Origin of the sequence: Pseudomonas rhizophila (assembly GCF_003033885.1) — a bacterium.
GTDB lineage: Bacteria > Pseudomonadota > Gammaproteobacteria > Pseudomonadales > Pseudomonadaceae > Aquipseudomonas > Aquipseudomonas rhizophila.
In genome coordinates, this window is record NZ_CP024081.1 from 965,459 (window position 1) to 1,196,144 (window position 230,686).

The following is a 230,686-nucleotide window of genomic DNA, read 5'->3' on the forward strand; positions in this document are numbered from 1 at the left end:
TCGCTCTTGGTTTCGGTGATGGCCTGGGCAATCACTTGAACGGCCGAGTAGGACGGGAACACGAACGGACCGCTCGGGTCTTCCTTCTTGGCTTTGAACGCGTCAGCCAGGGCGATGTTGGCCGGATCCTGGTCGAAGGATTTCGGCAGGGTCACCAGCAAACCTTCGGAAGCTTCCTTGGCGATCTGCGAGATCGAGTCGTTACCCACGCCTTCCGGACCCATGAACTTGGCGTTCAGGCCTTTTTCCTGGGATTGACGCAGGATCAGGCCCAGCTCCGGGTGGTAGCCGCCGTAGTAGACGAAGTCGACGTTGGCTTGCTTGAGCTTGGCGATCATCGAGGAGAAGTCTTTGTCGCCGGCGTTCACGCCTTCGAACACGGCGACTTTCACGCCTTTCTTCTCAAGGGTCGTTTTCACGGCACTGGCGATACCTTCGCCGTATTGCTGCTTGTCGTGCAGGACGGCAACGACTTTCGGCTTGACGTGGTCGGCAATGTAGTTGCCCGCGGCAGGGCCCTGGGCGCTGTCCAGGCCGATGGTGCGGAAGATCATCTTGTAGCCGCGAGCGGTGATGTCCGGGCTGGTGGCGGCTGGCGTGATCATGATCACGCCTTCGTCTTCATAGATGTCCGAAGCCGGTTGGGTGGAGCTGGAGCACAGGTGGCCGACCACGAACTTGACGCCGTCGTTGACGACTTTGTTCGCCACCGCGACCGCTTGTTTTGGATCACAGGCGTCATCGTATTCAACGGCAACCAGTTGCTTGCCGTTGACGCCGCCCTTGGCGTTGATCTGCTCGATGGCCATTTTGGAGCCACTGAATTGCATGTCGCCGTACTGGGCTACGGGGCCGGTCTTTGGGCCGGCGATGCCGATCTTGATGGTGTCGGCGGCGAACGAATGGCTGGCAACCCCGGCCAGAACCATAGCGGCAAACAGTTTGGAAATCTGCTTAGTAGCCTTAGTCATAGTGCTCCACTCATGCTGTTGTAGTTTTTATAGTCCTGGCGCCGAAGCAGCAGAACCGGGTCAGATATCTTGGATATCCTCGCGGAAAATGCCCCCGGCAACTGTACCGGTACAGTGTAGAGCGCCGATTGTTGGCAAGGGAAGCTGGCGCTTGGGGGCAAAACCTGAGGGTGTCGCTTAATTGAAAGAAAAAGACAGAATGGCGGCGGGGTTCGTCCGGACAAATCGGCAATCCCTGGCTTTCCTGCGCTTTCCAATCGGTACTCCAATTGCTACCGGGTTTTTCTGCCAGACCACCGACGTTATCATTCGCGCCGATTTCTTTTCCGGACAGCTCCCATGAATCAAGAACCTAGCACCCTCTATGCCAAACTGCTTGGTGAAACCGCATCCATCACCTGGAAGGAGCTGGAGCCGTTCTTTGCCAAGGGTGCCCTATTGTGGGTCGACCCGGCCCTGGATCTGATCGCCGCGGCCGAGGCCGTTGCCCAGGACGAAGGTACCAAAGTCGCCGCCTGGCTGGCTGCCGACCAGTTGGCCAAGCTGTCTGAAACGCGGGCGCTGGACTTTTTCGAACGCGATCCGCAGCTATGGGCGGTGGTGGTTTCACCGTGGATTATGGTCCAGGAAAGGGCATCGGTTTGATGCCTGCACCAAGTTGGTTCGTATTTTCTGCGGAGTAAAAGTGTGTAGGTGAGTAGCGTGATGGCATCCTGCCGTGGTGAAACGCCACAGCAGAGGGTGACGTATACGTAACGGGAACAGTTTATTGGGCAGCCGTTGGGCTGCTTAATTGTTTCTGAATGTTGATTTTGTGTTTTGGTCCAAGGCCGCCAATCGCGAGCAGGCTCGCTCCCACAGTGAACCGCGTTTCTCAGAAAGAACGCGATTAATGTGGGAGCGAGCCTGCTCGCGATTGGCGCGACGCGGTCCTGCGCCTGCCTCAATAAGTCTTGCCCGTATGGTTATTCAGGGAAATAACCTTGGTCTTGCCGATGCGGTGACGGTAGATCTCACGCAAATACTTGATCGCCTTTTTCACGCAGTCGCGGGACAGGCGGATGTCGTTGATCGAGACAAACTTGTCTTTGTCGCTGATCAGCTCGCGGTATTTCTTCTCGTACATCGGCTTGATCGCGTACCAGTTGGTGTCGAGGATCTTCGCCGGGTTTTCGAACTCGTTGAGCAGATCGTCGATGCGCTCTTCGTCGAAGTCTTCGTTGATGATGAAGTCCAGGATCGAGTTGTCCAGGGTGTCATCGAAGCGATACGGGGTGCGGGCAAAACAGCGCTTGATGAACGCCACGATCAGGGTCAGGAAGTCATCCGACAGGCAGGGGCTCTTGGCGATCAGGGTGGTCAGCGACAGGTTGGCCGAGGCACCGATCACCAGCGCGTAACGCTTGAGGGTGGTGTTGGGGAACAGGCTGTTGAGGTGGGTCTTGAGCCGGTTCAGGTCCATGTAGGACAGCTTGTAGTCCTTGGGCAACGAGACGATCGACACCACCGACGAGCAGTTCTTGAAGAAGTGCAGGTCATGCAGGGCCGCGGCGTCGTAGCCGGAATTCTTGTACTGCTCCAGCGAGGCGCGGTAGCGCTTGGATTCGATCGGCAACAGGCTGATGCCTTCGATGGCCTGGGTGACTTTGTTGAAGTGCGGCAGGTCGATGGAGCGGAAGAACAGGTCGTCGATGTTCAGGCGCGGCGGCTCCTTCTCGAACACCTTGAACTTGTCGCCGCTGGGCGCTGGGGTTTCCGGAACGACGGACTCGGCGTAGGCAATCGCCACCGGGCCGGCCAGGCTCATGAACAGGTCGTTGGCGTCCAGGCGAATGGTTTCGCCAATGTCGATGCCGGCACGACGGAAGTAGTTCTGGTCGTAGTCGGTGGTCACCGCCTGGGCGGTCAGGATGTTGAAGATCTGCTGGGAGATGTACTGGTTGGCGTGCTTCTCCATGGCATTGACATCGATGTTCTGGATGTTGCCGTCATCGCTCTCTTCGGCGTAGCGCATGATGTCGTTGGAGATCAGCATCATCGCGTTCCAGGGGCGGATGCGGCCCATCACGCTGGCTTCGCTGCTGTCTTCGTTGGCGAAGTTGTACGAGAAATCCCATTCTTCCGACAGGTACTTGCACAGCAGGCGTCCGGCGTTGATGTGCAGCGCCTCGGACATTTCGCTGCGGTGATCGGAAATATTCGGCAGTACGCAAATGCCGCTGGTGAAGATCGGCTCGAAGACGAAGGAATGACCGCTCTTGCTGTCGTGTTCGTCCATCGGCTTGGTGTCGAACGTCTTGTTCATGTACGAGTACTGCTGAGCCAGGCCGAACTCCGAGGCCATGCCCGAACCGGTACCGCCACCGGCACTGAAGATCGAGAAGTACAGGCGCGACTGGTTGGCCTTGATGCCGCAGCTGTCGATCAGGTACGAGTGGATCATTTTCCAGTCGGGGCTGGAGAAACGCTGGGTGTCCTTGTTCAGGATGATCTTGGCCAGGTACTGCCCCAGGATCGGTGCGTTACCAGCGCCGCCGGCATGGACTTCTGACAGGTCCATGATTTTCATTTTGCTGTAGTCGCGCAAAAAGCCGCTTTTTTCGCCTTTGCGCGAAAAACGGATGCGTCCGGCGATGTCCTTGTCCAGGTCGCCGAGCATCACCAACGGCTCGACCAAAAACACCGGCTTGCTCACCTTGCTGGTGCCCAGGCGCAAATTGTTGCGGATCCACTGCGCCGGGCTGTAACCCTTGTCGCTGTAGCCCTTGTCTTCGGCATTGAACTCGTTGAGGTAGAACTTGCGGGCGTTGTACACCAGCTCGGCTACGTCCAGGGCGATGTTGGAGCCACAGCGACCCAGGCCGATCAGGCATACGGACGGGAACTCCTGCTGATCGCGTTCGCTTTCGTCGTCCACCAGGTGCGGCGGGCGCGGGAACACGCTGTCACGCAGGCCGTCGAGGTTGTCGAGGATGCGGTCGGTGTTGGTTTCGGTGAAATACAGATACTGCTGAGTCGACAGGGAACGTGAGCGCCTCGGCGGCTTCGGGGTTTCAGGACCGTTGGCGGCCGGGCTCAACGTAAGATCGGATACTGCAGTGGCTGTTTTTTTAGAGGTCATTGTGCGCCATATGCCTGAACTGGTCGGTTCGATGACCACTGTCATCGAACCATCGCGGATGGGAGCTCGCGTCCTTGACGGCGCGAAGGTCGGCCCAAGCGTTCAGGGGGGGCAGCCTGAGCAGCGCTCGGGAAAATCTTTCCTGATAGGTTGAATCGGCCATCAGAAGGCGATCTTTAGTCGAAATAAGGCAAAATGATGTCAATTGCTTCAGGGAATTGACCATAGTCACTAAACACGCCGCCCGCCATGGCCGGGTATCAGTCATGCGAATGATTGGAGACAGCCTGCGCGCCGCTGTCTAGATTGCAGACTCCGGGTTCGGATGCCTCGCCGTGCCCCATAACAATAAAGAGACGGACCCATGCAGAACTCGACCCAAGCGGCGAATGCCTGGCGCATTCTGTTCCTGCTGTTCCTGGCCAACCTGTTCAACTTCTTTGACCGCACCATCCCGGCGATCATCATCGAGCCGATCCGTATGGAGTGGAGCCTCAGCGACTTCCAGATCGGCATCATCGGCACCGCCTTCACCATCGTTTACGCCATCGCCGGGCTGCCGCTGGGGCGCATGGCCGATACCGGTTCGCGCAGCAAGTTGATGGGCTGGGGCCTGGCGACCTGGAGCGGGCTGACGGCGGTCAATGGCTTGGTGGGCAGTTTCTGGGCGTTTCTGGTGGTACGCATGGGCGTGGGGATCGGCGAAGCCAGTTACGCGCCAGCGGCCAACTCGCTGATCGGCGACCTGTTTCCGGCCCACCGTCGGGCGCGGGCCATGGGCATCTTCATGCTCGGCCTGCCGATCGGTCTGCTGCTGGCGTTCTTCACCATCGGGGCGATGGTCAAGGCCTTCGACAGCTGGCGCGCGCCGTTCTTTATCGCGGCGGTGCCGGGGCTGGTGCTGGCGGTGTTTATGTTTTTCATCAAGGAGCCCAAGCGCGGCGCGGCGGAAGCGGTGCAGATCTCCCAGGAAAAAATCGACAAGCCGATCCGTCGGGTGCTGGCGATTCCTACTTTTCTGTGGCTGGTGTTGGCGGGGCTGTGTTTCAACTTCGCCACCTATGCCTGCAACTCGTTCCTGGTACCCATGTTACAGCGCTATTTCCTGATGCCGCTGCACGACGCGGCGGTTGCCACCGGGATCATGGTGGGCGTGACCGGGCTGTTCGGGTTGACCCTGGGCGGCTGGATTGCCGACAAGATTCATCAACGGGTGCCCAACGGACGCCTGCTGTTCGCCGCGTTCAGCCTGGTGATCTCCACGGCCACCACCGCTTGGGCGTTGTATGCCGGGCGGATTGAAATTGGTGTGTTCGTTGCGGTGTTCAGTGTCGGCTGGCTGTTTGCCTATACCTTTTATACGTGCGTATACACGGCGATCCAGGACGTAGTCGAACCGCGTCTGCGGGCCACGGCGATGGCGTTGTTCTTTGCCGGGTTGTATCTGTTGGGCGGAGGCATGGGGCCGGTGGTGGTGGGTGGCTTGTCTGACTACTTTGCCCATGCGGCCATGGCCGCGACCGGCGCCTCGCAGATGACCGAGGCGTTCAAGGCCATTGGTTTGCATGACGCGATGTTCCTGATTCCGGTGGCGCTGTTCCTGACCATGGTGTTCCTGTTCCTGGCGTCGCGCTGTTTCGTGCGCGATGCCAAGCGGATGAAGGATGGGATGAGTGGGGTGGCGCCGCTGGAGGGAGTGGTGGCGCCGGCTTGATAGCATCTGCGGGAGCAAGGCTTGTGTGGGAGCAAGGCTTGCCCGCGATGAAGGCGATGCGGTCGTTCAGAAAACCGAGGCGCCTGTTTCGCGAGCAAGCTTTGCTCCCACAGATCTCCCACCACAGGTTATTTGTGCATTCTGACTAGCGCGCCTTGTCATCCCGCCCACGCAACACGCGATTGGGCATCGCCACTGCCGCCGCCAGCCCCAACAACGACACCGCGGCGCTGATCAGCAACAAATGCCGGAACGTCGTCTGCAATTGCTGACGCAAGGCGTGTTGTGCTTCGCCGGGGGCAGCGTTCAATCCATCCAGCAAAACATTGCCGGAATGCCCTTCACCCAACGGCGACGAACCGGCGAGTTGGGCAACGTTTGAATCCTGCAGCAAGGCCAGCAGCAACGCCGACATCAGCGCCACGCCCACGGCGCCGCCGAGGGAGCGGAACAGGTTGGTGGTGCTGGTGGCGACCCCGATGTCCTGCTGTTGCACCGAGTTTTGCGACCCCACCAGCGAAGTCGGGAACTGCATGCCGGAGGCGATGCCGCTGAGCAGCATGAACAGGCTGCTGAGCCAGAACGCCTGGGGCGGGGTGAAGGCCATGCCGAGGATGGCAAACGGGAAGAGCAGGGCGCCGCTGAGGATCATCGGTTGGTAGTAGCCAGTGATCGAGGTACGGCGTCCGGCGAAATAAGCACCTATGGGCAACCCCATCGCCAGCGGCAACAAGTGCAACGCTGCGCTGTCGGCGCCAGCCCCGGTCACGCTCTGATAGCGCAACGGCACTAGCACGGTCAGGGAAATCGCCTGGAAACTGGTGAAAAACACCGTGCACCAGCACAACACCGCGTTGCGGTTGACGAACAGGTGCATCGGTAACAACGGTTCCCGGGCCCGGCGCTCCTGCCAGATGAATAATCCCAGCGCCACCACGGCGCAACCCAGCAGCCCCAGTACGTCGCGGCTGTGCCAGGCGTGGCCCTGGCCAACCTCGGTGATGCCTAGCAGCAGCGCGGTCAGGCCGATGATCAACAGCACGGTGCCCAGGTAATCGATGATCGGCTTACGGTGCGGCACCGGCAACCCGACGAGGGTGCGCCGGGCAATCAGCCAGGCCCCCAGGCCCAAGGGCAGGTTGATCAGGAACACCCAGCGCCACGACAGGTACTCGGTCATGTAGCCGCCCAATACCGGCCCCGCCACACTGGCCAGCGCATACATGCTGCTGAAATAGCCCTGATAACGGCCACGTTCGCGGGGCGGCACGATGTCGCCGATGATCGCCTGGCTCACCGAGATCATCCCGCCGGCGCCGATGCCCTGGAAAATGCGCGCCAGCACCAGTTGCTCCATGTTTTGCGCCAGCCCACAGAACAGTGAGGCCAGGGTGAACAGCCCCATGCCGAACAGCATCAACGGCCGCCGACCGTAGAGGTCACCGAGCTTGCCGTAGATCGGCACCGCCACGGTCATGGCGACCATGTAGCCGGAAATCACCCAGGCCAGCAGGCCGACATCACCCAATTGGGCGGAAATGGCCGGCATCGAGACGGCGACGATGGTTTGATCCAGTGCGCCGAGAAAAATCGCCAGCATCAGGGCCACCAGCACACTACGGATGGCAGGCTGTGGGGCTTGGGAGGTATGGAGTTGAGTCAAGGCAGAACCTGCGGGCATCACGCCTGGGGGGCGAATAGGACTGCCCGCAGTTTAAGTCGTTAGCCGGCTATTCGATAGCCTCGTAAGGAAGTCCGACGTAGTTTTCCGCGATGGTTTTTCGACCCGCCTCGGAGTCGACGAAATATTCCAGCTCCGCTTCGCTGATGCGCTGGTTGAAGGCGTCGTCGTCGAAGCGGTGCAGCATGGACGTCATCCACCAGGAGAAACGCTCGGCTTTCCACACCCGCCGCAGGCAAATGGCGGAATATTTTTCCAGCAAGTCCGTACGGCCGTCGCGATAGACCTTGAGCAGAATGTTGAACAGCGTGCTGACGTCGCTGGCCGCCAGGTTCAGCCCCTTGGCGCCGGTGGGCGGAACGATGTGGGCCGCGTCCCCCACCAGGAACATCCGTCCATACTGCATTGGCTCGACCACGAAGCTGCGCAGCGGCGCGATGCTTTTCTCGATGGAGGGACCTGTCACCAGTGCTTGGGCCAGGTCGGCTGGCAGGCGGTTTTTCAGTTCAGACCAGAAGCGCTCGTCCGGCCAATCGGCCACTTGCTCCTCGGCGGGCACTTGCAGGTAATAACGGGTGCGAGTCTTGGAACGCATGCTGCACAGGGCAAAACCACGTTCGTGACGGGCGTAGACCAACTCCTCGTGAACCGGTGGGGTGTCGGCCAGGATGCCGAGCCAGCCAAACGGGTAGACCCGCTCGAAGACCTTGAGTTTTTCCGCGGGGATCGACTGGCGCGCCACACCATGGAAACCGTCACAACCGGCAATGTAATCGCAGTCCAGGCGCCAGGTTTGCCCTTGGTGCTCGAAGGTCACGAAGGGGCTCTCGGTTTGCATGTCGTGGGGCTGGGCATTGCCGACCTGATAAAGCGTGCGGGCGCCGGCGGCTTCTCGGGCGGCCATCAGGTCGCGGGTGACTTCAGTCTGGCCGTAGATCATGACGTTTTTACCGCCAGTCAGCCCCTTCAGGTCGATGTGCACCCGACGGCCGTTGAGCGCCAGCTCAAAGCCGTCATGGGGCAGTCCCTCGGCGTCCATGCGCTGGCCGACGCCGGCCTGGCGCAGCAGTTGGGCCATGCCTTGCTCCAGCACACCGGCGCGGATGCGGCTCAGCACATAGTCCGGGGTCTGGCGTTCGAGGATCACCGTGTCAATTCCAGCGTTGTGCAACAACTGGCCGAGCAGCAGCCCAGAAGGGCCGGCACCGATAATGGCAACTTGGGTCTTGAGGGTTTTCATTGTTGTTATGACTCGCACGAAGCACCTGACCAGGGTCGGTGTTGATTGGGGTGCTTGCATTTTTCGCTTGCGGACCTGTCAATTGAAGGGGAAAACTGAGCCGATACCTGTACTTTCTACCAATCGGTGCGATTATCGCCCGCAACCCAGGCCGATCCTCGTGATGAAAAAAACAGACCTGCCTTCAATCCCGGTATTCAAGCTCTACGGCGAGAGCCAGGATTGGCCGACTCCGGACCTGCTGCACTGTGAAACCATTTCCAAGCGCAGCCGAGAGCACCAATGGGAGATCAAACCCCATCGGCACGCCGATCTCTGTCAGTTGTTGTTTGTCTTCAAGGGCCAGGCGGAGCTGGAAATCGAAGGCCAGCGCACACAGCTTGACGAGCCGGCGGTGCAGATCCTGCCGCCGTTGTCGGTGCATGGCTTCCGTTTTTCCGAGGATGTGCAGGGTTACGTGGTGACCCTGGCCGCACCGCTGGTGACGCACCTGCAATCGCAGCTGGGTCATTCGGTCAACGTGCTGGCCCAGGCCGAAAGCTACCCGGCCCTGGAAGATGCCGAGTACCTCAATAGCCTGTTCAGCGCCCTGCAGGCTGAATACGGTGGGCATCAGCCGGCCCGGGAAATGCTGATGCATGCCTTGGTCAGCGTGATCATGGTCTGGGTCAGTCGTCAGGTGATGCAGCGGCGCACGCAGGCCCAGCGCCCACAACGCGCGCGGGAGTACCTCAACGGGTTCATTCAGTTGGTGGAAGAAACCTATCGCCAGCATGTCAAGGTCGAAGACCTGGCCCATCGTCTGGGCATCTCCGTGTCGCACCTCAACGGCACCTGTCGGGAACTGGCGGGGCAGCCGGCCCTGCAGATCATGCATGAGCGCCAACTGCTGGAGGCCAAACGGCTGCTGACGTACACCGGCATGACGATCTACGAGATATCTGAAATGCTCGGCTTTTCCGACCCGACCAATTTCACCCGGTTGTTTCGCCGGCGGGTTGGCATCTCTCCCAAGGCATTCCGGGACCGGCTCAAGACCGATCAACCGGACGACTGAACACGCCTCAGCGCAAGGCGTTCAGGGTCGCGGTGTGAGGAATGCAGCGTTCGAAGTTGCAACTGGCGTATTCACGCGGCAACTGCCTGGTCTGTTCGACCCGATAGGCCGCCGTGCCATACAGCGCAAGCGTGGCGGTGCAGGTGATAAAAATGGCGAGGCGTCTTCTTGTTTTAATGTTCATGGCGATGACCTCTGAACGAATACCCGGGGGTACTACTTTCAGCATAGGTCAGCCGTAGCGGGTTGCCAGCCAGTCAGTGGTTTGATGTAACCGATATTCAGGACGCTGATAACCCTTTGTGGGAGCGGGCTTGCTCGCGAATGCGGTGGGTCAGCCCCCATTGATGTTGACTGTTGCACCGCTATCGCGAGCAGGCTCGCTCCCACAGGGAATTGGGGGTGCTTTGAACCAGGTTACTCCAGGTGTTCAGGCTTCATCGGGTCGCCCGGCTTGACGTCCAGTTGCTTGCGTACGTCTTCGAACATCTCGTCGTAGTACTTGTGCATCGAGCCGATGCTGGCGGTCTTGGGCAGGCCGTATTTCTGGGCGATGCGCGTGGCATGGCGGGCGAAGTCGAAGGCTTGGTCCTTGGCCAGGAAAAATTCTTCGTCCACGGGCTTGTCTTCAACGGTGCCATGCACCCGGAACGACATGCCCGTGCCCTCTTTTTTGTCCTGGTCGACCTTATAGTCGATGCACAGGTTATAGCTGAAATCATCCTTGTTCAGTGCATGGCGTTCCATGTGCAGGTGACCGGGTTCGAACATGGCCATAAACGACTCTCCTTGGAAGGCGTGGGTGTAGGGCAGACCGTGAATCTGCCCCGCAAGTTTCCTGTTATCGATAAGCGATGCCAAGTTGGGCCGTGCTGATGCGGGTGCCGGCGGTGCCTTGGACGATCGCTTCGATGTCCGAGAGTGAGCCGATCACCGCGACCTTGCCAGTGTTGCGGGCAAATTCGCAGGCGGCCTGGACTTTCGGCCCCATGGAACCGGCGGCGAACCCCAGCTTGTCCATTTCATCGGGGTGGGCCTGGGCAATGGCTTTCTGGGTCGGCTTGCCGAAATCGACGAACGCGGCGTTGACATCGGTGGCAATCACCAACAGATCGCTTTCCAGTTGTTCAGCCAGCAGCGCCGAGCACAAGTCTTTGTCGATCACCGCTTCCACGCCCCGTAGCTTGCCGTCGGCGTCGTACATCGTCGGGATACCACCCCCGCCAGCGCAGATCACGATGCTGCCTTTTTCCAGCAGCCACTTGATCGGGCGGATTTCGAAGATGCGCTTGGGGCGAGGGCTGGCGACCACGCGGCGGAACTTGTCACCATCCGGGGCGATGGACCAGCCTTTTTCAGCCGCGAGTTTTTCCGCCTCAGCCTTTGTGTAGACCGGGCCAATGGGCTTGGTGGGGTTCTGGAAGCCTGGGTCGTTGGCGTCCACTTCGACCTGGGTCAACAACGTGGCGAACGGCACTTCGAAGTCCAGCAGGTTGCCCAGTTCCTGTTCGATGATGTAACCGATCATGCCCTCGGTCTCGGCGCCGAGCACGTCCAGCGGATACGGCGAGACCGAGGTGTAGGCCGCGGCCTGCAGCGACAACAGGCCGACCTGGGGGCCATTGCCGTGGGCGATGACCAGCTCGTTGCCGGGGTGGATTTTGGCGATCTGTTCGGTCGCCGTGCGGATGTTGCTGCGTTGGTTGTCGGCGGTCATGGGTTCACCCCGACGCAGAAGGGCGTTGCCGCCCAGGGCTACGACGATGCGCATAATGCTGTCCTCTGACAGAGAAATAATGGACGACTCGGCCCCCTTGTGGGAGCTGGCCTGTGGGAGCATGGCTTGCCCGCGATGGCATCGCCTGGTCCATCAGCTACACCCAGGTGTCTGCATCGCGGGCAAGCCTTGCTCCCACAGTTCTGCTCCAGAACGCGCGAGTTGCCTGAGGTTCTAGATATCCGCCAGCGCCGACACCAGGATCGCCTTGATGGTATGCATGCGGTTTTCCGCTTGCTCGAAGGCGATGTTGGCCGGGGATTCGAACACCTCCTCGGTCACTTCCACGCCGTTGGCCAGGTTCGGATAGCGCGCGGCGATGTCCTTGCCGACCTTGGTTTCGCTGTTATGGAACGCCGGCAGGCAGTGCATGAATTTCACCCGCGGGTTGCCCGAGGCCTTCATCATTTGCGCGTTGACCTGGTAGGGCAGCAGTTGCTCGATGCGCTCGTCCCAGGCTTCCACCGGCTCGCCCATGGAGACCCAGATGTCAGTGTGGATGAAGTCCACACCCTTGACGGCTTCCTTCGGGTCCTCGGTGATGGTGATGCGTGCGCCGCTTTCGGCGGCGAAGGCCTGGCACTGGTCGATGAAATCCTGGTGCGGCCACAGGGCCTTTGGCGCACCGATGCGTACGTCCATGCCCAGTTTGGCGCCGATCATCAGCAGCGAATTGCCCATGTTATAGCGGGCATCGCCCAAGTAGGCGTAACTGATGTCGTGCAGCGGCTTGTCGCTGTGCTCGCGCATGGTCAGGGTGTCGGCGATCATTTGAGTGGGGTGGAATTCAGCGGTCAGGCCGTTGAACACCGGCACGCCGGCGAATTTGGCCAGCTCCTCGACGATCTCCTGCTCGAAGCCGCGATACTCGATGGCGTCGAACATCCGTCCCAGCACCCGGGCGGTGTCTTTCATGCTTTCCTTGTGGCCGATCTGCGACGACACCGGGTCGATGTAGGTGACGTGGGCACCCTGGTCATGGGCCGCGACTTCGAAGGCGCAGCGGGTGCGGGTCGAGGTTTTCTCGAAGATCAGCGCGATGTTCTTGCCCTTGAGGTGCGGTTGTTCGGTGCCGGTGTACTTGGCACGCTTGAGGTCGCGGGACAGGTCCAGCAGATAGTGCAGTTCGCGGTTGGTGTGGTGCATCAAGCTCAGCAGGCTGCGGTTGCGCATGTTGAAAGCCATGATTTGGATCTCCTTGGGTTTCGGTTATCCCCTGGGCCGGTATTGGGTAAATACCGGCCCAGGCTCAAAGGTCAGTAGTCGATCGGGTCGCGAATGATCGGGCAGGTCATGCAGTGACCACCGCCCCGGCCGCGGCCCAGTTCGCTGGCGCTGATGGTAATGACTTCCACCCCGGCCTTGCGCAGCAGGGTGTTGGTGTAGGTGTTGCGGTCGTAGCCGATCACCACGCCCGGTTCCAGGGCCACCACGTTATTGCCGTCGTCCCATTGTTCGCGTTCGGCGGCAAAGCTGTTGCCGCCGGTTTCCACCACCCGCAGCGCCGGCAGCTTGAGGGCCGTGGCGACGGTGTCGAGGAAGCTGCCTTCTTCGCGACGTATATCGATGCCGCCGGGCTTGCTCTCGTCTGGGCGCAGGGAGAAGGCGACGATCTGGCTCACCACTTCCGGGAAAACCGTCACCAGGTCGCGATCGCAGAAGCTGAACACGGTGTCCAGGTGCATGGCGGCGCGGGATTTCGGCAAGCCGGCGACGATCACCCGTTCCACGGCCTTGTGCTTGAACAGGTTCAGCGCCAGTTGACCGATGGCCTGGCGCGACGAGCGTTCGCCCATGCCAATCAGCACGACGCCGTTGCCAATGGGCATCACGTCGCCGCCTTCGAGGGTCGCGTTGCCGTGATCCTGGTCCGGGTCGCCGTACCAGATCTGGAAGTCAGCCTGGGTGAACTCCGGGTGGAACTTGTAGATGGCGCTCGCCAGCAGGGTTTCCTGGCGGCGTGCCGGCCAGTACATCGGGTTCAGGGTCACGCCGCCGTAGATCCAGCAAGTGGTGTCGCGGGTGAACTGGGTGTTGGGCAGCGGCGGCAGGATGAAACTTGAGTGCCCGAGAAAGTCGCGGAACATCTGGATGGTTTTGCCGCCGAAGCTGTCCGGCAGGTCATCGGCCGAGACGCCGCCGATCAGGAATTCGGCGATATGGCGTGGCTCCAGGCTGCGCAGCCAGGAACCGACTTCATTCACCAGGCCCAGGCCCACCGAGTTGGCGGTGATCTTGCGCTGCAGGATCCAGTCCAGGGCTTCGGGGATGGCGACGATGTCGGTCAGCAGGTTGTGCATTTCCAGCACGTCGATGTCACGCTCGCGCATCTTGGTGACGAAATCGAAATGATCGCGCTTGGCCTGGTTGACCCAGATCACGTCGTCGAAAAGCAGCTCGTCGCAGTTGTTCGGGGTCAGCCGCTGATGGGCCAGGCCTGGGGAACACACCATGACTTTACGTAATTTACCGGCTTCGGAATGAACGCCGTATTTCACTTTTTCCGTGGTCATTACAAATCCTCCAGTTAAGACAATCAGCCAGCTACAAGGTCAGGAAGCCGTCGTAGAGCCCATAGGCGGCCACCAGGGCGCCTGCGATCACTGCGGCGAAAATCAGCTTCTCGACAGAGGTGAAAATCGGTTTGCCCAGCTCGCGCTTGGCCTTGGCGAACAGGATCGCGCCGGGGGCGTAGAGCAGGGCGGAGAGCAGCAGGTATTTGATCCCGCCGGCATACAGCAGCCACACCGCGTAGATCAGGGCGATAGCCGCCACGGTCAGATCCTTGCGGCGGTCGGCCAGGGCGTTTTCGTAGGTCTCGCCGCGTACCGCCAACAGCACGGCGTAAGCCGCCGACCACAGGTAGGGCACCAGGATCATCGAGGTGGCGAGGTAGATCAGTGACAGGTAAGTGCTGGCCGAGAACAAAGTGATGATCAGGAACAGCTGGACCATCGCATTGGTCAGCCACAGGGCGTTGGCCGGTACGTGGTTGGCGTTCTCCCGGCGCAGGAACTCGGGCATGGTGTGGTCCTTGGCCGCAGCGAACATGATCTCGGCGCACAGCAGCACCCAGGACAGCAGGGCACCGAGCAGCGAGATGATCAGGCCGACGCTGATCAGTACCGCGCCCCAATGGCCGACGACGTGCTCCAGCACGGCGGCCATGGACGGGTTCTGCAACTTTGCAAGTTCAGGCTGGGTCATGATGCCCAGGGACAGCACGTTCACCAGTACCAGGAACAGCAGCACGGTGATGAAACCGATCACGGTCGCCTTGCCTACGTCTGTGCGTTTCTCGGCACGGGCGGAAAATATGCTTGCCCCTTCAATGCCGATGAACACCCACACGGTGACCAGCATCATGTTGCGCACCTGATTCATCACGCTGCCCAGGTCCGGGTTCTTCAAGCCCCAGATATCGGCGGTGAAGATATCGAGCCTGAAGGCGAACACCGCGATCAGCACGAACAGCAACAGCGGCACCACCTTGGCGATGGTGGTCACCAAGTTGATGAACGCCGCTTCTCTGATGCCCCGCAGGACCAGCCAATGCACCGCCCAGAGCAGCACTGATGCACCGATCACCGCCGCGACGGTATTACCCTCGCCAAACACCGGGAAGAAGTAGCCCAGGGTGCTGAACAACAGCACGAAGTAACCGACGTTGCCCAGCCAGGCGCTGATCCAGTAACCCCAGGCCGAGGAGAAGCCCATGTAGTCACCGAACCCGGCCTTGGCATAGGCATATACACCGCCGTCCAGATCGGGTTTACGGTTGGCCAGGGTCTGGAATACGAAAGCCAGGGTCAGCATGCCGACGGCGGTAATGGCCCAGCCGATGAGCACGGCGCCGACATCGGCACTGGCCGCCATATTTTGCGGCAAGGAAAAGATTCCGCCGCCGATCATCGAACCGACGACCAGGGCGACCAGTGCACCCAATCGAAGTTTTGCGGGGGTATCAGACATTTGCGAGACTCCAGCGCAGGAGAAGAGAATCAACAGACTAAGTCGATTTGAAAGTTGAATAGCTGATCTGGATCAGTGCATGACAACATTCCATTGTTAATGAAGGCGTTAACGGCGTCCGTAGGCGTCTGTAGTTGTGCGAAAGGCCCACTCTATGGGGCGTTCGGCAGGGGAATATAAAGTTTCCTTCCCTCGGGATTATTCACGCTAGTTGATTTTCAATGAGTCGCAACTATTTTGTAGGCTGCTGACATGACAAAAATAATCTTGCCACATGGACTTTTTAATTGATGCCATTGGACAATGGTCGGTCCATAAGTATTTGGACTTTTCGTGGATGGCGTTATTCAAAAACGTTATGTCGCTTTATTTACTTATTTAAATAGTGAGAGAACATGCCGCAGCCCATCGAAAAGTTACCCCTCGGCGCCCTGATCGCATTGGTGGTGGGGTCGATGATCGGTGGAGGGATCTTTTCCCTGCCGCAAAACATGGCGGCTCGGGCGGATGTCGGAGCGGTGCTCATTGGCTGGGCCATTACCGCCGTCGGCATGCTGACCCTGGCCTTTGTGTTCCAGACCCTGGTCAATCGCAAGCCGGAACTGGACTCGGGCGTGTATGCCTATGCCAAGGCCGGGTTCGGTGACTACATGGGTTTTTCGTCCGCCTGGGGGTACTGGATCAGCGCCTGGATGGGCAACGTCGGTTACTTCGTGCTGCTGTTCAGTACCTTGGGCTATTTCTTCCCGGTGTTCGGCCAAGGCAATACGCCGGTGGCCATCGGCTGTGCATCGTTGCTGCTGTGGGCGGTGCATTTCCTGGTGCTGCGGGGCATCAGAGAAGCGGCGTTCATCAACCTGGTGACCACCGTGGCCAAGATCGTGCCGCTGTTGATGTTCGTTGTAATGGCCGGGGTGGCCTTCGAGGCCGAGATTTTCACCCGCGATATCTGGGGCACACTGAGCCCGGACCTGGGCAGTGTGATGGACCAGGTCCGGCACATGATGCTGGTCACGGTGTTCGTGTTCATCGGTATCGAAGGCGCCAGTGTGTATTCGGCGCGGGCAGAAAAACGCGCGGACGTAGGGCGTGCGACAGTGATCGGATTCCTCGGGGTGTTGGCGTTGCTGGTGCTGGTGAATGTGCTGTCCCTGGGGGTCATGAGCCAGCCTGAACTGGCGCAGTTGCAGAACCCATCCTTGGCCGGCGTCCTGGAGCATATCGTCGGGCCGTGGGGCGCGTTGCTGATCAGTGTGGGACTGGCGGTGTCACTGCTCGGCGCGCTGCTGTCCTGGGCGTTGTTGTGCGCGGAAATTCTTTACGCCACCGCCCGGGACAAGACCATGCCGGCGTTCCTGACCAGGGAAAACGCCAACCATGCGCCGGTCAATGCGCTGTGGCTGACCAATGGCATGATCCAGCTGTTTTTGTTGATCACGCTGTTTTCCGCCGGTACCTACACCAGCCTGATCTATCTCGCCTCGTCGATGATTCTGGTGCCGTATCTGTGGTCGGCAGCCTATGCGGTGCTGCTGTGCGCCCGTGGGGAAACCTATGAACAGGCCTCGGCTCGGCGCATGAAAGACCTGTGCATCGGTGGCGTTGCCCTGTGCTACGCGGTGTGGTTGTTGTATGCCGGTGGCGTGAAATACCTGCTGTTGTCGGCGCTGTTGTATGCGCCCGGGGTGATCCTGTTCGCCCAGGCCAAGCGAGAGCAGGGGCAGCCCTTGTTCACTCACGTTGAGAAGGGGGTCTTTGCCTGTGTGATGGCCGGGGCGGGCATGGCGGCTTATGGGTTGTACAGTGGGTTTTTGGCGCTTTGAGGCGAAGGTCAGCTTTTTGGGGGCGTTGAGGGATTTATGTGGGAGCAAGTCTTGCTCCCACATAAATCCCCTCGCCACAACGGACGGTCGTCACCACCGGGCCCGATGCGCGCCCAACTCCGCCGCCGGCAAGGTCCATTGCAGTGGTGTTCCGGTGATTTTCAAGGGCACCTGCAGGCGATGGGCCGGTCCCCACGGCGTCTGTTCGACCACCAGTCCCTGATCATCCTCGGCCTCGGCCCGCAATGAGGTCGGATCCCCCGCGCCACGTTCGATTAACAGCTTCGCCGTGCGCGCCAGTGACAAGCGTGCCGAGCCGCCCTGGCCGCTCATCAATCGTCGGGACAGCAACACAATCGCGCTGGCGGCCATCAGGTATCCGGTGCCGTGGTCCAGGGCCTGCACCGGCAGCGGGGTTGGCTTGTCTGTGTGTTTCCAGCCCATGCCGGCTTCGGCGATGCCGCTGCTCATTTGCACCAGGCTGTCGAAGCCGCGCCGGTTCTGCCAGGGGCCGCTCCAGCCGTAGGCGTTGAGGCTGACATCGATCAGACCAGGGGCGATTCGCTGGCGTTGTTCGGCACCGTAGCCCAAACGTTCCAGGGCGTCGGCGCGGTAGCCATGCAGGAGGATGTCGGTGTCCTTGAGCAGAGCCTCGAAAGCCACGCGATCTTCAGCTCGGTGCAAATCCAGGCGGGCGCAGCGTTTGCCGAGGGTGACTTCCGGCACCACGCCGGGCTCGTTCCAGCTCGGTGGGTCGATGCGCAGCACGTCGGCTCCCAGGCCTGCGAGGAAACGGCTAGCGATAGGGCCTGCCAGGACGCGGGTCAGATCCAGTACCTTGAGGCCCGCCAGTGGCTGGGTCACGGAGCCGAGCCAAGGCTTGCGCTGCTCTCCAGTCGTGTCACTCAGGTGCACCAGCGGCTCGGCATTGACTGCCAGGCCTTGAGGGTGGGTTTGCCACGCTTGCCATGAACGCATCTCGGCGGCGCAACCGCCCGCCTCGACCACCGCCTGCTCCAGCTCGGCCTTGTTCCAGCGGGCCACCCTGGCCGCCATGTCGGCGCGGTCGGTGCAGGTGCCGAGGACTTTTTCCGCGGCAAGGCGATGATGCGGCGCATTGGTGTGCAGGCGAATCCAGCCGTCGGTGGTTGGGTAGTCGCCGGCTACCGGATCCCACATCGGCGGTACGCTCCAGCCGATGGGGCGCAGGGAGGTGGAGAACCAGAACGACGCCAGCCGTCGGTCGACCTCCAGGGCCGGCAGACGGCCGGTTTGCTGGTGGATGAGCTCGGCGGCGGCTTGGCCGGCTGCGGCAATACTGGCGCAGGCCAGCTCCGTGACGGCGAACGCCGACGGCAGGGCACCGACGCCGGTGAAGGTGATCGGGGTCGTGGGCAAACCAAGCGCGGCTTGCATGGACGTGAGCAGATCTGACATCGAAAGCCCTCCGGAACGAGAGGGCGATCATAGTTCAAAATCGCGTTGGGGGCCGCTTTGCGGCCCAGCGGGAGCAAGCTCCCGCACTTGTTCCGGGCGGAACCAGATCCACAGGTTACCCAGGACCATGCCGGCCAAGGCCAGATACACCGGCCAGCCGTGGTCGAGCATCACCAGCATCAGCCCGGCGCAGAACAGCATGCTGGCGGTGGCACCGACCTTGGTCCGGCGCGGGATGACCTTGCCGTTGCGCCAGTTGTGCAGCATCGGCCCGAACAGCCGGTGATTTTCCAGCCAGGCGCTCAGTCGCGGTGAACTGCGGGTGGCGGCCCAGGCTGCCAACAGGATGAACTCGGTGGTCGGCAGGCCGGGCACGACGATGGCGACCAGGCCGATGGCCAGGCTGGTGTAGGCGAGCAGGGCGAAGAGTAGTTGGGCGGTTTTCGAGGCTGGACAGTTCATGAACTTCTTTCAGGCCTACGCATTTCCTTGTGGGAGCGAGCCTGCTCGCGATAGCTGTGTGCCAGGCGCCATCATTGGAGGCTGACACACAGCTATCGCGAGCAGGCTCGCTCCCACAGGCAGTGGTGGTGAATTTCAGGCCAGTTCAGCTTCATAGGCGTGCTCGAGCAACACCGTAAACCGATTGAAGGCATCCAGCGCGCCTTTGTCCGCTTCGGCTTCCTGCTGTTCAGTGAAGGCCAGGCCGTCGAGGGTGCGGATGAAGGTTTTCCAGCCTTCAGCACGACCGCCGGCAGGTTCTGCCAGGTGCCGAGCGCCGAAGGTTTCGCTCAGGCCCAGGCCGACGGCGCGCTTGATCAAAAATGCAGCACCGAGCTTGGAGCCTTCGGAGACAAACAGCCAACCCAGGGCCTCGGCCTGGGTCGGATTTTTTACCGCGCCGGCTACTGGCGCGGGGACGTCGGTGTCCAGGTCCGCAAGATCCGCCTTGGCCGCTTCTGCCCGGCAACGGGCCGGCAGGTCGGGGATCAGGGTGGACAGTTCGGCGTCGTTGTACAGCGCCACCAGTTCCGATTGGAACAGGTACTGGGCCACGACGAAGCGGGCGAAGTTGGCCTTGGTTTCGAACGGGGCGTGGGCCTTGACCAGTGCATCGAGCCTGCTGTGGGGCTCGTGGGTGATCTGGTTCAAGCGTTGGGAGCGTAAAACGGGGTGTTGGGTAGTCATGAAAAACTCCTTCGAATGAGCACATTGTGGCGAGGGGCTGTGGGAGCAAAGCTTGCTCGCGAACAGGCGCCTCGATTCCTGGAAGACCGCATCACCTTCATCGCGGGCAAGCCTTGCTCCCACATGACGCTCCTCGCCACAGGTATTTGTTTTGCCTGGCAAGCGAGTCAGATATCCCAGATCAGATTGACCGCGAAATTACGCCCGGGCTGGGTCAGACGGTCGAGGTTGGCGGGGCTCAGCACCGCTGCTTCGCCAACGCTGTCGTAGCCACGCACGTCATCCCACAGCCAGTACTTCTTGTCGGTGAGGTTGTAGAGACCACCGCTGACGGTGACGTCGTGGGTCACCTTGTAGAAACCGGTCAGGTCGAGGATGCCGAAGCCCGGGGTCTTGAACTGGCTGCTGACGCCATCGGGCGAGTTGAAGTTGCTGTCGTCGACGCGGTCTTTTTTCTTGACCAGGGTCCAGCTGAGCAACGTGCCGAACCGGTCCTGCTCGTAACCCAGGCCGAACACGCCGGTGAGCGGGTTGACGCTGTTGATCGGCTCGCCTGTGTCGTTATTGCGACCGTAGGCATAGGCCACCGAGCCTTGGGTGTACAGGCCTTGCGGTGCGCCGAACAGATCCAGGTTCAGGCGTCCCTTGACCTCGGCGCCCTTGATGATGGCGTGCTTGATGTTGTTGCTCTGGAAGGTCAGCGCATCGGCCCCGGGCGTGATCGCATCTTCGTTGATGAAGTCGCGATACTTGTTGTAGAACACCGCCACATCGAACGAACCGGAGTCGAAACGGCCCCGCAGGCCAGTCTCATAGCTTTTGCTTTTTTCCGGTTCCAGATCGGGGTTGGGTTCCACGCTGTAGCCGGCGCCGGGATTGTCAAAGCGACCATACAGCGCCTTGGCGGTTGGCGTGCGGAAGCCTTCGGCGTACTGGCCGTACCAGGTGTACTGGTCGCTCAGGGCGTAGGTCAGGCCGAATTTGGGCGAGACGCGATGCCAGGTCTTGTTCTTGTCGCTGACTTGACCACCGCTGGTGGGGTCCACGGTGTTGAGGAATGCCTCGGTCAGGTGAGGCTTGAGCCGCGTGTAGTCGTAACGCAGGGCCGGCGTGAAAGTCCATCGGTTCCAACGGATCTGATCCTGGGCGAACAGGCTGTAGGTGTTGATGGTCGGGTCCGGGAAGTCGCTGGCTTTTTCCAGCACGTCCCGGGTGCTGATGGCACCGACGGCTGAGCAACCCACGCCGACGGCCAGACAGACGCCATTGCCACTGCGCGAACCGGTGACTTTCTGCTGCTTGATCGTGGTGCCGTAGGTCAGCGCGTGATCGGTGTCGGCGAGGCTGAAGGCCTTGTCCAACTGGGCGTCGAGAACCCACTGTTTTTCTTCGTAGAGGGTCTCTCGTGTGCGTAGCACCTGGCGGGTGATGGGGAAGTAAAACTCGGCGGTGCTCTGGTCGGTCTTGGCGATCTGGTGGTTCAGGCTCCACTTCACGTGGTCGGCCAGCAGGCTGTCGAGGGCGAAGCTGTGCTCCAGGCCGAAGCGTTCGCGGCTGATGGTGTCGTTACCGGTGCGCCACTGATACATGCCGCCGGGCAATACAAAGTCAGGAATTGCCGGCTGGCCGTCGGAGTAGGGGCCGCCATAGGCACTTTTCAGATCGGTGTCCCGGTCATCCTTGTACTTCTCGTAGACCAGGCCCAGGCGCGAATCATCGTTGTAGTTCCAGCCGAGCTTGGCCAGCACATTGTGGGTGCGCACGTCTTCAGGGTTGGCCGCGGTGCGGTCCAGGCCGGTGCCGTTGTTATTGCCATAGGATTGGGTTTCATGACCGTCGCGCTGGCTGTAATGCAACAGGCCGTCGAACGGCCCACTGCGACCTGCGAGGGTGGCGGATTTGAGCCAGCTTTCGTCGGCGGAGCTGTAGCCGGTCTTCAGGCGGGCGCCGACGTCGTTACCCGGTTTGATGATGTCGTCCGGATCAAGGGTGAAATAACTGACGGCGCCGCCGATGGCATTGCTGCCGTACAGCACCGAGGCCGGGCCGCGGAGGATCTCCACGCGCTTGACGATTTCCGGGTCCACGTAATTGCGCTGGGTCTTGGCGTACGGGCCGTTGAAGAAACCCCCGGGAATTTCCACACCGTCGACCTGCGTCAGCACCCGGTTGCCGTCGATTCCGCGAATATTGTAGCCGCTGATGCCGCCGCGCTGGCCTGCCCCACCCACTGAAACGCCGGGTTCATAGCGCACCAGATCCTTGAGGGTGTTGACGTTGTTGCGGTCCAGTTCCTGCCGGTCGTAGACGCTGACGCTGCTGGGTACGCTGACGATGTCCTGTTCCTGGCGTGTGGCGCTGATCGTCACCTGTTGCAGGTTCAGTACGCTGCTGGTGCTGTGCTTTTGCAGAACAATGCTGGTGTTGCCCAGTTTGCGGTAGCTCAGGTTGGTCCCCACCAACAGGCGCTCCAGGGCTTTTTCCGCTGGCAGCGAGCCGTTGACGCCAGGCGACGCGACGCCTTCGGCCAGTTCTGCGGGCAAGCCGACCTGCCAGCCCGTGACGGCGGTGAACGCATTCAGTGCCGAGACCAGCGGTTGCTGGGCAATGGCAAAAGTGTAATCACCAAGATTGCGCGCAGGCGGCTGCACGGTGGTGGCGGCGAGGGCGGTCGGCGCGGTGCCGGCGATCAGGATGGCGGCGGTCAGCAATGACAGCGTGCACGCAGGGGCAAGGGACCGGCGGGTAAGGCGAGAGGACATCGATAGCGCTCCGTGTCGCATCTGTTATAGGTGCAGATGATGTCGCTGGATGCGAATCAATTGCATTGGCTATAACGAGACGAACCAGCGAAGCCTATCGAGTAAAAATAATTCTCATTTAGTTCAGGATCACCAGCGCCGGGAATTCCTGGAGGCGCGCAGAGGTGATGTGGGCCAGAGAACGGACCACGTCCAGCGGCTGGTCGAGGCGATAATTGCCGGTCACTGCGACCTGGGCCAACTGTTCGTTGTTGTTGATGATCCAGCCAGGGTAGTAGCGTCGCAGCTCGGCCAGTACCTGGTTCAGCGGTCGATTCTCGAACACCAGTCGTCCCTGGACCCACGCCAGATCGGTGCTGGCATCCATCCGGGCAGGGCGGTCGAAGCCGTTGGGGCCGATGCGGATGCTTTCCCCGGCCGACAGCCTGACATGGGCGTCATAACGCGTGGCCCGCAAATCCACATCACCGCGCTGCACCTGCACTTGCGTCACGCCATCGAGGTAGCGCACCGCGAAGGTGGTGTTGCTGACGCTGGCGATGACCGGCCCGGCGTCGATTTGCAGAGGCTGGGTGCGTGTGTCCGGGACTTCGAAAAACGCCTCGCCTTTGTACAACCGAGCTATGTGCCGTTGGTCGTTGAACGTGCTGGAAAAGGCCGAGTCGGTGTTGAGCAGGACCTTGGAGCCATCCTCCAGTTGCAGGCGCTGGCGTTCACCGACCACGGTCAGGTGATCGGCCTGCAGGCGCAGGGGCAGGTCGCTGAAGTTGAACAGGCCCAGAAACAGCACGGCAGCGGTGGCCAAGGGTTTCCAATGGGCGCGCAAGCGTGACAGTGCACTGGCTTGGGGGCGGCCTTTGAGTTGCCGGGCGCTTTGCATCACTTGCGGGCCGTTCCAGATCGCCTGGGCCCGCTTGAATGCCTGACCATGGCGCGGATCGGCCGCCAGCCAGGCCTGGAACTGCCGGGTCTGCTCCTCGCTGGGGTTGTCCAGCAGAATGAGCCAGTCCAGCGCCTGTTCCATGGCATGGGCGGTGTCCTGCGCCGCAGCGTGCTCAGGGGCACGTTGTTTGTCTGTCACGGTGGTTCCTCGCAGTGTCTTTTGCACGGCTATTTAGCGTCAGCGACCAAGCCTAGCAGGGTCGCAGGCCAGCGCAATCGGCGACGGCCTCTTAGAGAAAATCCTTACAGGTTCAGTCGCCACCAAGGCGTTCGGCCACGCCCACACAGATCGCCATGATCAGCTTCAGTTCCTTCTGCACGGTGCTCAGCGACACGTCCAGCCGTTTAGCGATGTCCTGGTAACTGTGACCGTGCAGCCGGCTGAGGATAAAAATCTGCTGCTGTCGCGGGCTCAGCGCTTGCAGGCGGAGATTGAGGCGTTCGAGCATCTGCTCGGCATGGGCCGCGTCTTCGGCGCTGCTTTGGGGGGCGACCACGTTGTGGACAACTTCCTGCGGCACGTCGTCCAGCAGGGTCCGGGACTGAATACGCCGCGCACGCAAGTGGTCCAGCGCCAGGTTGCGGGCGGTCTGGAAAACGAAGGGTTCGAGGTGCTCGACCGTGCGCTCGCCCAAGGCGCGAGTGACACGCAGGTAGGTTTCCTGAAGCAGGTCTTCGGCGGTGCTGGGGTTGTTGACCATGCGCTGGAGGGTGCGCAGCAGTGGCGTGCGCTGGGCAAGGAAGACGTGATGAAAGCGCGATTGACTCACGGTAGGGCCCGATTCGATTTGACTAGATGATAATGCTTATCATCTAGTCAATGGGTCAAGCCCTCATTTCACCACCCCGAGTCCATGTGGGGAGCAAGCCTGGGAAGCAGGCCTGTGGAAGCAAACCTGTGGGAGCAAAGCTTGCTCCCACATTACCGGCTGCGCGGTGAGTTACTCGGCGTTACACAACGCCAGGCAGTTATCCAGCATGCGGTTGGAGAAGCCCCATTCGTTGTCATACCAGGCCAGTACCTTGAGCAGCTTGCCGCTGGCCTTGGTGTGGTTGGCGTCGAAGATCGACGACAGCGGGTTGTGGTTGAAATCGCTGGAGACCAGCGGCAGGGTGTTGTAGCCGAGAATCTTCGAATGCTGGCTGGCCTGGCGCAGCAGTTCGTTGACTTCTTCGGCCGACGCTTCACGCTTGAGCTGCACGGTCAAATCCACCAGCGACACGTTGATCACCGGCACGCGCACGGCCATGCCGGTCAGCTTGCCCGCCAGTTCCGGCAGCACCAGGCCCACGGCCTCGGCGGCACCGGTCTTGCTCGGGATCATGTTCTGCGTGGCCGAACGGGCGCGGTATGGGTCGCTGTGGTAGACGTCGGTCAGGTTCTGGTCATTGGTGTAGGCATGGATCGTGGTCATCAGGCCGCTTTCGATGCCCAGCTCGCGGTGCAGCACCTGAGCCACCGGGGCCAGGCAGTTGGTGGTGCACGAAGCGTTGGAGATGATCTGGTGGGACTGGCGCAAAATATCGTGGTTCACGCCGTACACCACGGTGGCGTCGGCACCCTTGGCCGGGGCCGAAATGATCACCTTGCGGGCGCCGGCGCTGATATGGGCGGCGGCCTTGGCGCGGTCGGTGAACAAACCGGTGCATTCGAACACGACGTCGATTTTTTCGGCGGCCCAGGGCAGTTCGGCCGGGTTGCGGATGGCGCTGACCGAGATACGGTCACCATTGACCGTCAGGCTTTCGTGATCGTGCTGCACGTCGGCATCGAAGGTGCCGTGAACCGTGTCGAACTTGAGCAGATGAGCATTGATTGCGCTGTCGCCCAGGTCGTTGATGGCGACGATCTGCAAGTCGCGACGATAACCTTGGGTATACAGTGCACGGAGGACGTTGCGGCCGATGCGGCCAAAACCATTGATTGCGATTCGAAGAGTCATTAACTGCGCCGCCGTCGATTTGTTGTTGGAATTACAAGATTATTCGCATAAAAATAGAAAACAAGCCTTTTTAGTGGCAATATTTTGTTTTATCTACAACGAGTGACCTGAATCAACTGGTCCGAATGGTCAAGAAATCCGCTGTCGCCCAATGCGTGGCGGGGTTTTGACCAGCATAGACAATCAGGTCGCCACACCCGTTAGCCTGGAGTTCTACACATGCATCCCCGCGTACTTGAGGTCACCGAACGGCTTATCGCCCGCAGCCGCGCCACGCGTCAGGCTTACCTTGCATTGATCCGCGGTGCAGCCAGCGACGGTCCGATGCGCGGTAAGTTGCAATGCGCCAACTTCGCCCACGGCGTGGCCGGTTGCGGCACCGAAGACAAGCATCACCTGCGGATGATGAATGCCGCCAACATCGCCATCGTGTCTTCCTACAACGACATGCTCTCGGCCCACCAGCCCTACGAAACCTTCCCGGAACAGATCAAGAAAGCCTTGCGCGAGATCGGCTCGGTCGGCCAGTTTGCCGGTGGCACGCCGGCCATGTGCGATGGCGTGACCCAAGGTGAGGCGGGGATGGAGCTGAGCCTGCCGAGCCGCGAAGTGATCGCACTGTCGACGGCGGTCGCGTTGTCCCACAACATGTTCGACGGCGCACTGATGCTCGGCATCTGCGACAAGATCGTGCCAGGCCTGATGATGGGCGCGTTGCGTTTCGGTCATTTGCCGACGATTTTCGTGCCAGGCGGGCCCATGGTCTCAGGCATTTCCAACAAGCAGAAAGCCGATGTGCGTCAGCGCTATGCCGAGGGCAAGGCCACCCGCGAAGAGCTGCTGGAGTCGGAGATGAAGTCCTACCACAGCCCCGGCACCTGCACCTTCTACGGCACGGCCAACACCAACCAGTTGTTGATGGAGGTAATGGGCCTGCACTTGCCGGGTGCCTCGTTCGTCAATCCGAACACGCCGTTGCGTGATGCGCTGACTCGCGAAGCGGCGTTCCAGGTCACGCGCCTGACCAAGCAGAGCGGCAACTTCATGCCCATCGGCGAAATCGTCGACGAGCGGTCGCTGGTCAATTCCGTTGTCGCGCTGCACGCCACCGGCGGTTCCACCAATCACACCTTGCACATGCCAGCCATTGCCATGGCCGCAGGCATCCAGCTGACCTGGCAGGACATGGCCGACCTCTCCGAGGTGGTGCCGACCCTGAGTCACGTCTATCCGAACGGCAAGGCCGACATCAACCACTTCCAGGCGGCGGGCGGCATGTCGTTCCTGATCCGCGAATTGCTGGAAGCCGGCTTGCTCCACGAAAACGTCAACACCGTGCTGGGTCACGGCCTGAGCCGCTACACCCAGGAACCGTTTCTCGAAGACGGCGAACTGGTATGGCGCGAAGGCCCGATCGAAAGCCTCGATGAAAACATCCTGCGCCCGGTGGCCCGCGCGTTCTCGGCCGAGGGCGGGTTGCGGGTGATGGAAGGCAACCTGGGGCGCGGCGTGATGAAAGTCTCGGCGGTGGCCCTGGAAAACCAGGTCGTCGAAGCCCCGGCCATGGTCTTCCAGGATCAACAGGACCTGGCCGATGCGTTCAAGGCCGGCCTGCTGGAAAAAGATTTTGTCGCGGTGATGCGCTTCCAGGGCCCGCGCTCCAATGGCATGCCGGAGCTGCACAAGATGACACCGTTCCTCGGCGTATTGCAGGATCGCGGTTTCAAAGTGGCGTTGGTGACGGATGGGCGCATGTCCGGCGCGTCGGGGAAAATTCCGGCGGCTATCCACGTCAGTCCCGAAGCCTACGTCGGCGGCGCATTGGCCCGCGTGCAGGAGGGCGATATCATCCGCGTCGATGGCGTCAAAGGCACCTTGGAATTGAAGGTGGACGCCGAGGAATTCGCCGCACGCACACCGGCCAAGGGTTTGTTGGGCAACAACATTGGCACCGGTCGCGAGCTGTTTGGTTTCATGCGCATGGCCTTCAGCTCGGCAGAGCAGGGCGCCAGCGCCTTCACTTCTGCCCTGGAGACGCTTAATTGAAACTGGCTTTGGTCGGTGACATCGGTGGGACCAACGCCCGGTTCGCCTTGTGGAAGAACCACAACCTGGAAAACATCCAGGTGCTGGCGACCGCGGATTACGCCTGCCCCGAAGATGCCATCAAGGTTTACCTGAGCGGCGTAGGCCTGAAGCCGGGTTCGATCGGTTCGGTTTGCCTGTCCGTGGCGGGGCCGGTCAGCGGCGATGAGTTTCGCTTCACCAACAATCACTGGCGCCTGAGCAATCTGGCCTTTTGCAGGACCCTTGAGGTCGAGAAGCTGCTGCTGGTCAATGACTTTTCGGCCATGGCCCTGGGCATGACGTGCTTGCGTCCCGATGAATACCGGGTTGTCTGCGAGGGCACGCCGGAACCGTTGCGTCCGGCGGTGGTGATCGGTCCTGGCACCGGGCTGGGTGTGGGCACGTTGCTGGATTTGGGCGGCGGTCGTTTTGCGGCATTGCCGGGGGAGGGTGGCCATGTCGACCTGCCCATGAGCAGCCCGCGGGAAACCCAGCTGTGGCAGCACATCTACAACGAGATCGGTCATGTCAGTGCCGAAACCGCCCTGAGCGGCAGCGGGTTACCTCGGGTGTACCGCGCCATCTGCGCGGTGGATGGCCATACGCCGGTGCTCGACACGCCCGAATCCATCACCGCCGCCGGCCTGGCCGGAGACCCCATTGCCCTGGAAGTGCTCGAGCAATTCTGCCGCTGGCTGGGGCGAGTGGCCGGTAACAATGTGCTGACGGTGGGTGGGCGTGGCGGTGTATACATCGTCGGCGGGGTGGTCCCGCGATTCGCCGATTTTTTCCTTGAAAGTGGTTTCGCCCGTTGCTTCGCCGACAAGGGCTGCATGAGCGATTATTTCAAGGGCATTCCAGTCTGGCTGGTGACCGCGCCGTATTCCGGGCTGATGGGCGCGGGTGTGGCGTTGGAGCAATCGACTCCAGTTTGAAATGTGATCCCCTGTGGGAGCGAGCTTGCTCGCGATGACGGAGTGTCAGTCGCCATTGATGTTGACTGATACACCGCTATCGCGAGCAAGCTCGCTCCCACAGGGGTTTTGTAGTGTGTTTGTAGTCCTCATCCATCAGGCATAATCGCCCCAACCCAAACAACAAGGACGAGGCCCCGTGAGTTCAGTGAACAAATCGATTTTGTTGGTCGACGACGACCAGGAGATTCGCGAACTGCTGGACACTTACCTCAGTCGCGCGGGTTTTCAGGTACGTACTACCCCTGATGGCGCCGGGTTTCGCCAGGCACTTAACGAAGCAGCCAGCGATCTGGTGATCCTCGACGTGATGTTGCCTGACGAGGACGGCTTCAGCCTTTGCCGCTGGGTTCGTCAGCACCCGCGCCAGGCCCACGTACCGATCATCATGCTCACGGCCAGTTCCGACGAGGCCGACCGGGTTATCGGCCTTGAGCTGGGGGCCGATGATTACCTGGGCAAACCTTTCAGTCCGCGTGAACTCCAGGCGCGCATCAAGGCGCTGTTGCGTCGTGCGCAGTTTGGCCAGGAACGCTCCGGCGGCGAAGTGTTGGCCTTCGACGAGTGGCGGCTGGACATGGTCAGCCATCGGCTGTTCCACACCGACGGCGAAGAAGTGATCCTCTCCGGCGCCGATTTCGCCTTGCTCAAGCTGTTTCTTGACCATCCCCAGGAAATCCTCGACCGCGACACCATTGGCAACGCCACTCGCGGTCGGGAGTTGATGCCCCTGGACCGAATCGTCGACATGGCGGTCAGTCGTCTGCGCCAGCGCCTGCGTGACACCGACAAGCCACCACGGTTGATCCGCACGGTGCGCGGCAGTGGTTATCAACTGGCGGCCAGTGTGATTGCCAGCAATGGTCATTGATTGGATCAAGAAAATAGCCCGACGGGTGCCGGTGCCGCGTTCGTTGCTTGGAAGAATGCTGCTGCTGACCCTGCTGGTGGTGCTGTTCGCCCAGACCTTGTCCAGCCTGATCTGGGTCTCGCAACTGCGCGCCACCCAGCTCGAAGGCCTGGTCACCAGCGCCCGTAGCCTGGCCCATTCGATGACCGCCAGTGTCAGCTATCTGCGCTCGTTACCGGTGGCTTACCGGCCATTGGTGCTGGATCAATTGCGCAGCATGGGCGGCACGCGGTTTGTCGTCACGCTCAACGACAAACCCCTGGGCATGGACGTGCTGCCGGTTACGCCGCGCAAGTTGGCGGTGCTCAAGGCGGTGGACGACGTACTGCGAAAATCCCTGGGCAACAGCGCCGACATCTCGGTGAAGTTTGTCAGTCCCGAAGACCTGCGGATTTTCAACGGCGGCCTGAAGCTTGATGAATTGCCGCGCTCCTGGGCCCACTACGCCTTGACCCTGGAACCGGTGAACCCGCCGGTGCTGGTCACGCAAATCCAGATGGCGCCGGGCGAATGGCTGTACATCGCTTCGCTGCTCCCAGAGCCCTACACCAGTCTTGAAGAGCAGAGCCTGCCGACGCAGCAGGTCGGTTTCATCGTGCTGACCAGCAGCCTGTTGTTGCTGTTCATCGGTTTGCTGGTGCATTGGCAGAGCCGGCCCCTCAAACGCCTGGCCCGCGCGGCACGCGACATGTCCCTGGGCGCCGAAGTGGAACCGGTAGCTGAAGGCGGCGGCAGCGAAGTGGTGGAAGTGGGCAGGGCATTCAATGCCATGCGTGAACGCATCAGCCGTTACCTGACCGAACGCAGCCAATTGTTCAGCGCGATTTCCCATGACTTGCGCACGCCGATCACGCGGCTGCGCTTGCGGGTCGAACTGTTGGAGGACGAAAACCTGCAGGCCAAGTTCGGCCGCGACCTGGACGAGCTGGAGTTATTGGTCAAAGGTGCGTTGCAATGCGTCAAGGACACCGACATTCACGAAAACATCGAGCCGGTGGACCTCAACCATGTGCTCGATTGCCTGGTCGAGCCGTACCTGGCGCCCAATGGCAATGGTCGGGTGACCCAGGATGGCCGCGCGTTGGCGCCGTATCCTGGCAAGCCGCTGGCCCTCAAGCGCTGCATCGGTAACCTGATCGACAATGCGCTGAAGTACGGGCAAAACGCCCATTTGCACATCGATGACGATGACACCGCGTTCATCCTGCACGTCGACGACGAGGGGCCAGGTGTGCCGGAGCAACGTCTGGAGCAAGTCTTCGAACCGCACTTTCGCCTGGCCGGGCAGCAGCAGGGCTATGGCCTGGGCCTGGGCATCGCCCGCAACATCGCCCATAGCCATGGCGGCGAAGTCAGCCTGCAGAACCTGCGCGAGGGTGGGTTGCGGGTGACGTTGCAGTTGCCTCGCAGTGTGGATTAGCCGGACCGCGTTCTCGTTGATCGCGAGCAGGCTCGCTCCCACAGGGCTCGGTGGTGACCACAAAAATTGTTTATTCCCTGGCGCCAATGTGGGAGCGAGCCTGCTCGCGATGACGCCGTCAGCTTCAGCACATCGCTCAAGTGAATGTCACAAGTCGGTGACATAACTCGCCCCTTTCGTTACCTGCCGCCCGCCATCCCTTGTTTAGACTCCCTGCGTCAAAACAACAAAAAAAGGTACTCCCATGGACACCTTCCAACCGGCCTTCAGCAGTTGGCTGAATGCGCCTGCCCACCAGCAATGGCTTGCCGCCGAAGGCTTGCGTCTGCTGGCGTTCGCCAAGGCCTCGAAGCTGCCGGACGGCTTTGGCAACCTGGACGAGCAGGGTCGCCTGCCGGACGATGCCCGGGCTGAAACCATGAACACCGCACGCATGACCCATAGCTTCGCGATGGCCCATATCCAGGGGCTGCCGGGGTTCTCCGAGCTGGTGGACCACGGTGTCCAGGCCCTCAGCGGCCCTCTGCGGGACGCCGAGCACGGCGGCTGGTTCGCCACGGCGCAACCCCATGAGAACGACACCGGCAAGGCCGCCTACCTGCACGCATTTGTCGCCTTGGCGGCCAGTTCCGCGGTGGTGGCCCAACGTCCTGGCGCCCAGGCGTTGCTGGATGAAGCCGTGCGGGTGATCGATGCGCACTTCTGGAGCGAAGAGGAGGGCGCCCTGCGCGAGTCCTTCAACCGCGACTGGAGCGACGAAGAAGCCTATCGCGGCGCCAACAGCAACATGCACGCCACCGAAGCCTTCCTGGCCCTGGCCGATGCCACGGACGAGCCTCGCTGGCTGGTCCGCGCGCTGCGTATCGTTGAGCGGGTAATCCACGGCCACGCCGCCGCCAATGACTACCTGGTGGTGGAACACTTCGATCGTCACTGGCAGCCGCTTCGCGAGTACAACCACGACAACCCCGCCGACGGTTTTCGCCCTTACGGCACCACGCCCGGCCATGGTTTCGAATGGGCGCGGCTGCTGTTGCACCTTGAGGCTGCACGGGTGCAGATTGGCATGTTGACCCCGGGCTGGCTGGCCCAGGATGCGCAGAAACTTTTTGACCAGAACTGCCGCCACGGTTGGGAGGTCGACGGCGCCCCAGGCCTTGTCTACACCCTGGACTGGGACAATCGCGCGGTAGTTCGCCATCGCCTGCATTGGGTGCATGCCGAAGCAGCGGCCGCTGCCAGTGCCTTGCTCAAACGCACCGACGAGGCGCAATACGAAGCCTGGTACCGGCGGTTCTGGGAGTTCTGTGACAAACATTTCATCGACCGTTGCAATGGCAGCTGGCACCACGAGCTCGATCCGCAAAACCGCCCCAGCGCCGACATCTGGCCGGGCAAGCCGGACCTGTATCACGCCTGGCAGGCCGTGCTGATCCCGCGTTTGCCCCTCGCCCCCAGCATGGCGACGGCGTTGGCGAAACTCTCCAGTCCCACACCTGTGTAACCATACCGTGACATTTACGCGTCCCTTCGTTACCTGCGAAGGGATTTCTCCTGTTTAGAATCCATGCAGCGCAAGCACCAGACTTGCATGCATAACAACAAGAAAGGTACTTCTAGATGAATGCGATTTCTCGCCTCGCTACTGTCATTTCTCTTGCTTCCCTGCTTCCCGTCGCAGCATTCCCTGTCAGCGCCCTTGCCGCCGAATCCAAAGGCAGCGTGGAAGTCGTTCACTGGTGGACGTCCGGTGGCGAAAAAGCCGCGGTCGATGTGCTCAAGGCCCAGGTAGAGAAAGACGGCTTTACCTGGAAGGATGGCGCTGTTGCCGGTGGTGGCGGCTCAACTGCCATGACCGTGCTCAAGAGTCGTGCCGTGGCCGGTAACCCACCGGGTGTGGCCCAGATCAAAGGCCCGGACATCCAGGAGTGGGCGTCTACCGGACTGCTCGACACCGACGTCCTGAAAGACGTTGCCAAAGAAGAGAAGTGGGACAGCCTGCTCGACAAGAAAGTCTCCGATACCGTGAAGTACGAAGGTGACTACGTTGCCGTGCCGGTGAACATCCACCGCGTCAACTGGCTGTGGATCAACCCGGAAGTCTTCAAGAAAGCCGGCATCACCAAAAACCCCACCACCCTCGAAGAATTCTACGCCGCCGGCGACAAGCTCAAGGCAGCAGGCTTCATTGCGCTGGCCCACGGCGGCCAGCCTTGGCAGGACAGCACGGTGTTCGAAGCCGTGGTGCTCTCGGTCATGGGCGTCGATGGCTACAAGAAAGCCCTGGTCGATCTGGACAACAAGGCCCTGACCGGTCCGGACATGGTCAAGGCGTTGACCGAGCTCAAGAAAGTCGCGACCTACATGGACGTGGACGGCAAGGGGCAGGACTGGAACCTGGAAGCGGCCAAGGTCATCAACGGCAAGGCCGGCATGCAGATCATGGGTGACTGGGCCAAGAGCGAATGGACCGCTGCGAAGAAAGTCGCCGGCAAGGACTACGAGTGCGTAGCTTTCCCGGGGACCGACAAGGCCTTCACCTACAACATCGACTCCCTGGCGGTGTTCAAGCAGAAAGACGAAGGCACCGCGGCCGGTCAGAAGGACATCGCCAAGGTCGTGCTGGGTGAGAACTTCCAGAAAGTCTTCAGCATCAACAAGGGTTCGATCCCGGTGCGCAACGACATGCTGGCCGACATGGCCAAGTACGGTTTCGATTCCTGCGCCCAGACCGCTGCCAAGGACTTCCTGGCGGACGCCAAGTCCGGCGGCCTGCAGCCGAGCATGGCGCACAACATGGCGACCACGTTGGCAGTACAGGGCGCGTTCTTTGACGTGGTGACCAACTTCATCAACGACCCGAAAGCCGACCCAGCCGACGCCGCCAAGAAACTTGGCGCAGCGGTTCAGTCTGCCAAGTAACCGTTAGCACCGCGACCCCCTGTGGGAGCGAGCCTGTGGGAGCAAAGCTTGCTCGCGATGAACGATAACGCGGTCATTCGAAAGACCGTAGCGCTTTCATCGCGAGCAAGCTCAGCTCCCACACAAGCCCGCTCCCACAAGGGATGCGAGTAGTCTTTTTCTCAAGTACTGGATCTTCCCATGAGTTCTGTTGCTGTGTTCAGCAAGGCCTCGCCGTTCGATGCATTGCAGCGCTGGCTCCCAAAACTGGTGCTGGCGCCGAGCATGTTCATCGTTCTGGTGGGCTTCTACGGTTATATCTTGTGGACGTTTGTTCTGTCGTTCACCACCTCGACCTTTCTGCCGAACTACAAGTGGGCGGGCCTGGCGCAATACGCGCGGCTGTGGGACAACGACCGCTGGTGGGTGGCGAGCAAGAACCTGGCGCTCTTTGGCGGCATGTTCATCGGCATCACCCTGGTGATCGGCGTGCTGCTGGCGGTGTTTCTTGACCAGCGCATTCGTCGTGAAGGTTTCATCCGCACCATTTACCTGTATCCGATGGCGCTCTCGATGATCGTCACCGGTACGGCCTGGAAGTGGTTGCTCAACCCAGGCATGGGCCTGGACAAATTGTTGCGTGACTGGGGCTGGGAAGGTTTTCGCCTGGACTGGCTGATCGACCCGGACCGTGTGGTGTATTGCCTGGTGATCGCCGCAGTGTGGCAGGCCTCGGGTTTCATCATGGCGATGTTCCTGGCCGGCCTGCGTGGGGTGGATCAATCGATCATCCGGGCTGCGCAGATCGATGGCGCGAGCATGCCGCGCATCTACTGGAAAGTGGTGCTGCCGAGCCTGCGTCCGGTGTTCTTCAGCGCCGTAATGATCCTGGCGCACATCGCGATCAAGAGCTTTGACCTGGTGGCGGCGATGACAGCCGGCGGCCCGGGTTACTCCTCTGACCTGCCTGCCATGTTCATGTACTCCTTCACATTCAGTCGCGGCCAGATGGGCATGGGCTCGGCCAGTGCGATTCTGATGCTCGGTGCGATTCTCGCAATCATCGTGCCTTACCTGTACTCCGAGCTGAGGACCAAGCGTCATGACTAGTCTCGCTGCCAAACCTTCCATCAGCCTGAGTCGCATCGCGATCTACGCGGTACTGATCCTTGCCGTATTGCTTTACCTGGTGCCGCTGGTAGTCATGCTGTTGACCAGCTTCAAGACCCCGGAAGACATCAGCACCGGCAACCTGCTGAGCTGGCCGACCGTGGTCACCGGCATCGGCTGGGTCAAGGCCTGGGCCACGGTTGACGGGTATTTCTGGAACTCGATCAAGATCACCGTCCCGGCGGTGCTGATCTCCACCGCGATCGGTGCATTGAACGGCTACGTGTTGTCGATGTGGCGCTTTCGCGGTTCGCAGTTGTTCTTCGGCCTGTTGTTGTTCGGGTGCTTCCTGCCGTTCCAGACCGTCCTGCTGCCGGCTTCGTTCACGCTCGGCAAGATGGGCCTGGCCAGTACCACCACGGGGCTGGTGTTCATACATGTGGTCTACGGCCTGGCGTTCACCACGCTGTTTTTCCGTAACTACTACGTGAGCATTCCCGATGCGCTGGTGAAAGCGGCGCGACTGGACGGTGCGGGTTTCTTCACCATCTTCCGGCGGATCATCCTGCCGATGTCCACCCCGATCATCATGGTCTGCCTGATCTGGCAGTTCACCCAGATCTGGAACGACTTCCTGTTCGGCGTGGTGTTCTCCAGCGGCGATTCGCAGCCCATCACGGTGGCGCTGAACAACTTGGTCAACACCAGTACCGGGGCCAAGGAATACAACGTTGATATGGCGGCGGCGATGATCGCCGGGCTGCCGACCCTGCTGGTCTATGTAGTGGCAGGCAAGTATTTCGTGCGCGGTCTGACGGCCGGCGCAGTCAAGGGGTAATCATGGCAACGCTCGAACTTCGCAATGTAAACAAGACCTATGGTGCCGGCCTGCCGGACACCCTGAAGAACATCGAGTTGTCGATCAAGGACGGTGAGTTCCTGATCCTCGTCGGCCCTTCGGGCTGCGGCAAGTCGACGCTGATGAACTGCATCGCCGGCCTTGAAACCATTACCGGCGGCGCGATCATGATCGGTGACCAGGATGTCAGCGGCATGAGTCCGAAGGATCGCGACATCGCCATGGTGTTCCAGTCCTACGCGCTGTACCCGACCATGAGCGTGCGGGAGAACATCGAGTTCGGTCTGAAGATTCGCAAGATGAGCCAGCCGGCCATCGACGAAGAAGTCACCCGCGTGGCCAAGCTGTTGCAGATCGAACACCTGCTCAACCGCAAGCCCGGCCAGCTTTCCGGCGGCCAACAACAGCGCGTGGCCATGGGCCGGGCGCTGGCGCGGCGGCCGAAGATCTACCTGTTCGACGAACCGCTGTCCAACCTCGACGCCAAGCTGCGGGTCGAGATGCGTACCGAAATGAAACTGATGCACCAGCGCCTGAAGACCACCACGGTCTACGTCACCCACGACCAGATCGAAGCCATGACCCTGGGCGACAAAGTGGCGGTGATGAAGGACGGCATCATCCAGCAGTTCGGCACGCCGAAAGACATCTACACCAACCCGGCCAACCTGTTCGTGGCGAGCTTCATCGGTTCGCCACCGATGAACTTCATCCCCCTGCGCCTGCAACGCAAGGACGGCCGTCTGCTGGCCTTGCTCGACAGCGGCCAGGCTCGTTGTGAGCTGCCGATGGGCATGCAGGATGCGGGTCTGGAAGACCGTGAAGTGATCCTCGGCCTGCGCCCGGAACAGATCATGCTGGCGGGCAACGAGCCCAATGGTTTGCCGACCATTCGCGCCGAAGTCCAGGTCACCGAACCCACCGGACCGGACACGCTGGTGTTCGTCAACCTGAACGACACCAAGGTCTGCTGCCGCCTGGCGCCGGACGTGGCGCCGCAGGTGGGGGAGACCCTGACGCTGCAATTCGATCCTTCGAAAGTGCTGCTGTTCGACGCCAAGTCCGGCGAACGCCTGGGCGTGGCCGGCCAAGTGCAGACAGATGCCCGGACCGCAAACGTAGCGCAGTTCAAAGGCCGATGAAGAACAAATGGGGGAGGGGGCTTTGCTCCCAAACAAGCTCTCTCCCACCAGGGAGTATGCGGTGAGTGGGGGACCATTCGCCGCAATCGTTGTAAACCGCGTTAGATAAAAACAGTTAATAACAATAAAGACGAGGATGTAGGGATGAAGAAGAACAACAACGCCCGGCGTGTCTGCCAATTGTCCGCTGTTGCGGCGATGATGCTGGCCGGTAGTGCGCACGCGGCCGAGGCTTTCAGCGCCGATTCGCAGTGGATGACGGGCGACTGGGGTGGCGAGCGGACCAGGCTGATCGAGCAAGGTATCGATATCAAGGCTGATTTCGTCGGTGAGATGGGGGCCAATCTCGACGGCGGTTACAACGATGACAAGACTGCGCGTTGGTCCCAGCAGTTTGGCTTGGGTGTAGCCCTCGACCTGGAGAAACTGGCAGGTTGGGGTGATACCACGGCCAAGATTCAATTCACTCGCCGTGACGGTCGCAACATCTCCAACGACCGTATCGGTGATCCACGTGCCGGCACCCTCAGCTCTTCCCAGGAAGTCTGGGGCCGTGGGCAAACCACCCGTCTGACGCAGTTGTGGATCAAGCAGCAGTATTTCGACAGTAAGCTGGATGTCAAAGCCGGTTATTACGGGGTCGGTGAAGATTTCAACAGTTTCCCGTGCGAGTTCCAGAACCTGGCGTTCTGCGGTTCGCAAGCGGGTAACTGGGCAACCGGCATCTGGTACAACTGGCCGATCATGCAGGCGGCGATTCGCGTCAAGTACAACCTCACGCCCGAACTCTATGCGCAGATCGGTGCTTACAACCAGAACCCTTCGCAGCTGGAAAACGGAAACCGCTACAAGCTCAGCGGCAGTGGCACCAAGGGCACGCTCATTCCGGTCGAGTTGGTCTGGTCGCCCAAGCTCAATGGCCTGCCAGGCGAATACCGTGTCGGTTACTACAAAAGTACGGCCAAGGCTGACGACGTGCGCGAAGACGACAATGGCCAGGATGCCGCGACAACCGGTAACGCCTACCGCAGCCACAGCAGCAAGGATGGCTACTGGTTCGTGGTGCAGCAACAGCTCACCACCCACAACGGTGATGCATCGCGCGGTCTGAACATTGCGGCCAACGCCACCTTCCATGACAAGGAAACCAACGTCGTCGACAACTACCAGTCGCTGATGTTCGTGTACAAGGGGCCGTTCAATGCGCGTCCTAAAGATGACGTCGGGATTGGTTTCTCCCGCATCCATGTCAACGAAGATGTGAAGAAAAACGCCGAGCTGGTCAACGCGGCCAATGGTGTCAGCGACTACGACGATCCGTTGTTCTCGCCGTTGCGTGGCACCGAATACAACTACGAAATCAACTACGGTTTCCACGTGACCAACTGGCTGACCGTACGCCCTAACCTGCAATACATCACTCATCCGGGTGGTGTGAATGAAGTCGACGACGCGCTGGTCGCCGGTCTGAAAATTCAGTCGGTGTTCTAACGCTGTTGCGATAAGCTCCTCTCTATGTGCGCATATTTGCGGATGGCCAAGGCTGTCCGCTTTTTTTTGTGAGGCCTACAGGCCTGCGGGGATAAATCCCCTCGCCACAAAAAGCTGTCGCATCAATCCAGTTCAATGATTTCCAGGACCGCAGCTCATGCATGAGCATCCGCTACAACGCTTTTTCAGATCCTTGCGCGAGCGCCCGGTGTTTGCGTGGGAGCGCTATCAGCAACGTGATGTGTTGGTGATCGATCATCCTCTGTGCCAGGCGGTGTTCAGTCGCCAGGGCGCGCAGCTGTTGCACTTTCAGCCGCGGGGGCAGAAACCCTGGTTGTGGTGTGCGGCCAAGTGGCCACAAGTCGGTGCGATCCGCGGCGGGGTGCCGGTGTGCTGGCCGTGGTATGGCCGTCATCCCAGCGAAAACGCCTGGCCGTCCCATGGCTGGGCACGGTTGATCGACTGGAAACTGCTCGACAGCCGCAGCGATGAAGACGGTGTGCACCTGCACTGGCAGCTCCAGTTGTGCGACTGGCAGGTCGATCTGTACGCCGATCTGGGCGAACGCATGGAATTACGCTTGAGCACCGAGCATCAAGACAGCCTGCCGTGCCAATTGAGCCAGGCTCTGCACGCCTATTGGCGTATTGGTGACGTGGGTGAGATAGCGCTGTCTGGGCTTGAAGGCGCGCTGGGCTACGACCAGTTGAACCGTGCAGCCTGCCAGCAGGAAGGCGATTTGCGGGTCGAGGGCGGTTGTCAGCGGGTGTTCCAGCACGAGGGTGAACTGCAGCTTAAAGACCACGCCTGGCAGCGTGAGCTGTGCATCGACACCGGCGCCAGTGCCGATACCGTGGTGTGGCATCCCGGTGCCCGGCCTTTGCTGGGGGTGAGCTGGGATGAGGTGTCGGAGTTCGTCTGCGTCGAAGCGGCCAGCGGTGGCACTGACAGCCTGTGCCTGGCGCCGGGGGAGCGGGCGCATTTGAGTTTGCAGGCGCGGGTGGGGGCTTGATCAAGGGGGGCAGCTGTTGGCCCCATCGCGAGCAGGCTCGCTCCCACAGTGGATCTTCATTGACCGCAGATCCATTGTGGGAGCGAGCCTGCTCGCGATGACGGCCTGTCAGGCGCTCAATTACCCAAGCCAGTTCAGTTGAACTCATCCCCCACCGGATACCGGCTGGCATTGAGGCTTTCCTTGATCTTGCGCAGATGCGGCTGGAAGTCCACACCGCGGCGCAAGGTCATGCCGGTGGCGAGCACGTCCAGCACAGTGAGCTGGATGATCCGCGAGGTCATCGGCATGTAGATGTCGGTGTCTTCGGGCAGCGGGATGTTCAGGCTCAGGGTGCTGGCCTTGGCCAGGGGCGAGCCTTCGGCGGTCAGGCCCAGTACCGATGCGCCGTTCTCCCGGGCGATGCGTGCGACTTCCACCAGCTCGCGGGTACGGCCGGTGTAGGAAATGATCACAAACAGCTCGCCCGTGTGGGCCACTGACGCGATCATCCGCTGCATCAGCACATCGGCGTGGGCGGTCACCGCCAGGTTGAAGCGGAAGAATTTGTGCTGGGCATCCAGCGCCACCGGTGCCGAGGCACCGAGGCCGAAGAAGTGAATCTGCCGGGCCTGGATCAGCAGATCCACGGCACGACTGATCAAATTGGGATCAAGGGCCTGGCAGGCGCTGTCCAATGAGGCAATGGCACTGCCAAAGATTTTCCGGGTGTAGGCTTCCGGGTTGTCATCGGCCTCCACTGCGCGACTGACGTAAGCGGCGCCGCTGGCCAGGCTTTGGGCCAGTTGCAGCTTGAGTTCCGGGTAGCCGCTGACGCCGAATGAGCGGCAGAAGCGGTTGACGGTGGGTTCGCTGACCGAAGCGGCCTGGGCGAGGGCGGCGATGCTGAAGCGGGTGGCCTGCTGGGGGTTGAGCAGGATCACTTCGGCCACTTTGCGTTCTGCCTTGTTCAGGTCTTCAAGGCGACTCTGGATCTGTTCCAGTAAATTTCGCACGCGGTCCATACAAGATTCCTAGAAAGACGGGTCTTTGATACGACCCTTTGCGGTGGCCTATCCTACTGATGGCTCCGGTGTACCACCACTCGGAATCGGTATTTTCGAAAAATGTTGTGGTTATTACTACATTTTTCCTTGAGTGATGCCTTGAAAAAAGGTATTTGTAGCTTAACTTGATAAAAGAACAAACATCATGCATTCGATTACGGTTGAACCGTGCACCTTCGCCTTGTTCGGCGCGTTGGGCGACCTGGCCTTGCGCAAGCTGTTTCCTGCCCTTTATCAGCTCGATGGCGCGGACCTGTTGCACGAGGACACGCGGATCATTGCCCTGGCCCGGGAGCCAGGTAGCGAACAGCAACACCTGGCGTTCATCGCCGCGGAGTTGCGCCGCTACGTGGACGACAAGGATCTGAACGAGACCGTGGTTGAACGCTTCCTGGGGCGCCTGACTTATCTGCACGTGGATTTCCTCAAGGCCGAGGACTATGTCGCCCTGGCCGAGCAGGCCGGTTCAGCCCAGCAGGTCATTGCCTATTTTGCCACCCCAGCGGCGGTGTATGGAGCGATCTGCGAGAACCTGGCGAAGGTCGGCTTGTGCGAAAACACCCGCGTCGTGCTGGAAAAACCCATCGGCTCGGACCTGGAATCGTCGCGCAAGGTCAACGACGCCGTGGCGCAGTTCTTCCCGGAAAACCGCACCTATCGCATCGACCACTACCTGGGTAAAGAGACGGTCCAGAACCTGATCGCGCTGCGGTTCGCCAACAGCCTGTTCGAAACCCAGTGGAACCAGAATTACATTTCCCATGTGGAAATCACCGTCGCCGAGAAGGTCGGCATCGAAGGCCGCTGGGGCTATTTCGACAAGGCCGGCCAACTGCGCGACATGATCCAGAATCACCTGTTGCAGTTGCTCTGCCTGATTGCCATGGACCCGCCGGCCGACCTGTCCGCCGACAGCATCCGTGACGAGAAGGTCAAAGTGCTCAAGGCCCTGGCGCCCATCAGCCCGGAAGGCCTGACCACCCAGGTGGTGCGCGGCCAGTACATCGCCGGCCACAGCGAGGGCAAGTCGGTGCCGGGTTACCTGGAAGAGCCCAACTCCAACACCCAGAGCGATACCGAAACCTTCGTGGCCCTGCGCGCCGACATTCGCAACTGGCGCTGGGCCGGGGTTCCGTTTTACCTGCGCACCGGCAAGCGCATGCCGCAGAAACTGTCGCAGATCGTCATTCACTTCAAGGAACCGTCCCACTACATCTTCGCCCCCGAGCAGCGCTTGCAGATCAGCAACAAACTGATCATCCGCCTGCAGCCGGACGAAGGTATTTCCTTGCGAGTGATGACCAAGGAGCAAGGCCTGGACAAGGGCATGCAATTGCGCAGCGGTCCGTTGCAACTCAACTTTTCCGACACCTATCGCAGCGCGCGGATTCCCGATGCCTACGAGCGGTTGTTGCTGGAAGTCATGAACGGCAATCAGAACCTGTTTGTCCGTAAAGATGAAATTGAAGCCGCGTGGACGTGGTGTGACCAGTTGATTGCCGGATGGAAGAAATCCGGCGATGCGCCCAAGCCGTATGCGGCCGGGTCCTGGGGGCCAATGAGCTCCATTGCACTGATCACGCGGGACGGGAGGTCATGGTATGGCGATATCTGAAGTGAAACTACCGCAGGGCGTCAGCGCCCACGAATTCAAAACCCCGGTGCTGCTGGCCGAGGGCTTGGCGTTGAAGGTGGCCGAGCAATTACGCGAGGCCATCGAGGCGCGCGGCACGGCGACCCTGGTGGTCTCCGGTGGTCGCAGCCCCGTGGCGTTTTTCCAGAGCCTGGCCAAACAGGCGCTGGACTGGTCGAGCGTGGTGCTGAGCCTGGCCGATGAGCGCTGGGTGCCGGTTGAGCACGCTGACAGCAACGCCGGTCTGCTCAAGCGTTACCTGCTCCAAGGTGCGGCGGCCAAGGCCCAGTTCCTGAGCCTCTACAGCGCCAGCGCCGACCTGGAAGCCGCAGCCGAGCAGGCCGATCGTTTGCTGGCCGAGCTGCCGCCCATCGACGTACTGATATTGGGCATGGGCGATGACGGGCACACCGCCTCGCTGTTCCCCGACAGTCCGAACCTGGCTCAAGCCTTGGATGCCAATGGCGCTCGCCGCTGCTGGCCGATGCTGGCGCCCACCGTGCCGCACCAGCGCCTGACCATGAGTCGCGCTTTGCTGGCCTCGGCGAAACACAAAGTGCTGTCGATTTCCGGTCAGTCGAAATTGACCACCCTGAACGCTGCGGTGGCCGGTGACAATGTCGCCGAAATGCCGATCCGCGCGTTTTTGCAACCTACGTTAGAGATTTACTGGTGCCCATGAACCAAGGATCAGCCGCTATGACAAACCCATCCCCGACCGTATCCATGGCGGACAAAGTTACCCTGATCGACAGCCTCTGCGCCAAGGCGCGGATCCTGCCGGTGATCACCATCGCCCGTGAGCAGGACATCCTGCCGCTGGCCGATGCCCTGGCCGCCGGCGGCCTGACGGCGCTGGAAGTGACCTTGCGTTCCCAGTACGGCCTCAAGGCCATCCAGGTGCTGCGCGAGCAACGTCCGGAACTGGTGACCGGGGCCGGTACGGTGCTGGACCGCCATATGCTGGCCGCTGCCGAGGCTGCCGGTTCGCAGTTCATCGTCACCCCAGGCATCACCCGTGATCTGCTGGAAGCCAGCGTCGACAGCCCGATCCCGTTGCTGCCGGGCATCAGCAACGCCTCCGGCATCATGGAAGGCTACGGCCTGGGTTATCGCCGCTTCAAACTGTTCCCGGCGGAAGTCAGCGGCGGTGTCGCGGCTATCAAGGCCCTGGGCGGCCCGTTCGGCGAAGTGAAATTCTGCCCGACCGGCGGCGTAAGCCCGGCCAATATCAAGAGCTACATGGCGTTGAAAAACGTGATGTGCGTGGGCGGTAGCTGGATGCTTGATCCTGAGTGGATCAAGAACGGCGACTGGGCCCGCATCCAGGAGTGCACCGCCGAGGCGCTGGCGCTGCTGGACTGATTGTCTTACCGAACCTTCGTTGGGTGTTCTACGGTTTTACGGTGCGCTTGGTCGGCGCGCCGTTTTTTTTTGCCTGGGTTTTATCGTACCGCGCTGGATAAACGCTGGATTTGTGGCGAGGAGATTTATCCCCGCTGGGGCGCGCAGCGGCCCCGAAACCTGACATCTCGGTGCGTCAGATAGGTTAAGTCCTCCTTGCTGGGCTGCTGCGCAGCCCTGCGGAGATAAATCCCCTCGCCACAACTACATTCGGCTCAGGTTAATCAGCGCCGCAATCAACCGCTCGATATCCTTCGCCAAGGTGATCAACCCTGGGGTAATGCGAATACACGGCCCGACACTGGTGTTGCGCACCACGGTGAAGATCCCGTAGTCATCGAGCAGTCGATCGGCCATCGCCTGTTGATCGGGCTGGGCGGTGAAGCGCATCGACGTGATGCCACAGTACAGGCGCGGATCGTCCGGCGTCATGATTTCGATCCCCGGTACATCACGCACGGCGTTCACCCACAGGTCGCGCAGATAACTGAGCCGCACGCCCTTGGCCGATGCGCCACCCAATGAGCGGTGCTCCTCCAGGACCAAGGGCAGGGTGAGCAAAGCCGGGATATTGGGCGTGCTGTGGGGCGTTCGCGAGCGCACGTCAGTGGCAGGGTAATGATCTTCGTCCATGTCCGGGTCGATGTCGGCCAGCCGTTGCGGTGCGATGTATAAAAAGCCCAGGGCCAGCGGCCCGCCGATCCACTTCTGCAGGTTGAACCCGGCGAATTCGATACCGAGCTTCTTCAGATCGAAATCGATCTGGCCCAGGGCGTGGGCACCGTCGAGAATGATATCGACGCCAAACTCACGGGCGGTTTCGGCAATGGCCTGGACCGGCATCACCAGCCCAGTGAGGTGGTTGACGTAGGTCAGCGCCATCAGCTTGAGACGCGGGTAACGAATGAACGCTTGGCGATAAGTGCCCACCAGGCTTTCGAAACTGGCGGGGTGCGGGTGGACGAGTTCAATCACCTCTACGCCACGCTGCCGGGCCAGCCAGCGCATTGCGCTTTTGACCGACGCGTATTCCAGATCACAGATCAGCACCTGATCGCCAGGCTTGAGACCGTTGTAGTTGCGAATCAGCGTTTGCAGGGCGTCTCCGGCACTGTTGGCCAGCGCTACGCTAGCGGGGGACGCGTGGATCAGTTGCGCCACTTGCTGGCGAATCGCTTCGCCATGGTCCCGGTCGAAATGCTGGCGCACGTACACCGAGTTACCGCGATTGACGAACTCAATATTGCGTTGGTACTCCTCGACCACGGTCCGGGACATGCGGCCGAAGTAGCCGTTTTCCAGATTGAGCGGCCCATTGGGGTCGACATCGTAGCGACCCACAAAAGTTTCCCAGAAAGCTTCATCGTGGGCGCGCAGGGTGTTCTCGGGCATGGCGTGGCTCAATCAATGTTGGGGCTTGGGTTTGCCGTGTTTGGCACGCAGGGGGTCAAGCAGATCCGACAGACCGTTGTGGTCGATCTCCTGCATCAGCGCCAGCAAACCGCCCAGTTCCCCGTGAGGAAAACCCTCGCGAGCGAACCAGTTCAGGTATTGCCCGGGCAGGTCGGCCAGGATTCGGCCTTTGTATTTGCCGAAGGGCATCTGGCGTGTCACCAGCAGTTCGAGCTTTTCCGGGTTCATGGCAGGGGTCTTGATTCAGTCAGCCTGGAAAATACAGGCATTCTGCATGCAGGCCAAATGACAGATCATGCAAAGAACACGGATACAGTTATCGAGCGATTGATTAACTTATTGATTTTTAATGTTTTTATTTGTGATTGCGGCTGGCACGACCGATGCAATATTCCTTGTAGGTTTTTTATTCACCAAGCAAAGGAATTGAAAAATGACCGACATCAACAAAGAATCCATCTCCGTCCTGAACGACCTGATCGAGACCAGCAAAGATGGTCAGGAAGGTTTCAAGACTTGCGCTGAAGACATCAAGCATCCACAACTCAAGGATTTGTTCGTCCAGCGCGCCGCAGACTGCGCTGCCGCCGCGGCTGAGCTGCAAGCTGCCGTACGGGCACTGGGTGGCGATCCGGAAACTTCCACCAGCGTTGCCGGTGATATGCATCGCCGTTGGGTGGACGTGAAATCCATGTTCACTGGCAAGGACGAAGAAGCAGTGCTCAACGAAGCCGAGCGCGGTGAAGACCATGCCCTTAAGGCTTACAAAGAAGCCATGGAGAAAATCAGCAAGCACAACCTGGTTGGTATTCGCGATCTGGTTGAGCGTCAGTACCATGGTGTGCAGCGCAACCATGACCAGGTAAAAGCCCTGCGTAACCAGGCGCGCGCCAGCTAAACACGCGCGCTTTACAAAAAACGCCAGCCTGTCTGGCGTTTTTTTTATGCCGATCATGTAACGGTGGCTCTGGACTCAAATAGATAGCCAGCTAATAATTGCACCCTCCATCACCCTTTATTGCATCTATCGTTACTGCGTCCCCATAAGAGTTTTTCGCGTGCCCATTACTTTCCAGGCCCTGTTCGCTCCCGACCGCCTCGCTGTGCAATTCGCCGTCAAGACCGTGCTTGGTGGTGGCTTGGCGCTTTGGCTGGCCTTGCGCTGGGGCCTGGAGCAGCCTTCATGGGCGTTGATGACCGCGATCATCGTGGCGCAACCGCTGTCCGGGATGGTGGTGCAGAAAGGTTTGGCGCGATTGGTCGGCACGCTGGTGGGCACCGTCATGTCGGTGGTGTTCATGGGGCTGTTTGCTCAGGCACCGTGGTTGTTCCTACTGGCGCTGGCCGTGTGGCTGGGCTTGTGCACGGCTTGCTCCACACTGCTGCGCAGCGCCTGGTCCTATTCGTTCGTGCTGGCCGGTTACACAGTGGCAATCATTGCCTTGCCGGCCATTTCCCATCCGCTGGGGGTGTTCGATCAGGCCGTGGCGCGCTGTACGGAGATCAGTCTGGGCATTGTCTGCGCCACGGCGGCCAGCGCGTTGCTCTGGCCGTTGCGGGTCGAGCGGCAATTGGCCGATCAGGCCCGTGTCGCCTGGCAGAGCGGCATGCAGGCGGCCCGTGCCACCCTGACGGGCGACGCCCAGGCCCGTAAAGGACTGTTGGAAATCCTCGGCAAGATCGTCGCCGTGGACGCCCAGCGTGAACACGCCTGGTTCGAAGGCAGCCTGGGTCGGCAACGGGCTCGGGCCATCAGCGCTCTGAGCCAGAAACTGTTGATGCTGCTGCGCATCTCCCGCTCGGTTCGGCGGCAATGGAAACAACTCGATCCTGAGGAAACCGAGGCCCTCAAGCCGTGGATGAGCGAGGTGCAACAAGCCCTCGACGCCGACAGCGCGACCCTGCAAGCCTTGCGACCACGGGTGCTGGATGCATCCCACGATCCACTGATCAGCCCGGCGCAAAGTTATTGCCTGGCCCGCTTCGCCTTGTTGCTCGATACCGCCCTGGCTGCCTGCGCAGCCTTGAAGGCGGTGCAAGAGGGCAGGGAGGCGGTGGATCCGCCTCGCACCCTGGCGCCCCATCGTGACCTGCCCCTGGCCATGGTCTTTGGTGCGCGTAGCGCCCTGGCGTTTCTGGCGGTCGCCTGTTTCTGGCTGGCGACTGCCTGGCCCGCCGCCTCAGGCGCGCTGGTGCTCACCTGCGTGGTGTGCAGTCTGTTCGCCAGTCGCGAAAACGGCGCGCAGATCGGCATGAGTTTTCTTCGGGGAATTCTATTGGCGGTGCCGACGGCGTTTGTCATCGGTGAGATTTTGCTGCCGCAGTGGAGCAGCTTTGCGATGTTGTGCATGGCCATGGGCGTGCCGCTGTTCCTGGGAGCGCTGGGTATGGCCAAGCCGCAGATTTTCGCCACGGCCACCTCGTTCTGTCTGCATTTCGTGGTGCTGATATCGCCGCTCAATGCCATGAAATATGACGTGGCGGCGTTCTTCAACAATGCTCAAGCGATGATGATCGGCGTGGGTGCGGCGGTGTTGGCATTCAACCTGCTGATTCTGCGCGATCCGGCCTGGCATAGCCGGCGCCTGCTGGCCGCCACGCTGGATGATCTGGTGCGGTTGACGCGCCGTAGCCTGCGGGGCGCCGAGAGCTGGTTCGGCGGACGCATGGCTGATCGGCTGTTGCAACTGGCGCGGCATTATCCCGAACTGCCGGTGCCGGCGCGTAGCCGTTGGGATGACGGATTGCTTGGCCTGGACATGGGTGACGAGTTGCTGCACCTGCGTTTGAGTCTGGCCGTCGCCCAAATGCCCGACAACCGGGCCCAGCGCCGTTACTTCGATGCGCTGGAGCAGGTGCTTGAGCGCGGTCCGGCAGTTGATCAGGCCGAAGCACTCGGCCCGGCGAGCGACGAGTTCCTGAAGGTGTTGTCGATGCAACCGCCCGGCGATGCGCTGAAACTGGCCCAGGGTGCGGTGGTGCAATTGCAGAACAGCTGGCGCGCCTGGTGCCGTCAGCACGAACCTGAACAACGGGAGCAGAGCCATGGGCTTGCGTGAGTGGTCGATAGGCGGGGTATTGCTCAGCCCGTTCTTGATTTATGTGGTGCTGGCCTTGCTGGTGACCGGTGGGCTTCGCCTGTTGCTCAGCCTCGTGCCGGCCGGGCGCTGGATCTGGCATGAAGCCTTGTTCGACTGCGCCCTGTATGTCTGTGTCCTGACTGTTATTACCGTGGTCCTCGGACCGCTATAAGGAGTTGAACATGCGTACTTCCGTACGTGTTGCCGTCACGCTGAGCGTGGTGGCCGTGGCGATCTTCGCCGGGTTTCATCTGTGGCAGTACTACATGCTCACGCCCTGGACCCGGGATGCGCGGATTCGCGCCGACGTGGTGGTGATCGCCCCCGACGTGTCAGGTTGGGTGCGCGAGCTCAAGGCGGTGGATAACCAGCAGGTCAAGGCCGGCGATGTATTGCTGAGCATCGACCGCGAACGTTTCGAGGCCGCGCTGGAGAAAGCTCGGGCGGTGGTCCAGACCCGGCAGCAGCAACTGAGTTTGCGTGAACACGAAGCCAGTCGACGCGCCGCTCTGGGGCCCCAGGCTATCAGCGCCGAGTTGCGGGAAAACGCCCAGATCAACGCCGGCATCGCCCGGGGCGAACTGCGCGAGGCCCAGGCCGAGGCCAAGGTCGCCGAACTCAACCTGGCCCGCAGCCAGGTCCTGGCCCCACGGGGCGGCCATATCACCAACCTGCGCCTGGCCGAGGGCAACTACGTGAATGCCGGACAACCGGTCATGGCGCTGATCGACGATTCAACGTTTTATGTGCAGGCCTATTTCGAAGAAACCAAACTGCCCAGGATCCGCGTGGGCGATCCGGTCAAGGTCTGGTTGATGAGCGCCGGTCATGCCCTGCAAGGCCACGTCGAAAGCATCAGCCGCGGCATTACCGACCGCAATACCAATCCCGATGCGCAGTTGCTGGCGGAGGTCGAGCCGACCTTCAATTGGGTGCGCCTGGCCCAGCGGATTCCGGTGCGGATCAAGCTGGACAAGGTGCCTGAAGGGGTAAACCTGAGCGCGGGGATGACGGCGAGCGTGCAGGTGCGTGAAGACTTGCAATAACTTTGTGGCGAGGGGATTTATCCCCGCTGGGGCGCGAAGCGGCCCCAATATCTCAAGACCTCTGAGGTGTGTCTGCCCGAGTGCAGGGGGCTGCTTCGCAGCCCAGCGGGGATAAATCCCCTCGCCACAGGTCATTCACTTTAGATAGTGGTAATCAACCGACAGTAATCGCCGGCAGCGTCGGCAAGGTCACGGTCTGCTGCTTGCGTGGCGCGAGGATTTCCGCTTCGCCGTCCACCACCAGCTCGTCGCGCTGATTGAACACGCGAGTGGCAATGCGTACGCGAAATTTCGGCAGTTTCTCAAGGATCTCCAAGCGCACGGTCAGGGTGTCGCCAATCTTCACCGGCTTCTGGAAGCTCATCTGCTGGCCGATATAGATGGTGCCCGGCCCAGGCAGCTCGCAGGCCACCGCCGCGCTGATCAGCGCACCGCTGAACATGCCATGGGCGATGCGCTCCTTGAACATGCTCGCCGCAGCGAATTCGGCATCCAGGTGCACCGGGTTGTGATCGCCCGACATGGCGGCGAACAGCTGGATGTCGCGCTCTTCGACGGTCTTGCTGTAGCTGGCGGTCTGGCCGACTTCGAGGGCTTCGTAGGGGATGTTGGTAACCTGGGTCATCTATCAAATCCTGTGACGAGTAAAGGAAAACGCTGCAAACCTATTCGCTGCGTGGCGGTCGCTTGTGACTCAGGGCCTGGGCAATCCAGGCCAGCACGTCGGCCGTCACTTCATCGCGGTTGGTTTCATTGAACAGTTCGTGCCGGGCTTGCGGGTAAATCGTCAATTGCAAGTGCTGGCTGCCGGCGCCGCGCAGGGCGTCGGCCAGATCCTTGAGACGTTTGCCTTCACTCACCGGATCACATTCACCGCCGATCACCAGCAGGGGCAGGCCCGGATCGATCTGGGCGAGATTGGACGCTTTGCTGATCTGCTGCAACCCGCCGAGCAGGTCGACCCACAACTGATTGGTGCAACGAAAGCCGCACAGCGGGTCGAGGCGGTACTTGTCGACCTCGGCCGGGTCGCGGCTGAGCCAGTCGAAGGGGGTACGCGTGGGTTTGAATTTCTTATTGAAACTGCCGAAGGACAGCCACTCGATCAGGGCGCTGCGGCCCTTTGGGCCCTGGCGCATGCGCTCGAAACAGGCGATCAGGCGCGCGGCACGATAGAGCGCCACGGGCTGGAAATTCGAACCGCTGAGAATCGCCCCGTGCAGACTGGCGCTGTGATGTAACAGGTAACCCTGGGCGATGTAGCTGCCCATGCTGTGACCCAGCAACACGATGGGAACATCGGGGTGCTGCTGGCCGATGTGTTGATTGAGGCTGGCCAGGTCGCCGACCACCTTGGCCCAGCCATCCTCGTCGGCAAAATGGCCGAGCGTCGCTGCTTCGCCGGTTTTGCCATGGCCGCGCAGGTCCGGCGCGTAGACACCGTAGCCTGCATCGCACAGCGCCCGGGCCAGACGCGCGTAGCGGCCGCTGTGTTCGGCCATGCCGTGGGCCAGCATGATCACCGCTTCAGGGGCGGTTTCAGGCAGCCACTGATTGACGAACAGGCGGGTGTGGTCGGTGGCGGTGAGCATGAACGTTTGGTGGATCATGGTCATTCCTTTACTCACGGGCATACACAAGGGCAAACACAGCGTCGCTGCATTGTATAGCGCATCCGTTGCGTCTCGCCTGATCAAGTCACGTTACGTTACGTCGTGGCAGGTAGATTCACACAATCTATGAAGCAGGTTGCCATATTTGCCTGATTGGCCATAGCTGCTAGTGTCCCAAGAGCACCGCCTGTGCAAGAGCCACAGAAGCGGCCCGGACACGTTCAGGTAAAGAGGATAAAAACAATGCAGCCTGATTTCTGGAATGACAAACGCCCGGCCGGCGTGCCCCTGGACATTGACGTGGGGGCCTACAAATCGGTGATCGAGGTGTTCGAGCGTTCCTGCAAGAAATTCGCCGACCGTCCGGCGTTCAGCAACATGGGGGTTACCCTGACCTATGCCGAACTCGAGCGCTACAGCGCTGCCTTCGCCGGCTACCTGCAAGCCCATACCGACCTGGCGCCTGGCGATCGTATCGCGGTGCAGATGCCCAATGTCCTGCAATACCCCATCGCCGTGTTCGGTGCCTTGCGCGCCGGGCTGATCGTGGTCAACACCAACCCGTTGTACACCCCGCGGGAAATGCGCCACCAGTTCAAGGACTCCGGCGCCCGGGCACTGGTGTACATGAACCTGTTCGGACAGAAAGTCCAGGAGGTGCTGCCTGACACCGATCTGCAGTATCTCATCGAGGCGAAGATGGGCGACCTGATGCCCACTGCCAAGGGCTGGCTGGTCAATACGCTGGTGAGCAAGGTCAAGAAGATGGTCCCTGACTATTCGCTGCCCCAGGCCGTTTCCTTCAAGAGCACGTTGCGCCTGGGGCGGGGCCATGGCATCAAACCGCTGAAAGTCAGCCTCGAGGACATCGCGGTGCTGCAATACACCGGCGGCACCACCGGCCTTGCCAAGGGAGCGATGCTGACTCATGGCAACCTGGTAGCGAACATGCAGCAGGCCCGGGCATGCCTGGGCCAGTTCGGCGACGACGGCCAACCGTTGCTGCGCGAAGGCCAGGAGGTGATGATCGCGCCGCTGCCGCTGTACCACATCTATGCCTTCACGGCGAATTGCATGTGCATGATGGTCACCGGTAACCACAACGTGCTGATCACCAACCCGCGGGACATCGGTGGCTTTATCAAGGAGCTGAAGAACTGGCGTTTTTCGGCGCTGCTGGGGCTCAACACGCTGTTCGTGGCGTTGATGGACCATCCGGATTTCAAGACCCTGGATTTCTCCAGCCTCAAGCTCACCAACTCCGGTGGCACTGCGCTGGTCAAGGCCACGGCCGAGCGTTGGGAACAGCTCACCGGCTGCCGGATCACCGAAGGCTATGGCCTGACCGAAACCTCGCCGGTGGCCTGCACCAACCCTTATGGCACCAAGTCCCGGCTGGGCACGGTGGGGCTGCCGGTGCCGGGCACGCTCATGAAAGTGGTCAGCGACGACGGCGCCGAACAGCCACTGGGCGAGCGCGGTGAGTTGTGCATCAAGGGCCCGCAAATCATGAAAGGCTACTGGAACAAACCCGAAGCCACCGCCGAGGTGCTGGACAGCGAAGGCTGGTTCAAATCCGGTGACATCGCGGTGATCGACCCGGACGGTTTCGTGCGCATCGTCGATCGCAAGAAAGACATGATCATCGTCTCGGGTTTCAACGTATACCCCAACGAAATCGAAGACGTGGTAATGGCCCATCCGAAAGTTGCCAACTGCGCAGTGATCGGTGTGCCGGACGAGCGTTCGGGGGAGGCGGTGAAACTGTTCGTGGTGCCACGCGAGACGGGCGTCAGCCTTGAAGAGCTCAAGGCTTACTGCAAGGAGAACTTCACCGGCTACAAGATACCCAAGCACATCGTGCTGCGAGAGTCGTTGCCGATGACGCCAGTGGGCAAGATATTGCGGCGGGAGTTGCGGGATATTGCCTGAGGCCGGCCATCCTTTGGAATAAACCCTGTGGGAGCGAGCCTGCTCGCGATGGCGGTGTATCAGTGACAGAGATGTTGACTGAGGCGCCGCCATCGCGAGCAGGCTCGCTCCCACGGTTTTTATGTATTCGCAGTGATTAACCAGTGCTTAGTATTTTTACTCTAAAAATGACCACTGCATATTCTTGAGTCATATTTATGACTGTGGGGGCCACTTTTGGCTCTAGGCGACCCTTGGCAAAGCTGCTACTCTCGGCGCGCTTTTGTGACTTCTCGGCGTTGAATTAGGCCAGATTCACCAATAAACACACACCAATAATAATCGCATCAAATGCGGTGAGAATTCGCGTTGCTGAGGAGTGGGCTTCCATGATCGAAGACTTTTGGAAGGATAAGTACCCAGCTGGGATTGCTGCCGACATCAATCCAGACGAGTATCCGAATATTCAGGCGGTGTTGAAGCAGTCCTGCCAACGCTTCGCCGACAAGCCGGCATTCAGCAACCTGGGCAAGACAATTACCTACGGGGAACTGTATGAATTGTCCGGTGCCTTTGCTGCGTATCTGCAACAGCATACCGACTTGCAGCCTGGCGATCGAATCGCCGTGCAACTGCCCAACGTTCTCCAGTACCCGGTTGCCGTGTTCGGTGCGATTCGCGCCGGCCTGATCGTGGTCAACACCAACCCGCTGTACACCGCGCGGGAAATGGAACACCAGTTCAACGACTCCGGCGCCAAGGCGCTGGTGTGCCTGGCGAACATGGCGCACCTGGCCGAGGCTGTGGTGCCCAAGACGGGCGTCAAGCATGTGATCGTCACCGAAGTTGCCGATTTGCTGCCGCCACTCAAGCGTCTGCTGATCAACAGCGTGATCAAGTACGTCAAGAAGATGGTCCCCGCTTATCACTTGCCCAAGGCCATCAAGTTCAACGATGTGCTGAGCAAGGGCCACGGCCAGCCAGTGACCGAAGCCAACCCCACCAGTGACGACGTGGCCGTGTTGCAGTACACCGGCGGCACCACTGGCGTGGCCAAGGGCGCGATGCTGACCCATCGCAACCTGGTGGCGAACATGTTGCAGTGCAAGGCGCTGATGGGGTCCAACCTCAACGAAGGTTGCGAGGTCCTGATCACACCGCTGCCGCTGTATCACATCTACGCTTTCACCTTCCATTGCATGGCGATGATGCTGATCGGCAACCACAATATCCTGATCAGCAACCCGCGCGACCTCCCGGCGATGGTCAAGGAACTGTCGAAGTGGAAGTTCAGCGGTTTTGTCGGCCTCAACACGTTGTTCGTGGCCCTGTGCAACAACGAAGCCTTCCGCAACCTGGATTTCTCGGCAATGAAGGTGACGTTGTCCGGTGGCATGGCCCTGCAACTGGCGGCGGCCGAGCGCTGGAAAGAGGTTACCGGCTGCCCGATCTGCGAAGGTTACGGCATGACCGAAACCAGCCCGGTCGCCACGGTCAATCCGATCCAGAAAATCCAGATTGGCACCATCGGCATTCCGGTGCCGTCGACGCTGTGCAAGATTATCAATGACGCCGGCGAAGAACTGCCATTGGGCGAAATCGGTGAACTGTGTGTGAAAGGTCCACAGGTCATGAAGGGCTACTGGCAGCGCCAGGACGCCACCGACGAGATCCTCGACAGCGAAGGCTGGCTCAAGACCGGCGATATCGCGCTGATCCAGCCGGACGGCTACATGCGCATCGTCGATCGCAAGAAAGACATGATCCTGATCTCCGGTTTCAACGTATACCCCAACGAGCTGGAAGACGTGCTGGCGACCCTGCCGGGCGTCCTGCAGTGCGCGGCCATCGGTGTACCGGACGAAAAATCCGGCGAGGCAATCAAGATTTTCATTGTGCCCCGCCCGGGTGTCACGCTGACCAAAGAGCAGGTGATGGAACACATGCGCGCCAACGTCACGGGCTACAAAGTGCCCAAGGCGGTGGAATTCCGCGACGCGCTGCCGACCACCAACGTGGGCAAGATCCTGCGACGCGAGTTGCGTGATGAAGAACTGAAGAAGTTGGGTCTGAAGAAGTAAAACCGCTGCCAACAAAAAGCCCCGCCAGTGCGGGGCTTTTTGTTTGGGATTGCCCTGGCAGGCCCCAAAAATCTGTGGCGAGGGGATTTATCCCCGCTGGGTTGCGCAGCAACCCCTGCGTCTTGTATGACAGATTGGTGTGGCTCATGAAAGCGTGGGGCTGCTTCATAGCCCAGCGGGGATAAATCCCCTCGCCACAGGAAGCCCGGCAGCTTATACGGATTGGTTACAACCGAAACTGGGCAAAATCCAGGTTAGTGCCACCCGGGCGCATGTCCTGCAGGTACGAATCCTTGTCGGCGCTCAGCTCCAGGCTCAGGGCCGCCTTGCGCTTGCCCTGGTTGCGTACTTCCAGGCCTTCCATTTTTTCGCGCAGGAACACGGTCGGTACCTTCAGGTGCAGCAGCTCATCGGTGGCCGGCGTGTGCAGCAGCAGGTGGATCCATTCGTACTGACCGATGGCCAGGCGTGCCACCGGGATATCGAACCAGAAGATGTTGCGGTTGCGGTTCAATTCGCTGAAGTGGCAGTTATTGACGCCCAGTACGGCGCCGCCCAGTTCCTGGTTTCTGCGGGCGATGGCCTGCTTTTTATCGAGTTTCATAACGTTCCTACGAGATTGGAGCTTCAGGTCGCAGCCTGAATACGTGGGGCATTCTCGGGGGTGGATCGGCAAACATAAAGCGCAACCTGCATCTGACGATGAAATGCGCTGCTGAAAAAATGAAACTCCCCGCAAACGGCCTCGGTCAACCCTTATGTAATGACTTTTCGTACAGTTGTTCACAGGAGAGACATCATGGGTAGCACGAGCGATAAAGTGAAGGGCGTTGCCAACGAAGCCGTCGGCAACATCAAGCAAGGCGTCGGCAAGGCCACCGACAATGACCGCATGCGCGCTGAGGGCGTGGTCCAGGAGAAAAAAGGTGAGGTTCAGCAAAACGTGGGCAAGGCCAAGGACGCAGTCAAGAAAGGCGTTGACGAGGCATAACCTGCCTGTTGAATAACCGATTGGAACGGCCATCCGCGGGTGGCCGTTGTCATGTCTGCTCGAACTTGCACCGGGGAAATTGTTCCAAAGTCGCCAAACAGGTTACTTTTGTCTTGGATAGCAACCCCGAGAGTCGCCAGGCGACCTTCCTTTTTTGCGGCGAAAGGAGACGCACATGATGTTCCCGGCCTTGAAAGGCTTGCCCTTGCATCGTGTGATGATGCGTACCGTGACCGAGTTTCTCGACGACGAGATGTCGACCTATGCCTCGGCATTGGCCTACCAGATGCTGTTTTCGCTGTTCCCCTTCATTCTGTTCCTGATCGCACTGATCGGTTTCCTGCATTTGCCGGACTTCTTCTCCTGGCTGCGCCTGCAATCGGAGCTGGTGTTGCCACCCCAGGCCCTGGAGCAGGTCAACCCGGTGATCGACCAGCTTCAGCAATCCAAGGGGGGGTTGTTGTCGGTGGGTATCGTCATTGCGTTGTGGACTGCCTCGGCCGGTGTCCGGTTGATGATGAGTGCGATGAACGCCGCCTACGATGTGGTAGAGGGCCGTCCGATCTGGAAGCGCTTCCCGCTGTCGATTTTCTACACCATCGGCATCGCCGGCATGTTGTTGGCCGCCGCGGCGCTGATGGTGCTCGGGCCGCAGGTGATGGGCTGGATCGCGGCCCAGGTCGGGCTGGAGGAGTTCATCGTCACACTCTGGACCATCGTGCGCTGGCCGGTGATCGTGTTTTTGCTGATGGTGGCTGTGGCGTTGATCTATTACGTGATGCCTGACGTCAAACAGGAGTTTCGCTTTATTACACCGGGGTCGGTGCTGGCGGTGGTGGTGTGGATCATCGCGTCCCTGGGCTTTGCGTTTTACGTCAAGACCTTCGCCAACTACAACGCCATGTATGGCAGTATCGGCGCGATCATCGTGCTGTTGCTGTACTTCTACATTTCTTCGGCGGTGCTGTTGCTCGGTGCGGAGATGAACGCGGTGATCGAGCACATGTCCGCCGAGGGCAAGGACCGTGGTGAAAAGAGCCCGGGCGAGCACGAAAAACAGCATGTGTCGGGCCTGGGCCGTGACCATTCCATTCCTCACCCCCACACTGACGAAACCTGACCATGATTCGTGAAATCCTGAAAATGGGCGACGAACGCCTACTGCGTATTGCCCCGCCGGTGCCGCCGGAAATGTTCGACAGCCCAGAGTTGTGGCAGTTGATCGACGACATGTTCCAGACCATGGAAAGTGTGGGCGGCGTCGGCCTGGCCGCGCCGCAGATCGGTGTCGACCTGCAACTGGTGATCTTTGGCTTCGAGCACAGCGAGCGTTACCCGGACGCCGAGGCGGTGCCCCAGACGATCCTGATCAACCCGCTGATTACGCCATTGGGCCCACTGATGGAGGAGGGGTTCGAGGGCTGCTTGTCGGTGCCGGGCCTGCGCGGTGCGGTCGATCGCTATCAACACATTCGCTACGAAGGCTTTGACCCCAAAGGCGAAGCCATTGTGCGCACGGCCTCGGGCTTTCATGCGCGGGTAGTGCAGCATGAGTGCGACCACCTGATCGGGCGGCTGTACCCCTCGCGCATCACCGATTTCAGTAAGTTCGGCTTTACCGAGGTCATGTTTCCGGACCTGGACCCTGCGGCGGACGACTAGCCTACGCAAACCCTCTGTGGGAGCGAGCCTGCTCGCGATAGCGGTGAGTCAGCTATGAAGCTGTTGACTGACACGCCGCTATCGCGAGCAGGCTCGCTCCCACATTGGATTGTGATGCGCTTCAGGATTGTGTTTTAGGTTCCATCCCCATCGCAATCATCGGCTTGCTGCGCGCGTAGCGACTCAGGCGCTCGGCCATCGCATAAGGCAGCACGGGGTCGAAGCTGAACCCCTGCCGCTCATAAAAGCCGCGCAAATCAGGATGGCAGAACAACCAGACCGGTCCTTCCACGCCTTTCACCGCTTCGTCGATCAAGCGCGCCGCGATCCCCTGCATGCGATACGTCGGGTCGACAAACAACCCCGTCAGCCAATGCCCACCCGATACCGCTCGCAAGCACAGGGCCGCGATGATTTCATCCTGCCGCGCCACCCACAACTGCGCTTCACGCACCGCTTTCATTGAAGATTGGTGGGCGCGATAAAACTTGTTCATCAGCGGCCACAAGGGTTCATCGAGCCGCGTGTAGTGGATCTGGGACATGGCAAAGTCAGGGGCGGTGAAGGGGAGGGTGATTATAAAAGAACATGTCGGCGGCGATAGGTGTATACCTGACTTCACATCCCGTATGAGTGGAGTACGTATCATGGCCAAAGGCATGGATTCAAAAAAAGCGGCAAAGAAAAAACCGGCGAAGACCGCCGATGAAAAGCGCGCCGACAAAAAGGCCAAGAAGGTGAATCTGTTCGGTCATTGAATCGACGCCAGCGGGCGACGGGCCAGGGATGCATCCCGGCCATCGGCCCGCTGACCCCCGCAGCCTATCAAAGCGAGGCGAAGAACATGTCCGTAGCCGGGTCTTTGCCGGAGGTGCGACTTTCCTGGTCCTTCTCGACCTGCGCCATCGCCGTCTTGTCCTGCATGCGCTGGGCAATCTCCTGACTGACCGCCAATTGCTTCTCGGGCGGCATCGCCTCGAACTCCTCCTGGGTGATGCCCATCTCTTCAAGAATGCTGTCGCGCAGACGCTCTTCAGGCGTCTTGCTCATGTAGTCCTTGAATGCGTCCAGAGCAGAGCTGCCCTGTGTCTTGGCCTCATCGGAGGCTGATGAAGCAACGGTCTGCAACTGAACCCGGGTCTTGGCAAACGCTTCATCAACCTTGTCGCTGATGGCGGTGGCGGCATTGACCTGCTGTGTGGCTTGTCGCGCGATCGAAGCCTGCACCTGCGTGCTGCCCTGGCTGGCCTGAGCCTGGACGTTATCGCGCAATGCCTGCAGCGCGGCGCTTTGCAGGCCGCTGGCGGCTTCTGCGGTGGGATCCTCGCCCGGACGCTTGGGCAGCAAAATCATCGCTTGCTGTTGTGCACTGACCAACATGATGGATACCTGCGGTTATGGCTGAGCCATGTGCAGGAGCAAATCCCATGCCGCCGTCGCGAGCCCTGGATCCAAAGGACTGTGTAGCATCTGTCGGCGATCATGGCGGCCAATCCTTGCCGTCGGACGGCATGGATCGACCGCACATGACCGTCGGGCTCAGGTACTTTCGCGAACCTTGAGTTCAAATCCCATGTCCACCACCGGCTGAGCGATGCGGTTGCCGGCCATCAACGTGAGCATCTGTTCGGCGGCGCGCTGGCCGATGGCTTCCCGTGGCGTGCTGATGCTGCTCAGGCGCGGCACCATGTGGGCCGAGGCGGGCAAATCGTTGAAGCCCAGGACCGCAACCTGTTCGGGAATCTTGATGCCACAGCGCAGGGCTTCGAACAGCGCGCCGTGGGCCAGGTCGTCGTTGCCGAAGAAGATTGCATCGACGTCCGGATGGCTGGCGAGTAACTGCAGGAACAGTTCGCCGCCCAGGCCCACCGAGGATGGCCGTGGGGTCAGCAGTTCCAGATCCGGGTCGTACAGGCCGGCTTTCTGCAAAGCACGGCGAAAACCTTCGCCACGCAGCAACGTGCGCTGGTCCAGTTGTGCGCCGACATAGGCCAGGCGCTTGCGACCCCGGGAGATCAAGTGCTCGGCCGCCGTCTCGCCGGCCTTGAGTTGCGAAAAGCCGACGCAGTTAAGGCCCGCACCGGGGTCCAGTTCCATCATGTACACGCAGGGAATGTTGCTGGCCTCGATCATGCGCCGGGCGCTCTCGGTACGGTCGAAGCCGGTCAGCAACAGACCGCGTGGCTGATAGGCCATGTAGTTACGCAGCAGGTCTTCTTCTTCGTCCCGGGAATAGTGATAGTTGCCGATCACCACTTCGAAGCCCTTGGGCCTGAGCACACGATGAATGGCTTCCAGGGTGTCGATGAACAACAGGTTGGACAACGACGGCACCAGCACCACCACCGAATGGCTCTGGGCCGAAGCCAGGGCGCGGGCGGCGGGGTTGACCACGTAGTTCAGGTCGCGGGCGGCCTGGCGGACTTTTTCCACCAGGCTTTCGGCAACGGTGCTGACGCCGCGCAGGGCACGGGAGGCGGTGATAGGACTGACACCGGCCAGGCGTGCGACTTCGTTGAGCGTAGGGCGACCGGTGGTGCGGGTATTCTTATCGTTTTTAGTGACGGTCATCAGGGCGGCTTGCCAAACAAAAATCAAGGCACTAAGGTAGCGCTGTCTCGACGCGGCTGCAAATGCGTGAGCGGGGTTTGCCTGAGCCCTGACCGTTAGCGTTGTGAACGAACATGCTGCAACCACAAAAATGACAAGAAGGCGTCGGCAACTTCTGCTTTTGCTCTGGTGTCACAACTTGCAAAGGTAGCGCTGTCTGCGCGCTGAGGTGTTACATGAATAATCCCATCACCGCCCTGGTCATCATGGGCGTTGCCGGTTGCGGCAAGACTTGCGTCAGCCAGGCCCTGTGCCAGTTGAGCGGCGCCACCGCCATTGAAGGCGACACTTTCCACCCCGCGGCCAACATCCAGAAGATGAGCGCCGGTATCCCCTTGAACGACGACGACCGTGCCGGCTGGCTTGACAGCCTGTGCGACGAGTTGCGCCGTGTCGATGCGATGGGCGAGCGTCCGGTGCTGACCTGTTCGGCCCTCAAGCACAGTTATCGCGAGCGTCTGCGCAGTGCCTTGCCGGGCCTAGGCTTCGTATTTCTTGAGTTGACCCCTGAAGTGGCCGCCGACCGCGTGTCCCATCGTCCGGGGCATTTCATGCCGTCGACCCTGATCGACAGCCAGTTTGCCACCCTTCAATCCCCTGTTGGCGAGCCCCTGACCCTGGCTCTGGATGCATCCAGCCACAGCGTCGATGAACTGGCTCATCAGGCTTATGTCTGGTGGGTGGATCACGGTTTGAAGCTGGCCAGTTGAGTTGCAAAAATTTTGCGTCAGAAAGATAGCGCTGTCCCGACGGCTTACAAATAACCGCTTCAATAACAACAACAAATCAGGAGACACCTCCCATGTTCGGCATGTCCCACGAGACGTTTCTGCTGCTTGATGCAGTGGTTACGGTGATCGGACTTATCGTCCTTATCACCAAGTTCAAACTCCACCCGTTCATTGCACTGACCATCGCGGCCGCTTTTCTGGGCCTGACCTCGGGCATGCCGATCGGCACCATCATCAAGGCGTTCCAGGACGGCTTCGGTGGCGTGCTGGGCTTTGTCGGCATCATTCTGGCGTTGGGTACGATGCTCGGTAAAATGATGGCCGAATCGGGCGGGGCCGATCAGATCGCCCAAACCCTGATCCGCGCCTTCGGCAAGGATAAAGTGCAGTGGGCCATGATGTTCGCCGCCTTCCTGGTGGGCATTCCGCTGTTCTTCGAAATCGGTTTCGTGCTGCTGATCCCGCTGGTGTTCATCGTGGCGCGTCGCACCGGTGTCTCGATCATCAAGATCGGTATCCCGCTGCTGGCCGGTCTTTCCGCGGTCCACGGCCTGGTGCCACCGCACCCGGGCCCGCTGCTGGCGATTGGCGTATTCGGTGCCGACATCGGTAAAACCATTCTCTATGGCCTGATCGTGGCGCTGCCGACGGCCATTATTGCCGGGCCGATTTTCGGTACATTCATTGCCAAGCATATCCCCGGCCATCCGAATCAGGAGCTGGTGGACCAACTGGCACGTGAGACCGATTCTGCCGATCTGCCGAGCTTCAACATCACGCTGATCACCGTGCTCTCGCCGGTGTTCCTGATGCTGCTCAAGACCTTTGCCGATGTGGTGTTGCCTGAAGGCAATTTCTTCCGCACGTTCATGGACCTGATCGGGCATCCGATTTCTGCACTTCTGTTGGCATTACTGCTGTCGCTGTACACCTTCGGCTACAAGCAGGGCATCGGTTCGAGCCAGATACTCAAGTGGCTGGACGCGAGTCTGGCACCGACTGCGGCGATCATTCTGATCATCGGTGCAGGCGGTGGCTTCAAGCAGATGCTGGTCACCAGCGGTGTGGGTGATGTGATCGGTCACATGGCGGTGAGTGCGCAGATTTCACCGATCCTGTTGGCCTGGCTGGTGGCGGCGGTGATTCGCATCGCCACAGGCTCGGCGACCGTGGCAACCATTACGGGTGCCGGGATCGTGGTACCGGTGGTCGGGATGATTCCGGGTGTGAACCGTGAGCTGCTGGTCCTGGCGACCGGTGCCGGTTCGCTGATCCTGTCTCACGTCAACGATGCCGGCTTCTGGCTGGTCAAGCAGTACTTCAACATGACCGTGGCCGAAACCTTCAAGACCTGGACCGCGATGGAAACCATCCTGTCCGTGGTAGCGCTGATCTTCATCCTGTTGCTGTCGCTGGTGATCTAAGCGACGACGCATCACCCATTGTGGGAGCGAGCCTGCTCGCGATAGCGCACTGACCGTCAGCAACGAAGTCGACTGTCATGCCGCTATCGCGAGCAGGCTCGCTCCCACATTGGCTTCTGGTGATCTGAAGATCCAGAGTGGGAGCAAACTCCCACATTGATTTTGGTATCAGGCGTTCGGTTTGCTGACCAACCCATCCGCCCGGAACATCCCGCGAATGCCGCGAACGGCCTGGCGAATCCGGTCCTGGTTTTCGATCAGTGCAAAGCGCACGTGATCATCGCCATATTCACCGAACCCCACCCCCGGCGAGACGCAGACCTTGGCTTCGGCCAACAGCTTCTTGGCAAACTCTAGCGAACCCAGGTGTGCATAAGCCTCGGGGATCTTGGCCCAGACGTACATCGACGCCTTGGGGTTTTCCACCATCCAGCCCAGTTCATGCAGGCCCTTGACCAGCACATTGCGGCGCTGGCGGTACTGTTCGGCGATATCCCGCACGCACTGCTGGTCGCCTTCAAGCGCGGCGATGGCCGCCACTTGCAGCGGTGTGAAGGTGCCGTAGTCGTGGTAGCTCTTGATCCGCGCCAGGGCGTTGACCAGTTCCGGGTTGCCCACCATGAAGCCGATACGCCAGCCAGCCATGTTGTAGCTTTTGGACAGGGTGAAGAATTCCACGGCGATGTCTTTTGCACCCGGCACCTGCATGATCGACGGGGCTTTCCAGCCGTCGTAGACGATATCGGCGTAGGCCAGGTCGTGGATCACCAGCACGTCGTACTGTTTGGCCAAGGCGATGACCCGTTCGAAGAAATCCAGCTCCACGCATTGCGCGGTAGGGTTGGACGGAAAGCCCAGGATCATCATTTTCGGCTTGGGAATCGAGCCGCGAATGGCGCGCTCCAGCTCGTCGAAGAAATCCACCCCCGGCACCAGTGGCACCGAACGCACCTGGGCGCCGGCGATCACCGCGCCGTAGATGTGGATCGGATAACTGGGATTGGGCACCAACACGGTGTCGCCCTGGTCCAGGGTCGCTAGCATCAGATGCGCCAGGCCTTCCTTGGAACCGATGGTGACGATGGCTTCGGTTTCCGGGTCGATGTCCACCTCGTAGCGGTCCTTGTACCAGCGCGAAATGGCGCGGCGCAGGCGCGGTATGCCTTTGGAGGTGGAGTAACCGTGGGTGTCTTCACGCTGGGCGACGGTGACCAGCTTTTCCACGATATGTGGCGGTGTGGCGCCGTCGGGGTTACCCATGCTCAAGTCAATGATGTCTTCGCCGCGCCGACGCGCAGCCATCTTCAGCTCGGCAGTGATATTGAATACATACGGGGGGAGTCGATCGATGCGCGCAAAGCGGCGCGGCGAACCTTGGTTGGCCATTATTGCCTCGAGATACGTGAGCGCCCGGAACCGTCCGAGCGACGTTGGCCACTGCGGTGGCCTGCGGCGCAAGATAAAGGGGCTGATGGCCAATTGTCCAGTAGCGGCGCGCAACTATTTTCGACGACACTGTCGATCCGCTCAGGGGACTTTCAGTAACACCTGCGCATTGTACGACTCGCCCTGTTCAAAAAACGAATGGACTGAATGATGGAATTTTCCAGCGGTTTCCTGCTGAGCCTTTCTTTGTGCCTGGACATTGGCGTGGCCAATATCGCGATGATTACCCTGGCCATGCAACGTGGCTATTTCCAGGGTTTCGCCCTGGGCCTGGGCACATGTGTGGGGGACCTGATCTACGCGGTCCTGGCCTTGGCCGGCATGACGGTGCTGCTGCAATACGAAACGGTGCGCTGGGTGCTGTGGATCGGCGGCTCGGTGGTGCTGCTGTATTTCGCAGCGAAGATGATTCATTCGGCGATCTATCACCATGCGGCGTTGGCCGAGGCTGGCGAGGTGCGGAGTCATTCATCCGGGCAGGAGTTTTTTCGCGGGATTTTCCTGGCGATGTCGTCGCCCAGTGCCATTCTCTGGTTCGCGGCGGTGGGCGGCACATTGATCGCTCGCTCGGGCGGCGGAACGATCCTCAGCTCGGCGCTGTTCCTGAGTGGATTTCTCTGTGCCGGACTTCTCTGGTGTGCAGGCCTGTGCCTGGCAGCAACCCAGGGCGGCAGGCTGCTGGGGGATAAACTGTTGCGCTATTGCTATTGGGCATCGGCCGCCATCTTCTGCTATTTCGCGGTGTACGTGATTGTTTCTGGCTACAACGAGTTTATCGGGAAAGTGGCGCCGGCCGTTGTGCCTGGACTCGGATAAGCGAAACGGGCCTGGCAATCTTCATCAGGCTTCTATACTGCAACACCCGACCTCACGTTTCTGGAGTGTTGACGCATGGAAAAGCACGAACCCGATAACGCAGCCGAACCACGCTTCGAACACGGACGTTTTCAGATAATCGCCGGTTTTGGTGGCTGTTTTACCCCGGACACCGCCGAGGATATCCCGCTGCTCTGGGAAAAGTTTTTGCCCTGGCTCGGTAAAGTGCCAGGGCAGAAAGATGAGGTCACCTATGGCGTGTGTTGCAACCCGGACGGGAAGGGTGGGTTTGAATACATTGCCGGCGTGGAAGTCAGCCGGCTCGATGATTTGCCCGAACAGTTGCGCTGGATCGAAATACAGCCTGCGCACTACGCAGTGTTCGAACACAAAGGTCCGTTGAAAGCCCTGCCGCAGACGTTCCACTACATCTGGAAAGAGTGGCTGCCGCGATCCGGCCACACAGCTGCCGAGGCCCCGGAGTTCGAACGCTACAGCGAAGACTTCAACCCCAGGACCGGCGAAGGCTCTCTGGAAATCTGGATTCCTCTCAAACCGAGCTGATTGCCATCCTCTCGGCAATGCAAACCGGTGGGAGCGAGCCTGCTCGCGACAGCGGTGCCACATCCAACATTCATGCAAGCTGGCCCACCACAATCGCGAGCAGGCTCGCGCTCACAGACAGGTTATCTCCTGGTCAAACACCAGCCCCATCCGCCGCTCATAACCGATGCGGCCCTTGTACGCTTCGCCACTGTCGACCCAGCCCAGCCGGGTATACAGGCCGATGGCCGAGACATTATCGGCGTCGACCGAAAGCTCCAGTCCTCTGATTTGCGGCCATGCCGCCCGAGCCACGGCAGGAAGCGCTAGTAGGCAGGCCTTGCCGTAACCCTTGCCCTGGGCCCGATAATCGACTTGCAGGGCGTGCAGGGTGGCGCTGTGTTCGTTGGCCCAGGCGGGCAGTACTGGCGGGCGCTTGAGTAACAGGAACGCCACTGGCACTTCGCCTGCCAGCAACGCAAACCCTTTGACGCCAGGGCCGGGCCTGGACAACAGCGTGTGCAGTGCGCCGTGGATATCGCCGGCGAACTTGATCTGTTCGGGGTGGATTTCGATGGCTTCGACCTGCGTGCGCTGCAGCTCGGTGAGGTCTTCGTAGGGTACGAGCTGAGCGGTCACAAAAGCATCCGTTGTTTGCCGACAGAATGGGCCTGGGATTCTAGCGAATTTTTTTCTTTGAATTATTTTTGTTTGGGTTGTCGATTCGCAGTTTCTCTAAACGACAAAGGGTGTCTTCAACAAAAACCTGCGGAGAATCACCATGAATACCCAAGCCACCGAAACCGAAATCAAGGCCTTGATCGAGACTTATCGCCAGGCTGTCATGGAAAAAAATGTTGAAAAAGTCATGGCGCTCTATGACGACAACATCGTTTCGTTCGATGCCATCCAGGCCCTGCAATTCAAGGGCAAAGTCGCTTACCGGGCCCATTGGCAGGCGTGCATGGAGATGTGCCCTGGACCGCACAAGTTCGACTTCCATCAGATCGAGATTACCGCAGCTGACACGATCGCCTTCGCTCACTGGCTGGCCTATTGCGGCGGCACCAACGACAAAGGTGAAGAGCAGGCTTGCTGGATGCGCACGACCGCTTGCTATCAACGGGTGGCCGGGCAATGGAAGATTGTCCACGAACACTGGTCCGCGCCGTTTGATCCGATGGCCGGTACGGTGATGTTCGACCTGCAGCCCTGATCGTCGGTTTTTTCGCTGAGCGCTTTTCTGCGGTCCATAGTTGATCAGTTCGATCACGGAGCTTTCCATGAAGTACTTATGCCTGGTCTATAGCAACGAGCATGCGCTGCACAACTCACCCGACAGCCCGCAGGACGCTGAATGCATGGCCTACGCCGAGTCGGTCCAGGGCAGCGGTCGTATGATTGCCGCCGAGGCCCTGGAGTCGGTGCAGACCGCTACCACGGTGCGCATGCGCGGCGGCAAGTTGTCGATCACGGACGGTCCGTTTGCCGAAACCAAGGAGCAACTGGCGGGCTTCTACCTGATCGACGCCAAGGACCTGAACGAAGCTCTCCAGGTCGCCGGCAACATTCCGGCGGCCCGGGTCGGCTGCGTCGAGGTCCGACCGGTACGTCAACTGAATCCCTGAACAACAATCACAAACAGGATTTCATTCATGAACCTCAAACCTGCCGCGTTCGAGTTGTCCATCAGCCGGGTGATCGACGCCTCGCGTCAGAAGATTTTCCGCGCCTGGACCGAGCCGGCGCTGCTTGTCCAATGGTGGGGACCCCACGGCATGACTACGCCGGAGTGCGAAATGGAGCTGTGGGTCGGTGGTCAGTTTCGCACCCTGATGCGTGCCCCGGACGGCAGTGAGTATCCGACCATGGGCGTGTTCCTGGAAATCGTCGCCCCGCAGCGGCTGGTCTTCACCGATGCGTTTGTGCCCGGCTGGATCCCCTCCGGCAAAGCCTTCATGACCGGCGAAGTGTTGCTTGAGGAGATGGGCGATAAAACCCTTTACACCGCCCGCGCCCTGCACTGGAACGAAGAAGACCGCCAGGCCCACGAAGCCATGGGCTTTCATGACGGCTGGGGCCAGAGCCTGGACCGGCTCGAAGCGCTGGTGACCCAGGGCATGCCCGACTGATGTCGGCCGAAGAAGTCAGTGCACGGGTCGAGCAGGTTTATCGGCAAGACTCGCGGCGCATCCTGGCGACGCTGATTCGCCTGCTGGGGGATTTCGACCTTGCTGAAGAGGCCTTGCACGAGGCCTTCTTCATCGCGGTCGAGCGCTGGCAGCGCGACGGTGTGCCGGACAATCCTCGGGCCTGGCTGGTGTCGGCCGGGCGCTTCAAGGCCATCGACAGTTTGCGCCGGCGCGCTCGCTTCGCGGCGAGCCGGCCGATGCTGATTGCCCAGCTCGAAGAACTGGAGCAGAGCGACTGGAGTGATGAGGACGTGGAAGACGATCGCCTGCGGCTGATCTTCACCTGTTGCCACCCGGCCCTGGCCGCTGATGCCCAGGTGCCGCTGACGTTGCGGGAAGTGTGCGACCTGACCACCGAAGAGATCGCCCGGGCTTTTCTCGCCGCCCCGGCGGCCATCGCCCAGCGCATCGTGCGGGCCAAGGCAAAAATTCGCGATGCGAAGATCCCCTATCAGGTGCCGTCCCGCTCGGAACTGCCCGAGCGGCTGGACAGTGTGTTGCGAGTGATCTACCTGGTATTCAACGAAGGCTATTCGGCCTCGATGGGGGCTGAGGTGACGCGTGAAGATTTGACCCGCGAAGCCATCCGCCTGGCCCGCCTGTTGATGGAGCTGTTGCCTGAAGCCGAAGTCATGGGTTTGCTGGCATTGATGCTGCTGCACGAGTCGCGGCGGCGAGCACGAACTTCTCCCGGCGGTGAACTGATCCTGCTGGATGAGCAGGACCGATCCTTGTGGGACGCCGACATGATCGCCGAAGGCTGCGCCCTGGTGGAAGCCGCGCTCAATACCCGAAGGTTCGGGCCTTATTGCCTGCAAGCTGCGATTGCGGCAGTGCATGCCGAAGCCCCCACGGCGCAGGAGACCGACTGGCCGCAGATCGTCGGCCTCTATGATGTGTTGCTGCGTGCGGTGCCTTCGCCGGTGATCGAACTCAACCGCGCCGCGGCCCTGGCCAAACGCGATGGACCGCAAGCGGGCTTGCAGCGGATCGACGCGATTCTGGACCGGGGCGAGTTGCTCGATTATCACCTGGCCCACTCGGCGCGGGCAGAACTCTGTCGGCAGTTGGGACGCGTGGAGGAGGCGAGGGCGGCATATCGACGCGCGCTTGAATTGACTCAGCAATTGCCGGAGAGGCGGTTTATCGAAGGGCGGCTTGCGGGATTACAGTGATGACCACAAGCGATGAAATCCTGTGGGAGCGGGCGTTGTGGTGTGCATCGTATTTATGAACAGCTGAAACCACTGTGGGAGCGAGCCTGCTCGCGATAGCGTCATGTCAGTCACATTGCTGTTGGCTGAAACATCGCTATCGCGAGCAAGCTCGCTCCCACAGGGTTTTATGGCTTGGCTGACGGGCATAACCCGTCAGTCAACCAGCCTTGATCAGAACTCGTGATCAGCGCTGTCCGGGTTCAGGTCGCTGATGCCCAGTTTGCCCGCGGCCTGTTCGATCGCGCCGGTCTGCTTGACCAGTGCGGCAATGGCGTCGCGCACGACCTGGTTGCCAGCGGTGTTGCCCGCAGCGATCAGTTGGTCGTAGTGCTCACCCTTGTTGGCGTGATCGACCATGACTTGGATCTTGGCTTCGGTGTCGGCCAGGTCGGCCTTGAGGGCGTTGTCAGCGGCCGGGTCAGCCTTGGCCACCAGGGACGACAGGCTGGCGCCGGTCATCTTGGTGCCGTCGACGCGGGTGTATTCGCCCAGGTAAACGTTGCGCACGCCTTTGGCATCGTAGAAGTGCGAGTTGTGGGTGTTGTCGCTGAAGCAGTCCTGCTCGTCTTCTGGCGAGTTGGCTTCCAGGGACACCTTCATACGTTCGCCCGCCAGTTCGCCGAGGGACAGGCTGCCCATGCCGAACAGCATCTTGCGCAGGCCGGTTTCGGCAGGCTCGGCTTCCAGGGTGGCGCGGTAGTTGTCAGCCACGTTTGGCTTCCAGTTGCCGACCATTTCTTCCAGATCGCTGACCAACAGTTGGGTCACGGCCTTGAGGTAGGCGCGACGACGGTCGTTGTGACCGCCAGTAGCCCCGGCGCCTTCCAGATAATCGGAGGCCGGACGCTGGCCAGCACCAGGGCCGGTGCCGTTGAGGTCCTGGCCCCACAGCAAAAATTCGATGGCGTGGTAGCCGGTGGCGACGTTGGCCTCGGAACCGCCCAGCTCGTTCAGGCTGGCGAGTTTCTCCGGGGTGATGTCTTTCACGTCGACCTTGTCTTCGCCTACCTGGACTTCGGTATTGGCGATGATATTGGCGGTGGCGCCCGGGTTACCCAATGCGTGCGCATAGGAGGTGTCGACGTAGTCGATCAGGCCTTCATCCAGCGGCCAGGCGTTCAATTGGCCTTCCCAGTCGTCGATGATGGTGTTGCCGAAGCGGAACACTTCGCTTTGCAGGTAAGGGACGCGCGCAGCGACCCAGGCGGCCTTGGCGGCGTTGAGGGTCTCGTCGTTCGGTTTGGCCAGGAACGCATCGATCGCGGTTTGCAGGGTTTTCGCGGTGGATTCGGCATCGCTGTAGACCGCATGGACGATGTCGGCGTAGTGCGCGACAACGGCCTTGGCAGCGGCCTCGTCGATTTTGCCGGCTGCGGCTGGGGCGGCGGTGCTGGCTGCAGGCGTGGGCGCTTGCGGCGCGGCGGCCTTGTCTTTGCCTTCGCCGCAACCGGCGAGGGAAATAGCGATGGCCAGCAAACTGGCGGTAGCCAGAGGCATACGAATCATGGCGAACATCCTGCTTCGGTGATGGATGGGACAGGCGCGAGGTGCGCAAAGCTGCGACATAATGCGAAAGATTTGCATTATGTGTAAAGGGTTGTAGCTGTAAATATTTCTTATTTGTGATGCGGCGCGGGCAGCCTTCCGTAGGCGCCGCCGAGCTAAGCGAGGCGGCGATCTCTGCCCAGACGCTTGAGTCTCAAGCGAACAAACCAAAGAGCGCAGGCTTCGCCAACTCCGGCAGAGGCATGACTACCCGAGGAGAAAGAATCAGATGATGGAGACTTTGCTGCGCTGCGCCTGCTTGAGATAGATGCCCAACTCCCGTGCCGGCAGCGGTTTGCTGTAGTAATACCCCTGACCTTCATGGCAGCCCTCGGAGATGATGTAGGCTTCCTGCTCGACCGTCTCAACCCCCTCGGCGATTACCTGCATCCCCAGGCTCTTGCCCAACTGGATGATGGCCCGGACGATGGTCGCGTCATCCTCGTCATCGAGCAGGTCCTGGACGAAGCTCTTGTCGATCTTGATCTTGTCCAGCGGCAGGCTCTTGAGATAACTCAGGGACGAATAACCGGTCCCGAAGTCATCGATGGCAATCAGCGCGCCGGAGCGGCGCAGACTGAGCAAGTGCTGGGCGGCTGTCGTGATGTCTTCCATCAGGCCGGTTTCCGTGACCTCCAGCTCCAGGCTGCGCGGCGGCAGGCGGTACATCTGCAGCAAGTTGTTCACCACCCGCGGCAGTTCGGCATGGTGCAATTGCACGGTGGACAGGTTGACCGCCATGCGCAGGTCAACGAAGCCCTGGTCATGCCATTCGCGCAACTGTTTGCAAGCCTGATCCAGGACCCATTCACCGATGGCGATAATGGTGCCGTTCTGTTCGGCCAGGGGAATGAACAGGTCCGGCGGCACGAGGCCGTGTTCGGGGTGATGCCAGCGAATCAGCGCCTCGGTACCCACCACTCGCAGGTCGCGATAGCTGACCTGCGGCTGATACACCAGGCTGAACTGCTCGAGGAGCAGAGCCTCGCGCAGGTCTTTTTCCAGCTCGCGACGGCGGCGCATTTCACTGTCGACGCTGGCGATGTAGAACTGGTAGCGATTGCGCGAGCGGGCCTTGGCCAGGGTCATGGTCTGCTCGGCTTTCTGCAACAACTTCTCGGTGCTGTCCCCGTCCTCGGGAAAGAGGGTGATGCCAATGGTCGCCCGTAGGCGGATTTGCTGATCATCGAGGATGAACGGCGCCTCCAGGTCATCGAGGATGCTCTGGGCCAACTCGGCGGCTTCGTAAGGTTGTTCGATATCGGCCTGGACCAGGGCGAACTGGTCGCCCCCCAGTCGCGCCAGCGCGCCAAGGCGTCCGCTGTGGGCTCGCAGCCTATCTGCCAGGGCCAGCAGCAACTGGTCACCGGTTTGATAGCTGAACTGTTCGTTGATGCCCTTGAAGTCATCCAGCCCCACACACAGTACGGCCACCCGGCGTTGCAAGCGCCCGGCATCCACCAGGATCTTGTCCAGTTGCTGTTGAAGCTGTTGACGATTGGGCAGGCCGGTGAGGAAGTCATACTGGGCCATGCGCAGCAGGCTGTTTTCCGCCTCGTGGCGCAGGTGTGTATTGCGCTCGATGGAGGCGAGCAATTGGTTGGCGGTGTTGATCCAGAGCCCCAACTCATTTTGTTCGTGGCCGCGTAGCTGCGGGATCTTGTGTTCACTCGGCCGGTCGGGGTTGATTTCGGTCAGGTGTTCGATGATCCGCGACAGTGGTTTGGTCAGCAGCCAGTGATAGACCAGGTACAACACCAGGCCCATCGCCAGGGCTCGCAACATGCCCGATATGAAAATGATTACGGAGTTGACGATGAAACTCTGGCCGTAGGTGGCGGTGTCGAGAGTAATGCTCAGGTCACCGTAATATTCACTGTAAGGCCCGCGACCCACCAGTTGCGTGGTGAATGTGCGTTCCTTGCCAAGGATCAGGTCGGTCAGCCAGCGACTTCCAGAGTGCTGCAAAGGCCGGGTTTTTTCGGCAAGCATGGTCTCTTGAGGGTGACCGATAGAAGCCATGCGCACCGCTTGGTCCTGAAACAGCCCCTCGATCACTTGCATGCCCATCTCCCGGTCAAGGCTATAGACGGCCTGGGTCGAAGGGTCCCGGAACATATCAAGAATTCGTTGGGCATCGCTGGCGACGGCATGGTCGGTTTTGTAGGCATCGAAAACGATCTGGGCGCAGCTCAATACCACGCCGACGATCAATGCCGAAAGGAGCACGACCCGGAGCAACTTCACAGACAAGCTGTTCTTGAGTTCCAGCTTCAAAGAGGGGGTTCCTTGTTCCGTGCGAGTAGCGTCAAGTTGCCATGAGTATTGGCAATCCTGTGATGTCAGTCAAAGGGACAATCAAACACAAGGGTCTTCGCCTGAAACCTGGCCGTTATACGGTGTTTCCAGAGTTATTGCTCTACGACCATTGTGTCGGATGGAAGGGCCCGCAACTTGAGGCCTGGGTTTGATTTTTGTTGGATTTCAGACACGAGGTAGGGGGCCGGACAAGATCCCGGGGCTTTGTGCCAGCTAAAAAAAACCCGGCAAAGCGCCGGGTTCTTTTGTCTGGCATTACGGATCAAGCGGTGAAGGTCTTGCCTTCGAACTGCTCGGCCACAAACTTCCAGTTGACCAGGTTCCAGAACGCTTCGACGTATTTCGGACGAAGGTTGCGGTAGTCGATGTAGTAGGCGTGTTCCCAAACGTCGCAGGTCAGCAGCGGGGTGTCGCCGCTGGTCAGCGGGTTGCCGGCGCCGATGGTGCTGGCCAGGGCCAGGGAACCGTCAGCCTTTTTCACCAGCCAGCCCCAACCGGAACCGAAGGTGCCGACGGAAGTCTTGGTGAATTCTTCCTTGAACTTGTCGAACGAGCCGAACGCACTGTTGATGGCGTCGGCCAGCGCGCCGGTAGGTTGACCACCGGCGTTTGGCGCCAGGCAGTTCCAGTAGAAGGTGTGGTTCCAGACCTGAGCGGCGTTGTTGAAGATACCGCCCGAGGAAGTCTTGACGATTTCTTCCAGGGTCTTGCCTTCGAACTCGGTGCCAGGTACCAGGTTGTTCAGGTTCACGACGTAGGTGTTGTGGTGCTTGTCGTGGTGGAATTCCAGAGTCTCTTTGGAGATGTGCGGCTGCAGTGCATCGTGTGGATAAGGCAGCGGCGGCAATTCGAAAGCCATGGTGATTCTCCTAATCAGGTCAGTTGCGGTGAGCGCAAGGCCGATCACGGGCGGCCAGACTAGCGCCGGGGAGTTTGTACTCATTGCGGCGCAGGAGTCGGATCATAGCACCGGGGGAACGGCATAACCACGCAACAACTGTGTGGGATAGAGGTTCCAGAGCGGTTTGGAATAATCAGCCAGAGACGATCAACTGTATGGCCACGCTGAACATCATCGTTGCCACCAGCACATCCAGTATCCGCCAGGTACTCGGCCGTGCCAGCCACGGTGCCAGCCATGCCGCACCGATTGCCAGTGTGAAGAACCACAGCAACGAGGCACTGGCCGCTCCCACGACATAGGCGCCAGGCACGCTTTGCTGGGCCCCGAGGGAACCGATCAGCAACACGGTGTCGAGATAGACGTGGGGGTTGAGCAGGGTCACCGCCAACGCACTGAGCAGCACCGCCCGTAACGAGCGCACGACCTGTTTTTCATCTTGTTGCAGGCTTTGTTTCGAACAGGCCCGACGCAACGCCAGGCTGCCATACCAGAGCAGGAACCCGGCGCCGCCCCAGCGGGCTATTGAAAGCAGCAACGGGCTTTGGGCCAGCAGTGTCGCCAGGCCGAACACCCCGGCGGCCACCAGCAACGCATCGCAAGTTACACACAGAGCGGCGACCGGCAAGTGATGTTCGCGGCGCAGGCTTTGCGCCAGCACGAAGGCGTTCTGAGCGCCGATGGCCATGATCAGCCCGAGGGCCACCAGTAGTCCGTTCATGTAGCTTTGCCACATAAATTACTCCCCGAGTAGGTATGAATGCGGGTGTCATTCTCTGGTGCAAAGCGGTATAAGAAAAACCAATATTGCTGATTGCTCATTAGGAAAACTGATGTTCGATTACAAATTGCTTTCCGCTCTGGCGGCGGTTGTCGAACAGGCCGGATTCGAGCGTGCCGCCCAAGTGCTGGGTTTGTCGCAGTCGGCGATTTCCCAGCGGATCAAACTGCTGGAGGCGCGGGTCGGCCAGCCGGTGCTGGTGCGCGTCACGCCGCCGGCACCGACCGAAATCGGTCGCCGCTTGCTCAACCATGTGCAGCAGGTGCGGCTGTTGGAGCGCGACCTGCAAAGCCTGGTGCCAGCGCTGGATGAGGAGGGGCTGCCTGAGCGCCTGCGGATCGCCTTGAATGCCGACAGCCTGGCCACTTGGTGGGCGGTGGCCGTTGGAGATTTCTGCGCCGAACATCATCTGTTGCTCGACTTGGTGGTGGAAGACCAGACCGTCGGCCTCAAACGCATGCGTGCCGGTGAGGTGGCGGCGTGCGTCTGCGCCAGTGAACGTCCGGTGGCTGGTGCCCGTAGTGTGTTGTTGGGGGCCATGCGCTACCGGGCGTTGGCCAGCCCGGCGTTCATCGCCAGGCATTTCCCCGATGGGGTGCGCGCCGATCAACTGGCGCGCACGCCGGCGCTGGTGTTCGGCCCGGATGATTTCCTGCAGCATCGCTACCTTGCTTCCCTGGGGGTCGAAGGCGGTTTCGAACATCATCTCTGCCCGTCGTCCGAAGGTTTCATTCGGCTCGCCGAAGCGGGGCTTGGCTGGGGACTGGTGCCGGAGTTGCAAATGCGTGAGCAACTGGAGCGGGGCGAGTTGGTGGAATTGCTGGCAGATAAACCGATTGATGTGCCGTTGTACTGGCATCATTGGCGCAATGGTGGGCAGTTACTGGGTTTGTTGACTGAACGATTGATCAAGGCGGCAAGCAGCAAGCTCCAAGCGGTAAGTTGAAAGCGATTGGCTTGAAGCTTGTAGCTTGAAGCTCGAATCTGATTTTAGGAGTCTTCATGAAAATTCTGGTTACCGGCGCAAGTGGCTTCATTGGCGGGCGCTTTGCGCGTTTCGCTCTGGAGCAGGGCCTGGATGTACGGGTCAACGGTCGCCGGGCCGAGAGCGTTGAGCACCTGGTGCGTCGCGGGGCGCAGTTCATCCAGGGGGATCTGAGTGACCCGTTGCTGGCTCGCGACCTGTGCCTTGATGTTGACAGCGTCGTGCATTGCGCCGGTTCCGTGGGGCTTTGGGGGCGCTATCAGGATTTTCACCAGGGCAACGTCCAGGTCACGGAAAATATTGTCGAGGCCTGCCTCAAGCAGAAGGTCCGGCGTCTGGTTCATCTGTCATCGTCGTCTATTTACTTCGACGGCCGGGACCATCTGGACCTGACCGAAGAACAAGTGCCCAAACGCTTCAAACATCCCTACGCTGCCACCAAATACCTGGCTGAACAGAAAGTCTTCGGGGCCCAGGAGTTCGGCCTCGAAGTACTGGCTCTGCGCCCGCGCTTTGTCACCGGCGCCGGCGACATGAGCATTTTCCCCCGGCTGTTGAAAATGCAACGCAAGGGCCGCTTGGCCATTGTCGGCAACGGGTTGAACAAGGTGGATTTCACCAGCGTGCAGAATCTCAACGAAGCGCTGCTCAGCAGTCTTTTGGCCGGCGAATCGGCCCTTGGCAAGGCTTACAACATCAGCAACGGCACGCCGGTGCCGTTGTGGGATGTGGTCAATTATGTGATGCGACAGATGGAAGTCCCACAGGTCCGGCGTTATCGTTCCTACGGGCTGGCCTACAGCGTCGCCGCCCTGAATGAAGGTTTTTGCACGTTATGGCCGGGCCGTCCCGAACCGACGTTGTCGCGCCTGGGCATGCAGGTCATGAACAAGAATTTCACCCTGGACATCAGCCGGGCCCGGCATTATCTGGATTACGATCCACAGGTCAGCCTGTGGACCGCTCTTGATGAGTTCTGCGCCTGGTGGAAAGCCCAGGATGCCCGCTGATCGCCCCGTCATGAACCGAGTGCCAGGTTCGGGGTCAATCGGTGCGGCGGGCGAGGGGGTTATACTCGCTGCATCAAGCCAACACCGGTTTCCCAAAGGTTGAACCCAATGCCCATGCGTAACGATTCCAACGACGACTTCGATGATATACCGAGCTTGCGGATGCGGGCCGACATTCCCGATGACGATGACTTTCTGCCTGAGCGCGAACGCCCGCCCCACGTGCAAGCGCGCCCGGCACCCGTTGCGGCGGCCAAGGTCAAGGGGGCCAGTACCGGGCCACTGTGGGCGCTGGTCGGTGCGCTGTTGTGTGCGCTTGCCTTCCTGGCGTGGTGGAGCTTCCAGCAGATTTCCTTGATGGAACAGCAACTGGTGGCCACCCAGGAAAGTTTCGCCCGTATCAGTGAAGATGCGGCGGGACGCTTGCAGGACATTTCCGGCAAGGTGGTAGCCGGTCAGTCCAATGTCATGAGCGACAGTGAAGCCTTGAAGTTGCAGATCAAACAGCTGGAAGGCAAGCTTCAGGAGCAGGGCAAGCAATTCGAAAGCAAGCTGCAGGAGCAGTACAAACAACAGATGGTCGCGTTCGGTCCGTCCGCCGACCTGGACAAGGAGCTGGCCCAGATCATTGCCCAGACCACTGAGCAGCAGAACGCCAGCACTCAGTTGCAAGCTTCCAACAAGGAACTCCAGGACCAGGTCAAAGCGCTGGCGGCTGAAGTTTCCGCCCTGAAAAACCAGGGCGAGGATGGTGCTCTCGATGCCCGGCTCAAGAGTATCGGCGCCGACATCACCGCCCTGAAACGCGCCACTTCCAACTCTGCCATCGAGCGTCTGGAGCAGGACGTGATCGTGCTCAAGAGCCAGCAGGACAACGGGGGCAGCAACACCGCCGAGTTCGACGCCTTCCGCGGCCAGGTCACCCGCAATATCAACACGCTGCAAGCGCAGATTCGCAACCTGCAGCAGCAACTTGGCAGCCGAACTCAGTGACGAGGCTGTAGTCGCGAGCGGTGGGTCAGTCAGTTTGCATCAATGGCTGATGTGCCACCGCCATCGCGAGCAGGCTCGCTCCCACATTGTGAGTCGTGCGCCTGCAAAGTGTTCAGCCGCTGCAAACCGGTGGGCTTGCCGATCCTTGCGCTGATCGGCAAGTAGGACCAGACAAATGCACAAAAAAAGGCCCGCATCGCTGCGGGCCTTTTGTTGAGTAGCGGCGGCAATCAGCCCGCCACCAACACCCGAATGGCTTCCAGGCGCAGCGCCGCTTTCTCAAGCATCGCCAAACCTTGCTCACGCTGTTGGCGCAGAGCCACCAGTTCGCTGTCGCGTACCGTCGGGTTGACCGCTTGCAGGGCAGTCAGGCGCGCCAGTTCTTCGTCGGTATCGGCTGCCAGGCGACGCTGGGCTTCGGCCACGCGTTCGGCGTGACGCGGGGCGATCTTCTCTTCACCGGCGTTGATCCGTGGCGAGAGCTGGTCACGCTGGGCCTGGATGAACTTGTTGGCGCTGGCCCGAGGCACGCTTTCCAATTGATCGTTCAAAGTCTCGAACGAGACTCGGGCGGCGAGGTCGTTGCCGTTGGCGTCCAGCAGGCAGCGCAGGGCGGCCGGCGGCAGGTAACGGCCCAGTTGCAGTGAGCGCGGGGCAACCACTTCACTGACATAGAGCAGTTCCAGCAACACGGTGCCGGGCTTGAGGGCCTTATTCTTGATCAGCGCTACGGCGGTATTGCCCATGGAGCCGGACAGCACCAGGTCCATGCCGCCTTGCACCATCGGGTGCTCCCAGGTAATGAACTGCATGTCTTCGCGAGACAGCGCCTGGTTGCGGTCGTAGGTGATGGTCACGCCTTCGTCGTCGCCCAGCGGGAAGCTGGCGTCGAGCATTTTTTCGCTCGGCTTGAGGATCAGCGCGTTGTCCGAATGGTCCTCGCTGTCGATGCCGAACGCATCGAACAGGGTTTCCATGTAGATCGGCAGGGCGAACTGGTCGTCTTGTTCGAGAATGGCCTCTACCAAGGCATCGCCTTCACCCGCGCCGCCGGAGTTGAGCTCCAGCAGACGGTCGCGACCGGTGTGCAGCTCGGCCTCCAAGCGTTCGCGTTCGGTGCGGGCTTCGTCGATCAAGGCTTGCCACTGGCCGTCATCGGCTTCTTCCAGCAATGGCAGCAGGCGCGGGCCGAACTGATGCTGCAAGGCGTTGCCGGTCGGACAGGTATTGAGGAACGCGTTCAGGGCCTCGTGATACCACTGGAACAGCCGCGCTTGCGGGCTGGTTTCCAGGTACGGCGCATGCAGCTCGATGGTGTGTTTCTGGCCGATCCGGTCCAGACGGCCAATACGCTGTTCCAGCAGGTCCGGGTGCGAGGGCAGGTCGAACAGCACCAAATGGTGGGCGAACTGGAAGTTACGGCCTTCGCTGCCGATTTCCGAGCAGATCAGCACCTGGGCACCGAACTCTTCGTCGGCGAAGTAAGCCGCCGCACGGTCGCGCTCCAGGATGTTCATGCCTTCATGGAACACCGTGGCCGGGATGCCGGAACGTACGCGCAGGGCATCTTCCAGGTCCATGGCGGTTTCGGCGTGGGCGCAGATCACCAGCACTTTGGTGCGCTTGAGCATCTTCAGGGTGTCGATCAGCCACTCGACCCGTGGGTCGAAACGCCACCAGCGCTGTTCTTCGTTGGCGTCCGGCTGAGCCTGGAAGCTGACTTCCGGGTACAGCTCGGCGTGATCGCCTAGCGGAAGTTCGAGGTATTCGTCCGGGCACGGCAGCGGGTAGGCGTGCAGCTTGCGCTCCGGGAAGCCCTGCACGGCGGCGCGCGTATTGCGAAACAGCACGCGGCCGGTGCCGTGGCGGTCCAGCAGTTCGCGGACCAGGCGGGCGCTGGCTTCGACATCGCCATCATTGACGGCGGTCAGCAACGCTTCGCCCTCGTTACCCAGGAAGCCGTGGATGGTCTTGTGCGCCTCGGGTGAGAGACGGCCCTTGTCCAGCAGCTCCTGCACGGCCTCGGCCACCGGGCGATAATTCTCGCTCTCGGCGCGGAAGGCCTTGAGGTCGTGGAAACGGTTCGGGTCCAGCAGGCGCAGGCGGGCGAAGTGGCTGTCCTGGCCCAACTGTTCCGGGGTCGCGGTCAGCAGCAGTACGCCGGGAATCGTTTCGGCAAGCTGTTCGACCAGAGCGTAATGCGGGCTGACCTGATCTTCGTGCCAGACCAGGTGATGGGCTTCGTCGACCACCATCAGGTCCCAGCCGGCGGCAAACAGCGCGTCCTGGGCCTTCTCATCGTCCACCAGCCATTCCAGCGCCACCAGGGCCAGCTGGGTGTCTTCGAACGGATTGCTGGCATCGCTTTCGATGAAGCGTTCTTCGTCGAACAAGGCGACCTGCAGGTTGAAACGCCGACGCATTTCCACCAGCCACTGATGCTGAAGGTTTTCCGGTACCAGGATCAGCACGCGGCTGGCGCGGCCGGAGAGCAGTTGGCGGTGGATGATCAGGCCGGCTTCGATGGTCTTGCCCAGGCCCACTTCGTCTGCCAGCAATACCCGTGGCGCGATGCGGTCGGCCACTTCACGGGCGATGTGCAATTGGTGGGCGATGGGCTGGGCACGTACGCCACCCAGGCCCCAGAGCGGCGACTGCAACTGGCGGCTGGTGTGTTCCAGGGTGTGGTAGCGCAGGGAAAACCATGCCAGTGGGTCGATCTGGCCGGCGAACAGACGGTCACTGGCCAGGCGGAACTGGATAAAGTTCGACAGCTGGGTTTCCGGCAGGGTGACAACCTCGTTCTGCCCATTGAGGCCGTGGTAGACCAGCAGTCCATCGACATCGTCGACTTCGCGCACGGTCATTTTCCAGCCTTCGAAGTGAGTGATCACATCGCCCGGCGAAAACCGCACGCGGGTGAGGGGCGCATTCCGTAGCGCGTACTGGCGAGTGTCGCCAGTGGCCGGATAGAGCACGGTCAACAAGCGGCCGTCCTGTGCCAGAACGGTGCCTAAACCCAGCTCGGCTTCGCTGTCACTGATCCAGCGTTGCCCCGGTTGATACTGCTGCGCCATGCTGCCTGACTCCCGCCTTGAAAAAGCCGGTTATCTTAACGGAATGATCCCTCAGACCAAAGGATTTACGTAGACATCGGGTCGCCATGGGCATTGATTACTTACCGGCGGTGCGGAACTTAAGTGTGCTGAGTGATCAAACAAGCTCGGCCCGGCCTATTGTGATAATGCCAACCGGGTCACAAGTTTCAGACCAGCGGTTCAAGCTGTTCCTCGCTCAGCCGACAACCTGAAGACAGGAGACCTTTATGTTGCCACCCATGCTCCCTTTGAGCGCCGTACCCATCACCGCTCAACAGGATCCGGTCCGCCAGCGGCCGGACATACCGCCCGTGGTCCCGGTGCAGCAAAGCTCCAACGAAAGCACCATCGACCTGAAGAATCGCGACCCTGAGGAGGCTGCTCTGTTGCTGCGCGAGGAGCAACAGCGCCAGCAGGAACGCAACAAGCGCCGCCGCGAAGCCGACGAAGATCCCGAAGCGCACCTGGCCGTACCGGGCACTGAACTGAACGCCGATAACACCGTGCCTGTGGTGCCGTTGGTGGAAGGGGAAGAGCGTCAGGGCTTGTGGGTCGATATCCAGGTCTGATCCAGGCTTTTGTCGACGCATGTAGGCTGGTCAACCCGCTCGACAGCCTTCATCATGAGAGCATCCGCAGTTCACCGTACGATGCCGACACGCCATGAGCCAAGACGACAAACTGATCGACCTCAGTGCTGAGCGCGCCAAGCGCGTTCACGACCTCAACGAAAAACGCCTTAACGAAGTCCGCCAGGCTTTTGAGCAAGCCATGCCATTGGGCAAAGCCCAGAAAAAACCGAAGAAAAAACCCAAAAAGCGCTGACTCCCCCCTCTATCCATTGATACAGATCAGTTATTTCCCTTCCTTTTCGCCGCGTCGCGAGCGTTATTGACCCCGGTCAATTTTCATCCAGGCCTGATTGGTTAACTTGCACCCATCGCAACAGGGGCAAGACCAGGAGGCCAGTCATGTTTTTCGATAATGTGGTGTTTGCCGGAGTGTTGACCGTCGGCCTCATGTTCGTGTTTTTCGCCGGCTTCGGATTATTCATCTGGAAAGATGCACACAAGCGCAAAAAGCCGTAGGTCTTTCCAGCTACAACGAGCACGCAAGGCATTTTGGGCGACTTCGGTCGCCCTTTTTTTTTTGAGCAGATTTCCCCTGTTCCACACAAGCCCATTGTGGGAGCGAGCTTGCTCGCGATAGCGGTATGTCTGTAGATACATGTGTTGACTGACCCGGCGCCATCGCGAGCAAGCTCGCTCCCACAGTAGTCAGGTGTCCGGGCATAAAAAAAGGTGCGATCCGCCAGGACCGCACCTTTTTTATTAGCCGCTGATATCAGCTGCCGATGGCCTTGGACGCCAGCCAGAACAGCGCGGCCGAGAGGGCCACTGTCGCCGGCAGGGTCAGTACCCAGGCCAGCAGGATGGTCCGTACCGTGCCACCTTGCAGACCGCTCTTGTTGGCGACCATGGTGCCCGCCACGCCGGACGACAGTACGTGGGTGGTGGAAACCGGCAGGCTGAAGATGTTCGCCGCACCGATCATGCACGCCGTGGTGATTTGCGCCGACATACCTTGAGCGTAGGTCATGCCTTGCTTGCCGATCTTCTCACCAATGGTCAGCACCACACGCTTCCAGCCGACCATGGTGCCCAGGCCCAGGGCCAGGGCGACTGCCAGAATCACCCAGAACGGGGCGTATTCGGTGGTGGCGGTCAGGTCTTTGCGCAGCTTGTTCAGGTCGTCTTTTTCCCGAGCTGCCAGGCCTGGCAGTTTGCCAACCTTCTTCGCCGTGTCATCCAGGCAGAGCAGGTAGCGGCGAACCTCGATGCGGCTTTCCGACGGCAGCGATTGGTAATCCGCCACGCCTTTGAGGGTGTCGAGCAGCGCCGCAATGGTGGGCTCGGTCTGCTGTGGGTTGCAGCGGAATTTCTCTGGCAGATCGCCCTTCACGCTTTTGCCCAGCGCCAGATATTCACCCAGCGATTCGCTGTTGCGCTGGTAGAACTGGCTCAGGTGCAACGTCGCGTCGCGGGTACGCTCGATCTGGTAGGTGGTGCTGTTCAGGTCAAGCACGAACTGCGCCGGTACGATACCGATCAGCACCAGCATGATCAGGCCGATACCTTTCTGGCCATCGTTGGAGCCGTGGACGAAGCTGACGGCCATGGCTGAAATGACCAGCACCAGGCGATTCCAGAACGGGGGGTGTTTCTTGTCATCGATCTTGCGGCGCTGTTCCGGCGTCTTGTGCATCTTCGACAGCGGACGCCACCACTTCAGACTGATCAATACCAGTGCGGCAATCAGGAAGCCCGCCATGGGCGAGAACACCAGGGAGGCACCGATATCGATTGCCTTTTGCCAGTTCACTCCGTCGGCCAACGGGATATCGTTGATCAGCGCGTTGGCCAGGCCCACGCCGAGGATCGAACCAATCAGCGTGTGGGAGCTGGAGGCTGGGATACCGAAATACCAGGTGCCCAGGTTCCAGGTGATGGCCGCTGCGAGCAGCGAAAACACCATGGCCAGCCCGTGTCCGGTGTTCACATTGATCAGCAGCTCTACCGGCAGCAGGTGAACGATGGCATACGCCACGCCCACACCGCCCAGCAGCACGCCGAGGAAGTTGAACACACCGGAAAAGAACACCGCCAGATGAGGCGGCATGGCTTTGGTGTAGATAACAGTGGCCACCGCGTTTGCGGTGTCATGAAAGCCGTTGATGAACTCGAAGGCGAGGACAAAGGCCAGGGCGAGCAAGAGGCTCACAAGCACCCAAGCATCCAGTCCGCTAAATAAATCGATCATGAAGGTTTTCTGACCCGGTCGTAAGGGGGCGCGATTATGCCAGAAAACCTCGGTAATCGATGCATTGCCTGCTCATCGGTAACATTCTTCAACGAAATAATTTGCAGGCACCCCTTCGAACCCTGGCTTTTAGCGGGTTGCGCAAGCCATTGATTCGGGAACGGAAAACGCGCCAGGCAAGGGGCCGCTCGTCGTTGCAAGAGCCTTAAGCGGTTGTGCGAAAAATCCGAAAAGAAGGTAAGCCAAGGCAATTCCTCGACCGTTGTCGGGGAAATGGCGGCCCGCTCATGGCGGGCGTCCGGTACGGGGCCGGCCAGGGTGTCGGCCGGATACCGCTTCACAAGAACATCAAGCGCTGAGCATTACCGCTCTTCCGCTTTGAGTTCCTGTTCCATTTTCTGAAGTTCCTGGGTAAAGGCCTGGTCCTGAACGGTGGCGCGTTTACGCCAGGGTTTGCGTTCCGGTTCAGGTTGCGCGGCGTAGGTGGTGATTTCCCCGCCGTAAACTTCCTTGTAACGTTGTTCCTGGCGCTCAAGTTCCGCGCGCAGTTCGTCTTTCGTCACAGTATTACCTAATGGATTGAATGGGATCTGGTGATACGCACTGCATGTAGACATGCAGACGGCCACGGCACCAGAGCTGACAGCTGACGTAGCATCAGGAGTTTCGTATACCGCCGATACGGGGAAGCGCCATCCGGGTGCTTCGGGCACCGGCTGCCGGCACCACGCAGGATAGAAACCTGCAATGCCTGCGGACGGGAGCGGTCGATTGCCGCACCGTCACTGTGGTGCATTATAGCGGGCTGCCCGAAGAACACTATCGGGAAAAGTTAAAAGAATCTGTTGTTGTGTGAATCAATATTTGTATGTGCAACTTGTGGCAATTAGGTTTCAGGCAATGCCAGACAATGTCACTATCCACTCTGCTGGCGCGAACTACGTTCAATACTCGTGTCGTCTTACTTATTTATCAACCCTTCACACAGAAGCAAGAGGGGGGTAGGGTGCCTTGATTGCGATTATCGGTTGATGGTTCGATAATCGAACGGTGCTGACAGCCAGCCCTTGTCTGCTCAGCGGGCAGCCGCTTGTAATAGCCGCTATTCCCCGGGAAGGACCAGATATGAACGACCAATTGCGCAACGCCTTTGCTTCTGTAGCGCCACCCATCGTTGCTTCGCCGGCCAAGCGCATCCAGGCCCTGACCGGTGACCCGGACTTCATGACGTCCCTGGCCCGAGGGTTGGCCGTGGTCCAGGCGTTCCAGGAGCGCAAGCGGCACTTGACCATCGCTCAGATCAGCCACCGCACGGAAATTCCCCGCGCCGCCGTCAGACGTTGCTTGCATACCTTGATCAAACTCGGCTACGCCACCACCGACGGACGAACCTATTCGCTGCTGCCCAAAGTATTGACCCTGGGCCATGCCTATCTGTCATCGACGCCTCTGGCCGTGTCCGCGCAGCCGTATCTGGATCGCATGAGCGAACAGCTGCATGAGGCCTGTAATATGGCGACGCTTGAAGGCGACGACATTCTTTATATCGCCCGTTCGGCCACCACCCAGCGGTTGATATCCGTGGACCTGTCCGTCGGTGGACGTCTGCCGGCCTATTGCACCTCGATGGGCAGGATTCTTCTGGCGGCACTGGACGACGCTTCCCTGCGTGATTACCTCGACCATGCCGACCTGCAGGCCAAGACCAGCCGGACCCTGCACACTCCCCAGGCTTTGCTGGAGTGTTTGCAAGAGGTGCGGCAGCAGGGATGGTGCATCGTCGATCAGGAACTGGAGCAGGGGCTGCGCTCGATTGCCGTGCCAGTCTACGACGCCTCCGGCCAGGTGGTGGCGGCGCTGAATGTCAGTACCCATGCCGGGCGGGTCAGCCGCAATGAACTGGAACAGCGCTTCCTGCCGGGGCTGTTGGGAGCCAGCCGCGACTTGAGCGCGCAACTGTTCACTTAAGCTGTTCGATAAACGCACAGAGTCGCCTCTGACGAATTGACGGTATTTGCCTCGGATCATTAATGTCGCGGCAGCGTCATCCGACGTGATCGAGCCTGGCTCGACCGATGGATGGCGGCCCAATAATAATGAGAGGCACACCTGCCATGTATACCTTCCTCGGCCTTCACCTTGACGATCGACCGACCTGTCTGTCCCGGATCGCCCGCTAACCAACACCTTTTTTGCAGCCTTGCGGTTTATTTGCCGGGCCTCTGTTCGCCTGCGTTTTCTTGCGTGGAATAAAAACAAGATGAACCAACCCCAGACCTCCGTAGGCAATTGCCTCGACGTGCAGTCCTTCATCAACGCTCAACCCATCTCGCGCTATCAGTGGCGGGTAGTGATCCTGTGCTTTCTGATTGTTTTTCTCGACGGCCTCGACACCGCGGCCATGGGCTTCATCGCTCCGGCGCTCTCCCAGGACTGGGGTATTGATCGGGCCAGCCTGGGTCCGGTCATGAGTGCGGCGCTGATCGGCATGGTCTTCGGAGCTCTCGGCTCCGGTCCGTTGGCAGACCGTTTCGGCCGAAAAGTTGTGCTGGTAGGCGCGGTCGTGCTGTTCGGCGCGTTCAGCCTGGCATCGGCTTACAGCACCAACATCGATCAATTGCTGGTGCTGCGCTTTCTAACCGGCCTGGGGTTGGGCGCCGGTATGCCGAACGCCACTACCTTGCTGTCGGAATACACCCCGGAGCGTAAAAAGTCGTTGCTGGTGACCAGCATGTTCTGCGGCTTCAACCTGGGAATGGCCGGTGGCGGGTTTATCTCGGCCAAGTTGATACCGGCGTTCGGTTGGCACAGTCTGCTGCTGATCGGCGGGATCCTGCCGTTGATCCTGGCGGTGGTGCTGGTGTTCTGGTTGCCGGAGTCGGCACGTTATCTGGTGGTGCGCAATCGCGGCACGGACAAGGTGCGCAAGACCCTGGCCCCGATCGATCCGCACACCGTCGCCCAGGCGGCGAGTTTCAGTGTGCCGGAACAAAAAATCGTTAAAGCCCGCAACGTGCTGGCGGTGATTTTCTCCGGCACCTACAGCGCCGGGACGCTCTTGTTGTGGCTGACCTATTTCATGGGGCTGGTAATTGTTTACCTGCTGACCAGTTGGTTGCCGACGCTGATGCGCGACAGCGGCGCGAGCATGGAGCAGGCGGCGTTTATCGGGGCGTTGTTCCAGTTCGGCGGCGTATTGAGCGCGGTTGGGGTGGGTTGGGCGATGGATCGGTTCAATCCGCACAAAGTCATCGGCATTTTCTACTTGATGGCCGGGATATTCGCCTACGCGGTAGGGCAGAGTCTGGGCAACATTACCTTGCTTGCCACGTTGGTGCTGGTGGCCGGCATGTGCGTCAACGGCGCGCAATCGGCGATGCCGTCGCTGGCGGCGCGGTTCTATCCGACCCAAGGCCGGGCCACCGGTGTCTCGTGGATGCTGGGTATCGGCCGGTTCGGCGCGATCCTCGGCGCCTGGATGGGCGCGACATTGTTGGGCCTGGGCTGGAACTTCGAACAGGTCCTGACCGCCCTGGTCATTCCAGCGGCCCTGGCGACTGCGGCGGTGGTGATCAAGGGCATGGTCAGTCATGCGGATGCGACGTGAGCCAATGATCTGAACCTTGCGGCAGACCGGTGGGAGCGAGCCTGCTCGCGATAGCGGTGGGTCAACTTGCAGAAGTGTTGACTGACCCACCTCAATCGCGAGCAGGCTCGCCCCCCACAGGATCAGGGTGTCTGGGAAATCGATAGCCAAACAACAATCTGTTCGATAAACGAACACTCAGTCGATTATCGGATTGTTTGGCTGTCACCCCGAGCTTAATCTTCAGTCACTCCGGCGCTTAACCTCGCGCCTTTTTCTTCATCTTGGTCTACTGAAAAACGGGAGCCTGCCCCATGGCTGAAATCCTTTCGCTGCACGACGCAGTGAAGCAATTCGTCAATGACGGCGATACCGTCGCGCTCGAAGGCTTCACTCACCTGATTCCGACGGCGGCGGGTCATGAAATCATTCGCCAGGGCAAGAAAGACCTGACCCTGGTGCGGATGACGCCCGACCTGATCTACGACCAGTTGATCGGCGCCGGTTGTGCTCGCAAGCTGATTTTCTCCTGGGGCGGCAATCCTGGGGTGGGCTCCCTGCACCGGCTGCGCGATGCCGTGGAAAAACAATGGCCGCAGCCGCTGGAGATCGAAGAGCACAGCCACGCCGACCTGGCCAATGCCTACGTCGCCGGGGCCTCGGGCCTGCCATTCGCGGTGCTGCGGGCCTACGCCGGCTCCGACCTGCCAAAGGTCAATCCGTTGATCAAAACCGTGACCTGCCCCTTCACCGGGGAAGTGCTGGCCGCCGTGCCATCCGTGCGTCCGGACATTACAGTGATCCACGCTCAAAAAGCCGACCGCAAGGGCAACGTCCTGTTGTGGGGCATTCTCGGCGTGCAGAAAGAAGCCGCCCTGGCCGCCAAGCGCTGCATCGTCACCGTGGAAGAAATTGTCGATGACCTCAACGCACCGATGAACGCCTGCGTGCTGCCGACCTGGGCGCTGAGCGCGGTGTGCCACGTACCGGGCGGCGCTCATCCGTCCTACGCGCATGGCTACACCGAACGTGACAACCGCTTCTACCAGGCTTGGGATCCGATCGCCCGGGACCGTGAGACCTTTACCGCATGGATCAATGAATACATCCACGCAACGAAAGATTTCAGTGAATTCCAGGCCCGACTGGCTGCCACTTCGCAGGTGAAATAATGACGTACTCCACCAATGAAATGATGACCGTCGCCGCAGCCCGTCGATTGCAGAACAACGCTGTGTGCTTCGTGGGCATCGGCCTGCCATCGAAGGCAGCCAACCTGGCGCGGCTGACCTCGTCGCCGGATGTCGTGCTGATCTACGAGTCCGGTCCGATCGGGGCCAAACCCAGCGTATTGCCCCTGTCTATCGGTGATGGTGAGCTGGCTGAAACCGCGGACACTGTCGTACCCACCGGTGAGATTTTTCGCTACTGGTTGCAGGGTGGACGCATCGACGTCGGCTTTCTCGGTGCAGCTCAGGTCGACCGGTTCGGCAACATCAACACCACGGTGGTGGGCGACTACCATCAACCGAAAGTCCGCTTGCCGGGCGCCGGTGGTGCACCGGAAATCGCCGGTTCGGCCAAGAGCGTGCTGATCATCCTCAAGCAGTCGGCGCGCTCGTTCGTCGACAAGCTGGATTTCATCACCTCGGTCGGTCACGGCGAGGGCGGGGATTCGCGTAAACGCCTGGGTCTGCCGGGCGCAGGTCCGGTCGGTATCATCACCGACTTGTGCATCATGGAGCCGGAAGCCGGCAGCCATGAGTTCGTGGTCACTGCGCTGCACCCCGGCGTGACCCGTGAGCAAGTCGTTGCCGCCACCGGTTGGGCGATTCGTTTTGCCGACCAGGTGCAAACCACCGCCGAGCCGACCGAAACAGAGCTGCGCGCACTGCGCGACCTGGAAGCTCGCACTGCCGCGGCCCACGGCCAGGCACCGGGAGAAGCGTGATGCGCGACGTTTATATCTGTGATGCGATTCGAACCCCCATCGGTCGCTTCGGGGGCGGTTTGTCCGCGGTGCGCGCCGATGACCTGGCCGCGGTGCCGATCAAGGCGCTGATGGAACGCAACCCATCGGTGGACTGGACTGCCGTGGACGAAGTGTTTCTCGGTTGCGCCAACCAGGCCGGGGAAGACAACCGCAACGTGGCGCGCATGGCGCTGCTGCTGGCTGGCCTGCCGCAGAGCATTCCCGGCGTAACCCTCAACCGCCTCTGCGCCTCGGGCATGGACGCCGTCGGCACGGCGTTCCGCGCCATCGCCAGCGGCGAAATGGAATTGGCCATCGCCGGCGGCGTGGAGTCGATGTCCCGCGCACCGTTCGTGATGGGCAAGGCCGATGCCGCGTTCTCCCGCAACATGAAACTGGAAGACACCACCATCGGCTGGCGCTTCATCAACCCGTTGATGAAAAACCAGTACGGTGTGGACGCGATGCCCCAGACCGCCGATAACGTGGCCGATGATTACGCAGTGTCCCGAGCAGACCAGGATGCTCTCGCCTTGCGCAGTCAGCAGCGCACGGCGGCAGCCCAGGCCGCAGGGTATTTCGCCGAGGAAATCGTCCCGGTGCGCGTAGCCCACAAGAAAGGCGAAACCGTGGTCGAGCAGGACGAGCATCCTCGCGCCGACACCACGCTGGAGACCTTGAGCAAACTCAAACCGGTCAACGGTCCAGACAAAACCGTCACGGCCGGCAACGCCTCGGGCGTGAATGATGGCGCGGCGGCTATGATCCTGGCTTCGGCCGAAGCGGTGAAGAAACACGGGCTGACGCCTCGGGGTAAAGTGTTGGGCATGGCCAGTGCCGGCGTGGCCCCACGGGTGATGGGCATCGGCCCGGTGCCCGCGGTGCGCAAACTCACTGAGCGCCTGGGCCTGGCGGTCGCAGACTTTGATGTGATCGAACTCAACGAAGCCTTCGCCAGCCAGGGCCTGGCGGTGCTGCGCGATCTGGGTCTGGCGGACGACGCGCCGCAGGTGAACCCCAATGGCGGCGCCATCGCCCTCGGTCATCCGCTGGGTATGAGCGGAGCACGGCTGGTGCTGACGGCGTTGCATCATCTGGAAAAGACCGGCGGCAAGAAAGGCCTGGCGACCATGTGTGTCGGCGTCGGCCAGGGTCTGGCGTTGGCAATCGAACGCGTCTGACACGTCGTTCCACTAATAAGAAACCGAGGAATGCTTCATGACTGACAAGCCTGGTTATCGTCGCCCCCAAGCGGGCACCCAACCGGAGTACCTGCACCCGCCGTACCAGTCCACCAACCTGCGCTCGCCTTCAAAGCCGTTGGTGTACCTGCCTCATTCGCTGTCGGAAATTACCGGTCCGACCGTAGGTGCCGATCGCCTGCAGGAGAAGGACAACGACCTGACTGCCCAGCATGCCGGCGAGCCACTGGGGGAGCGAATCATCATTCACGGGCGCGTGCTGGATGAGCATGGCCAACCCGTCCCTGGCATCCTGGTGGAGATCTGGCAGGCCAACGCCGCCGGTCGTTACAACCATGACCGCGACCTGCACGACGCACCGCTGGACCCGAACTTCACCGGCACCGGTCGCACCGTCACCGACGCCGATGGCTGGTACCAGTTCCAGACCATCAAGCCCGGCGCCTACCCGTGGGGCAACCATCACAATGCCTGGCGCCCGGCGCACATCCATTTCTCACTGTTCGGCCCGAGCATCCTGACGCGCCTGGTGACGCAGATGTATTTCCCCGGCGACCCACTCCTGGCCTACGATCCGATCTACAACTGCGTGCCGGACACCAGCGCCAAGGAACGTCTGATCGCCCGTTTCGACCTGGAAAAAACCATTCCTCACTACGCCCTCGGTTATCGCTGGGACATCGTATTGCGCGGCCGCGATGCCACGCCGATGGAGAAATAAGATGACGCTCACTGCCACCACCTCCCACACCGTTGGTCCTTACTACCACATCGGCCTGACCTGGCTGAACCGCGAAGACCTGACCGTCGCCAAAACCCTCGGCCAGCGCGTGGCGATCACCGGGCAGGTGATCGACGGCAACGGCGAATTCGTCAATGACGCGATGCTGGAAGTCTGGCAGGCCAACGCCGCCGGCAAATACGCACACCCGGAAGACGACCAGGACAAGCCCCTGGACCCGAATTTCGAAGGCTTTGGCCGGGTGCCGGTGGATGCCGAAGGGCGTTTTCGTTTCACCACCATCAAGCCGGGCTCCGTGCCGGGCCTTGGCGGCACGACCCAGGCGCCGCATCTTGTCGTGCTGGTGTTCGCCCGCGGTCTGGTCAAGCATTTGCTGACGCGAATCTACTTCGATGGTGAGCAGGCCAACGAAACCGACCCGCTGCTGGCCTGCGTGCCCGAGGAACGTCGCGCCACTATCGTGAGCAAGCCCGATGCTTCGGGCGTGTATCAGTGGAACGTGGTTTTGCAGGGGACGGATGCCGAGACGGTGTTCTTCGACTACTGATTGAAACCCGTGTGGCGAAGGCTCTTGGCCCAGCCCCGCAACAACGGTGGGGCGTGGGTCGTACAAAATACTGATGACCCTGTTCCACCCGAAGGCGTAGGGTTGGCCTGCGCGGGTGATGAATAGGATGTGCGACAACCCACGTATTTACGTCGCAGCTTTTGACCCAACCGCGTCAGGCCGGCAGACCTGCACACCCAAGGACTTTTTATGAGCGAACGACCGGGTAATCAGCTCTTTGATGCCTACTTCACCACCCGCCACATGCGCGAGGTGTTTTGTGATGCGGGCCGAGTGCAGGCCATGCTCGATGTCGAGGCGGCGCTGGCCCGGGCTGAAGCGAAGGTGGGCTTGATCCCTGTCAGCGCAGTGGCTCCGATCGAGAAGGCCTGTGACGCGCAGTTGTACGATTTTTCGGCGTTGAGCGAGGCGATTGCCACGGCGGGTAATTCGGCGATTCCACTGGTCAAGGCCCTCGGCAAGCGCATTGCCGCGCAAGACGCCGAGGCTGAGCGCTACGTGCACCTGGGGGCTACCAGTCAGGACGTGATGGACAGTGGGTTGGTGCTGCAACTGCGCCAGGCATTGGCTTTGATTGAAGGCGAACTGGTGCAACTGGCCACGATTCTCGCCCGCCAAGCCGAACGCTACGCCGCCACGCCATTGGCCGGGCGCACTTGGTTGCAACACGCAACACCGGTGACCCTGGGCATGAAAATCGCCGGTTGGCTGGGAGCCATTACCCGTAGCCGCCAGCGCCTGAATGAACTCAAGCCGCGCTTGCTGGTGTTGCAGTTCGGTGGTGCCTCCGGAACGCTCGCCGCACTGGGTGAACAGGCCTTGCCCATCGCCGAAGCCCTGGCCGCCGAGCTGCAATTGAGCTTGCCGGAGCAGCCGTGGCACACCCAACGCGATCGCCTGGTTGAGTTCGGTTCGGTACTGGGGTTGATCGCCGGCAGCCTGGGCAAACTGGGCCGCGACATCAGCTTGTTGATGCAGACCGAGGCCGGTGAAGCGTTCGAACCCTCGGCGCCGGGCAAGGGCGGTTCGTCCACCATGCCGCACAAACGTAACCCGGTGGGTGCGGCGGTGCTGATCGGTGCGGCGACCCGAGTCCCTGGCCTGCTGTCGACGCTGTTCAGCGCCATGCCCCAGGAGCACGAACGCAGCCTGGGCCTGTGGCACGCCGAATGGGAAACCTTGCCGGAGATCTGCTGCCTGGTGTCCGGCGCCCTGCAACAGGCGCGGCTGCTGGCCGAAGGTCTGGAAGTGGACGCGGCGCGCATGGCTCGCAATCTGGAACTGACCCAAGGGCTGGTGCTGGCCGAGGCGGTGAGCATCGTCCTGGCCCAGCGGGTCGGACGCGACACCGCGCATCATCTGTTGGAGCAATGTTGCAAACGCGCCGTGGCGGAGCAGCGTCATTTGCGGGGCGTGTTGGGGGACGAGCCCCAAGTCACTGCGCAGTTGTCCGCCGCTGAGCTGGATCATTTGCTCGACCCCGCCCACTACCTCGGCCAGGCCCAGACCTGGGTCGCGCGCGCGGTGGCTGAACACCTTGCCTTGAACGCCTGAAAGGAGACTGTTGTGGGATTCGTCAAACTCGCCGAAGGCGAACTGAACTATTGTTTCGATGGACCGCAGGATGGCCCGGTGCTGGTGCTCTCCAACTCCCTGGGCACCGACCTGCACATGTGGGACGAGCAGATCGCCGCCTTCAGTGAACACTTTCGCGTGCTGCGTTTCGACACGCGTGGGCACGGTCAATCCTTGGTGACTGAAGGGCCGTACAGCATCGAACAACTGGGCCGCGACGTGCTGGCGATGCTCGATCAGCTGAACATCGACAAGGTGCATTTCTGTGGGTTGTCCATGGGCGGGTTGATCGGCCAATGGCTGGGGATCAATGCCGGTGAGCGGCTGCACAAACTGGTGGTGTGCAACACCGCCGCCAAGATCGGCGACCCATCCGTATGGGACCCGCGGATCGAAACCGTACTGCGTGATGGCAAGGCGGCGATGGTCGCGCTGCGGGATGCCTCGATTGCTCGTTGGTTCACGCCGGACTTTGCCCAGGCTCATCCAGAGAAGGTCAGGAGAATCACCGACATGCTCGCCGCCACGTCGCCCCAAGGCTACGCGGCTAACTGCGCGGCGGTGCGCGATGCCGACTTGCGCGAGCAGCTGTCGTCGATCCGCGTGCCGCTGTTGGTGGTCGCCGGCACCGAAGATGCCGTGACCCCACCGTCGGGCGGGCACTTTATCCAGGAGCGGGTCAACGGCGCCGAATACGCCGAATTCCATGCCGCGCATCTGTCCAACGTCCAGGCCGGTGCCGCGTTCAGCGAGCGGGTGCTGGCTTTCCTGCTAGGTTCCAGTCGTTCTTGAGGGAGTATTTTGTGGACGAGAAACAACGTTACGACGAAGGCATGCAAGTACGCCGCGCGGTGCTGGGCGATGCCCACGTCGACCGCAGCCTGAATGCCTTGACTGAGTTCAACAGCGAATTCCAGGAGATGATCACCCGTCATGCCTGGGGCGACATCTGGACCCGCCCCGGCCTGCCGCGCCACACCCGCAGCCTGATCACCATCGCCATGTTGATCGGCATGAACCGCAGCGAAGAACTCAAACTGCACTTGCGCGCTGCTGCCAATAATGGTGTGAGCCGCAGCGAGATCAAGGAAGTGATCATGCAGAGTGCTATCTATTGCGGCATCCCCGCGGCCAACGCCACCTTCCACTTGGCCGAGTCGGTGTGGGATGAACTGGGCGTCGAATCACGGGCTTGAGATCCACCGCCAATCCCTGTGGAAGTCAAGACTGGGGGAGCAAAGCTTGCTCGCGAAAGCGGTGGGTCAGTTGGCGATGATGTTGAATGTGATGACGCCATCGCGAGCAGGCTCGCTCCCACACTGGATCTTCAGTGAGCACAAATTTTATGCTCGACACTGATCCCCCTGTGGGAGCGAGCTTGCTCGCGATGACGCCGGTACAGCCTCCACCCATGTTTGGCTTTTACAACAAGCTGATCGGATAGCTGACGATCAGCCGGTTCTCATCGAACTCGTTGGTGCTGTAATCCCGACGCATCGTCGAATTACGCCATTTCACATTGAGGCTCTTCAACGCACCGCTTTGTACGGTGTAGGCCAGTTCGCTTTCGCGACCCCATTCCTTACCGTCGGTGATGGTGCCGGTGTGCACGTTGTCACCGCTGATGTAGCGGTTCATCAGGGTCAGGCCCGGTACGCCGACGGCGGCGAAGTTGAAGTCGTGGCGCACTTGCCAGGATTTTTCCTGGGCGTTGTCGTAGCTGGAGTTGTAGCTGTCGTTGGCCAGGGTGCCGCCGCTGGTGCCGTTGACGCGCATCCAGCCATCGTCGCCGCTGAGTTTTTGCAGGCCGACGTAGAAGGTGTTGCCACCGTATTTGGCCGAGAGCATGGCGAASGCGGTYTTGTTGTCCAGGTCGCCCGCCAGGGCACTGCCTTCTTCCTTGCCGATGAAGTAGCCCAGGTTGGCGCCCAGGGTCCAGTCACCGATGGGCTGGCTGTGGGTCAGGTTGAAATATTTTTGCTGGTAGATGTCCGACAGTTCCGCGTACCAGACGCCGACCTGAGTGCGCTTGTCGTTGAARGCGTATTCGCCGCCGCCGAAATTGAAGCGGTCGGACGTGAACGCGCCGCGGCCGTTCATCGACATGTCTTCCATGCTCGCGTCGTTACGCGGGCTGTTGGCGCGGAACTGGCCGCCGTACAGGCTCAGGCCGTTGATCTCGGTGGAGGTGACCTGACCGCCGCGGAAAGTCTGCGGCAGGGAGCGACCGTCGTCAGAGCGCAGGATTGGCAGCACCGGCATCCATTCGCCCACCTTCAACTCGGTTTTCGACACCTTGGCCTTGAGTGCGACACCCAGGCGACCAAAGTCATCGGCCGGGCGGCCATCGTCATGCACCGGTAACAAGGCGGTATTGGCAGTGCCGCGACCACCGTCGAGCTTGAGCGAGTACATGCCCAGCACGTCCATACCGAAACCGACTGTGCCCTGAGTGAAGCCGGACTTGGCGTCGAGAATGAAACTCTGGGTCCATTCCTCGGCTTTGCCTTGGGCGTTAGCCGGGTTGGTGAAGTTGCGGTTGATGTAGAAGTTGCGCAGGTTGAGATTGACCTTGGCGTCATCGACGAAGCCTTCGGCGCTGGCGGTCATTGGCAGGAACGCGGCAAGGCTGCTGCAACCGAGAAGGACCAGGGCGGGGCTGGCGTTGAGAAAGGTACGGCGGTTTTGACGGGGGTTGGGCGAAAAACGGACACGTGTGCTCACTATGACGCTCCCTACTTTTTTGTTGTTTTTATTTGTCATACGTCGTCGTACAACATGAGGTGGATTATTTGGAAGCTGCTCCTCGTTGTCAACTGGCCATTATCGGAATTGTCCAACTCGGGTGCGCTCAAAATGAGACGTTTCAATGGCTGGCGCTGGCCGAGCTCAAGATTGCAGGCCGTGGCGCCGTGTCGAAGCGTGGTTTGAGAGTAGCGGGGAGGGTGCTTGGTTGTGCGATGACTGGTCTAAGACATTAGTCGAATGCTGGCGATTGGAAGTCTTAAGGGAGCTCTTGCTCCCTCGCCACAGAAGCTTTCCCACAAGCAGCGCCGGTGTTTTTGATCGTTCCCACGCTCTGCGTGGGAATGCATCCCGTGACGCTCTGCGTCACCTTCCAGAAGCGGAACGCGGAGCGTCCCTGGCGACATTCCCACGCAGGAGCGTGGGAACGATCACACAAGAAGGCTCTTGTGGCGAGGGTGTGTTGTTTAACCCTATGCCGGGTCCAAACGGGTTTGTGTTTATCCAGATGTAGGATCGTTCGGGGTCGGGCTACGTTGTCTTGCGCCGTTGCCTACAACTGCGCCAGAATCCGCCGGCTTGTGCGCCTGGGGGGCAGGGTTCTATCGTTTCCGGGTCGCTGATTGAATCAGTGATCGGGTTTGGTAGCCCGGCTTTTGACTTGACGCATAGCCCCTGTCATACAGTCCGTTTTGGTATCTGTTTTATGGCGGTCATGCGCAGGGCGTTTTCGGACGCGCCGGTTCTCCAAGTCACCGGTCTACCAACCCGCGTATGGCCGCCACCCTTCGTTTGGTAGCGAGAGTGATGGCTCCATTTTTCGATTTGGAGATTCACCTATGTTCAAAGTAACCCCCAACCCACCCGGTACAGATCCATCCAACTCCAAGGCGTTCGACAAAGCCGCCGACCGCATCCTCGACCACTACCTCAAGCCCAAACCCAGCAAACCCGAGGCCGATCCCGGCCAACTGTTCACCGTCGCCAATGGCGTCGACACCGAAACCCTGCTCGCCAACCTCAGCGAAAACCTGGCCTCGGCCAATGCCATGGTCAGTGACTTGGCCTTCGACCTGGAAGGTCCCAGGCGCCACATCGCCCTGGGCATCCAGCAATTGATCGAATTGAGCGGATTGCTGGCGAACCGTGCGCTGGATAACGTCGAAGCACATCAGTCGACATAGCGCAGCCGGTTTGATCGTTCCCTCGCTCTGCGTGGGAATGCATCCCGTGACGCTCTGCGTCACTGCCAGAAGCGGAACGCGGAGCGTCCCTGGCGGCATTCCCACGCAGGAGCGTGGGAACGATCATCGGGAGACATGGTTAACACCTGTGTTTTCGACAGTGGGTGAATGCTAGTCTTGACCAACGCTGTCGTCAGGGAGCCCTCATGGGCAATCACAAGATCGAGATTCGTCGCAGTAACGTCGAGAAAATCCTGCTGGCCGCCGAAAAGGTCTTTGCCGAAAAGGGCTTCGGCGGCACCGCCATGGCCGACATCGCTGCCGAGGTGCAACTGCCCCGATCCAACCTGCATTATTACTTCAGCACCAAGAGCGAGCTGTACAGCGCCGTGCTGTTCGATCTGTTGGAGGTCTGGAAGCAGGATGCCTTGTGCTTCGAGATGTTCGATGACCCGCGGGTGGTGCTCAGCAGTTACATCCGCGCCAAGATGAACCACTCCCGTAGCCGGCCCTACGGCTCGAAGGTCTGGGCCAACGAAATCATCCACGGCGCCCCGACCCTGGGCCAGGCGCTGGATGCCAGCCTCTATGACTGGGCCAAGATGAAAGAGGCAAAAATCCGCCAGTGGGTGGAGGACAAACGCATCCTCCCCGTAGAGCCTTCAAGCCTGCTCTACATGATCTGGGCCTCGACCCAGCACTACGCCGACTTCGACCACCAGATCAACATCCTCAATGATCACCAGCCACTGTCCGACATGCAGTTCGAACGGGCGGTGCAGACGGTGACCAGTGTGATCTTGCGGGGGATTGGGTTGGAGCCTTGAGAGGTATGTTGGGGCTGATGGCCCTATCGCGAGCAGGCTCGCTCCCACAGTGGATTTCTGGCGTACACAAAATCTGTGAACGACACGACCCAGTGTGGGAGCGAGCCTGCTCGCGATGGCGTCAGTCCAGACGCCACAGCTTCTTCAAACCGCTACATGGTAGGGATTACGCGGATCATGGTTCCAGTCCAGGAACGGCTTGCCCGTTTCCACCGTCACCATCTCGATGCAGTCCTGCACCGGGCAGGTGATCTGGCAGAGGTTGCAGCCCACGCACTCTTCATCGATCACTTCATATTTGTGCGTCCCGTCCGCTTGCTTGAGGCTGGCGATGGCCTGGTGGGACGTGTCTTCACAGGCGATGTGGCAGCGACCGCAACCGATGCAGGCCGCTTGGTCGATCTTCGCGATGACTTGATAGTTGATGTCCAGGTACTTCCAGTCGGTGGTGTTGCCCACCGCGCGACCGGAAAATGCCTGCAGGTTGGCGTGGCCGTGATCGTCCATCCAGCGTGACAGACCGTCCTTCATCTCTTCGACAATACGAAAACCGTGGAGCATCGCCGCCGTGCACACTTGCACGGCGCCACTGCCCAGGGCGATGAATTCCGCCGCGTCGCGCCAACTGCCGATGCCACCGATGCCGCAGATCGGCAAGCCTTGGGTCTGCGGGTCGCGGGCGATTTCCGCGACCATGTTCAGCGCGATCGGCTTGACCGCCGAGCCGCAGTAGCCGCCGTGGGTGCTCTGACTGCCGACGATGGGCAGGGCGACCATGCGGTCCAGGTCGACGCTGGTGATGGAGTTGATGGTGTTGATCAACGACACTGCATCGGCGCCGCCCCGATGGGCCGCCCGGGCAGCGACGCGGATGTCGGTGATGTTCGGCGTCAGCTTGACGATCACTGGCAGCGAGCAATAGGTCTTGCACCAGCGCGTGACTTGCTCGACGTACTCCGGCACCTGGCCGACGGCCGCGCCCATGCCCCGCTCGGGCATGCCGTGGGGGCAGCCGAAGTTCAGCTCGATACCGTCGGCACCCGTGGCTTCAACCAGGGGCAGGATGCGTTTCCAGGATTCTTCCACGCACGGCACCATCAACGACACGATCAGCGCCCGGTCCGGCCAGTCCTTTTTCACCTGGGTGATTTCCCGCAGGTTGATCTCCAGCGAACGGTCGGTGATCAGCTCAATGTTATTGATGCCCAGCACCTCGCGATTGGCGCCGAAGTGGGCCGAGTAACGCGACGACACGTTCACGGCCGCCGGGTCCTCTCCAAGGGTTTTCCAGACCACGCCACCCCAACCGGCCTCGAAGGCACGTACCACGTTGTAGGCCTTGTCGGTCGGCGGCGCGGAGGCCAGCCAGAACGGATTGGGGGCTTTGATGCCGGCGAAGACAATCGACAGATCGGCCATTTACGCAGCCTCCACGTTGAGCATGAGTTGAGCGTTGATCGCCTCGGCGGCAAGCTTGCCGTGCTGCACGGCCTGCACCGTCAGGTCCTGGTCCAGGCTGGTGCAGTCACCGCCGGCATACACGCCGGCGATGCTGGTGCGCAAATGCTCGTCTACCAGGATTCGTCCATCCTGGCGTTTGAGTTCACGGGCCAGCGGGTCCGCCAGCGCGTGGTCATCGAAGGCCTGGCCAATGGCTTTGAAAATCCCGTCAGCGGGCAGGTCGAAGGTGTCGGCGCCGGTGACCAACCGACCGTTCTCCAGGTGGGTGCGGGAGAAACGCATGCCCCGCACATTCCTGGCCTCGTCCAGCAGCACTTGTTGCGGTTGGGCCCAGGTCAGCAGACGCACCTGATTGGCCTTGGCGATGTCTTGCTCATGGCCGGTGGCGCCCATGTCCTCAAGGCCGCGCCGGTACACCAGGCTGACGTCCCGGGCACCGAGACGGGCCATCTGCACGGCCATGTCGATGGCGGTGTTGCCGGCACCGAGGACGATGCAGCGGTCGGCCAGCGGCAACTGGCTAAGGTCATCAGCCTGGCGCAGTTCGCGGATGTACTCGGTGGCGGCCAGCAGCCCCGGCGCCTGTTCATCGCTCAGGCCCAGTTGTTTGCTGGCGGCCAGGCCGAGGCCGAGGAACACAGCGTCGAATTGCTGATGCAAGTCGCTCAAGCTGAGGTTCTCGCCCAGCTTTTGCCCATGGCGGATTTCGATGCCGCCGATGCCCAGCAGAAAGTCCAGTTCGCGCTGGGCATAATCGTCCACCAGCTTGTATTTGGCGATTCCGTATTCGTTGAGGCCGCCGGCCTTTTCCCGGGCTTCGAACACCACCACATCGTGGCCGTGCATCGCACTGCGGTGAGCGCAGGACAACCCTGCCGGGCCGGCGCCGACCACGGCAATGCGCTTGCCGGTGGCGGCGGCGCGTTTGAACGGGTGTTCGCTGAAGTGGGCGTTGTCCACGGCGTAGCGTTGCAACAGGCCGATCAGTACCGGCGCGCACTCCTGAGCGTTGTTGCGCACGCAGGCTTGCTGGCAAAGGATCTCCGTGGGGCAGACCCGGGCACAACTGCCGCCGAGGATATTGGCCGAGAGAATCTTCTGCGCCGCGCCCTGGACGTTGTCCTGATGGATGTTGCGGATGAACGAAGGGATGTCGATCTCGCTCGGACAGGCGTTCACGCACGGCGCGTCGTAGCAGTACAGGCAACGGGATGCTTCCAGGTGCGCCTGTCGTGGGTTGAGCGGCGGCGCCAGGTCGCTGAAACGCGCGGCCAGGGTGGTCGGGTCTTCCTGGGAATGGGGGAGGTGACTCAAGGGCTGGATCATGGAATTGGCCTCACGGTGTTTGAGGTGCTGCCTCTGGTGGGCAGTGTTTTTTGTGTCCGGACTGGCCTCATCGCGAGCAGGCTCGCTCCCACAGGGATCTGCGGTGCACACAGATTTTGTATCCATTCAAAATCCAGTGTGGGAGCGAGCCTGCTCGCGATAGGCCGTAGGCCGCTATCAGCGTTTCACTGCAACCGGCCGGTGCAACTCCGCCCGCTTGCTCAACAAATCGAACACCGCCGGGTAAGCCGGTCGTTCGATGTAGCGTCCCGCTCCGCGTTCGGCCCGCAGGTCGCCATCGACCCAGACCAGCTTGCCCTGGCTGATGGTGTGGCTGGGCACGCCGCGCACGGTTTTGCCTTCGAAGATGTTGAAGTCCACCTGTTGATGGTGGGTCTTGGCCGAAATCGTGCGGCTGCCTTGCGGGTCCCAGAGCACCAGGTCGGCGTCGGCGCCGACGCGAATGGCGCCTTTGCGCGGGTAAAGGTTGAAGATCTTCGCCGTGTTGGTGGAGGTGAGGGCGACGAAATCATGCATCGACAATTTGCCGCTGTTGACCCCTTCATCCCACAGCACCGCCATACGGTCTTCGATACCGGCGGTGCCGTTGGGAATCTTGCTGAAGTCTTCGCGGCCGGCGGCTTTCTGTTCGGCGCAGAAACAGCAATGGTCGGTGGCGGTGGTGTGCAGGTTGCCTGATTGCAAGCCATGCCAGAGCGCTTCCTGATGCCCGCGAGGGCGGAAGGGCGGGCTCATCACGTAACCGGCGGCGGTCTGCCAGTCGGGGTGGCGATAAACGCTATCGTCGAGCAGCAGATGCCCGGCCAGTACTTCACCGTAGACCGGCTGACCCTGGCTGCGGGCATAGGTGATTTCATCCAGGGCTTCCTTGGTCGACACATGCACCAGGTACAGCGGCGTGCCCAGGGTCTGGGCAATACGGATGGCCCGGCTCGCGGCTTCACCTTCCACTTGCGAGGGCCGCGACAGCGGATGGGCTTCGGGGCCGGTAATGCCCTGGGCCAGCAACTTGCGCTGCAGGTGATCAACCAGCTCGCCGTTCTCGGCATGCACCGTGGGCACGGCGCCCAGTTCCAGGCAGCGCTCGAAGCTTGCCACCAAGGTGTCGTCGGCCGCCATGATCGCGTTCTTGTAGGCCATGAAGTGCTTGAAGCTGTTCACCCCGTGATGGCTGACGAGCTCGGCCATCTCTTCACGAACCTGTTCACTCCACCAGGTGATCGCCACGTGAAAACCGTAATCACTGGCGCTTTTTTCCGCCCAGCCGCGCCACTGGTGGAAGGCTTCCATCAGCGATTGCTGGGGATTGGGAATGACAAAGTCGATGATCGACGTCGTGCCTCCCGCCAGGCCTGCTGCCGTGCCACTGAAAAAATCTTCGCTGGCGACGGTGCCCATGAACGGCAACTGCATATGGGTATGCGGGTCGATGCCGCCCGGCATCAGGTATTGGCCGCTGCCATCGAGTACTTCGACATCGACGGGCACATCCAGGTTTTCACCAATGGCCTTGATCACACCCTCGGCACACAACACATCGGCGCGATAACGTTCATCATGGGTTATTACGGTGGCGCCACGGATCAACAAAGACATTCCGAGTTCCTCGCAGGCATGACCGACTGATGCCGGTTCTTTATGTTGTATAGATCATGATGGGGAAGTGATGAAGTCGTGCAGAGTTCTAATCCTGTCACGGCTGTCAGGATTAGAAGCTAGCTGGAGTTTTACGAATCGGCAAGATTATTTTTAATGGGTTGTTTGAATATATAACTCATTGAAAAATATAAATTTAATCTATAAATCACCAAAATGGTGAGCCGTCTCACCATTTTGACGCACTTGACAGGATCATTATTTGAGCGAGATTTATCATGCTAAATCAGCAGCTTGAAAGGCGTTAAAGTACGGTTTAGACGCTTCGCAATATTGTGGGGTGCACCACTTTGAATCTCGGGCTCGACAGAACGTGCAGGTCATCTAGCCTCAAGGGCACTGGCGCGCAGTGCGAGCGGACAATGAAATTAAATTAAAGCGTTAAATATCATAAAGTTGTCAGTGTTATATCGTTCAACCGGTCAACCCAGCGAGGCAATCGGCACAGTTATTGAGTGCTGTCGCTGCCAGGCAGGGCCGCCGGTAGAACGCGCGTTTTACATGCAAGTACTCCGGCCATCGCCAGTCGATGAGCAAAAATAATGAAAACAGTGGAGCGGACATGACCAGATCAACAGTGACCGAGCGCGACGGGTTATTCGAGCTTGAAGCCGGCAGCGACGTTCTCGACAGCCCCCGTTACAACCATGACATCGCGCCAACCCAGGTGCATGAGCGAACCTGGAATAAATGGCACATCACCGCGTTATGGGTCGGCATGTCGATCTGTGTGCCGACCTACACCCTGGGCGGCGTGCTCACGGCCTATTTCGGGTTGTCGGTGGGTGAAGCGTTGCTGGCCATCCTGTTCGCCAACATCATCGTGCTGATTCCCCTGACCCTGAACGCCTTTGCCGGGACCAAATACGGCATTCCGTTCCCGGTGCTGTTGCGCTCGTCCTTCGGCGTCATCGGCTCCAACGTGCCTTGCCTGATCCGCGCGCTGGTGGCGTGTGGCTGGTTCGGAATCCAGACGATGTTCGGCGGGCTGGCGATTCACCTGTTTCTCGGCTCGGTGTTCGAAGGCTGGAAGAGCCTGGGTGGCACCGGCGAAGTGATTGGTTTCATGGTGTTCTGGGTCCTGAACCTGTGGGTGGTGCTGCGCGGTGCCGAGTCGATCAAATGGCTGGAAACCCTGTCCGCGCCGCTGCTGGTGCTGGTGGGAGTCGGCCTGCTGATGTGGGCGTTGCCCAACGTCTCCCTGACCGAACTGATGGCGCAGCCGGCCAAGCGGCCCGAAGGTGCCGGCGTGACCAGTTATTTCCTGGCAGGGCTCACAGCGATGGTGGGTTTCTGGGCCACGCTGTCGCTGAACATTCCTGACTTCAGTCGTTATGCCAAGAGCCAGAAAGACCAGATCGTGGGGCAGATCATCGGCCTGCCGCTGACCATGTTCCTGTTCGCCGCCCTCGGCGTGGTAATGACGGCGGCCTCGGCGAAACTGGTGGGCGTGACCGTCTCTGACCCGGTGACCCTGATCGGACACATTCAGAGCCCGCTGTGGGTGGCCCTGGCCATGGTGCTGATCATCATCGCCACGCTCTCGACCAACACCGCCGCCAACATCGTCTCACCCACCAACGACTTCCAGAACCTGGCGCCAAAACTGATCGGCCGTACCAAGGCGGTGATGCTGACCGGGCTGGTAGGGCTGGCGCTGATGGCCCACGAACTGCTGAAGAAACTCGGTCTGATCGTTTCCGAGGTCAGCCTTGAGTCGGTCTATTCCAACTGGCTGCTGGGCTATTCGAGCCTGCTGGGGCCGATTGCCGGGATCATGGTGGTGGACTATTTCCTGATCAAGAAACAACAACTGGACCTGGCCGGGCTGTACCGCGACGACGTCTACCCGGCCTGGAACTGGAACGGCTTCATCGCCTTTGGCGTGCCCGTGGTGCTGACGCTGCTGTCGCTGGGCAGCGACGCATTCAGCTGGTTCTACAGCTACGGCTGGTTCACCGGCTCGGCACTGGGCGGGGTGATTTATTACGGGTTGTGCAGTATGCGGGCGAGCCCGTCCATCGCTAAAACTGCGGTGTAAAGGAGGGCCTCATCGCGAGCAGGCTCGCTCCCACACTGGATTGGGGTGAACGCAAGTCTGTGTGCACAGCAGATCCCCTGTGGGAGCGAGCCTGCTCGCGATAGCGGCCTCAAATACAACGAGAAAATGCCTGAAAAAACTGGAGATCCCCCATGAACGCAGCCGTCGACGTTCTACAGTCCACCCAGCAGCACATCAACCGCGACCGCTTGTGGCAGTCGCTCATGGACCTGGCGCAGCTCGGTGCCACGGTCAAGGGTGGGGTGTGCAGGCTGGCCCTGACCGATCTGGACCGCCAGGCCCGGGATTTGTTCGTGCAATGGACCGAGGCAGCCGGCTGCACCGTCAGCATTGACGCGGTGGGCAACATTTTCGCCCGTCGGCCGGGGCGCAATCCGAACCTGCCACCGGTGATGACCGGCAGCCACATCGACACCCAGCCGACCGGTGGCAAGTTCGACGGATGCTTCGGTGTGCTGTCCGGCCTGGAAGTGCTGCGCACCCTCAATGATTTGAAAATAGAGACCGAAGCACCGTTGGAGGTGGTGGTCTGGACCAACGAAGAAGGCTCGCGCTTCGCCCCGTGCATGATGGGCTCCGGCGTATTCGCCGAGAAGTTCACCCTCGAAGAAACCTTGGCCAAGACCGACGCCGAGGGCATTACCGTCGGCCAGGCACTCAATGCCATCGGCTACGCCGGGCCACGCCCGGTCAGCGGGCATCCGGTGGGGGCGTATTTCGAGGCGCATATCGAGCAGGGGCCGATCCTGGAGGACGAACGCAAGACCATCGGTGTGGTGATGGGGGCACTGGGGCAGAAGTGGTTCGATCTGACCTTGCGAGGCGTCGAAGCCCACGCCGGCCCGACCCCGATGCACCTGCGCAAGGACGCTTTGGTCGGTGCTTCGATCATCGTCGGCGCCGTCAACCGCGCGGCCCTCGGCCATCAACCCCATGCCTGTGGCACGGTTGGCTGCCTGCAAGCCTATCCCGGTTCGCGCAATGTCATCCCCGGCGAAGTGCGCATGACCCTGGATTTTCGTCACCTGGAGCCGGCACGCCTGGATTCGATGATCGCCGAGGTCAGGCAAGTCATTGATGACACTTGCCAGCAACACGGCCTGACGTATGAACTGACCCCTACGGCTGACTTTCCGCCACTGTACTTCGACAAGGGTTGTGTCGAAGCTGTGCGTGGTGCTGCCCAAGGGCTGGGCCTGTCCCACATGGACATCGTCAGCGGCGCAGGCCACGACGCGATCTTCCTCGCCGAACTGGGGCCAGCCGGGATGATCTTCGTGCCGTGCGAAGGCGGCATCAGCCACAACGAAATCGAAAACGCCGCCCCGGATGATCTGGCTGCCGGGTGTGCGGTGCTGCTGCGAGCGATGCTCGCCGCCTCACAGGCGATTGCCGAGGGACGCATGGCGGCTTGAAGCAGCTTGAGGATTAAAAGATCGCAGCCTCGTTGCACTCGACAGTTCCTATAGGGGAACGTGTCATCGCCGCGAATGGTCGTAATCTCCATGCTCCTCTGACCACATGGAGACCCGATGAGCCAGGATGTCCCGACTACCGATACCAATCGTCGTCAACTGCTGCAAATCATCGCCGGGCTGTCTGACGGGGTGATGTTGATCGAAGTCGATCAGACCATCGCCTGGGCCAACGAAGCGGCGTTGACCATGCACGGGGTCACTGACCTCAAGGCGCTGGGGGCCAACGCCGAGGAATACGCCCAGCGGTTCAATTTGCGTTATCGCAACAACCACCCGCTGACCGCGGACAACTACCCCATTGCCCGGGTCGCCCGTGGCGATGAGTTCAGCGATGTATTGGTGGAGGTCACGCCCGAGGCTGATCCGGATCGCACCTGGGTTCATCGGATTCGCAGCATGGTGCTGACCGACCGTAGCGGCCAGGCGGAATTGCTGGTGCTGATTCTCAGCGATGCCACCGAGTGGGCCAGCGCCGAACAGCGTTTCGAGAGAACCTTCGCGGCCAACCCGGCGCCAGCGGTAATCTGCCGCCTCAGTGACTTGCGCTATATCAAGGTCAACCAAGGCTTTCTGGAAATGACCGGCTATAGCCGCGAGCAGGTGATCGGGCGTTCGGTGTATGAGCTGGATGTGCTCGAGGCCGCCGAGAAACGTGACTTGGCCATCGAGCGCCTGGGGCAGGGCGCGACCATTCCGCAAATGCAGGCTGAGTTGAAACTGCCAGGGGGCGGCAGCAAGCAAGTGATTGTCGCGGGCCAGCCGCTGGATGACCTGCATGACGAAGACTGCATGCTGTTTTCCTTCATGGACATGGAGCCGCGCCGCAAGGCCGAAACGGCGTTGCGCCAGAGCGAGGAGCGCTTTGCCAAATCGTTCCGTCTCACGCCCGTGCCAACCCTGGTGTGCAGCGCCGAACAGCAATTGCTGGAGATCAACGAAGCCTTTCTCCAGACCAGCGGTTACGCCAGTGAAGAACTGCTGGGTAAAACCGTGGAGGAAATCGGCTTTCTCGACCCGGATGCCTGCGCCGCACTGTTTGCCACGCTGGAAAAAACCGCAACCGTGTCCAGCGTCGACGTCAAGGTTCACAAAAAAGGTGGGGAGCAGATCGACTGCGAGATGGCAGCCGATACTGTCGTCATTCAGGACAAGCCGTGTTATTTGCTGGTGTTGATGAACATCACCGAACGCAAACGCTCGGAGCTGGAGCTGGTGGCGGCCATCGAAGAGGTGATGAAAGATGCCTCCTGGTTCAGTCGGACCCTGATCGAAAAACTGGCCAATGTGAAGAGCATCAACGCCCAGTTGCCCAGCACTTCATTTACCGAGCTCACAGCCCGGGAGCGTGATGTGCTGGGGCTGATCTGCCAGGGCCTGGCCGACAAGGAAATCGCCGCGCGCTTGAAGCTGGCCCCCAATACCGTGCGCAATCACGTGGCGACGCTGTACTCCAAACTCGATGTTCACAGCCGCAGCGAGGCAATCGTCTGGGCGCGCGAACGCGGCCTGTTCGCCAACGAGTGGCGAATGAAGGCACCATGATGGCCAGTGCAAATGCACCGGGCGTGCTGGTGCAAATTCGGGTTTTGCCCGCGCCGTTGGCTCCTTAGGCTGTGAGGGTGCGGCATTCTCTGCGCAATGCCGCGTCCCCCACGAAACAGTCAAGGAACACGCCACAATGAGCAGTGAACGAATCAATCGTGCAATCGCCAGGACGCTTGCCGGGCCTATGAGCCCGCAGTTGCCCGCCGGTCGCTCACGGCTACAGCGCTGAGGAGCAACGGATGCCCCTACTGGCCCCCCTGCGCGCCCGACTCGAAGAAAGCTTCAAGCCACTGGCCTGCGAATGCAGCCTCAACGGCGACGGAACCCTTACCGTACGCCTGTATCACCGCGAAAGCGGGGAGGTGGATCTGGTGGTGAGCGGCATGAGCGTCGACAGCGTCCGCTCGGAAGAAAGCCTGGCAAAGCTGATCGATGAGTTGCGGTATGAGCTTGAAAACACCCCGCTGTATCGAAGTGACCCCGCCTGAGTGATCCGCTGAACTTTTCCGCTGAACTTGGTAGCCGCCACCTACAGCAGCGTCGCCCGGCAATCGAGCGCCAACCGAGCGCCGCCTTGCTCGCTGCTGCCCACTTCCAGCGTGAACCCGTGCAAGTTGACAATCGCCGCGACGATCGACAGTCCCAGGCCAAAGCCGCTCTGCTGGCTGCTGCCCTCGGCGCGGTAGAAGCGGCGAAACACAGCCTTGCGCTCCGCCTCGGGGATTCCGGGCCCGGAGTCGAGTACTTCGATGCGGCTGCTGTCGCCCTGATCAACGCCACGCAGGATCACCTCACCGCCCGGCGGGGTGAATTTGATCGAGTTGCTCAGCAGGTTGGACACCGCCTCGAACAGCAATGCCCGGTCGCCGTTGAGCAAGGGCAGGGCATCGGGCACTTCGAGGGTGAAGGTCAGTTCCCGCTCCTCGGCCAACGGTAGATAAAAATCGTGCAGTTCCTGCAACAACTGCAACGGATCGAGGCGCACGAACCCTGAGCGTCGTTGCTGGTCTTCCAGCTCGGAAATCCGCAACAAGCCCCGAAACCTCGCCATCAGGGTGTCAGTCTCGGCAATCACCTGATCCATCTGCAACGCCTCGGACGAGCCGTCCGGGGCTTGCTGCTGGATGCGATAAAGCTGGGCGCGCAGGCGAGTCAGCGGGGTGCGCAGGTCATGGGCGATGTTGTCGCACACGCCCTTGACCTCGTTCATCAAGCGTTCGATACGATCGAGCATGGCGTTGACGATTGCCGCCAGCATGTCCAGCTCATCGCGACGGCTCGACAGCGGCAGGCGATGGGTCAGGTCACCGGCCACGATGGCCTCGGCACTGGCCTGCAGTTTGCGGATGCGTTGCAACGGTCGCCGACGCAACAGATGCCAGCCGGCAATGCCCGGCAAAATGGTCAGGGACACGCCCCAGAACAGCGCGTGCAGAATGATGCGCGTGACAGCGAACAGCGAGCCGTTGTCCCGCGCCAGGACCAACCAGCGGCCGTCCTGGGTCCGGGTCGCCACCGCGTCGCAACTGTCGGAAGGAACACCTGGATCCCTGGAATCGACGCAGCCGCCGAGCATATGAATATTGCCGTCCAGCGGCAGATCGGGGGGTACGTGCCGGATCGGTCCGCTCAAGTGGCGCAATTGCGGATCGAACAGGCCGTAGGCGTCGACGCCGCGTTCATCCAGGGTCAGGCTGGCCATGAGAGCATCCTCCAACTGATCGCCATGAATACGTGCGAACAGGTGCTGACGCTGCATCAGGGAGTGCTTGGCAAGGCTGTCGAGGTAACCGAACACTTCGTAATACATCACCCCCATCAGGACCGCGCTCCAGAGCACGAACAGCGAACTGTACAGCGCCAGCAGGCGACTGCTGGAGGAGCGCCAGCCCTTAGCGGGGTTCAGCAATGACATAGCCGGAACCTCGTACCGTGCGAATCAGCGGTTCCAGGCCCGGCGGGTCGATTTTCTTGCGCAGGCGGCCGATATGGACGTCGATCAGGTTGGTGCCGGGATCGAAGTGATAGCCCCAGACCTCTTCGAAAATCATCATGCGCGAGAGGATCTGGCCGCTGTTGCGCATCAGGAACTCCAGCAGCTTGTATTCGGTGGGCAGCAGGCTGAGCAGTTGCCCGTTGCGGCTGGCTTCGCGGCTGATCAGGTTGAGTTCCAGGTCGGCCACCCGCAGTGCGGTTTCCGGTTCGCGGGCACCGTTGTTGCGTCGTAGCAGGACTTCGACCCGGGCGGCCATTTCGTCGGTGGCGAACGGCTTGGTCAGATAATCGTCGCCACCGGCCCGCAGGCCGCGCACCCGCTCGTCCACATCGGAGAGGGCGCTGATCATCAGGATCGGCGTGGCCACGCCCATGGTGCGCAACGTCGTCACGATCACCAGCCCGTCGAGCTCGGGCAGCATGCGGTCCAGGGTGATCAGGTCGTAATCGCCGCTCACCGCCCGTTCCAGGCCCTCGCGGCCGTTGTCGACCCAGTCGACATCCAGGCCGTTGCGGGTCAGTTCGGCGACGATTTCACGGGCGGTCACGGCGTCGTCTTCGATGGTCAAAATGCGGTTCATGGGCGTTACCGGTTGAGAAATTGAAGCCATTGCGCAGCATTCTGCCAAAAAATACCTGTCGGCTTTCTGAAAAAATGTTCATGGACGCCGACAGCGGTATTCACTGGCCTGGATCAACACTTGGTCACAAATAATCCCTAACATAAATTTAGTGCGCACCATCATGCTGCGTCCGTTGCCCTGCTTTGGCGCGCTGTCGCTGATGGGCACTGACACGAACCGGTGATGGTGTGCCGCAAGGAGCCGAGACCTCACTGAACCTTCAAGGAAGAGCAACATGATGCAACCTCAAGACCTTCTACGCCGAAAATTTGATATCCAGCCGCTGCAGCAGGCCGACATGACGGTGCACCTTGATGGGCAGTCCGTCAGCGCGGCCCAAGGTGAAACCGTCCTCAGCGTCATTCAGGCCCTGGGCCAGCGCCAGGTAGCACGCAACGATCACGACCAACTCAGTGGCGCATACTGTGGCATGGGCGTGTGCCAATGTTGCCTGGTCAAGATCGACGGCCGCCACAAGCGCCGCGCCTGCCAGACCCAAGTGCGTCCCGGCATGCAAATCGAAACCCGGGCCAATCGCATCGCCGAAAGGGAGGCACCATGAACCTCCATCCGGTGATTGTCGGCGGCGGGCCGGCGGGTATGGCCGCGGCCATCGAGCTGGCCACCCACGGGGTGCATTGCACCCTGCTCGAAGAAGCGCCGCGCCTGGGTGGCGTGGTCTACCGCGGGCCGCTGCGCGACGGGGTGAGCCTGGATTACCTCGGGCCGCGCTACAGCGAAGCCCTGAACAAACTCCACGGTGAGTTCCAGCGCTACGCCGGGCTGATCGATGTGCGACTCAACCACCGCGTCATCGGCGCCGAAGGGTTCAAGGCGCTGATGCTGCTGAACGCCGATGAACAACTGCGCGAGGTCAGCTATTCCCACCTAGTGCTGGCGGCCGGTTGTCATGAGCGCAGCGTGCCGTTCCCTGGCTGGACACTGCCGGGGGTGATGCTGCTCGGTGGTCTGCAATTGCAGATCAAGAGCGGAGCGGTCAAGCCGCCGGGGCCGGTGGTGATCGCCGGTACAGGCCCGTTGCTGCCGCTGGTGGCCTGTCAACTTCACGCTTCGGGCGTGGCCGTGGCGGGCGTCTATGAGGCTTGTGCCTTCGGCAAGATCGCCAGGGAAAGCCTGGCATTGCTGAACAAACCACAATTGTTCCTCGACGGCCTGAGCATGCTGGCTTATCTCAAACTGCATCGCATCCCCGTGCGTTATGGCTGGGGAGTGGTACAGGCCAACGGCGAGGGCGAGCTGGACATCGTCACCGTTGCACCGTATTCCAGTACCTGGGAGCCCGACCTCGAACGAGCCGAACAGGTCCCGGCCCAGACGCTGGCAGTCGGCTATGGTTTCATCCCGCGCACCCAATTGAGCCAGCAGATGGGCCTGGAGCATGGCTTCATCGATGACGGTTATTTGCGGGCAGTGTCCGATGCTTGGCAGCAAAGCAGCGAGGCGCACATTCACCTGGCCGGCGACGTGGGCGGGATTCGCGGTGGCGAAGCCGCCATGTTGAGCGGGCGCATCGCCGCACTGTCGATCCTGATGCAGGCCGACCTGCTGGATTGCTCCACTGCCCTGGAGTACCGCGACCGGTATAGGGCGCAACTGGACCGGATCATTCGCTTTCGCGCCGCCGTGGACCGCTACACGCAACGCGGCGCCGGACAAACCGCGTTGCCGACCGCCGACACGGTCATTTGTCGCTGCGAACATGCGACCCGCGCCGACATCGACCGCGCCCTGGAGCAGGGCGTGCAAGACATGGCCAGCCTGAAAATGCGCACCCGCGTGAGCATGGGTGACTGTCAGGGGCGGATGTGCGTGGGTTATTGCAGTGATCGCCTGCGCCAGGCCACCGGGCGTGCCGACGTTGGCTGGCTGCGGCCGCGTTTCCCCATCGACCCGATTCCCTTTTCAGCCTTTCAGAACGTCGGCACGGAGGCCCTCCGGCATGACTGAGCATCCAGACCTCAAGCACTATGATGTCGTTATCGTCGGCGGAGGCGTTATCGGTGCGTCCTGTGCCTATCAACTGTCCAAACGCAAGCCTCTGAAGATCGCCTTGATCGACGCCAAGCGCCCCGGCAACGCCACCCGCGCTTCGGCCGGCGGCCTGTGGGCCATCGGTGAATCTGTGGGCCTGGGCTGCGGGGTGATCTTCTTTCGGATGATGTCGGCCAACCGCAAGCGCCAGGCCCAGGGCGCCGCCGTGGCGGTGGACGCCAGCACGCCGCACATCCTGCCCCAGTCGTTCTTCGATTTCGCCTTGCAGTCCAACGCGATGTATCCCCGACTGCACCGCGAGCTGATGGACAACCACGGCATGGACTTCAAGTTCGAGGAGACCGGGCTCAAGTTCGTGATCTACGACGATGAAGACCGTTTGTATGCCGAGCACATCGTCGCCTGCATTCCCCACCTGGCCGATCAGGTACGCTGGCTCGACCAGGCCGCCCTGCGCGAGGCCGAGCCGAATGTCAGCCATGAGGCCCGGGGCGCGCTGGAGTTTCTGTGCGACCATCAGGTCAGCCCGTTCCGGCTGGCCGATGCCTACACCGAGGGTGCCCGGCAGAATGGCGTCGATATGTTCTTCAACACCAACGTGGCGCAGGTGCTTCGAGACGGTGCGCGGGTGACGGGGGTGAGAACCGCCGAAGCCGGGACGTTCAACTGCCGGACGCTGATCAATGCCGCCGGTGCCTGGGCGGCGGACCTGAGCGAGCAAGCCACCGGTGTGCGGATTCCGGTCAGGCCGGTCAAGGGGCAAATCCTGCTGACCGAGCGCATGCCGAAGATCCTCAACGGGTGCCTGACCACCAGCGACTGCTATGTCGCGCAAAAGGACAACGGCGAAATCCTCATCGGCAGTACCACCGAGGACAAGGGTTTCGACGTGACCACCACCTACCCGGAAATCGAGGGGTTGGTGCAGGGCGCGGTGCGCTGCATACCGCAGCTGGCCGACATCAACCTGAAACGCACCTGGGCCGGTTTGCGCCCCGGCTCACCTGATGAGTTGCCCATCCTGGGCCCGATGCGCGGCGTGGAAGGGTACCTAAATGCCTGTGGGCACTTTCGCACCGGCATCCTGACCTCGGCCATCACCGGAGTGCTGCTGGACAAACTGGTGAACAACGAGCCCCTGCCGCTGGACATCACGCCGTTCCTGGCGGATCGCTTCGAGGTTGTGCCGGTGGTAAAGCCAAAGGAAATGGAGCTGACTTGAAGCAATTCTTTGTGCCGAACACATATTTTGCAGTCCCCCGGCCCCAAACTGTGGGAGCGAGCCTGCTCGCGATGGCGTCGGATCAGTGCCATTGATGTTGATTGACCCACCGCTATCGCGAGCAGGCTCGCTCCCACATAGATCTGGGGGGGCCTCATCCGATGGTCACTCAGGAACCAACTGTGGGAGCGAGCCTGCTCGCGAAAGCGGTCTATCTGAGACGATGATGTTGAGTCTGCCGCCGTCTTCGCAAGCAAGCCTGCTCCCACACAAGCCGCGCTCGTCCGCTATACCATCGGCGTGCTGGCGAACGCCTCCAACCCTTCGGCATAGGCGGTAAACGCGCTGATCGATGGAAATGACTTGCCCTGCACCTGATCCGGCACCACCAGGTTGGTGAAGCTCCAGGCCACTGCCACGGTGATGCCCGCCTGATCGAGGGTGCCATCGGTGATCAGGGGCTGTTTCACCAGTTCCTGTTCGAGCATGTCATAGGCCGCCGCCAGTTGACCTTCCACGCGTTCGACCCAGGGGGCGTGTTGGATTTCTGTCGGCCGAAGGTTGCGTTCGTAGTAGATCTGCACTGACTTCTCGCACGCCGCCAGGGCCAGGCCAATCACGCGCAATGCGCGCAGCCGTTGCCCACTGTCGACCGGCATCAGGCTTTTGCCCGGCGCGGCCAAGGCTTCGAGGTAGTCGATGATCAGTGTGGAATCCATCAGCACGTTGCCATCGTTGAGCACCAGGGTCGGTGCCTTGACCACCGGGTTGATGCGCTGGAACTGTTCGAAATGCCTGAACACCGAAACGGACTCGTGTTCCAGGGCAACCCCCAGGCACTTGGCGGAAATGGCGACGCGTCGCACGTAGGGCGAGTCCAGCATGCCGATCAGTTTCATGACGTCTCCTTCAGAAGAATCTTGCGGGGTTAATCCTCGAACCCGACCTGTTCATGGATTTCATCGACCTTGAGTTCCAGTCGGTAAGCCACGGCGATGAACAACGCCTGGCACAGGCACAACGTGGCACTCAACGAGCGGAAGGCGAAAGAGCTGCCTTCGTTCACCAACAGTACCGCATTGGCCCGTTTGGCCAGGGGCGACAGGTTGCTGTCGGTGATGATCAGCGTCTTGGCCTGATGATGCTGGGCAATGCGCAGGCAGTGCTGGGTTTCCTTGCCGTAGGGCGTAAAGCTGATCGCGATCACCAGGTCGTTGGCCCGCACGCTGCGCATTTGCTCGCGATAACTGCCCCCCAGGCCGGACACCAGATGGATGCGCTTGTTGGTGTGTTGCAGGTTATAGACCAGGTAATCGGCCACCGCGAACGAGCGTCGCACGCCGACCACATAGATGTTGTCGGCGTTGACCACCAGGTCTACGGCTTTGTCGAAGGCTTGATCGTCCAGCTCCAGGCCCAGACGCTCGATGCCCGAGAGGGTGGCGTTGACGCATTCGCGCGCCAGGTCGCCGCCGCTGGCTTTCTGCGACTTGTTGGCGATCATGCTGCGGATGCGCTGCTGGTAGTTCTGCACCGGCGTGGTCTTGTGGGTATAGGCCTCGCGAAACAAGGCCTGCATTTCGCTGAACCCGCTGAAGCCGAAGCGCTGGGAAAACCGCACGATGGCCGAGGGATGCACTTCGCATTCGCGCGCAATGTCGCTGATGCGATCGACCATGATCCGGTCGCTTTGCTGGCTCATGTAGCTGGCGATGCGTTTGAGCTGTCGCGGCAGGCTTTCATACTCGTCGGTAATCAGTTGCAGCAGGCGCTCGGCATTGATCGGTGGGCTTGAAAGGGCGGGTTCGGACGCGCTCTCGGACGGCGCCGGCAGATCGGGGCGGGTCATAGAAAATCCTTCTGGCTTGTTCTTATAGGGCGGCCCGGGAAAAGGGCCTGCCCTCGACAATAGGTTGGCTGATCGCAGTCTACAGCGTAGGCGCGGGGAAAATCATGAGCAGACAACGTTGCGACACCTGCTGAAACGATGCACCGCGTCTGGCGCGCTTCAGTGATAGCGTATTGGAAAAAATATTCCACGTAAAAAATTTATAGAATAATTATTGATTATTGGCCGCTGCTCGTTTTAGTCTGCATCCACCAAGAGCGTTGGCGCCGGTTTCGGTGGCAAGCGCGGGCTGATAAAAATAACAGGAGCCAGCATGGGCCAGACTCGTTTTGCCAGTGGGCGTCAATTGGATGTGATCTGCCTGGGACGCCTGGGCGTCGACCTCTACGCGCAGCAAGTCGGAGCGCGCCTGGAAGATGTCGCAAGCTTCGCCAAATACCTGGGTGGCTCGTCGGCCAACATCGCCTTCGGCACCGCGCGGTTAGGGCTCAGGTCGGCGATGCTGAGCCGGGTAGGGGACGATCATATGGGCCGTTTCCTGGTGGAGTCCCTGGCCCGCGAAGGCTGCGACGTCAGCGGCATCAAGGTCGACCCTGAACGCCTGACGGCCATGGTCCTGCTGGGTATCAAGGACCGGGAAACCTTTCCCCTGGTGTTCTACCGGGAAAACTGCGCCGACATGGCGCTGCGCGCCGTGGACATCAATGAAACGTTCATTGCCTCCAGCAAGGCGCTGCTGATCACCGGCACGCATTTCTCTACCGAAAGTGTCTACAAGGCCAGCACCCAGGCGTTGGATTACGCCGAGAGACACAACGTCAAACGCGTCTTGGACATCGATTATCGCCCGGTGCTCTGGGGCCTGGCGGGCAAGGCCGATGGAGAAACCCGTTTCGTCGCCGACCAGAAAGTCAGCCAGCATGTGCAAAGCATCCTGCCGCGTTTCGACCTGATCGTCGGCACCGAAGAAGAATTCCTGATCGCCGGCGGCAGCGAAGATCTGCTGAGCGCGTTGCGTACCGTGCGCTCGCTGACGGCGGCGACCTTGGTGGTCAAGCTCGGCCCGCAAGGTTGCACGGTGATCCACGGCGCCATCCCTAACCGACTTGAAGACGGCGCCATTTATCCCGGGGTTCGTGTCGAAGTCCTGAATGTATTAGGTGCAGGTGATGCGTTCATGTCGGGCTTTCTCGCCGGTTGGCTGGAGGACGCCAGTGATGAACGCTGCTGCCAGCTGGCCAATGCCTGCGGTGGCCTGGTGGTGTCGCGCCATGCCTGTGCCCCAGCGATGCCGACCCGGGCTGAACTCGACTATCTGTTCAATAGCCCGGTGCCGATTACCCGGCCGGATCGAGACGTGGCATTGCAACGTCTGCATCAGGTCAGCGTGCCGCGCAAACAGTGGAAGCAACTGTTCATCTTTGCCTTCGATCATCGCTGGCAACTGGTGGAACTGGCCCATAAAGGCGGGCGTGAGCTGGGCGCCATCAGCGAACTCAAGCAACTGTTCATCCAGGCCGTGGAACGGGTCGAAGCCGACCTGAAACGTCAGGGCATCGAGGCCGATGTCGGTCTGCTGGCCGACCAACGTTTCGGCCAGGACTCGCTGAACGCCGCCACTGGACGTGACTGGTGGGTTGCCCGACCAGTGGAGGTGCAGGGTTCACGGCCGCTGGCGTTCGAACATGGGCGCTCTATCGGCAGCAACCTGATCGCCTGGCCACAGGAACAGATCATCAAGTGCCTGGTGCAATTTCACCCCGACGACGAACCGCTGCTGCGCCTGGAACAGGAGGCGCAACTCATGGCGCTGTATCAGGCGTCCCAGGTCAGCGGCCATGAACTGCTGCTGGAAGTCATTCCACCCAAGGATCATCCGTCGCCGCACCCGGACGTGCTGTATCGCGCCCTCAAACGCCTCTACAACCTGGGCATCTTTCCGGCCTGGTGGAAAATCGAAGCCCAGACGGCCGACGAATGGAAGCAACTTGATGAGCTGATTCAACAGCGTGATCCCTATTGCCGAGGTGTGGTACTGCTGGGCCTCAACGCCCCGGCCGCCGTGCTAGCCGAGGGTTTCCGCCAGGCCAGCCAGAGCACAACCTGCCGTGGATTTGCCGTGGGACGGACAATCTTCCAGGAACCGAGCCGTGCCTGGCTGGCCGGGGAAGTCGACGATGAAACGTTGATCCGGCAGGTGCAGGGTAGGTTTGTGGAGTTGATCGAGGCGTGGCGTGCTGCGCGAAGTTAAAAGCTGTGAACACTGATCCTGTGGGAGCGAGCCTGCTCGCGATAGCCGACTGATAGTCAACATTAAGTCGCCTGACACACCGCTATCGCGAGCAGGCTCGCTCCCACAGGGTTCATCGCCGCCTTCAATGGTTAGGTAAAAACAATAAAAGGTGCAGCCATGCCCGCAATTCGAATTGGCATCAACCCGATTTCCTGGAGCAACGACGATCTGCCATCGTTGGGTGGCGAGACGCCGTTGAGTACGGCGCTGAGCGAAGGCAAGGAAATCGGTTACGAAGGTTTCGAGCTCAACGGCAAATTTCCCAAGGATGCCAAGGGCGTTGGCGATGTGCTGCGGCCCTATGACCTGGCGCTGGTCTCCGGCTGGTATTCCAGTCGTCTGGCCCGGCGCTCGGCGGCCGAAGAGATCGATGCCATCGCCAGCCATGTCGAGTTGCTGGCGCAAAACGGTGCGACGGTGCTGGTGTACGGCGAGGTGGCCGATTCCATTCAAGGCCAGCGCATCCCACTGATCGAGCGACCGCGTTTTCACACGGACGAAGCCTGGCAAGACTATGCCGAAAAACTCACCGAACTGGCGCGCTTCACCCTGTCCCGGGGTGTGCGCCTGGCGTATCACCATCATATGGGCGCCTATGTCGAATCGCCTTCGGACATCGACAAACTGATGGCCCTGACCGGCAGTGAGGTTGGCCTGCTGTTTGACTCGGGCCACTGTTACATGGGCGGCGGCGAACCCTTGCAGGTGTTGCGCAAGCACATCGAGCGCATTTGCCATGTGCATTTCAAGGACGTGCGCAAGCCTGTGGTGCAACTGGCGCGCAACAACCTCTGGAGTTTCCCCGACTGCATCGTCAACGGCACCTTCACCGTACCGGGTGATGGTGACATCGACTTTGCCGCGTTGCTGGACGTGCTGCTTGCCGCCGACTATCACGGCTGGCTGGTGGTCGAAGCCGAACAGGATCCGGCCGTGGCACCGAGTTATGCCTACGCCAAGAAAGGCTACGACACCCTGCGCGCCTTGCTGCAAGAGAGGACTGCGTCATGAGCCTGTTGATCAAAAGCCAGCCAAGCGGCCAGACCATAGTCCAGCTACCCGCCGACGAACTGGAGTATGTCGGGTTTGCCGCCTACCGCTTGAGCCTTGGTGAAAAGCTCCCGGTGGCTGCCGCCGACAAGGAACTGTGCCTGGTCTTGCTCAGCGGGCGCATCAGTCTCAAGGGTGAAGCACCGGGGCAGGGTGCCTTCGATTGGGACAACCTCGGTGATCGCCAGTCGGTGTTCGAGGATAAATCGCCCTACGCCGCGTATCTGCCGCCCGGCAGCCAGGCCCAGGTCACCGCCCTGAGCGATGTACAGATTGCCGTGTGTGCTGCGCCGGGTTCTGCGCAAAACAGTTACGGTCCACGGCTGATCCGCCCGGACAGCATGAAGCGCAGCGTGCGCGGCAAGGGCGCCAACACCCGCTATGTCTGCGACATCCTGCCCGACAGTGAGCCGGCCCACTCGCTGCTGGTGGTGGAAGTGCGCACGCCGTCGGGGCATTCGTCGAGCTACCCACCCCACAAGCACGACACCGACGACCTGCCGCACCAAAGCTTTCTGGAAGAAACCTATTACCACCAGGTCAACCCGTCCCAGGGCTTCGTGTTCCAGCGGGTCTATACCGACGACCGCAGCATCGACCAGGCCATGGCCGTGGAAAACAGCGACCTGGTGGTGGTGCCCAAGGGTTACCACCCGGTCAGCGTGCCCTACGGGTACGAGTCGTATTACCTGAACGTCATGGCCGGCCCGAAGCGGGTCTGGCAGTTCCATAACGATCCGCAGCACAGTTGGCTGCTTGATCTCTGATTTCCACCCTTTGCACGGAGAACAAGAACAATGAGCGATGCCCCGGTAGTAGGCCATTACATCAACGGTCGAGTGCAGGACAGCGACACGGTGCGGTTCAGCAACGTCTTCAACCCGGCCACCGGCGCGATACAGGCCCGGGTGGCGCTGGCCGAACCGGGCACCGTCGAGGCCGCGGTGACCTCGGCGCTGGCGGCATTCCCGGGCTGGTCCGAGCAATCGTCATTGCGCCGTTCGCGGGTGATGTTCAAGTTCAAGGAATTGCTCGACCGCCATCACGACGAACTGGCGCAGATCATCAGTCGCGAGCACGGCAAGGTGCTGTCCGACGCCCATGGCGAAGTCACCCGCGGCATCGAGATCGTCGAGTACGCCTGCGGTGCGCCGAACCTGCTCAAGACCGATTTCAGTGACAACATCGGCGGCGGCATCGACAACTGGAACCTGCGCCAGCCCTTGGGTGTGTGTGCCGGAGTCACGCCGTTCAATTTTCCGGTGATGGTGCCGCTGTGGATGATTCCCCTGGCACTGGTCGCCGGTAACTGTTTCATCCTCAAGCCTTCGGAGCGTGACCCGTCCGCCAGTTTGCTGATGGCTCGGCTGTTGACGGAGGCCGGGTTGCCGGACGGTGTGTTCAACGTGGTCCAGGGCGACAAAGTGGCGGTAGATGCGCTGTTGCAGCACCCGCACATCGAGGCGATTTCTTTCGTCGGCTCCACGCCGATTGCCGAGTACATCCACCAGCAGGGCACGGCGAACGGCAAGCGCGTGCAGGCGCTTGGCGGGGCGAAAAATCACATGATCGTCATGCCCGACGCCGACCTCGACCAGGCGGCGGACGCATTGATCGGTGCGGCCTACGGCTCGGCCGGTGAACGCTGCATGGCGATTTCCATTGCCGTGGCGGTGGGGGACGTGGGCGATGAATTGATTGCCAAGCTGTTGCCGCGCATCGATCAGTTGAAGATCGGCAACGGCCAGCAACCCGGCACCGACATGGGGCCGCTGGTGACCGCCGAGCACAAGGCCAAGGTCGAAGGCTTCATCGACGCCGGGGTCGCCGAGGGCGCGCGCCTGATCGTCGACGGCCGTGGTTTCAAGGTGCCGGGGGCCGAGCAGGGGTTCTTTGTCGGCGCGACGCTGTTCGACCAGGTCACCGCCCAGATGAGCATCTACCAGCAAGAGATCTTCGGCCCGGTGCTGGGCATCGTTCGCGTGGCGGATTTCGCCAGCGCCGTGGCCTTGATCAATGCTCACGAGTTCGGCAACGGCGTGTCCTGCTTCACCCGTGACGGCGGCATTGCCCGGGCGTTTGCCCGCAGCATCAAGGTCGGTATGGTGGGCATCAACGTGCCGATTCCGGTGCCCATGGCCTGGCATTCCTTTGGCGGCTGGAAGCGCTCGCTGTTTGGCGATCACCATGCCTACGGTGAAGAAGGTTTGCGCTTTTACAGCCGCTACAAAAGCGTGATGCAGCGCTGGCCCGACAGCATCGCCAAGGGCCCCGAGTTCAGCATGCCGACTGCCCAATAACCGTTTATGAATGCCGGAGGGATAACAACAATGAACAAGCCCCTGCGTTTTGCCTTGAACCGAATGGTTGCTCCGCGCCTGTCACTGCCCGATTTCATTGACCTGGCCCTGGCGCTGAAAACCGATGCCATCGAGATTCGCAACGATCTGAAGGGCGTCGAGATCGAAGACGGCATGCCGCCGGCCCGCGTGCGTGAGTTGTGCGAGGCGCGGGGCATCAAGGTGTTGTCGATCAACGCGCTGTATCCCTTCGACGTATGGAACGAGGAGCGCCGTACCCAAGCCGTGCGGCTGGCCGACTATGCTCGCGAATGCGGCGCCGAGGGGCTGGTGATGTGCCCGCTCAACGAGCGCGACGACCCGCGCGGCGAGGCCGAACGCGCCGCGGGGCTGCGCACGGCCCTCAGTGAACTGGCGCCGATCCTGCGGGCTTTCGGTATCTACGGTTTCATCGAGCCGTTGGGGTTTGAAGAGTGTTCGCTGCGGCGCAAGCGCACGGCAGTGGAAGCGATCAAGGCCATTGGCGGGTTGGATGTGTTCCGTTTGGTGCATGACACCTTTCATCATCACCTGGCCGGTGAGCAGGAATTTTTCCCCGAGCTGACCGGGCTGGTGCACATCTCCGGTGTCGAGGATGCCCAGGCACCCTTGACGACCATCCGCGACGGCCACCGCGTGCTGGTGGGCGAGGCCGACATTCTCGGCAATGCCGCGCAGATCGAGGCGTTGCGGGCCGGTGGTTACGAGGGCTACCTGTCCTTCGAACCCTTTGCCCAGAGCATTCATGAACTGGCCGACATTCGCCAGGCGTTGGGGGCGAGCATGAATCACCTGCGCAATCCCCAGGCCTGACACCGTCATCAATATGATGAAGAACCCCTGTGGGAGCGAGCTTGCTCGCGATGGCGGCAGCACATTCAACAGATAAGTCGCCTGAAATACTGTTATCGCGAGCAAGCTCGCTCCCACAGTGGACTGAGCCAGCCGCCAAATTTGCATTCCAGACAAGGTGCAAGCATGACCACAACACGACTGACCATGGCCCAGGCCCTGGTGAAATTCCTCGATAACCAGTACGTCGAGGTCGATGGCGTCCAGAGCAAATTCGTCGCCGGGGTCTTTACGATTTTTGGCCACGGCAATGTGCTGGGCCTGGGTCAGGCGCTGGAGCAGGACAGCGGTGACCTGGTGGTCCATCAGGGGCGCAACGAGCAGGGCATGGCCCACGCTGCCATCGGTTTCGCCAAGCAGCATCTGCGCCGCAAAATCTACGCCTGTACTTCGTCGGTCGGCCCCGGCGCGGCGAACATGCTGACCGCCGCCGCCACCGCGACGGCCAATCGCATCCCGTTGCTGCTGTTGCCTGGTGATGTCTACGCCAGTCGCCAGCCGGACCCGGTGCTGCAGCAGATCGAACAGTTCCATGACCTGAGCATCAGCACCAACGATGCGTTCAAGGCCGTGAGTAAATACTGGGATCGCATCAACCGCCCCGAGCAACTGATGAGCGCCGCGATCCACGCCATGCGCGTGCTCACCGACCCGGCCGAAACCGGCGCGGTGACCCTGGCGTTGCCCCAGGACGTGCAGGCCGAAGCCTACGATTACCCCGATTACTTTCTGCAAAAGCGCGTTCACCGCATCGACCGTCGCCCGGCCACCGAAGCCATGCTCGGCGATGCCCAGGCGCTGCTCAAGGGCAAGCGCAAGCCGCTGATCATCTGCGGCGGCGGGGTGAAATACGCCGGAGCCAACGCAGCGTTGCAGGCTTTTGCCGAGCGCTTCGAAATCCCCTTTGCCGAGACCCAGGCCGGCAAGAGTGCGGTGGTGTCCAGTCATCCACTGAACGTCGGAGGCGTCGGTGAAACCGGTTGCCTGGCGGCGAACCTGCTGGCCAAGGAAGCGGACCTGATCATTGGTATCGGCACCCGCTACAGCGATTTCACCACCGGGTCCAAATGGCTGTTCCAGCATCCGGATGTGCAGTTTCTCAACCTCAACATCAGCCCTTGCGATGCCTTGAAGCTTGACGGTGTGCAACTGCTGGCCGACGCGCGCTCAGGCCTGCAGGCTTTGTCCGCCGCGATGGGTGACTATCGTGCCGAATGGGGCGGGCAGATCACTGATGCCAAAGCCCAACTGGATGCCGAAGTGGACCGGATCTATCAGGCTGACTTCCAGACCCAGGACTTCGTCCCAGAGATCAACGATCACCTGGACCCGGCGGTGTTTCGTGAATTCATCGAACTCACCGGTTCCTGCCTGACCCAGAGCCGCGTGCTGGGCACCCTCAACCAAGCCCTGGCCGATGAGGCGATCATCGTTGCCGCCGCCGGCAGCCTGCCCGGCGACTTGCAGCGCAGCTGGCGCAGCAAGGGGGTCAACACCTATCACGTCGAATACGGCTATTCGTGCATGGGCTATGAGGTAAACGCGGCGCTGGGCGTGAAGCTGGCCGAGCCCGACAAAGAGGTCTATGCCCTGGTGGGTGATGGCTCCTACATGATGCTGCATTCGGAGCTGGCGACCTCGATCCAGGAGCGTCGCAAGATCAATGTGGTGCTGCTGGACAACATGACGTTCGGTTGCATCAACAATTTACAGATGGGCAACGGCATGGACAGCTTCGGCACCGAGTTCCGCTTCCGCAACCCGGACACCGGCAAGCTCGATGGCGGCTTCGTGCCGGTGGACTTCGCCATGAGCGCGGCGGCCTACGGCTGCAAGACCTACAAGGTCAAGACCCTCGACGAACTCCACGCGGCCCTGGCCGATGCGCGGCTGCAAACGGTCTCGACCCTCATCGATATCAAGGTCTTGCCCAAGACCATGATCCACAGCTACCTGTCCTGGTGGCGGGTCGGCGTGGCGCAAGTCTCCACCAGCGCGCGCACCGATGCGGCCGCCAAAACCCTCAATGAACGACTGGCCGAGGCTCGCCAGTATTAACAGCCCCAACCCTACGAAAGGAGTTTTTCATGTCTTTGAAGCTGGGCGTCATCGGCACCGGGGCCATCGGCCAGGACCATATCCGTCGTTGCAGCCAGACCTTGCTCAACAGCCAGGTGGTGGCGGTGACCGACATCAACCTCGCCCAGGCGGCGAAGGTGCTGGCCGACTTGAAACTGACCGCCGAGGTGTATCCCGACGGGCATGCCTTGATCAATGCGCCGGACGTTGAGGCGGTCCTGGTCACTTCCTGGGGGCCGAGCCACGAAGAGTTCGTGCTGGCGGCAATCGCGGCGGGTAAACCGGTGTTCTGTGAAAAGCCCCTGGCGGTCACGGCCGAAGGCTGTCGCAAGATCGTCGAAGCCGAAGTCGCCCATGGCAAGCGGCTGGTTCAGGTCGGTTTCATGCGCCCTTACGATGAAGGCTATCGAGCGCTCAAGGCGGTGATCGACAGCGGTCAGATCGGCGAACCGCTGATGCTGCACTGCGCGCATCGCAATCCGAGCGTGGGGGAGAACTACAAGACCGACATGGCGATCACCGACACACTGATCCATGAGCTGGATGTGCTGCGCTGGCTGCTGGCCGATGACTACGTTTCGGTGCAGGTGGTATTCCCGCGCAAGACCAGCAAGGCGCTGGCGCACCTGCGCGATCCGCAGATCGTGTTACTGGAAACCGCCAAGGGCACGCGCATCGATGTGGAGGTTTTCGTCAATTGCCAATATGGCTACGACATCCAGTGCGAAGTGGTGGGGGAGACGGGCATCGCCAAACTCCCGGAGCCGTCCCAGGTGCAACTGCGCAGTGGCGCCAAGCTGTCCAATGCGATCCTGATGGATTGGAAGGATCGTTTCATCGCGGCCTACGACGTCGAATTGCAGGCTTTCATCGACGGCGTGCGCGCCGGACAGGTGGGCGGGCCGTCGGCCTGGGACGGGTTCGCCGCGGCAGTGGCGGCGGATGCCTGTGTTCAAGCGCAGCAGAGTGGGCAGATCGTCAAGGTCGAACTGCCCGAACGCCCGCGTTTCTACGGCTAACCACAATCTCCTGTGGGAGCCCGCTCCCACAGTCGACCGCGTTTCCCTGAAGGTACTCGGTCAATTGTGGGAGCGAGCCTGCTCGCGATGGCGGCGGATCTGTTGGCATTAATGTGGCGGATACACTGCCATCGCGAGCAGGCTCGCTCCCACAGGGTTGTGTTTATTCAACGACTTTCAAGGAATCTTCATGCGAATCGGACTAGTGGGCTACGGCAAGGGCGGACGGTTTTTCCATGCACCGCTGATCAGCAGTCTGCCCGGGGCTACGTTTGTCGGCGTGGTGACGCGGTCCGCTGAGCGGCGCCAGCAACTGGCGAGCGAGCACCCGCACGCCCAAGCCTTCGATACCCTCGAACAGTTGGTGGCCGCAGGCGTCGATGCGGTGGTGGTGTCCACGCCGCTGGACGGTCGCCCGGCCGTGGTCATGCAGGCCATTGAACTGGGTATTGCAGTGGTCAGCGACAAACCTTTCGCCCTTGATGCCGCACAGGCCGAGGCGATGGTGCTGGCCGCCGAGCAGCGCAACGTGCCGCTGACCGTGTATCAGAACCGCCGCTGGGATTCGGACTACCTGACTTTGCGCAAACTGCTGGAGTCCGGTGCGCTGGGGCAGGTCATTCGCTTTGAGTCCAGCGTCGAGCGTTATTCGCCAACATCGGTCGGCAAAGGTAGCGGCGGCGGGTTTCTGCGGGACCTGGGTAGCCATCTGGTGGACCAGGCGCTGCAACTGTTCGGCCCGGTGACCAGGGTTTACGCCGAGTTGGATTACCGGCAACCCGGGCAGGTGTTCGACAACGGCTTTTTTATCTCCCTGACCCATGCCAGCGGCGTGCTTTCCCACCTGAGCGGCAGTTGCCTGCAAAACGCACCGCGCCCGCGCTTTCGGGTCAGCGGCACCGGGGGCTGTTACACCGTCGAAGGCCTGGACGGCCAGGAGGCCCAGGCGCTGGCCGGGTTGAGCCCGGCGACCGAGGGTGAGCGCTGGGGGAGCGAAGAGCATCGGCGCTGGGGCTGGTTCGAGCAAGGCAGCGAGCGCGAGCGTGTGGCATCGGAGCGCGGCTGCTGGATGACGTTCTACCAGCGTCTGCAAACCGCGTTGCAAGGCGTTGGTCCTTTGCCGGTGGAGGCCCGTGATGCCCTGGCCACCACTCGCATCCTCGACGCTGCAAGGCTGAGCGCCGAGCAGGGCGAAGTGGTGGTTTTGGCCACGTCTGTCGGCCATGGAATAAAAAACGAATAAAATTCTAAAATGAGTTGATATGGAAAATATTTTCCAATAAAGTCGATTCCAGGTTACCGACACCCCTGTTCGTCTTTTGCCAAGTCAGCCTTGAGCAAATGACGGACAAAACAAAAACAAGAAACACAGCCAGGTACCGTCGATGAAAACCTTCAGCCGTTCTGCGTTTCACCTGCCACGCTCGCTGCGCCTTTGCGCAATCCTTCCCCTGTTCGAATCCCTGTGCATTCAGCGCAACGGCACCGTGGTGTGTTGCATGCCCGGTGCGCCCATCGTGCGTTTGCCCCGTTCCTGAGATCCATCACGCCTTATCCATAAAACCAACAAAAAAGTGGAGAAAGACCGTTCATGAAGACCAAGACCCGTATCGCCTCGCTGGCCCTGTCGTTGATGCTCACCAGCGGCGTCGCCCTGGCGGACCTGAAGATCGGCGTCAGCATGTCCCAGTTCGATGACACCTGGCTGACGTACCTGCGTGAGTCGATGGACAGCAAAGCCAAGTCCCTGCCGGATGGCGTCACCTTGCAGTTCGAAGATGCACGCAGTGATGTGGTCAAGCAACTGAGCCAGGTGGAAAGCTTTATCAGCCAGAAGGTCGACGCAATCATCGTCAACCCGGTGGACACTGCCGCCACCCAGCGCATTACCAAGGCCGCGGTCGCCGCCGGGATCCCGTTGGTGTACGTCAATCGGCGTCCCGACGACCTGAAACTGCCCGCAGGCGTGGTGACCGTGGCGTCCGACGATCTGGAAGCCGGCCGGATGCAAATGCAATACCTGGCCGACAAAATGTCGGGCAAGGGCAACATCGTGATTCTGTTGGGTGACCTGGCGAACAACTCCACCACCAACCGCACCAAGGGTGTCAAGGAAGTGCTGGCCAAGTACCCCGACATCAAGATCGAACAAGAGCAGACCGGTATCTGGTCGCGGGATAAAGGCATGACACTGGTGAACGACTGGCTGACTCAGGGCCGCGAGTTCAATGCCGTGGTCTCCAACAATGACGAAATGGCCATCGGCGCGGCCATGGCACTCAAGGGTGTCGGCAAGGAGAAAGGCAGCGTACTGATCGCCGGGGTCGATGGCACGCCGGACGGCCTGAACGCCGTGAAGAAAGGCGAGATGGCGGTCTCGGTGTTCCAGGACGCCAAGGGCCAGGCCGACGGTTCGATCGACACGGCGGTGAAAATGGTCAAGAAACAGCCGGTCGAGCAGGCCGTATGGGTGCCGTATCGCCTGATCACGCCGGAAAACGTCGATCAGTTCAAGTGACGTTTAACGTACTGCTACCACAACAATAAACAGGCGAGGTCGCCCACTGACCTTGCCGAGGGAGTACCTGATCATGTTCGCTTCAGCGACTGCTTCGAGCGCCCCGGCGATGACTTTCCGGCCGGACGTAATGCCTGATGAACCGTATCTGCTGGAAGTCGTCAACGTCAGCAAAGGCTTTCCCGGTGTGGTGGCCCTGTCGGATGTGCAATTGCGGGTGCGCCCCGGTTCCGTGCTGGCTTTGATGGGCGAGAACGGTGCGGGCAAATCCACCCTGATGAAAATCGTGGCCGGCATCTACCAGCCGGACGCTGGTGAACTGCGCCTGCGGGGCAAGCCGGTGAAGTTCGACACACCTCTGGCAGCCCTGCAGGCCGGCATCGCGATGATCCACCAGGAACTGAACCTGATGCCCCACATGAGCATCGCTGAAAACATCTGGATCGGCCGCGAGCAGCTCAACGGCTTGCATATGGTCGATCACGGGGAAATGCACCGCTGCACCGCCAAGTTGCTGGAGCGCCTGCGTATCAACCTGGATCCTGAAGAGCAGGTGGGCAACCTGAGCATTGCCGAGCGGCAGATGGTCGAGATCGCCAAGGCGGTGTCCTACGACTCTGACATTCTGATCATGGATGAGCCGACCTCGGCCATCACCGAGACGGAGGTCGCCCATCTGTTTTCGATCATCGCCGACCTCAAGTCTCAGGGTAAGGGCATCATCTACATCACCCATAAAATGAACGAAGTGTTCGCCATCGCCGATGAAGTGGCGGTGTTTCGCGACGGCGCCTACATCGGCCTGCAACGGGCCGACAGCATGGACGGCGACAGCCTGATATCAATGATGGTCGGGCGCGAACTGAGCCAGTTGTTCCCGGAACGGGACAAACCCATCGGCGATCTGGTGCTGTCGGTGCGTGATTTGAGCCTGGAGGGCATTTTCAAGAATGTGTCCTTCGACTTGCATGCCGGAGAAATCCTGGGCATTGCCGGGCTGATGGGCTCGGGCCGGACCAACGTGGCCGAGGCGATCTTCGGCGTGACGCCCAGCACAGGCGGCGAGATCCTGCTCGACGGGCAACCGGTGCGCATCAGCGACCCGCACATGGCCATCGAGAAGGGGTTCGCGCTGTTGACCGAGGATCGCAAGCTCAGTGGCCTGTTCCCGTGCCTGTCGGTGCTGGAAAACATGGAAATGGCCGTGTTGCCCCATTACGTCGGCAACGGCTTCATCCAGCAGAAAGCCTTGCGCGCGTTGTGCGAAGACATGTGCAAGAAGTTGCGGGTCAAGACCCCGTCCCTGGAACAGTGCATCGACACCTTGTCCGGCGGCAACCAACAGAAGGCCCTGCTGGCCCGATGGCTGATGACCAACCCACGCATCCTGATCCTCGACGAGCCGACCCGTGGCATCGACGTTGGCGCCAAGGCCGAGATCTACCGGCTCATTTCCTACCTCGCCAGCGAAGGCATGGCGGTGATCATGATTTCTTCGGAACTGCCGGAAGTACTGGGCATGAGCGACCGGGTGATGGTGATGCATGAAGGAGACCTGATGGGCACGCTGGACCGTAGCGAGGCGACCCAGGAGCGGGTAATGCAGTTGGCTTCTGGCCTGTCCTGATAACAGAGGGCGCAAGCTCGCCACAGAGAAAAAGGTGAATGCTATGAACGCGATACTGGAAAACAAACCCGCGGCCGCACCGGCCAGGACGCGTCGGCGGCTGCCGACGGAACTGAGTATCTTCCTGGTGCTGATCGGCATCGGCCTGGTGTTCGAAGTGTTTGGCTGGATCATGCGCGACCAGAGTTTCCTGATGAACTCCCAGCGCCTGGTGCTGATGATCCTGCAAGTGTCGATCATCGGTCTGCTGGCCATCGGTGTGACCCAGGTGATCATCACCACCGGTATCGACCTGTCGTCCGGTTCGGTGCTGGCGTTGTCGGCCATGATCGCCGCCAGCCTGGCCCAAACCTCGGATTTCACCCGGGCGGTGTTTCCCTCCCTGACTGACTTACCGGTGTGGATACCGGTGGTGGCGGGGTTGGGCGTTGGGCTGTTGGCCGGAGCGATCAACGGCAGCATCATCGCCATCACGGGTATCCCGCCCTTTATTGCCACCCTCGGCATGATGGTCTCGGCCCGCGGTCTGGCGCGTTACTACACCGAAGGCCAGCCGGTGAGCATGTTGTCCGATTCCTATACCGCCATCGGCCATGGCGCCATGCCGGTGATCATTTTCCTGGTGGTGGCGGTGATCTTCCATATTGCCCTGCGCTACACCAAGTACGGTAAGTACACCTACGCCATCGGCGGCAACATGCAGGCGGCACGCACCTCGGGCATCAACGTCAAACGCCATCTGGTGATCGTCTACAGCATCGCCGGGCTGCTGGCGGGGCTGGCCGGGGTGGTGGCCTCGGCGCGGGCCGCCACCGGGCAGGCCGGCATGGGCATGTCCTATGAGCTGGACGCGATTGCTGCGGCCGTGATCGGCGGCACTAGCCTGGCCGGTGGGGTGGGGCGCATCACCGGAACGGTGATCGGCGCGCTGATCCTCGGGGTCATGGCCAGTGGCTTCACGTTCGTCGGCGTGGATGCCTACATTCAGGACATCATCAAGGGCTTGATCATTGTGGTGGCGGTGGTCATCGACCAGTACCGCAATAAGCGCAAACTCAAACGCTGAAGGTCCTTACGCTGCGACAAAGCGCCACGCCTGACCCGCGTGGCGTTGCCATTTGTCTTCTTGATACAGCTATTGAATCGAATTTCTTGTTATAAACGCACTCCGATGACTGCCAAAAGCTTGTCAGAGAACATTTAGAAGGGTTGTCGGACATTTTCCCTATGTTTTCAGTTGCTGAGGCTTCGACTCGGCCTTAGACTGCCGCCCCTCGTAAATTGAGTGCCGGGTGGCGCTTGGAATAGACGGCGCCTTCCCGATGAGCGTGGCAGCGCGCTGCGGGACGCTTCATAATTCGCCTTAATGCACGTTTTTTTATAGAGAAATCAATGACAAAGGAAAAGTTGCTGGCCATGCCGGCGGATGACTACATGAATGCCGAGCAGCTGGCTTTCTTCACCAAGCTGTTGCAGAACATGAAAGTGGAAACCCACGAGCGCATCGAACAGAACCGAATCGCCATTGAGAGCCTGGATACCCCGGCTGACCCGGCGGACGCTGCTTCCGTAGAAGAAGAGCGGACCTGGTTGGTCAACGCCATCGATCGCGACCAGCGCATGCTGCCTCAGCTGGAGCAGGCCCTGGACCGTATCAACGACGACAGCTTCGGCTGGTGTGATGACAGCGGCGAGCCGATCGGCCTCAAGCGCCTGCTGATCAGCCCGACCACCAAGTACTGCATCGAAGCGCAGGAACGTCACGAGCAGATCGACAAGCACCAGCGTCAGGCCTGATCCGCGTTTCAGAAAAGATCGCAGCTTTCTTCGGGAAGCTGCGATCTTTTGCTTTTGTCTGCGCCTGTTCGTCTACTTCCGTTGACCCCCCGCAAGAACGCGACTAATGGACCATGGATAATGGCTCCGTAGTGGCGTTTAATGCAGGCATAACAACGAGAAATGTGGGTGATCAACATGGCGACAGACGGTTCCGTGGCGAATGCGGCGCAGGTGCAGGTGCCTGTAACCAACAGCATGGCGCGCTGGTTGACGCCGACCTTGCAGAGTCTGGCGCTGACATTGCTGCTGTGCGGCATGACGTTGGGCGGCTGGTCGTTGTATCTGGGCCTGCCCCTGGCGATGCTCATCGTCTGGCTGCCGCGCCTGCGCTCGCGCCTGGCCGCCGCGCCTGAGCCGGTAGCCGCGGACAAGTTGGCCGAGCTGACCCGTGATCTGTCCTACACCACCAGCCATAACGCGTTGTCGGCGGCCGGCGTCGCCTATTCGGTCAAGCAACTGGCTGGCAAGGTCCAGTCGCAGCTCGACGCGGCGGCGCAGATCGTCGGTAATGCCGAATCGATGATCACCACTGAACAGGCCACCTCGCAACTCAGCCAGCAGGCCCTGAGTGCCGCCAGTGAGGCCCATCGCAGTAGCGTTGCCGGGCGTAGCGAACTGGTGGAGTCCATCAGCCGGATGCATCAGCTCAGCCAGCGCGCGAACGACAGCCGCGAGTTGATCGAGGCGCTGAGCGTGCGCAGCGATGAAATCCAGCGGGTCAGCCTGGTGATTCAGTCGATCGCCAGCCAGACCAACCTCCTGGCGCTCAACGCGGCCATCGAAGCTGCACGGGCCGGTGAGCACGGTCGCGGCTTCGCGGTGGTGGCGGACGAGGTCCGTGGACTGGCCGGGCGTACGGCCGCGGCCACCGGCGAGGTCGGGGTCATGGTTGCGGATATCCAGCAGCGCACCGCCCAGGTGGTGGAGCAGATCCGGCAACTGGCCAGCGACCTGGACAGTGGCGTGCAGCAGGTCGAGCACACCGGTCAGCACCTGGAAAACATAGCCCGGCTGGCGGCCGGCGTTGAAACCCAGGTCAGCGCCATCGCCCAAGGCACTGACACCAATCGCGAACAACTCGACAGCCTGTTTCACGCCATCGAACAGATGCGCAGTGACCTGTCCATCAGCGACCAGCAGACCCAGCGCCTGGCCCAAGCGGCAGTGCAAATGGAGGGCCAGGCCGAAACCATCAGCGAACGCCTGGCCGAGGTTGGCCTGGACGATTATCACCAACGGGTCTACGACCTGGCGCGCGAAGGGGCGAGCCAGATCGCGGCCCAGTTCGAGGCAGACATTGACCAGGGTCGTGTCAGCCTGGAGGACCTGTTCGACCGCAGCTACCAGCCCATCCCCAATACCCAGCCCGCCAAGTTCCAGACCCGTTTCGACCGCTACACCGATCAGGTCCTGCCAGCTATCCAGGAACCTTTGCTCGCCCGGCACGAAGGCCTGGTATTCGCCATTGCTTGTACTCAGGAAGGTTATGTACCGACCCACAACAAGGTCTTCAGCCAACCCCTGACCGGCGATCCGCAAGTGGACACGGTGAACAATCGCACTAAACGCAAGTTCTCCGACCGCACCGGGATTCGTTGCGGTAGCCACCAGCAGCCCGTGCTGTTGCAGACCTACACCCGAGATACGGGTGAGCTGATGCATGACCTTTCAGTGCCGATCATGCTCAAGGGGCGTCATTGGGGTGGTTTGCGGCTGGGTTATAAGCCCGAGAAGCCGCGCTAGGCTGGCCCGCGCTGGGGGGCTGGGCACGGCTGCTGCGCAGCCGAGCGGAAGCAAGCTCCCTTGTCACAGGGGTTAAAGGGTTGAGGGTTATTTACCGTCGTGCAAGCGGACATTCAATTGATCCACCAGCACTGCCTCCTCGCCGTCAGCGAGCAGCCATTCGCGCAGTAGATCTTTCTGTTGCTCCGACCAGAAGTCGGCCTCCACCAGTTTGATCTCCGGCTCCAGCGGATAGGCCATGATGAAGTCATCAATGGCTTTGTCATCCGAAGGCAGGCCGAGTTGATCGAACAAGGTACTCAGTTCGTGCGAGGGCTGTTCCATGGGGTTCTCCTTTGGGTGGGCGCCGTCATGGCGCCTCGGTTGCTTCCCTTTATCTGAGGCAAACGCCCGTCAGGAGTTCGATCGGGTTCAGGCTTTCAACGCGCCTTCATCCACTGCGAGTTTCAGGGCTTTTGCCGCTGCCCGCGCAGCCTCGGCGGCGAGTTCGGGGGTTTTGAACCAGCGATCCTTTTCCACCTGATGGTAACGGGTGGTGGTCAAGGGGGGCTTGGCGCGCATCACGATGACAGCCTGAAATTCGCCTTCGACCTCTCTGGCCTCACCCCGGATGAAAAACTCGCCAATATCAAATTCCGTCACGTCGCGCCTTTCCTTCACAAGTCATAGTATGGGTGCGCGATCGTCAATGGGGGACGGTCTTCGCTGGGCAGGCAGTATGGCAGCAGTTGCCTGTCGCGGCTGAGTTAAGTGATGGGCGTGTGGTATCTCAGGTCAAACGCTTCGTTCCAGACGCCTGGCCAGGTAACAGGCCTCGTTATGATCGGTACGGAAACCTCTTACACGGCCAGTCGAGGTTTCTTCAATATGGAAAAAGCACTTACCGGCCAGAACCACCCGATAACGCGGTTGAAACAAAGAAACCGGCAGGTAATGGGCTTGGTCAAACCCGTCAGGCTTGTCAGCGATGCAAGGGGTGAGGGGTTGGGTCAGGGTTGTGAAAGTGGCCATGTGAATTCCTTTTCTATGGTTTACCGACGAATTACCGAGTGTTTTGAGTAGTCTCCACGCCTGCGGCTGCTCTAGAATCGGCAGCACCGTGTGGATGGCTGTGCCTATCTAAAGCAATTTTTTTTGCCCTCGATGTCAGAAAAATGCTTTTCTAAGTGAGAAATTTCCCTAAAGTTAGTAGTCCCACCTTTTCCGATGCTCAGAGTGGCGTTTTCCTTCAGCCTCTGACGACCCCGCGGGAAAGACGGCGAGAGTGGCAATCCTTTAGTCTTCTCTCGCCCCGGGGCAGGGCACGCCGTTCACTTCGAATTTTCAGTTACAGGTCCACTGCGACACACACAGTCGGCACGGGTTCTCGTGGTCCGTCCTTTTCAGAGGGCGGGCCGTTTACAAAGATGGGGATGTTTCCTTGGCAGTAAGTAATCTCGACATGCATGCGTTATTCGTACTTGGTGATCTGCGGGCAAAGCTGGTCAAGCAGTTCCAGTCGCGCTTCGTCTACATCACCGAGCAAACCGCCGAAGGTATTTATGTTGCCGAAATCGATACTGAATCGGCCCTGGTGGTCGATGACAAGCCCAGGCTTGAACTCAAAGTCGGTGATCATTTTCGTGCAGCGGTATTGCCCAGCCGTGAAGGTGGCAAGTTTGAAATCCGCTTTCGCGATATCAAGCTGACGGTCTATGGCCTTGGGGATTACGCTTTCGTGGCCACCCCCGGTGGCCACGCGATCCTGTTCAAGGAAGGGCACAGCGTGCTGACTGTTTTCGCCGCCAACGAGCAGTTGCACGAGGGCCTGACCAAGACCCTCAAGGCCGTGACCGCCAAAGCCGCCAAGTGGCGCAAAGGTGAACTCGTCACCTTCAAGGCCAGCGAGTGATGTGCACCACGTCAGCCTGATGGATGTGATAGGCGGGCTGACACAGCGTTCGGGTTTTGCGCCCTGCCAACGGTTTTCGCAAGGTCTGCGTGGAACCTCGGCTACAGTCAGTTGACTGAATTATTCAGAGGCTTGCGTCCGGTTACGCAGGACCGTTGAGCTATCGCTGTGTCTGGTACGAGGTGCAACGCATGAAACGAGTTCGACAGTGGTTGGCTGCCTGGGCCACCTGTGCGGTGTTGGTTTCGTCACTCCCGGCATCGGCCGCGCAGGCGCCGATCCATTTTGCCGACCTGAATTGGGAAAGCGGCAGTCTGATCACCGATATCCTGCGGGTCATCGTCGAAAAGGGTTATGGGCTGCCGACCGACACATTGCCGGGCACCACCATTACGCTGGAAACGGCGCTGGCCAACAACGACATCCAGGTGATCGGGGAAGAATGGGCCGGTCGCAGCCCGGTGTGGGTCAAGGCCGAGGCCGAAGGCAAGGTGATCGCCTTGGGCGATACCGTCAAGGGTGCGACCGAAGGCTGGTGGGTCCCGGAGTATGTGATCAAGGGCGACCCGGCCCGGGGCATCAAGCCTCTGGCGCCGGATTTGCGCAGCGTCGAAGACCTGGCGCGCTACAAGCATGTCTTCAAAGACCCGGAAAGCCCCAGCAAGGGTCGCTTCCTCAACAGCCCCATCGGCTGGACCTCCGAAGTGGTCAACAAGCAGAAGCTCAAGGCCTATGGGTTGTCCGACAGCTATGTGAATTTCCGAAGTGGTTCGGGGGCGGCGCTGGATGCGGAGATCAGCTCGTCGATCCGCCGGGGCAAGCCGATCCTGTTTTACTACTGGTCGCCTACACCGCTGCTGGGACGTTTCAAGTTGGTGCAGTTGCAAGAGCCTGCGTTCGATGCCGAGGCCTGGAGAACCCTGACCGATGCCGACAACCCCAACCCCAAGCCAACCCGCTCCCTGGCCTCGAAGCTGTCGATTGGCGTATCCGCGCCGTTTCAGAAGCAACACCCGGACATTGCCGAGTTCTTCAGTAAAGTTGATCTGCCGATCGAGCCGTTGAACAAGGCCCTGGCCGACATGAGCGAAAAGCACACACCGCCGCGTGAAGCCGCCGAGGCGTTCCTCAAGGCCCATCCACAGGTCTGGCAGGCCTGGGTGCCCAAGGAGGTTGCCGACAAAGTCGCCGCCGGTCTGTAGCGCGCCAGGTTGAACTCTTGATCTTGAGCAATGCGTCATTCGCCGAAAACCGGCAGTCTGCGCCCGTGCGGCGAAATGCCGAATTCGAGCTAGGATGATTGTTCAACCTTTCAAGGAGGCTGGCGAATGACGCTTTTAGTGGCTCGGTCGCTGGTCGCAGTATTTGCGACCATCAGCTTGATTCATTTGTATTGGGCCCTGGGCGGGCGATGGGCGGCCCTGGCGGTCGTGCCTCAGGTTCCGGTGAGGCAAGGAGAGTCGCTGCGTCCGGCGTTCAACCCATCGGGATGGCTGACGCTGCTGGTGGCCCTCGCGTTGCTGCTGATTGCAGTTCTGGTGTGCCTGCGGGTCGGCTTGCTGGCACCGCCCGTCACCCATCGAGCGTTGCAATGGCTGATCAGCGCGATCGCCTTGCTGATGTTCGCCCGCGCCATTGGCGAATCGAACCTGGTGGGTTTCTTCAAGGAGGTCAAGGGCTCGACGTTCGCCAAGCTCGACACCTGGGTCTATTCACCGTTATGTGTCGTGCTTGGCGCCGGCCTGTTGACGGTTGCCTGGGCCTGAGCGCAGGGCGCTTGTCGTGTCGATCAGGTCCCGGATCGAAGAGCCGTCCAGTGTTCCATCTCCTGGGCGATGAAGTGATTCACCAGGTCACTGTACATTTTCTCGATCGCATCCGGGCTAAGGCCCTCGGCCTCGGCCCATTGACGCCGGGTCGCCAGCATGGCCTGGAAGCGCTCCGGCGCACGCACCGCCGTGGCTGAGGTCTTGAACTTCGACGCTGCCAGTACGTACTGAAAGCGTTTGCCCAGCAGTTTGATAACGGCCTGGTCAAGGGCATCGATCTCGCGGCGGATGTCTTCCATATTCGCGCAATCGCAGGGTTGTAGCTGAGTGTGGACTTCCATGCAGTCACTCCTTGTTGAAGTAGGAACGGCCCAATCCGAGCCGATCTTCGATAAGACAGGAAACACCTTGCGCAAGCAAGGCCCCGTCGCCACAGAGGTAAATTCCTACGAGATTTTCGGATCACCTCTTGCCGCACCGCTGTGAGTGCACGGCTTTCTGTGGGAGCAAAGCTTGCTCGCGATGCAGGCACCTCGGCCCCCCGGAAGACCGCGTCATCTTCATCGCGGGCAAGCCTTGCTCCCACCATAGGTGAGCGCCTAACCACTAGCGCCGCCCCGTGCGTGTACTCACATCCACCCACACCGCCAGCACCAGAATGCTGCCCTTGACGATCATCTGCCAGTAACTGTCGACGTCGAGCATGGACATGCCGTTGTCCAGGCTGGTGATCACCAGCGCGCCGAGCAGGGCGCCGTAGACGGTGCCGGAGCCGCCGCGCATGGAGGTGCCGCCGATGAAGCAGGCGGCAATGGCGTCGAGTTCACCCATGCTGCCGGCCGAGGGTGAGCCCGCGGCCAGGCGAGCGGTGTTGACCACGCCCGCCAGGGCGCACATCACGCCCATGATGCCGAAGATCCACAGCTTCACCGCCTGCACGTTGATGCCGGACAGGCGCGTGGCTTCCATGTTGCTGCCCACCGAGTAGACCCGTCGCCCAAACACGGTCTGGCTGGTGACGTAGCTGAACACGCCGAGCAGCATCAGCAGAAGCAGCACGGGAACCGGAATACCGTCGTAGCTGTTGAGGGTATAGACGAACCCGGCCAGCACTGCGCCGATCAGCACCACGCGCAATACGTCACGCACCAGAGAGTGGGCCGCCAGGCCATGCAGGGCGCGATTGCGCCGCTGTTTCCAGGTCAGGAACAGGGTCAAGGCAAACAGCAGCACGCCCAGGCCCGTGCCGACGGAGTGCGGCAAATAACCCTGGCCGATGTAGACCAGCTCCGGTGACACCGGGGCGATGGTGGTGCCGTCGGTAATCCCCAGCAGAATGCCGCGAAAGGCGAGCATGCCGCCCAGGCCGACAATGAACGACGGGATGCGCAGGTAGGCGGTCATGTAGCCGTTACCCAGGCCAATCACCAGGCCGCACAAGGCGACCAGGCTCAGGTTCGCCAGCAGCGGGATGTGATAGATCACGTCGAGAATCGCCGCCAGGCCACCGAGCAATCCAAGCAGTGAACCCACCGACAGATCGATCTCACCGCTGATGATCACCAGCACCATGCCGCAGGCCAGAATCCCGGTGATGGACATCTGCCGCAGCAGGTTGGAGAGGTTGCGCGGGGTCAGGAACCCGCCCTCGGTCTGCCAACTGAAAAACAGCCAGATCACCGCCACGGCGATCACCAGCGCGAGCATTTTGTAGCGGCTGAAGAGTTGCTTGACCTGATTCATCTACGCGGACTTCCGATCATTATTGTTATGGTCTTCGGGGTGGCTGAGGGCGGCGGCGAGCACCTGTTCCTGTGTGAGTTCGTGGTTGATGAAGTCACCGCGCAATTGGCCTTCGCCGATCACCAGCACGCGGTCGGACACCCCCAGCACTTCGGCCAGTTCCGAGGACACCATGATGATCGACACGCCTTCGGCGGCCAGCGCGCCCATCAGCTTGTAGATCTCGTACTTGGCGCCGACATCCACGCCCCGGGTCGGCTCATCGAGAATCAGCACGCGCGGTTGGGTCAGCAGCATTTTGGCCAGCACGGCTTTTTGCTGGTTGCCGCCGGAGAGGCTGGTGATTGGCAGGAACGGGCTCGCGGTCTTAAGGTGCATGCGCGAGATTTCCCGGTCGATGCTGCCCAACTCCGCTTCGGTGTCGATACGGGTCATTTTCGAGTAGTTGTCCAGCACCGCCAGGGTGATGTTCTGGCCCACCCCCAGGTCGGGAATGATGCCTTGGCGCTTGCGGTCTTCAGGCACCATGCACAGGCCTGCGCGGATTGACTTGAGGGGCGTGCGCGTGTCGATCGGTTGGCCGTCGAGCCAGACTTCGCCTTCATGGCGGCCGGGGTAGGCGCCGAACAGTGCCGACACCAGTTCCGTGCGGCCGGCGCCGACCAGCCCGGCGATGCCGAGTATTTCCCCGCGCTTGAGGACGAACGAAATGTCGTCGACCCGTTTGCGTTTGGGGTTGTCGACGTCGTAGCAGGTGATATGGCGCGCCTCGAAAATCACCTCGCCGATGTCATGGGGTTCGGTGGGGTAGAGGTTGCTCATTTCTCGTCCGACCATCTGGGTGATGATCTTCGGGATGTCCATGTCGGTCATGGCGGTGGTGGCGATGTGTTTGCCGTCGCGGATCACCGAAATGGTGTCGCACACGGCGGCCACTTCATCGAGCTTGTGGGAGATGTACACGCAGGCGACGCCCTTGGCCTTGAGGTCGCGGATGATGTCCAGCAGCACCTCGATTTCCGAGCGGGTCAGGGCCGAGGAGGGTTCATCGAGAATCAGCAGGCGCGCCTGTTTGTTCAGCGCCTTGGCGATTTCCACCAACTGCTGGTAACCCCCGCCGTATTGTGAAACCGGCAGCGAGACGTTCATGTCCGGCACCTTGAGTTCACGCATCAGGGCTTCGGCACGGTGGATCATTGCCGGGTAGTTCATGCGTCCGCCGGGCAGCGTCAGCTCATGGCCCATGAAGATGTTTTCGGCCACCGACAGGTCGGGGACCAGGGTCAGTTCCTGATGAATGATGACGATCCCGGCGGCTTCGGTTTCGCTGATGGACTGCGCCTTGAGCGGCTGTCCGTCCCAGACAATTTCACCGTCCCAGGTGCCGTACGGGTAGACCGCCGACAGGACTTTCATCAGCGTGGATTTACCGGCGCCGTTCTCACCGCACAGGCCGACGCATTCACCTGGCCTGACCTTGATGTCGATGCCATTGAGGGCTTTGACACCGCCGAAGCTTTTGACGATGCCGTTCATTTGCAGCAGGTAGTCGGACATGGCGAGGGCTCATATGAAAAGGGCTCACACATAGGCAGAGGTGGTGACAGCCCTGGGGCCAGGCATCTCAGATGCAGCTAGCCAAGCAAAGCCCCTGTGGGAGCGAGCCTGCTCGCGATGGCGGCAGCACATACAACATCGATGCAAACTGAACCACCGCTATCGCGAGCAGGCTCGCTCCCACAGGTCTCATCCAACCCAGGGTTGTCCCAGGATCACTGCCCAGCGATCTGCGCCTTGGTATAGAACCCATCTTTTTCCAGCAGGTCGATGTTGTCCTTGGTCAACGGGGTCGGGGTGAGCAGGATGGTGTCGACTTTCTTGCTGCCATTGTCGTATTGCGAGGTGTAGGTGGGTTTCTCGTTACGCGCCAGTTGCACCGAGAGCTTGGCCGCTTCGGTGGCGATCAGTTTCAGCGGCTTGTAGACGGTCATGGTCTGGGTGCCGTCGATCACTCGCTTGACCGCTGCCAGGTCGGCGTCCTGGCCCGAGATCGGCACCTTGCCGGCCATTTTCTGCGCGGCCAGTGCCTGGATGGCACCGCCTGCGGTGGCGTCGTTGGAGGCGACGATGCCATCGATCTTGTTGTCGTTACGGGTCAGGGCGTTTTCAACGATGCTCAAGGCTTCGGTGGGGTTCCATTCCTTGACCCACTGTTGCCCGACAATCTTGATATCGCCCTTGTCGATGGCCGGTTGCAGCACTTTCATCTGGCCTTCGCGCAGGACCTTGGCGTTGTTGTCCGTGGGCGCGCCGCCGAGCAAGAAGTAGTTGCCCTTGGGCGCGGCTTTCAACACGCCGCTGGCCTGCATCTCGCCGACTTTTTCGTTATCGAAGGAAATGTAGGCGTCGATGTCGGCATTGAGGATCAGGCGGTCATAGGACACCACCTTGATCCCGGCCTTCTTGGCTTCGGCCACGGCATTGGTCAACACGGTGGCGTTGAACGGCACGATGACGATCACATCGACGCCCCGGGAGATGAGGTTTTCGATCTGGGAAATCTGTTTCTGCTCGTTGGCATCGGCCGACTGGACGAAGACTTTGGCGTCCATTTTTTCCGCCGCCGCGACGAAGTAGTCACGGTCCCGCGACCAGCGTTCCAGGCGCAGATCATCGATGGAGAAACCGATTTTCGGGTTGGTGGCGTCGGCCATGACCGGAAGCGAGAGCAGGGCGAGGGCGCCGGCGAGCAGCGTGAGTTTCAGTTTTTTCATGGTGGTGCGTCCTTTTATTGTTGTTCGAAAGACACTGCCTGACGATGAACGTGATGCGGGTAGAACTGTAGAGACTCCCGGGGGGCCGCGAGCAGAGATTTGTCGCGAGAATGTAACAACCTCTGCGCAGCGAACGGGGCCTGGTGTCAGGGGTAGATGAACCGGTTGACCACGTTTTCGAGCATCTCTTGCCGACCACTCACAGCCTGTGGATTGAGCTCGTTGTCGAAGGCGTGTTCGGCCAGTGAAGCGAGGCTGAACTCACCCGCCAGCACCGCCTGACCGAACGGTTGCTGCCAGCCGGCGTAGCGTTGGTCCTTGAACTGCTGGAGGCGGTCGTTCTGCACCATCGCCGCTGCACGTTCCAGGGCCAGGGCGAGGACGTCCATGGCCGCGACGTGGCCGTGGAACAGGTCAATCTCGTCCAGGCTCTGACGACGGACCTTGGAGTCGAAGTTGAAGCCGCCATTGCTGAACCCGCCGGCCTTGAGGATTTCATAGGTGGCCAGGGTCATCTCTTCGACGCTGTTGGGGAACTGGTCAGTGTCCCAGCCGTTCTGCGGATCGCCACGGTTGGCGTCGATGCTGCCGAAGATCCCCAGGGAGACGGCTGTGGCGATCTCATGATGGAAACTGTGCCCGGCCAGGGTCGCGTGGTTGGCCTCGATGTTGACCTTGATCTCCTTTTCCAGGCCGAACTGTTGCAGGAAGCCGAACACCGTGGCGCTGTCGTAATCGTATTGGTGCTTGGTCGGTTCCTGTGGCTTGGGTTCGATCAGCAGATCGCCCTTGAAACCGATCTTGTGCTTGTGCTCGACCACCATGCCCATGAAGCGCCCCAGTTGTTCGCGCTCGCGTTTCAGATCGGTATTGAGCAGGGTCTCGTAACCTTCACGACCGCCCCACAACACGTAGTTGGCCCCCTTGAGACGCAGGGTGGCGTTCATCGCGCTGAACACTTGGGCGGCGGCGCAGGCGAACACTTGCGGGTCCGGGTTGCTGGCGGCGCCTGCGGCAAAGCGCGGGTTGCTGAAGCAGTTGGCGGTGCCCCACAGCAGCTTGATCCCGGTTTGTTCCTGGTGACGCTCCAGGTGGTCGACCATCTGCGCGAAGTGGTTGCGATACTCCTTCAGCGAGTGGCCTTCCGGGGCGACATCGGTGTCATGAAAGCAGTAGTAGTCGATGCCCAGTTTGGAGAAGAACTCGAAGGCCGCTTCGGCCTTGCCGATGGCCAGTTCCATCGGGTCGCCGGCATGCTGCCACGGGCGTTGGAAGGTGCCGGCGCCGAACACATCGGATCCCGGCCAGACAAAGGTATGCCAGTAGCACACCGCCATGCGCAGGTGCTCGCGCATGGGCTTGCCGAGCACGAGTTTGTCGGCGTCGTAGTGGCGAAAAGCAAGAGGCGAGTCGCTGGCGGGGCCTTCGTAGCGAACCTTGTCGATGGCGGGAAAGTACGACATGGGCGATTTCCTTATTGTTCTTGGCGGTGTATCGATACTAACGCCGGCCCGGTGGCCGCTGATTATGAAAATCACCAAGGCACAGTGCGATTTTGAGTATTGAGATCCGACGGTCACGCGCCTAGTCTGTGGTCATCGGCCCAGGGTAAAAACCATGAAAACCGTCCCGCCCGTTCACCGCATTGCGTTGTTGTTCAACGGCAGCAAGATCTACGACCGAGGCATCATCAGCGGCATCGGCAACTACCTGAGCAGCACCCGCGCGTCCTGGGACCTGTTCCTTGAAGAAGATTTTCTCTGTCGGTTGAAAGGCATCGAACGCTGGCAGGGCGACGGGATCATTGCCGACTTCGATGACCCGCTGATCGGCGAAGCGCTGAGCGGGATCGGCTTGCCGGTGGTGGCGGTGGGCGGCTCTTACCAGGATGAGCGCGCTTATCCGAAGGGCATTCCCTATGTCGCCACCGACAATGAGGCCTTGATGAAGCTGGCGTACGAGCACCTGATCGAGGCCGGGTTGACGCGCTTTGCCTGCTTCAGCCTGCCGCAAGCACAAGCCAATCGCTGGGCCCAGGAACGGGAAAACGCCTTTCGCCGGCTGCTGCAACGCGATGGTCTGCACGCCGAGGTCTATCGCGGCATGGGCACCAGCGCGCCGCTCTGGGACAGCGCCGTCGAACAACAGATCGCCTGGCTGCAAAGCCTGCCCAAACCCATCGGTATCATCGCCGTCAGTGACGCCCGTGCCCGGCAACTGCTGCAGGCCTGCCTGACCGCCGGAATCGCCGTGCCGGAGCAGGTGGCACTGATCGGCATCGACAACGACCCCCTGACCCGCACCCTGACGCGGGTGCCGCTGAGTTCGGTGATCCAGGGCACCGAAACCATGGGCCGGACCGCCGCGCGCCTGCTCCATCAGATGCTGCACGGCATGCCGTCCACGGGCACGCAGGTGCTGATACCTCCGGATGCGATCAACGTCCAGGCCTCGAGTCTGCACCAACCGTTAGGCAACCCTTACGTCATGCAAGCGCTGCTGTTCATTCGCCAATATGCCTGCCAGGGCATCAAGACCGCTCAGGTGGCGGCCTATGTGGGCGTGTCGCGCTCCTCCCTGGAAGCGCACTTTCGCAAGGCGCGGGGCTGCAGCGTGCACGACGAGATCCTGCGCTTCAAACTGGCAGCGGCCGCCCAGGGCTTGGAAAACACCGACTCGGCGATTGCCGACATCGCCCAGAACTGCGGCTTCAAATCGGCGCAGTACCTGCACACGGTGTTTCGTCGAGAGTTTGGCTGTACGCCCCGCGAATATCAGCAGGGGGGCGGCACAGGCCACTGAACCGGTCTTCACCGCCCGCAACTATTGCTGGAAGCAATAGTGATCATTACGAAACACAAGTTCTGTTTTGTCGGCAATGCCTGGAAAATCCCCCCCATCGAACAGGTAACTCAAGCAGTTGGGGCGATGAGGTTTCACTCATCTGACCGCCACACACCCGATGCACCTGGCAGTGGCGGCAACCCGTAACGCAGTTCCGTTGCCTGATGAACCAACCTTTTATTTTCAGGACCAGACCAATGCGCCTTTTATTTGCGTCTTCCATGGCGTTTGCCTCCTTGTTGCTCGCCGGTTGTGCCAGCGCGCCGAACGACCCGACCCTGACCTTGCAGACCAGCAAGACGCCGGCCCAGTACGCCGACTGTGTCGTGCCGAAATTGCAAGACCACGCGATGAGCCCGACCGTCTCCCAGTCCCAACGCAGCTACCGGATCGTGGTGCCAAGCAAGGTGTCTGCGGACAACGTGCTGGAAGCCTACAAGGCCGGGAACGGTGGCAAGGTATTCATCTACGAGCGGCGTCTGTTGGCTTCCAGCTTCCTGCCTTCGAGTTTTGAACGTGCCGCACAGGACTGCATCTGAGGCCGGCCCGTACAGGTTTTTCACCGTGCTCCTTTGGTTGGCCGCAACCAACCATTTTTTTACCCCGCACCGCATTCGGTGGCGGGGTTTTTTTTGCCTGTGGGGAAGAGGGGGCAGATTCACTTGGGTCCGCTGCCCCGGCGTTGAGGTTTGACGAGAGGCTCTGCAATCGGCATATTTGCTCGTTAGTGATAATTAGTGCTCGTTTATGAAGGTTATAGATGCCATGACTTCAACTCACGAAGTGTTCCCCGGTGAACGCCAGCAACGGATCAGCGAGCGTCTGGCCCTGTATGGTCGGGTGATTGCGGCCGATCTGGCCAGCGAATTCAATGTCTCCGAGCACTCGATACGGCGCGATCTTGGCGTATTGGCGGCTGCGGGGTTATGCAAGCGCGTCTATGGCGGCGCGATCCTGTTGCCGGCCGTGGAACGGCCGATGGCCGTTCGAGTACGGCAGAACGTCGAGCGCAAGGACAGTCTCGGCCTGGCGGCGGCCTCGTTGCTGAGGGCGGGCCAGCATGTGTTCATCGATGCCGGCTCGACCAACCTGGCGATTGCCGGCGCCATCGATCCACGCCTTAAGTTGACGCTGAGCACCAATTCGCCGTTGATTGCCGTGCAACTGATGAAGCTACCCTGCGCCGAGGTGATCCTGTTGGGCGGACGCGTGAACACGGCGTCGGGCGGAGTGATCGGGCTGGCGGCTGTGCAGCAACTGCGGCAGTTCAATGTTGACCTGTGTTTTCTCGGCGCTTGCGCCATCGACCCGGACAATGGCATCACAGCGTTCGGCCTGGATGACGCGGAGTTCAAGCGCGCGGTCGTCGCGGCGAGCGGTCAGGTGGTGGTGGCCGTGACCAATGAAAAACTCTCCAGCATTGCCCACTATCAGGTGGCGTCGTGTGAAGAAGTCACCGCCCTGGTGGTGGAGCACGACGCACCGGGTGAACGCCTGGAGCCGTTCTTGGGCAGGATTGCCAACGTCATGAGCGCGCCCTGCGAACCTCGGCAGGCGTGAAGCGTGTGCTGTAGCGCCCACGACAATCAAGCGCATGTGTGGCGAGCCATTGTCGGCCACGCGATTTACCGCTAGTTTGCTGGCCCATCAAAAGTACAAAAATAATCAGGAGTCATCGATGCAACCGATTCGTCTCGGTCTGGTGGGCTACGGCAAAATTGCCCAGGATCAACACGTTCCCGCTATCCTCGCCAACCCTGTGTTCCAGTTGGTGTCTGTCGCCACCCAAGGGCAGCCCTGCGCCGGTGTGGAGAATTTCCGGTCCCTGGGCGAGCTGCTTGAAAACGGCCCGCAGGTCGATGCGATTGCGTTTTGCACACCGCCGCAAGGGCGATTCGCATTGGTGCAACAAGCGCTGGCCGCGGGCAAACACGTGCTGGTAGAAAAGCCGCCCTGCGCCACGCTGGGTGAAGCGATGGCGTTGGTGGATCAGGTACGCGAGCAAGGTGTCAGTGGTCTGTTCGCCTGGCATTCACGCTACGCGCCCGGCATCGAGGCGGCCCGTGACTGGCTCGCCAGCCGCACCCTGCAAAGCGTCAAGATCGACTGGAAGGAAGACGTACGCAAGTGGCACCCCGGCCAGGCCTGGATCTGGCAGCCTGGAGGCCTGGGTGTATTCGATCCCGGCATCAACGCGTTTTCAATCGTGACCCATCTGCTGGCGCTGCCGCTGTTCGTTGAGTCCGCCGAACTGCGCGTGCCGAGTAACTGCCAATCGCCGATCGCCGCCAGCATCAAGATGTCCGACGCGCAACACCTGGATGTCCGTGCGGAGTTCGATTTCGACCACGGTCACGACGAACTCTGGAGCATCGAGATTCGCTGCACCGAAGGCCTCCTGCGCCTGGACAACGGTGGGGCAGTGCTGAGCATCGACGGCGTTCGCCAGACCGTTTCCCAGGAAGGTGAATACGCGGCGGTGTATCGGCATTTCCAGCAGTTGATTGCTGACCAGGCCAGCGACCTGGACCTGCAGCCGTTGCGTCTGGTGGCGGACAGCTTTTTTCTTGGCAGTCGGACCTTGGTCGAGCCGTTTTACGACTAGCCACTGAGGGGGGAGGCGATTCTGGCCGTGCATACCCCATCCGGATCAGATCCCTCTGCCGCAAGTCATCCGAGCAAAATTCCGGCCGCTTCGCACCCGGCAGTCCCAGCTATCATTCACCGATACGAATACTCGGTGTGACCGACATGCCTACCCGCAGTTTTGCCGCAGCGCTCTGGTCGGGATCGATGCGGATGCGCACCGGCAAGCGTTGGACGATCTTGGTGAAGTTGCCCGTGGCATTGTGCGGTGCCACGGTCGAGTAGCTGACGCCGCTGGCCGGTCCCAGGCTTTGTACGGTGCCTTGCAGCGCCTCGCCCGGTAACGCATCCACCTCGATTTCCACGGTTTGACCTGTCTTGACGCGGGCCAGTTGTGTCTCGCGAAAGTTCGCGCTGATGTACACGGCCTCCAGCGGAACGATTGCCAGCAAAGGTTTTCCCGCGTTGACGAAAGCCCCGATGCGCACCGATTTTTGCCCGATCGTGCCGCTGATCGGTGCGGTGATTCGGGTATAGGACAGCTTCAGTCTCGCGAGGTCCAGCGCAGCCTGCGCGTGGGCGAGGGTTGCCTTGGCTTTTTCCAGGTCGGCCTTGAGAACGTCTACCTGCTGGCGAGCCGCCTGAAGACCCGCCTGGCTTTTATCCCGACTGGCCAGTTGCACGCTCAATTGCGCTTCGGCCTGTTGCTGCGCTTGCACGGTTCCCGAGCCGTCGGTGGCCAGGTTGCGATAACGGGCATGATTGACCTTGGCCAACTTGAGCGCAGCCTCGTCCGCGGCGACCGCTGCCTGTGCCTGGCGTATGACGGTGTCCTGTTGGATCAGGTGTGCTTGCAAGCTGGCGACTCCGGCACGGGCGCTGGCGAGCTGGGCTTTGGCGGCGTTCACGGCGGCAACGAAATCACGGTCATCGAGGGTTGCCAGCAGGTCGCCTTTGTTGACCGGCTGATTGTCTTCGACCAGCACCGTCTCAACCGTGCCCGATACCTGCGGCGCGACCGTGGTGAAGTCCGCGTGGACGTACGCATCGTCCGTGGACTGGATCGATGCACTGGATTCGGGACGATTGAAATACAGCACGCCGCCGATTGCCCCGACGAGCAACACGGCACTGATGATCTGGGCTTTCTTTGGTAAGGCCATGGTGGGTTACCCGTGTGAGGAGGAAGGTGACGGGGCTACTTGCGTGACAGGCGGGGGGATGCAGGTCAGCCGCAGCACGAGAGGAATCAGCAACAGCGCGAGCAAACCCAGTACGCGATAGGCGTCGGCGATCGACAGCACCAGCGCCTGCTGGCTGATGATGCCCATCAGCTGTGCCGGCTCAGGCGCAACCGCAGAGATGTTGCTGACCAGGGCGGTTTGGTCCAGCAACATTTCCCCATGGAAACGACTGCGCACGGTGATCAGTTGGGTGACCGCCGCCGCGCCGATCAGCGAGCCGAAGGCGCGTAGCGTATTGATGGTGCCGGACACATAAGGTCCTTCGGAGGGCTGTACCACGCTGGTGATCAGGAACAGCATCGACACCACCGCCATCGGTTGCCCAAGGGCTTGCAGTGTTTGCGCCAGGACGAACTGGTCGCGATTCCATTCGCTGGTCAACTGCGCGCCGCACAGACACGCCAGCGCGATCAGCAGCAGCCCCAACGCGAATACCACGCGGGCATCAACCCACTTCTGGTACAGCAGCAGCGCCACCAACGGCCCAAGGATCAGTTGTGGCAGCGCGACGATCAGGCCGATGGACGCCATCTGCAACGGTCGATACTGCTGAAGCGGGGTGAGATAGCTTGCCGGTAACAGTGAACTGGACATCAACACTACCAGCAGGGAAACGAACAGCGTGCAGCCCAGTCCCAGGTTGCGGCGTCCCAGGATTTGCAACTTGATGAACGGTGAAGGGTGATACCACTCGCTCACCAGGTAGATAGCCAACAGGGCCAGGCCAGCCACTAGCGATGAGATGATCAACGGCGAATGAAACCAGTCCAGCCGTACACCTTGATCCAGGGCGATGGCAATCAGGCCGAGCGCCGGTACACCGCAAGCCATGCCGAACCAGTTGGCCTGTGGAAAACGGTGCTGCTGGATGGATTCCTTCGGCAGGCCCCAGGCGATCAGGCATCCCGCGATGAGCGCCAGGGGAATGCTTTGCCAATACACCCACCGCCAATCATTCAGACCATCGGTCCAGTGTCCGGTCAACCAGATGGACAGATTGGGCGCGAAGGTCGCGGTCATCGCATACAGCGCCAAACCATATAGGCGGATGGGCGGTGGCAGGAATTTCAGGGCCGCCATCATCAGCAACGGAATCGTCGTGCCGCTGGCAATGCCTTGCACAAAACGCAAGGCCAGCAGCAGGTCCAGGTTATGGATCAAGGGCAGGATTGCCGCCAGCAGTGCACAGATGCCGAGCATCCACAGTTCCAGGCGTCGTACTGAAAGGGTAATGGCGAACCAGGCTGAAAAGGGCATGGCAATCAACTCCCCGGCACTGTACGCCGTGGTTAACCACGAGCCGTCGTCGAAGCCCAGGCCCATGGCCCCCCTGATGTCAGCCAACGCCAATGCGCCGACCCGGATATTCAACCCAGCCATCATCGCGGCGATGAAAATCCCCAGCAGACCCACCAGCGGACGTTTTGAAGGCGTGGCCTGGGGGGCTATGCTGGCCGTGACGGTTGCTGGCAACAATGTGGCGCTGTTCATGGGGCGGCCCTTGAGCGAGCTGAGCGAGGCGAGACACGGACCAGCGGGTCATCCGATGAAGACGCGGGCGACTCATCGATGCTCGCTTGCGGCGTGCTCTGCAGTCTCGCCGCCTCCCAACCACCCCCCAGCGACTTGTAGAGATTGACCACGGTGAGCGTGGCGTCGGTTGCGCTGGCATTGAGGCGGGTCTGACTGGCAAGCAGGTTGAGTTGCGCGGTCAGCACGCTCAGATAGTCGGCTGCACCTTGTTCATAGCCTCGTTCGGCGGCACGTAATGCCTGCCGGTTCTGTTCATAGGAAACCAGCAAATCCTCGTGCTGGCGCTGTTGGGCAGCCCAGGCATCCAGGGCATTGTCCACCTCGTGCCAGGCTCGCAATACGGTATGCCGATAGGTGATCGCCGCCGTTCTTTGCCGTGATTCGTTCAAGGCCAGGCGTTGCGTCAATCGTCCGCCCTGGAAGATCGGCAAGTAGACCGTCGGGCCGATGGAAAAAACACGGGAGTCCCAACTGGAGAGATCACCGCTTTCGAAGGCTTCCACGCCGATTCGACCTTTGAGCCCGATACGCGGGTAAAAGTCAGCCTTGGCGACACCGATGGCTGCGGTAGCGGCATGCAGCTGCGCTTCGGCACGCTGGATGTCGGGGCGTCGGTGAGCCAATTCGGAAGAGACGCCAACCGGAACGTGGGTTGGAAGCGACGGCAAGGGCATGGCTTGACGCAGTTGTACATCCAGTGCGCGGGGCTGCTCTCCCAGCAGCAACGCCAGTGCGTTCATCTGTGCATTGCGTTGTTGGGTCAGTTCGGGAACCGTGGCCTTGATTGTCGCCAATTGCGCGCGAGCGGACGAGGTTTCGAAGCGCGTGGCAACACCATTGCGCTCACGGCTTTCGGCAAGCCCCAGCGTGCGCTCGGCAATCGTCAGGTTTTGCTGGGCGATGTCCAGTTGCGCCTGGGTTCCGCGCAATTGCAAATAAGTTCTGGCCACTTCGGCGGACAAGGCTACCCGTGCGGCTTCGCGATCATGGATGGTGGCTTGCAGGGTCGCCGCAGCGCCCTCGCGCCCGCGTTGCGCTCGGCCCCAAAGGTCGATTTCCCAACTGGCATCGAAGCCTAGTTGCCAGAAATTGCCGGGGCCCACAGGCGCACCCAGCGCGGCGAACTTGCCATGTTCGCTGAGCCTCTCACGGGCGTAGCTGGCGTTGGCATCCACGCTGGGTAGCAGGCGCGAAGAGGCGATGCCCAGTTGCGCTCGGCTTTGTTCAATGCGTTCGCCGGCTATCTGTAAATCAAGATTGCCCGCTTGGGCACGCGATTGCAGTTGGGCGAGTAACGTGTCGTTGAACAGCAACCACCATTGGGAGGGCACTGCCGCGTCGGACATGGGGGCGACATTCGCGTGTTCTGGCCGCGGTGCCAGCTCTACGACCCTCAGCCCGCTTTCCGGTTTCATGAAGTCGGGGCCTGCCGTACAACCGGCCAGGGACAACACGCCAAGCGTTGCGATTGCGCTCGTGAACTTCAGGATGCGTGGGGGTGACTCTCTGAAAGCCGACATTGCCTGTTCCTGAAAGGTTGCAGCGTTGCCCGGCGAGCGTGCGCCATGGCGTCGATAAATCTTCGGCAGCGACGTGCTCGCTGTGAATTCATGTTATTGACGCGGGCGTGCAGGCGCACTTCTACATGGGTTCAGCAAAGCCATACCTCAGTGGCGGGGAGATATACGAAGGTATGGAGGGGCGAGGGGCTTACTGGGATCAGTGCCGTTGCAGCACAGCAGTTTCGATGCAGCCTAACAATCGGCCGGCTTCACAGGGTTTGGGCAGGCAGGCAACCAGTCCCGGTGTGTCGGCACCCAGGTGCGGGTAAGCGGTAATGAATATGGTGGGGATCTGAAAACCCATCGCGTTCAGTTTTTCGTGCAACTGCACACCGCTCATTCCCGGCATCTGGATATCGGAAATCAGGCAGTGCGTCTCTGCGAGGGTGTTGGCGTCGAGGAACGCCAGGGCGTTGCGATAGGTTTGGACTTGATAGCCGCTGGAGCGCAACAAGCCTTCCAGAGCTGTCCGAACGGATTCGTCATCATCCACGACGGCTATCGTCGCGGTATTGCGTTTTGGGGTGTCGTGCATAGTGGGTCGCTCGTGACAGCGCCTGTCGTCATTACACGATACGCGGTCTCGAAGGGCGTAAAAGTATACCTACGTATAGCGTGTTAAGACTAAAGGCTCGACGTTGGCCTGATTCGTTCACTCACGGTCGGCGGCGCGTAACCCAGGGGATACTTGCACTGTACCCGGGTACAACTGACCTCGGCTGGTTGCCTGCGTAGACTGGCGCCCATCGCCGGGTGCAGATTCGCCACCGCCGGTCTGCGCGCATTGCCGATTAATCCGCTGTCGCTCAATGAAATCACTTGAAGGGCTTTGATGAGGCGCTAATCTAGGCTTTGACAACACGACCCGTTCTGGATCCCGGTACAGCCTCATCAACGGTCCTCCAGCCAAGCCACGGAAGCCGCCCCACGCGACGACATCGGCACTTGCGATATGACACAGGACGACAGCCCAACGGCAGCGTGCGGCCTATAACACAACTGATTGATCCGTGCCGATGGATAACCACATGCAAGTATTATGGGACGATGGCGAGCGAATTTTCTGTCGCGAATCACGACTGGGCGTAGAGGGCGATCGCAACGTCCTGATAGCGCGGCCTGCCGCCGAACAACCGCCTCCCGGCTGTATTGACCGTCTGGCTCATGAGTTTAGTCTCAAGGATGAACTGAACAGTAGCTGGTCGGTGCGGCCTCTGGAAATGGTGCGCGACGGCACCCGAATGCAGTTGGTGCTCGAGGATCCAGGGGGCGAACCGCTTGTGCAGTTGCTCAACGTCCCCATGGACACGGCAATCTTTTTACCCCTCGCCGTGAGCATCGCCTCGGCGCTGGGCAAGCTCCACCAGTGCGGCCTCGTCCATAAGGACATCAAGCCCAGCCATATCCTGGTGAACTGCACCGACGGGCAAGCCCGGCTTACCGGCTTTGGTCTTGCCTCGCGACTGCCGCGGGAGCGGCAGGCGCCCGAGACCCTGGCCGGTACGCTCGCCTATATGGCACCGGAGCAGACCGGCAGGATGAATCGCTCGATCGATTCGCGCTGTGATCTCTATTCTTTCGGCGTCACGCTGTACCAGATGTTGACCGCCTCGTTGCCGTTCACGGCAGCCGATCCGATGGAGTGGGTACACTGCCATATCGCCAAAAAGCCCTTGTCACCCCGCGAACGGGTCGCCTCTGTTCCCCAAATGCTTTCTCGGATCGTCATGAAGCTGCTCGCCAAGACCGCCGAGGAACGTTACCAGACGGCCGCCAGTGTCGAGCATGATCTGCGACGGTGCCTGGCAGACTGGCAGCAGTTGTGCCAGATCAATGTCTTCGTCCTGGGCGAGCAGGGGGCATCCGAGCGGCTGCTGATTCCGGAAAAGCTCTACGGGCGTGAGCGTGAGGTCGCTACCCTGGTTGCGGCGTTCTCCCGGGTCGTTGAAAGCAGTGCACCGGAGTTGGTGCTGGTCACGGGTTACTCCGGTATTGGCAAGTCCTCGGTGGTCAATGAGCTGCACAAGGTGCTGGTGCCGCCACGAGGGCTTTTTGCCAGTGGCAAGTTCGATCAGTATCGGCGTGACGTTCCCTATTCAACGCTGGTGCAGGCTTTTCAGAGCCTGGTGCGCACGCTGTTGGGCAAGAACGACACGGAACTGGCGAGCTGGCGTGACGCTTTGCTGCAAGCGCTGGCTGCCAATGCGCGGCTGATGACCGATCTCATTCCCGAGCTCAAGCTGATCATCGGTGAGCCACCGCCGGTGCCGCCGCTTGATCCTCAACAGGAGCAACGCCGTTTTCTTCTGGTGTTCCGGCATTTTATTGGTGTATTTGCCCGCCAGGAGCATCCGCTGGCGCTGTTTCTCGACGATCTGCAATGGCTCGACGCTGCCACGCTCGACCTGCTGGCGGATCTGTTGACCAGTTCGGACGTGCGGCATTTGATGCTGGTAGGGGCATACCGCAGCAACGAGGTGGACGCCTCGCATCCGTTGACTGCCAAACTCGAGGCCATTCGCCGCGCAGGTGGCAAGATCGGTGAGATCTCGCTGGCGCCGCTGGGCAAAGTGCATGTCGAGCAACTGATCGGCGATGCGCTTCATGACGAACCTGAACGCATCGAGCCCTTGGCGCAGTTGGTTCTGGATAAAACCGCCGGCAACCCGTTCTTTGTGATCCAGTTTCTGCAAGCATTGGCCGATGAGCAACTGCTGACTTTCGATCATGAAACTCGGCAGTGGTGGTGGGACCCCGATCGTATTCATGCCAAGGGCTACACGGACAACATTGTGGACTTGATGGTTGGCAAACTGGTTCGCTTGCCGAGCGAAACGCAAGATGCGTTGCAGCAGCTTGCCTGCCTGGGCAGCGTCGCCGGGTTCAAGGCGCTGTCCACCGCTCTGGGCGTGCCCAAGGCTCAGGTCCGCGCGCTTTTTTGGGAGGCGACTCGCCAGGAACTGGTCGAGCGGCGCGACGGTGGTTATGGGTTTGTTCACGATCGTATTCACGAGGCCGCTTACACACTGATCCCCGCCGACTTGCGCGCCGCTGCTCACTTGCGTATCGGTCGGCTGCTGGTGGCGCAAACGTCCGCTCAGGAGCGCGAGGAAGCGATTTTCGAGATCGTCGGCCAGCTTAATCGCGGCGCTGCGTTGCTCACTGACCAGGACGAGCGAGAGCAACTGGCGGCGTTCAACCTGATGGCCGGTCAACGGGCCAAGGCGTCGACAGCCTTTGCTTCAGCGCTCAACTACCTCACCGCCGGGGCGCAGATGCTGGGCGACGATGCCTGGGGGGCTCACCATGAGTTGATCTTCGCCCTGGAACTCAACAGGGCCGAGTGCGAGTTTCTCTCCGGGCAACTGAGTGTCGCGGACGAGCGCCTGAGTGCGCTGGCCAAGCGTGCTGTGACGGTGATCGAACGCGCCAGCGTCGCTTGTCTGCTAATGGACGTCTACCTGCTTCTGGATCGCAGTGACGGTGCGGTCGCTGTCTGTCTCGACTACCTGCGACATGTGGGGATCGTATGGTCGGCCCATCCGAGCGACGATGACGTGCGCCACGAGTATGATCGAATCGGGACTTTGCTGGGAGAACGGACCATTGAGGAGCTTATCGATTTGCCTCTGATGGAAGACGCGACCGCCCTGGCGACCCTCGACGCGCTGGGCAAGCTCTTCGCGCCAGCCTTGCAGAGCGAAGCGAACCTGGCGGACCTGTTGATCTGCAAGGCGGTCAACCTGAGTCTTGAGCATGGCAACTGCGATGCGTCCTGTGTGCTCTATGCCAATTTGTTCAGGGTCGCTGGTAGACGTTTCGGGGATTACCAAGTGGGTTTGCGGTTTGGTCAGCTGGGCTGCGAACTCGTCGAAAAGCGCGGTCTGACGCGATTCGAGGCCAGCACGTACTTGTGCTTTTCCTGCTTTGCCGTGCGCTGGATGAAGCCTGTGGAGCAGTGCCGAGACCTGTTGCGCCGCTCGTTTGTGGCGGCGAACCGGATCGGTGATCTGCCCTATGGCGCCTACGCGGGCAACAACCTCACCGCTGATCTGCTCTTCGCCGGTGAGCCGCTGGCCGGTGTACAGGACGAGGCCGAACGCGGCCTGGCCTATGCCAGGAAGGTGCGCTTCGGGCTGGTGACCGATTTCATCCTCACGCAATTGGCGTTGATCCGGATGCTGCGAGGGTTGACCCGCGGCTTCGGCCGCCTGGATGGCGGCCCGTCAAACGAAATCGACACCGAAGCCCACTTGTCCAGCAACCCGGATCTGGTATTGGCTGAGTGTCTGTACTGGGTCCGAAAACTGCAGGCCCGCTATCTGGCCGACGATCCTGTATCGGCCCTTGAGGCGGCCACCAAAGCGCAGCGTTTGCTCTGGGTTTGCCAGGCGTTCTTTGAGGAAGCCGAATATCATTTCTATGGCGCCCTGGCGCGGGCCGCCTGCTGTGACAGCGCCCCAATGGATGAGCAGAGGCAGTATCTGGTCGCGATGGCCGCCGATCACCGCCAGCTCCAGACCTGGGCGCAGCAGTGCCCGGAGAACTTCGCGAGTCGCGCCGCGCTGGTCGGCGCCGAAATTGCCCGGGTCGAAGGGCGCGTGATCGACGCCGAGCTACTCTACGAGCAAGCCATCGACGCCGCGCAGCAGAGCGGTTTCGTGCATATCGAGGCGCTGGCCAATGAACTGGCGTCGCGCTTCTACGCGGCGCGCGGCTTTGCCAAGGTCGCTCGCGTCTATCTGCAGGACGCCCGTTACGGTTACCTGCGCTGGGGGGCCGAGGGCAAGGTGCGACATCTGGAGAGCAAGTACCCGTCGTTGAGCACTGAAGAACCTGCGCTTGGGCCGACGACGATGACGACTCTCGTCGACCACCTTGATCTGGCCACGGTTCTCAAGGTCTCCCAAGCCGTGTCGGGAGAAATCGTCCTGGAGAAGCTGATCGACAGGATCATGTTCACGGCGATTGAACAGGCTGGTGCCGAGCGTGGGCTGTTGATTCTCCCGGACGGCGGTGAGTACCGGGTAGCGGCGCAGGTCACCACCGGCGGCGACACCACACAATTGCACGACGTTGCGGTGAGCGCGACGCTGTTGCCAGAGTCGATCCTTTATCACGTCCTGCGCACCCAAGAGACCGTTTTTCTTGATGATGCGCTGGTTGCCGGGACGTTTGCCGAAGATCCTTACATCCGTCAGCAACAAGCTCGTTCTATTCTCTGTCTGCCCTTGATGAATCAGGCTAAGCTCGTCGGCGCGCTCTACCTGGAAAACAACCTTGCCGCCCGCGTGTTCAGCCCGACCCGGATCGCCGTGTTGAAACTGGTGGCTTCCCGGGCGGCAATCTCGTTGGAAAATGCCCGGCTTTACCGCGAGGTCGCCGAACGCGAAGCGAAGATCCGGCGCCTAGTGGACGCCAACATCATCGGGATTCTGTTCTGGAATGCCGAGGGCGACATCATTGAGGCCAATGATGCGTTCCTGCGCATGGTGGGCTATGCGCGAGAGGACCTCACCTCGGGCCGTCTGCGCTGGAGAGACCTGACCGTACCGGAGTTTCTCGAACTCAGCGAGCGCTCGTTGGCCCAGGCGCTGCTGACCGGGCAAGCCAGTCCCTATGAGAAGGAATATTTCAGGAAGGATGGCAGCCGCGTGCCGGTCATCGTCGGGCTGGTGACGTTCGAAGCCAGCAGCAGGGAAGGGGTCGCCTTCGTGCTGGACCTGACCGAGCGCAAGCTGGCGGAGGAAAAAATCCGTGAGAGCGAGCGTCGCTATCGCGAGGTGCAAACCGAACTGGCCCACGCGAACCGCGTCGCGACTATGGGGCAGTTGGTTGCCTCGATCGCCCACGAAGTCAATCAGCCGATCGCTGCGGCCATTCTCAACGCTGATGCCGCGCTGCGCTGGTTGAACGCCCAACCACCGGAGATCGAGGAGGTCCGGCAGGTCCTTGGTCGCCTGATCGTCGATGCCAATCGAGCGGCAGATGTGCTTGGCCGCATTCGCGGGCATATCCGCAAGGCGCCGCCGCAGAAGGGGTTGGTGGATATTAACGCTGCGATCAGCGAGATGATCGAATTTACCCGCAGTCAGATCATCAAGAGCGGTGCTTCAATACAGACGCAATTGATGGACGGTATGCCTTTCATCGAAGGCGACCGTGTCGAGCTGCAGCAGGTGTTGCTCAACCTGATCATGAATGCGTTGGAGGCGATGAGTGCTGTCGGCGAAGGTGAACGGCAGTTGCTGATCCGCGCGGCGCCGGGCGATGGTGGAAACGTGGTCGTGAGTGTGAGCGATTCAGGGCCAGGTTTCGCCTCGCAGAGTACCGATCTGGTTTTCACTTCGTTCTATACCACCAAGCCCACCGGTCTGGGGTTGGGATTGTCAATCTGTCGTTCGATCATCGAGGCCCACGGCGGTTGCCTGCGGGCGCACGCAAACCAGCCTCGGGGCGCCACTGTGCAATTCACGCTGCCCATCGCTCAGCAATGAAGGCCATACCCAGCTTTGTCAGCGCCAACATTGGGCTGACAACGGCCTGCCTAACAGGTTATTCATACTTAGGTTTAAAGACCGTATATAAAGAGGTCACTTAAACCAATCGCATGTACAAATGAAGCGCCGCCAGCCCCGCGATAGAGTACCGGTCAAGGGTTGCGGAGTATTCAACATGAATCATTTAACGCTCAACACCGTTGATAAGTTGTCCTCGCTACGCTCGTTAGTACTGATTGGCATGGCACTGTTAACGACGAGCGTTTTCTACCGCTTGAGTGTGCCGCTGCCGGAACGTCATCTGTGTTCCGCAGCCCGTTACGGCAGCAATCTGCCTGGGCGCATGGTGGATGTCCCGTTGAAGCTGGTCGATATCGAGAGGTCCGCAGACAGCATACCCGTCGGTGCGCATTTGATCAGTCCGCGCCGATTCTATATCCACCATGGAATTTATCTGGGCGGCGGAGAGGTGGCTCATTACTCGGGTTTCAGCAGCTCGTTTAGATCGGGTCCTATCGAAGTGACTGATCTGGAACACTTCGCTCTGGGCAAGCCGGTCTGGCGGTTTCAAGAGCAATGCAACTATTCCAGCCGTGAGATCGTTGATCGGGCGCGTTCAAGACTCGGTGAAAACCGCTATCGGGTGTTCTCCAATAACTGCGAACACTTTTGCAGTTGGTGCATCAGTGGAGAAAGTTACAGCGCCCAAGTCAGTGCTTACTTGCGTCGACCCCGAGATGTATTGGCGTTGATTGATGCATTGGAACCACACTTTATTGCATAGTTTATTGCTCTCCGAGCGCACCCGCCGGGGCGAACTCTGCAAGCAAAAACGCTGTGCTACACTTTTTTCGTCCCCTCCCAAGAGGATCGTGCATGAATGGCAATCCCTCGTCAGATGAGCCGGGCAGCCAGGGTTCTGTTGTGTTTGTGGTGGATGACGATGCCTCCATGCGTGAGGCGTTAAGTAATCTTTTGCGCTCCGTCGGCATCCGTGTCGAGACGTTCGCCTCCACGACGGAGTTTCTGCGCCAACCCAGGACAGCGGGCCCCAGTTGCCTGGTGCTGGATGTCCGGCTCCAAGGCAGCAGTGGCCTGGATTTCCAGAGCCAGTTGGTCGCCTCCAACGCCAGTATCCCCATCATTTTCATTACCGGTCACGGTGACATCGAAATGTCGGTCAAGGCCATGAAGGCCGGCGCCGTGGATTTCCTGGCAAAACCCTTTCGCGAACAGGATCTGCTGGACGCTGTAACTGCCGCGCTTGAGGCCGACGTTCGGCGGCGCGAGATCGAACAGCAGTTTGCGGACCTGCACAGTCGCTATGCAACGTTGACCACCCGCGAAAAAGAGGTGATGGCCCTGGCCGCCAAGGGCCTGATGAACAAGCAGATTGCCGGGCAGATGAACCTCAGCGAAATCACCGTGAAAATCCACCGCGCCCATGCCATGAAAAAAATGCAAGCCAAGTCTTTCGCCGACCTCGTTCGGATGGCCGAGTCTTTGGGTACCGCGCAAGGTCGTTGACCTGCGCCAGCGCATCCCCCCCTTCGGTGCCGGTTCAAGATCGCACGCCGTCTGTCTTGAATGCCCCATCCTGTCCGTATTGAGGTGAAAACACCGGCCCCACGCTGGCACTAACCCGTGGTTACGTTGTCAGTACTTGGCGTCTGTAGCGGCGAGGATCGACCCAGATAGCTGCACGTCAGCGACATGACGCACTTTTTTTTGACGCCTTCGGGCAAATAACTCGCGATGGATTGCGCCGGGACCGACTATTCCTTTGCGGGTTGATTCTCTATGCGCTTTCTACTCGATCCGCGTCATGACATTGATGCTGCCTTATTAAGTTACCGCCGGGTGTTCTGGTCGCTGGCGCTGTTCAGCGGCGTGATCAATCTGTTGGTGCTGGTGCCATCGCTGTACATGATGCAGGTGTACGACCGGGTCCTGACCAGCCGCAACGAAACCACCCTGTTCATGCTGACCTTGATCGCCCTGGCGCTGTTTCTGTTCAGTGCCCTGATCGAGTGGGTTCGCGGCGAGGTGATGATTCGCATGAGTGCGGGGCTGGACGACGCCTTGGGTGAGCGAATTTTCGACGCCGCCTTCGCCCGCAGCCTGCGCGAGCACAACGCCAACCCGGCCCAGGTGCTCACTGATTTGGCGACGTTGCGCCAGTTGATCACCGGCCAGGGTCTGATCGCTTTGCTGGACGCGCCGTGGTTGCCGATCTTCCTGCTGGTGGCGTTTATTTTTCACCCTTGGTTCGGGATGTTGACCCTGGTGCTCGCCCTGGTGCTGATCGGCCTGGCGTTGTGGGGTGAGCTGGCGACTCGCGCCCGGTTGGGGGAAGCCAATCGCCTGGGGGTGCAGTCGTCTGTCTATGTCAACAGCACGCTCCACAATGCCGAGGTCATTCAGGCGCTGGGCATGCTCGGGCCGTTGCGCCAGCGCTGGAGCCTGCTGCAACAACGCATCATTGCCGCGCAGGCCCACGCCAGTGATCGTGGTGCCCGTATCACTTCTGCAACCCGTTTCGTGCGCATATCGGGACAGTCGCTGGCCCTGGGCCTGGGGGCGTTGCTGGTGCTCGAGGGGCAGATGTCGGCAGGCATGATGATCGCCATGTCGCTGCTGCTGGGCCGCGCCCTGGCACCGGTGGAAATTGCCATCGGCTCCTGGAAACAGTTCAACGCCGGGCGTCAGAGCTATCAGCGTCTGAGCCAGCTACTTACCCAGCACCCCCGCGAGCGCCTGCGCATGCCCTTGCCGCCGCCCACCGGCGCGGTGCGCCTGGAGCAACTGTATGTCGGCCCGCCCGGCGCCTCGCAACCGATTGTGCGCGGGATCAATTTCAGCCTGGCCAAGGGCGAAGTGCTTGCCGTAGTCGGTCCCAGCGCCAGTGGCAAGTCGACGCTGGCCAGGGCGCTGGTCGGGGTATGGCCGGCCATCGGCGGTTCGGTGCGCCTGGATGACGCCGAGATCAGCCAGTGGTCCCATGATGCCCTGGGCCCGTACCTGGGTTACTTGCCCCAGGACATCGAGCTGTTCGATGGCAGCGTTGCCGACAACATCGCCCGCTTCGGCGAGCAGGATGCCGACAAAATCATTGCCGCCGCTCGTCACGCCGGCATTCACGAGATGATCCTCAGATTCCCCAAAGGTTATGACACGCCACTGGGCCCCGGTGGGCTGGGTTTGTCTGGCGGGCAGAAGCAACGCCTGGGCCTGGCCCGGGCACTTTACGGGCGCCCGTCGCTGATTGTGCTCGACGAGCCCAACTCCAACCTCGATGAAGCAGGTGAGCTGGCGCTGGTACAAGCGATCAATGCGCTCAAGGCCGCCGGCAGTACCGTGGTGCTGATCACCCATCGACCCAATGTGCTGGCGGTGGTCGATCACATCCTGGTACTCAAGGACGGCGCCCAACAAGCCTTCGGCCCACGGGACCGGGTGCTCAAGGCATTGATGCCGGGGCCCAGGCCCGCTGCGGTGAGGGAGGCGGGCGAAGATGCGTGATCTGACCCCGGCTGCATCGGCGCACAGCGAGCAGCAGCTGAGCGTGCTCGACGCCAATACCCTGCCCAGCGCCAGTACCGATGCCAGCGGTGCTGCGCGGTATGGTGTGGGCTTCCTGGTCCTGACGCTGGGCGGCTTTTTGCTCTGGGCCTTCCTGGCACCCCTCGACCAGGGTGTCGTGGGCAGTGGCACCGTGGTGGTGGCGGGCGAGCGCAAGGCGGTGCAGTCGTTGGTCGGCGGGGTAGTGGACCAGCTGCTGGTCAGCGATGGCGATCGAGTCAGCCAGGGGCAGTTGCTGGTGCAGCTCAATACCGTGCAAGCGCAGTCGCAACTGGACGTGACCCTGGGCAAGTTGCTCAACGATCGCAGCATTGAAGCGCGGTTGATTGCCGAGCGTCTGGGCAGCGCCGAGATCCAATGGCCGGCTGAATTGCTGGCGCGCGCCGACGAGCCGCGGGTCAAGGCCGCCATGGCCTTGCAAAACCAGTTGTTTCTGACCCGCCGCGCGGAGCTGGGTAGCCGTTTGCAGATCATCGAACACGAGGTCGCGGCGCTGCAGCAGCAATTGCAGGGCTATGAAGGCGTCAAGCGTAACTACGACGCGCAGATGCGCTTTCAGCAACAGGAGCTCGAAGGCCTGCGCGAGCTGGCCCGTGAGGGTTATGTTCCGCGCAACAAACTCTTCGAGGCCGAGCGCAACGCCGCCCAACTGGCCGGCCAGATTGCCTCCGGCGTGGGCGATGTCGGGCGGACCCGCCAGGCCATCAACGAAAGCAGGCTCAAGGCGTTGCAAGTGCAGCAGGAGTTTCGTCGCGATGCTGAAACCCAGCTCAGCGAGGTCTCCGCCGAGGCGGCCGGTTATGCCGATCAGATGCGTGCCTTGCAATTTGAAGTCGACAACGGCGCTATCCGTGCGCCAGTGGCCGGGCAGGTCATGGACGTGAGCCTGCATACCGTTGGCGGCGTGGCCCAGGCCGGACAAACCCTGATGCAGGTGGTACCGCTGGATGCGCCAATGGCGATTACCGCGCGTTTCGAGCCGTTGATGGCCAACAAGTTGCGCCCGGGGTTGCCGGTGCATGTGCATTTCACCGCGCTGCAACGGGTGGATACGCCGACGGTAACCGGCACCGTGAGTACGGTGTCGGCCGACCAGTTGATCGATGAGCAGACGCACTTGCCGTACTTCTCCGCCAAGGTCGAGATTCCCGCCGACACGGTCGCCTCGTTGCAGGCCGCCGGGTTGTGGGTGCGTCCGGGCATGCTGGCCGATGTGACGGTGGTCACGGGGGAGCGCACCTTCATGAATTACCTGATGAAACCGTTGCGCGAACGCTTGCTGGCAGCCTTCAAAGAGGAATGAGCATGATCGACCGATGCCGTTACAGCGCTCGCGTGCTGCTGAGGCTGTGCTCCAGTTGGGCGATGCTCAATGTCGCCTGGGCCGCCGACGGTGGCCTGAGCCTGACCGCGGCGTACGATGCCTCCCGCCTCAATGACCCGACTTTGCAGTCAGCCACCCATGCTTATGATGCCTCGCGGCAGGAAGAAGCGATTGGCCGTGGCGGCCTCTATCCGCAAGTGTCGCTGACTTCGCGTTATGGCCGCGGTGGGCGGACTGATGGCGGTGACGACAGCGGCTACGTCAACAGCAACGATTACCAGGCCAACAACGTCACCCTGGCGGCGCAGCAAGCGCTCTACGACAAGGCGCGCTGGGCGGCGTATCAGGAAGGCAAGGCACGAGGGCAACTGGGCAGTCAGCTTTTCGACGTCGCCGGCCAGACGCTGTTCGACCGGGTTGCCAAGGGCTACTTCGACGTCGCCCGGGCGGAAAACGAGATCAAGTTGATCGCCCAGCAAAAAGCCGCCATCCACGGGTTGGTCATCCAGAGCAAAAAACTCTTCGAGGGTGGCCAGGGCGCGATCACCGATATCGATGAAGCCCAGGCGCGGCTTGATCTGGTCGAGGCCCAGGAGGCCGAAGCCGAGGCTCGTCGCGTGGCCGCGCTGCGGGCGTTGTCCGGTCGTGCCAATGTGCCCATCGATGACATTGCGCCGATGCGCGAGGAGCTTGCCGCCGGCAGCCCGATCCCTCCCGAGCAGGACCTGCCGTACTGGACGGCGATTGCCCGCGAGGCCAGCCCCGAGCTGGCGGCCCGGCTGGCGGCGGTGAAAGTGGCCGAGGCCCAGGCCGACAGCCAGCGCGCCGGGCATTATCCGACCTTGGCACTGACCACTCAGTTGACTCGCCGGGAAACCCGCCAGTACCAGGAACTTGACCCGCGCCAGGACACCTATTACGTGGGGCTGCAACTGGACATTCCGTTGTATCGCGGCGGGGCGGTGCGAGCGTCGGTGGCCAAGGCCCAGGCGCAACTGGCCGGTGCGCAGTCGGACTATGACGTGCAACGCCAGCAGTTGGCCGAGACGATCGAAACCGATTACCTGGGCGTGGTGGCCGGCTTCGCCAAAAGCAAGGCGATGCAGCGCGCAGTGGAGTCCAACCAGCGGGCACTGGCTTCGACGGAAAAAGGCTTCCAGGGCGGTGTGCGCTCCACGGTGGACATCCTTGATGCGCAACAACGGTTATTCCAGGCCCGTCGGGACCTGCTCAACACCAAGCTGGACATGCTGCAAAGCTATGTGAGCCTGCATACCCACACCGGCCAGATGAACCGCGCAGTCCTGGAGCAGGTGCAAAGCCTGTTTTGAGGTGCGTAGGGGCTCCAGCACTTTTAACGTTGCAACGCACTCCTGCGGCCAGGGAGCAAGTTCCCTGGCCACAAACAGGGGTTATCTGGGCAGCGGCGAGGGGCTGGCCGGGACCGGCGGTCTCTGGGGCTTGACCGAGGTGCCAAACGTATTACCCATGCGCACGCTGGTGGCCGCTGGGGTCGCCAGGCCGATGCTGTTCGGCGCGCGTTTGTTAACGGGCACATTCAAGGCCTCTTGCGTGCGTTGCGCGGCCGCCGCGGCCTGCGGATCATTGCCCATTTGTCGGCTGAGGCAGTTGTAGTCCGCGGTTCTGTAGCCACCCACGGTCACCTCGATACACGCCGGTACCTCTTCGCCATGGGCCCAAGGCTGGGCCATGAGCAGTCCGAGGCCCGCCATCATTTTCATCCACTGTTTCATTGTCGACCTCCTGGCCCGCCCAGAAGGCGGTTCGCTGTCAGAGCACGAGTTTAGTGGGGTCCGAGGGATTTGTATCAGTTGTCATACGACATTCATAAACAGCCCTCAGGATGACGGTTTTCAACGGATACGTCAGTCGTGCAGCAAGGCAGAGCCGGGGGCGGACGCAGGCGTGGATTGGCCAGGTCACCCTTGGGGGGGCTGATGGCGTTGTTGTGGTTGCTGGCCGCGCCGATCCAGGCGAACAGCCTGGTGGAGCTGGACATCGCCCCGCAGGAACTGACCACGGCGCTGGAGCAATTCAGTCGGGCGACGGGTATGGCGGTGCTGGTGGATCAGCAACTATCCAGCCAGCGCCATACGCTGGGCGTCCAGGGACTGTTCACCGCTTCTCAAGGGCTCAATGTGTTGCTTCGCGGCACCGGGCTCGCGGCGCATTACGCCCGAGCGGATGCGTTCACGTTGCAACCGGTGCGGGTCCACGAGGTGCCGCTGCCTTCCGGCGCGGCCCCGGGCTTGAGCGACAGCAACTATGCGGCGGCGATCCAAACGGTCATCCAGCGCAACTTGTGCCGTTCACCACTCACCCGCCCGGGAAGTTTTCGGGCGGTGCTGCAAGTGTGGATCGGCCGGGACGGCGTGGTTCAGCATAGCCGCCTGGTCAGTTCCACAGGCGATCCGATGCGTGACAAGGCCTTGGTCAACAGTTTGCAAAACCTCAGGATCGACCGCCCGGCGCCCAGTTCATTGCGCCAACCGGTAACCCTGCTTTTATTACCCGACTCATCAGGAACAAGCATGGAGTGCACAGCAGGGGAAGGGGTTTTGGGGCGATGAAACACTCTGGTCGCAGCCCGTTGGTCAAGTTGTTCCTCACCTCTTATGAGGATTTCAAGGTGCGCCTGCGCAAGCGCCTGGGCTCCGAGGAACTGGCCAACGATGTGCTGCATGAAACCTACTTGCGGGTCGATCGCATGGTCGAGACGCCGGACATCGCCCAGCCCAGTGCCTATCTCTATCGAATGGCGCTGAACATTGCCGCCGACCGTCGGCAGGCCGATGCTCGCCTGCTCACCGGCAGCGAAATCGAGGACTTGCTGCAGATTTCCGATGAAGCGCTGGATCCGGCCCGGGTGGTGGGGGGGCAGAAGGAATTGCAGACCCTGCTCAAGGCCCTGTATGAACTACCGGCGCGGCGTCGCAGGATTTTCATTGCCGCGCGTCTGGAGGAAGCGCCGCACCTGGAAATATCCCAACGTTTCGGCATCTCCACGCGCATGGTAGAGAAGGAAATCAAGGCCGCGCTGGGGCATTGCGCCCTGCGCCTGGAAAGAAAAGTGATTCAGCGGTTCGGTCCCGGCGCGGGAAAACAGTCTTGAGAGTAGAGACCAGACCAATTCGTGAGTATGTGTGCGCTTGAACATCTTCAGCATTGCTTCCCCTGATGCCACGCCTCAGGCCCGACTGGCCAGCGAGGCCCAAGACTGGTTGGTCCTGCTGACCTCGGGCCGCGCCACCGTGGCCGATGCCCGGGCCCTGCGCCATTGGTGCGGGCAAAGCCCCGAACACGCTCAGGCGTTCGAGCAAGCCAAGGCGCTGTGGCACGGGCTGCAACCGGCTGCCGAGGCGTTGCGGGCTCCGCGACATTTCGGACGACGGGCGTTGCTCGGCGGCGCGATCGCGGCGTCGGCAGGTTTTCTGTTGATCCGCGCCACGGTGCCCGGTGGGGTTTCCGGACTCGCTGCCGACTACGTCACCGAGGTTGGCGAACAGCGCCGGGTGGAACTGGCCAAGGGTGTCAGTCTTGAGCTGAATACCCAAACCCGCCTCAGCCGCCGTCAGTCGGCCGAAGGAGGGGAAGGATTGGTGTTGCTCGGCGGTGAAGTTGAAGTGTTGGGGAGCAGTGCTTCAACGGTCAGCGTCCAGGCCGGCGCCGGCTTGATCAGCGCCGCTCGGGCTCGATTCAATATCCGCTACATCGACCAGAGTGTCTGCGCGACCTGCCTGGAAGGTCTGGTGCAGGTCCAGGTGCGCGGCCAGAGTTTTCACCTGGAGTCGGGCATGCAACTGACCTACGACAGCGGCCGGGTGGGCACTCCAAAGAACGCAGATGTGTCGGCGGCCACTGCCTGGCGCGAGCAGGTGCTGGTGTTCAACGACGCGACCCTGGCCAGCGTCATCGACGAAATCAACCGCTATCGCCCCGGCATGTTGCTGTTACTCAATCGCGAATTGGGCCAGCGCAAGGTCCAGGCGCGGTTCCGTCTTGATCAACTGGCTGGCGTGGCGCTGTTGATCCGCGATGCCTATGGCGCCAAATGCACCGAGTTGCCGGGCGGGGTGGTGGTGCTGAGCTGAGTTCAGCGCTATCCGGATGAGCCTCATCGCGAGCCGGCTCGCGGCCACACTGGGTTTGCCCTCACTCCAGCGGCCCCAGCACCTGTCGATACTTTTCCACGCCTTGTGGCGTCTGCCGTGTCAGGCTGATTTCGATGCCCAGCGGGTTTTCCTGGCGATTGCCGCTGAGCTTGCGCCAACCTTTTTCCCTGTCCCAGTAACGCAGCCCTGCGTTGCTGACTTCGCTGAGCACCGCTACGCCCGCGCCGGGTGCCGGCAATGGGTAGCGGCTGCGGGCCTGGCCTTGGGCTCGGTAAAGCGTGTCTCCCTCGAGCCACCAGCGCACCCTTTGCAGCGTGCCTTCTTGAGCGGCGGCCACCCGGATCACATCCAGGCGAAACCCCCGACCTTCGGTGCTGCGCACGGTGAGGGCGGGTGGTGCGGTCCAGGGCTGGTCATCGACTCCAGGGTTTGACGGTTCGCTCAACTCGATGCTGGCGCGTAATGCTACGTCGCGTTCCAGCTGATTCAACACTCGCAGCAAGGCTTCGGTCTGTTCGGTGCTGGCCTGCAAATGGCTGTCGGCCCGGGTGACGCTGTCCAGTCCGCGCCAGGCAATCAGGCTGACCACCGCCATCAGCAGAATCGCCACCATGACTTCAAGCAGGGTGAAGCCCGTCTCCCGGTCGTTCATTGAATCTGCACCCGGCCAGCGGCGCTGCGCTGGACGTTTATGCTGCTCTGGCCGTCCGACAAACGAATGTTCAGCGGGGCGCCGATCCACTCGGCGCTCAACACGACCCGCTGCCTAGGTTCCACATGAACTTCCATGGACGGGCTCTGCCACCGCCGCGGGTGCAATTGTGGATCATCCTTGAAGCGATCCAGCCCTGGCCCTTGATCCTGCCGACGGCTGAAACCGAATCCCTTGGCATCCCAGCGCCAGCTAATCGGCCGGCCATCGACGCGGGCTTCGGTTTGGGCGAGCTGTAGCAGTTGCGCCAGCCGCTCGGCATCCTGGCGCAGCAACTTCAGCGGGTCGGGTTTGATGCTCAGGCCCACGGCGGCACTGGCGATGCCGATGATCACCAGCACCACCATCAATTCGATCAGGGTGAAACCGCGTTGCTTGCCAAGGTTCATGCGCGCTCCTTTGCGTCGGTATTCATCCTGCACGGTGAAGATGATAAGGATGTGAAATAAAACGGAGAGAATCGAGGCGTACGCTGGAGGCTGGATAAAAAAGGAGAACCAGACCATGGTGTTCATCGACCGAGTTTCCCCGGCGCAACTCCTCCAGGCACTCGGTCTGTTGGCGGCATTGGCCGGGGTGGCGACCTGGTCTTCGCTGCTACTGACATCGGCTGAATCCCGCACGCCGGATGTTGCCCCGCAACGGTTAGCCGAGCGTTCCGATAACCCTGCACGGCAATGGTTCTCCAACCAGCCGGCGCCGGTGGATATCAAGGTCAGCGGTGTGCTGGCCGGCGCTCGTGGGGCTGTGGCGATCCTCAGTCTCAACGACGGCCCACCTCGTAGCTTCCTGGCTGGAGAGCGGGTGGCTCATGGGGTGCGGCTGGTGTCGATCGAGGCGCAAGCGGTGGTGATCGAGCGGGGCAATCAGCAAACGCGGCTGGCCTTGGCCCGATTGCCGGATTCGGTGGCTTTACCCTCGCTCACCCGTCCTTGAGATCACGACGAACCCTTGCGGCGAGGGAACAAGCTCACTCGACAAAAGGGACCGTGTATAGCCGCTATTTTTCCCGGCTGACCAACGTCTCCAACCGCGCTAACGGCGGTGCTTCGTGGCTGCGATCCGACACGGTCAGTTCAACCCGCAACATGCGGCCATTTTCCGCCGGGCGCAGGTTCTGTTCGCAACGCAGCAGCAACCGTCCCTGATCGCATTCGATGACTTTTGAACCCTGCACAAAACGCCCCTCCAAGTGCAGTTGCGCCAGTTGGCTGCGGGCCGCCAGCAGTGCGATGGACTTGTCTCGCAGCAGCCCATTGCTTTGGGTCATCACCGCAGCCACTCGCACCGCCGCCGACATGGCCACGGCGATGATCGCCAGGGCGACCAGCACTTCGATCAGGGTGAAGCCGGCTTGTGGGGCGTGACGTGGCATCGCGCGAGCTCTATGGGCGGAGGCAGCCCCCGAGCTTAACCGCCATTGTTGACCGATTGACGACGTAAGCTCCTGAGCATTTTCAATATCACTGACATATTTTCTTGCAACACTGCGCCACGAATTGAATCCAGCGAAGGACCGTCGAGATGCAGATCGCCCGTTACAACGCCCGTCCCCAAGGCCCTCGCGGGCAGCAGGGTTTCACCCTGATCGAAATCATGGTTGTGGTGGTCATTCTTGGCATTCTGGCGGCTATGGTGGTGCCCAAGGTCCTCGACCGGCCGGACCAGGCTCGGGCGACGGCGGCAAAACAGGACATTGGCGGATTGATGCAGGCGTTGAAACTCTATCGCCTGGACCACGGCAGTTACCCGAGCATGAACCAGGGGCTCAAGGTGCTGGTGGAACGGCCCGCTGACGCAAAAAACAGCACATGGCGTTCCTACCTGGAGCGCCTGCCCAATGATCCATGGGGCCGTCCCTACAACTACCTCAACCCGGGCGCCAATGGTGAAGTCGATATCTTTTCCCTGGGGGCCGACGGCCAGCCTGACGGCGATGGTGTAAATGCCGACATCGGCTCCTGGCAGTTATAAGGGCCGTGATGCGAACGGATTCGCCCTTCGCGGCGAAGCAGCGGGGCATGGCGGTCATCAGTGCCTTGCTGATCGCCGCCGTGGTGGCGGTCATCGCCGGGGGCATGCTCACCCGCCAAACCCTGTTTACCCGCAGCCTGGAGGCCGAGCAGTTGCGTATCCAGGGCACGGCGCGGTTGCAGGGCGGCCTGCAATTGAGCCGCCAATTGTTGTGGGATGCGCGGCAGCGCGACCCGCTCACGCGCTTCGGTCAGGCTTGGGCCAACCCTTTCGTGATGGCCGGTTCCAGCCTGGCTGACATCCCCTTCGAAGGGCGACTGGAAGATGAGCAAGGCAAATTCAACCTGCGCAATCTGGTCGCCAATGAACGTGTGGATCAGGAACAGGTGCGCACCTTCGAACGGTTGTGCGAGCAACTGGGTATCGCCGCGACGGTACGTGCGCGCATCGTCGCGCGGGTGATTGCCGCGTACCCACGGCTGTTGAACCCAGAGTTGGCGGACAAGGCAGCGGTGAGCACTGCGTTCGACAGCGGTCGCAGCACCTCGCCGGATGCTCCCGGTACGCCGTTGGCGCCGACACGCCCCATGCTGCGCACGTTGCAGGATTTGCGCAGCATCAAGGGTGTCACCCCGCAGGTGCTGGAAACGCTGGCGCCTTATGTGACGATTCTGCCGGCCAATACCTGGCTCAACGGCAACACCGCCAGCGCCCCGGTGCTGGCTGCTTACGTGCCGGGGTTATCGTTGCAGCGGGCCCAGGCGCTGATCGCTGAGCGAGACGGCGGCCACTGGTTTATCAACCGTGGGGATTTCGTCAATCGCCTGCGCATGCCTGAGCTGGAAATGGCCTCCGTCAAGGTCGGCATCACCAGCGACTGGTTCCGCCTGCGGGGGCAGGCGCGCAGTGGGCAGCGGCGGGTCGTGCTGGATGCTTTGCTGCAACGCAGCCAGGACCGGATGCCTCAGGTGATCTGGTCACGGGTGGGCGTATGACTCGCTTGCGCATAGCGTTGATGCCACTGGGCAGCTTGAGCCTCGACAGCCCGGTGGCATTCGCCTGGCTCGATCGCCAGGGCCAGGTCCGCGACCAGGGGCACAGCAACCTCCGGGACCTCGGCCAGGGTGCAAAGAAGCAGCGGGTCGAATGTTTTCTCCATCCGCGCGACAGCTTGCTCACCCGTCTGGAACTGCCGCAGTTGCCGGCAGCGAAAATCACCGCCGCGGTGAACTGCGCCGCCCAGGCGCTGATGCTCGGTGCCAGCGAGCGCATGCAGGTGGCTCACAGCGCGCGCGGTGCCGACGGGCAGGTGCACATTGCCTGGCTCGACCGAGAGTCACTCGATGCCCTGGGCCGGATGCTGCGCCAGGCCGGCCTGCACCTGCACGGGCTGTACCCGGCGGCCTACGCCCTGCCAGTGTTGTCCGGGCCGGTGGCCTGCGTCGACGACGGCCACCTGCTGGTGCGTTACAGCGTGCAGCACGCGGTGGTGCAGCCGCTGCTGGAAGAGGCGTTGGATGAATGGTTATTGGAGGCAGGGGCCGGGCTGCAGTGGGTGGGCGATTCGCCGCCGCAGGTTTCGATCAAAACCTTGCCCGCCCCCCAGCGCTGGACTGGTGCCGCGCCGGGCTGGGGCTTGCATGCTGGCCTGACGCATGGCCCGGCCGAGCGTGGCGGTTGGGGCAGGGCGGCGACGCTTTGCGCGGTGGCGCTGGCGGTGTGGGTGGTCGGCCTCAATCTCTACGCCACCCGTGAGGCCACCCAGGGCCAACGACTCAAGGCGCAGATGAGCCAGCGGGTAAAGCAGGCGTTTCCCGAACTGCCGGTGATTCTCAACCCCTTGCAACAAGCCCGACAGCAAATCGCCGCGCGCCAAAGCGGCACAGCGGCGGACCCGGCGCAACGCTTCGCCAGCCTGGTGCAACAGGCGGGCAGCGCCATGCCGTTCATGAGCGGCAACGTGCAGGAACTGGTGTTTGAAAACGGTGAGTTACGCCTGACGCTCGTGGCCGAGGCACAAAAAGCATCCGCCGCAGACGACTGGAAAATCCCCCTGACCGAGGCCGGCATCGACGTTGCGGCCAATGACCAGGGCTGGACCTTGCGTGCTGCTTTGCCCGGACAGGGCGCGCAGGACACCTCCGAACACCCCACGGAAGCCGACGATGAATAAGCCATTCCCGGCACGGCTATGGGCGCAGTGGCAAACCCTGCGCGCGCGTGGCCGGACGTCCTGGCAGGGCCTGGCGGTGCGCGAGCAGCGCGCCGTGTCGCTGGCGGCGCTGGTACTCGGCGGGCTGCTGGTCTGGTTGCTGTTGATCCAGCCACCGCTCCAAACCCTTGCGTATTGGCAGGTCGAAACGCCGAAGTTGCGCGCGCAGACCCAGGCCCTCGAAGTGCTCTTGCGGGACGTCGGCGGCCCGGCGTCAGGCCAGCCTCTGGAAGCGGCTCTGCGCCAGGCCCTGGATGCCGGCGGCTTGAGCGAGCACTACCAGTTGCAGGCCGTGGACGCGGCTTGGCAACTCACTTTCAACGACGCGCCGGCCGATGAGGTGATGGGCTGGCTGTTGAGCAGTCCACGGCAATTTTCCTTGCAAGTGCTTGAAGCCCGTTTGCGGCGCACGGCCCCGGCCAACACCGACAACGCCGACAACATCGAAAACACTGAAAACACCGCCGGCACCCTGTCCGGAACCGTTCGCATGGATCAGGCGCAAGGCGCTAAGGAAGCTTCATGAAGGGGTCCCGATACCCGCGTCATTGGCGCAAGAGCGTGCCGTTTCTGTTGCTGGCATTGAGCGCCTGCAACAGCACACCGCCAACGTCGCAGCCACCGTTGCTGGTGGACAGTGAACTGGGCATTCCGCTGGGCAGTACTCAGCGCAGCGGCGATGCGCTGCTGGACCGTCAGCGGGCCCAGACCTTGCGTGAACAGAAACCGCCGGTGCGGCACTCGGTCGATCTCACCGCCCGTGCCCGCGAGCCCCGCAGCAGTACGCCTGCACGCAGCCCGCTGGGTGACCAACCGGTGACCCTGAACTTTGTCGAGGCCGACATTCAGGCGGTGGTGCGGGCCTTGTCCCGTTCCACCGGCCAACAGTTTCTGGTGGACCCGCGGGTCAAGGGCAACCTGACGCTGGTGTCCGAAGGTCAGGTGCCGGCGCACCAGGCCTATGACATGCTGCTGGCCGCGCTGCGCATGCAGGGCTTTAGCGTGGTGGACGTCGGTGGCGTGGCCCAGGTGGTGCCTGAGGCCGACGCCAAGTTGCTGGGCGGGCCGATCTACAGCGCCGACAGACCGGCCGGCAACGGCATGTTGACCCGCACCTTTCGCCTGCAATACGAAAACGCGGTGAACCTGATCCCGGTGTTACGCCCGATCGTGTCGCCCAACAACCCGATTAATGCCTACCCCGGCAACAACACCATCGTCATCACCGATTACGCCGAGAACCTGTCGCGGGTGGCGCAGCTCATCGAAGGCATCGATACCCCCAGCGCCATCGACACCGATGTGGTGCCGATACACAACGGCATCGCCGTGGACATCGCGCAGATGGTCTCCGAGTTGCTGGAAACCCAGGGCGGAGACCAGACCCAGAAGATCAACGTGATCGGCGACCCGCGCTCCAACGCCATCATCATCCGCGCCGGCAGCCCCGAGCGCACCGAGCTGGCGCGTAACCTGATCTACAAGCTCGACAACGCCCAGAACAACCCGAGCAACCTGCACGTGGTGTACCTGCGCAATGCCCAGGCCGGCAAACTGGCCCAATCCCTGCGCGGCTTGCTCACCGGGGAAAGCGAAGGCGAGGGCAGTGATAACTCGCGTTCGGTGCTCAGCAGCATGGGCGCCAGCACTAACGGCCAGAGCAGCGGCGATGGCGCCAGCACCAGCGGGACCACGGGCGGTAGCGCTTCGACCTCTGGCAATGGTTATGCCCAAGGCAGTAGCGGACAAAGCTCGGCTTCGCCGCAGGACGATCAGAGCACCGCGTTCAGTGCCGGCGGCGTGACCATCCAGGCCGATGCCACCACCAATACCCTGCTGATTTCCGCGCCGGACCCGCTGTACCGCAACCTGCGGGAAGTCATCGACCTGCTCGACCAGCGTCGCGCCCAAGTGGTGATCGAGAGCCTGATCGTTGAGGTCGGCGAGGACGATGCCAGCGAGTTCGGCGTGCAATGGCAGACCGGTAACCTGGGCGGCAGCGGCGTGATCGGCGGCGTCAACCTCGGTGGCACCGGGCTCAACCTCAACGGCAAGACCAGCATCGACGTGTTGCCCCAGGGCTTGAACCTGGGCCTGGTCAACGGCACGGTGGACATTCCCGGCATCGGCAAGATCCTCGACCTCAAGATCCTGGCCCGGGCGTTGAAGAGCAAGGGCGGCACCAACGTGTTGTCGACGCCGAACCTGCTGACCCTGGACAACGAAGCGGCGAGCATTTTCGTCGGCCAGACCATTCCGTTTGTCAGCGGCAGTTACGTCACCGGCGGCGGTGGCACCAGCAACAACCCGTTCCAGACCGTGACCCGTGAAGAGGTGGGTCTGAAGCTCAACGTCCGCCCGCAGATTTCCGAAGGCGGGACGGTCAAGCTCGACATCTATCAAGAGGTCAGCAGCGTCGACAACCGCGCTTCGAGCGCCAGCGGGATTGTCACCAACAAGCGTGCCATCGACACCAGCATCCTGCTGGACGACGGGCAGATCATGGTCCTTGGCGGGTTGTTGCAGGACGGCTACAGCCAGAGCAACGACGCGGTGCCGTGGCTGTCGACCATCCCCGGTATTGGTGCGCTGTTTCGCAACGAGCGGCGGCAGATCACCAAGACCAACCTGATGGTGTTCCTGCGCCCCTACATCATCCGCGACACGGCGGCGGGGCGCGGCATCACCCTCAACCGCTACGACTTCATGCGTCGTGCTCAGGGCCTGCTGCAACCGGAACGCAGCTGGGCGATGCCGGACATGCAAGCCCCGCAACTGCCGGCCTCGGCCAAGGCCATTCCGCAGACCACGCCCGCCGGGCTGCAAACGCCCAGGGCGGTGATCAAGGCGGTTCCGGTTGAAGGAGGCACTCGCTGATGAACACCAGCCCTGTGGGAGCGAGCCTGCTCGCGATGACGGCGACCCGGTCAATATCCATGCAAGCTGACACACTGCTATCGCGAGCAGGCTCGCTCCCACAAGGTGCGGATGCATCTTATGGACCTGAGGTGTCAGCATGAACACCCTCCCATACGCCTGGGCCAAGGCCCAGCGCCTGGTGCTGCGTGAGTCGGATGAAGGCGCGGTGTTGATGGTCTGTCCCTCCACGCCAGGCTGGTCCATCAGTGAAGTGCGCCGCCAGTTCGGCGAGGTGCGGCTGGAGCGGGTGCGTGACGAGGAACTCGACGGGTTGCTCAACAGTGCCTACGCCGACACCGGCAGCGCCGCCGCCGTGGTGGGCGCGGCAGAGAACGAGGTGGACCTCGACCGACTGATGCAGGACATTCCCGAGATCACCGACCTGCTGGACACCCAGGACGGCGCGCCGGTGATCCGCATGATCAACGCCTTGCTGACCCAGGCCGCGCGGGATGAGGCCAGCGACATCCACATCGAGCCTTACGAAAGCCATTCGGTGGTGCGCTACCGCGTTGACGGCACCCTGCGTGACGTGGTTTCGCCACGCAAGGCCCTGCATGGCGCGCTGGTGTCGCGGATCAAGATCATGGCCCAGCTCGACATCGCCGAAAAACGCCTGCCCCAGGACGGCCGCATTGCCCTGCGCGTGGCCGGGCGACCGATCGATATTCGGGTTTCGACGGTGCCCACCGGCCATGGCGAACGGGTGGTGATGCGCCTGCTGGATAAACAGGCCGGGCGCCTGCAACTGGAAACCCTGGGCATGGACCCGGACGTACTGGGCAAACTCGATCACCTGATCCGCCAGCCCCACGGCATCGTGCTGGTCACCGGCCCCACCGGCAGCGGCAAGACCACCAGCCTCTACGCCGCCCTGGCCCGGCTCGACGCCAGCGTACACAACATTCTCACGGTGGAAGATCCGGTGGAATACGACCTGCCGGGCATCAGCCAGATTCAGGTCAACGCCAAGATCGACATGACCTTCGCCCTAGCCCTGCGAGCGATTCTGCGCCAGGACCCGGACATCATCATGATCGGCGAAATCCGCGACCTGGAAACCGCACAAATTGCCGTGCAGGCGTCCCTCACCGGTCACCTGGTGCTGGCGACGCTGCACACCAACGACTCTGTGTCGGCCATCAACCGCCTGATCGACATGGGCGTCGAGCCGTTCCTGCTGGCCTCGTCGATGCTCGGCGTGCTCGCCCAGCGTCTGGTGCGCAGGCTCTGCCCGCAGTGCAAACAAGCTGACCCGGCAACCCCCGGCACCTGGCGCCCGGTGGGCTGCCCGAGCTGTAACCAGACCGGTTACAGCGGTCGCACCGGCATCCATGAATTGTTCTGCATCGACGATGATATCCGCACGCTCATTCACCAAGGGGCAGGGGAGCAGGCACTGCGCGCCGCCGCCCGCCAGGCCGGGATGTTCAGCATGCGCGAGGACGGTGAGCGCTGGGTGCGCAGTGGCGCCACCGCCCCTGAAGAAATCCTGCGCGTGACACGGGACGCCTGATGAATCGCTACCGTTATGAAGCCGCCGACGCCAACGGCAAAATCGAGGTCGGGCATCTGGAAGCCGACAGCCAGAGTGGCGCCTTCAACCTGCTGCGCAGTCGCGGGCTGACGGCGTTGCAGGTGCAGGTCGAGCGCAACACAACGCAAGCCCATGGCGGCGGCCTGTTCAGCGCCAAACTCTCGGACAACGACCTGGCCTGGGCCACCCGGCAACTGGCGAGCCTGCTGGGAGCCAGCCTGCCATTGGAGGCCGCATTGAGCGCCACGGTGGAACAGGCCGAGCGCAAACACATCGCTCAGACCCTCAGCGCAGTGCGCGCCGATGTGCGCAGCGGCATGCGCCTGGCCGAAGCCCTGGCGGCGCGACCCCGGGACTTTCCGGACATCTACCGGGCACTGATCGCCGCCGGTGAAGAGTCCGGCGACCTCGCCCAGGTGATGGAGCGGCTGGCGGACTACATCGAGGAGCGCAACAACCTGCGGGGCAAGATTCTCACGGCGTTCATCTATCCGGGCGTAGTGGGGCTGGTGTCGATCGCCATCGTGATTTTCCTGCTCAGCTACGTGGTGCCGCAGGTGGTCAGCGCGTTCTCCCAGGCCCGTCAGGACCTGCCAGGGTTGACCTTGGCGATGCTGACCGCCAGCGATTTCATCCGCGCCTGGGGCTGGTTGTGTTTTGGCATTCTGGCCGGTGGGTTCTGGGGGTGGCGGCTGTATTTGCGCAACCCGCAAGCGCGGTTGAACTGGCACAGTCGCATCCTGCGCCTGCCGCTGATCGGGCGTTTCGTGCTGGGTCTCAACACCGCGCGTTTTGCCTCGACCCTGGCGATTCTCGGCGGCGCCGGGGTGCCCTTGCTGCGAGCCCTGGAGGCGGCGCGCCAGACCCTGTCCAACGACCGCCTGAGCCTGAGCGTCAGCGATGCCACGGCCAAGGTCCGCGAAGGGGTCAACCTGGCGGCGGCGTTGCGGGTGGAAAAAGTCTTCCCGCCGGTGCTGATCCACCTGATTGCCAGCGGCGAAAAAACCGGCTGCCTGCCGCCAATGCTCGAACGCGCCGCACAAACCCTGTCCCGCGACATCGAACGCCGGGCCATGGGCATGACTGCGCTGTTGGAACCGCTGATGATCGTGATCATGGGCGGCGTGGTGCTGGTGATCGTCATGGCGGTGTTGCTGCCGATTATCGAGATCAATCAGTTGGTTCAATAAGCGCACGCAATCCGTGGTGAACATTGATTTTGTGGCGAGGGGATTTATCCCCGTTGGGCTGCGCAGCAGCCCCAATCAGATTGAATGCAACCAGCCTGACACACCGAGGTGTCTGGTTTGGGGCTGCTTCGCAGCCCAGCGGGGATAAATCCCCTCGCCACAACAGCAGAGACCCGTCAGTTATTTTTGCAGTGCCGCAACACCTCCCGACCCTCGCCAACACCAAACTCGGGTTCCTCGTTCTGTCATCTTCCATCGTCAGACAACCACCCGCCGCCATCTCCACGCCCACCCTGCGCAGCACCGTCACAAAACCCGTCTGAAACCCCAACCCAGAGCCCTCGAACACCCGAGGAAAAACCCCAAAAAACAGCCTCCAGCTCCCGAGGTTTTTTCCTTTATCTGTCACCGGAAACTGCGAGTTTCTAACCCATGGCCTCACCCCATCGCCATCGGCACAGGACCGAGCGCCATGACGGCAAGCACGCGTCACCCAACCTACGTACGAACACGATGAAAGGAGATTCTTCATGTTTAAGCGCAACGTTCTCGCGGTATCCCTGACCCTCGCCGGCCTCTGCGCCGCTCAGGCCGCCATGGCTGATGTCAACGGTGGTGGCGCTACCTTGCCTCAGCCGCTGTACCAGACTTCCGGCGTCCTGACTGCCGGTTTCGCCCCTTACATTGGCGTGGGCAGCGGTGCTGGCAAGGCCGCTTTCCTGAACAACGATTACACCCGTTTCGTGCCTGGTGACACCAGCAAGAACGTGCACTGGGCGGGCAGCGATTCGAAGCTCACCCAGGCTGAGTTGAACGCCTACGTCACCAACCACGGCACCGCCTGGGGCCCATTGATCCAGGTGCCTTCGGTCGCCACTTCGGTTGCCATTCCTTTCAACAAGACCGGCACCGCCAACGTTGACCTCAGCGTCGCTCAGCTGTGCGGCGTATTCGCCGGCACGCTGACTGACTGGAACCAAATCACCGGTTCCGGCCGTTCCGGCCCGATCACTGTGACTTATCGTGCTGAGAGCAGCGGTACTACCGAACTGTTCACCCGCTTTCTGAACGCCAAGTGCCCTACAGCTGTACCCGCTGTGCCCGGCACTTTCGCCATCACCACCAACTTCGCCTCCAGCTATAGCCTTGGCCTGCCAGCCGGCGCCGTAGCCGCCACTGGTAGCCAAGCTGTGATGGATGCGGTGAATGCTGCCCAAGGTCGCATCACCTACATGAGCCCGGATTACGCCGCCACCACCTTGGCCGGCCTGGACGACGCCACCAAGGTCGCTCGCGTTGCCGGTGTTTCCCCAGCCCCGGCCAACGTGTCGGCCGCAATCGCAGCTGTCACCGTGCCTGCTGCCGCCAACCGCGCTAACCCGAACGCCTGGGTACCGGTATTCGCTGCAACCACCAACCCTAGCGATCCAAGCGTTGTGGCTTACCCAACCACCGGCTACCCGATCCTGGGCTTCACTAACGTGATCTTCAGCCAGTGCTACGCCGATGCCACCCAAACCACGCAAGTGCGTGACTTCTTCACTCGCCATTACAACGCCACTGCTGCCAGCAGCAACGACGCGGCTATCACCGCCAACCGTTTCGTGCCGCTGCCAGGCGCCTGGAAGTCCGCGATCCGCGGCAGCTTCCTGACCGCCTCTAACGCTCTGAGCATCGGCAACACCAACGTCTGTAATGGCGTCGGTCGTCCGTTGTAAGCCTACGCTTGAGCGACCCGCAACACCCGATCAGCAACGGCGCAAGCCGTTGCTGATTTTTGCGTAATACCGGCGCCAACACAGCCACATGAAATTTTCATGACAACCGTTCGGTCCCGAGCGGTTGTAACCGCCTATCCCCTATAACCAACGCTGGCAGCCTGACAGCACGGCGTTGTGACCCCTTAGAGCGAACCCGAAAGGATGAGTAGGATGCTGCGCTGCAAACCCCAGACGAACCTGAATGCCCCCCGTCGCGATGGCGAGTTGTCGATGTTGCGGCTCAAGCCGCTGGCCCAGGCCATTGCCCTGCTGATGGTGGCCGGCAATGCCCACGCGGCGACGGCGTTCAGTTCGGCCTGGTTTGCCGCCAAGGGCGCGTCTCAGGCCGGTGGCGCGGGGCGACCTACGACCGCGCAGCCAGGCATGCCGCCACCCCTGGCGCAACAGCAACGGGCCAATGCGCAGTTGCAGCGTTCGCTGACCAACCTCAACAACACCGTGGCCGCCATCGCGGCCCAGCAGGCGGCCCAGGCTGCGGGGCGGCAAGCCGCATTCGGGCAGGTGCAGACCGTGCCCGACGGTTTGGGCGAGGGCGGGCTCAAGGTCGATAACAGCCTGACCCAGGGCTGGCTCAACGCCAAGGGACCGCAGCAGACCCAGGTCGGCGGCAAGACCACGGTGAAGATCGAGCAGACCGCCGACAAGGCGATTCTCAACTGGGAAACCTTCAACGTCGGCCGCAATACCACAGTGGATTTCCAGCAGCAGTCGGACTGGGCCGTGCTCAACCGGGTCAACGACCCTCAAGCGCGACCGAGCCAGATCCAGGGCCAGATCAAGGGCAACGGCACGGTGATGCTGGTCAACCGCAACGGCATCATTTTCAGCGGCAGCAGCCAGGTCAACGTGCGCAACCTGGCGGCGGTGGCGGCCAACGTCAGCGACGAGCAGTTCAGCCAGCGCGGCTTGTACGTCGATGCCACCGGCACCCAGCCGACCTTCACTGACGCCGCCGGCAAGATCGAAGTGCAGCGCGGTGCGCGGATCGAGACCCACCGCGCCGCCACCTCCACCGCCGGGGGCGGCTATGCCTTGCTGCTGGGCTCGGAAGTGGAGAACGCCGGTTCCATCATCACCGCCAAGGGCCAGACCACCCTGGCAGCGGGCGACAGTTTTTATATTCGCCGGGGTCAGGGCACCAGCGGCAACCCGCGTTCCACCACCCGTGGCAACGAGGTCGCGACGTCCCTCAAGCCGGGCAGCAGCGCCGGCACGGTGATCAACAGCGGCCTGATCCAGGCCAGCACCGGCGACATCACCCTTACCGGGCACAATGTGCAGCAGAACGGCGTGGCGGTGGCGAGCAGTTCGGTGGACACCCGCGGCACCGTGCACTTGCTCAACGCCTTCAGCGACAGCACCGGCAGCGTCACCCTGGGGCAGGGCAGTGCCACGGCGGTGCTGCTTGACGCCGGCGGCGGCAGTGCCCTGGACAGCCAATACAATGCCGGGCCCGCCGGCCTGGACGGTACGCCGAACAACCTGATCACCGGTCGGTTCAACAACCTCAGCAGCGTGGTCGACCGCACCGACCAGTCGCGGGTCGAGATCGTCAGTGGCGGCAGCGTCGACTTCCAGAACGGCTCCATCACCCTGGCCACCGGCGGTCAGGTCGCGGTCAGCGCCGCCGGTCGCAGCCTGGTGCGCGATGGTGCGGTGATCGACGTGTCCGGCGCCATCGGCGTCAAGGTGGCGATGGAGTCCAACTCCATCAAGGTCAACGTACAGGGCAACGAACAGCGTGACGCACCGGTCAACCGCGAGGGCGGCAAGTTGACCAACAACGATGTCTGGGTGGACGTGCGTGATTTGATCTACGTGCCGGCGGGCACCAACGGTTATGCCACCGACCGTTGGTACACGGCGGGTGGGCTGCTGGAAGTCGGCGGCTACCTGGGCACACGGGGCCACAGCATGGGTGAATGGGCCGCCCAAGGTGGCACGCTGACGTTCACCGGCAACGACGTGGTGACCCAGCAGGCGGCGCAGTTGAACCTGTCCGGCGGTACCCTGGATGTGCAGAGCGGCTACCTGCGGCAGTCCTGGCTCAGGGGCCCCAATGGGCGCTTGTATGAATTGTCCAAGGCGCCGGGGGACATCCTCTACAGCGGCATCTACAAGGGTTACGAAGACCACAGCCAACGCTGGGGCCAGACCGATTACTACTACAACCCACTGATCGCCCCCCGCGAGCGCTTTGAGGCCGGCTACACCGTTGGCCGCGATGCCGGCAAGCTGGTGGTGTCGACCCGCAACGCGGTGCTGGAAGGCCAGATCGTCGGCGAGGTCTACCAGGGCGAACGCCAGAACCAGGCACCGAACCTCAACCTCGACGGTTACCAGCAATCGCAAAACGCCGTGGCCCGGCGGGCTCAGTTGCTGGTGGGCAGTTACACGCCGATCTACGACAAGGCCAGCGGTGTGATCAACAGTGGCCTGAACCCTACCTTCGATCAGGTCACCGTCGGCGAGGTCAACGACAAGATTGCTGCGGGCCTTGACCTGACCTCGGTGGTCGGCACTGATCGGCAAGGCAAGTTGGTGCTGGACAATGAGCTGCTCAATGGCTTCCAACTCGGCGCGGTCAAGGTGGCAGCGGCGCAAGGCATCAAAGTCGACGGCGCGCTCAACGTGGCCGATGGCGGTGATATCACGCTTTACGCGCCGCAGGTGGAAGTGAACGCCGACCTGACGGCCCGCAGCGGTCGCATTGCCCTGGGTAACGTGCTTAAACAGGTCAGAACCGATAATTTCCAGATGGTAGACGTCGTGCTTTCGCCTGCCACCGGTCAGCGTGCAGCGGTCACGTTGGGCGAAGGCGTGACGTTGAACACCGCTGGGCGGTGGAGCAATTTGCTGCTCGACGGCAACGACCGTGAAGGTCTGCCGTTCATCAATGGCGGTACGGTGTCTGTGCGCAGCAGTGGCGATATCGATGTGCGCCAGGGCAGCCTGATCGACGTCAGCTCCGGTGCTGCGGTCATGGCCGATGGCAAGACCCGCGGTGGCAAGGGCGGTGTCTTGACCCTGACCGCCAGTACCGGCGCGTCGTCCGGTAACGGCGCCTTGAACCTGGACGGTGAACTGCGCGGCACCGGGGTGAGCGGTGGCGGGACCTTGAAGCTGGCGGCCAACAAAGTGCTGATCGGCAACAGTGGCTCGCCACTGGAACCGGGAACGTTGCAACTGGACGGCGACTTTTTCGACAAGGGTTTCTCGGCCTATGACATCACCGGCAACGAAGGCCTGACGGTGGCCGATGGGACCCGGGTCGATGTGACGATGCCGGTGTACCGTTTCGGCGAGCAGGCGTTGACTACCGGCAGCAACGCAGAGCCGGCTGATGCCTTGCAGCGCTGGACGCCGGAGCTGTATCAGGAAGATGCGATCAAAGGTGTTCTCACCCAGCGCCACGGCGCGAGCCTGAGCCTCACTGCCGGTACCGCGAACTCCAGCGCGGCAGACATGGCCAGCACGGTATTGAACATCGGGCGTGGAAGCGTGATCAGCGTCGATCCGGGACAAGGCATCGACTTGCGCAGCATCGGTCAACTGACCGTCAACGGCACCCTCAACGCCTGGGGCGGACGAGTCAGTCTCACCGAACTGAGCGTCAGCAACCCAGTTCGCAACCCGGTCAATGCCCAAGGCCATGGACGCTCCATCTGGTTAGGCGAGCAAGCATTGATCGATGTCTCCAGTCGGGCCGTGACTGCCCAAGACATGCGCGGCCAGACCTATGGCCTGGTGCATGACGGCGGCGAGATTGTCATTGGTGGTCAGATTGATGTCGCGAAAGGATCGGCTTCGGCGCCGGAATTGTTCGTGGTGATGCGCGAGGGGGCACGCCTGCAAGCGGATGGCAGCCAGGCAATGCTGGATGTTCCTGGCCAGGGACGCACATCGGTGACGAGCAACGGTGGCAGTATTTCCCTGGCGTCGGCCAATGGTCTGTACCTGGACGGCGAATTCAGCGCCCGTTCCGGTGGCACGGGGGCCGCAGGGGGCAGTTTGTCGGTGGCGCTGGAGACACCGTATTACCTGAAAAGCGCGGTCAATGACCGGGTCTTGCAGGTGCGTGAACTGGTGCTGGGACAAACCGCCCAGGCGAGCCCGCTAAGCGACACCGCCAAGGCCTCGGCGGATTCGTTGATCTATGGTCATGGGCGTTTGGGTGTGGACCAGGTCCAGGCGGGCGGCTTCGACAGCCTGTCTCTGCTGAGTAACGGCATTATTAGTATCCGTGGCGACGTGTCGTTGTCCCTCGGCCAAAGCCTGAGCCTATATGCGCGTAGCTTCGGGTTGAGCACAGCCGCGCCAGCCGACACCCGTGTTCAACTTAATGCAGCTCATTTGCTGCTGGCGGGGCCGGCGGCCAGTCTACCGAATATGGATTCCTATACCCGACCGCTGATCGAAGGCGACGTATCGCCACTTGCGAACAAGGCGGTGCTTTCCGTCAACGCCGACTTGTTGGATGTACAGGGCAATGTGAGATTCAGCAGCAAAGGCACGCTGAGACAGGCCAATGGCACCACGGTCGAGTTGGAGCGCGCCGGGTTCGACCTGGTCCAGTTAAGCAGCCGTGGTGATTTGCGCTTCCTGGCGGGATTCTCCAGCGAAGGATTGCCTACGGGCTTTAGCACGCAATTAATGACTCCTTCGGACATGATCCTGCAAGCGGCGCAACTGTATCCGGCGACCGGGGTCGGGGCTCGGGTATTGGCGGGGTATAGCTTGAGTGGCACCTCTGCCTACGACCCGGCGCGCAGCTTGGTCATCGGGCGGACTACCCAGGTGACGCCTCAGGTACCTTATTCGGCATTCGGTCACTTACAACTGGGCAGTGCGAATATCGAGCAGGGGGGGGTGGTTCGGGCCCCGCTGGGGTTGATTGAGGTCGGCACCAACGACGGCACTAGCATCACTAGCCAAGTGGACTTGCTGCCGAACAGCCTCACTTCAGTCAGTGGCCTCGGTCTGGTTCTGCCTTACGGCGGTACCGTCGATGGTCAGAGTTATGAGTACGCGGGCAAGAAGGTGGTGCTTCTGGGGCAAGGGGCCATCTCCTATGGCAACGGGGATCTGAATATTGGTGTGATTCTGGGCGGAAAGTCTGTTGCGGCCCAGGAAGGCTCGGTACTCGATCTTTCGGGTGGCGGTGATCTGGTGGGTGCCGGTTTCATTTCCGGCCGTGGCGGCTCCACCGACGCGCGCTTCAACCCGCTGGTGCAAATCGGTGCCAACGGCGGCTTTACTTTACCGGGCCTGGCCAGCAACCCGGTCTACGCCATTGTGCCGGGCAACCAGAGTGCATACGCACCAGTGGCGCCCGAGGGCGGCGCAGTGGACCCCAGGATCGGACAACAAATCACCATTGGCGCCGGTGTACCGGGGCTGGCCGCCGGTACCTATACGCTGATGCCGTCCACCTATGCCTTGCTGCCGGGGGCGTTCCGGGTCGAGGTCAACGGTCTGGCGGGTCAGGGTTCCACGGCGGGTGCGTTGCAGATGCGCAACGGCTCCTGGGCCACCGCCGGGGTGCTGTCGGTGGTCAATACCGGGCAGCGCAACAGTCTGTCCAGCCAGGTCATCCTGACTTCGGGCGATGTGCTGCGTCGCTATTCGCAGTACAACGAAACCAGCTACGCCCAGTTCGCTGTAGCCGATGCCGCACGCCTGGGCGTGCCACGAGCCCTGTTGCCGGTGGACGCCAAGACTTTGAAGTTGAAACTCGCGCCAGGAGCGGGAGATCAGGCGTTCTCCTTTAAAGGCATCGGCAAGTTCGCGCCTCAGAAAGGTGGCTACGGCGGTACCGTCACGGTGGTTGGAGGTAATGGGGCGTTGGAGGTCGTTGCCGATGGGCGCGGGGCCACGGCCGGCTTCGAGGGCGTGACCCTCAATGCCGAAAGCCTGAATGCCTTGAATGCATCGCGTCAGGTTATTGGCGGGCAGTTCTTGACGCTCTATGGTCAGAGCGGAAACTACATCACGCCCTCGAGCAGTGGAGGTAGAACCTCGTCCAGAGTGATCTTGCGTGAAGGCGCTACGTTGGCGGCACCGGAGGTTTTCCTGCTGGCCAGCAGCGAGGTGTCGATGGAACAAGGCGCCGCCATCAATACCATTGGTCGTGGCGCGGCTGCCTACGATGCCCATGACGGTTTTATCTATGACCTCAATGTGAGTGGTCAGAACTTGCTGGCCGCCTCCAACGGCTTGCTCAACGTGTTGGCACCCTCATCGGGCAGCAGCGGCTCCATCAACATCGGCGGCTGCAGCCTGACGCCATGCAGCGGCGTCACCCGAATTCATTCCGAGGGCGGCATCGTCGCCGCCACCGGAGGGAGCCTGGAATTGGACGACAAGGTGCGCTACGGCACCCGTCACCTGACCCTGGCCCTGAGCAATATCAACGTCGGCACCGCCCCGGCATTGAGCGACGCAGCGGCGCGTCAGGTCTTGCCGGCCGGTCTGACCCTGAGCCAGACGGTACTCGATCGCCTGTTGCGCGGGGACACCGAATACGGCGCCCCGGCCCTGGAAACCCTGGAACTGTCGGCGCGTGAGGCGTTGAATTTCTACGGCACTGTCAGTCTCGACACCTATGACCCGGCGAAGGGCAAGTCGCGGTTGGCCAACCTGATGCTCAGCACGCCGGCCATTTATGGCGCAGGCAGCGTCAACGACGTGGCGACCATTCGCACCGCCAACCTGATCTGGAACGGCGCCGTTGGCGCGCCGGGTTCGGTGATTGCCGGTGGGGCCGGCACCGGTGCCGGTCGCCTGGACATCCAGGCTCAGCGCATCGAATTCGGCTATGGCGATTTCGCCCAACCGAGCTCGATCACTACCCTGGACCGTCTTGCACTGGGCTTCGCCAACGTCAACCTTAGCGCCAGCGAACGCCTGACCGCCAACCACAAAGGCAGCCTGGCGGTGTATCAACGCCAGGGCGCCTATGACGCGAAAACGGGCTACGCCTACAGCGGCGGCAACCTGAATATCCTCACCCCGTTGCTGACCGGTGAAGCCGGCTCGGTCAACCGCATCACCGCAGGCGGCGCGGTCAACGTAGCGGGCACAAGCGCCAAGCCGGGCAATGTCTCCGGGCTTGGGGGCGAGTTGTCCATCAAAGGCGCGAGCCTGAACCTTGCCAGCGCGGTGATGCTGCCCAGCGGCAAGCTGACCCTGAGCGCGACGGATGACCTGACCCTGGCCGATGGGGCACTGATCGACGTGGCGGGCCGCACCGTCACCTTCAACGATGTGACACGCTACAGCGCCGGTGGCGAGGTGATCCTGCAAAGCCAGAGCGGCAACATCCGCCAGGCTGCTGGTTCCAGCATCGACCTTTCGGCGCGCAACAACCAGGCTGGCCGGCTCAGTGCGGTGGCCCTGGACGGCGCGGCCGGTGTGGTCGATTTGCAAGGGCGGATTCTCGGCAGCAGCACCGGCGAATATGACGCCGGCGGCACAGCCATGCCGTACCTGGCCGGTGGCGTGGAGATCCAGGCCCAGCGCCTGGGCGGTAGCGGTAACCTCAGCGAGCAGTTCGCGGCCTTGAACCAACGGTTGAATGACGGACAGCTGTTCGGTTCCCGCAGCTTCCAGCTCAAACAGGGCGACCTGGTGATCGGCAACGAACTCAAGGCCTCGTCCATTGACGTGTCCCTGGACAATGGCAGCCTGCTGGTCAACGGCAAGGTCGACGCCAGCGGCGAGCGGGTCGGCAGCATCCGGCTCGCGGCCGGGCGCTCCCTGACCCTGGGCCGCAACGCGGTGCTTGACGCCCACGGTAATCGTCTGCGGGTGGACAGCTACGGCAAGATCATCGATTCGCCGAACCGTGCCATCGTTGACCTGACTTCCCGCAACGGCGTGCTGACCCTGGCCGACGGTGCACGCATCGATCTGCGTCATGGCACCGCAGCGCCTGCCGGGCAGCACGATGGTCGTGCCCGTGGCACGCTGGAACTCAATGCACGGCGTGCCGGCTCGATTCCGACCCAGGGCGACATTGCCATCGATGCACGCGGTAGCCTGGATATCCAGGGCGCCCGGTCCATCGCGGTCAACGGTATGTGGCAGTACAACGACGCAGCCTACGGCAGCGATCCGGCAGCCAGCGGACGCCCTTATCAGGTCATCGACCAGGCGTACCTGGATGGCAAGCACCAGGACAGTATTGCCTTCATCAACGCGGCGCTGGCCAACGGCGATTTGATGCAACGTAAACTCGCCGGTCTGAACAATGCTCGATATGCCGATGCGTTCCACCTGCGGCCCGGTGTGGAGATCGTCAGCGCGACGGCCGACGGTGATCTGGTGGTGCGGGGTGACCTGGACCTGTCCGGTTATCGCTACGCCAGTGTGAATCCGCATACTCGTAAAACCGCCGTGTACGGCTCCGGTGAGTCGGGTGCGCTGACGCTGCGCGCCGGGGGTGACCTGAACATCTATGGCAGCATCACCGACGGATTCGCCCAACCGCCCGCGACCAACGACGACAAGGGCTGGGTGCTGTTGCCGGGCATTGATTTCGCGGCGGGTGATATTGTCGTGCCCGGTACCGGTGTGACCCTGGCGGATGGCACGGCGTTTCCAGCGGGCTCGGTGCTCAACTTCGACGTACCCCTTAAGGGCGCGACCCTGGCGGCGGGAACACGCCTGCCGGTGGCGGCGACGCTTGATCAGCCACTGGTGCTGCCGGCGGGCACGGTGCTGGCTGCGGCGGTGCATGACGCCTCGGGTAATCTGTTGTTCGCCGCTGGCACTTTGTTGGCTTCGACCCAGACCCTGGAGGCGGGCACGGTGCTGGGGGTAGGCAGCCTGCTGGGCAGCGGCGCAACAATACGCAGCCTGATCTGGCCAAAAGGCGTTGCCTTGCCAGGCATTGCGGGCGCGAGCAACGGCTTGACCAATGTGCTGCGTCTCAGCGGGGCCCTGGCGCTGAGTGTGGGTTCGAAAATTCCTTCAGGTACCGACATCAAGTTGCCGGCCGGTGTCGAGTCGGTGCAGTTGCGTCCGGAAGTGGCGGGGAGCAACTGGGCCATTGCGCCGATGCTGGCCGAGGGTTCGCAGTCCTGGTCGTTGCGCCTGGTGGCCGGCGCCGATACGCAGGCGGCGGACAGCCGGGTTGTGCAGCCTGTGTTGGCGGGTGGAGATCTTCATTTGGCTGATAGTCACTACGGCATGTTTGGCAAGGCCGGGGCGGGGGGGCTGGTGTGGACCGAAGAGGGGGCGGAAAATTTCGGAGATCCGAGCCTGGCAGGTAAATTCATTGATTTTGAGAACGTTGCCTATCCAGGGATGTGTGAGGATACCCCGTCGTTTTGCAAGGCCAGTAGCGGCTTTGTCTGGACGGAGGAAGGGGCGGAAAACTTCGGGGTTCCAGACCTCGTGGGTCAACCGATTGATTTCGAAAACCTTGCCTATCCTGGAATGTGTGACGACACCCCGTCGTTTTGCACCGCTGTTGGGCAAACGGAATACAAGGCAGGCAGCCAACGTTGGAGTGTGATCCGCACCGGAGCGGCAGACCTTGAGCTGCTGTCGGCGGGCGATCTGAAAATGGATTCTCTGTACGGCGTCTACACCGCCGGCAGTTCAGCCAGCGAGACTTATGCCAACGACCCGTACAATCAGCCCAAGGCGCTGGGGGCGGCGGGCAAGGTGCTCAATGATGCACTAGGTGAAAACGAGCAGTTCGTGGATGGTGGTAGCAACAGTCTTTATCGTGCCTGGTACCCGGACTTTGGCGGCAACCTGAGCTTGAAGGTTGGCGGCAATCTGACCGGTAATAGCCTGGACGTATCGAGTACGGATAGGGGGCGGCCCAATGGGGGAGACGTTGGTTACGATACGGTCAACGTCGGCAATTGGCTGTGGCGTCAGGGCAATGGCTCAGTCGCAACCGGCACGCAGGCACAACCCACCGCTTGGTGGATCAATTTTGGCAGTTACACCGCCGCGAAGGACGGCAAGGCTGATTTGATGGTCGGGTTTACGGGGTTCGGTACTCTAGGCGGCGGTAACCTGAATGTTCAGGTGGCCGGCGATGCGGGGGTGCTCGATCAAATGGCAGGGAGTGGTCTTGTGCCGATCAGCAACAGCCGCAGCCAAGGACTGGTTCTTGCCGTGGGCAGCACCGGGCGTGTGGGCGCTGATGGCAGTCTGCAATTGACCGGTGGTGGTGATCTTGATCTGCGTGTGGGTGGTGCTTTGAATCCCGAGAGCCTGTTCGTGAACGGGCATCTCAATGGCGCGGTCATCAACCTGCGGGGGCATGCGCAGATCGATAGCGGTGCCATCGGTCGAATCGACCTGCGCTATGGCAACGTTGCTTCGGTACAGTCTCCCGGAGAAACACGCGCTTATGACTCTTTCAGAGCTACGCGAAGCTTGCCAACAGGCGGGCTGACCCTGATGCCGGGCGATGCCACGTTCAATCTGAGCACTTCGGGCGACTTGGTAGTGATGGACGTAGCAGACCCGGGCCGGGCGCCGATGATGAGCGTTTCGCCCTTCAAAAGTGGTGCGACCAACGGATCGGGTGTCAGCTGGTTTACGTTGTGGACCGCCAACACGGCGATCGACTTGTGGTCGTCGGGAGGTAACCTGACGCCTTTCGTTAGCGCGACGGCCACGGATTTAGCCGTGGTCTACCCGTCGATCCTGAGGGCTGTGGCGGCCAATGGCAGTCTTTATTATGGCCAATCCTCGGTATGGGATGGAACCGGCTACAACGGCAACGATCGTCCAGCCCTGCTGCTCGCTCCTGGCATCAACAGTGAGTTGCAATTCATGGCCGGCGATTCCATCTACGGTGGCGATATGTCGGTCAGTCGTTCCGGTGCATCGTCTGCGGCCCTGGCGACACCGTTGCGCCCAGCCTTTGCCGGGCTCGTAAATGGCAGTGTGGTGGTCAGCAATCTCTCCGCTGATGCCAATCGTGTGCCTCCCAGCGCGGATACTTTACCGTTGATTACCTTCGATACCAGCAGCGCCTCCAACGAGTGGGCCGGCAACACGGATCCTGCTCGCTTTTATGCGCTCACAGGCGATTTGCTGGCAGTCGCGAGTGGACGAGCGATGAGGTACACCTCTGAGAACGATGGCCGATTCGGACAGATTTCCTTCGAAGGTATGGGGGCCGTTTGGATGAAGGCCGGACGAGACATTGTAAGCAGCGGTATACCGCTGGGCGGCTCGCTGACCAGCGACTTCTACTTAGGGAACTACACCAGCACCGGCAACCTCTTCATCCACAACAACTCCACCGACATCTCCATCGTCTCGGCCGGGCGCGACATCCTTTACAGCAACTTCAACGTCGCCGGTCCCGGCCTGCTGGAGATCACCGCCGGGCGCAATCTGCGGATGGACGACAAGGTCAGCATCAACAGTATCGGCGCTGTGGTGCCGGGGGATTCGCGCCCTGGCGCAAGCCTGGTGCTGCAAGCCGGCGCGGGACTCAACGGCGCGGATTACCAGCGCTTCGTCAAGGCGTACCTGGACCCGGCCAACCAGGCCCTGACCGGTGTGCCCCTGGCGAACCAGGACGGTAAAGTCGCCAAGACCTACGAGGCGGAACTGGTGGATTGGCTCAAGGAACGCTTTGGCTTCAGCGGCGACACCGAGCAGGCCCGCAGCTACTTCGCGGCGCTACCGGCCGAGCAGCAGCGGGTGTTTGCCCGCGACGTGTACTTCGCCGAGCTCAAGGCCGGTGGTCGTGAGTACAACGAAGTGGGCGGCGTGCGCCAGGGCAGCTACCTGCGCGGGCGGGAGGCTATCGACTTGTTGTTCCCAAGCAAGGATGTGGCGGGTAACGCGATCACCTACAAGGGCGATATCACGATGTTCGGCGGGGCGGGTGTGCACACCGATTTCGGCGGTGGCATCCAGATGCTCACGCCGGGCGGCGGGCAAACGTTCGGCATCGAAGGCAACGCACCACCGTCCACCGCCGGGGTCATTACCCAGGGCGAGGGCGATATCCAGTTGTATGCGCAGAACAGCATTCTACTAGGGCAGAGCCGGATCATGACCACCTTTGGCGGTTCGATTCTCGGCTGGTCGGCCCAGGGCGATATCAACGCCGGTCGCGGTTCGAAGACCACCGTGGTCTACACGCCGCCCAAGCGCTTGTATGACAGCTGGGGCAACGTGACCCTGTCGCCGTCGGTGCCGAGCACCGGCGCCGGTATCGCCACGCTCAACCCGATTGCCGAAGTGGCGCCGGGCGACATTGACCTGATCGCGCCCTTGGGCACCATCGATGCGGGCGAGGCGGGGATCCGGGTGTCGGGCAACGTCAACATCGCGGCATTGACCGTGGTGAACGCGGCCAACATCCAGACCCAGGGCAAATCCTCCGGTGTACCACTGGCGGCCACGGTGAACACCGGGGCCATCACCTCGGCCAGTTCGGCGGCGTCCTCGGCGACACAAGCGGCGGAAGACGTGGCGCGCCAGCAGCAGAACGCGGCGCGACAAAACCAGGCGTCGGTGTTCACCGTGCAGGTGGTGAGCTTCGGCTCCGAGCAACTGGCCCCGTCCCGCGACGGTGCCAGCCGCGACACGCCACGGGCCTACGACCCGGCCAGCCCGGTGCAAGTGCTGGGAGCCGGCCCCCTGGATGAACAGACCCGGCAGCGCTTGACCGAGGAAGAGCGGGGGCGGTTGAGTTTGTAGCGATCGGCTGGCACCGAGGCGCCGGCATCGCGAGCAGGCTCGCTCCCACAGGGTTGCTGGACACCCAGTACCTGTGGCGAGGGAGCTTGCTCCCGCTGGGCTGCGCAGCAGCCCCAAGCCAATCACCGCGGTGTGTCAGATACTCCCCAGCAGCCTTTTTGGGGCCGCTGCGCAGCCCAGCGGGAGCAAGCTCCCTCGCCACGGGAGCCGCGCTCAAGTTCCCATCGACGTCCATCCAAATGAAGCTTTCATGACAAAAGTTCGGTAGCACATCGCCATTCCCGTCAAGCCTGTGTGACGTGTTCGAGGGGACCTGCAAGGTCGTTTGGAACCGGGGCAGGCAGCCGGGAGTGAGGCGATGGGAACTATGGAACGTTATTCGAAAGTGGGCATGCAGGAGCTTGACCAGCGGTTGTCGAAGATCGTCGAGGCGGCGCGCAAGCAGCCGGTCTCGGTGTATCGCTACGGCGCACCGTGGGTCTGGATCGTTTCCCAGGATGACTGGCAGGGCGCACTCAAGGAAGTGTCCAGCTACATCCCGCAAGGCCATTCACTGGTGTTGCTGCGTCCGCAAATCGACGACCTGCTGGACGACCACCGCGACGTGCTGCAAGGCCTCACCGCAAGCGCCGAGATGCTGATCGCACCGCAGACCGTCATGCACATCCTTTTACTGCAACTGCTCTATTCGGTGCCCAGCGAGCAGCAACTCTACGAACAACTCAATTACAACCTGCTGTTCCGTTGGTTCGTCGGCCTGGACCTGAACCAGAAGGTCTGGCGCTTCGACGTTTTGAGCAAAGACCTCGCCACGCTGCTGGGCGATGCGCGGGCGGTGAGGCTCATCCAGAAAATAATCGGTGAAGTGTTCTGCGGTGCCTTGCTGCAAATGCCGGAGTTCTCCTTGAATTTCGCGCTGCTGCACACCTGGCTGGCGCGGCACGCCACGACATCGACTGCAAGCAATTGAGCGGTACTTTGAATTCAGGGGGTGGTGTGGAGCATTTCTTCAAATCGCGGCCAGCGCTGTGGGGCTGGTTGGTGTTGACGGTCGGGGGGCCGTCGGCGTTCGCCGCGCAAGCGCAGCAGGAAGTCGAATCGGCCCCGGCTCGCCTGGTGGACGTGAACGAGTATTTCGTGCGTGGCAACACCGTGCTCGATGCCCGGGCCATCGAGGAGGCGGTGTACCCGTTCCTCGGCCCGCAAAAGGCCTTGAGCGATATCGAAGGTGCCCGGGAGGCGCTGCAGAAGGCCTATCAGGCGCGCGGTTATCAATCGGTGTTCGTCGAGTTGCCGGAGCAGAAAGTCGAAGACGGCATCGTCTACCTGCAGGTCAGCGAGACCAAAGTCGGCCGAGTCCGCGTGGTGGGTGCCAAGCATTATTCGCCCGTGGAGATCCGCGAGGACGTGCCCGCGCTCAAGGAAGGCGAGGTGCCCGATTTCGCCCAGGTCCAGACCGAGTTGGCGCAGTTGAACAAGACCCCGGGGCGCCAGGTCATGCCGTTGGTACGCGAGGGCCAGCGGCCCGGCACCATGGATGTGGACTTGCAGGTCGAGGATCAGAACCCGTGGCAAGCCAGCCTGGGGCTCAATAACGATTACAGCGCCGACACCGAGAAGCTGCGCACAGTCGCCAGCCTGGGCTACAACAACCTTTGGCAATTGGGTCACAGCCTCTCGCTGACCTTCTTCACCGCGCCCCAGGACACCGAAAACGCCAAGGTCTGGTCGGGCTCCTATACCGCACCGCTGGACGAGCACTGGAGTGTCCAGTTCTCCGGTTACCAGTCCGACAGCAACGTGGCGACCATCGGCGGCAGCAACGTCTTGGGCAGGGGCCATTCGTACGGTGTCTCGGCGATCTACACCTTGGCGTCCAGCGCCGCCTGGGCCAATACGTTTTCCATTGGCGTGGATTTCAAAGACTTTGAGGAAGAGCTGAATCTGGGTGGCGCCAGCGACAAAGTACCGCTCAAGTACGCGCCGTTCACCTTCGCCTACAACGGCTTTCGCTACACCGAAAACAGCCAGTTGGGCCTTGGCCTGAGCCTGGTGGCGGGCACCCGCAGCCTGTTGGGCTATGGCAGTTCCGACGAAGACTTCGACTACAAGCGCTACCGCGCCAGCCCCAGTTTTGCGGTGCTCAAGGGTGACGGCAATTACACCTTCACCTTCGCCAACGACTGGCAGACCGCGTCCAAAGCCGCGTTCCAGCTGGCGTCCGGGCCGCTGGTTTCCAACGAACAATTCTCTGCCGGTGGCGCGACATCGGTTCGCGGTTATCTGGCCGCCGAGCGTACCGGGGATGACGGCTACCTGCTGTCCCAGGAGTTGCGTACACCTTCCATTGCCAAGTTCCTCGGCAGTTATGTCCAGGAGTGGCGGTTCTACGCCTTCGCCGAAGGCGCGCAGTTGTACTTGCGCGACGAACTGCCCGATCAGGACGCGGATTACAGCCTGGCCAGTGTCGGCCTCGGCACTCGCGCGAGCCTGAGCAAATGGCTGTCCGGCAGCCTCGATTGGGGCTACCCGCTGCTCGAAGGGCCGAACACCTCGAAACAGGAATCGCGCCTGCATTTCAACCTGCAAGCGACGTTTTGAACCTAGGAGTCATGTCCATGCAACGCTTATTGTTATCCCTGTTTATCTGCCTGGGGCTGGTGCTTCCAGCCACGGCCAATGCTTGGTGGCAGGACGACTGGCACTACCGCAAACAGATTTCCGTGGACACCACGCCCCAAGGCGCGGCGATCAGCCAGGCCCTGGGCCGCACCGCATTGCTGGTACGCCTGCACACCGGCAACTTCACCTTCGACGGTGTCAAGGATGATGGCTCGGACCTGCGTTTTGTCAGTGCCGATGACAAGACCGTGCTCAATCACCAGATCGAAAGCTTCGACCCGTTGATGGGGATGGCCTTGATCTGGGTCGATGTACCGAACGTGGAGGGTGGCCAGCGTCAGGATCTGTGGATGTACTACGGCAACCAGAAGGCGCCGGCCACCGGCAGCGGCCAATTGACCTTCGACCCGGATTACACCGCTCTTTACCACTTCGATGGCACCACCGGTGTACCGCCCCGGGATGCCACGGCGTATGGCAACAATGCCCAGGGCGCCGCTGGCACCAGCATCGATGGCGTGATCGGTCGTGCCTTGCAATTCAACGGCCAGCCGCTGCTGTTGCCGGCCAGCCCTTCATTGCAGCACAGCACCGGCGCGGCGTTCACATTCAGCGCCTGGCTGCGCCAGGATCAGGCCAGCGGTGAGCAAGTGATCCTGGCCCGCCGTGAGGCCGCCGCCAGCCTGTTGGTGGGGGTGAACCAGGGTGTGCCATTCCTGGACATTGACGGTCAGCGTGCCGTCTCGACTCAACCGTTGAACCCCGGCCAATGGCAACACCTGGCGTTGACCGCCTCGGGCGACCGGGTCGTGCTGTACGTCAACGGTCGTGAAACCGCGAGCCTGGCGGTGGCGATGCCGGCGTTCAATTCGCCGATGGCCCTGGGGGCCGATCTTTCTACGGGGCTTGCCTCCGACCCTTCAACTGATCTTCCCACCGGGGCTTTCGTGCCGTTCAGCGGGGCCATGGACGAGGTGCGGCTGTCCAAGGTCGCCCGTGCGGCGCCGTTGCTGTTGGCTGATGCCAATGCCCAGGGCGCCGAATCAAAACTGGTGGCCTACGGGGTCGATGAAGAGCAGTCCGGCTTCGGTTTCGGCAGCCTGGGTTTCCTGCTCAACGCTGTGCCGCTGGACGCCTGGGTGATCATCGCGGTGCTGGTGCTGATGATGTTCCAGTCGTGGGTCATCATGATCCGCAAGAACCGCATGGTCAGCCGCCTCAGTGCCGCCAACGAAGCCTTCCGTGAGCAGTTCGCCACGATCGGCACGCGCCTGGAAATGTTCGCCGACGATCAGGACCTCGCCCAGCGCCTGCAACATTCGTCCCTGTGGCGGTTGTACCTGGTGGCGGTCAAGGAGATCCGCACCCGTCGCGAGCAGGGCGCCGATACCTCGTCGGTGTCGGCCGCCACCATCGAAGCGATCCGCTGCTCCATGGACGGTGTGCGCACCCGGGAAAACCAGCAACTGAGCTCGAAACTCTCGACCCTCTCCAACGCCATCGCCGGCGGGCCGTACATCGGCCTGCTCGGCACGGTGCTGGGGATCATGGTGGTGTTCCTCGGCACGGCCATGGCCGGTGACGTGAACATCAACGCCATTGCCCCGGGCATGGCCGCAGCCTTGCTCGCCACTGCCATGGGCTTGTTCGTCGCGATCCCTGCGTTGTTTGGCTACAACCGGCTGATCACCCGCAACAAGGAAGTCAGCGCCGACATGCGGGTGTTCGTCGACGAGTTCATCACGCGCCTGGCGGAGATGCACGGCGAAGGTCAGTCCGGTGAAGCGGCGCATCGCCGTGACCATCACGTTCAATCGCCCGTACCGGCCTGAGGAGCGCAGTCATGGCTAGCGTAAACGCTTCACACGATGACGACGATGACGCCGCAGTGGACAGCATCAACATCACGCCGTTGGTGGACGTGCTCATGGTGGTGTTGGTGATGTTCATCCTCACCGCTACGGCGCAGGTGTCGGGTATTCAGATCAACCTGCCCAAGGCCAGCGCCTCGGTGTCGTTGTCCGAAGCCAAGACCAAGGCCATTTCGGTGAACGACGGCGGGCAGGTGTTCCTTGATGCCTACCCGGTGACTCTGGGCGAGCTGGAGGAGCGTCTGCGTATCGAAAAAGCCCAGAGCCCGGATTTTCCGGTGATCGTGCGCGGCGACGCCACGGTGCAGTACCAGAAAGTCATCGAAGTGCTGGATCTGTTGCGGCGCCTGGAATTGTCACAGGTCGGTCTCGTGACCGGCAAACCGAGCCAGGGCTGACCATGACCGCCAAACTTCCCATCAACCCGCCCCCGGTGAAGAACGCGCCGCTGCGCCTGTTCAAGTGGGCCGCCGCCCTGGTGCTGGGTGGCGTGGTGGCCTGGCTGCTGTGGCAATGGGCCAACGACATGAGTGGCGTGCGCCGTGAAGCGCCAAAGGTGCCAACCATTATTCCGCTGCCACCGCCGCCCCCGCCGCCGCCGGAAAAACCCAAGGAACCGGAGCCCCAGGTCGAGGAGAAAGTGGTCGAGCCAGAACCGACCCCGGAGCCCGAGGAGATCAAGCCCGAAGAAGAAGCGCCGCCGTCACCGGTGGATGACCTGGAGAACCCCATGCAAATGGACGGTGATGCCCAGGCCGGCAACGACGCGTTCAACATCGGTGCGGGCAAGGGCGGTGGCATGGCCGGGGCTGGAGGCGGGCGCCTGGGTAACGGCACCTACAGCCAGTTCCTGGCGTTCACCTTCCAGCGCTTGCTTCGGGAAAACCCCGAACTGCGCAGCCTGGCCTTCTCACTGCAGGCCGACGTCTGGCTGAGCGCCGTGGGCGAGATCACCCGGGTCGAGCTGGTCAAGTCCAGCGGCAACGGGCAAGTGGATGAACAAGTCATCACCGCCTTGCGCAGCGCTCCCCCTCTGAGTGAGCGGCCACCGGCCTCCCTGACTTTGCCCGTGCGCCTGTCCTTGCAGGGACGGCGTCCGGGTTAACCGAATATTTGAAAGTTTGCCAACAGGAGTTGTGTGCAGATGATTTCCAATGTGAATCGATTGTCTTGGGCAATCGGCCTGGTTGTATTGAGCCTGGCCGGGCACGCGGCCGCCGCCCCGGCGCCGTCGGAAAACGCCACGATCAATCTGATCCGCCTGCTGGTACAGCAGGGCGTGTTGAAGCAGGACCAGGCCGATGGCTTGATCGCCCAGGCCGAACGGGAAGCCGTGCAGGCCCGCCAGGCGGCCACGGCGGTCGTCGCAACACCGGCCGGCGCACCGGGGGATGTGCGGGTGCAATACGTGCCAAACATCGTGCGCGAGCAGATCCGCGATCAGGTCAAGGCTGAAGTGATGGCCACCGCCAAGCAGGAAAACTGGGCTCAACCCAACACCTTTCCGGATTGGGTCTCGCGGATCAGTTTTGATGGCGACATTCGTCTGCGCGATGAGTCACGCTACTACTCGGGTACCAACAGCAACGAAATCGTCGACTTCGCCCGGCTCAATGACCGAGGACCGTACGACGTCAACCCCAACAGCAGCTCCAGTCTGCCGCCGTTGCTCAACACTCGCGAAGACCGGGAAAACCTGTTCCGCCTGCGCGCACGCCTGGGCATGAAGGCGGTGATCGCTCCGCAATGGACCGCCGGCATTCGCATCGGCACCGGCTCGGACAACAACCCGGTGTCCACCACCCAGACCCTGGGCGGCGGTTTCGGCAAGAAGGACATCTGGCTCGACCAGGGTTACCTGACCTGGAAACCCTCGGACGACTTGACCCTGACCGGCGGGCGAATCGCCAATCCGTTTTACTCCACCGACCTGTTGTATTCCGGTGACCTGAATTTTGATGGGGTGGCGGCGATTTTCAACCGCAAGCTCAATCAGGACTGGGGCCTGTTCGGCACCGTCGGTGCGTTCCCGGTGGAGTACACCAACGACACCAGCACCAGCAACGGTTCCGACAAAGAGGAGAGCGACAACAAGTGGTTGTACGGGGCGCAGCTGGGGGCCAATTGGGCGATCAACGACAGCAACCGCGTCAAGGGCGCGCTGGCCTATTACCGCTTCGACGATATCGAAGGCCAGCGCTCCTCGCCGTGCGAGCCGTGGGCCGGTGACCCGGGTTGCGACAGCGATGGTTCGCGCGTGGCGTTCATGCAGAAGGGCAACACGGTGTTCCTGCTACGGGACATCACGCCCAATCCTCTCAACCCGTCCACCACGCCACAGCCGCAGTATGTCGGCCTGGCCTCGGAGTTCAACCTGCTGGACCTGAATCTGCAGTGGGACACCGATCTGCCGCAAGACCTGAAACTGCGCAGCCAGGCCAACTACGTGCATAACCTGGGCTACGACGAAGGCGAGATGCGCAAGCGCTCCGAAGGGCAGTTCGCCAACAACCTGGACGAAAACGGTGAGGTGGAAAGCGGCGCCAACGCCTGGATGCTCCAGTTCACCTTGGGCAACTCACTGGAACTCAAGCGCCAGGGCGACTGGAACCTGTTCGCCGGCTACAAGTACATCCAGCCGGATGCCTTGCCGGACGGTTTCAACGATTCGTCGTTTCACCTGGGTGGCACCAATGCCAAAGGTTACTTCCTGGGCGGCAACTACGGTCTGGCAAGCAACGTCTTCGCCACCGGTCGCTGGCTGAGTTCCGAAGCGGTGTACGGCGCGCCGTATGACATCGATGTCTTGCAGCTTGAAATCAACACGCGCTTCTAAGCGCAGGGAGGCCTCATGAAAAGGCGAGCCATGAACCATTGTCCGGTAGCGTTGCTGGTGCTGGGCCTGCTGTTAAGCGGCACGGCCCGCGGCGAAGGAATGGAAGAACGCCTGCGGGCGCAATTGCGCAGCACCACCGCGCAGTTGCAAACCTTGCAGAGTGAACAGGCCCAGGCCAGCGCCGCCCGGCAGGCGGCGCAAGACCAGGCCCGGCAAGCCCAGGAGCAGATCAAGCAATTGACCGCGCAGTTGAGCAAGGCCCAGGCCCTGAACGAGCAATTGGCCGGGCACGAGCAGAGCCTGCGCAGCCAGGCCCAGGCCCAGGTGGCGGCCAGCAACGACCAGATCGGCAAGTTCAAGAAAGCCTATGACGAATTGCTGGTCCTGGCCCGTGGCAAGGAAGCCGAACGTGCTCGTCTGGAAGCTCAACTGAGTGAGCGTGACACACAAGTGCAGCAATGTTCGGTCAAGAATCAGCAGATGTACGAAGTCGCCAAGACGCTGCTCCACGCCTACGAAACCATTGACGTCACCGACGTCATGAAAATCCGCCAGCCCTTCGCCGCCAAGACCCGGGTGCGTTTCGAAGAGCTGGCCCAGGGCTTTGGCGATGACCTCTACAAGAACCGTTTCGATGCGCCCCAGGCCTCGATCACCCATTGATAGCGCAAGGAAGAGTCGACCATGACTTCATTGATTGAACACGTCAGCCCAACGTCCCTGACCGAGCTGTTGCAAGCCGCCGGGTACCGGGTCAACGAAACGGAACAGAACGGCATCGTGCAACTGCTTAGCGCCAGCCAGGGCATCGGTTATGCGGTGCGCTTCGGCAACCTGTCGGCCGCGCCTGATCAGTATCTGGACTTCACCTTCAGTTGCGCCTTGCGGGTACAGGGTGAGTTGCCGGCCGGTCTGGCCGAGCTATGGAACGCTTCGCGGCGTTTTGCAAGGTTGTCGGTGCAGGGCGAGTTTCTGGTGATGGAAATGGATGTCGTGGTCGCCGCAGGTGTCAGCGCAGATCACTTGCGCAGCAACCTGGAATTGTGGGATCGCCTGTTGCAGGAGTTCATCGTTTATCTGCGCGAGTACAGCCAGAACGCGGCACGGATGCAGCCCCAGGTTGAACCCGCCGAGCAGCCGTTGGAGGAGGCCACCGCATCGTGAAAAAACCGACCTTTGTTATCAGCGCCGCCGCGTTGGGCCTGGTCGCCGTGGCTGTTGTGCTTGGCCTGAGGCCGGGCAGCGATCCGGTAGCGGCGGTGCAGACCGTCACAGTTGCCTCGGCCGATTCGCCGAGTCTGGCCCGCTTGGGCAACCAGCAAGTCAGCCCGCAAGAACTCAAAGTGTTGCTGTCAGCGCTGGCGCCGGAAGTTCGTCAGCAGATGCTCGGTAACCGAGCGGTCCTGGAGGGTTGGATCCGTACGCGGCTGGCGGAAAAAGCCGTGCTGGAACAGGCCGATGCCCAGGGCTGGCGTCAGCGCCCGGAGGTGGAACGCCAGACCCGGGCGGCGGCTGAGCAGATTGTGTTTCGTGATTACTTGCAGTCGGTTAGTCAGGTGCCGGCCGAGTATCCCAGTGAGGAGGAATTGCAGCAGGCTTACGAGGCAGGGAAAGCCAACTGGGCAGTGCCGGCGCTGTACCGGGTCAGCCAGATATTCCTGGCCGCGACCGAGCCGCAAACAATGGAGGCGACGCGCCGCAGAGCTGTCGAGTTGAGCCAGAAAGCCCAGGCGTCGCCGGCAGAGTTCGCCGCCCTGGCGACCCGGTTTTCCCAGGATCGCACCAGTGCCGAGCGCGGTGGCGACAGTGGCCTGCAACCGTTGCAGCAACTGGTGCCGCCAGTGCGTGAGGCTGTGGCGCGTTTGAAACTCGGTGCCGTATCGGACCCGGTGCAGAGCGCGGCGGGCTTCCATGTGATCAAACTCACTGAACAACAGCCGCCCCGGGAAGCAACCCTGGAGGAAGTACGCGAGCGCCTGACCCAGGCCTTGCGTGCCCAGCGCCAGGAACAGATTGCCAAGGCTTACCTGGACGGCATGCTTGACACCGCGACCCTGAGCATTGATGGCGCGCAGTTGAGCAAGGTGCTGGAGGAGGCGCGTTAACCAAGCCCGCACCGAGCTTTTGTGGCGAGGGAGCTTGCTCCCGCTGGCTGCGAAGCGGCCCCAAAAAGCTATATCCAGATTCCCGCTGGAGGACCGCGGCAACCTCATTGGGGCTGCTGCGCAGCCCAGCGGGAGCAAGCTCCCTCGCCACGGGAATTATGCTTGGCTGGAATGTGCATCAACGCTTATCCCGTACAACCGACAGGGAGTCACCTATGTCATTCATCGAGCCCGCAGGACGCCAGGCTGTCACCGAGTATCGCTCACCGTCGCGCATCGCTGAGCCCTGGCTGGTCCAGGCATCCGGCATTTCGCCTCAGGTGGCGCAGTGTTTTCTGGTCAGTGCCCGTTGCGGCTGTTTCATGCAGGCGGCTCGCAGCCTGAACGTCAAAGCGACCTGGCTGCGCAAGCAGTTGGCGCAGCTGGAGGCGACGCTGCAACGCTCGTTGTTCAGTTTCCAGGGCAGCGCCTTGACCCTCAGTCGCGAGGGCCGGCAGCTGCAGGCGCGATTGATTGCACAGGTCCACGAAAGCTCAGTGCCGCACAATGATCAACCACGGGTCCGCCTGGCCGTGGCCGAGTCGATTCTGCACGACATCCTGGGCCGTGACCTGATCTCTTTGCTGCGGCGCAACGCCAGTGTGCGGTTGCAGATCATCACCCTGGACAGTGAGCTGGCGCTGCAAGCCATCAGTGCCGACCTGGTGCTGTGGTTGAGTGATTCGCACGCCTTGGGACCGGGGCCGAGTTTTCCCACGCAATCACCCGAACGACTGGCACGGCTGGACTATGTGCCACACATCGCCAAGCGCTACTCACGCCCGGCTACCCGCCCCGAGTGCCTGGACGACCTGAGCGACTACATGCTTGTGCAATGGCAGCCAGACGGTCAGGTGGACAGCTTCGCGCCGTGGAACGCTCTGATGGAGCAACGCCGCGCGGGCGTGGTGCAGGTGCAATCCTACGCGTTGATGCTGGAAATGATTCGTTGCAGCGCCTGCATCGGTCTGTTGCCTCAGTACATGAGTGGCTTGGACCGTGGCCTGATCGCGTTGCCGAGGGTATTCGAGCACCCGATGCAGCGTCAGTTATGGATGGCCGTGGGCAGTCACGCCCTGGACATGCCGCAAGTGCAGATGCTTGTCGAATTGATTCGGCACACGCTGGATGAGCGCAAAGAGTGGTTTCAAGTCATCCAGAACGATGCCCTATAACCACCGGGGTGTTGTAAAGAACGAGGCCATTTCCGAGCGGGCCAGGGCCGAGCCGAAGTAGGGGCCTTGTACGTGGTCGCAGGCCACGCTGCGCAATTGGCTGAATTGCCGGGCGTTTTCGATGCCTTCGGCGGTGACCATGAGACCTACGCTGCGGCTGAGTCGGATCATCGCCAGCACGCCTTCGCGATCATGTTCCAGGCCCAGCTGCGACAGGATGTTGCGATCAAAGCGTATGCCATCGAACGGTTGGTTCAGTACCTCGCGAAGGGAGGCGATGCTGGTGCCGAACTTGTCGATATTGATGCGCACGCCCAGGTCCTTGAGCGCATGAAGGGTACTGGCGACCGCTTTGTGGTCGATCAGCAGAACCCCTTCGGCCACTTCCAGGGTCAGGCGCTGGGGGACCAGGCCACTTGTCTCAAGGGCCGTTCGCACCTGATTGAGCAAGAAGCTGCTGCTGAACCACTTGGGCGAAACCGCGACGGAAACGTTGACAGCGGTGGGCCAGGTCACTGCTTCTTCGCAGACGTTGATCAACATCCAGGTCCCCAGCTCTTCCAGTTGGCCAGACGCTTCGGCGATCGGGATGAAGTCCGCTCCACCCAGTTCACCTTTCTCGGGATGGTGCCAGAAAGTCTGGGCCTCGAAGCCGTGCAGTTGTTCGGCACACACATCGAAGCGAGGCAAGTAACGCAGCTCCAGTTGTTCGCGTTGCATGGCGTCGCGCAGTTGCTGCTCATAGCGCCGACGATCGCGAGCCATGTTGCCCATGGCCTCCTCATAGACCCGCCAGGTGTTGCGGCCCGCCGTCTTGGCTGCATACAAAGCGATGTCCGCGTGACGCAACAATTCAGTGGCGCGCTCGTCACCGGGTTGCGACCAGGCCACACCGATGCTCACGCCCAGGTACAAGGTGTTGCCGTCGAGGTGCATGGGGCGCTGCATGCAATCGATCAGGCGCTCACAGAGTTGTTCCAGGTCCCGGGGACTGCCGGGATCGGGCATGACGATGACAAACTCATCACCGCCCAGACGGGCCACCAGGTCGGAACTGCGCACGTTCTGCTGAAGGATATGGGCCACTTCCCGCAGCACTTTGTCGCCTACGGCATGCCCCAGGGAATCGTTGACCGGCTTGAACCGGTCCATGTCCAGGTTCAGCACCGCCAGCGGTGCCCCGTCGGCCGGGTCCAGGTGTTCGCTGAGGCAATCGAACAACCGGTTTCGATTGGCCAGCCCGGTCAGCGGGTCGTGCAGCGAGAGGTGCTTGATCTGGGCCAGCGCCCGCAGCTCCTCGGTAATGTCGGTGGCGGTGCCCCGAAAGCCCAAGGTGCCGGCTTCGATGGCGCGGACCGAAAGTTTGCACGTGCGGATACGCTGATTGCGCGCGGTGTACTCGCATAACAACGGTGCCGACGAATCGCTGTTGGCCCCGCCGAGCAGCCATTGGGCAATCGAAATCGAGCCACCGTGGGGATGGAGCAACCGATGCAGGGGCTTGCCCAGCCATTGTGTGGGGTTGAAGCCGGTCACTTGTTCAAAACGTTCCGACAGGTAGGTCAGCGTCCCGGTCGAATCCACTTCCCATAACCAGTCGGAGGACACTTCGGCAATATCCCGAAAACGTTCTTCGCTACGTTCCAGTGCCTTGCGGTGGGCCAACAGGCTGGCGTATTGACGTTCCTGGGCGCGAAGCATGACCAGGGCATGGCGCAGCACCGCCAGCGCGAGGATGGCCAACACCAGCAGCGCCAGGACCAGCAAGGGCAGCAGGGCCTTGCGCAGGTCGTTGCCGGGGGTCTCCGGACGCCACGCCAAAGCCTCGCCGGTCTGGCCGTCAAGGGATATCCGGGCCGTGCCCATCTGCTCCGGCGCATGGGTGATGTGGGCATCTGGCAGGGCAAAGTCTCGCGCCAGGTTTTGCAAAGAGGCGGCATCAAGGACTTTCACGAACAGCAGCAAACTGGGCGGCCCCGGGATTTCGGGCACGCTGTCGTCGGTGCCGACGGTGATGGCCGAGGCGGCGACGAACGCAGGTGCGCCGTCGTGATGCAGCAGCTCGACGATGACTTCATCGCGGTTCTGCGGGTCGCTGGCTTTCTTCGCCAGCCCTTGCAGGTCACCGGCCAGCCACGTGTCGGCGTCGACCTCACTCATATCGCCATTGATCACCGAATAGACGGTTTTGCCGGTCGGGGAAATGACAAACACCGCCTGGTAGCCGTAGAGCCCGAAAACGCTGCTGCCGACGTTTTCCTGGTCATAGGCCCAGTCTTTGTCCATTTCGACATGCAGATGCCGGTAGGCGTCGCTCCACTTGGAATAGTCACTCAGGTCCCGCCCGATGCCGGCGCGGATACCGTCGATGGCGCGCTGGGCGAAAAACAGGCTCTGTTCACGGGCGCGCCTATCCTGGGCCCCGGTAATGCTGAGCAACAGTGCGATAGCCAGTGCTGACATGACGAACAGCAAAAGCATGATGGCCGGGAAGGTGCGACGGGTGAAGCTCTGGCTGGGCAGGCCTGGGGGCGAAACAGTGGAGTCGTTGCCAGCATCTTCAGTCATAAACAAGCCATCAGCTAAACGCGAAATATCCCGCACGTCCCTGTATCGGCTGTCGGCTCAATTAACTTAACCGTTCCGACAGTTGACACGGCGCAGAGGCGCTTGGCTATTGGCCTTCAGGCAAAACGGTCGTCGCAGAGGCCTGGCTCATTCCTTGTCCTGGCGATTCCCCGGCAGCTGTTTGGCGATCCGCACAACGATGCCGCGCTCGTTCGGATCGACCGGCCACGCGCGCATGGGCGTGTATCCCAGTGTGTAGCAGGGCGGCCTGGATACATTTGCTTGTTTTCACCTCGGCTGGCGACACAGCCCGGATACACATCGACGGTTAACTACGCCTGCCAGCCGACACCGATCCCCGGTGCCGGTGACTGGCGTATCTGAACTTTCGAGGAACACCCCCATGCTCAACTTCTCCAGCAGTTCGTCTCTTGCACTCGGTCTGGCCCTGGTCGGCGGCCTTGGCCTTTCCACCGCAGCCTCGGCCCTGACCATGAACGATCTGGCCCAGGGCTACACCCTGGCGGCGGCCGATACGGTGAAGAAACCCGCTGAGGGCAAGTGCGGCGAAGATAAATTCGCCAAGACCGATACCAACCACGACGGCAAGGTTTCACGCGAGGAGTTCATTGCGGCGGCGCCGGAGCGCGCGGCTGAATACGACAAGATCGACGCCAACCATGATGGCGGCATCTCGTTGCCTGAGGCCGAGAAATACCTGGCGGGCCAGGCCAAGAGCGCCGAAGGCAAATGCGGCGAGGGCAAGTGCGGGGCGGCTATCGAGTCCTGACTTTCACCGGTGGGAAGTCTGACGGGGCAGGCGCCAGTGATGCCCTGTCGAGCGAACAACTGTGGCCAGGGAGCCGCTCCCTGGCCACAGGGTTTGGTTTTTACAGACTGATTGGCAATCGCCCTTCATGGCTTCCCATCTCTTACCCCAAGGAGATGTGCCATGCCTCAACATTCAGGCCTGAAAGGCCCCGCCGTACAGGTCACCCCCTCAATTACCAAACCCTCAGTAGGCCTGGGTCTGCGCCGCGCCTTGCTCGATGAACTGCGCAAGGCGCCCGCCGGGGATTTCGACTTTCTCGAAGTGGCCCCGGAGAACTGGATCGGCATTGGCGGCGCTCACGGCGCCGCTTTGCATGGGCTGGCCGAACGCTATCCGTTGTCGTGTCATGGCCTGTCGCTGTCTTTGGGCGGACCGGCGCCGCTGGACCTGGCGTTTCTGGCGCAGGTGCGCGACTTCCTGGAGCGCTTCAATGTACCGATGTACAGCGAGCATCTGAGTTACTGCGGCGATGAAGGGCACTTGTATGACTTGCTGCCGTTGCCCTTTACCGAGGAGGCGGTGCATCACGTAGCGGCACGGATTCGGCAGGCCCAGGACGTACTGGGGCGCCGCCTGGCCGTGGAGAACGTTTCCTATTACGCCGCCCCGCAACAAGACATGACGGAGCTGGAATTCACCCTCGCGGTATTGCACGAAGCCGATTGCGACCTGCTGCTGGACGTCAACAATGTCTACGTCAACTCGGTCAATCATGGCTTCGATCCCCAGGCATTCCTGGCTGGCCTTGCGCCTGAACGGGTGGTGGGCATGCACGTGGCCGGGCACTACGACGAGTCCGATACCTTGAAAATCGACAGTCATGGCGCGCCGGTCAAACCGCTGGTCTGGGCTTTGCTGGCTCAGGCCTACGCGCGTTTCGGCGTCCAGCCGACCTTGCTCGAGCGGGACTTCAATTTCCCGCCCTACGCCGTGCTGGCCGCCGAACTGCAGACTATTCGCCGATTGCAGGATCAGGCCGAGCCGGGGCAGGCGGTGGCCCATGGCTGAAATCATGCAGACACTGCAGCAACAGCAACAGGCGTTGACCCGCTACCTGCGCGATCCTGATCACTGCCCGATTCCGCCGGGCATGGACGTGGCTCGGGCGCAGGTGTATCGGGACCTGATTTTCGAAAACATGCGTGCGTTGCTCAGCGGCACATTCCCGGTACTGGTGAGCGTGCTGGGGCAGGAGGCGTGGCGGGCCTGCGTACGCCGTTTCTTGCGTGAGCATCGTTGCGTAGCCCCCCGGTTCGCAGACATTGCCGGGGAGTTCGTGGGCTATCTCGCGGCCCGGCAGTCGCCTGACGAGCCGGCGTTCGTGGCCGAGCTGGCTCACTACGAGTGGGTCGAAATGGCACTGCTGCAAGCGCAAGCCGAGTCGCTGCCGGCCAGTGACGAGGCAGCATTGCTCGATCAGCCTTTGCGTGTTTCACCTTTGGCCTGGCCGCTGGCGTACCTCTGGCCGGTGCATCGCTTGGCGCCGGGCTACCAGCCCACGACGCCACCGCCGCAACCGACGCTGCTGCTGGTGCGGCGAACGCCTGGGTTTGCGGTGCGCTTTTCCGAGCTCAGTCCGTTGGCCTGGCGGCTGTTGCAGCGTATCGAGCAGTTTCCCGGGTTGGCTGGGCGCGACCAGTTGTTTGCGCTGGCGCGGGAGGCGGGGGTGGATTCAAACGAATTCATGGACAACGCGGTGATGTTGTTGCGCCAGATGCACAGGGAAGGGGTGGTCGGCGTGCAAGCGCAATCCGGCGGTTAAGCGCAGAACCTCCTTGTGGGAGCGAGCCTGCTCGCGATAGCGGTATTCCAGCCAACTTCGATGTGACTGGTCCACCGCCATCGCGAGCAGGCTCGCTCCCACAGGGATATGTATCAGGCGATGTTATCGGCGGTATCCCCGAGTGAGCAGCGCATCGACACTGAACTTCCCTGCCCCCTGCAACAGCAGCGGCAACAACGCCACCAGATAGATCAACGGCAGTTTGAAGTTGCCGTGGCCTTTGTTGGTGATGGCGTACCCCTGGGCCAGTTCACTCAAGGTTGACCAATCCGCCGGCCAGTGCACGGCGGCGGTGGCGACGACCGTGACGACCATCAACACCAGCGCCGAAAGGCGAGTGCCCAGGCCCATCAGCAGGGCGAGGGCGCAGAGCAGTTCGGCCCACATCGACAGTTCCCAGTTCCAACTGGCCGGCAAGTGGTTGAAGGGGAAGGGGAACGCGGCCTGGATTTGGGCAAACCAGTTGTCGCCCTGCCATTTCTCCCAACCGGATTCGAAAAACTCCCAGGCCAGGAACAGGCGCAGGCCCAATGGCCCGAGCCACGTTCCGGTCTGATCGAGTGTTGTGCGCAGGCCTTTCAAAACATCTGCAGACATGATCGATCTCCCAGGGGCTCAATTCGAGTGGTCAGTGGCAACCAGAGGGGCGGCTGCGCGGCCCGACGGCGATGAACTCCTTCGGCGCGCGTTGGCTTGGGCGAGCTTGCCCACCAGACGAATCGCGATGGCTGCGCAGGTCAGGCCGAAGGGCAGCACGTACCAGGCACTCATGGGAATGCGCTTGAAGTTGGAGTAGGCAAAGATCGCCACCAGCACCCACATGCCGCTGACGTGCAAGCGTTTCCAGGCTTTGCCGCCAATCAGACGCGCGGTGCTTTTGAAGGAGGTCAGGGCCAGCAGCAGGATGAATACGTATCCGACGGAGCCGGGGATATTGCCAACGGTGGTGCGACCCGGCCAGAACTCGGGGTTGAGCTGCCCATAGCTGTAGATCAGCACGGCGTGCACCAGATGGGAAAACGCGAAGGCCAAACCGATGAAACGTCGCTCGCGGACCAGGGACCGGCTCAGGGGCGATGGCACCAGCACGGCAAACGCCGAGGCGGTAAAGGCCAGCAGAAACAAGGCGAAGGATGAGCGGGCTGTGGCGCGGATGGCGCTGCGCACGCCCTCGGTCAGGTCCGGGTGGAGCGCCAGGGTCAGTGCGGTCATCAACAGCACCAGGGCGGCAAGCAGGCTGAACAGCGACCAGCCCTGGAAACGAAACGTGGAAGCAGGCATGAGAAGGCTCCTTGGGTGTGGGGCCCGGTCGTGAATAGCGACCGGGAACACAAGGGAGTTTTTCAAACGGGTGTAAGTGGGGTGTGTCTGGAATTCGGGCGTTTGCAAGCCTGTGTAACCGTGCCTGTGGCGGACACATTGGCATACAAAGCCCGAGTACATTAAAGCCTGGGGCTGACCTTTGTGGGAGCGAGCCTGCTCGCGATAGCAGTGGTGCAGCTTGCAGAGATGTTGGCTATACCGACGCCATCGCGAGCAGGCTCGCTCCCACAGGTGGATCGGGGTTAAATTTCCCGGCTGAGCCGCAACTCGGCACACAACCCGCCGCCGTCACGATTGCTCAAGGTCAGCGAACCGCCCATGGCGATCGCCAGTTGCTGGGCGATGGCCAGCCCTAACCCGGTACCACCGGTTTCCCGGTTGCGCGAGCTTTCCACCCGGTAGAACGGTTTGAGCACCTCGGCCAGCTCCTGCTCATTGATGCCGGGGCCACGGTCCAGCACTTGAATCGCCAGTTGTCCGCTGTCAGTGCGCTGCACCTGGATCTGCGCCGCGCCGCCGAACTTCAAGGCGTTGTCCACCAGGTTGACCAGCACCCGGCGCAGGGCATGGGGCCGGGTGTCGATGACCGCGGCGTTTTTCCCGGATAGTTGCACGTCCTGGCCGATGTCCTGATAGTCGAACACCAGGCTGTCGAGAAACGCATCCAGGTTGATGCGACAGCTGGCTTCGGTGGCGCCATGGATGCTGCGGGCATAGGCCACACCTTCGCGCACCAAGTGCTCCATTTCGCTCAGGTCGCTACACAGCTTGTCCTTTTCGATGCCGTCGTCCATGAACTCGGCGCGCAGCTTCATGCGCGTGATGGGGGTTTGCAAGTCATGGGAAATCGCCGCCAGCAACTGCATGCGCTCCTTGAGGTAGGCGGCGATACGGTCCTGCATGGCATTGAACGCCTTGGCGGCATGCACCACTTCGGTCGGGCCTTTTTCGTCGAGGCGGACGCTGTGGGCATTCGGGTCCAGGGTTTCCACCGCCTGGGCCAGTCGGGTCAGCGGGCCGACGGCGATGCGCACGGCCAGCCAGGTGCAGCCGATCAACAGCGCCAGTTGCCCCAGCAACACCACCGGGAGCCAGGGGGAGAGGGGCATCATCGCCGGGCGCACGTCGATGGTCAGCGGGCTGCCGTCGGCCAGGCGCAGGTGCGCCTGGTAATGCTGCTTCGGTCCGGGAATGTCGGTGAACGTCAGGGCGTAGGCTTGGCCGATGGCCTCCTGGATTGAAGTCACCGACACCGGGGCGTTGTCAGGAAGCATTCGCTGGCCTGGCTGACCTTCATCGAGCAGGTAGCCATAGTTGCGTCGGGCGAGTTTCGGCAGCCAGGCCTGGCGCTCGGCAGCCGGCAGGCGGTCGAGAATGGCGACCGAGGTCGAGACGTCGGTTTCCAGGTTGCCGAGCATGGTGGTCTTGGCACTCTGGTAGCGTTCGTAATACTGGGCGCCGAACGACAGGCCCTGGGCCAGGATCAGGCCGATCAGGAAGATCAGCGACAGGCGCGAGGCGAGGGTGCGCGGCCAGCGCAGCGGCAGGGTCATACCGACGCCTCAAGGATCTCCACCGGCAACGAGAACACATAGCCTTCGCTGCGCACGGTCTTGATGTAGGCCGGCTCCCGGGCATCATCCAGCAACCGTTGACGCAGCCGGCTGACCAGCAGATCGATGGAGCGATCGAACAGATCGGCGTCCCGGCCCTGGGTCAGGTTCAGCAACTGATCGCGATTGAGCACCCGCTGCGGGTGGTCGAGGAACACCCGCAACAGGCGATATTCGGCGCCGCTCAAGGCGACCATGGTGCCGTCAGTGTCCAGCAGGTGCCGTGCAGTGGTGTCCAGGCGCCAGCGGCCGAACGCCAGCAGGCGACCGCTTTCGGTGACCACCAGGTTGGGCGGCAGCATGCGGGTACGCCGTAGCACGGCGTTGATCCGCGCCAGCAACTCCCGGGCGGCGAAGGGTTTGACCAGGTAATCGTCGGCGCCCATTTCCAGGCCGATGATGCGGTCGGTTTCATCGTTGCGGGCGGTGAGCATCAGCACCGGTGTGGCCTTGTGTTTGCCGGCGCGCAGTTCCCGGCACAGCACCAGGCCATCATCGCCCGGCATCATGATGTCCAGCACGATCAGGTCCACCGGAGTCGTTTCGAGAAAGGCACGCATCTGCCGGCCATCGGCAACCACGGTGGTACGCAGGCCGTTCTTTTTCAGGTAGTTGCCCACCAGCTCTCTGATTTCGCGATCGTCATCCACGATCAACACATGATCGACGTGATCCATGGTGTTCTGCCCCTTGGCGTTTCGTTGTGATCAGTCTACAGGCGCCGGCCAGCCCGGCTCGCGGCGGTTTGTATTGCAGTGTATCTGGCGCGCGGCGGATACACAGGGATTCAAAAAGCCGCGTTGCCCGATACAGACGCGATACCTCACGGGCATTCAATGGCATCCATCGAGGCGGCACAACACGCCCCGGCCGAAAAACACACCCATTGAATGCATCGAGGATACCGCCATGAACACCAAAGCCGTCTACGCCGCCTGCCTTTTCGCCGCGCTGAACATCTGCACCTTGTCGGCCCGGGCCGAGAGTCATGTCCAGGCTCAGACCTACGCCTATGGCACCCACCTGGATATCCAGAAGGTCCTGTCCCTCAGCGAGGATCCGACCCCGGCCTGCGGCGTGGTGAATGCCCGCATGACCTACCTCGACTCAGCGGGCCACAAGCAGGCGCTGGACTATCGCAAGCTGGCTGACAACTGCAGCAACCAGAACTGACTCGCCGTGGCAGCCAACCTGTGGCAGTAAATCTGTGGGAGCAAAGCTTGCTCGCGATGCAGGCGCCTCGATTCCTGGCAATACCGCGTCATCGTTTATCGCGAGCAAGCTTTGCTCCCACAGAGGCGCCGCCCGATTTGGTGTGTTCAGTCTATCTACCTACCGTTGAGGTGTTGCCATGCTTTTGATCGCTTTTCTGGGCGGGATCCTGACGATCCTCAGTCCCTGCATCCTTCCGGTGGTGCCGTTTCTGTTTGCCCGGGCCAATCGCTCGCGGGGCTCGGTACTGCTGACGCTGGCCGGCATGGTGCTGACGTTTGACCTGGTTTCGAGTCTGGCGGTGGTCAGCAGCGAGTGGGTGGTGCGAGCCAGCAGCGTTGGCCGGCAAATCGCTCTGTGGGTGATGGTGCTGTTCGCCTTGTCGCTGATGTTCAGCCGGGTCGGTATATGGCTGGCGCGGCCGCTGGTGAGCCTGGGCAACCGTATCGATAACGGTGCCGGACGGATGGCCGGGCCTGTGGGCTCGGTGCTGATCGGGGTCGCCACCGGGCTGCTCTGGGCGCCGTGTGCCGGGCCGATACTCGGGGTGATTCTGACCGGGGCCATGCTGCAAGGCGCGAGTGCTGAAACCAGTCTGCTGCTGCTCGCTTACGGGCTGGGCAGTGCCTTGTCGCTGGGTGTGCTGATCCTGGCCGGGCGCGGATTGGCCGACCGCCTCAAGCTGTCATTGCCGATCACCACCTGGCTGCGCCGGGGTACCGGTGTCGTGGTATTGCTGGCAGCCGTGGCGATTGGCACGGGTGCCGATGATCGCCTGTTGGCCAGTACCTCCTCCCAAGGGGCTGCGACCCTGGAGCAGGGGGTACTGAAGAATGTGCCCAAGGCCATCGATTACCTGGTCGAAAAGGCGAGCGCGGCCCCCCTGGAATCGCTTCAGCCTCAGGGCGAGATGCCATCCCTGGAGGGCGCCGTGCAATGGTTGAACTCGCCACCCTTGAGCAGCGAGTCACTGCGGGGCAAGGTGGTGCTGGTGGATTTCTGGACTTATGACTGCATCAACTGCCAGCGCACGCTGCCCTATGTGAACGATTGGGCGCGCAAGTACGAGAAGGAGGGGCTGGTGGTGATCGGCGTGCACACACCTGAGTACGGCTACGAGAAAATCATCGACAACGTGCGCGAGCAGGTTCGCAAGCTGGGGATCAACTACCCGGTGGCCATCGATAACCAATATGCAATCTGGCGCGCTTTCAACAATCAGTACTGGCCAGCCCACTACTTCATCGATGCCAAGGGTCAGGTGCGCTACAGCCACTTTGGCGAAGGGCGGTATGCCGAGCAGGAACGGGTGATTGAGCAATTGTTGGAGGAAGCCAAGGCCAGCCAGTAACCCGTGGCGAGGGAGCTTGCTTGAGGCGAAGGGATCTGTGGGAGCAAGGCTTGCCCGCGATAGCCGCACCGCGGTCGAACAATTGAACCGCGTTATCGTTCATCGCGGGCAAGCCTTGCTCCCACAGATGAATCCCTCCCTACTAGGAATTGCGTAGCCGTGCTGGCCCCTTGCTCTTTCCAAGGTTGTCAAACTTCTTTTATTTCAGAAAGTTGGGCGACAAACCTATGCGGATTTCTATGTGGGTCGTGGTGACGTGTCTCTTGGTCGCCGTTTCGCTTGAGGCTCAGGCAAAGGCCCTGACGAAAAACCAGCAGTCGGTGTGCCGTTGGGGTTCGGACATTGCCGCCGGCGCCCAGGCGTCGAAGCTTTCCGGGATCACCTTGTACGGCGCGCGTAAAAGGTTGCAGGTGCGCAAGTTTCCCCGGCCGTGGATGCGCATGACCGCCCTGGGCATCACCGAACAGACCTATAACAGCGCTTCACGTCTCAAGCCCGCGGCCATCAAGCAGACCTACTACGAACAGTGCGTGCGGCATGCGCTGGCGCGAAGATAAGCGTTGGTTCACGCCGGGCTTCTGCCGGGCATTTCGATGCCATGCAGGTGAACCCTTCGATACAGGGTCGCTCGGGAAATGCCCAGCGCCCGTGCAGCGGCGGTGGGCTTCCAGCGATGCCGCACCAGCGCATCGAGCAGCATCTGACGCTCCGGGCTGGCGCTGGGTTGTGGTGCGTCCACAGGCGCTTGTGTGCAGTGCAATGACTCGGGCAGGTGACTGAGCTGGATCACACTCGCCTCGCTCACCGCGCAGGCGTAGCGCAGCACATGACGCAACTGACGGATATTGCCCGGCCAGTGATAACCAAGCAGGCATTCCAGGGCTGCGCCGCTCAATTGCGCCATCCCCCCGCACTGCGCCGATTCCTCCTCAAGGATGCGGTTGATCAACGCCAGCCGATCACTGCGCTCACGCAGCGGCGGCAGTTGGAAGCGGGCGCCGCCGAGGCGAAAGTACAGATCCTCGCGAAACCCGCCGGCGGCAACCAATGTTTCCAGGTCGCGGTGGGTGGCGCAGATCACCTGAATGTCCACGGCCCTGCGCCGTGACGCTCCCAGTGGCGCCACTTCACCTTCGGCCAATACTCTTAGCAGGCGCGTTTGCAAAGCCAGCGGCATGTCACCGATTTCATCCAGAAACAGTGTGCCGCCATCGGCTTGTTGCAGCAGGCCCTGCATACCTTTGGCCGAGGCCCCGGTGAAGGCCCCGGCAACGTAGCCGAACAACTCGCTTTCGATCAGGCTTTCGGGAATCGCCGCGCAGTTCAATGCCACGAACGGCCGGTCACGACGCTGGCTGGCCTGATGCAGTTGGCGGGCAAATACCTCCTTGCCGGAGCCGGTTTCGCCCTGGATCAGCACCGGCAAGTTGCGATCCTTGACCCGTACCGCCAGACGCAGGCTGTCGGCCAATCGAGGATCCAGCTCCACCGGGGCCATGGCAACCCGGGGGCGCGGATTGGCCCGCTGTCGCGGCGCACTCAGACGACCATGCAAAGGCGACTCGATGCCGGGGCTGGACAGCGGATACAGACGCTCGTCGCGGGCACGGTGCAGCAGTTGCTGGTCGAACACCTGGCTGATGTGCTGCGGCAGTTGGCCGTAGTGTTGCAGCAGGTACTGGCGGGCTGCGGGGTTCAGGGCTTGCAGGCAACCGTCGTCGTCCCAGGCGAACAGCAAGTCCGGCTGGCTGTCGACGTAGCCGGCGTTGCGATGGGCCCGCAGCACCCAGTAGCCCTGGGCGCTGCTCATGAAAAACGCCTGTTCGATTTCCCGAGCGCTCTGGACCACCATCTGCCGGATCAGGTGCTGTGAGCGTCGATCATCCGGTGAACGCACCGCCGAGACATCCAGAACCCCGAGCAACTGCCCTTGCGGGTCGAAAACCGGCGCGGCGGAGCAGGTCAGGCCGATGAACGCCGCCCGGAAATGATCGCGCTTGTGCACCGTCACCGGGGCTTTGGCCGTGAGCACCGCCGCCACGCCGCAGGTGCCTTCTTCCCCCTCCGACCAGCAGGTGCCCAAGTACAGCCCGGCCTTGCGGCAGTCATTGCGAATGGTGGTTTCCACCCGGTAATCGATGGTCTGGCCCTGGGCATCGGTGAGCAGCACGCAGTAGTCGGCATCCCGCACCCGACCATGCAGCCGGGCGACTTCTTCGCTGGCGATATTAAGGAACAGTTCCGAGCGCTCGCGGCATTGCTTGAGCACGTCCTGGGACAGGATGCGCGGGCCCTGCAGCGAACCGGGGTCCAGATGATGTTGCTCCATGGAGCGACGCCAGGAGTCGAGGATCAGGTCCGGGACGGGCAGCTGTGGCAGTTGCGCCGCGTTTTTCAGTACGCGGCTGACGCAATCCACATGCGCCCGGGAGTGAGCGGAAAGCATACGGGCCTCCGTTTCAGCTTCTTATCGTTGTGCGCTCATTAAGCGCCGTTCGTTGTGCGCAGACAAGCTCGGGGAGCCGCACCGGCAAGTGTGAGACGCCACGTCTCACGGTCTCGCCAGAACCTCGTGCAGGCTGACATGTCGCGTCTCACAGCGCGTGGGTGGATTCCCTCGGAGGAGGCGCTGCGAGGGCTCTGTTCCGGGCCTTTCGCCGGTTCTATCGGTATCTGGCACCGCCCTTGCTCTAGCGTCTGCAACCGACCCGTTCGGACTGCCAATAATAAAAAACGAGGTGTCCCATGTCTCTGCACCGAGGGTTTTGCTGCCCAGGTCGTCCATCTACTCAACTGCCGGTGGCGCCATGAGTCGCCGTCCACTGACCGTGGGCATCATTGCCAACCCGGCGTCGGGGCGCGATGTGCGACGCCTGACCGCCAACGCCGGGTTGTTTTCCAGCACCGACAAGGTTTCGGTGATCCAGCGGCTGCTGGCCGCCTTTGGTGCCACCGGTATCGAGCAGGTCCTGATGCCGACCGACATGACCGGCATTGCCGCCGCGGTGCTGAGGAACAGCCACAGCCGCCAGGCGCGCAGCAGCCATTGGCCGGCCCTGGAATTTCTCGACCTGACGCTGCGCCAGACCGTCGAAGATACGCGTCAGGCCGCCCGCCTGATGGCAGAACGCGAGGTGAGCCTGATCGCCGTGCTGGGCGGCGACGGCACCCACAAGGCCGTGGCCGCCGAAGTCGGTGATATCCCGCTGCTGACCCTCTCCACGGGCACCAATAACGCCTTCCCCGAACTGCGCGAAGCCACCAGTGCCGGATTGGCCGGTGGGTTGTACGCCAGCGGCCGGATACCTGCGCAGATCGGCCTGCGTCGCAACAAACGCCTGTTGGTCTGCGATGCCGGACGCGGTTTGCGCGAAGTCGCCCTGGTGGACGTCGCCGTGTCGCCGCTGCGCTTTGTCGGCGCCCGGGCCATCAGTCGGGCGCAGGACCTGGCCGAGGTGTTCGTGACCTTCGCCGAGCCGCAATCCATCGGCCTGTCGGCGCTGTGCGGCTTGTGGTTCCCGGTGTCACGCCAGGCAGCGGGTGGTGCCTGGATGCGCCTGGACCCGCAATCGCCCGAAGCGTTGCTGGTGCCGCTGGCCCCTGGTCTGTTGCAAGGCTGTGGCGTGCTCGCCGCCGGGCCCCTGGAGCCTGGCATCGCCCATGGCCTGTCGCTCTCCAGAGGCACCCTGGCCCTGGACGGCGAACGGGAAATCGAATTCAACGCGCAGGACCGGCCCACGGTCACCCTCGATGCCGGCGGCCCGCTGAGCATCGATGTCAACGCGGTGCTGGCCTACGCCGCGCAACAGCGTTTGCTGGCCATCGGCCGCGAACACCCGCAACACCCTCTGAATCTTCAAGAAGACACCCCAGGAGAATAAAAATGTCGACACCGCTCACCCACGATCAACTGCTGCACGCCTATCAGGTGATGCGCACCATCCGCGCTTTCGAAGAGCGCCTGCACGTGGAGTTCGCCACTGGCGAGATTCCCGGTTTCGTCCACCTGTATGCCGGCGAAGAGGCGTCGGCCGCCGGCGTCATGGCCCATTTGGGCGATGACGATTGCATCGCCTCCAACCACCGAGGCCACGGTCATTGCATCGCCAAGGGCGTGGACGTGTACGGGATGATGGCCGAGATCTACGGCAAGAAGACCGGCGTCTGCCAAGGCAAGGGCGGCTCCATGCACATTGCCGATTTCGAGAAAGGCATGCTCGGCGCCAATGGCATTGTCGGGGCGGGCGCGCCCCTGGTGGTGGGCGCCGCGCTGGCCGCCCGGCTCAAGGGCACCGACAGCGTCGCCGTGGTGTTTTTCGGTGATGGTGGCTCCAACGAAGGCGCGGTATTCGAAGCCATGAACATGGCCTCGGTGTGGAACCTGCCGTGCCTGTTCATCGCTGAAAACAATGGCTACGCCGAAGCCACCGCGTCCAATTGGTCGGTGGCCTGCGATCACATTGCCGACCGCGCCGCCGGTTTCGGCATGCCCGGGGTGACGGTGGATGGCTTTGACTTCTTTGCCGTGCATGAAGCCGCCGGGGCCGCCGTCGAACGCGCCCGTGCCGGGGAGGGGCCTTCGCTGATCGAGGTCAAGCTGACCCGTTACTACGGCCACTTCGAGGGCGATGCCCAGACTTATCGGGCACCCGACGAGGTCAAGCATTTTCGCGAGAACCAGGATTGCCTGATGCAGTTTCGCGAGCGCACCACGCGGGCCGGATTGCTCACCGTCGAGCAGTTGGACCAGATCGACAAGGAGATCGAGTTGCTGATCGAAAACGCCGTGTACAAAGCCAAGTCCGATCCCAAGCCCACCGCGGCGGACCTGCTGACCGACGTCTACGTCTCCTATCCCTGAACGCTCTTCATAAAACAAGAACAGAGAATCCCATCATGGCGAGAAAAATCAGCTATCAGCAGGCAATCAACGAAGCCTTGGCCCAGGAGATGCGCCGCGACTCCAGCGTCTTCATCATGGGCGAAGACGTCGCCGGTGGTGCCGGCGCGCCCGGTGAAAACGACGCCTGGGGCGGTGTGCTCGGTGTCACCAAGGGGCTTTACGACCAGTTTCCCGGGCGTGTGCTGGATACGCCGCTGTCGGAAATCGGTTACGTCGGCGCGGCGGTCGGGGCGGCGACCTGTGGCGTGCGCCCGGTGTGCGAACTGATGTTCGTCGACTTCGCCGGGTGCTGCCTGGACCAGATCCTCAACCAGGCGGCGAAGTTTCGCTACATGTTCGGCGGCAAGGCCTCCACGCCGCTGGTGATCCGCACCATGGTCGGTGCCGGCCTGCGCGCCGCCGCCCAGCATTCCCAAATGCTCACCTCCTTGTGGACGCACATTCCGGGGCTGAAAGTGGTGTGCCCGTCGTCGCCCTACGACGCTAAGGGCTTGCTGATCCAGGCGATCCGCGACAACGACCCGGTGATCTTCTGCGAGCACAAATTGCTCTACAGCATGCAGGGCGAGGTGCCGGAAGAGCTCTACACCATTCCCTTCGGCGAGGCCAATTTCCTGCGCGACGGCAAAGACGTGACCCTGGTCTCGTACGGGCGCATGGTCAATACCGCGATGGACGCGGCCCGCAGCCTGGCCGGGCGCGGCATCGACTGCGAGGTCATCGACCTGCGCACCACCAGCCCGATGGACGAGGACAGCATCCTGGAAAGCGTCGAGAAAACCGGGCGCCTGGTGGTCATCGATGAGGCCAACCCACGCTGCTCCATGGCCACCGACATTTCCGCGCTGGTGGCGCAAAAAGCCTTTGGCGCGCTCAAGGCGCCGATTGAAATGGTCACCGCGCCCCATACCCCGGTGCCGTTCTCCGATGCCCTGGAAGACCTGTACATCCCTGACGCGGCGAAGATCGAACAAGCCGTGCTCAACGTGATCGAGTGGAGCAAGCGCTGATGAGCCAGATTCATACCCTGACCATGCCCAAGTGGGGCCTGTCGATGACCGAAGGCCGGGTCGATGCCTGGCTCAAGGAGGAGGGCCAGGCCATCACCAAGGGTGATGAAGTGATGGACGTGGAAACCGACAAGATTTCCAGCAGCGTCGAAGCGCCGTTCTCCGGGATCTTGCGGCGGCAGGTTGCCCGACAGGACGAAACCCTGGCGGTCGGCGCCTTGCTCGGGATTGTCGTCGACGGTGAAGCGAGCGATGCCGAGATCGATGCGGTCATCGAGCAGTTCCAGTCGTCCTTTGTGCCCGGCGACGCTGCCGACGAAGACAGCGGCCCGAAACCGCAGAAAGTCGAACTGGATGGCCGGGTGATCCGCTTTTTCGAGCGTGGCGAAGGCGGCACGCCACTGCTGCTGGTGCATGGTTTCGGCGGCGACCTGAACAATTGGCTGTTCAACCACGAAGCACTGGCGGCCGGGCGTCGGGTCATCGCCCTGGACCTGCCGGGCCATGGCGAATCCGCCAAGACACTGCAACGCGGTGACCTGGACGAACTGAGCGGCGTGGTGCTGGCCTTGCTCGATCACCTGGACATCAACGCTGTGCATCTGGTGGGGCATTCCATGGGTGGGGCGGTGTCGCTGAACGCCGCGCGCCTGATGCCCCAGCGAGTGCGGTCGCTGACCTTGATCGGCAGTGCCGGGCTGGGCGCGCAGATCAATGGCAGCTACCTCAAAGGTTTTGTCGAAGCGGCCAACCGCAACGCCCTCAAGCCGCAACTGGTGCAACTGTTCTCCAATGCCGAGCTGGTCAACCGGCAGATGCTCGATGACATGCTCAAGTACAAGCGCCTGGAGGGTGTGGACGCTGCGCTGTTGCAACTGTCAGCGACGCTGTTCGCCGACGGCCGCCAGCAGGTGGATTTACGCGAAGTGGTGCAGGCCGGCCACGTCCCGACGCTGGTGATCTGGGGCAGCGACGACGCGATCATCCCGGCGGTCCACAGCGATGGGCTGAGTGCCCAGGTCGAGGTGCTGCCTGGCCAGGGGCACATGGTGCAAATGGAAGCGGCCGAGCAGGTCAACCGGTTGATCCTAGGGTTCATTGAGCAGCACTGACCAAGCGGGCGGCGCGGTGATTCGTCGCCCCTACAAAATTCTGGAGGCAACGCTATGAACGTTTCAATCAAGCCTACCCGCAGCATGCGCGCCGCTGTCTGGCATGGCCGCAACGACATCCGCGTCGAAGACGTGCCGCTGCCCGTAGCGCCGCCCGCCGGCTGGGTGCAGATCCGCGTGCAGTGGTGCGGCATCTGTGGTTCTGACCTGCATGAATATGTGGCCGGGCCGGTGTTCATTCCGGTGGACGCGCCGCATCCGCTGACCGGCATCAAGGGCCAGTGCATCCTCGGCCATGAGTTCTGCGGTGAAATCGTCGAATTGGGGGCTGGTGTCGAGGGCTTCTGCGTCGGCGAGCCGGTGGCAGCCGATGCCTGTCAGCACTGTGGCACCTGCTATTACTGCACACATGGGCTCTACAACATCTGCGAAAACCTGGCGTTCACCGGGCTGATGAACAACGGTGCGTTCGCGGAGCTGGTCAATGTGCCGGCCAATCTGCTTTACAAACTGCCGGCTGATTTTCCCGCCGAAGCCGGCGCGCTGATCGAGCCGTTGGCGGTGGGTATGCATGCGGTGAAAAAGGCCGGCAGCCTGTTGGGCCAGAACGTAGTGGTGGTCGGCGCCGGCACCATCGGCCTGTGCACCATCATGTGCGCCAAGGCCGCCGGCGCGGCGCAGGTGATCGCCCTGGAAATGTCCGGTGCGCGCAAGGCCAAGGCCCTGGAAGTCGGGGCCAGTCATGTGATCGATCCGAACGAGTGCGACGCCCTGGCCGAAGTCCGCCGCCTGACCGCTGGCCTGGGTGCCGATGTCAGTTTCGAGTGCATCGGCAACAAGCACACCGCCAAACTCGCCATCGACCTGATCCGCAAGGCGGGCAAATGTGTGCTGGTGGGGATTTTCGAGGAACCGAGCGAGTTCAACTTCTTTGAACTGGTCTCCACCGAGAAGCAGGTACTTGGCGCGCTGGCCTACAACGGTGAATTCGCCGACGTGATTGCCTTCATCGCCGATGGGCGCCTGGACATCTCGCCGCTGGTGACCGGGCGCATCCAGCTGGAGCAGATTGTTGGCCAGGGGTTCGAGGAACTGGTCAACAACAAGGAGCACAACGTGAAAATCATCGTGTCACCCGCACGGATCTGAGCGCGCCTGAGGTGGGCGATTGGCGATGGCCGGCAAGGCCATCGCACTTTTTATCTCAGGTATAGGCCAGCAAGCGCCCACACAACACCACCGTGAACCATATCGCCACGGACAGCACCGCCTGCGCTTTTGCAAGTCCTGGTGCCGCGCTGGCGGTGTTCCATTGGCTGACCGTGCGATAAATCCCGAGGTGAAACGCCAGGGCGTTGAGGCCCGCCGCCGCAATCAGGCACAGCTTGAGGATAAACACGCCATTGCCGGCGAAGTCATGGGGATGGGCGCTGAACATCATCAAACCGGCGGGTACGATCAACAGCAGGGCCGCAAGGGCCCAGGGCAGTAGATGGCGGGCCAGCGCCGTCACGGCAATGTCCTTGGACACCCCAAGCACCCGCAAATCGAACATCACCACCGCGCCCACCAACAGCGAAAACCCGATGATGTGCACCACCTCCACCAACGGGTAGAGCCACAGTTCGCCGCGCATGGCCAGCGCCAGGGACGAACCTTCCAGTTGGTCCAGCCAGCCCTGCGGGTCGTTGCCTGCCTCGATGGCCTGCATCAGCGCAACTCGACGGTCTTGTTGTCGACGGTGATGCGTTCTGCGCGCAACTCATCGGGTTTGTTGCGGTTTGCATAGCCGACCACGCCCACCTGGTTGCCAGGCTTGAGCATGTCCTTGCTCAGGCCTCGGTTCTCCATGCGTGACGGCGGGGCGAGCACCACGGTCCAGGTTTTGTCCGCCGTTTTCAGGCGCACGAAGCCATGGGGATGCGAATAGCCGGATTCTTCTATCGTTCCGTTGAGTTGCAGGGTGTTGTCAGTGTCGTACTCGCTCCAGCCGTGATGGGCCAGGGCTGTCGTTGCCATCAGCATCAACGATAAGCCGATGCAACCGAGTATGTGTTTCATGGCAGGTCTCCTGTTGGATCATCGGTTCAGCCCGGCAGGTAGTTGCGCCAGACGCGGTCTTCGCCGAGCTGCAGTGACTGCTCGTCTTCTTCGCGAAACCTGTGGTCGCAGTCGAGGAAGAACTCATCGAGTTGCGGCGGCTTGACGTGGGTGGCACTGAGCATGGTGTGGACCTGTCCGCGATGATGGATCTGATGTTCGAACAGGTGCAACAGCAGTCGGTCGATTCGTTCGCGCACCACCTCGTCGACACGCACCAGATCGACGGAGCGGGCGAGGTCGGTTTCCCGCAGGGCTTCGCAGAATGCCACCAGTCGCTGGTCGGTTTGAGTCTGGTTGTGCAGCAATTGGGCAAAGGCCAGGGTCTCGGAAAAATCCTTTATCTGGCCGTCACGGTCGCCTTCCAGGGCGGTGAGGTAATAGCGGTCCACTTCCAGGATGTGGCAAAGCGTGGCCTGGATGGACGGGAAGAACCCCGTGCGCGGTGCCTGGTATTGGGTCTCGCTCAACGGCGCGCAGGCAGTGAGTAGTCGGTGATTGGCCCACTGATTGTTCAGGGCCTGGGCCAGGAAATAGTTCATGGGGCACCTTGTGTGCGAGCTGGCTCACGATGAGGGCGGCACATCCAGCATAGTCGATTCAGACAGACCGCTATCGCGAGCAGGCTCGCTCCCACAGGGATTTGTGGTGAATGTGGGAGCGAGCCTGCTCGCGATGGCGGCGGCGCTATCACCGCCGGTCAGCGCCATGTCCTGCGGTCAAAGCCCCACATCCGGCAACACCGGCCGATTGGCCAGGGCCTTGGCCATGATCTGCTCGACGTACACGCGATCCTCCTCCGGCAGCGCCAGGCGCGGTGGGCGGGTGAGGGCGCTGCCGCGACCGGCGATGGCTTCGCACAGTTTGATGCACTGCACCAGGTCGGCGCGGGCGTCCAGGTGCAGGATCGGCATCAGCCATTCATAGATCGGCATCGCTTCGGCAAACCGTCCGGCGCGGGCCAGGCGGAAAATGGTTTCGCCTTCTTGAGGGAACACGTTGGACATCCCCGAGACCCAGCCTTCGGCACCCACGGCCAGGCTTTCCAGCACCACGTCGTCCAGGCCTGCAAACAACACAAAGCGGTCGCCCACTTCATTGCGCACGTCGATGAAGCGCCGGGTGTCGCCGGACGAATCCTTGAAACACACCACGTTGTCGCAATCGGCCAGGGAAATCAGGATGTCCGGGGTCACGTCATTCTTGTAGATCGGCGGATTGTTGTAGACCATCAACGGCACGTCGGCATGCCGGGCCACGTAGCGGAAATGCTCGGCGGTCTCGAACGGCTTGGAGCCATAGACCAGCGCTGGCATCAGCATCACGCCGTCGACGCCGACCCGGCGCACCGCGTTGGCGACCTTGGCCGCCTGCACGCTGGTGAACTCGGCCACGCCGCAGATCACCGGCACCCGGCCCCGGGCAGCATCCACCGCCACTTCGGTCACGGCGATTTTCTCCTCGGCGCTCAGGGAGGTGTTTTCCCCCACCGAGCCGCAGACCACCAGGCCTGACACGCCATCGCGGATGACGTTGGAAATCACTTGATGGGTTTTTTCCAGGTTGATGGAAAAGTCATCGTTGAACTGCGTGGTGACGGCGGGGAATACGCCGCTCCAATTGATGCGTTTGCTCATGGTTGTCTCCGGTTGTTAATGGTATGTGGCGAGGGAATTTGTGGGAGCAAAGCTTGCTCCCACAGGGGGCGATGCCAATTCAAGAAGTCATGCGCCAGGCCAGGTATCCGAAAGCCGATACCCCTGTGGCCAGGGATCTGCCGGGTCGAGCAGCAACTGATGCGTGCCGGTGATCCACGCGCGCCCAGCGATGCACGGATAAATTGCCGGGCGTCCGGCCACTTCGGTCAATGAATCGATACGGCAGTGGAACTCGGAGCCGATGATCGAGCGGCCGATGAAACGCTCTCCCACTTGCATCAACCCCTTGGCGTGCAACACCGCCATGCGCGCCGAGCAACCGGTGCCGGTGGGGGAGCGATCGATCTTGCCGGGCTGGATCACCACGGCGTTGGCACCGCTGGCGATGCCGTTCTCCAGGACGATGGGCGCGGCAATCTGGCAAAACGAGATATGCGACCAGTCCGGGTTCAACGGATGGACAAAGCCCAGTTGCTCGTTGGCGGCCCGGGTGATTTTCAACCCCACGGCCACCAATTCGGCCGCTTCATCAGGACGGATAGCAAAACCCAGGCGCTGGGCGTCGACGATGACGAAACTGTCGCCGCCGTAGGCAGTGTCCACCTGCAGCGACCCCAGCCCCTCGACTTCGATCCAGGCATCGAGGCGGTCGGCGAAGGAGGGCACGTTCTTGATTTCCACCCGCTGGACTTTACCGTCGCGGCAGTCGGCCACCGCTTCGATCAGCCCGCCGGGCGCTTCGAGGACCAAGCGCGTCTGGGGCTCGGTCATGGGCAGGATGCCGCTATCGAGCAACACAGTGGCGACGCACAACGAGTTGGAACCGGACATCGGCGGTGTGTCGGCCGGTTCCATGATGATCCAGGCCATCTGCGCCCGCGGGTCCTTGGCCGGCACCAGCAGGTTGACGTGACGGAACACGCCGCCACGGGGCTCGTTGAGGACGAAGTTGCGCAGGGTCTGGTCCTGGGCGATCCAGCGTGACTGTTCCCATACGGTGGCGCCGGGCGGTGGTGCGACGCCGCCGACGATCACATCGCCGACTTCGCCTTCGGCGTGGCAGCTGACGATATGGATGATTTTTGATGAGCGCATTGGCTGCTCCTTGGGTTGTCTGGTCGGGCCTCATCGCGAGCAGGCTCGCTCCCACACTGTTTTGCGTACGCCACAGAACCTGTGGGAGCGAGCCTGCTCGCGAAAGGGCCGTCCGCTATTTCACCGACTTGAGAAAAGCCGCCGTCTCCGGCTGCACAGGATTACCAATCACCTGATCCGGCGGCCCGATCTCATGGACCCGCCCGTCGCAGAAAAACGCCACGCGGTCGGACACATCCCGGGCGAAGCGGATCTCGTGGGTCACCAGCACCATGGTCATGCCGTCTTCGGCGAGCATGCGCATGGTGTCCAGCACTTCGCCCACCAATTGCGGGTCCAGGGCCGAGGTGGCTTCGTCGAAGAGCATGTAGTCCGGCGACATCGCCAGGGCCCGGGCGATCGCCATGCGCTGTTGTTGACCACCGGAAAGCTTGCCGGGGAAGGCCTTGAGTTTGTCTCCCAGGCCCACATGTTCCAGCTGTTGCAGCGCCAGCGCTTCGGCCTCCTGCTTGCTTTTGCCCAGCACTTTGCGAGGCGCCAGCATCACGTTTTCCAGCACGGTCAGATGGGGGAAAGCGTTCCATTGCTGGAACACGATGCCGATCTTTTGCCGCAAGCGGTTGAGGTCGGTGGCGCGGTCGTGAACCTCGATGCCGTCCACGCGGATGCTGCCTTTGTGGATCGGCTCAAGGCCGTTGATGCACATCAGCAGGGTCGATTTGCCGGAGCCGGAGCCGCCGATGATCGACACCACTTCCCCTTTGTCCACCGTCAGGCTCACGCCCTTGACCACTTCCAGCTCGCCAAAGGATTTGTGTACGTTCTCGATCTCAATCATTTTCCTGCCACCTTCTTTCCAGACGTGCGCCAAGGCGGGCGACCACCAGGCTCATGACGTAGTAAATGAGGCCCGCGATGCACAGCACCAGCAACGGTTCCTGGATGCGGGTGACGATGGTTTGCGAGGCGCGCAGCAGTTCGACGATGCCGATCCACATCACCAGCGCGGTGTCTTTCATCACGCCCAACACCAGGTTCAGCCAGCCAGGGAATGCGACCCGCGTGGCAATCGGCAGGACGATGTAGCGCAGATCCTGCAGGTAACTCAGGCCCAGGGAGCGACTGGCCCGCCGGGTACTCAACGGCACCGCCAGCACGCCACCGCGCACGATCTCGGTGAAGTAGGCGGCGGCGTAGACGCCGAGCACGATGCAACCGACCGCGAAGGCGCTCAGGTTCAGGCCGACGATGCTCTTGAGGGCGTTGAACAGCACGAACTGGATCAGCAGCGGAACGCTGCGAAACACGTCCAGTACCCAGGCCAGTGGCAGGCTGGCCCGCGGCAGCAATGCCCGCAGCAGGCCGAACAGCAAGCCGGCCAGGGAGCCCAGCAGGATCGACCACGCGGTCAGTTGCAGCGTGACCCAGGCCCCGTCGAGCAAGAACAGCAGATCGTTAAGGGTGAGGCTGGTGGTAAACATGACGCGCCCTCAGTAGCGAAACAATCGCCAGGACAACAGCCGGGCCAGCCCGACGATCAGCTTGGCGATCAGGTAATACAGCACCGCCGCGAGGGCGAAGTATTCGAAGGTGCGGAAGGTCTTGACGTTGTATTCCTGGGTGACGCCGGTCAGGTCGTTGTTCAGGCCAACCACCACACCCAGGGAGGTCATCAGCACCGCCCAGACCATCTGGTTGGTCAGCGGGTAGAACACGATGCGCAGCAGTTGCGGCACGATGATCATCCGGTAGGCTTGCCAGGCGCTCATGCCCAGGGAGCGGGCGGCGCGCATCTGGGTACTCGGCACGGCCTTGAGGCCGCCGCGAAAGTTTTCCGCCAGGTAACCGGCGTTGTTGAAGGTGATCCCGGCCAGCAACGCCAGCCAGGAACTGACGTGCAGCCCGAGAGAGCCGAGGCCGAAGTAGAGGATGTAGATCTGGAACAGCGAGGGCGTGTTGCGGGCGATCGACACCCAGCCATTGCCCACGCCGCGCAGCAGCGGATGGCGGGCCTGGCGCATCACCGTCAGCACCAGGGCGATCAGCACGCCGAAGATCATCGACAGCGCCGCGGTCTCGAAGGTGACCCAGGCCCCGGCGAGCATGTCGGGCAGGGCACGCAAGGCCGGGCGCCACTGGAAACTGTAGTCAAACATCGGTCAGGCCCCCATATGGACAGTCGGTTGCAGCCACGTCGGCGGTTGACCGCTGGCCGTTGCGCTGCACGCAGCTTCAACGCACTGCGCAAGGCTGGCGAAGTGCACGCCGCGACCGACCAGACCCGGTGCGTAATGGGCGTATTTGCCGGAGTTGGTCATCAGGGTGGTGGCGCCGGGCGGAATAACCGGCTCGCCCAACATGCACCAGCAGGTGTCGGTGACCAGGAGCGCGCCGAAGGCTTCGATAGCCTGCAGATGGCCCGCTTCGCGAGCCTGTTCCAGTACCGCTCGGCCACAGGTGATCGCCAGCACCACCTCCGGATGTTTGTGGCGGCCTGCGCACAGGGCCGACAGGGCGGCGAATTCGCTGAGGGAAAAATGCGGATTGCCCAGGGAGACCACGTCCACCTGGCGGTGCCGGGCGCTGTTGAGTTCGCGCCAACTGGCGAGCAGGCCGGCAACGCTGACAGTGTCCTGCGGCAAACTGACTCCCGGCTCCAGGACATCGACCGGGTCGAGGGCCTCGGGCGTCACCCCGGCGATGTGGAACAGCGGCGCGGCGCTGGTGGTGGCGAACGCGGCGCCGAAGGCTTTCAAGTCGTCCCGCGTGGGGGCGGCGTGCTCCAGGCCGCGGATCAGTGGAATGCGTCGGCCCGTCAGGCTGCCGATGTGATAACCCAGCAGCGGATAGAAACTGTCGTCCACGGGCCCCAGCGGCGGCACATCGATAATCAGCGCGGCTTTGCGCTGCGCGTCAAGATGGCAGCCGGTCAATGGCGCGCGGCCGCAGAGGGCGATGCAGATGTCCAGGAAGTCCGGGTACTTCTGCGTGCGGGCACCGAGCACGCTGTTGGCGTAGACCACGGCGTTGGATTCGGCCCAGACGATCTGCTCACCAGCCTTGGGCGCGCTGTCGAGCAGGTAGGGGGCACAGGTGAAACTCAACTGCGCCCCCATTGCCATGTAGGCATCCCCCAAGGCGCTGGCTGGCTCACCCAGGGCAGGGTCGACGCCCAGCTCCCGCCAGCGCCGCTGGTCTACGGAAATCGAATTGAGCGTGGTGGGCACGCGCACCTTCGCGCCCCATTGCACCAGTTGTTCGGCAAAACGCAGGCTGGCCGGGCCGGTATAGATGCAGCCATCGATGTGGGCCTGGGTCACATCCAGCAGTTGTGTGGCGCCCTGGATATCGGCCATGCGCAATACAATCTGCATTGCGACCTGGGCCGCCTTGCCGTGGCTGCCGTCCAGCAGCGCCTGGTCCTGTTGGCTGAGGCTGATGGTTGAACCGCTGAGCGCGGGGGTTGGAAAGTCCAGCTCGTGCCAGCCATCGTTGGGGCGCTGACCTGACAAGGTCAGCCGAGCGCCTTCAATGCGCACAGAACCCTGGCCGCGCAACCGCTTGAAGGCCTCGTGCCCGACACACACCACCGGCAGGGAGCGCTGGAAAATTACCTGCGCCACCAGCACGCCCAGGGTCAGGATTTCATCGGCCTCGGCCAGCACCAGGGCCGCAGGGGCGTGGCCGTTGCTGATCAGCTCCATCAGCACGCTGCTGCCGGTGCAGGAGCCACGCCCGCTGGGAATCGCCAGCACGCGCCCGGCCAGGCGTTCGCCGCTCAACGGATGATGGCGGTCAATCACCTCGCCGCTGGCCGGATCGACCCCGCCCCAGAAACTCAGGCCCACATCGGCGTACAGCAGGGCGCCTTGGGCGGCACCCTCCACCAGACTTCGGCCCGTCACACGGGTAGGCGTGCTTGGCATGCTCCAATCCTCAGTAGTAGACCTGCGGCACCACCAGGTCGGCCGGCAGAATATCGGTGCCCACCCATTTGACGAACAGCTCCTTGTAACGGCCAGTGCGCACCTGCTGGTTGACGAAGAGGTTGAGGTAGTTGATCAACCCGTACTCGTTGCGCTTGGCGCCAAGGGACACGTAGTCGATGACATAGGGCGCGTTGCCCGCGATTTTCAGGTTCTTGTACTTGCCCGACTTGATGGTCGCGGCCGCCACGGTGTTGGTCACCACGGTCGCATCGATGTGGCCCTGGGCGACGGCCAGCAGCGTGTCGTTCTGCGACTGGTAGGCGCGGAAACTGCCGCTGCCCCAACTCTTCTGGTCTTTTTCCAGGGCGATGGCTTCGTAGGTGCCGCTGGTGTTACCCAGAGGTTTGCCCTTGAGGTCGTCGTAGCTGTTGATACCGGTATCGTCGCGGGTCAGCACCACCATCTGAAACGCGAAGTAGGGCACGGTCAGGCCCACGGTCTTGGCCCGCTCCAGGGTGTCGGAGGTGGAGGCAACGATCACGTCCGCACGGCCGGAAACCAGCGCCGGGATCCGGTCCGGGAACGGTGTTTCCACCACTTCGGGTTCCACGCCGAGGACTTTCGCCAGGTCGTGGCAATAGTCCACGTCAAAACCAGCGGGTTTATTGCCAGCGTCACGAAAACCCATGGGCGGGAAGTCCAGGGTCACGGCGCAGCGCAGTTTGCCGGAGCCGATGATGTCGTCGAGTTTGTCGGCGTGAGCGGGGGCGATGAAAAGGGGCGTGAGGGCAACGCTCAGGGCTACAGCCAATGCAGGGTTTTTCATAAATGCCTCGCTGTCGAATAAATGCGGATGAAATATCGTATTGAGGATTTCGTATACGATATTAAATAAAGCAAGCAGCGTGCCGGTTTGAGGTTGAGTCAGTGGTCATTGGTAAGGCTTTGATGTGCATACATTAAAAGACGTGGAGCTGCGTCAGACGGCGAACAACGCTTGCGTGCGGTGTTACAGATAGGAGCAATCGCGGTCCCCATGCCCCACCAGGGAACACCGGTCAGCGCTGATTTTCGCGATACTGGCTGGGTGAAAGGCTGGTCAAGGCGCGGAACTGCCGGCTGAACGCGCTGTGATCGGTGTAGCCGCAGCGCAGGGCGATTTCGGTGATGGGCAGGTCGTGGTCCAGTAACAACCGCGAGGCTTCTTCCAGCCGCGCCTTGTGAATCATCTGCCGGGGCGTGAGCTGGAAGATGCGCTTGCAGTGGCGCTCCAACTGCGCCACTGACAACCCGGCGATGGCGGTCAGGTCGGCAAGGCTGATGGGGTGGGCGAAGTGCTGCTTGATATGGGCATCCACCGCCGCCAGTTTGTGGAACGCAGGGTGACTCGACTGCGGCAGTTGCAAGTCCCGGGAAATCCCGGCCAGGCCGACGATCTGGCCGTTGGGCGCATGCAGGGCGAGTTTATGGGTCAGGCACCACACCGGCTGGTTGCCGTAGTACAGGTGCAGTTCGAGCTGGTCGGCCAGTTCCCGGCCGCTGGCCAGCACCCGTCGGTCCTGCTCGGTGTACAGCGGGCCGAAACGCTCGGGAAAAACCTGCTCGGCAGTGAGGCCCAGCAGGTCAGCGCTTTGTTTGAAGCCGCAACGCCGGGCCAGGGTCTGGTTGACGAAGGCATAGCGGGCTTGCCTGTCCTTGATGAAAAACACCACGTCCGACAGGGTGTCGAGCAACGGCGCGATGGGTTGCAGGCTGTTGAGCAGGGTCGGTAAATCGCAGGGGGCGAAGGAAGTGAGCGTGGGGTACATGGTCCAGCATCGCCTTCTGATGGGAGCGAGCGTGCTCGCGGTAGCGCAGTGTCAATCGAAAATACGGGACCTGTCACCTCGCAATCGCACGCTGGTTCGCACAGTTCTTTATGAATGACCCGAAGCAACTGTGGGAGCGAGCCTGCTCGCGATAGCGCCGGTTCAGCAGCATTGATGTTGACTGACACTCCGCTATCGCGAGCAGGCTCGCTCCCACAGGTTGGGCTTGCACGGGCTCAAGTGGGCGGGGTTTCTTGCAGGTGCAGCAAAGTCTCGATCCGCGCCGGGCTGAAGGGCGGGCGCGGCGTGGGTGAGGGCCAGCCGAACAGATGTTCCAGCGCGGCAGCGCAGACCCGCCCCTGGCAGGCCCCCATGCCGCACCGGCTCGCCAGTTTCGCTGCGCGCCAGTCCTGGTGGTCGACCAGCTCGCCATACGGCACGTCTTCGCAGCGGCACACCAGCGTGTCGTCCCGAGCGAGGGTCTTGAGTCGCGCGTTCAGGGCGAAGGCTTTGTTCAAAGCCCGGGCGAAACCCTGCCAGCGTGCCCGGCGAGGCCACAAGCGTTGAGCGGCGACACTATTGCCAACGGCGCTGTGGCCGGCGATGGCGCCTTCCACCAGCGCCAGTTCGCTGCCACCGAAACCGGTGCATTCACCGGCGGCGTAATGGTCGTGGCGGGTGGTCGCTTGCCAGGCGTCAACAGCTAGCGCCTGGCCTTCAAGACCACAGCCCAAGGCCTGGCCGAGCTGAGTATTGGGAATGAGCCCGAACCCACAGGCAAGACGGTCGCAGGCCAGTTCAAGTGTCTTGCCCTGTTGCAGCAAGCGCACGCCCTCAAGCCGCTCGCGACCCAGGGCCTCCAGCACATGCGTGCCGGTGCGGTAGTGTGGATCGAAAAGGCTGAACGACTGCAAAAACTTGCCCGGCCAGCGCGGCAACTGCGCGGCGAAACCAGCGACGGCGCCACGACTGGCCTGCTCGGCGATCCGCAGTACCTGCGCCCCTTGATGTTTGGCGGTGGCGGCGCTGGCCAGCAGCAACGGACCGCTGCCGGCGATCACCAGCCGTTCGCCGCGCACTGGCAGGCCACTCTTGATCAATGCTTGTAAACCACCGACGGCGATCACCCCCGGCAGCGTCCAGCCGGGGAAGGGCAGCAGCAGTTCGCGCGCGCCGGTGCACAGGATCAAGCGCTGGTAGGTGATCTGCCAGCCGCGCTCGGCATCTTCCACCAGCAGGGTTTTATCGGCGGCGCAGGCGATGACGCGGGTGCCGGCGTGGCAGCGCACATTGGCGCAGGCCTGTAATGAGTTGCGCAGACGTCGGGCCTCGGCGGGGAGGTGAGCTTGGGGGCCGTCGCGCCAGATCTGCCCGCCCGGCAATGGATTATCGTCCAGCAGCA

198 protein-coding genes (2 of these 198 cut by a window edge) are annotated in these 230,686 nt (G+C 61.5%); 121 read left to right on the forward strand and 77 right to left on the reverse strand.

Annotated features, from left to right (window positions below; genetic code table 11):
• A protein-coding gene (locus CRX69_RS04545; protein WP_047228385.1) for a branched-chain amino acid ABC transporter substrate-binding protein crosses the window boundary here: on the reverse strand, positions 1-971 show its 5' portion. The gene continues 157 nt to the left of window position 1, outside the view; only the first 971 of its 1,128 coding nucleotides appear in the window; it begins with the start codon at positions 969-971; the stop codon falls past the left edge of the window.
• A gap of 339 nt (positions 972-1,310) precedes the next feature.
• Here CRX69_RS04545 and CRX69_RS04550 point away from each other — a divergent pair, with 339 nt between their 5' ends.
• Positions 1,311-1,616: a DUF2288 domain-containing protein gene (locus CRX69_RS04550; RefSeq protein ID WP_047228384.1), complete on the forward strand. Its 306-nt coding sequence runs from the start codon at positions 1,311-1,313 to the stop codon at positions 1,614-1,616.
• 298 nt (positions 1,617-1,914) lie between these two features.
• Here the strand turns inward: CRX69_RS04550 and CRX69_RS04555 are convergent, their stop codons facing one another.
• On the reverse strand, positions 1,915-4,092 hold the full coding sequence (locus tag CRX69_RS04555; RefSeq protein WP_047228435.1) for a hypothetical protein: 2,178 nt from the start codon (positions 4,090-4,092) through the stop codon (positions 1,915-1,917).
• Between the two features lie 364 nt (positions 4,093-4,456).
• On the opposite strand from CRX69_RS04555, the gene CRX69_RS04560 reads away from it, so the two are divergent.
• A complete protein-coding gene (locus CRX69_RS04560; RefSeq protein ID WP_107321615.1) occupies positions 4,457-5,806 on the forward strand; it encodes a spinster family MFS transporter in 1,350 nt (449 codons plus the stop codon).
• Between the two features lie 145 nt (positions 5,807-5,951).
• Here CRX69_RS04560 and CRX69_RS04565 read toward each other — a convergent pair whose 3' ends face one another.
• The gene (locus tag CRX69_RS04565) at positions 5,952-7,469 is read right to left on the reverse strand and encodes an MDR family MFS transporter (RefSeq protein ID WP_476705389.1); all 1,518 of its coding nucleotides are present in this window, start codon (positions 7,467-7,469) and stop codon (positions 5,952-5,954) included.
• A gap of 67 nt (positions 7,470-7,536) precedes the next feature.
• A complete protein-coding gene (pobA, locus tag CRX69_RS04570; protein WP_076386066.1) occupies positions 7,537-8,727 on the reverse strand; it encodes a 4-hydroxybenzoate 3-monooxygenase in 1,191 nt (396 codons plus the stop codon).
• Positions 8,728-8,890: 163 nt separating this feature from the next.
• Between pobA and CRX69_RS04575 the strand changes: the two genes are divergently transcribed.
• Entirely contained in the window at positions 8,891-9,784 is an 894-nt protein-coding gene (locus tag CRX69_RS04575; RefSeq protein ID WP_076386064.1) for a helix-turn-helix domain-containing protein, read from the forward strand.
• A gap of 7 nt (positions 9,785-9,791) precedes the next feature.
• Here the strand turns inward: CRX69_RS04575 and CRX69_RS27650 are convergent, their stop codons facing one another.
• From CRX69_RS27650 to arcD (CRX69_RS04610), 6 genes are all read right to left on the reverse strand, one after another.
• Entirely contained in the window at positions 9,792-9,968 is a 177-nt protein-coding gene (locus CRX69_RS27650) for a hypothetical protein (protein WP_172833804.1), read from the reverse strand.
• A 233-nt stretch (positions 9,969-10,201) separates the two neighbouring features.
• On the reverse strand, positions 10,202-10,561 hold the full coding sequence (locus CRX69_RS04590; RefSeq protein WP_107321618.1) for a DUF5064 family protein: 360 nt from the start codon (positions 10,559-10,561) through the stop codon (positions 10,202-10,204).
• A 64-nt stretch (positions 10,562-10,625) separates the two neighbouring features.
• On the reverse strand, positions 10,626-11,555 hold the full coding sequence (arcC, locus tag CRX69_RS04595) for a carbamate kinase (protein WP_047228379.1): 930 nt from the start codon (positions 11,553-11,555) through the stop codon (positions 10,626-10,628).
• A 180-nt stretch (positions 11,556-11,735) separates the two neighbouring features.
• Entirely contained in the window at positions 11,736-12,746 is a 1,011-nt protein-coding gene (locus CRX69_RS04600) for an ornithine carbamoyltransferase (RefSeq protein ID WP_047228378.1), read from the reverse strand.
• Positions 12,747-12,817: 71 nt separating this feature from the next.
• Positions 12,818-14,074: an arginine deiminase gene (gene arcA, locus CRX69_RS04605; RefSeq protein WP_107321619.1), complete on the reverse strand. Its 1,257-nt coding sequence runs from the start codon at positions 14,072-14,074 to the stop codon at positions 12,818-12,820.
• A gap of 31 nt (positions 14,075-14,105) precedes the next feature.
• A complete protein-coding gene (arcD, locus tag CRX69_RS04610; RefSeq protein WP_047228376.1) occupies positions 14,106-15,533 on the reverse strand; it encodes an arginine-ornithine antiporter in 1,428 nt (475 codons plus the stop codon).
• A gap of 395 nt (positions 15,534-15,928) precedes the next feature.
• Here arcD (CRX69_RS04610) and arcD (CRX69_RS04615) point away from each other — a divergent pair, with 395 nt between their 5' ends.
• A complete protein-coding gene (gene arcD, locus CRX69_RS04615) occupies positions 15,929-17,356 on the forward strand; it encodes an arginine-ornithine antiporter (RefSeq protein WP_107321620.1) in 1,428 nt (475 codons plus the stop codon).
• 90 nt (positions 17,357-17,446) lie between these two features.
• On the opposite strand, the gene CRX69_RS04620 is transcribed toward arcD (CRX69_RS04615), so the two are convergent.
• The 7 genes from CRX69_RS04620 to gap form a co-directional block, all read right to left on the reverse strand.
• Positions 17,447-18,793: a CoA transferase gene (locus CRX69_RS04620; protein ID WP_107321621.1), complete on the reverse strand. Its 1,347-nt coding sequence runs from the start codon at positions 18,791-18,793 to the stop codon at positions 17,447-17,449.
• A 27-nt stretch (positions 18,794-18,820) separates the two neighbouring features.
• A complete protein-coding gene (locus CRX69_RS04625) occupies positions 18,821-19,255 on the reverse strand; it encodes a YbaN family protein (RefSeq protein ID WP_107321622.1) in 435 nt (144 codons plus the stop codon).
• A 135-nt stretch (positions 19,256-19,390) separates the two neighbouring features.
• Positions 19,391-19,981: a biliverdin-producing heme oxygenase gene (locus tag CRX69_RS04630; RefSeq protein WP_047228372.1), complete on the reverse strand. Its 591-nt coding sequence runs from the start codon at positions 19,979-19,981 to the stop codon at positions 19,391-19,393.
• A gap of 167 nt (positions 19,982-20,148) precedes the next feature.
• The gene (locus CRX69_RS04635) at positions 20,149-22,743 is read right to left on the reverse strand and encodes a TonB-dependent receptor (RefSeq protein WP_107321623.1); all 2,595 of its coding nucleotides are present in this window, start codon (positions 22,741-22,743) and stop codon (positions 20,149-20,151) included.
• Between the two features lie 118 nt (positions 22,744-22,861).
• The gene (locus CRX69_RS04640) at positions 22,862-23,767 is read right to left on the reverse strand and encodes a FecR family protein (protein ID WP_420821202.1); all 906 of its coding nucleotides are present in this window, start codon (positions 23,765-23,767) and stop codon (positions 22,862-22,864) included.
• A gap of 169 nt (positions 23,768-23,936) precedes the next feature.
• Complete coding sequence (locus CRX69_RS04645) at positions 23,937-24,455, reverse strand: RNA polymerase sigma factor (protein WP_047228369.1); 519 nt, start codon at positions 24,453-24,455, stop codon at positions 23,937-23,939.
• Positions 24,456-24,626: 171 nt separating this feature from the next.
• Positions 24,627-25,628, reverse strand: a complete 1,002-nt coding sequence (gap, locus tag CRX69_RS04650; protein ID WP_047228368.1) for a type I glyceraldehyde-3-phosphate dehydrogenase — start codon at positions 25,626-25,628, stop codon at positions 24,627-24,629.
• A 219-nt stretch (positions 25,629-25,847) separates the two neighbouring features.
• Here gap and edd point away from each other — a divergent pair, with 219 nt between their 5' ends.
• The 11 genes from edd to CRX69_RS04710 all read left to right on the forward strand — a co-directional run bounded on the left by edd (position 25,848) and on the right by CRX69_RS04710 (position 39,514).
• Entirely contained in the window at positions 25,848-27,674 is a 1,827-nt protein-coding gene (gene edd, locus CRX69_RS04655; RefSeq protein ID WP_047228367.1) for a phosphogluconate dehydratase, read from the forward strand.
• Positions 27,671-28,630, forward strand: a complete 960-nt coding sequence (locus tag CRX69_RS04660; protein ID WP_107321625.1) for a glucokinase — start codon at positions 27,671-27,673, stop codon at positions 28,628-28,630. The genes edd and CRX69_RS04660 overlap by 4 nt, the downstream gene beginning before the upstream one ends.
• Positions 28,631-28,808: 178 nt before the next feature.
• Positions 28,809-29,540: a response regulator gene (locus tag CRX69_RS04670; RefSeq protein WP_047228365.1), complete on the forward strand. Its 732-nt coding sequence runs from the start codon at positions 28,809-28,811 to the stop codon at positions 29,538-29,540.
• On the forward strand, positions 29,530-30,999 hold the full coding sequence (locus CRX69_RS04675) for an ATP-binding protein (protein ID WP_047228364.1): 1,470 nt from the start codon (positions 29,530-29,532) through the stop codon (positions 30,997-30,999). The genes CRX69_RS04670 and CRX69_RS04675 overlap by 11 nt, the downstream gene beginning before the upstream one ends.
• A gap of 244 nt (positions 31,000-31,243) precedes the next feature.
• Positions 31,244-32,503, forward strand: a complete 1,260-nt coding sequence (locus CRX69_RS04680) for a D-mannose isomerase (protein ID WP_047228363.1) — start codon at positions 31,244-31,246, stop codon at positions 32,501-32,503.
• Between the two features lie 116 nt (positions 32,504-32,619).
• Positions 32,620-33,921 (forward strand): ABC transporter substrate-binding protein, encoded by a 1,302-nt coding sequence (locus tag CRX69_RS04685; protein WP_047228362.1) that lies wholly within the window; start codon positions 32,620-32,622, stop codon positions 33,919-33,921.
• Between the two features lie 180 nt (positions 33,922-34,101).
• A complete protein-coding gene (locus CRX69_RS04690) occupies positions 34,102-35,010 on the forward strand; it encodes a carbohydrate ABC transporter permease (RefSeq protein ID WP_047228361.1) in 909 nt (302 codons plus the stop codon).
• Positions 35,003-35,848 carry a carbohydrate ABC transporter permease gene (locus tag CRX69_RS04695; RefSeq protein WP_047228360.1) on the forward strand — a complete coding sequence of 282 codons (846 nt, stop codon included), beginning with the start codon at positions 35,003-35,005 and terminating at the stop codon, positions 35,846-35,848. Before CRX69_RS04690 ends, CRX69_RS04695 begins: the two co-directional genes overlap by 8 nt.
• A 2-nt stretch (positions 35,849-35,850) precedes the next feature.
• Positions 35,851-37,011, forward strand: a complete 1,161-nt coding sequence (locus CRX69_RS04700) for an ABC transporter ATP-binding protein (RefSeq protein WP_047228359.1) — start codon at positions 35,851-35,853, stop codon at positions 37,009-37,011.
• A 144-nt stretch (positions 37,012-37,155) separates the two neighbouring features.
• Complete coding sequence (locus CRX69_RS04705; RefSeq protein ID WP_047228358.1) at positions 37,156-38,502, forward strand: carbohydrate porin; 1,347 nt, start codon at positions 37,156-37,158, stop codon at positions 38,500-38,502.
• 157 nt (positions 38,503-38,659) lie between these two features.
• A complete protein-coding gene (locus CRX69_RS04710) occupies positions 38,660-39,514 on the forward strand; it encodes a D-hexose-6-phosphate mutarotase (protein ID WP_047228357.1) in 855 nt (284 codons plus the stop codon).
• Between the two features lie 134 nt (positions 39,515-39,648).
• On the opposite strand, the gene CRX69_RS04715 is transcribed toward CRX69_RS04710, so the two are convergent.
• Positions 39,649-40,509 (reverse strand): MurR/RpiR family transcriptional regulator, encoded by an 861-nt coding sequence (locus CRX69_RS04715; RefSeq protein ID WP_171061416.1) that lies wholly within the window; start codon positions 40,507-40,509, stop codon positions 39,649-39,651.
• A gap of 196 nt (positions 40,510-40,705) precedes the next feature.
• Between CRX69_RS04715 and zwf the strand changes: the two genes are divergently transcribed.
• The 3 genes from zwf to CRX69_RS04730 are packed head-to-tail and all read left to right on the forward strand — an operon-like array spanning position 40,706 to position 43,558.
• Positions 40,706-42,175 carry a glucose-6-phosphate dehydrogenase gene (zwf, locus tag CRX69_RS04720; RefSeq protein ID WP_107321627.1) on the forward strand — a complete coding sequence of 490 codons (1,470 nt, stop codon included), beginning with the start codon at positions 40,706-40,708 and terminating at the stop codon, positions 42,173-42,175.
• Positions 42,162-42,875, forward strand: a complete 714-nt coding sequence (gene pgl, locus CRX69_RS04725) for a 6-phosphogluconolactonase (RefSeq protein ID WP_047228355.1) — start codon at positions 42,162-42,164, stop codon at positions 42,873-42,875. The genes zwf and pgl overlap by 14 nt, the downstream gene beginning before the upstream one ends.
• A gap of 17 nt (positions 42,876-42,892) precedes the next feature.
• On the forward strand, positions 42,893-43,558 hold the full coding sequence (locus tag CRX69_RS04730; protein WP_047228354.1) for a bifunctional 4-hydroxy-2-oxoglutarate aldolase/2-dehydro-3-deoxy-phosphogluconate aldolase: 666 nt from the start codon (positions 42,893-42,895) through the stop codon (positions 43,556-43,558).
• Positions 43,559-43,801: 243 nt separating this feature from the next.
• On the opposite strand, the gene CRX69_RS04735 is transcribed toward CRX69_RS04730, so the two are convergent.
• Positions 43,802-44,989 carry an aminotransferase class V-fold PLP-dependent enzyme gene (locus CRX69_RS04735; protein ID WP_107321628.1) on the reverse strand — a complete coding sequence of 396 codons (1,188 nt, stop codon included), beginning with the start codon at positions 44,987-44,989 and terminating at the stop codon, positions 43,802-43,804.
• A 12-nt stretch (positions 44,990-45,001) separates the two neighbouring features.
• A complete protein-coding gene (locus tag CRX69_RS04740) occupies positions 45,002-45,238 on the reverse strand; it encodes a DUF3820 family protein (protein WP_047228352.1) in 237 nt (78 codons plus the stop codon).
• A 205-nt stretch (positions 45,239-45,443) separates the two neighbouring features.
• On the opposite strand from CRX69_RS04740, the gene CRX69_RS04745 reads away from it, so the two are divergent.
• The 4 genes from CRX69_RS04745 (at position 45,444) to CRX69_RS04760 (ending at position 49,136) form a co-directional block, all read left to right on the forward strand.
• Positions 45,444-45,908 (forward strand): ferritin-like domain-containing protein, encoded by a 465-nt coding sequence (locus tag CRX69_RS04745; protein WP_047228351.1) that lies wholly within the window; start codon positions 45,444-45,446, stop codon positions 45,906-45,908.
• Positions 45,909-46,068: 160 nt separating this feature from the next.
• Complete coding sequence (locus tag CRX69_RS04750) at positions 46,069-48,069, forward strand: FUSC family protein (RefSeq protein WP_107321629.1); 2,001 nt, start codon at positions 46,069-46,071, stop codon at positions 48,067-48,069.
• Positions 48,056-48,262, forward strand: a complete 207-nt coding sequence (locus CRX69_RS04755) for a DUF1656 domain-containing protein (protein WP_047228349.1) — start codon at positions 48,056-48,058, stop codon at positions 48,260-48,262. Before CRX69_RS04750 ends, CRX69_RS04755 begins: the two co-directional genes overlap by 14 nt.
• Positions 48,263-48,272: 10 nt before the next feature.
• Positions 48,273-49,136, forward strand: coding sequence for an efflux RND transporter periplasmic adaptor subunit (locus tag CRX69_RS04760; protein ID WP_047228348.1), 864 nt, complete (start codon positions 48,273-48,275; stop codon positions 49,134-49,136).
• Between the two features lie 154 nt (positions 49,137-49,290).
• On the opposite strand, the gene CRX69_RS04765 is transcribed toward CRX69_RS04760, so the two are convergent.
• Positions 49,291-49,761 carry a MaoC family dehydratase gene (locus tag CRX69_RS04765; protein ID WP_003184579.1) on the reverse strand — a complete coding sequence of 157 codons (471 nt, stop codon included), beginning with the start codon at positions 49,759-49,761 and terminating at the stop codon, positions 49,291-49,293.
• A 40-nt stretch (positions 49,762-49,801) separates the two neighbouring features.
• Complete coding sequence (locus tag CRX69_RS04770; protein ID WP_047228347.1) at positions 49,802-50,746, reverse strand: alpha/beta hydrolase; 945 nt, start codon at positions 50,744-50,746, stop codon at positions 49,802-49,804.
• Between the two features lie 246 nt (positions 50,747-50,992).
• Here CRX69_RS04770 and fadD2 point away from each other — a divergent pair, with 246 nt between their 5' ends.
• Both fadD2 and fadD1 read left to right on the forward strand, forming a co-directional pair.
• Positions 50,993-52,681, forward strand: coding sequence for a long-chain-fatty-acid--CoA ligase FadD2 (gene fadD2, locus CRX69_RS04775; protein WP_047228346.1), 1,689 nt, complete (start codon positions 50,993-50,995; stop codon positions 52,679-52,681).
• A 368-nt stretch (positions 52,682-53,049) separates the two neighbouring features.
• Positions 53,050-54,741: a long-chain-fatty-acid--CoA ligase FadD1 gene (gene fadD1 / locus CRX69_RS04780; RefSeq protein WP_076386040.1), complete on the forward strand. Its 1,692-nt coding sequence runs from the start codon at positions 53,050-53,052 to the stop codon at positions 54,739-54,741.
• A gap of 226 nt (positions 54,742-54,967) precedes the next feature.
• Here the strand turns inward: fadD1 and CRX69_RS04785 are convergent, their stop codons facing one another.
• Positions 54,968-55,345 (reverse strand): hypothetical protein, encoded by a 378-nt coding sequence (locus CRX69_RS04785; RefSeq protein WP_030139341.1) that lies wholly within the window; start codon positions 55,343-55,345, stop codon positions 54,968-54,970.
• 195 nt (positions 55,346-55,540) lie between these two features.
• Here CRX69_RS04785 and CRX69_RS04790 point away from each other — a divergent pair, with 195 nt between their 5' ends.
• The 3 genes from CRX69_RS04790 (at position 55,541) to def (ending at position 57,394) form a co-directional block, all read left to right on the forward strand.
• Positions 55,541-55,732 carry a CsbD family protein gene (locus tag CRX69_RS04790; protein WP_047228344.1) on the forward strand — a complete coding sequence of 64 codons (192 nt, stop codon included), beginning with the start codon at positions 55,541-55,543 and terminating at the stop codon, positions 55,730-55,732.
• Positions 55,733-55,907: 175 nt separating this feature from the next.
• Positions 55,908-56,852 (forward strand): YihY/virulence factor BrkB family protein, encoded by a 945-nt coding sequence (locus CRX69_RS04795; protein ID WP_047228343.1) that lies wholly within the window; start codon positions 55,908-55,910, stop codon positions 56,850-56,852.
• A gap of 2 nt (positions 56,853-56,854) precedes the next feature.
• Positions 56,855-57,394 carry a peptide deformylase gene (def, locus tag CRX69_RS04800; protein ID WP_047228342.1) on the forward strand — a complete coding sequence of 180 codons (540 nt, stop codon included), beginning with the start codon at positions 56,855-56,857 and terminating at the stop codon, positions 57,392-57,394.
• A gap of 121 nt (positions 57,395-57,515) precedes the next feature.
• Here def and CRX69_RS04805 read toward each other — a convergent pair whose 3' ends face one another.
• The 3 genes from CRX69_RS04805 to gntR form a co-directional block, all read right to left on the reverse strand.
• A complete protein-coding gene (locus CRX69_RS04805) occupies positions 57,516-57,938 on the reverse strand; it encodes a GNAT family N-acetyltransferase (protein ID WP_107321630.1) in 423 nt (140 codons plus the stop codon).
• Positions 57,939-58,219: 281 nt separating this feature from the next.
• Complete coding sequence (locus CRX69_RS04810) at positions 58,220-58,774, reverse strand: hypothetical protein (protein WP_107321631.1); 555 nt, start codon at positions 58,772-58,774, stop codon at positions 58,220-58,222.
• Between the two features lie 159 nt (positions 58,775-58,933).
• Positions 58,934-59,965, reverse strand: coding sequence for an HTH-type transcriptional regulator GntR (gene gntR / locus CRX69_RS04815; protein WP_047228339.1), 1,032 nt, complete (start codon positions 59,963-59,965; stop codon positions 58,934-58,936).
• Between the two features lie 215 nt (positions 59,966-60,180).
• Between gntR and CRX69_RS04820 the strand changes: the two genes are divergently transcribed.
• Positions 60,181-60,714: a gluconokinase gene (locus CRX69_RS04820; protein ID WP_076386036.1), complete on the forward strand. Its 534-nt coding sequence runs from the start codon at positions 60,181-60,183 to the stop codon at positions 60,712-60,714.
• A gap of 92 nt (positions 60,715-60,806) precedes the next feature.
• Positions 60,807-62,159 carry a GntP family permease gene (locus tag CRX69_RS04825; RefSeq protein WP_047228337.1) on the forward strand — a complete coding sequence of 451 codons (1,353 nt, stop codon included), beginning with the start codon at positions 60,807-60,809 and terminating at the stop codon, positions 62,157-62,159.
• 168 nt (positions 62,160-62,327) lie between these two features.
• On the opposite strand, the gene alaC is transcribed toward CRX69_RS04825, so the two are convergent.
• Positions 62,328-63,545, reverse strand: a complete 1,218-nt coding sequence (alaC, locus tag CRX69_RS04830) for an alanine transaminase (RefSeq protein WP_076386034.1) — start codon at positions 63,543-63,545, stop codon at positions 62,328-62,330.
• Between the two features lie 210 nt (positions 63,546-63,755).
• Between alaC and CRX69_RS04835 the strand changes: the two genes are divergently transcribed.
• Positions 63,756-64,421 (forward strand): LysE family translocator, encoded by a 666-nt coding sequence (locus tag CRX69_RS04835; protein WP_107321632.1) that lies wholly within the window; start codon positions 63,756-63,758, stop codon positions 64,419-64,421.
• 75 nt (positions 64,422-64,496) lie between these two features.
• On the forward strand, positions 64,497-64,985 hold the full coding sequence (locus CRX69_RS04840; RefSeq protein ID WP_047228334.1) for a GyrI-like domain-containing protein: 489 nt from the start codon (positions 64,497-64,499) through the stop codon (positions 64,983-64,985).
• 111 nt (positions 64,986-65,096) lie between these two features.
• On the opposite strand, the gene CRX69_RS04845 is transcribed toward CRX69_RS04840, so the two are convergent.
• Positions 65,097-65,603: a GNAT family N-acetyltransferase gene (locus CRX69_RS04845; RefSeq protein ID WP_076386032.1), complete on the reverse strand. Its 507-nt coding sequence runs from the start codon at positions 65,601-65,603 to the stop codon at positions 65,097-65,099.
• 142 nt (positions 65,604-65,745) lie between these two features.
• On the opposite strand from CRX69_RS04845, the gene CRX69_RS04850 reads away from it, so the two are divergent.
• From CRX69_RS04850 to CRX69_RS04865, 4 genes are all read left to right on the forward strand, one after another.
• Entirely contained in the window at positions 65,746-66,180 is a 435-nt protein-coding gene (locus tag CRX69_RS04850) for a YybH family protein (protein WP_047228332.1), read from the forward strand.
• 67 nt (positions 66,181-66,247) lie between these two features.
• Positions 66,248-66,592 carry a YciI family protein gene (locus tag CRX69_RS04855; protein WP_047228331.1) on the forward strand — a complete coding sequence of 115 codons (345 nt, stop codon included), beginning with the start codon at positions 66,248-66,250 and terminating at the stop codon, positions 66,590-66,592.
• Positions 66,593-66,619: 27 nt separating this feature from the next.
• Complete coding sequence (locus tag CRX69_RS04860) at positions 66,620-67,096, forward strand: SRPBCC family protein (RefSeq protein WP_047228330.1); 477 nt, start codon at positions 66,620-66,622, stop codon at positions 67,094-67,096.
• Positions 67,096-68,331: an RNA polymerase sigma factor gene (locus CRX69_RS04865; RefSeq protein ID WP_107321633.1), complete on the forward strand. Its 1,236-nt coding sequence runs from the start codon at positions 67,096-67,098 to the stop codon at positions 68,329-68,331. Before CRX69_RS04860 ends, CRX69_RS04865 begins: the two co-directional genes overlap by 1 nt.
• Before the next feature lie 213 nt (positions 68,332-68,544).
• On the opposite strand, the gene CRX69_RS04870 is transcribed toward CRX69_RS04865, so the two are convergent.
• The 4 genes from CRX69_RS04870 to CRX69_RS04885 form a co-directional block, all read right to left on the reverse strand.
• Positions 68,545-69,879 (reverse strand): imelysin family protein, encoded by a 1,335-nt coding sequence (locus CRX69_RS04870; protein WP_107321634.1) that lies wholly within the window; start codon positions 69,877-69,879, stop codon positions 68,545-68,547.
• A gap of 264 nt (positions 69,880-70,143) precedes the next feature.
• Positions 70,144-72,195 (reverse strand): putative bifunctional diguanylate cyclase/phosphodiesterase, encoded by a 2,052-nt coding sequence (locus CRX69_RS04875; protein ID WP_047228327.1) that lies wholly within the window; start codon positions 72,193-72,195, stop codon positions 70,144-70,146.
• A gap of 304 nt (positions 72,196-72,499) precedes the next feature.
• Positions 72,500-73,096 carry a superoxide dismutase gene (locus tag CRX69_RS04880; protein WP_047228326.1) on the reverse strand — a complete coding sequence of 199 codons (597 nt, stop codon included), beginning with the start codon at positions 73,094-73,096 and terminating at the stop codon, positions 72,500-72,502.
• A 175-nt stretch (positions 73,097-73,271) separates the two neighbouring features.
• Entirely contained in the window at positions 73,272-73,874 is a 603-nt protein-coding gene (locus CRX69_RS04885; RefSeq protein WP_047228325.1) for a LysE/ArgO family amino acid transporter, read from the reverse strand.
• Between the two features lie 97 nt (positions 73,875-73,971).
• Here CRX69_RS04885 and CRX69_RS04890 point away from each other — a divergent pair, with 97 nt between their 5' ends.
• The 3 genes from CRX69_RS04890 to CRX69_RS04900 all read left to right on the forward strand — a co-directional run bounded on the left by CRX69_RS04890 (position 73,972) and on the right by CRX69_RS04900 (position 76,907).
• Positions 73,972-74,865 carry a LysR family transcriptional regulator ArgP gene (locus CRX69_RS04890; RefSeq protein WP_047228324.1) on the forward strand — a complete coding sequence of 298 codons (894 nt, stop codon included), beginning with the start codon at positions 73,972-73,974 and terminating at the stop codon, positions 74,863-74,865.
• Positions 74,866-74,921: 56 nt separating this feature from the next.
• The gene (locus CRX69_RS04895) at positions 74,922-75,914 is read left to right on the forward strand and encodes an NAD-dependent epimerase/dehydratase family protein (RefSeq protein WP_107321635.1); all 993 of its coding nucleotides are present in this window, start codon (positions 74,922-74,924) and stop codon (positions 75,912-75,914) included.
• A gap of 108 nt (positions 75,915-76,022) precedes the next feature.
• Complete coding sequence (locus tag CRX69_RS04900) at positions 76,023-76,907, forward strand: coiled-coil domain-containing protein (RefSeq protein ID WP_107321636.1); 885 nt, start codon at positions 76,023-76,025, stop codon at positions 76,905-76,907.
• A gap of 230 nt (positions 76,908-77,137) precedes the next feature.
• Here the strand turns inward: CRX69_RS04900 and rapA are convergent, their stop codons facing one another.
• A complete protein-coding gene (gene rapA / locus CRX69_RS04905) occupies positions 77,138-79,984 on the reverse strand; it encodes an RNA polymerase-associated protein RapA (protein WP_047228321.1) in 2,847 nt (948 codons plus the stop codon).
• Between the two features lie 248 nt (positions 79,985-80,232).
• On the opposite strand from rapA, the gene CRX69_RS04910 reads away from it, so the two are divergent.
• The 3 genes from CRX69_RS04910 to ccoM all read left to right on the forward strand — a co-directional run bounded on the left by CRX69_RS04910 (position 80,233) and on the right by ccoM (position 81,093).
• Positions 80,233-80,574 carry a hypothetical protein gene (locus CRX69_RS04910; protein WP_047228320.1) on the forward strand — a complete coding sequence of 114 codons (342 nt, stop codon included), beginning with the start codon at positions 80,233-80,235 and terminating at the stop codon, positions 80,572-80,574.
• 94 nt (positions 80,575-80,668) lie between these two features.
• Positions 80,669-80,830 carry a hypothetical protein gene (locus CRX69_RS27655; RefSeq protein WP_171061412.1) on the forward strand — a complete coding sequence of 54 codons (162 nt, stop codon included), beginning with the start codon at positions 80,669-80,671 and terminating at the stop codon, positions 80,828-80,830.
• Positions 80,831-80,976: 146 nt separating this feature from the next.
• On the forward strand, positions 80,977-81,093 hold the full coding sequence (ccoM, locus tag CRX69_RS28105) for a cytochrome c oxidase subunit CcoM (protein WP_025212288.1): 117 nt from the start codon (positions 80,977-80,979) through the stop codon (positions 81,091-81,093).
• A gap of 256 nt (positions 81,094-81,349) precedes the next feature.
• Here ccoM and CRX69_RS04920 read toward each other — a convergent pair whose 3' ends face one another.
• Together CRX69_RS04920 and CRX69_RS04925 are read right to left on the reverse strand one after the other, a co-directional pair.
• Positions 81,350-82,825, reverse strand: coding sequence for an inorganic phosphate transporter (locus CRX69_RS04920; RefSeq protein ID WP_047228319.1), 1,476 nt, complete (start codon positions 82,823-82,825; stop codon positions 81,350-81,352).
• Positions 82,826-83,187: 362 nt separating this feature from the next.
• Complete coding sequence (locus CRX69_RS04925; protein WP_047228318.1) at positions 83,188-83,388, reverse strand: hypothetical protein; 201 nt, start codon at positions 83,386-83,388, stop codon at positions 83,188-83,190.
• Between the two features lie 562 nt (positions 83,389-83,950).
• Here CRX69_RS04925 and pcaR point away from each other — a divergent pair.
• The 10 genes from pcaR (at position 83,951) to pcaC (ending at position 93,666) form a co-directional block, all read left to right on the forward strand.
• Positions 83,951-84,793 (forward strand): pca regulon transcriptional regulator PcaR, encoded by an 843-nt coding sequence (pcaR, locus tag CRX69_RS04930; RefSeq protein WP_092397150.1) that lies wholly within the window; start codon positions 83,951-83,953, stop codon positions 84,791-84,793.
• Positions 84,794-85,085: 292 nt separating this feature from the next.
• Entirely contained in the window at positions 85,086-86,432 is a 1,347-nt protein-coding gene (gene pcaK / locus CRX69_RS04935; protein ID WP_047228316.1) for a 4-hydroxybenzoate transporter PcaK, read from the forward strand.
• A gap of 293 nt (positions 86,433-86,725) precedes the next feature.
• Positions 86,726-87,583, forward strand: coding sequence for a CoA transferase subunit A (locus CRX69_RS04940; RefSeq protein WP_047228315.1), 858 nt, complete (start codon positions 86,726-86,728; stop codon positions 87,581-87,583).
• Positions 87,580-88,362, forward strand: a complete 783-nt coding sequence (locus CRX69_RS04945) for a CoA-transferase subunit beta (protein ID WP_171061413.1) — start codon at positions 87,580-87,582, stop codon at positions 88,360-88,362. Before CRX69_RS04940 ends, CRX69_RS04945 begins: the two co-directional genes overlap by 4 nt.
• Positions 88,359-89,564: a 3-oxoadipyl-CoA thiolase gene (gene pcaF / locus CRX69_RS04950; protein ID WP_177513900.1), complete on the forward strand. Its 1,206-nt coding sequence runs from the start codon at positions 88,359-88,361 to the stop codon at positions 89,562-89,564. Before CRX69_RS04945 ends, pcaF begins: the two co-directional genes overlap by 4 nt.
• Before the next feature lie 37 nt (positions 89,565-89,601).
• Positions 89,602-90,306, forward strand: a complete 705-nt coding sequence (gene pcaH, locus CRX69_RS04955; RefSeq protein ID WP_076386020.1) for a protocatechuate 3,4-dioxygenase subunit beta — start codon at positions 89,602-89,604, stop codon at positions 90,304-90,306.
• 1 nt (position 90,307) lies between these two features.
• On the forward strand, positions 90,308-90,874 hold the full coding sequence (gene pcaG / locus CRX69_RS04960; protein ID WP_107321638.1) for a protocatechuate 3,4-dioxygenase subunit alpha: 567 nt from the start codon (positions 90,308-90,310) through the stop codon (positions 90,872-90,874).
• Between the two features lie 210 nt (positions 90,875-91,084).
• On the forward strand, positions 91,085-92,449 hold the full coding sequence (locus CRX69_RS04965) for a 3-carboxy-cis,cis-muconate cycloisomerase (protein ID WP_107321639.1): 1,365 nt from the start codon (positions 91,085-91,087) through the stop codon (positions 92,447-92,449).
• A 12-nt stretch (positions 92,450-92,461) separates the two neighbouring features.
• Positions 92,462-93,262 (forward strand): 3-oxoadipate enol-lactonase, encoded by an 801-nt coding sequence (gene pcaD / locus CRX69_RS04970; protein ID WP_107321640.1) that lies wholly within the window; start codon positions 92,462-92,464, stop codon positions 93,260-93,262.
• An 11-nt stretch (positions 93,263-93,273) separates the two neighbouring features.
• A complete protein-coding gene (gene pcaC / locus CRX69_RS04975; protein WP_047228308.1) occupies positions 93,274-93,666 on the forward strand; it encodes a 4-carboxymuconolactone decarboxylase in 393 nt (130 codons plus the stop codon).
• A 226-nt stretch (positions 93,667-93,892) separates the two neighbouring features.
• On the opposite strand, the gene CRX69_RS04985 is transcribed toward pcaC, so the two are convergent.
• The gene (locus tag CRX69_RS04985; protein ID WP_107321642.1) at positions 93,893-95,194 is read right to left on the reverse strand and encodes an OprD family porin; all 1,302 of its coding nucleotides are present in this window, start codon (positions 95,192-95,194) and stop codon (positions 93,893-93,895) included.
• An 860-nt stretch (positions 95,195-96,054) separates the two neighbouring features.
• Here CRX69_RS04985 and CRX69_RS04995 point away from each other — a divergent pair.
• Together CRX69_RS04995 and CRX69_RS05000 are read left to right on the forward strand one after the other, a co-directional pair.
• Positions 96,055-96,399, forward strand: coding sequence for a DUF6124 family protein (locus CRX69_RS04995; protein WP_107321644.1), 345 nt, complete (start codon positions 96,055-96,057; stop codon positions 96,397-96,399).
• A gap of 206 nt (positions 96,400-96,605) precedes the next feature.
• Positions 96,606-97,226 (forward strand): TetR/AcrR family transcriptional regulator, encoded by a 621-nt coding sequence (locus tag CRX69_RS05000; protein WP_047230182.1) that lies wholly within the window; start codon positions 96,606-96,608, stop codon positions 97,224-97,226.
• A 144-nt stretch (positions 97,227-97,370) separates the two neighbouring features.
• Here CRX69_RS05000 and preA read toward each other — a convergent pair whose 3' ends face one another.
• The 3 genes from preA to hydA form a co-directional block, all read right to left on the reverse strand.
• The gene (gene preA / locus CRX69_RS05005; protein ID WP_047230183.1) at positions 97,371-98,645 is read right to left on the reverse strand and encodes an NAD-dependent dihydropyrimidine dehydrogenase subunit PreA; all 1,275 of its coding nucleotides are present in this window, start codon (positions 98,643-98,645) and stop codon (positions 97,371-97,373) included.
• Positions 98,646-100,013 (reverse strand): NAD(P)-dependent oxidoreductase, encoded by a 1,368-nt coding sequence (locus CRX69_RS05010; RefSeq protein ID WP_107321645.1) that lies wholly within the window; start codon positions 100,011-100,013, stop codon positions 98,646-98,648.
• A 177-nt stretch (positions 100,014-100,190) separates the two neighbouring features.
• Entirely contained in the window at positions 100,191-101,630 is a 1,440-nt protein-coding gene (gene hydA / locus CRX69_RS05015; RefSeq protein ID WP_107321646.1) for a dihydropyrimidinase, read from the reverse strand.
• A 622-nt stretch (positions 101,631-102,252) separates the two neighbouring features.
• On the opposite strand from hydA, the gene CRX69_RS05020 reads away from it, so the two are divergent.
• The 4 genes from CRX69_RS05020 to CRX69_RS05035 all read left to right on the forward strand — a co-directional run bounded on the left by CRX69_RS05020 (position 102,253) and on the right by CRX69_RS05035 (position 107,263).
• Entirely contained in the window at positions 102,253-103,731 is a 1,479-nt protein-coding gene (locus CRX69_RS05020) for an NCS1 family nucleobase:cation symporter-1 (protein ID WP_047230186.1), read from the forward strand.
• Positions 103,732-103,883: 152 nt separating this feature from the next.
• A complete protein-coding gene (locus CRX69_RS05025) occupies positions 103,884-105,167 on the forward strand; it encodes a Zn-dependent hydrolase (RefSeq protein WP_047230187.1) in 1,284 nt (427 codons plus the stop codon).
• 117 nt (positions 105,168-105,284) lie between these two features.
• Positions 105,285-106,772: a PAS domain S-box protein gene (locus tag CRX69_RS05030; protein WP_076385278.1), complete on the forward strand. Its 1,488-nt coding sequence runs from the start codon at positions 105,285-105,287 to the stop codon at positions 106,770-106,772.
• Between the two features lie 242 nt (positions 106,773-107,014).
• Positions 107,015-107,263, forward strand: a complete 249-nt coding sequence (locus CRX69_RS05035) for a DUF1652 domain-containing protein (protein WP_107321647.1) — start codon at positions 107,015-107,017, stop codon at positions 107,261-107,263.
• A 41-nt stretch (positions 107,264-107,304) separates the two neighbouring features.
• On the opposite strand, the gene CRX69_RS05040 is transcribed toward CRX69_RS05035, so the two are convergent.
• Positions 107,305-108,690: a sensor histidine kinase gene (locus CRX69_RS05040; protein WP_107321648.1), complete on the reverse strand. Its 1,386-nt coding sequence runs from the start codon at positions 108,688-108,690 to the stop codon at positions 107,305-107,307.
• Positions 108,668-109,351, reverse strand: coding sequence for a response regulator transcription factor (locus tag CRX69_RS05045; protein WP_047230191.1), 684 nt, complete (start codon positions 109,349-109,351; stop codon positions 108,668-108,670). The genes CRX69_RS05040 and CRX69_RS05045 overlap by 23 nt, the downstream gene beginning before the upstream one ends.
• 280 nt (positions 109,352-109,631) lie before the next feature.
• Between CRX69_RS05045 and hcnA the strand changes: the two genes are divergently transcribed.
• From hcnA to hcnC, 3 genes are read left to right on the forward strand one after another with little or no spacing between them, the layout of a single operon-like run.
• Positions 109,632-109,955 (forward strand): cyanide-forming glycine dehydrogenase subunit HcnA, encoded by a 324-nt coding sequence (hcnA, locus tag CRX69_RS05055; protein WP_076386697.1) that lies wholly within the window; start codon positions 109,632-109,634, stop codon positions 109,953-109,955.
• Positions 109,952-111,361: a cyanide-forming glycine dehydrogenase subunit HcnB gene (hcnB, locus tag CRX69_RS05060; RefSeq protein WP_107321649.1), complete on the forward strand. Its 1,410-nt coding sequence runs from the start codon at positions 109,952-109,954 to the stop codon at positions 111,359-111,361. Before hcnA ends, hcnB begins: the two co-directional genes overlap by 4 nt.
• A complete protein-coding gene (hcnC, locus tag CRX69_RS05065; protein ID WP_107321650.1) occupies positions 111,354-112,628 on the forward strand; it encodes a cyanide-forming glycine dehydrogenase subunit HcnC in 1,275 nt (424 codons plus the stop codon). The genes hcnB and hcnC overlap by 8 nt, the downstream gene beginning before the upstream one ends.
• Before the next feature lie 287 nt (positions 112,629-112,915).
• On the opposite strand, the gene CRX69_RS05070 is transcribed toward hcnC, so the two are convergent.
• Entirely contained in the window at positions 112,916-113,527 is a 612-nt protein-coding gene (locus CRX69_RS05070) for a glutathione S-transferase (RefSeq protein WP_107321651.1), read from the reverse strand.
• A 29-nt stretch (positions 113,528-113,556) separates the two neighbouring features.
• On the reverse strand, positions 113,557-114,477 hold the full coding sequence (locus CRX69_RS05075; RefSeq protein ID WP_047230196.1) for a MurR/RpiR family transcriptional regulator: 921 nt from the start codon (positions 114,475-114,477) through the stop codon (positions 113,557-113,559).
• A gap of 313 nt (positions 114,478-114,790) precedes the next feature.
• On the opposite strand from CRX69_RS05075, the gene CRX69_RS05080 reads away from it, so the two are divergent.
• From CRX69_RS05080 to CRX69_RS05140, 14 genes are all read left to right on the forward strand, one after another.
• Positions 114,791-116,728 (forward strand): bifunctional 5-dehydro-2-deoxygluconokinase/5-dehydro-2-deoxyphosphogluconate aldolase, encoded by a 1,938-nt coding sequence (locus CRX69_RS05080; protein WP_107321652.1) that lies wholly within the window; start codon positions 114,791-114,793, stop codon positions 116,726-116,728.
• 159 nt (positions 116,729-116,887) lie between these two features.
• A complete protein-coding gene (gene iolE, locus CRX69_RS05085) occupies positions 116,888-117,781 on the forward strand; it encodes a myo-inosose-2 dehydratase (RefSeq protein WP_047230198.1) in 894 nt (297 codons plus the stop codon).
• Positions 117,778-118,587: a 5-deoxy-glucuronate isomerase gene (gene iolB / locus CRX69_RS05090; RefSeq protein ID WP_047230199.1), complete on the forward strand. Its 810-nt coding sequence runs from the start codon at positions 117,778-117,780 to the stop codon at positions 118,585-118,587. The genes iolE and iolB overlap by 4 nt, the downstream gene beginning before the upstream one ends.
• A 30-nt stretch (positions 118,588-118,617) precedes the next feature.
• Entirely contained in the window at positions 118,618-120,120 is a 1,503-nt protein-coding gene (locus tag CRX69_RS05095) for a CoA-acylating methylmalonate-semialdehyde dehydrogenase (RefSeq protein WP_047230200.1), read from the forward strand.
• A 30-nt stretch (positions 120,121-120,150) separates the two neighbouring features.
• Positions 120,151-120,972 (forward strand): TIM barrel protein, encoded by an 822-nt coding sequence (locus CRX69_RS05100; protein WP_107321653.1) that lies wholly within the window; start codon positions 120,151-120,153, stop codon positions 120,970-120,972.
• Between the two features lie 165 nt (positions 120,973-121,137).
• Positions 121,138-123,069, forward strand: a complete 1,932-nt coding sequence (gene iolD / locus CRX69_RS05105; protein WP_107321654.1) for a 3D-(3,5/4)-trihydroxycyclohexane-1,2-dione acylhydrolase (decyclizing) — start codon at positions 121,138-121,140, stop codon at positions 123,067-123,069.
• A 29-nt stretch (positions 123,070-123,098) separates the two neighbouring features.
• The gene (gene iolG / locus CRX69_RS05110; RefSeq protein ID WP_076385262.1) at positions 123,099-124,109 is read left to right on the forward strand and encodes a bifunctional inositol 2-dehydrogenase/D-chiro-inositol 1-dehydrogenase; all 1,011 of its coding nucleotides are present in this window, start codon (positions 123,099-123,101) and stop codon (positions 124,107-124,109) included.
• 190 nt (positions 124,110-124,299) lie between these two features.
• Positions 124,300-125,352, forward strand: a complete 1,053-nt coding sequence (locus tag CRX69_RS05115) for a Gfo/Idh/MocA family protein (RefSeq protein WP_047230204.1) — start codon at positions 124,300-124,302, stop codon at positions 125,350-125,352.
• Positions 125,353-125,494: 142 nt separating this feature from the next.
• The gene (locus CRX69_RS27660; RefSeq protein WP_177193354.1) at positions 125,495-125,647 is read left to right on the forward strand and encodes a hypothetical protein; all 153 of its coding nucleotides are present in this window, start codon (positions 125,495-125,497) and stop codon (positions 125,645-125,647) included.
• A 53-nt stretch (positions 125,648-125,700) separates the two neighbouring features.
• Entirely contained in the window at positions 125,701-126,627 is a 927-nt protein-coding gene (locus CRX69_RS05120) for a sugar ABC transporter substrate-binding protein (RefSeq protein WP_047230205.1), read from the forward strand.
• A 73-nt stretch (positions 126,628-126,700) separates the two neighbouring features.
• A complete protein-coding gene (locus CRX69_RS05125; protein ID WP_047230206.1) occupies positions 126,701-128,254 on the forward strand; it encodes a sugar ABC transporter ATP-binding protein in 1,554 nt (517 codons plus the stop codon).
• Positions 128,255-128,297: 43 nt separating this feature from the next.
• Entirely contained in the window at positions 128,298-129,320 is a 1,023-nt protein-coding gene (locus CRX69_RS05130) for an ABC transporter permease (RefSeq protein WP_047230207.1), read from the forward strand.
• A 326-nt stretch (positions 129,321-129,646) separates the two neighbouring features.
• Positions 129,647-130,051: a TraR/DksA family transcriptional regulator gene (locus CRX69_RS05135; protein ID WP_003202859.1), complete on the forward strand. Its 405-nt coding sequence runs from the start codon at positions 129,647-129,649 to the stop codon at positions 130,049-130,051.
• Positions 130,052-130,612: 561 nt separating this feature from the next.
• Positions 130,613-131,836, forward strand: coding sequence for a methyl-accepting chemotaxis protein (locus tag CRX69_RS05140; protein WP_370695191.1), 1,224 nt, complete (start codon positions 130,613-130,615; stop codon positions 131,834-131,836).
• Between the two features lie 87 nt (positions 131,837-131,923).
• Here CRX69_RS05140 and CRX69_RS05145 read toward each other — a convergent pair whose 3' ends face one another.
• From CRX69_RS05145 to CRX69_RS05155, 3 genes are all read right to left on the reverse strand, one after another.
• Positions 131,924-132,160: a DUF2789 family protein gene (locus CRX69_RS05145; RefSeq protein ID WP_107321655.1), complete on the reverse strand. Its 237-nt coding sequence runs from the start codon at positions 132,158-132,160 to the stop codon at positions 131,924-131,926.
• A gap of 87 nt (positions 132,161-132,247) precedes the next feature.
• On the reverse strand, positions 132,248-132,478 hold the full coding sequence (locus CRX69_RS05150) for a hypothetical protein (protein ID WP_047230209.1): 231 nt from the start codon (positions 132,476-132,478) through the stop codon (positions 132,248-132,250).
• Between the two features lie 132 nt (positions 132,479-132,610).
• Complete coding sequence (locus CRX69_RS05155; RefSeq protein ID WP_107321656.1) at positions 132,611-132,847, reverse strand: hypothetical protein; 237 nt, start codon at positions 132,845-132,847, stop codon at positions 132,611-132,613.
• A gap of 430 nt (positions 132,848-133,277) precedes the next feature.
• Between CRX69_RS05155 and CRX69_RS05160 the strand changes: the two genes are divergently transcribed.
• The 3 genes from CRX69_RS05160 to CRX69_RS05170 all read left to right on the forward strand — a co-directional run bounded on the left by CRX69_RS05160 (position 133,278) and on the right by CRX69_RS05170 (position 135,493).
• Positions 133,278-133,727, forward strand: coding sequence for a hypothetical protein (locus CRX69_RS05160; protein ID WP_047230210.1), 450 nt, complete (start codon positions 133,278-133,280; stop codon positions 133,725-133,727).
• A 191-nt stretch (positions 133,728-133,918) separates the two neighbouring features.
• Positions 133,919-134,929, forward strand: a complete 1,011-nt coding sequence (locus tag CRX69_RS05165; protein WP_107321657.1) for an ABC transporter substrate-binding protein — start codon at positions 133,919-133,921, stop codon at positions 134,927-134,929.
• A 126-nt stretch (positions 134,930-135,055) separates the two neighbouring features.
• Positions 135,056-135,493, forward strand: a complete 438-nt coding sequence (locus CRX69_RS05170; RefSeq protein WP_047230212.1) for a DUF3995 domain-containing protein — start codon at positions 135,056-135,058, stop codon at positions 135,491-135,493.
• A 23-nt stretch (positions 135,494-135,516) separates the two neighbouring features.
• On the opposite strand, the gene CRX69_RS05175 is transcribed toward CRX69_RS05170, so the two are convergent.
• From CRX69_RS05175 to xylA, 5 genes are all read right to left on the reverse strand, one after another.
• A complete protein-coding gene (locus tag CRX69_RS05175) occupies positions 135,517-135,837 on the reverse strand; it encodes an isochorismate lyase (RefSeq protein WP_047230213.1) in 321 nt (106 codons plus the stop codon).
• 265 nt (positions 135,838-136,102) lie between these two features.
• Positions 136,103-137,239: a sugar ABC transporter permease gene (locus CRX69_RS05180; RefSeq protein WP_047228915.1), complete on the reverse strand. Its 1,137-nt coding sequence runs from the start codon at positions 137,237-137,239 to the stop codon at positions 136,103-136,105.
• Positions 137,240-138,796 (reverse strand): D-xylose ABC transporter ATP-binding protein, encoded by a 1,557-nt coding sequence (gene xylG, locus CRX69_RS05185; protein WP_047228916.1) that lies wholly within the window; start codon positions 138,794-138,796, stop codon positions 137,240-137,242.
• 215 nt (positions 138,797-139,011) lie between these two features.
• Positions 139,012-140,013, reverse strand: a complete 1,002-nt coding sequence (xylF, locus tag CRX69_RS05195) for a D-xylose ABC transporter substrate-binding protein (RefSeq protein ID WP_047228917.1) — start codon at positions 140,011-140,013, stop codon at positions 139,012-139,014.
• Positions 140,014-140,159: 146 nt separating this feature from the next.
• Positions 140,160-141,476 carry a xylose isomerase gene (gene xylA / locus CRX69_RS05200; protein WP_047228918.1) on the reverse strand — a complete coding sequence of 439 codons (1,317 nt, stop codon included), beginning with the start codon at positions 141,474-141,476 and terminating at the stop codon, positions 140,160-140,162.
• Between the two features lie 154 nt (positions 141,477-141,630).
• Here xylA and CRX69_RS05205 point away from each other — a divergent pair, with 154 nt between their 5' ends.
• The 4 genes from CRX69_RS05205 (at position 141,631) to CRX69_RS05220 (ending at position 145,462) form a co-directional block, all read left to right on the forward strand.
• Positions 141,631-142,815, forward strand: a complete 1,185-nt coding sequence (locus CRX69_RS05205; RefSeq protein WP_107321659.1) for a XylR family transcriptional regulator — start codon at positions 141,631-141,633, stop codon at positions 142,813-142,815.
• A gap of 239 nt (positions 142,816-143,054) precedes the next feature.
• Positions 143,055-143,396 carry a lipoprotein gene (locus tag CRX69_RS05210; RefSeq protein ID WP_047228920.1) on the forward strand — a complete coding sequence of 114 codons (342 nt, stop codon included), beginning with the start codon at positions 143,055-143,057 and terminating at the stop codon, positions 143,394-143,396.
• 226 nt (positions 143,397-143,622) lie between these two features.
• The gene (locus CRX69_RS05215) at positions 143,623-144,417 is read left to right on the forward strand and encodes a DeoR/GlpR family DNA-binding transcription regulator (RefSeq protein WP_076385256.1); all 795 of its coding nucleotides are present in this window, start codon (positions 143,623-143,625) and stop codon (positions 144,415-144,417) included.
• Between the two features lie 118 nt (positions 144,418-144,535).
• Positions 144,536-145,462, forward strand: a complete 927-nt coding sequence (locus CRX69_RS05220) for a Gfo/Idh/MocA family protein (RefSeq protein WP_107321660.1) — start codon at positions 144,536-144,538, stop codon at positions 145,460-145,462.
• A gap of 112 nt (positions 145,463-145,574) precedes the next feature.
• Here the strand turns inward: CRX69_RS05220 and CRX69_RS05225 are convergent, their stop codons facing one another.
• The 4 genes from CRX69_RS05225 to CRX69_RS05240 form a co-directional block, all read right to left on the reverse strand.
• On the reverse strand, positions 145,575-146,606 hold the full coding sequence (locus CRX69_RS05225; RefSeq protein WP_107321661.1) for an HlyD family secretion protein: 1,032 nt from the start codon (positions 146,604-146,606) through the stop codon (positions 145,575-145,577).
• 6 nt (positions 146,607-146,612) lie between these two features.
• Positions 146,613-148,178, reverse strand: a complete 1,566-nt coding sequence (locus CRX69_RS05230) for an MFS transporter (protein WP_107321662.1) — start codon at positions 148,176-148,178, stop codon at positions 146,613-146,615.
• Positions 148,175-149,740, reverse strand: a complete 1,566-nt coding sequence (locus tag CRX69_RS05235) for an efflux transporter outer membrane subunit (protein ID WP_107321663.1) — start codon at positions 149,738-149,740, stop codon at positions 148,175-148,177. Before CRX69_RS05235 ends, CRX69_RS05230 begins: the two co-directional genes overlap by 4 nt.
• A gap of 199 nt (positions 149,741-149,939) precedes the next feature.
• Positions 149,940-150,317, reverse strand: a complete 378-nt coding sequence (locus tag CRX69_RS05240) for a response regulator transcription factor (RefSeq protein ID WP_107321664.1) — start codon at positions 150,315-150,317, stop codon at positions 149,940-149,942.
• A 493-nt stretch (positions 150,318-150,810) separates the two neighbouring features.
• Here CRX69_RS05240 and CRX69_RS05245 point away from each other — a divergent pair, with 493 nt between their 5' ends.
• The 6 genes from CRX69_RS05245 (at position 150,811) to CRX69_RS05270 (ending at position 162,519) form a co-directional block, all read left to right on the forward strand.
• A complete protein-coding gene (locus CRX69_RS05245) occupies positions 150,811-156,279 on the forward strand; it encodes a trifunctional serine/threonine-protein kinase/ATP-binding protein/sensor histidine kinase (protein ID WP_107321665.1) in 5,469 nt (1,822 codons plus the stop codon).
• A 178-nt stretch (positions 156,280-156,457) separates the two neighbouring features.
• A complete protein-coding gene (locus CRX69_RS05250) occupies positions 156,458-157,066 on the forward strand; it encodes a lecithin retinol acyltransferase family protein (RefSeq protein ID WP_107321666.1) in 609 nt (202 codons plus the stop codon).
• A gap of 92 nt (positions 157,067-157,158) precedes the next feature.
• Positions 157,159-157,809, forward strand: coding sequence for a response regulator transcription factor (locus tag CRX69_RS05255; RefSeq protein WP_107321667.1), 651 nt, complete (start codon positions 157,159-157,161; stop codon positions 157,807-157,809).
• 273 nt (positions 157,810-158,082) lie between these two features.
• Positions 158,083-159,804, forward strand: coding sequence for a type I secretion system permease/ATPase (locus CRX69_RS05260; RefSeq protein ID WP_107321668.1), 1,722 nt, complete (start codon positions 158,083-158,085; stop codon positions 159,802-159,804).
• Positions 159,797-161,167: an HlyD family type I secretion periplasmic adaptor subunit gene (locus CRX69_RS05265; protein WP_047228924.1), complete on the forward strand. Its 1,371-nt coding sequence runs from the start codon at positions 159,797-159,799 to the stop codon at positions 161,165-161,167. The genes CRX69_RS05260 and CRX69_RS05265 overlap by 8 nt, the downstream gene beginning before the upstream one ends.
• 2 nt (positions 161,168-161,169) lie before the next feature.
• Positions 161,170-162,519, forward strand: a complete 1,350-nt coding sequence (locus CRX69_RS05270; protein WP_047228925.1) for a TolC family outer membrane protein — start codon at positions 161,170-161,172, stop codon at positions 162,517-162,519.
• An 81-nt stretch (positions 162,520-162,600) separates the two neighbouring features.
• Here the strand turns inward: CRX69_RS05270 and CRX69_RS05275 are convergent, their stop codons facing one another.
• On the reverse strand, positions 162,601-162,942 hold the full coding sequence (locus tag CRX69_RS05275) for a hypothetical protein (protein ID WP_047228926.1): 342 nt from the start codon (positions 162,940-162,942) through the stop codon (positions 162,601-162,603).
• Positions 162,943-163,146: 204 nt separating this feature from the next.
• Here CRX69_RS05275 and CRX69_RS05280 point away from each other — a divergent pair, with 204 nt between their 5' ends.
• From CRX69_RS05280 to CRX69_RS05290, 3 genes are read left to right on the forward strand one after another with little or no spacing between them, the layout of a single operon-like run.
• Positions 163,147-163,779 carry a TonB C-terminal domain-containing protein gene (locus CRX69_RS05280; RefSeq protein WP_047228927.1) on the forward strand — a complete coding sequence of 211 codons (633 nt, stop codon included), beginning with the start codon at positions 163,147-163,149 and terminating at the stop codon, positions 163,777-163,779.
• Complete coding sequence (locus CRX69_RS05285; protein WP_047228928.1) at positions 163,776-164,321, forward strand: sigma-70 family RNA polymerase sigma factor; 546 nt, start codon at positions 163,776-163,778, stop codon at positions 164,319-164,321. The genes CRX69_RS05280 and CRX69_RS05285 overlap by 4 nt, the downstream gene beginning before the upstream one ends.
• Before the next feature lie 37 nt (positions 164,322-164,358).
• Positions 164,359-165,300, forward strand: coding sequence for a FecR family protein (locus CRX69_RS05290; RefSeq protein WP_107323235.1), 942 nt, complete (start codon positions 164,359-164,361; stop codon positions 165,298-165,300).
• Between the two features lie 61 nt (positions 165,301-165,361).
• Here CRX69_RS05290 and CRX69_RS05295 read toward each other — a convergent pair whose 3' ends face one another.
• The gene (locus CRX69_RS05295; protein ID WP_047228929.1) at positions 165,362-165,973 is read right to left on the reverse strand and encodes a type II secretion system protein GspJ; all 612 of its coding nucleotides are present in this window, start codon (positions 165,971-165,973) and stop codon (positions 165,362-165,364) included.
• Complete coding sequence (gspH, locus tag CRX69_RS05300) at positions 165,970-166,422, reverse strand: type II secretion system minor pseudopilin GspH (RefSeq protein WP_047228930.1); 453 nt, start codon at positions 166,420-166,422, stop codon at positions 165,970-165,972. The genes CRX69_RS05295 and gspH overlap by 4 nt, the downstream gene beginning before the upstream one ends.
• Positions 166,423-166,537: 115 nt before the next feature.
• Between gspH and CRX69_RS05305 the strand changes: the two genes are divergently transcribed.
• On the forward strand, positions 166,538-166,969 hold the full coding sequence (locus tag CRX69_RS05305) for a type II secretion system protein N (RefSeq protein WP_047228931.1): 432 nt from the start codon (positions 166,538-166,540) through the stop codon (positions 166,967-166,969).
• A gap of 64 nt (positions 166,970-167,033) precedes the next feature.
• Here the strand turns inward: CRX69_RS05305 and gspI are convergent, their stop codons facing one another.
• Entirely contained in the window at positions 167,034-167,408 is a 375-nt protein-coding gene (gene gspI / locus CRX69_RS05310) for a type II secretion system minor pseudopilin GspI (protein WP_047228932.1), read from the reverse strand.
• A gap of 149 nt (positions 167,409-167,557) precedes the next feature.
• Between gspI and gspG the strand changes: the two genes are divergently transcribed.
• The 19 genes from gspG (at position 167,558) to CRX69_RS05415 (ending at position 200,987) form a co-directional block, all read left to right on the forward strand.
• On the forward strand, positions 167,558-168,007 hold the full coding sequence (gene gspG, locus CRX69_RS05315) for a type II secretion system major pseudopilin GspG (protein WP_107321669.1): 450 nt from the start codon (positions 167,558-167,560) through the stop codon (positions 168,005-168,007).
• 8 nt (positions 168,008-168,015) lie between these two features.
• Complete coding sequence (gene gspK, locus CRX69_RS05320) at positions 168,016-169,002, forward strand: type II secretion system minor pseudopilin GspK (protein ID WP_107321670.1); 987 nt, start codon at positions 168,016-168,018, stop codon at positions 169,000-169,002.
• Positions 168,999-170,180, forward strand: a complete 1,182-nt coding sequence (gene gspL, locus CRX69_RS05325; RefSeq protein WP_107321671.1) for a type II secretion system protein GspL — start codon at positions 168,999-169,001, stop codon at positions 170,178-170,180. Before gspK ends, gspL begins: the two co-directional genes overlap by 4 nt.
• Positions 170,173-170,745 (forward strand): type II secretion system protein GspM, encoded by a 573-nt coding sequence (gene gspM / locus CRX69_RS05330; protein WP_076385236.1) that lies wholly within the window; start codon positions 170,173-170,175, stop codon positions 170,743-170,745. Before gspL ends, gspM begins: the two co-directional genes overlap by 8 nt.
• Entirely contained in the window at positions 170,742-173,096 is a 2,355-nt protein-coding gene (gene gspD, locus CRX69_RS05335; RefSeq protein ID WP_107321672.1) for a type II secretion system secretin GspD, read from the forward strand. Before gspM ends, gspD begins: the two co-directional genes overlap by 4 nt.
• 139 nt (positions 173,097-173,235) lie before the next feature.
• On the forward strand, positions 173,236-174,654 hold the full coding sequence (gene gspE, locus CRX69_RS05340; RefSeq protein WP_076385232.1) for a type II secretion system ATPase GspE: 1,419 nt from the start codon (positions 173,236-173,238) through the stop codon (positions 174,652-174,654).
• Positions 174,654-175,865 carry a type II secretion system inner membrane protein GspF gene (gspF, locus tag CRX69_RS05345; protein ID WP_107321673.1) on the forward strand — a complete coding sequence of 404 codons (1,212 nt, stop codon included), beginning with the start codon at positions 174,654-174,656 and terminating at the stop codon, positions 175,863-175,865. Before gspE ends, gspF begins: the two co-directional genes overlap by 1 nt.
• A 530-nt stretch (positions 175,866-176,395) precedes the next feature.
• The gene (locus CRX69_RS05355; protein ID WP_107321674.1) at positions 176,396-177,583 is read left to right on the forward strand and encodes a substrate-binding domain-containing protein; all 1,188 of its coding nucleotides are present in this window, start codon (positions 176,396-176,398) and stop codon (positions 177,581-177,583) included.
• Between the two features lie 213 nt (positions 177,584-177,796).
• Complete coding sequence (locus CRX69_RS05360; RefSeq protein WP_107321675.1) at positions 177,797-190,339, forward strand: filamentous hemagglutinin family protein; 12,543 nt, start codon at positions 177,797-177,799, stop codon at positions 190,337-190,339.
• A 367-nt stretch (positions 190,340-190,706) separates the two neighbouring features.
• A complete protein-coding gene (locus CRX69_RS05370) occupies positions 190,707-191,309 on the forward strand; it encodes a transposase (protein ID WP_047228943.1) in 603 nt (200 codons plus the stop codon).
• Between the two features lie 74 nt (positions 191,310-191,383).
• The gene (locus tag CRX69_RS05375; protein ID WP_372241374.1) at positions 191,384-192,940 is read left to right on the forward strand and encodes a ShlB/FhaC/HecB family hemolysin secretion/activation protein; all 1,557 of its coding nucleotides are present in this window, start codon (positions 191,384-191,386) and stop codon (positions 192,938-192,940) included.
• Between the two features lie 17 nt (positions 192,941-192,957).
• The gene (locus CRX69_RS05380; protein ID WP_076385222.1) at positions 192,958-194,793 is read left to right on the forward strand and encodes a DUF2341 domain-containing protein; all 1,836 of its coding nucleotides are present in this window, start codon (positions 192,958-192,960) and stop codon (positions 194,791-194,793) included.
• Positions 194,794-194,804: 11 nt separating this feature from the next.
• Positions 194,805-195,230 carry an ExbD/TolR family protein gene (locus tag CRX69_RS05385; RefSeq protein WP_047228946.1) on the forward strand — a complete coding sequence of 142 codons (426 nt, stop codon included), beginning with the start codon at positions 194,805-194,807 and terminating at the stop codon, positions 195,228-195,230.
• A 2-nt stretch (positions 195,231-195,232) separates the two neighbouring features.
• Positions 195,233-195,937: an energy transducer TonB family protein gene (locus CRX69_RS05390; protein WP_107321677.1), complete on the forward strand. Its 705-nt coding sequence runs from the start codon at positions 195,233-195,235 to the stop codon at positions 195,935-195,937.
• 39 nt (positions 195,938-195,976) lie between these two features.
• Positions 195,977-197,668 carry a putative porin gene (locus CRX69_RS05395; RefSeq protein WP_047228948.1) on the forward strand — a complete coding sequence of 564 codons (1,692 nt, stop codon included), beginning with the start codon at positions 195,977-195,979 and terminating at the stop codon, positions 197,666-197,668.
• A 15-nt stretch (positions 197,669-197,683) separates the two neighbouring features.
• Entirely contained in the window at positions 197,684-198,331 is a 648-nt protein-coding gene (locus CRX69_RS05400; protein WP_107321678.1) for a DNA repair protein, read from the forward strand.
• Between the two features lie 21 nt (positions 198,332-198,352).
• Complete coding sequence (locus CRX69_RS05405) at positions 198,353-198,832, forward strand: YbjN domain-containing protein (RefSeq protein ID WP_107321679.1); 480 nt, start codon at positions 198,353-198,355, stop codon at positions 198,830-198,832.
• Entirely contained in the window at positions 198,829-199,773 is a 945-nt protein-coding gene (locus tag CRX69_RS05410; protein WP_107321680.1) for a peptidylprolyl isomerase, read from the forward strand. Before CRX69_RS05405 ends, CRX69_RS05410 begins: the two co-directional genes overlap by 4 nt.
• Before the next feature lie 215 nt (positions 199,774-199,988).
• On the forward strand, positions 199,989-200,987 hold the full coding sequence (locus tag CRX69_RS05415) for a LysR family transcriptional regulator (protein WP_047228952.1): 999 nt from the start codon (positions 199,989-199,991) through the stop codon (positions 200,985-200,987).
• On the opposite strand, the gene CRX69_RS05420 is transcribed toward CRX69_RS05415, so the two are convergent.
• Positions 200,982-203,555, reverse strand: coding sequence for a bifunctional diguanylate cyclase/phosphodiesterase (locus tag CRX69_RS05420; protein ID WP_107321681.1), 2,574 nt, complete (start codon positions 203,553-203,555; stop codon positions 200,982-200,984). The two genes, CRX69_RS05415 and CRX69_RS05420, sit on opposite strands and share 6 nt — an antisense overlap.
• Before the next feature lie 403 nt (positions 203,556-203,958).
• Here CRX69_RS05420 and CRX69_RS05425 point away from each other — a divergent pair, with 403 nt between their 5' ends.
• From CRX69_RS05425 to CRX69_RS05435, 3 genes are all read left to right on the forward strand, one after another.
• Complete coding sequence (locus tag CRX69_RS05425; protein ID WP_047228954.1) at positions 203,959-204,345, forward strand: EF-hand domain-containing protein; 387 nt, start codon at positions 203,959-203,961, stop codon at positions 204,343-204,345.
• Between the two features lie 162 nt (positions 204,346-204,507).
• The gene (locus CRX69_RS05430; RefSeq protein WP_107321682.1) at positions 204,508-205,395 is read left to right on the forward strand and encodes an HvfB family MNIO-type RiPP peptide maturase; all 888 of its coding nucleotides are present in this window, start codon (positions 204,508-204,510) and stop codon (positions 205,393-205,395) included.
• Positions 205,388-206,149: an HvfC family RiPP maturation protein gene (locus CRX69_RS05435; protein ID WP_107321683.1), complete on the forward strand. Its 762-nt coding sequence runs from the start codon at positions 205,388-205,390 to the stop codon at positions 206,147-206,149. Before CRX69_RS05430 ends, CRX69_RS05435 begins: the two co-directional genes overlap by 8 nt.
• Before the next feature lie 123 nt (positions 206,150-206,272).
• Here the strand turns inward: CRX69_RS05435 and CRX69_RS05440 are convergent, their stop codons facing one another.
• The 4 genes from CRX69_RS05440 to CRX69_RS05455 form a co-directional block, all read right to left on the reverse strand.
• Positions 206,273-206,767: an HvfX family Cu-binding RiPP maturation protein gene (locus CRX69_RS05440; RefSeq protein ID WP_107321684.1), complete on the reverse strand. Its 495-nt coding sequence runs from the start codon at positions 206,765-206,767 to the stop codon at positions 206,273-206,275.
• Between the two features lie 18 nt (positions 206,768-206,785).
• Complete coding sequence (locus CRX69_RS05445) at positions 206,786-207,451, reverse strand: ferric reductase-like transmembrane domain-containing protein (protein ID WP_076385210.1); 666 nt, start codon at positions 207,449-207,451, stop codon at positions 206,786-206,788.
• Between the two features lie 284 nt (positions 207,452-207,735).
• On the reverse strand, positions 207,736-209,046 hold the full coding sequence (locus CRX69_RS05450; RefSeq protein WP_076385208.1) for an ATP-binding protein: 1,311 nt from the start codon (positions 209,044-209,046) through the stop codon (positions 207,736-207,738).
• A complete protein-coding gene (locus CRX69_RS05455) occupies positions 209,043-209,783 on the reverse strand; it encodes a response regulator (RefSeq protein WP_003202589.1) in 741 nt (246 codons plus the stop codon). The genes CRX69_RS05450 and CRX69_RS05455 overlap by 4 nt, the downstream gene beginning before the upstream one ends.
• 232 nt (positions 209,784-210,015) lie before the next feature.
• Here CRX69_RS05455 and CRX69_RS05460 point away from each other — a divergent pair, with 232 nt between their 5' ends.
• The 3 genes from CRX69_RS05460 to CRX69_RS05475 all read left to right on the forward strand — a co-directional run bounded on the left by CRX69_RS05460 (position 210,016) and on the right by CRX69_RS05475 (position 212,226).
• Complete coding sequence (locus CRX69_RS05460; RefSeq protein WP_047228959.1) at positions 210,016-210,279, forward strand: DUF2790 domain-containing protein; 264 nt, start codon at positions 210,016-210,018, stop codon at positions 210,277-210,279.
• Positions 210,280-210,457: 178 nt separating this feature from the next.
• Positions 210,458-211,669: a cytochrome c biogenesis protein DipZ gene (locus CRX69_RS05465; RefSeq protein WP_107321685.1), complete on the forward strand. Its 1,212-nt coding sequence runs from the start codon at positions 210,458-210,460 to the stop codon at positions 211,667-211,669.
• Positions 211,670-211,896: 227 nt separating this feature from the next.
• A complete protein-coding gene (locus CRX69_RS05475; RefSeq protein WP_047229012.1) occupies positions 211,897-212,226 on the forward strand; it encodes a hypothetical protein in 330 nt (109 codons plus the stop codon).
• Positions 212,227-212,234: 8 nt separating this feature from the next.
• Here the strand turns inward: CRX69_RS05475 and CRX69_RS05480 are convergent, their stop codons facing one another.
• Positions 212,235-214,115, reverse strand: coding sequence for a sigma-54-dependent Fis family transcriptional regulator (locus CRX69_RS05480; RefSeq protein ID WP_107321687.1), 1,881 nt, complete (start codon positions 214,113-214,115; stop codon positions 212,235-212,237).
• A 361-nt stretch (positions 214,116-214,476) separates the two neighbouring features.
• Between CRX69_RS05480 and CRX69_RS05485 the strand changes: the two genes are divergently transcribed.
• The 5 genes from CRX69_RS05485 to CRX69_RS05505 all read left to right on the forward strand — a co-directional run bounded on the left by CRX69_RS05485 (position 214,477) and on the right by CRX69_RS05505 (position 219,843).
• Complete coding sequence (locus CRX69_RS05485; protein ID WP_076385204.1) at positions 214,477-215,550, forward strand: ATP-NAD kinase family protein; 1,074 nt, start codon at positions 214,477-214,479, stop codon at positions 215,548-215,550.
• Between the two features lie 2 nt (positions 215,551-215,552).
• Positions 215,553-216,530 (forward strand): thiamine pyrophosphate-dependent dehydrogenase E1 component subunit alpha, encoded by a 978-nt coding sequence (locus CRX69_RS05490; protein ID WP_047228963.1) that lies wholly within the window; start codon positions 215,553-215,555, stop codon positions 216,528-216,530.
• 35 nt (positions 216,531-216,565) lie between these two features.
• Complete coding sequence (locus CRX69_RS05495) at positions 216,566-217,582, forward strand: alpha-ketoacid dehydrogenase subunit beta (protein WP_047228964.1); 1,017 nt, start codon at positions 216,566-216,568, stop codon at positions 217,580-217,582.
• Entirely contained in the window at positions 217,582-218,694 is a 1,113-nt protein-coding gene (locus CRX69_RS05500) for an acetoin dehydrogenase dihydrolipoyllysine-residue acetyltransferase subunit (RefSeq protein WP_107321688.1), read from the forward strand. Before CRX69_RS05495 ends, CRX69_RS05500 begins: the two co-directional genes overlap by 1 nt.
• A gap of 84 nt (positions 218,695-218,778) precedes the next feature.
• On the forward strand, positions 218,779-219,843 hold the full coding sequence (locus CRX69_RS05505) for a 2,3-butanediol dehydrogenase (protein ID WP_240539598.1): 1,065 nt from the start codon (positions 218,779-218,781) through the stop codon (positions 219,841-219,843).
• A 55-nt stretch (positions 219,844-219,898) separates the two neighbouring features.
• Here the strand turns inward: CRX69_RS05505 and CRX69_RS05510 are convergent, their stop codons facing one another.
• From CRX69_RS05510 to CRX69_RS05565, 12 genes are all read right to left on the reverse strand, one after another.
• Positions 219,899-220,405: a DUF6644 family protein gene (locus CRX69_RS05510; protein ID WP_047228967.1), complete on the reverse strand. Its 507-nt coding sequence runs from the start codon at positions 220,403-220,405 to the stop codon at positions 219,899-219,901.
• Entirely contained in the window at positions 220,405-220,755 is a 351-nt protein-coding gene (locus CRX69_RS05515; RefSeq protein WP_076385202.1) for a DUF6152 family protein, read from the reverse strand. The genes CRX69_RS05510 and CRX69_RS05515 overlap by 1 nt, the downstream gene beginning before the upstream one ends.
• A gap of 26 nt (positions 220,756-220,781) precedes the next feature.
• Entirely contained in the window at positions 220,782-221,336 is a 555-nt protein-coding gene (locus tag CRX69_RS05520; RefSeq protein ID WP_076385200.1) for a DinB family protein, read from the reverse strand.
• 177 nt (positions 221,337-221,513) lie between these two features.
• Entirely contained in the window at positions 221,514-222,431 is a 918-nt protein-coding gene (locus CRX69_RS05525; protein WP_047228970.1) for a dihydrodipicolinate synthase family protein, read from the reverse strand.
• An 87-nt stretch (positions 222,432-222,518) separates the two neighbouring features.
• Positions 222,519-223,547 carry a trans-3-hydroxy-L-proline dehydratase gene (locus tag CRX69_RS05530; RefSeq protein WP_076385197.1) on the reverse strand — a complete coding sequence of 343 codons (1,029 nt, stop codon included), beginning with the start codon at positions 223,545-223,547 and terminating at the stop codon, positions 222,519-222,521.
• Positions 223,548-223,662: 115 nt separating this feature from the next.
• The gene (locus CRX69_RS05535) at positions 223,663-224,385 is read right to left on the reverse strand and encodes an amino acid ABC transporter ATP-binding protein (protein WP_047228972.1); all 723 of its coding nucleotides are present in this window, start codon (positions 224,383-224,385) and stop codon (positions 223,663-223,665) included.
• Positions 224,378-225,028, reverse strand: coding sequence for an amino acid ABC transporter permease (locus CRX69_RS05540; RefSeq protein WP_076385195.1), 651 nt, complete (start codon positions 225,026-225,028; stop codon positions 224,378-224,380). The genes CRX69_RS05535 and CRX69_RS05540 overlap by 8 nt, the downstream gene beginning before the upstream one ends.
• 9 nt (positions 225,029-225,037) lie before the next feature.
• Positions 225,038-225,703 carry an amino acid ABC transporter permease gene (locus CRX69_RS05545; RefSeq protein ID WP_047228974.1) on the reverse strand — a complete coding sequence of 222 codons (666 nt, stop codon included), beginning with the start codon at positions 225,701-225,703 and terminating at the stop codon, positions 225,038-225,040.
• Between the two features lie 3 nt (positions 225,704-225,706).
• Positions 225,707-227,473 (reverse strand): cis-3-hydroxy-L-proline dehydratase, encoded by a 1,767-nt coding sequence (gene lhpI / locus CRX69_RS05550; protein ID WP_107321690.1) that lies wholly within the window; start codon positions 227,471-227,473, stop codon positions 225,707-225,709.
• A 10-nt stretch (positions 227,474-227,483) separates the two neighbouring features.
• The gene (locus CRX69_RS05555) at positions 227,484-228,302 is read right to left on the reverse strand and encodes an ABC transporter substrate-binding protein (protein WP_107321691.1); all 819 of its coding nucleotides are present in this window, start codon (positions 228,300-228,302) and stop codon (positions 227,484-227,486) included.
• A gap of 232 nt (positions 228,303-228,534) precedes the next feature.
• Positions 228,535-229,284: an AraC family transcriptional regulator gene (locus CRX69_RS05560; protein ID WP_076385191.1), complete on the reverse strand. Its 750-nt coding sequence runs from the start codon at positions 229,282-229,284 to the stop codon at positions 228,535-228,537.
• A gap of 236 nt (positions 229,285-229,520) precedes the next feature.
• Positions 229,521-230,686: the 3' portion of an NAD(P)/FAD-dependent oxidoreductase gene (locus CRX69_RS05565; protein WP_107321692.1), read on the reverse strand. The gene runs 91 nt beyond the window's last position; 1,166 of the gene's 1,257 nt are visible here — the last part of the coding sequence; its start codon lies off the right edge, out of view; its stop codon occupies positions 229,521-229,523.

What these genes read in the sequence shown, in the direction of transcription:
- CRX69_RS05260 (WP_107321668.1), top strand. Translation starts at nt 158,083, where the DNA reads ATGCGCTTTCTACTCGATCCGCGTCATGACATTGATGCTGCCTTATTA.
- CRX69_RS04575 (WP_076386064.1), top strand. Translation starts at nt 8,891, where the DNA reads ATGAAAAAAACAGACCTGCCTTCAATCCCGGTATTCAAGCTCTACGGC.
- CRX69_RS04855 (WP_047228331.1), top strand. Translation starts at nt 66,248, where the DNA reads ATGAAGTACTTATGCCTGGTCTATAGCAACGAGCATGCGCTGCACAAC.
- gspM (WP_076385236.1), top strand. Translation starts at nt 170,173, where the DNA reads ATGAATAAGCCATTCCCGGCACGGCTATGGGCGCAGTGGCAAACCCTG.
- iolB (WP_047230199.1), top strand. Translation starts at nt 117,778, where the DNA reads ATGAGCCTGTTGATCAAAAGCCAGCCAAGCGGCCAGACCATAGTCCAG.
- CRX69_RS27650 (WP_172833804.1), bottom strand. Translation starts at nt 9,968, where the DNA reads ATGAACATTAAAACAAGAAGACGCCTCGCCATTTTTATCACCTGCACC.
- xylG (WP_047228916.1), bottom strand. Translation starts at nt 138,796, where the DNA reads ATGTCCGACTACCTGCTGCAAATGAACGGCATCGTCAAAAGCTTCGGC.
- CRX69_RS04770 (WP_047228347.1), bottom strand. Translation starts at nt 50,746, where the DNA reads ATGATCCACCAAACGTTCATGCTCACCGCCACCGACCACACCCGCCTG.
- CRX69_RS04835 (WP_107321632.1), top strand. Translation starts at nt 63,756, where the DNA reads ATGGAATTTTCCAGCGGTTTCCTGCTGAGCCTTTCTTTGTGCCTGGAC.
- CRX69_RS04625 (WP_107321622.1), bottom strand. Translation starts at nt 19,255, where the DNA reads ATGAACTGTCCAGCCTCGAAAACCGCCCAACTACTCTTCGCCCTGCTC.
- CRX69_RS04850 (WP_047228332.1), top strand. Translation starts at nt 65,746, where the DNA reads ATGAATACCCAAGCCACCGAAACCGAAATCAAGGCCTTGATCGAGACT.
- CRX69_RS05445 (WP_076385210.1), bottom strand. Translation starts at nt 207,451, where the DNA reads ATGCCTGCTTCCACGTTTCGTTTCCAGGGCTGGTCGCTGTTCAGCCTG.
- pcaH (WP_076386020.1), top strand. Translation starts at nt 89,602, where the DNA reads ATGACTGACAAGCCTGGTTATCGTCGCCCCCAAGCGGGCACCCAACCG.
- gspL (WP_107321671.1), top strand. Translation starts at nt 168,999, where the DNA reads ATGACTCGCTTGCGCATAGCGTTGATGCCACTGGGCAGCTTGAGCCTC.
- fadD1 (WP_076386040.1), top strand. Translation starts at nt 53,050, where the DNA reads ATGATCGAAGACTTTTGGAAGGATAAGTACCCAGCTGGGATTGCTGCC.
- CRX69_RS05045 (WP_047230191.1), bottom strand. Translation starts at nt 109,351, where the DNA reads ATGAACCGCATTTTGACCATCGAAGACGACGCCGTGACCGCCCGTGAA.
- iolE (WP_047230198.1), top strand. Translation starts at nt 116,888, where the DNA reads ATGCCCGCAATTCGAATTGGCATCAACCCGATTTCCTGGAGCAACGAC.
- CRX69_RS05250 (WP_107321666.1), top strand. Translation starts at nt 156,458, where the DNA reads ATGAATCATTTAACGCTCAACACCGTTGATAAGTTGTCCTCGCTACGC.
- CRX69_RS05145 (WP_107321655.1), bottom strand. Translation starts at nt 132,160, where the DNA reads ATGGAACAGCCCTCGCACGAACTGAGTACCTTGTTCGATCAACTCGGC.
- gspG (WP_107321669.1), top strand. Translation starts at nt 167,558, where the DNA reads ATGCAGATCGCCCGTTACAACGCCCGTCCCCAAGGCCCTCGCGGGCAG.
- CRX69_RS05095 (WP_047230200.1), top strand. Translation starts at nt 118,618, where the DNA reads ATGAGCGATGCCCCGGTAGTAGGCCATTACATCAACGGTCGAGTGCAG.
- gntR (WP_047228339.1), bottom strand. Translation starts at nt 59,965, where the DNA reads ATGACCGTCACTAAAAACGATAAGAATACCCGCACCACCGGTCGCCCT.
- CRX69_RS05100 (WP_107321653.1), top strand. Translation starts at nt 120,151, where the DNA reads ATGAACAAGCCCCTGCGTTTTGCCTTGAACCGAATGGTTGCTCCGCGC.
- CRX69_RS04745 (WP_047228351.1), top strand. Translation starts at nt 45,444, where the DNA reads ATGACCGACATCAACAAAGAATCCATCTCCGTCCTGAACGACCTGATC.
- CRX69_RS05080 (WP_107321652.1), top strand. Translation starts at nt 114,791, where the DNA reads ATGGGCCAGACTCGTTTTGCCAGTGGGCGTCAATTGGATGTGATCTGC.
- CRX69_RS05020 (WP_047230186.1), top strand. Translation starts at nt 102,253, where the DNA reads ATGACCAGATCAACAGTGACCGAGCGCGACGGGTTATTCGAGCTTGAA.
- CRX69_RS05555 (WP_107321691.1), bottom strand. Translation starts at nt 228,302, where the DNA reads ATGAAAAACCCTGCATTGGCTGTAGCCCTGAGCGTTGCCCTCACGCCC.
- CRX69_RS05425 (WP_047228954.1), top strand. Translation starts at nt 203,959, where the DNA reads ATGCTCAACTTCTCCAGCAGTTCGTCTCTTGCACTCGGTCTGGCCCTG.
- CRX69_RS05125 (WP_047230206.1), top strand. Translation starts at nt 126,701, where the DNA reads ATGTTCGCTTCAGCGACTGCTTCGAGCGCCCCGGCGATGACTTTCCGG.
- CRX69_RS05530 (WP_076385197.1), bottom strand. Translation starts at nt 223,547, where the DNA reads ATGCGCTCATCAAAAATCATCCATATCGTCAGCTGCCACGCCGAAGGC.
- CRX69_RS04860 (WP_047228330.1), top strand. Translation starts at nt 66,620, where the DNA reads ATGAACCTCAAACCTGCCGCGTTCGAGTTGTCCATCAGCCGGGTGATC.
- arcD (WP_107321620.1), top strand. Translation starts at nt 15,929, where the DNA reads ATGCCGCAGCCCATCGAAAAGTTACCCCTCGGCGCCCTGATCGCATTG.
- CRX69_RS05430 (WP_107321682.1), top strand. Translation starts at nt 204,508, where the DNA reads ATGCCTCAACATTCAGGCCTGAAAGGCCCCGCCGTACAGGTCACCCCC.
- CRX69_RS04965 (WP_107321639.1), top strand. Translation starts at nt 91,085, where the DNA reads ATGAGCGAACGACCGGGTAATCAGCTCTTTGATGCCTACTTCACCACC.
- arcD (WP_047228376.1), bottom strand. Translation starts at nt 15,533, where the DNA reads ATGTCTGATACCCCCGCAAAACTTCGATTGGGTGCACTGGTCGCCCTG.
- CRX69_RS05455 (WP_003202589.1), bottom strand. Translation starts at nt 209,783, where the DNA reads ATGGATCACGTCGATCATGTGTTGATCGTGGATGACGATCGCGAAATC.
- CRX69_RS04550 (WP_047228384.1), top strand. Translation starts at nt 1,311, where the DNA reads ATGAATCAAGAACCTAGCACCCTCTATGCCAAACTGCTTGGTGAAACC.
- gspK (WP_107321670.1), top strand. Translation starts at nt 168,016, where the DNA reads ATGCGAACGGATTCGCCCTTCGCGGCGAAGCAGCGGGGCATGGCGGTC.
- CRX69_RS05515 (WP_076385202.1), bottom strand. Translation starts at nt 220,755, where the DNA reads ATGAAACACATACTCGGTTGCATCGGCTTATCGTTGATGCTGATGGCA.
- CRX69_RS04900 (WP_107321636.1), top strand. Translation starts at nt 76,023, where the DNA reads ATGCCCATGCGTAACGATTCCAACGACGACTTCGATGATATACCGAGC.
- CRX69_RS04940 (WP_047228315.1), top strand. Translation starts at nt 86,726, where the DNA reads ATGGCTGAAATCCTTTCGCTGCACGACGCAGTGAAGCAATTCGTCAAT.
- CRX69_RS04825 (WP_047228337.1), top strand. Translation starts at nt 60,807, where the DNA reads ATGTTCGGCATGTCCCACGAGACGTTTCTGCTGCTTGATGCAGTGGTT.
- CRX69_RS05010 (WP_107321645.1), bottom strand. Translation starts at nt 100,013, where the DNA reads ATGATCCAGCCCTTGAGTCACCTCCCCCATTCCCAGGAAGACCCGACC.
- gspI (WP_047228932.1), bottom strand. Translation starts at nt 167,408, where the DNA reads ATGCCACGTCACGCCCCACAAGCCGGCTTCACCCTGATCGAAGTGCTG.
- CRX69_RS04820 (WP_076386036.1), top strand. Translation starts at nt 60,181, where the DNA reads ATGAATAATCCCATCACCGCCCTGGTCATCATGGGCGTTGCCGGTTGC.
- iolG (WP_076385262.1), top strand. Translation starts at nt 123,099, where the DNA reads ATGTCTTTGAAGCTGGGCGTCATCGGCACCGGGGCCATCGGCCAGGAC.
- CRX69_RS05225 (WP_107321661.1), bottom strand. Translation starts at nt 146,606, where the DNA reads ATGGCCTTACCAAAGAAAGCCCAGATCATCAGTGCCGTGTTGCTCGTC.
- CRX69_RS05380 (WP_076385222.1), top strand. Translation starts at nt 192,958, where the DNA reads ATGCAACGCTTATTGTTATCCCTGTTTATCTGCCTGGGGCTGGTGCTT.
- CRX69_RS05175 (WP_047230213.1), bottom strand. Translation starts at nt 135,837, where the DNA reads ATGGAAGTCCACACTCAGCTACAACCCTGCGATTGCGCGAATATGGAA.
- lhpI (WP_107321690.1), bottom strand. Translation starts at nt 227,473, where the DNA reads ATGCCAAGCACGCCTACCCGTGTGACGGGCCGAAGTCTGGTGGAGGGT.
- CRX69_RS05115 (WP_047230204.1), top strand. Translation starts at nt 124,300, where the DNA reads ATGCGAATCGGACTAGTGGGCTACGGCAAGGGCGGACGGTTTTTCCAT.
- xylF (WP_047228917.1), bottom strand. Translation starts at nt 140,013, where the DNA reads ATGAAAAAACTGAAACTCACGCTGCTCGCCGGCGCCCTCGCCCTGCTC.
- CRX69_RS04810 (WP_107321631.1), bottom strand. Translation starts at nt 58,774, where the DNA reads ATGTTGGTCAGTGCACAACAGCAAGCGATGATTTTGCTGCCCAAGCGT.
- CRX69_RS05360 (WP_107321675.1), top strand. Translation starts at nt 177,797, where the DNA reads ATGCTGCGCTGCAAACCCCAGACGAACCTGAATGCCCCCCGTCGCGAT.
- CRX69_RS05485 (WP_076385204.1), top strand. Translation starts at nt 214,477, where the DNA reads ATGAGTCGCCGTCCACTGACCGTGGGCATCATTGCCAACCCGGCGTCG.
- CRX69_RS05230 (WP_107321662.1), bottom strand. Translation starts at nt 148,178, where the DNA reads ATGAACAGCGCCACATTGTTGCCAGCAACCGTCACGGCCAGCATAGCC.
- CRX69_RS05070 (WP_107321651.1), bottom strand. Translation starts at nt 113,527, where the DNA reads ATGAAACTGATCGGCATGCTGGACTCGCCCTACGTGCGACGCGTCGCC.
- CRX69_RS05220 (WP_107321660.1), top strand. Translation starts at nt 144,536, where the DNA reads ATGCAACCGATTCGTCTCGGTCTGGTGGGCTACGGCAAAATTGCCCAG.
- hydA (WP_107321646.1), bottom strand. Translation starts at nt 101,630, where the DNA reads ATGTCTTTGTTGATCCGTGGCGCCACCGTAATAACCCATGATGAACGT.
- CRX69_RS05215 (WP_076385256.1), top strand. Translation starts at nt 143,623, where the DNA reads ATGACTTCAACTCACGAAGTGTTCCCCGGTGAACGCCAGCAACGGATC.
- CRX69_RS04735 (WP_107321628.1), bottom strand. Translation starts at nt 44,989, where the DNA reads ATGCCCGAGAACACCCTGCGCGCCCACGATGAAGCTTTCTGGGAAACT.
- gap (WP_047228368.1), bottom strand. Translation starts at nt 25,628, where the DNA reads ATGACTCTTCGAATCGCAATCAATGGTTTTGGCCGCATCGGCCGCAAC.
- CRX69_RS04995 (WP_107321644.1), top strand. Translation starts at nt 96,055, where the DNA reads ATGTTCAAAGTAACCCCCAACCCACCCGGTACAGATCCATCCAACTCC.
- CRX69_RS04685 (WP_047228362.1), top strand. Translation starts at nt 32,620, where the DNA reads ATGAATGCGATTTCTCGCCTCGCTACTGTCATTTCTCTTGCTTCCCTG.
- CRX69_RS05255 (WP_107321667.1), top strand. Translation starts at nt 157,159, where the DNA reads ATGAATGGCAATCCCTCGTCAGATGAGCCGGGCAGCCAGGGTTCTGTT.
- CRX69_RS05275 (WP_047228926.1), bottom strand. Translation starts at nt 162,942, where the DNA reads ATGAAACAGTGGATGAAAATGATGGCGGGCCTCGGACTGCTCATGGCC.
- CRX69_RS04885 (WP_047228325.1), bottom strand. Translation starts at nt 73,874, where the DNA reads ATGTGGCAAAGCTACATGAACGGACTACTGGTGGCCCTCGGGCTGATC.
- CRX69_RS04600 (WP_047228378.1), bottom strand. Translation starts at nt 12,746, where the DNA reads ATGGCTTTCAACATGCGCAACCGCAGCCTGCTGAGCTTGATGCACCAC.
- iolD (WP_107321654.1), top strand. Translation starts at nt 121,138, where the DNA reads ATGACCACAACACGACTGACCATGGCCCAGGCCCTGGTGAAATTCCTC.
- CRX69_RS05270 (WP_047228925.1), top strand. Translation starts at nt 161,170, where the DNA reads ATGATCGACCGATGCCGTTACAGCGCTCGCGTGCTGCTGAGGCTGTGC.
- CRX69_RS05460 (WP_047228959.1), top strand. Translation starts at nt 210,016, where the DNA reads ATGAACACCAAAGCCGTCTACGCCGCCTGCCTTTTCGCCGCGCTGAAC.
- CRX69_RS05415 (WP_047228952.1), top strand. Translation starts at nt 199,989, where the DNA reads ATGTCATTCATCGAGCCCGCAGGACGCCAGGCTGTCACCGAGTATCGC.
- pcaK (WP_047228316.1), top strand. Translation starts at nt 85,086, where the DNA reads ATGAACCAACCCCAGACCTCCGTAGGCAATTGCCTCGACGTGCAGTCC.
- pcaR (WP_092397150.1), top strand. Translation starts at nt 83,951, where the DNA reads ATGAACGACCAATTGCGCAACGCCTTTGCTTCTGTAGCGCCACCCATC.
- CRX69_RS04790 (WP_047228344.1), top strand. Translation starts at nt 55,541, where the DNA reads ATGGGTAGCACGAGCGATAAAGTGAAGGGCGTTGCCAACGAAGCCGTC.
- CRX69_RS05170 (WP_047230212.1), top strand. Translation starts at nt 135,056, where the DNA reads ATGACGCTTTTAGTGGCTCGGTCGCTGGTCGCAGTATTTGCGACCATC.
- CRX69_RS04555 (WP_047228435.1), bottom strand. Translation starts at nt 4,092, where the DNA reads ATGACCTCTAAAAAAACAGCCACTGCAGTATCCGATCTTACGTTGAGC.
- CRX69_RS04740 (WP_047228352.1), bottom strand. Translation starts at nt 45,238, where the DNA reads ATGAACCCGGAAAAGCTCGAACTGCTGGTGACACGCCAGATGCCCTTC.
- CRX69_RS04710 (WP_047228357.1), top strand. Translation starts at nt 38,660, where the DNA reads ATGCATGAGCATCCGCTACAACGCTTTTTCAGATCCTTGCGCGAGCGC.
- fadD2 (WP_047228346.1), top strand. Translation starts at nt 50,993, where the DNA reads ATGCAGCCTGATTTCTGGAATGACAAACGCCCGGCCGGCGTGCCCCTG.
- edd (WP_047228367.1), top strand. Translation starts at nt 25,848, where the DNA reads ATGCATCCCCGCGTACTTGAGGTCACCGAACGGCTTATCGCCCGCAGC.
- CRX69_RS05210 (WP_047228920.1), top strand. Translation starts at nt 143,055, where the DNA reads ATGCGCCTTTTATTTGCGTCTTCCATGGCGTTTGCCTCCTTGTTGCTC.
- CRX69_RS04695 (WP_047228360.1), top strand. Translation starts at nt 35,003, where the DNA reads ATGACTAGTCTCGCTGCCAAACCTTCCATCAGCCTGAGTCGCATCGCG.
- CRX69_RS05405 (WP_107321679.1), top strand. Translation starts at nt 198,353, where the DNA reads ATGACTTCATTGATTGAACACGTCAGCCCAACGTCCCTGACCGAGCTG.
- pobA (WP_076386066.1), bottom strand. Translation starts at nt 8,727, where the DNA reads ATGAAAACCCTCAAGACCCAAGTTGCCATTATCGGTGCCGGCCCTTCT.
- CRX69_RS05130 (WP_047230207.1), top strand. Translation starts at nt 128,298, where the DNA reads ATGAACGCGATACTGGAAAACAAACCCGCGGCCGCACCGGCCAGGACG.
- CRX69_RS05165 (WP_107321657.1), top strand. Translation starts at nt 133,919, where the DNA reads ATGAAACGAGTTCGACAGTGGTTGGCTGCCTGGGCCACCTGTGCGGTG.
- CRX69_RS05505 (WP_240539598.1), top strand. Translation starts at nt 218,779, where the DNA reads ATGCGCGCCGCTGTCTGGCATGGCCGCAACGACATCCGCGTCGAAGAC.
- CRX69_RS05465 (WP_107321685.1), top strand. Translation starts at nt 210,458, where the DNA reads ATGCTTTTGATCGCTTTTCTGGGCGGGATCCTGACGATCCTCAGTCCC.
- CRX69_RS05075 (WP_047230196.1), bottom strand. Translation starts at nt 114,477, where the DNA reads ATGACCCGCCCCGATCTGCCGGCGCCGTCCGAGAGCGCGTCCGAACCC.
- CRX69_RS04675 (WP_047228364.1), top strand. Translation starts at nt 29,530, where the DNA reads ATGGTCATTGATTGGATCAAGAAAATAGCCCGACGGGTGCCGGTGCCG.
- CRX69_RS05535 (WP_047228972.1), bottom strand. Translation starts at nt 224,385, where the DNA reads ATGATTGAGATCGAGAACGTACACAAATCCTTTGGCGAGCTGGAAGTG.
- CRX69_RS04630 (WP_047228372.1), bottom strand. Translation starts at nt 19,981, where the DNA reads ATGACTACCCAACACCCCGTTTTACGCTCCCAACGCTTGAACCAGATC.
- CRX69_RS05525 (WP_047228970.1), bottom strand. Translation starts at nt 222,431, where the DNA reads ATGAGCAAACGCATCAATTGGAGCGGCGTATTCCCCGCCGTCACCACG.
- CRX69_RS05025 (WP_047230187.1), top strand. Translation starts at nt 103,884, where the DNA reads ATGAACGCAGCCGTCGACGTTCTACAGTCCACCCAGCAGCACATCAAC.
- CRX69_RS05475 (WP_047229012.1), top strand. Translation starts at nt 211,897, where the DNA reads ATGCGGATTTCTATGTGGGTCGTGGTGACGTGTCTCTTGGTCGCCGTT.
- CRX69_RS27655 (WP_171061412.1), top strand. Translation starts at nt 80,669, where the DNA reads ATGAGCCAAGACGACAAACTGATCGACCTCAGTGCTGAGCGCGCCAAG.
- pcaG (WP_107321638.1), top strand. Translation starts at nt 90,308, where the DNA reads ATGACGCTCACTGCCACCACCTCCCACACCGTTGGTCCTTACTACCAC.
- CRX69_RS05205 (WP_107321659.1), top strand. Translation starts at nt 141,631, where the DNA reads ATGAAAACCGTCCCGCCCGTTCACCGCATTGCGTTGTTGTTCAACGGC.
- CRX69_RS05520 (WP_076385200.1), bottom strand. Translation starts at nt 221,336, where the DNA reads ATGAACTATTTCCTGGCCCAGGCCCTGAACAATCAGTGGGCCAATCAC.
- CRX69_RS04840 (WP_047228334.1), top strand. Translation starts at nt 64,497, where the DNA reads ATGGAAAAGCACGAACCCGATAACGCAGCCGAACCACGCTTCGAACAC.
- CRX69_RS05435 (WP_107321683.1), top strand. Translation starts at nt 205,388, where the DNA reads ATGGCTGAAATCATGCAGACACTGCAGCAACAGCAACAGGCGTTGACC.
- CRX69_RS05305 (WP_047228931.1), top strand. Translation starts at nt 166,538, where the DNA reads ATGGTGTTCATCGACCGAGTTTCCCCGGCGCAACTCCTCCAGGCACTC.
- CRX69_RS04890 (WP_047228324.1), top strand. Translation starts at nt 73,972, where the DNA reads ATGTTCGATTACAAATTGCTTTCCGCTCTGGCGGCGGTTGTCGAACAG.
- CRX69_RS05135 (WP_003202859.1), top strand. Translation starts at nt 129,647, where the DNA reads ATGACAAAGGAAAAGTTGCTGGCCATGCCGGCGGATGACTACATGAAT.
- CRX69_RS05040 (WP_107321648.1), bottom strand. Translation starts at nt 108,690, where the DNA reads ATGTCATTGCTGAACCCCGCTAAGGGCTGGCGCTCCTCCAGCAGTCGC.
- xylA (WP_047228918.1), bottom strand. Translation starts at nt 141,476, where the DNA reads ATGTCGTACTTTCCCGCCATCGACAAGGTTCGCTACGAAGGCCCCGCC.
- CRX69_RS05500 (WP_107321688.1), top strand. Translation starts at nt 217,582, where the DNA reads ATGAGCCAGATTCATACCCTGACCATGCCCAAGTGGGGCCTGTCGATG.
- CRX69_RS05235 (WP_107321663.1), bottom strand. Translation starts at nt 149,740, where the DNA reads ATGTCGGCTTTCAGAGAGTCACCCCCACGCATCCTGAAGTTCACGAGC.
- def (WP_047228342.1), top strand. Translation starts at nt 56,855, where the DNA reads ATGATTCGTGAAATCCTGAAAATGGGCGACGAACGCCTACTGCGTATT.
- CRX69_RS05400 (WP_107321678.1), top strand. Translation starts at nt 197,684, where the DNA reads ATGAAAAGGCGAGCCATGAACCATTGTCCGGTAGCGTTGCTGGTGCTG.
- gspE (WP_076385232.1), top strand. Translation starts at nt 173,236, where the DNA reads ATGAACACCCTCCCATACGCCTGGGCCAAGGCCCAGCGCCTGGTGCTG.
- ccoM (WP_025212288.1), top strand. Translation starts at nt 80,977, where the DNA reads ATGTTTTTCGATAATGTGGTGTTTGCCGGAGTGTTGACCGTCGGCCTC.
- CRX69_RS05155 (WP_107321656.1), bottom strand. Translation starts at nt 132,847, where the DNA reads ATGGCCACTTTCACAACCCTGACCCAACCCCTCACCCCTTGCATCGCT.
- CRX69_RS04635 (WP_107321623.1), bottom strand. Translation starts at nt 22,743, where the DNA reads ATGTCCTCTCGCCTTACCCGCCGGTCCCTTGCCCCTGCGTGCACGCTG.
- CRX69_RS04730 (WP_047228354.1), top strand. Translation starts at nt 42,893, where the DNA reads ATGACAAACCCATCCCCGACCGTATCCATGGCGGACAAAGTTACCCTG.
- CRX69_RS27660 (WP_177193354.1), top strand. Translation starts at nt 125,495, where the DNA reads ATGAAAACCTTCAGCCGTTCTGCGTTTCACCTGCCACGCTCGCTGCGC.
- CRX69_RS05560 (WP_076385191.1), bottom strand. Translation starts at nt 229,284, where the DNA reads ATGTACCCCACGCTCACTTCCTTCGCCCCCTGCGATTTACCGACCCTG.
- CRX69_RS04805 (WP_107321630.1), bottom strand. Translation starts at nt 57,938, where the DNA reads ATGTCCCAGATCCACTACACGCGGCTCGATGAACCCTTGTGGCCGCTG.
- CRX69_RS05120 (WP_047230205.1), top strand. Translation starts at nt 125,701, where the DNA reads ATGAAGACCAAGACCCGTATCGCCTCGCTGGCCCTGTCGTTGATGCTC.
- preA (WP_047230183.1), bottom strand. Translation starts at nt 98,645, where the DNA reads ATGGCCGATCTGTCGATTGTCTTCGCCGGCATCAAAGCCCCCAATCCG.
- CRX69_RS05490 (WP_047228963.1), top strand. Translation starts at nt 215,553, where the DNA reads ATGTCGACACCGCTCACCCACGATCAACTGCTGCACGCCTATCAGGTG.
- CRX69_RS04795 (WP_047228343.1), top strand. Translation starts at nt 55,908, where the DNA reads ATGATGTTCCCGGCCTTGAAAGGCTTGCCCTTGCATCGTGTGATGATG.
- gspH (WP_047228930.1), bottom strand. Translation starts at nt 166,422, where the DNA reads ATGAACCTTGGCAAGCAACGCGGTTTCACCCTGATCGAATTGATGGTG.
- CRX69_RS05355 (WP_107321674.1), top strand. Translation starts at nt 176,396, where the DNA reads ATGTTTAAGCGCAACGTTCTCGCGGTATCCCTGACCCTCGCCGGCCTC.
- CRX69_RS05440 (WP_107321684.1), bottom strand. Translation starts at nt 206,767, where the DNA reads ATGTCTGCAGATGTTTTGAAAGGCCTGCGCACAACACTCGATCAGACC.
- arcC (WP_047228379.1), bottom strand. Translation starts at nt 11,555, where the DNA reads ATGCGCATCGTCGTAGCCCTGGGCGGCAACGCCCTTCTGCGTCGGGGT.
- CRX69_RS05245 (WP_107321665.1), top strand. Translation starts at nt 150,811, where the DNA reads ATGCAAGTATTATGGGACGATGGCGAGCGAATTTTCTGTCGCGAATCA.
- hcnA (WP_076386697.1), top strand. Translation starts at nt 109,632, where the DNA reads ATGCAACCTCAAGACCTTCTACGCCGAAAATTTGATATCCAGCCGCTG.
- CRX69_RS05385 (WP_047228946.1), top strand. Translation starts at nt 194,805, where the DNA reads ATGGCTAGCGTAAACGCTTCACACGATGACGACGATGACGCCGCAGTG.
- hcnC (WP_107321650.1), top strand. Translation starts at nt 111,354, where the DNA reads ATGACTGAGCATCCAGACCTCAAGCACTATGATGTCGTTATCGTCGGC.
- CRX69_RS04785 (WP_030139341.1), bottom strand. Translation starts at nt 55,345, where the DNA reads ATGAAACTCGATAAAAAGCAGGCCATCGCCCGCAGAAACCAGGAACTG.
- CRX69_RS04880 (WP_047228326.1), bottom strand. Translation starts at nt 73,096, where the DNA reads ATGGCTTTCGAATTGCCGCCGCTGCCTTATCCACACGATGCACTGCAG.
- CRX69_RS05000 (WP_047230182.1), top strand. Translation starts at nt 96,606, where the DNA reads ATGGGCAATCACAAGATCGAGATTCGTCGCAGTAACGTCGAGAAAATC.
- CRX69_RS05140 (WP_370695191.1), top strand. Translation starts at nt 130,613, where the DNA reads ATGATCACCACTGAACAGGCCACCTCGCAACTCAGCCAGCAGGCCCTG.
- CRX69_RS04760 (WP_047228348.1), top strand. Translation starts at nt 48,273, where the DNA reads ATGCGTACTTCCGTACGTGTTGCCGTCACGCTGAGCGTGGTGGCCGTG.
- CRX69_RS05395 (WP_047228948.1), top strand. Translation starts at nt 195,977, where the DNA reads ATGATTTCCAATGTGAATCGATTGTCTTGGGCAATCGGCCTGGTTGTA.
- CRX69_RS04590 (WP_107321618.1), bottom strand. Translation starts at nt 10,561, where the DNA reads ATGGCCATGTTCGAACCCGGTCACCTGCACATGGAACGCCATGCACTG.
- CRX69_RS04910 (WP_047228320.1), top strand. Translation starts at nt 80,233, where the DNA reads ATGTTGCCACCCATGCTCCCTTTGAGCGCCGTACCCATCACCGCTCAA.
- CRX69_RS05035 (WP_107321647.1), top strand. Translation starts at nt 107,015, where the DNA reads ATGCCCCTACTGGCCCCCCTGCGCGCCCGACTCGAAGAAAGCTTCAAG.
- CRX69_RS04865 (WP_107321633.1), top strand. Translation starts at nt 67,096, where the DNA reads ATGTCGGCCGAAGAAGTCAGTGCACGGGTCGAGCAGGTTTATCGGCAA.
- CRX69_RS05450 (WP_076385208.1), bottom strand. Translation starts at nt 209,046, where the DNA reads ATGACCCTGCCGCTGCGCTGGCCGCGCACCCTCGCCTCGCGCCTGTCG.
- CRX69_RS04690 (WP_047228361.1), top strand. Translation starts at nt 34,102, where the DNA reads ATGAGTTCTGTTGCTGTGTTCAGCAAGGCCTCGCCGTTCGATGCATTG.
- CRX69_RS04705 (WP_047228358.1), top strand. Translation starts at nt 37,156, where the DNA reads ATGAAGAAGAACAACAACGCCCGGCGTGTCTGCCAATTGTCCGCTGTT.
- CRX69_RS04620 (WP_107321621.1), bottom strand. Translation starts at nt 18,793, where the DNA reads ATGTCAGATCTGCTCACGTCCATGCAAGCCGCGCTTGGTTTGCCCACG.
- CRX69_RS05265 (WP_047228924.1), top strand. Translation starts at nt 159,797, where the DNA reads ATGCGTGATCTGACCCCGGCTGCATCGGCGCACAGCGAGCAGCAGCTG.
- gspD (WP_107321672.1), top strand. Translation starts at nt 170,742, where the DNA reads ATGAAGGGGTCCCGATACCCGCGTCATTGGCGCAAGAGCGTGCCGTTT.
- pgl (WP_047228355.1), top strand. Translation starts at nt 42,162, where the DNA reads ATGGCGATATCTGAAGTGAAACTACCGCAGGGCGTCAGCGCCCACGAA.
- CRX69_RS04700 (WP_047228359.1), top strand. Translation starts at nt 35,851, where the DNA reads ATGGCAACGCTCGAACTTCGCAATGTAAACAAGACCTATGGTGCCGGC.
- CRX69_RS05545 (WP_047228974.1), bottom strand. Translation starts at nt 225,703, where the DNA reads ATGTTTGACTACAGTTTCCAGTGGCGCCCGGCCTTGCGTGCCCTGCCC.
- CRX69_RS05420 (WP_107321681.1), bottom strand. Translation starts at nt 203,555, where the DNA reads ATGACTGAAGATGCTGGCAACGACTCCACTGTTTCGCCCCCAGGCCTG.
- CRX69_RS04560 (WP_107321615.1), top strand. Translation starts at nt 4,457, where the DNA reads ATGCAGAACTCGACCCAAGCGGCGAATGCCTGGCGCATTCTGTTCCTG.
- CRX69_RS04920 (WP_047228319.1), bottom strand. Translation starts at nt 82,825, where the DNA reads ATGATCGATTTATTTAGCGGACTGGATGCTTGGGTGCTTGTGAGCCTC.
- CRX69_RS05180 (WP_047228915.1), bottom strand. Translation starts at nt 137,239, where the DNA reads ATGAATCAGGTCAAGCAACTCTTCAGCCGCTACAAAATGCTCGCGCTG.
- rapA (WP_047228321.1), bottom strand. Translation starts at nt 79,984, where the DNA reads ATGGCGCAGCAGTATCAACCGGGGCAACGCTGGATCAGTGACAGCGAA.
- gspF (WP_107321673.1), top strand. Translation starts at nt 174,654, where the DNA reads ATGAATCGCTACCGTTATGAAGCCGCCGACGCCAACGGCAAAATCGAG.
- alaC (WP_076386034.1), bottom strand. Translation starts at nt 63,545, where the DNA reads ATGGCCAACCAAGGTTCGCCGCGCCGCTTTGCGCGCATCGATCGACTC.
- CRX69_RS05160 (WP_047230210.1), top strand. Translation starts at nt 133,278, where the DNA reads ATGCATGCGTTATTCGTACTTGGTGATCTGCGGGCAAAGCTGGTCAAG.
- CRX69_RS04765 (WP_003184579.1), bottom strand. Translation starts at nt 49,761, where the DNA reads ATGACCCAGGTTACCAACATCCCCTACGAAGCCCTCGAAGTCGGCCAG.
- zwf (WP_107321627.1), top strand. Translation starts at nt 40,706, where the DNA reads ATGCATTCGATTACGGTTGAACCGTGCACCTTCGCCTTGTTCGGCGCG.
- hcnB (WP_107321649.1), top strand. Translation starts at nt 109,952, where the DNA reads ATGAACCTCCATCCGGTGATTGTCGGCGGCGGGCCGGCGGGTATGGCC.
- CRX69_RS04640 (WP_420821202.1), bottom strand. Translation starts at nt 23,767, where the DNA reads ATGGAACAGGCGCTGGACTGGCTCATTCTGCTGGACAACCCCAGCGAG.
- CRX69_RS04870 (WP_107321634.1), bottom strand. Translation starts at nt 69,879, where the DNA reads ATGATTCGTATGCCTCTGGCTACCGCCAGTTTGCTGGCCATCGCTATT.
- CRX69_RS05240 (WP_107321664.1), bottom strand. Translation starts at nt 150,317, where the DNA reads ATGCACGACACCCCAAAACGCAATACCGCGACGATAGCCGTCGTGGAT.
- arcA (WP_107321619.1), bottom strand. Translation starts at nt 14,074, where the DNA reads ATGACCACGGAAAAAGTGAAATACGGCGTTCATTCCGAAGCCGGTAAA.
- CRX69_RS05480 (WP_107321687.1), bottom strand. Translation starts at nt 214,115, where the DNA reads ATGCTTTCCGCTCACTCCCGGGCGCATGTGGATTGCGTCAGCCGCGTA.
- CRX69_RS04680 (WP_047228363.1), top strand. Translation starts at nt 31,244, where the DNA reads ATGGACACCTTCCAACCGGCCTTCAGCAGTTGGCTGAATGCGCCTGCC.
- CRX69_RS05495 (WP_047228964.1), top strand. Translation starts at nt 216,566, where the DNA reads ATGGCGAGAAAAATCAGCTATCAGCAGGCAATCAACGAAGCCTTGGCC.
- CRX69_RS04895 (WP_107321635.1), top strand. Translation starts at nt 74,922, where the DNA reads ATGAAAATTCTGGTTACCGGCGCAAGTGGCTTCATTGGCGGGCGCTTT.
- CRX69_RS05030 (WP_076385278.1), top strand. Translation starts at nt 105,285, where the DNA reads ATGAGCCAGGATGTCCCGACTACCGATACCAATCGTCGTCAACTGCTG.
- CRX69_RS05390 (WP_107321677.1), top strand. Translation starts at nt 195,233, where the DNA reads ATGACCGCCAAACTTCCCATCAACCCGCCCCCGGTGAAGAACGCGCCG.
- CRX69_RS05510 (WP_047228967.1), bottom strand. Translation starts at nt 220,405, where the DNA reads ATGCAGGCCATCGAGGCAGGCAACGACCCGCAGGGCTGGCTGGACCAA.
- CRX69_RS05280 (WP_047228927.1), top strand. Translation starts at nt 163,147, where the DNA reads ATGGCGTTGTTGTGGTTGCTGGCCGCGCCGATCCAGGCGAACAGCCTG.
- CRX69_RS05540 (WP_076385195.1), bottom strand. Translation starts at nt 225,028, where the DNA reads ATGTTTACCACCAGCCTCACCCTTAACGATCTGCTGTTCTTGCTCGAC.
- CRX69_RS05285 (WP_047228928.1), top strand. Translation starts at nt 163,776, where the DNA reads ATGAAACACTCTGGTCGCAGCCCGTTGGTCAAGTTGTTCCTCACCTCT.
- CRX69_RS04755 (WP_047228349.1), top strand. Translation starts at nt 48,056, where the DNA reads ATGGGCTTGCGTGAGTGGTCGATAGGCGGGGTATTGCTCAGCCCGTTC.
- CRX69_RS05295 (WP_047228929.1), bottom strand. Translation starts at nt 165,973, where the DNA reads ATGAACGACCGGGAGACGGGCTTCACCCTGCTTGAAGTCATGGTGGCG.
- CRX69_RS05370 (WP_047228943.1), top strand. Translation starts at nt 190,707, where the DNA reads ATGGAACGTTATTCGAAAGTGGGCATGCAGGAGCTTGACCAGCGGTTG.